We start from the raw sequence: 227579 nt of genomic DNA on the forward strand, positions 1-227579 counted from the left end.
TATCCGCCGACACCCTAGGAGTGCTGAGTTAAGATGCTGAGCGGCAAACAGATCGTCCTGATCATCAGCGGCGGCATCGCCGCCTACAAGTCCCTTGACCTGATCCGCAGGCTGAAGGAACGCGGCGCCCGGGTGATCCCGGTGATGACGAAAGGCGCGCAAGAGTTCATCACGCCTCTGGCTGCCGGGGCTCTGGCCGCGGAAACCGTCTTCACCGACCTGTTCGATCGGCAGGCCGAGCACGACGTCGGCCACATCCGCCTGGCCCGCGACCATGACCTGATCCTGATAGCGCCTGCCACCGCCGATCTGATGGCCAAGATGGCCCACGGGATTGCCGACGATCTGGCGACAGCGGTTCTGCTGGCAACCGACAAGCCTGTTCTGGTTGCCCCTGCCATGAACCCGAAGATGTGGCAGCATGAGGCGACCAAGCGTAACCGGACGATACTCAAGGCGCGTGGCATTGCCTTTTGCGGCCCAGCATCCGGCGAAATGGCGGAAAGGGGCGAAGCCGGCACCGGCCGGATGAGCGAGCCGCTGGAGATCGTGGCAGCTGCCGAGGCCGTACTGCGGGAAGAAGCGATCCGGGCCGGCAGTCTGCCGCTTGCCGGAAAACATGTTCTGATTACCTCAGGCCCGACCCATGAGCCAATCGACCCCGTCCGCTACATTGCCAACCGGTCTTCCGGCAAGCAGGGCCATGCGCTAGCCCGCGCCGCCTATGAAGCGGGCGCTCGGGTAACGCTGGTATCCGGCCCGGTAACACTGCCGGATCCGGCCAATATCCATGTCATCCACGTGGAGTCCGCTTCCGCGATGCTAAAGGCGGTGGAAGGCAATCTGCCGGCGGATATCGCCATCATGGCCGCCGCCGTCGCCGACTGGCGTGTCGCGAGCGAGGGTGCCCAGAAGATCAAGAAGGATGGGACCGGCAAACCGCCCGCGCTGGAGCTGACGGAAAACCCGGACATTCTGGCGACTGTCGGTCATCATCCGGACCTGAGACCAAAGTTGCTGATCGGCTTTGCCGCCGAGACGCAAAACCTGATCGACAATGCCCGTGGCAAGCTGGAACGCAAGAAGGCCGACTGGATCATCGCGAACGACGTCAGTCCGCAGACAGGCATCATGGGCGGCGACGCCAACACCATTCGCGTCGTCAGCCGTGACGGCGTCGAAGACTGGCCGGAAATGGACAAGGGTGAGGTAGCCCGCAGGATCATCGCCCGCGCAGCCGAGGCGCTCGGCTCGGACTGAGCCGAGCCAAACAGTTTCACAAACGTACGCGATGAAGGGCTCGAGCTTCTGACCGGCAGCTTTCTGCCTTTTTTCACCGAAACCGTTCTGCAAGCCTGCGCCCCTGCCGGAGCAGGGGCGGTCGATGGGGCTGGTCAGGCTGCGAAGCGGAAGTAGCTCATGCTGATGGAGCCGTACTCGTAGCTTCTATGGAGAAGCTGGGCCTTTGCATCCGTTCCGCCTGCGCCAAAGGCGAAGAACAGCGGCAGAAGGTGCTCGTCCGTCGGGTGGTTGCGGCGAAAGTTCGGAGCGCTCTGGATATCGTCGAAATATCCGATCGATCCGGACTTGAGGCCATCGTCCAGCCAGCGGTCGAAATCAGACGCCCACACAGGCGTTGGCGAGCCTTGCGGCCCGAATTCACGCAGGTTGTGCGTGGTGCTGCCGGACCCTGCCAGCAACACGCCCTTGTCCTTGAGAGGTGCCAGCGCCTGGCCAAGGGCATAGACGGATGCAGGCGTGCTGCCGTGCGGCAGAGACATCGCCACGACCGGAATGTCGGCATCCGGATAGGCAAGCGACAGCGGCACCCAGGCCCCGTGATCAAGCCCCCAGTGACTGTCGAGTTCCACATCGTGGCCGGCAGCTTCCAGGAGGCGTGCCGCTTCGTCGACGTGATCCACATCGGCCTTTGCGGGATAGGAGATCTCGTAGAGCGGGCGCGGGAAACCGCGGAAGTCATGATAGGTCCGCAGCGGTCCCGGTGCCGACAGTTTCAAACCGTCTGTTTCCCAATGCGCGGACAGGATCAGGATTGCCTTGGGGCGTGGCTGGCTTGCGGCAAAACTCTTCAGGAACCGGCTGGCAGCGGTGTCTTCAAGTGCCAGGGTTGGCGCACCGTGAGCAAAAAAGACGGGCGAAATACGGTTTGGTGTAGCCGACATGGGACCACTCCTCGGGAGAATTGTTTCTACCCGAGAAGATAAGCTATTCGGCCGGAAGGATTAGACCAGAAAGGGAAGAAGGCTCGTTCGACACATGTGAACAATCCCTGCCTTCGATTTCCACTGTTCAGTCATACCGCTTCCGTTTACGGGAGCGGTATGTGTCCTTGCTTGCCGGTATCAGGCGGGCTTCAGAACGCCTGGCCCAAACCCGCCCGAGCGGCCGTTACCTGTAACCCAGGTTGATCAGCTGAACGCGCCGGTTGATGGCGGCATCCGGCTTGGACGGATCGCGCAGCTGTTCCTCACCCAGGCCCACAGCGAAGAGATAGTCGCCCGGTACACGGAATGTGGTCACCAGTGCTTCACGCACCGCCTGCGCCCGTTTCAGCGAAAGTTCCAGGTTATATTCGCGTGCACCCTTTGCATCCGTGTGACCGACGATGAAGAAAGTCTGCCCCTGCAGATAAGGCGTGTGCAGGGCATCCGCGATCAGGCCAACGGTTTCATAGGATTCCGGGCGAATGCGCGCGCTGTCGAAATCGAACGTGATTTCCACGTTGAACTGGCGCAGAGAGGCCAGCTTGTCGGCAAGCGGCAAGGTGTTGGGAGCATTTGCACCCGGATATTTCTGGATATTTTCCAGCGCTGCCTTCTGCAGTTCATCGGCCGTAAGATCGACCTTTTGCTGGGCCCCCTGCAGGGAGTTGATGATCTCGTTGCGGCTCAGCTTGGTCTGGGCTGCAAGGCCCGAAGCGGACACGGCGAGAAAGGCGGCCGACAAACCGGCCAGAAGTATCTTGTTCATGAAAAATCTCCCGGTGCCGAGTTAGCGGTAGCCGGCCAGGTCAATGGCCGTGTTGCATTTTTCGCTGACGGAAGGCTGGGCCTTCAGCAGGCAGCGCAGAAGATGGCCCGCACCGGCCTTGACGCCCTTGCAATATTGCGCGGCATCGCGCTGGCACAGTTTGGGCGCTTCCGCCTGGGCCGCCAGCCGTGCCTGAATGAGCGAAGTCACGACCAGACGGTCGGCGTTGCACTTTTCCGAAACCTTGGACTGATTCTGTTCAAGACACTGAGTGATGCCGTTGTTGGCCAGTGTCGCGGACTTGCAATAGGATTCGATGTCCTTGCCACAGCTGGCGGCCAGGATCTTGATGGCGTCGGCATAGCCGACGGTCTGGGCGAAGGCAGCCGGTGCAGCGACCAGCATCAACCCGGTGGTAAATGCAAAAATCAATCGTCTCATGTTGCCAATCTCCCAATCGCTGGCACGTTACGATGCGTCAGAGTGTTTCAGGTGAAGATTACGACTTCAAGTAGATATCTGATTTTCATGCGAAGTTTCGTGAATGTCCGCCAGCCTTGACACGGACCGGCGAATATCGTCACTCGCCAGCAACGCTCACTGCCGGACACTTTGAATGCCTGTTACCCTGGAACTGAAGCGACTGGAACACGGTCGCGATCTGCCACTGCCCGCCTATCAGTCGGTGCTGGCCGCCGGACTTGACCTTCTGGCAGCCGTTGACGGCAAGATAACCCTTGCACCTGGTGCCCGCGCCCTGGTGCCAACTGGTCTTGCAATGGCTCTACCCGCGGGTTTCGAGGCTCAGGTTCGCCCCCGGTCAGGCCTTGCCGCCAAACATGGCGTCACCGTCTTGAACACGCCGGGCACCATTGATGCCGACTACCGCGGCGAGGTGAAGGTGATCCTGATCAATCTCGGTGACGACCCCTTCGAGATTTCACGGGGAGACCGGATCGCCCAGATGGTGATTGCACCTGTTCTGCAGGCGGACATTGTCGAAGTCGAGGTCCTCTCGGAGACCGAGCGCGGGTCCGGCGGTTTCGGTTCGACTGGCCGCGCGTGATGTCCGAGCTGATCATATTCGATTGCGACGGCGTTCTGGTCGATACGGAACGCATGGCCAACGCCAACATGGCCGCGATCATCAGCGAGCTTGGCGTTCCGATGACCGGGCCGGATTGTCAGCGCAGGTTCATGGGACGGACACTGGAAGACGTCCAGTCCATGATCGAAGAGCTGACAGGTCAGGTACTGCCCGCCGACTGGCCGGACCAGGTTCGGCTGCGCGATCTGGAGAGCTTCAAGGCGGGTGTTCCGGCGATCGAAGGCGTGGCCGGCGTGCTGGACGAACTCGACCGGCGCGACGTCGCTTATTGCGTCGGGTCTTCCGGCAAATATGAAAAGATGCGCACAACGCTCGGCAGTTCCGGTCTGCTGCCCCGGCTGGAAGGCCGGCTGTTTTCCGCACAGGACTGTGAGCGTGGCAAGCCCGCGCCGGATGTGTTCCTGCTGGCAGCACGTACCATGGGCCATGCCCCGGAAAACTGTACGGTAATCGAGGACAGCCTGCCCGGCGTTCTGGCAGCCCGGGCAGCGGGCATGGGCGTCTATGCCTTTGTCGAGGATCCCGCTTGCGACCGCGAGGCCATGCAGGGCGCCGGGGCCGTCCTGTTCGAGGCAATGGCGGATCTGCCGGACCTGCTCTTTTCCAAGACCTGAAGCTTTTCTGGAAAAAGGTTTTACCCGCAGGATCGCAAAGGTGCTTTCGGCCCCTTATAACTTGCCGAAACCCGTACTATCTTATCGCTCCGATAGTCGAACGATGCCGGCGGAAGAAGATCCGGCCAACTTGGGAGACCTGCCATGACGATCAAGACCAGTGGTCGCGGAAAAATCTATTCCTCCATCACCGAGACCATCGGCGATACACCGATCGTCCGGCTGGACCGGCTGGCCAAGGCGCACGGTGTCAAGGGCAACCTCCTGGCAAAGCTTGAGTTCTTCAACCCGATTTCCAGTGTCAAGGACCGGATCGGCGTTGCGATGATCGAGGCGATGGAGCAGGCCGGCCAGATCGTTCCGGGCAAGACCACACTCGTCGAGCCGACCTCCGGCAACACAGGCATCGCGCTGGCATTTGTCGCTGCCGCCAAGGGCTACCGGCTTATACTTGTAATGCCGGAGACCATGTCGGTGGAACGCCGCAAGATGTTCAAGATCCTGGGCGCCGAGCTGGAATTGACCGAAGGGCCAAAAGGCATGAAGGGCGCAATCGCCCGTGCCGAGGAACTGATCAGCGAAATCGACGGTGCGGTGATGCCGCAGCAGTTCGAAAACGCCGCCAACCCTGAAGTCCACCGCAACACCACCGCGGAAGAAATCTGGAACGATACCGAAGGCGGCGTTGACGTGTTCGTCTCCGGCATCGGCACCGGCGGCACCATCACCGGCGTTTCCCAGGTGCTGAAGGATCGCAAACCGGGCCTTCATGTCGTTGCCGTCGAACCGGCCGACAGCCCCGTGCTTTCCGGCGGCCAGCCCGGTCCGCACAAGATCCAGGGCATTGGTGCCGGTTTCGTGCCGGGCGTGCTCGACACCTCCGTCTACGATGAAGTCCAGACCGTCGCCAACGAAGATGCCTTCGCCATGGCCCGGGAAGTGGCAAAGACCGAAGGCCTGCCGGTGGGCATTTCTTCCGGCGCCGCGCTCACCGCTGCCATCCGCGTCGGTCAGCGCGAAGGCATGGAAGGCAAGAACATCGTGGTGATCATTCCGTCCTTCGCAGAACGGTATCTTTCCACCGCTCTGTTCGACGGCCTCTGAGCATCCAGTCGCGAAATTTCACCCCGTCGGCCGGTTCACTCCGGCCGGCGGGGTTTTTCATGTCTTGCGGTGATGCAGAACCCTGCCGATGGTGTTCATGAGAACCTGTGCCGCAAGGGTGCTTGTGGAACCGGTCGGGTCATAGTCCGGCGCAACTTCCACCAGATCGATGCCGACGATGTCGCCCTGTCTTGCCAGACCGTCGAGCAGCTCCAGCACTTCATAATAAAGAAATCCGCCGTGGCTCGGCGTGCCCGTGCCCGGTGCGATGGACGGATCGAAAGCATCGATATCGAGCGTCAGGTAATAGCGCTTGCCGGCCGGTATCCGGGCCAGAAGCGCCTCGGTGCCGAGCTTGCGGGCCTGCCGCACGGACAGGATGTCGGAGCCCATCCTGCGGGCGTCCTCGTAGCCATCGCGCGAGGTGGAGGAGACGTTGCGAATGCCGATCTGCGTCAGGCCGGTGACATAAGGCTTTTCCGCCGCGCGGCGCATCGGGTTGCCATGGCCGTAGCGAACGCCATGACGTTCGTCGACGAAATCCAGATGCGCATCGATCTGGACGACGTGGATCGGGTCTTCGCCATCAAAGGCGTTGATGCAGGGAATGTTGACCGAATGATCGCCGCCCAGCACCACCGGCAAGGCACCGGCCTTAAGGATCTTGCGTACGCCGAATTCGATGCGTCTGTGGCTTTCAATCGTGTCCGTATGGACGATATCGGCATCACCCAGATCGACAATGCGGGTGGTTTCCGCCGGCAGGTAGGTGATGTCGTCCTCGAAATCATAAGCGCCCGCATGGCCGAAGGAAAACAGCGTCGAGGCCTCCCGGATCGCACGCGGCCCCATACGCGCGCCCGAACGCCACTGGGTGCCGAAGTCGAACGGCGCCCCCATGACGGCAACATCCGCATCAATGGCGTCCCAATCCGGCTGATAGGGAAACTTGCCGAAGGTGCAGATGCCGACAAAGGGCAGGTTCAACCGCCCGCTTTCATAACCGTGTGAGGACATTCAAAGGCTCCTGTTGGGGACGGGCCAACTAGAGCATCATTGCGGAAGAGGGGAAAGGGCGGGGTTGAGGCAACCAAAAAAACTACTGGCTCTGAACCTGGCTGAACTCCCTAAACCTGCTTTTCCATACGTGTCGCGGAGGAAAAGCCGAACAGAAGCTCGAGAAACCCGGTCTTTTCTTCCCCCACGGCCTTGAACCCCGAGCGCTCGTAAAGAGCTTTTGCCCTTGGGTTCGTGTCGATCACATCCAGCCGCACACGGGTGAGCGAGCGCTGGCGTGCTTCTTCGCCAATGGCTTTCAGCAAGGTGCCGCCGATGCCGCGGCCGCGGGCGCTTTCGGCTACAAAGATGCCATCCATCAGCAGGCAGTCCGGCTCGATCCTGCGTTCCAGAACTTCCAGTAGAAGTCCGCGCCAGAGGCCGCCGAACGCGCCGTAAACCGCCGTCATGTCGGCGAGGCTGCCGCCGACAAGAGCTCCGTCCCGGGTCTTGTAACCGGCAAGGCCTAGCAGCCGTCCCTCCCGGTCGATAGCGCTGATGGCAAAATCCGGGTTGAGGATGCGCTCGACAAGTCGAAGCGCTTTTTCTTCCGGGGCCAGTACCTTGCCGAGCTTGCCGGAAAAGGCCTGCCAGAACAGGCGGGCGGCAACCAGCCGCTGGTCTTCCGGGAAGCCGGGAGAAATGAAAAGGTCGGATGACATGGCAGGATCAGCGGATGAAGACCGCGGTCCCTGTGGCGCTGACCATCAGCATGGAGCCGTTCTGGCCTACGGTTTCGTAATCGAGATCGACGCCGATCACCGCATTGGCGCCCATTGCCTGGGCCTGCTGGCACATTTCGTCGATGGCGATCTTGCGCGCCTTGCCAAGCTCTTCCTCGTACGCACCGGAGCGGCCGCCGACAATGTCACGGATGCCGGCAAAGAAATCCTTGAAGATATTCGCGCCAAGGATCGCCTCGCCCGTCACAAGACCCTTGTAGTCCAGATCCTTGCCCTGAATGGTGTTGGTGGTGGTGACCAGCATGCATTGTCTCCCTTTTGAACCGATGTTCGAGACATGGGTTCGTCCTCGTGGTTTTGCAAGAAACGGCGAGAATGGAAGAGGTTAGCCAGCGACAAGTCCTGCCATCACCTTCAGCAAGGCCTCGCCCTCCTCTTCCGTTCCAATGGAAATGCGCAGCCAGTTGTCGATGCGATCCTTGTTGAAGTGGCGCACCAGAATGCCTTCATCCCTGAGGCCTGTCAGAAGATCCCGTGCTGCCCTTGTTTCATGCGAGACGAACAGGAAATTGGCTGCCGACGGCAGCACGTTGAACCCGAGAGAGCGCAGGCCTTCCGCCATCCGATGCCGTTCCGTGATCACAAGTCGCCGGGTCTCCTCGAACCAGGCGGTGTCCTGCCAGGAGGCTTCTGCTCCCGCGAGTGCCAGGCGGTCGAGAGGGTAGGAATTAAAACTGTCCTTGATCCGCTGCAGCCCCTCGATCAGGTGCGGCTGACCAAGAGCAAATCCGACACGCAGGCCCGCCAGGCCGCGCGACTTGGAAAAGGTCTGTACCACCAGAAGATTGTCGAACTCGGGAACCAGACGAGCGGCGCTCTCCGCGCCGAAATCGACATAGGCTTCGTCGACCAGCACCACCACATCCGGGTTTTGCTCAAGAACGCTTCGCACCGCCGCAAGATCAAGCGCAATGCCGGTCGGGGCGTTCGGATTGGCAAGCACGATGCCACCACACGGCCCACCAAGACTGGCCGGATCAATCCGGAAATCATCATCGAGTGGCACAGAACGGTGCGAAATGCCGTAAAGCTCGCAATAGGTCTTGTAGAAGCTGTAGGTGATATCGGGGAACAGCAGCTTGTCCTTGCCACTGAAAAAGCCGTGAAAGGCATGGGCCAGGATTTCGTCCGAGCCGTTGCCCGCAAAAACGTGATCCACACCCAGACCGAAGCTTGCCCCGATCGTTGCCCGCAACGCACCGGCTGCCGGATCGGGGTAGAGCCTCAGGCTGTCTTCGGTAGCTGCGCGGATTGCCCCGAGCGCGATGGGCGACGGGCCATAGGGATGCTCGTTCGTGTTCAGCTTGATGAAGCTGCGGTCCTTTGGCTGCTCACCCGGCGTATAGGGCACCAGCTTGCTGACTATGGGGCTCCAGAACCTGCTCATGGACCGTATCCTGACGGGAATTGCTGTGGTTTTTTCGCACAATAGGCGCCAAACCGGTGCGGTAAAAGTGATTTTGACGTTGTTCTTTTGCGGCGTTGCCGTAGCTCTGATACGCGCTGAGACCGGTTCGTCTCGGGGCGGGAAAGGTTCAAGCCTTCGGTGGGGTAGGGAGACGCTGTTCCAGGGCCTCTCCGCACTCGTGAAATGGTAGGCCGCTTTCCAAGCAATTCTGTCACCAACCTCACGTCGTCTTCCCGGCCAAGCGAAGCGCGAGCCGGGATCGGGGAGGCACGAACGTTTCGATATGGACGCTAACCTGTTGCAGCCACGCGTTGGTGGTTCCCCGGTCCCGGATCTTCGCTGCGCTACGTCCGGGATGACGATGGTGAGGGTGTGGGTGAAGGTGTCGTGAAAAAGGAAAGAGCCGGCGGACATTTCCCCCGGCTCTTCCATTTGGTCAGGTCCTGTCCGCGTTTCCGGTTAGGACAGGTGATGCACCTGCTGAAGGCCGTAGACCGGGGTCGGCAGGCCTTCCATCCGCGCTTTCAGCTGTAGCGCCAGATACTGGGAGTAATGGCGCGACTGGTGCAGGTTGCCACCATGGAACCAGAGCGCTTCCTGCTGGGTCGGTTTCCACATGTTCCGCTGTTCGCCTTCCCAGGGACCCGGGTCCTTGGTGGTGTCGGAACCAAGGCCCCAGACCTTACCAACCCTGTCGGCCATGTCCTGGCCCATCAGGTCGGCAACCCAGCCGTTCATGGAACCGTAGCCGGTGGCATAGACGATCACGTCCGCTTCCAGCTTCGCGCCATCGTCCAGGATGACACCGTCTTCCACGATCTCGGTGACCTGGCCACGCTTCAGCTTGATCTCGCCGTCGATGATGAGCTGGCTGGCGCCGATATCAATGTAGTAGCCGGAGCCCCTGCGCAGGTATTTCAGGAAAAGGCCGCTTTCGTCGTCGCCCCAGTCCAGCCAGAATCCGGCTTTCTCCAGCCCTTCGTAGAAGTCCGCGTCCCGCTTCTTCATCTCCGCATAGGCGGGGATCTGGAACTCGTGCAGGATCCGGTAGGGCAGTGAGGCGAAGATCAGGTCCGCCTTTTCCGTCGTCACGCCGGACCGGACCGCCTCTTCCGAGTAAAGCGCGCCGAGGCCTACGTCCATCAGGGTGTCGGAGCGCACGATATGGGTGGAGGACCGCTGCACCATGGTCACATCGACATCATTTTCCCAAAGCGCCGCGCAGATATCGTGCGCCGAATTGTTGGAGCCGACCACGACCGCCTTCTTGCCGCGATACTGATCCGGCCCCGGATGTCTGGACGAATGATGCTGGTCGCCCTTGAAGGTATCCATGCCGGGAAATTTCGGAACGTTCGCCTTGCCCGACATGCCGGTTGCCATGACCAGTTGTTTCGGTTTCAGAACCACTTCCTCGCCGTCACGATCCACGACGACTGTCCATTCCTTCTTTGCTTCGTCGTAAGTTGCGGATTTGGCAACGGTCCGGGTCCAGTAGTTCAGTTCCATGACCTTGGTGTACATTTCCAGCCAGTCGCCAATCTTGTCCTTGGGGCTGAAGATGGGCCAGTTTTCCGGAAACTTGATGTAGGGCAGGTGGTCGTACCAGACGGGATCGTGCAGGCAGAGGGACTTGTAGCGGTTGCGCCAGCTGTCGCCGGGCCGGTCATTCTTTTCCACGATGATGGTGGGCACACCAAGCTGCCTCAGGCGCGCGCCGAGCGCGATGCCGCCCTGGCCGCCACCGATGATCAGGCAATAGGGCTGGGTCTTGTAACCGAGGTCCGCCAGTTCACGCTCGCGCTCCTCCTTCCAGCTGGTGCGGTGCTTGCTGGCGCCGTGCTTGGCCCCCAGCGGCCGGTTGAAGCCCTTCGGCTCCTCATGGCCCTTCAGCTCGGCCATGGTTGTCAGCAGGGTCCAGATCTTGCCGCCTTTCAGCCGGATCAGGCCGAAGCAGCGGGCCCGTTCGGTATCGAACTGAATCCAGGCCGTGACGACATCGCCCTCTTTCGTCGGTATTTCGCCTTCCGCGATGCGCCAGTTGCTCGGTCCGGTGGAGGCCAGTTGCTTTTCCAGCATGTCGCGGACCTGGTCCTTGCCCTCGACGGTCTTGATGTTCCAGGTAAAGGCAATCAGGTCCCGCCAGTAGCAATCGTCCAGGAACATGTCCGTTGCAGCGTCGATCTTGCCGTCTTCCAGCGCCTTGCCGAAAGTGTTGAGAAAAGTCTCGGTCTCGTGAACCAATGGTTTGTCGAGCATTCCAGTTCCTCCCTGTTTATGGAGGAAACAATGCAGAGCGCCCCTGCATTTTTCCATGGAACGCCCGTCAATTGATGACGTTAAGGGGCAGAAACTCCGTTTGCTGTTGCGCACGCAACAGGACGCAACAGATAGTCATGCACGCGGCTTGGGGTGTGGCTCCAGGCCGAGAGAGCGCATCCGCCGGAGCACCGTCGACCGATTGACGCCAAGCCTTCGGGCGACCTGGGACATGTTCCAGCCACAGGCGTCCAGAAGTGCTTCCAGATCCTGTTTCGGGTCGGTTTCGACGCGTCTGGACAGAGAGGCCTGCGGCAGATCGGTAAGGTCGATCACATCGGTTTCTGCAAGCGCTGTCGCGACATCCAGCAAGGTCGCGAGTTCACGGATGTTGCCCGGCCAATGCCGGCCGCTGAGTTCGGCGCGTGCCGAAGGTGACAGGCGCAGGTCCCGCGGAGAGCGTCGCAACAGGCGATCGACCAGCCAGTCGAAATCCTGGCGATGCCGGAGCGGCGGGATCCGGATGAGAGACCCGGCAAGCCTGAAATAGAGTTCCGGTCGCAATGCGCGGATGCTTGTGGAACCTGCCGGATCCTGCCGCGTGGTGGCGACCACGCGAAGATCACTTCGGTGTTCCAGCAAGGCAAGCAAGGCAGCCTGGCCCACCATGTCAAGATCTTCGATCCCGCGCAGGAACAGCGTTCCGGCTGCAGCGTCAGACAAGGCGCCAACCTTTTCCGGTTTCAGAGCGGAACAGCAGAGCGTATGGAACGACCGGTCGGCAGGACCCAGAACATGGATGGCTCTTGCCAGATATTCCTTGCCCGTTCCGGTTTCGCCAGACAGCAGGATCGGAACCTGCGTTGGTGCAAGCCGGGCAACTTTCGACACCACCTGCGACAGCGTCGCATCCTGCCCGCAGATGCCGCGTAGCGGCGTGGGCAAGGTCCCGGAAACGGGGCTGCGTGCCATGCGAGCGGCTTGCGGAGCGATGGCATGACCGTATAACCCACCACCGTCGCGCCGGCGCAGAACCCGATCTTCCGCCGGGCGGCCTCGCATCAGGGACGGCAGATCGTCGACATCCAGGTCCAGGTACATGTCGATCCGGCTTCCCATGAGGTCTGTGGAGCCGGTCGGGGCCAGACACGCGAGCGCGCCGTGCGTCATTCCCGTTATCCGCCCGCTGTCGTCCAGGGCGATGGCGGCTTCCGGATCGACTTCCAGAAACTCCGGCGATGTCGAGAAGCGCAAGACCCATTCCTTGCGCGTGGTCGCCATCAGGTTGGCCATCTCGACCCGGCGAGTGGAAGCCTTCACCAGGTTCATCGCGAGGTTCTGGCTCGATTTCGGGCTTGGGGAGCGCAGGAGGGAAATATCCAGAACCGCCGCCAGCTTGCCGCAGGTGTCGTAGATGGGGGCCGCCGTACAGGACAGCGGTGTATGCGACAGCCCGAAGTGATCGCTCTGGTGGATCGTGACGGCTTCCCCCGTCACGATGCAGGAGCCGACACCGCAGGTTCCCGCAAGATCCTCGGACCAGTCGGACCCGAGATAAAGGCCCGCCTGCCTGAGATCGTCCTCGAACCGCGGATCGCCGAAGAAGTCGACGCACACACCCTTGGCATCGGCCAGCAGCAGCACGTAGTTGTGCCCGGCCACCTGCTTGAACAGGGTGCGCAGGCCGGAACGAGCCGTCGCGATCAACCGCTCGGACTGCTCCTGATGTTCGCGCAGTTGCTGCTCGGTGACGATATGTGCCGGTTCCGGACGCGCCGGATCCATGCCGTACGTCTGGACACAGCGCCGCCAGCTTTCCGACACCAGCCCATCCCTGCCGGTCTCGTACCCCTTCAATACGCGGTCGATTTCACTCACATGTTCAAGGTCGCGCATGTCATCCTCCCTTGACACAGCACTTCACGATAGCCTTTCGGGCAGGCTTTGCAAATTTTGCCGGCGCAATTCTGCGTTCGTAAAGCCTGTGCAGCGGGGAAGCCCGGCCAGGAATATCAGCCTGGCCAGGTCAGAAGCGTGTCCTTGTTGATGGTGAAATTCGCATTCGGCCTTCTGGCGTTGGCGGCAACGTTGAGATCGACAATGTTTTGGAAGGTGGACGTCGCCTCGATTTCCGTCATGCCATACTCGGTGAAGACCTCCGGACCGAAGATATTCTTTGCCAGAAGCGGGTTGGTGAGTGCCTGGGAGAAGGCGTCGGACCCGACCATGGCCAGAAGCAGGGGCGGCAGGGGGCGCGCCCGCATCTGGTCTTCTGCCAGCAGTCCGATGGGAAGATCGACCCGGTCGATGCCGCGCACGCCGTTCCAGTCGGGATAGAGTGCTTCCAGCTCTCCCGCCAGACCGGCGTCGCCTCCGGTCAGTTCCAGGAAACTGTCGTACGGACGCAGCTTCCAGGAGGCGCGGTAGGCGTTGAAGGGGGCGAGCCGGAACCTGCGGGCAAACGCCAGCGTGCGCTCTTCCGCGCCTTGCAGGAAGAACGGGGTGTTGTGAAGGGTCAGCTTGCCTGCCCGCTGGCTCGCCGCCGCATCGATGACCGCCTCGACGCCGTGTTTTTCGATGATCGTGTTGTTGAAACGGAAATTCTCGTTTTCCAGTACCTCGCCCTGGAACAGGAACCGATCCGGAACCATGGCATGCCAGCGGTAAAGCAGATCGAATTCCAGCGAGATCCGGTTGGTGCGGTACCACAGGCGCTTGTCCGCATCGCCAGGCTCCACGAAGATCTTGAACGGCGAATTGGCAAGGTGGTTGATATAGTCCTCGATGATGACCTTGAGCAGCTTGACGATGTTGATGTTGCGGGCCGTTTCGAAGACGCGGTCGGGACCGAAGTGCGGGTTCCGTTTGCCGATCTCACGCGCGAGACGATTGTGCTCGCGCAGGAAGATCGTGTTGAGCGCGCTGTAGAGGATCGTGGAATTGGCCCGTTCCAGGCCGGCCGCATAGTGGCATTTCCAGCGCTCCGGCGTGACGGCCCAATCCCCGATACCGGCCAGGAGTTCCCGAAGTTTTTTCGCCGCGCCCCATTCCGGATCGGCCCCCAGGAAGGTCGTTGCCCACATGGGCATGAAATGAATGCCGGCAAACTCGGCTTTGACTGCCAGATCCGGGCCCGCGAGCAGCGGCGGCAGCTCGCCGACGGACGTCTGCCGGGACTTCAGAAAAGCGCCTTCCCGTAAAAACGAGGTGGTTTCCTCGCCAAGACCATAGATCTGGCAAAGATCGATTTCGTGGTTCGAGGTGTTCAGCCGCTTGTTCAGCGGATGAGTGCGCAGGAAACTGTCGGTGAACCACTGGGCAAAGAAGCAGAACAGCGTGCTGGTGTCGCTCTCGACCATCGCCTTGCGCCGGTAAAGTTCCGCCACCCTCGGCACTTCCGGCAGGGCATCGACAAAATCCTGATCGACGGGTGGCAGGTGCCGGCCGGTGTAGCGGCGGTCAACCAGACCCGGCCAGCTGGCGAAGGTGCTGGTGGTCTTTTCCGGATCCTTTGGGCCCGCAACCATTTCCAGATGCGTTTCCGGGTCATGCGGCGTCCAGAGGGAGAGCGGAAGCGGACGGCCGGGAGGCGCGTTCGAGATGCCGTTGATGACAAGACGGTTGATCACCCGGCTGAGCGGACCGCAACGTTTGACCAGCCGGACGAGGGCGGGAAAGGCCTCGGCCAGTTTCAGTGCCTGGCCGCCGATGAAACCGAGGATCCGCTTGTGCACCGGCGGATCCCGCAGAACGTCCCTCTCGGAACGGACGCCGAGCTGATCCAGAAACGGCACGAACACCAGGGCATAGAGGATATGCGGCCAGACGTGGTGGTGCCAGACATCCTGCAGCACGAATATGAACACAAAGGCGACGACCACATTGCCGCCGATGAAGATCCAGTAACCGATGCGCAGCCGCCGGAACATGAGCCAGTTGGCATAGGCGCCGGCCCCCAGCGCCAGCCCGAGGACCATGTGTATCGGATCGAAATCGTAGCGGAAGAATTCCTCGACGCCGCGATAGGCCATGATCGTCCCGACAAGCAGACAGATGATGTCGAGAAACGTTCCCTTGAAGGATGCGCTAAGCCTCATGACCGCCCCGCATATTGCTTGGATTTGAGATATTCGATCAGTGCGGATTTCTCGCCGTCCGGAAGACCGGTGCCGTAAAGATGTCCACCATTGCCGTTGCCGGTCAGCTGCGTGTCGAACAGGAAGCCACTTTCGCAGGCAAAGCCGACGTCCACCGGATCGAAATCCGTGCAGCCGCGATAGAAGGTCGCCGGACGGTCTTCCGGCAGTGACAAAAGCGCCCGAAGCGTCGGCACGGAACCATTGTGGAGATAGGGCCCGCGTGCCCAGATGGCGTCCAGCGGCGTGTTGGCATAGCCGTCCGTTGCCCGGTAGTGCGAGAACCGCCAGGTGTACCCCTTGCCGACATCGCCGAAGCGGCTGACGAAGGCTTCGTCGAAGAGGTCAGATCGTGCCGGGTCTGTCTGAAGGTCCGAAAGCGGCGTGACCTGCCCGAAGCTCTCGCCTCCTGGGTCATGACACGTGCCGCAGCCTTCCCTTTCGTATATCGCAGCGCCGTCTGCTGCCATGTCAGCATTGACTGGCAAGGGGTAGGCGGGCGGCGGCAGGTCCCGCAGCCATTCCGCCTGGGCATCGATCAGCCCGCGTTGCAGCAGCCATTCCTTGGCGCCGCCGGCAAGGGCGGCGGAATAGTTGCGCTCGATCAGCGAATTGTTGTTGCCGTCCCAGTGGAACCAGCCCCCCTCGCGGATGCCCTGGTTCCAGACCGAGGGAAAGTCGACCGTTCCGACAGCCTCGTCCTTTTCCGGGCCATAGCCCCAGCGCGCGCGCCAGTTGTTGCCCGCGTCCGTGCGCCCGGGGCCATGCTGCGGTTTCACCTTCATCCAGCTGAAAGCGGTCGCCAGTCCATCGGCCTGGTCCTTGATGCCGGGTACAAGAATGGTGCGCACCAGCAGACGGTCGATTGGCCCCAGAGGTCTGCCGGCCTGCGCGGCGCTTTCGATCACCGCATCCGCCGTCAGCTTGTCACTTGCGGCAACGTAGCCAAGGAACAGGATGTAGGACTGGATATCGAGCGTTTCGGCAGGTGCACCCAGCAACAACATGGTGTTGCCGCCTGCGGTGACTTCCGCGCTGTGGCAGGTGGCGCAATTGAAGCCGACCCTCGGCACACCGACGCGCCGGATGCTGAAGCCGATCGGAAGTTCCTGTCCCGGTTCCTCGATGAAGCCGAATGTGCGCCAGCCTTCGGGCAGCTCGTCCTTGAAAATTGCCGGCAATTCGCGCCAGACCATATAGGGGAAACCGTCCCATTCGGCGCCGATGGAACCGTATTTGAATTCGGCGACCGGATTGTCAAAGGTTTGTGGCGGACCCGGCTTGATGGTGAGGCGCTTGCCTTCCAGGACCAGGCAGGCGATCAGCAGCAGCACGGCGACAATCGCCAACCAAAGCGGCATGCCGTCGTTTCTGGGCGATACGGAGGGTTGTTGCATCTTGTAGCTTTCCGGAATGCCGGCAAAGACGGGTGGAACAACGCCATTGACTTCATGCCGCTTGCAAGCGGCACTCTCGTAGGCTTGTCGCCGGGCAAGGTTGATGGCGCCGACGGGCTCGTGCGCCGGCAGGCTGTTCCAGGGTGAAAAAGCGATGTTCTCCGCCAGTGGGGCGTGTTGATCGACGTCCTGCTGAAAGATTTCCAGCGTCGCCAGCTTTTCGTGACGCGCGCCCGGCACCGTCGACCAGGTAATCGACGGATCATCTATCGGCTGCGCGGCCGGATCTATCTGCACATCGACGCCGAATTCAAAAGTGACCGGGCAACGGATCAGGGTTTCCCTCAGCGCGACGGCCAGTTGATCGCGTGCGGACCGGACCTCAGGTGGATCCACCGGCACCGGTCTTGGCGTCGCGGTATATTTCACCAGAAGATCGCCAAGCCGATAAGGCGTGGTGCTGAAGTATCGGCTTGCAAGCGGAGACACGGGACGATGAGAGACAAAGGCCCGGATCCTGCCGAAGAGATAGAAGCCCGTGAACAGAAGCCGGGACAAGGGCTTCAAGCGGGCAAGACCGCGTTTCAGCAGCAGGGTGTTGATGTCGTCGTAGTCGCCGAGGTCACCGGTGAAAAAGGTTTCATGGTCGACGAGAATGAAGTCCTGCACCCTGCCGTCCGGGTTTTCAGCCGACAGCCACTCCCTGTCGATGCCCAGCACCTTGATGGCCATGCCGTGGGCGTCCCGCTTCCGGTCATCCAGTTGGCGGCCGTTGGAAAAACGGACAAGGGCGTCATATGTGCCCGGCAACGCGAAGAGACCGTGACGCAAGTCCTCCGGCACTTCGCCGATAATGAAGCGGGCGCGGACACAGCCGTGATGTTTCGGGTGCTGTGGGCGTCGCGCCAGACCGGGAACCGTGCAAATGGCCTCGGCATTGGTACGGGCGATGCTGTCGATCAGCCCCGCGTCTCCACCGGTTTCCGATTTGCCCGGCCGTGCCGGTTCTCTCGAGGCCATTCAGCCCGCCCTTTCGCGTTGGTGGGTCAAACGCATGGTCCGGCTCTTCAACTGCCGATGCGTTTAATTACCTTACGTAAGGCTAGCTTTTATTTTCAGGGAAGGGAAGGTTTCCGGCCGTTGTCCGTCACGGTGGTGTGACGGCATCCTTTTGAAATACAACCTGATTTGGTCACCGGGTTGTATTTCTTCGTTCCGGCAATCATTTCTGCACCGTGCCAGACGCTCGGGATGGCAAGGTGGCCCGGGTCAAAACTTTTGATCCGGGCCCTGTTGCCTCACAGGAGTTCAGTTGGAACTGAGGTCGACATCCGTCCCGTAGATCCGGGCGATGTCCCGAAGCATTGCGCGGGCTGCAAGAATGCCCTGCGACGTTGCCCAGACACCGTCATCGACCTTGTGGGCGTTTCCCGCCTTGACGACTTCCAGATTGGCCCAGAGAGGGTCTTTCAGCGTCTCGCCCTCCAGGGCCGTGCCCTCTCCATTGCCTGTGTCATATGTCAGGTAGAACATCCGGTCGGCTTCCATGTTCGGGATGCTTTCCTTGCCGACGGCAAGAGCCAGACCGTCCTGCGCCTGTACCTCGGGCCGCTTGAAACCGATGTCGTTCAGCACAACACCGGAGAAACTGTCATGGCGATAAACGTAAAGCTGGCCGGGCACGAAACGGACGACGGAAACCGTGTCGCCGGCATTCTCGCCGAGGGCGGCGCGCAACCGGGCAACGTCGGCCTCATAGGCACTGACGAGCGCTTCGCCTTCCGCTTCCATGCCGACCGAGCTGGCATAGAGCTTCATGTTGTCCTTGAAATCCGTGGCATTGACCACGAACACCGTGGGCGCAATGGCGGAGAGCTGAGGATAGATTTCCTCGTGCCGCTTCTTGCTGCCGAGGATCAGATCCGGTTCGAGCATGGCCAGCCGTTCCAGGTTGACCGCAAGCTCCGTCCCGACAACTTCAACTCCGGCCATCCGGTCGCCCAGATGCGGGTACCAGGGATCGCCATACCAGGATGACGCAGCCCCAACAGGCGTCTTGCCCAGCATGAGCATTGCCTCGGTGCCTTCGTTGGTGAGAACGACAATCTTCTGCGGAGTGTCCGGCACCTCGGTGGTGCCCATGGCATGGGTAATCTCGGCAGCGGACAAGGCGCCGGGCAACAAGGTTGGCAACAGGGCTGCGCAAAAACAAAGGCTGGACAGAAAACGCAAGGGGTATCTCCGGCATTACAGGTTATCTGGCTTGCCGAACCCCGACTGGCTTGAGGAATTTTTTCCTGGAAATTGCCGTCTTTGTCAAATGAAGAAGCTCAGGCCTGCAGGAACCGTCCGGGTGCAAGCTGGTCCTGAGTGATACCGCAGGCGGACAGATCACCCGGCAAGTCCCGGCCGGCAACGAGGGCCGCCAGTGCCCTGCCCATCGCCGGGGATGTCAGAACCCCGCATCCGCCCTGGCCTGCGCTGACAAAATAACCCGGATGATCGGGAAATCCGCCGCAGACTGGGTTTCGGTCAGGCGCAAACGTGCGCAGTCCCGCCCAGCTTGCGGATGGACGCGGCACGGCCAGCTCGGTGTCGATGCCGATATGATGGATCGCCTCCGCAAGGCGAAGATCATCTGCATAAACCTCTCCCGGAGAAACCGGATCAGCCTCTGCCGGTGACGCCGTGAAGCCGTGCGGCTGCGGATGGACGTACCAGGTGTAATCAGCCGTCGTGACATGTGGCCAGACACCGGCGTCCTTACGGTGAAGCGGAAACGTGAAGGCCGAACGGCGAAAGGCCTTGAGGCCAAGCGTCTGGACACCGGCAAGATCCGCAATCCGGTCCGCCCAGGCCCCGGCCGCATTGACCAGAACGGGCGCCGACACCGTCCGGTCTCCGACCGTCACCTGCCATGTGTCGGCAATCCGCCGGATGGAAGTGACTTCCGCCTTGCAGACGAAGCGAGCGCCATTGGCAGCCGCCGCCTTGCGATAGGATTGCAGCAGCAGATCGACATCGATATCCATCGCATCCGCTTCGAAAACTCCCGCATGAACCCGTTCCGGCCGGAGGGCCGGAAACAGGGCCAAAGCCTCTTGTCTGTCAACAAACCGGCAGTCCGACCCGGCCTCCTGCAGCCTTGCCATCAGCTTCTCCAGAACAGGCCGATGCTCCTCACGCCCAACCGTCAGGCAGCCGCGGGGCGCGACAAGCGTCTGCTCGCAAAATCCCGGCGGCGGCGCCTGAAAGAACGCACGGCTTGCCGCGGCCAGTGCGCGCATTATGTTGGCGGAGATGCCGGCCGTGAATTGCCCTGCCGTGCGGGCAGAAGACTGCGTTGCCAGCGCCGGCTCGCGCTCCAGAAGCGTCACTTGCGCAAACTCGGACAGAAAACAGGCCGCGCTCAGCCCGGCAACACCGCCGCCGATGATGATGACGTCTGCTGTCATTGCGTCAGACAATCCCTCGCGGTGTCACGATCAACGCTTTCACGCCGCCTTGCGGGACATGTCTTCGCCGCGGTAACTCAAGGCCTCCGCCAGGTGAATGCGGCCAACCTGATCCGCACCGTCCAGATCGGCCAGCGTGCGGGCGAGTTTGAGGACGCGGTGATATCCGCGTGCGCTCAGGGCAAGACGCTCGGCAACATCGCGCAGGAAAGCGAGCCCCTTGTCATCTGGCCGTGTCATGGTTTCGACAATCGATGCCGGTGCCTGGGCATTTGTGCGGCAGGCAAGGCCAAGTTCCAGGAAGCGTTCTGCCTGGATGCTGCGCGCTTCAGCGACCCGAGCGGCCACGACGGCGGACGGTTCGCTGGCCGCAGGGCCGATCAGGTCGGCCGCCGTAACGGCCGGAACATCGATCCTGACGTCGATCCGGTCAAGCAGCGGTCCAGACACCCGGGCCTGATAGTCGGTGACGCAGCGCTCGCCCCGGCGGCACTGGTGGCCCGGCTCGCCCGCATGGCCGCAGCGGCAGGGGTTCATGGCCGCCACAAGCTGGATGCGGGCCGGATAGGTGACCCGGTGGTTCGCGCGGGCAATTACCGCTTCACCCGATTCCAGTGGCTGGCGCAGACTGTCGAGAACCTGCGGATTGAACTCGGGAAGCTCGTCGAGGAATAACACTCCGTTATGGGCGAGCGAGACCTCACCGGGCCGGGCGCGCATCCCGCCACCGACAAGGGCGGCCATGGAGGCGGAGTGATGCGGCGCGCGGAAGGGACGTCGATCGGTCAATTTGCCTTCGGCCAACTCGCCCGCGAGCGAGGCGATCATGGACACTTCCAGAAGCTCGCGCGGGGTCAGGGCCGGCAGGATGGACGGCAGGCGCTGCGCCAGCATGGATTTGCCGGAGCCGGGAGGACCGGTCATCAGCAGGTTGTGCCCGCCGGCAGCGGCGATCTCCAGCGCCCGTCTGGCGCTTTCCTGTCCCTTGACCTCGGCAAGGTCCGGCAGCACACCGGCATTGCCGCGCAGCCGGGCCACCGGCCGGGAGAGCACCTGAGTTCCCTTGAAGTGATTGGCGAGCTGGATCAGCGAGCGAGGTGCGAGAATGTCCATGTCTGCGTCGGCCCAGGCGGCCTCGCCGCCGCTGGCTTCCGGGCAGATGAGGCCCTTGCCGATGCCGTTGGCGCCCATGGCGGCCGGCAGGACACCGGCAACAGGCGCAAGCGTGCCGTCGAGACCAAGCTCGCCGAGAACAACGTATCTTTCCAGAAATTCAGCCGGTATGGCGCCGATGGCGGCCATAACGCCCAGCGCGATCGGCAGATCGTAATGCGAGCCTTCCTTGGGCAGGTCGGCAGGGGCGAGATTGACTGTGACGCGTTTGGCCGGCAGGGCCAGGCCTGAAGCGGCAAGCGCCGCGCGAACTCGTTCCCGACTTTCTGCAACGGCCTTGTCCGGGAGGCCGACGATGGTGAAGGCAACCATGCCCGGCCCGACATGTACCTGCACGTCTACCGGAACTGCCTCGATGCCCCGAAACGCGACCGTCGTGATCCGGCTGACCATATTCACCTCTACTTACAGATGCAGGTCAACGAAGCATATGTCGATAAAAGACGCAAGAACAAATATGGAACAGACGGGGTCTGCCTAGTCAGGATACCAGCACGCGCAGCTTGCTTCCGCTGGCAACAGTGAAGTTGGCACGGGTCAGAACTGCATCGAGATAAGCGGGCACCTTAAAGTCTTCACTCGGCTGCAAACCGTTGGTTTCCAGCCAGTCGGACACAAGCTCAAGGAGTCGGTCGGGGTCTTTTTCATAGAGGGCCCGACACAGCTCCATGTCGAGCTTGGCCCCGGCGGTGTTGGCGGCGGTGAGTATCATCGATCCAATCGCATTCTGTTCATCAATCATAGCGTGCTGCCAACATGCTTGCAATTTCCGGGAAAGGCCAGCACATAGCGGTTATGTGGGCGTTGGCCACCATAACCCGCTGTTATGGTCTGACCCCTTCGGCCTGCCTTCCGGCCGCAAAGCCCGCCAGGCCGCAGCACAGAAGCCCGGCTGCGAAGAAAAGCGCCGAATGGCCGACAACCGGAATGAGAAAGCCGCTCAGCACGGGCCCGACCCCCTGCCCCAGGGAAATCAGGAAGAAGGTAAAGCCGAACCCGATGGACGGTGCCTGCCGGAACAGCCTCATGCTCCACATGCCGAAAAGGGCGGTCATCACGATGAAACCGACGCCGAAACAGGCCGCTGACACGTAGATCCCGAGTCTTGTTTCCACCAGCAGGGGCAGAGTGCCGATTGCGGTCCCGACCAGAACCGCCAGGACACGATAGGCAGCCTGCAAACCCCAGCGATCGACAAGACCACCGGCGAAGCAGCCGGTAACGCCTGAAATGCCCAACACGATCCAGAACAGGATTGCGTCTCGTGGATTGCCCGTCAGCATGGTCAGGAGTTCGACGGCATAGGTCCAGTAGACGGCGGTGACGATGCCGAAAAGAAATGCCGCGACAAACAGTCCGCGCGCTGTCCGATCCATAAGGATCCAGACGGACACCCTGGGCCGGGCATGTTCCAGATGCACACTGCGCCTAGGCAAGGTGGCTGCGTTCCAGATCGTTACACTGAAGGCGATAACCGCGAAAACCAGCCAGGCGAGCCGCCAGTCACCACCGGCGAAGAGAGCCAGCGGCCCGGCAAAGGCAACGCCGAAACCGGTGCCGGAGTTGATCCAGGCATAGACGCTGTTCTGCCGGCTGAGTTCCGTATGACGCACGATGACATCGGAAAAGGGCGGATAGGAAAGGCCCGGGCTTGCTCCTGCAACGAAGACGCCAAGCGCCAGTATGAACGGTGTCTGTGCCAAGGCGATCATGGCCATGCCTGTTGTGGCGGCGAGGCCGCCGAGCAGGATCGGCAAGCGCGGTTCGAACACCGTCGACAACCAGGAACCGACGAAAGTCGCCGCCAGATAGCCCAGATAGGACAGACCGGCGATCAGGCCGACCGTTTCCGGCGACAGCGCGAATTCCTGACGGATTTCCGGCAGGAACAGGCCAAAACAATAGCGTGCCAGTCCGTAGGTGACAGCGACGATGGCCAGGCCCGCGGCAGTAAGACCGCGGGTCTGTGCCAAGGTCATCTCAAACCCGGCGGGAGAGCTGGAAGTGAAGTGTTTGGTCATCCGTGTAGCTCTCGCCGAATATTTCGAAATGGCCACCCTCCTGCCGGTACGAGCGATACTGATCGCGCGTGAGTTTCAGGCAGAAGTTGGAAACATGCAAGTTTCTTCCGCTGATTGAATGCGCGAATTCCTCGGCCAGAATGGCCACTTGCGCACTCTGGCCATCCTCGAACACGACAGGCAGCAAAAAGAAGCGATTCAGCGTCGGCAAACTGCGGTCCACCGCTCGTTCGAACGCGATGCGCGAAAACCGCTGCATGGCCGGGTGGGCGTAAAAACCGGAGATCTTGTCGGTCTGTTCGATGGTGTAGAGCTGGCTTTCGGACAGCAGCAGGTCTCCTGGCCGGGTAATGTCCCGCAGCCAGCCGTTGACCACTGCCGGATCGTCATTGCCTTCCTGAAAACCGAGCATTGTCACGAGTGCGGGCGGCGCACCGTCTTCGATCATGTCTTCCAGGCGGCAGGCCTCGAAAGGCGCGGTGACAAACTCAAGTGGCGTGTCCGGCAGGATCGCCGCGAGGGCTGCCCGCATCGGCGCAGCCGACATCGGGTTGATGTCGACGGCGATATAACGATCTATGATGACGCCCAGGCCCTGCAGTGTCTTGAGAATGAACCCGGTCTTGACCGGCTCCGGCCCCAGCTCGACATACACCAGCCGCTCGCCTGCAAGCTCGGTTGCAATCCGCCCGCAGCTTTCTTCCAGCGCCGCCCGAAAAGACCTGCCGTCTTCATGAATTCGGCCAAGCGTGTCCGATGCGATGCCGGTCTCGTTCAGCTGGCGCATCAGCTGAAACACCTCGTCCAGAGGACCGGTTGCGGTCTCCGAACTGCCTTCGTTTGTGTATTTCACCCGGTTGTCCTGGGTCAGGATCGTATCGAGACTGAATTCCGTGTGGCAGGCAATTGCCCTGTGAACTCTTTGTTGCAGCGAAAGGGGGCCGGTCGTCTGGTGATCTGGCCCATGCTCCGGCTGGCCATAGGAAAGCGCTAAAGTCATGGCGGATACCTGTTTTGACAAAAGAGACTCTCGGATTACGGGATTTTTTACCGACCCTTAAATTTATAATTGAAGCGCCCCATAATGGAACGTTATGCTTGTGTGGCGCTGGACCGGCGGAAAACCGCATAGGTCGTCTTGCGCTAAAACGGAGGCAGGGACATGACCATAGGCCGTTTTAATATCGAGTTGCTGGAAGCCTTTGTGGCTGTTGCAGAAGCAGGCAACGTCACACATGCGGGATCTCGGTTGAACCGCACACAACCCTGCGTCAGCACTCAGCTGCGGCGTCTGGAGGAACGGGTCGGCAAACCGCTGATCGAGCGCAGCGCGCGCACAATGAACCTCACGCCCGCCGGGCGTATCCTTTATCAACACGCCACGGAAATCCTGCGCTCACACGAGGAAGCCAGGTTGCGCCTGTCTGCGCCGGAACTGACCGGCACGGTGCATGTCGGCCTGCCAGAATGGTATGCGACCGGCCAGCTGCAATCGATCTTCTGCAATTTCGTGCGCATTCACCCCAACGTGAAACTTGAGATGACGGTCGCCGACAGCGCCACACTGCACGAAATGCTGTCCAACAACGAAATCAACCTCGCAATAGCCCTCGTCTCGTCAACCAAGCAGATGCCGGTCGAGATTTTCGAGGAACCGCTGCACTGGGCGGTTGGCGACAACTGCCCGCTAACCGATCCGCTGCCATTGATCATGTTTCCCGAGCCCTGCCCGTTCCGGGAAATCTCCTTCGGTTCGCTCGCCCGCGCAGGACGGCAGTGGTACGAGCGCATCACCACCACCAGCGTTGCCGCCGCCCAGGTGGCCGTTCTGTCGGGCGCAGGCCTTTGCTGCCTGCCGTCGGGAGCCATTCTGGAAGGCTTCAAGATCCTGAAGGAGCAGGATGGTTTTCCGAAGCTTCCGGCAACACAGCTCGCGATCTACACCCAGTCGACAACGCAATCGCCCATCGTCGACTACCTGGAAGAACATCTCAACGACCTCCTGCAGAACGCCATCGCGCCGCGCTCGGCGCTGGCGGGCAAGATACAGCCAGATTTGCGGGTGGTCTGACGGCCTGAAGCCTCAGGCCCGTTCTGCCAGGATTTCCAGCAGCTTCCTGTGCGCCTCGACCGGTTTGCGGTCGACGCGCCAGACAAGATAGGTGACGGTTTCGCCAAAAGGCGGCGGGAGCGGGGTCGTCGTCAACCGGTCGGCATTGCGAAAGCCCAGGACAGCGCTTTCCGGAGCAACCGTGAACCCGAGACCGGCCTCCACACAGCCCAGAATTCCTTCCAGCGTGCCCATTTCCGTTACTTCCCTGTCGCTCTGGCCGATACTGCCGAGCCACGCCTGCGCCGCCGCCCTGTAGCTGCAACCATGGCGAAAGGCCAACAGCGGGCCCTGCTCCGAAGTGGCGGGACCACTGGCGCAGACAAGCTGTTCACTGAAGGCGCGAACCGCCTGAAACCTGGCCTTGTCGACAGGCCCGGCGACAAAGGCGGCATCGATCTTCTGATCCCACACCTTTGACAGCAGGTCTGCGGTCGGGCCGGTCGTCAGGGAAAGCGGTGCTGTGCTTTTGTCCCTCAGACGTTTGAGAAGAGCGGGCAGGCGAACGGCTGCCGTTGTTTCCATGGAGCCGAGCCTGAGCGGCGCACCTGCCCCGGCAGCTTCCAGAAGATCGCGCTCGGCCGCCGCAAATTGTTGCAGAAGCACGATCGCGCGCGCATGAACCTGTTCACCGAATTCCGTCAGCCGGGCCCCGGCCTTGCTGCGCTGGAAGACCTTCTGGCCGAATTGTTCCTCAAGACGCCGAATACGGGAGGTGACGTTCGACTGCACGCAGTTCAGCGCCTGGGCAGCCCCCGAAAAGGAGCCTGTCTCGGCGACTGCCATCAGTGTTTTCAAAAGCACGATGTCCATACTATCCAAATTAGAGATATCAAATTCCTTCTTCAATCATTTTTCCTGAAATGACTTTCATGGCAGCGTGTCTGCATGAAACCCCTGCTCGACACGCCCTTTACCCGCCGCTTTGCCGTTTCCCATCCGGTCGTGCTGGCGCCGATGGACAGGATTTCGGACGGCCATCTGGCCGCTGAAGTCAGCCGCGCCGGTGGCTTCGGTATTATCGGCGCCGGTTACGGCGACCCGGACTGGATCGACGCTGCCTTCGATGCGGCCGGCGACCAGCGGGTCGGTCTTGGTGTCATCACCTGGAGTCTTCTGAAAAAACCGGCCCTCGTGGATCGGATCCTCGACCGCAATCCGGCGGCCCTGTTCGTTTCCTTCGGTGACGCGGAACCGATCGTAAAGGCCGCCAGGGAGCGCGGTATTCCCACAATCTGGCAGGTGCAACGACTGGACCAGGCCGAACAGGCCCTGAAGGCCGGAACGGACGTCCTCGTCGCCCAAGGCCAGGAAGGTGGCGGTCACGGCATGGACCGGGGTCTGTCCGCCCTTCTTCCCGCGGTTCGCGATGCCGCCGGCAAGGAGACAATCGTGTTGGCTGCCGGCGGGCTTGCGGACGGGCGCGGACTGGCAGCAGCTCTCATGCTGGGCGCGGACGGTGTCATGATGGGAACCCGTTTCTGGGCAAGCGTCGAGGCGAACGGATCGGAACAGGCCAAGGTTGCCCTGACCAAGGCGCACGGGGACGACACGGCCCGGTCCAGTGTTTTCGACGTTGCTCGCGGTCTTGACTGGCCGTCGCAATTCACAGGACGGGTTGTCCAAAATGCGTTTTCCCGCCCCTGGCTGGAAGATCCGGCAGGTTTGTCCGGCGCGGCTCACAAGATCCAGAAAACCTATGAGGCTGCCGATCCGGACGACTATTCCGTTCGCGCCCTGATTGCCGGAGAATCCCTCGATCTTGTGAAAACCGTTCAACCGGCAGCAAGGATTGTCGAGAACACTGTTCGAGAGGCGGCAGCGCTTCTTGCTCGCGCCCCGGATTTCGTCATCGGGTGAATTCGCACCGCTTCCTCAAGACCTCCCTGTCACCCACTCCCGTCACTATCGAAGCCTTTTCCGTCCAGCCGGTGGTGCGGCAAATTGTATGCGGCTTGGGACACTCCTGAGGGTTTTGGCACCGGGACCTGATGTGGCCCCCCGGAAACCCTGGGCTTTTGAGCTGCTGACGGAAATCACCAAGTGCCCGGTTCTTCGCGGTGGCGACAACTGGTTACAAATTCTCGGCCAAATACCCTGCTGTTGCCTTTGACGCAGCGAGATCTTCGGCTTAGGCCTGTTGAAGCCGGTGGAAGAGGACCCGGCAACCGTCAAATCCGGTCTGAAACGGGCAGCAGCACCATGTCTTTCAAACGCATCATTTTCTGGGCGCATCTCGTCGTCGGGGTCGCCTTCGGTCTCGTTATCCTCCTGATGTCAGCCACCGGCGTGGTCCTGACCTACGAGCGCCAGATCATCTCCTACATGGAAAGCCGCGCGGTCGAAAAACCGGCCGATGCGCAGCTCCTCTCTGTCGACGAACTGGCAACTGCCGTTCTGGCCAACGGCGGCCAACCCGGCAATTCGCTGGTCCTGCCAAGGCAGGACGGCGCCCCGGCCACACTTTCGGTCAGCCGCCGCGAGAACCATTTGCTCAACCCTTATACCGGGGAGCGGATCGACAATGCCGCGGAGGGCACAAAATCCTTCTTTGGCACGGTGACCGCGCTGCACCGCTGGTTTGCCCTTACAGGTGAAAACCGCAGCCTTGGGCGGGCCGTGACCGGTGCTGCCAATCTCGGCTTCCTGTTCATTCTGGTGTCCGGAATTTATCTCTGGTGGCCGAAGAAATGGACCTGGCGGATCGTCAAACTGAACCTTCTCTTCCGCAGAAACCTGCCGACCGCGAAGGCACGCGACTACAACTGGCACCATGTGTTCGGCATCTGGTCGCTCGTACCGCTGTTTGCCGTTGTGGTCTCCGGCGTCGTCATTTCCTATCCCTGGGCCAGCAACATGGTGGCCGCCGTCTTCGGGCCGGTTTCGCCCGCAGCAACCGGTCAGGCTGCCGGTGAAGAACGCCAGGGTCAGAACCGCGCTCAGGGTGAAGCCGTCAGCCTGCAGGCCATTGCCGACACGCTGAAACAAGCCGAACCGGACTGGCAGACACTTTCGGTCAAATTGCCCAACGGACAGGCTGCACGTGTGGTGATGACCGTCGATACAGGCAACGGCACTCAGCTTTCCCGCCAGACGACCTATACGGTCTCCAGGGTTTCAGGCAAGGTTCTGGGCGTCAGCGGCGCTGAAGACCAGCCGGCAGGCCGGCGCGCCAGGGTCTTCCTGAGATTTCTGCACACCGGCGAGGTCTATGGCTTCATCGGCCAAACGCTCGCGGGGCTTGCCTCGCTGGCGTCGGTGTTTCTCTTCTACACAGGCTTTGCGCTTGCCTATCGCCGGCTGATCCAGCCGCTTTTCCGGCGCCGCGCTCAGCAGGCCTGAGGCCTGCTCTCTTGTCGGGACTGAGGCACCCAGAGCAAATCGCATTTTATCGGCATCGCTTCTCGCTTTCTGAAATCAGAGATTTCAACGCAAAAAGCGATGCAGGATTTTTCAGGTTAAACGCGACGTGCTCTAGGGTGTGGACCCATAAATGAAGATGAAATGGTTTGAGGTGGATTGGTCTTCCTCAAGGCGCGGAAGCGCAGGAAATGTGGCTCATTTTCAAGCTTTCGCAACGCTGAGGAGGACCAATCCAGTCAAATCCGAAGGACATGAAAATGGCTTCACCTCGTGTCGTCAGTGTGCTTGACCGGGCAGAAAGCCCGCCCAGCGCACACTTCCTAACGCGATTTTGCCATTTCTCATGCCATTTCGTCTTCATTTATGGGTCCACACCCTAATGCGCTTCGTCCCAATTGTCGGCGGCGCGGGCATCGACCTGAAGCGGCACGGAAAGTTTCAGCGCCGGATCGCAGGCATTTTCCATCACGTCCCTGATCACCGGAATGGTTGCTTCCACCTGCGCGTCCGGCACTTCGAAGATCAGTTCGTCATGCACCTGCAGCAGCATCTGCGCATCCAGCTTTGAGCCTTCCAGCCGGTTTTCCATACGCACCATTGCCCGGCGCAGGATATCCGCGGCAGACCCCTGGATCGGGGCGTTGATGGCGGCGCGTTCATAGAAGGCGCGCATGTTCGGGTTCTTGGTGTTCACTTCCGGATAATGCGCCTTGCGGCCGAAGATCGTGGTCACGTAGCCGTTCGCATGAACCTGCTTCTTGGTCGCTTCCATGTAGTCCTTGATGCCCGGGAAACGCTCGAAATAGGTCTTGATATAGTCGCCCGCTTCGCCGCGCGAGATGCCGAGCTGGTTTGCGAGGCCGAATGCGGAAATGCCGTAGATGATGCCGAAGTTGATCGCCTTCGCCCGGCGACGGACCATCGGATCCATGCCTTCGATCGGCGTTCCGAACATTTCGCTTGCCGTCATGGCGTGAATGTCCAGCCCGTCGTCGAACGCCTTCTTCAACTGAGGAATATCGGCCATATGCGCCAGGACGCGCAGCTCGATCTGGCTGTAGTCGGCCGAGATCAGCTTGTGACCCTTTTCGGCAATGAAGGCCTTGCGGATCTTGCGGCCTTCCTCGGTCCGGACCGGAATGTTCTGCAGGTTCGGTTCCGACGAGGACAGGCGCCCGGTGGTGGTTGCCGCCAGCGCGTAGGATGTGTGCACACGCCCCGTTTCCGGATTGATGTAACCGGGCAGGGCGTCGGTGTAGGTGGATTTCAGCTTGGAGAGCTGGCGCCAGGAGACGATCCGCGACGGCAGTTCGTGCCCTTCCGCGGCCAGATCTTCCAGAACCTGCGCCGAGGTCGACCAGGCGCCGGTCTTTGTCTTCTTGCCGCCGGGAAGACCCATCTTGCCGAACAGGATATCACCAAGCTGCTTGGGCGAACCGATGTTGAAGCTTTCACCGGCCAGCTCGTAAATCTCGGCTTCCTTGCCCGCCATGCCTTGCGCGAATTCACCCGAAAGACGCGACAGCATCTGCCGGTCAACGGAGATGCCCCGCTTTTCCATGCGCGCAAGCACCGGCACCATCGGCCGTTCCAGCGTCTCGTAGGCGGTTGCCATACGCTCGGAAGCGAGCCTCGGCTTCAGGATCAGCCAGAGACGAAGCGTCACATCGGCGTCTTCCGCCGCATAGGCGGTTGCCTTGTCGATGGCGACCTTGTCGAAGGTGATCATCGACTTGCCGGAGCCGCAGATTTCCTTGAACGGGATCGGCTTGTGATCGAGCCAGCGCTCGGACAGTTCGTCCATGCCGTTGCCGCCCTTGCCGGCATCGACCGTGTAGGACAGCAGCATCGTGTCGTCGTATGGCGTGATGTCGACACCGTACCGTGTCATCACCAGCCAGTCGTACTTGAGGTTCTGTGCGATCTTGAGAACCGAACGGTCCTCCAGCATCGGCTTCAGCACTTCCAGCGCGTCTTTCAGCGGGATCTGGCCTTCGACAAGACCGCCACCGCCAAGAAGATCACCCTCGCCGTCGACGTGGCCAAGCGGCACATAACAGGCCTTGCCGGGCTCGGTGGACAGCGAAACACCGACAAGCTCTGCCTGCATGGCGTCCAGCGATGTCGTTTCGGTGTCGAAGGCGACGTAGCCCTTTTCAAAGGCCGCGTCGCACCATTCCTTCAAGCGGTCGAGGCTGGTGACGGTTTCATAGGCGCTGCTGTCGACCGGAATCGCCCGGATCGTCTGGGCGCGTGCATCGGCAACCGTCTGCGGCACCAGCAGGCCGGAATTGTCCGGGTCGGCGTCGCCCGGGGTTTTTGCAGCTTCCGAACCCGCGCTGTCACTGCCGGCTGCGCGCTCCATCATCCGGCCCTTGTGGTCCGGAACATCCCATCCCGGAACCTTGAGGTCCGATGCATCGACCGTATCCAGATCGGCACCGGTCACATCCGCAACGCGCCGGGTGAGGGTGGTGAACCCCATCGCCTTCAGGAAGCCGAGCGCCTTGGGTCCGTCAACATCGGTTACCGACAATTCGCCCACCGGCACCTTGACCGGCACATCCTGCTTGAGAGTGACGAGCTGCCTGGAAATTCGCGCCTGATCGGCAAATTCGATCAGGTTTTCCCGGCGCTTGTTCTGTTTGATCGTGTCGGCCTTGGCGAGCAGCGTTTCCAGATCGCCGAATTCGTTGATCAAAAGGGCCGCGGTCTTCAGGCCGATACCCGGCACGCCGGGCACGTTATCGACGCTGTCGCCCGCCAGCGATTGCACCTCGATGACCTTGTCCGGACCGACGCCGAATTTCTCGAACACCTCGGCTTCGCCGAAGGTCTTGTTCTTCATGGTGTCGATCATGCCCACCTTCGGGCCGATCAGCTGCATCAGGTCCTTGTCGCCTGAAACGATGGTGACGCGCGCGCCCTGTTCGGCAGCCTCACGGGCATAGGTTGCGATCAGGTCGTCCGCCTCGAAGCCTTCCTGCTCGATGCAGTGAACCGAAAAGGCGCGTGTCGCTTCGCGGATAAGGCCGAACTGCGGCACCAGATCTTCCGGCGGGTCCGGCCGGTGGGCCTTGTATTCCGGATAAATCTCGTTCCGGAACGTCTGCGCGGAATGGTCGAAAATCACCGCGAAATGGGTGGGCTCGTCGCCTTCCTCCGGTGTCAGACCTTCCTGCAGCAGCTTCCACAGCATGTTGCAGAAGCCAGAAACCGCCCCGACAGGAAGCCCGTCCGGCTTGCGCGTCAGCGGCGGCAGCGCGTGATAGGCGCGAAAAATGAACGTGGACCCGTCGACCAGGATAAGATGGTCATCGGCGGTGAGGGCGGAGGAGGTGCTTTGCGTCGACATGGCGCGGATCATGCCCGCAGCCTGTTCTGGAGAAAAGTCCTAAAGTTAAAAATTCCAAGCTTGCCGATCACTCAGCTGCCTGTGCCTGACGTTTCCCGCCAAAGGTTCCGCTGAGATAGGCCCAGGCGGGCCTGCGGAACAGGAACCAGCCGACGTTCGTGCGGCGGATCAGCCAGAACAGGATCATCGGACTGACCGACGCCACCAGCGTCACGATCAACGACGTTGTGCCGATATCAAGGATGCCCAGCTTCAGCAAAATCACCCGCGTTACGCCCATGGGGAAGAAGAAGGCGAGATAGATGACGATCGAGTTTTCGCCGAAATGCTGCAGGAAACCGAGCCGGCCCCATTTCACGATCAACGCGCTGGTGAGGATGATGGCACCCGCACCGGCCGCGCCAAGAACAAGGGCAATGACCGGCAGATGCGCCCAGCCGGCATGGACCAGAGTGCCGTTCACCAGGCCCCAGACCAGCAGACACGCGAGACTGATCCCGATCCGTTCGCGCGCCCAGTCGGCCAGAGCGAAGATCTGCGGAGCAAAAACGAAGCCGGCATAGAAGAAAACGAAACGGGCCGCGAATTCATCGACCAGCAGCCAGCCGGTGTGGATCGGCGCGATCTGCAGAAGTGCGCCGACGGCCAGAACCAGTTGCCACGGCACACCCTTGTCGTGGGCGACCTTCGACACGACGAAGAAGACCGGCAGCATATAGATGAACCACAAGGTACCGAAGGGCTCGATGAAACTCAGGAAATAGAGTTCCACCGTTGCGCGAACGCTGGTTTCCTCGATGAAGACGGGCGCCTTCACCAGAAACTGGATCGTCATCCACAGCACATAAAAGTAGGCAAAGTGGACGACCTTGCGATCAAGATAGAGTTTCCAGTCGCGGGTAATGACGTTCGACAGGAACAGGCCGGAGATCAGGAAAAAATCCGGCATGCGGAAGGGCGCTGCAAAGGCGACGACCACATGCATCCAGCCTGTCTGGCCAGCGGCGGCTTCCACGCCGAGCACCGAATGCATCATCACGACGAAGATGATGCAGATGCCCTTGGCGGTATCCACCCAATCTACACGCCTGGCGCTCATTCTGCCGCTGCCTGCTCCGCTTCAGTCCGGTTTCGGGTCCAATTCAGGGCAGACATAACCTTGACTGGTAAATTATACGCATACACCAGCAGTCACGTTTTAGTGAGCGTTTGGGAAATCAGGGCTTCGCGTTATCAGAGCCATCCTGCCAGGGGCTGAGCTTCGGCTGGCCGGAGCCACCACCCGTGCCGCTGTTTTTTTCGCTCCAGTCGCCTTCGTCCAGATCCACGACGCCGTCATCCGGCCGGCGCATACCACCGCCTCCATCGACGATAACGACGTTCGATCGGGCAATGATGAACCGTGCCAGCGCTTCGCGCACCGGCGGTATGAACAGGAGCAGGCCGATGGCATCCGTGACGAAACCCGGGATCAGCAGCAGAATGCTGGCAAGAACGATCATTGCACCCTGCATCACCTCGTTTCCGGGTGTGCGGCCGGCATCCAGCTCCGTTTGCATGCGCATCAGCAGTGACAGGCCCTGCTGGCGCAGCATCACTGTCCCGGCCAACGCGGTGATCACCGTCAGCAGGATTGTCGGGAACACACCGATCAAGCCTCCCACCCAGATGAACATCGCAATCTCGATCAGGGGCAGAAGAAGAATTGCGGCAATGATATAAAGTCCCACGGGAGCTCCATCGTCTGATAAGCTATTCGGACCTAAGGTAGACATTCACTCGCAAAAATGCGAGCAGGCAGTCACGAAATGGCTATGAATGCAAAGATTCAGTCTTGCTCTTGGGTCTGGATGCTGGTTCAAGGACCCCCTAAATAGGAAGCAGACAGGCCTTGCGTACGAGGCTGCGCTCACCTGGCAGTTAGAGCAGGCGGCTCTAGGGCCTCAAAAAGGGTAACCGGAAGTTACGATGAACGAGATTTTTGACCCGTTGAACCTCCTCCTGATGGGACTTGCGGTTTTCATTCTGTTCAGACTGCGATCGGTGCTGGGCAAACGCACCGGCAATGAGCGCCCGCCATTCGACCCCTATTCCAAGCCCGATCAGCCGCGCGAACGCAAAAACGGCAACGATCAGGACAATGTCATCCCGATGCCGAACCAGACCACGCTGGAGGCCGAGCCGGTCGAGGAGAGCGGTCGTGGTGGCGACGTCGTGATCGACAAGGTTGCCCCGGCGGGCTCCGCATTGAACAGCGCCCTGAAGCAGATCCTGTCCGTCGACCGCAGCTTCGAGCCGGAACCTTTCCTGGAAGGCGCACGCGCCGCCTACGAGATGATCGTGATGGCTTTTGCGGACGGCGACAAGAAAGCGCTGAAGAACCTTCTGTCCCGCGAAGTCTATGAAGGCTTCGTCACGGCAATCGACGATCGTGAAAAGCGTGGCGAGACCATCGAATCGACCTTTGTCGGCATCGACAAGGCAGAAATCGTCGAAGCTGCACTGAAGAATTCGACCGCCCAGGTAACCGTGAAGATCCACAGCCAGCTGATTTCCGCCACCCGCGACAAGGCCGGTGAAGTGGTCGACGGCGATCCGGCCAAGGTAAGCGAAGTGATCGACATCTGGACCTTCGCCCGGGACACCACGTCCCGCGATCCGAACTGGAAGCTGGTCGCGACCGAATCCGCAGAGTAATCACGATGCAGGGCAAGCGGAACACGCGGCCCCGGCCGGGCTTCCGGCTTGTCCCACTGCTAAAAGGCGCGGTTCTGGCCGCGCCGCTTTTCTTTTCAGGAGCTGCCTCAGCCATGGTACCAGGCCAACGGATCCCGGACCGGTTCGAGGCAATCTCCTTCTCCAGTCTGCCGGGCTGGCAGAACGACGATCATGCCGCCGCCCTTGCCGGTTTTCTGCGCCTGTGCCGCAAACCGGAAATCCTGAGCCAGGACACCGTTTTTCCCTCCATCGCCACAGCAGACCTGCAAAAGCTCTGTAACGACGCCGAAAAGGCCGCAAAGTCCGGTGATGAAGCACCCCGAGACTTTTTCGAAAGCCGGTTCACGCCGCATCGAATTGCACAGAGCGGATTTGTGACGGGCTATTTCGAGCCGGAACTGGCCGCCTCGCGGGTCAGAACCGACATATTCCGGTATCCCTTGCTCAAAAAACCGGAAGGCCTGGAGGCGATCACGCCGGAAAACCGGCCACAGGACTGGCCCGAAACGCTCAGCCATGGACGGCGGGTTGAGGGACGCGTCACCGAAATGCCGGATCGGAGCGCCATCATGGATGGCAAGCTCGACCCGGAAAATCTCGAACTCGTCTGGCTTGCCGATCCGATCGACGCCTATTTCGTGCATGTTCAGGGCTCGGCAAGGCTGCGTCTTGCGGACGGAAGCGCGATGCGGGTCGGTTATGCGGGCAAGACAGGCCACCCCTACACCGGCATTGCCCGGTTGCTGGTGACGCGCGGGGAAGGCACGCCGGAGGACTTCACGGCTGCCGGACTTCGTTCCTGGCTGGAAGCGCATCCGGAGGAGCGCGATCAGCTGTTCCGGCAAAACCGGTCTTTCATCTTCTTTCGGGAAGTCGACGAAATCGGCGTGAACGACGGGCCCGTCGGGGCCGCGGGTCTTCCCCTCGTGGCAGGCCGCAGCCTTGCGGTCGATCCGAGTTTCATTCCCTATGGGTCCCTGGTTTTCGTCGCCTCCGCGCTGAAGGATCACGACAGCGACAACGGCGTTTTCCAGCGGCTGATGGTGGCAGATGACACCGGATCGGCAATCAAGGGCCCGGCGCGGGGCGATATCTTCGTCGGATCCGGGCAGACGGCAGGCGCTATTGCCGGAGAAATCCGCCACAAGGCCGACTTCACGATCCTGGTGCCGAACATCCGTCTTGGTCCCGCTGGTGTGGCGGCGGACTGAGAGATGGCAAGACGTGGCAAAAAAGGGACACTGTCGCCGGAAGACAGGGAACTGTGGGGCAAGGTTGCCAAAACCCTGACGCCGCTGCATCCGGACAGGGCTCAGGAGCTCAAGGCCGAGCTTGAGAAAATCACCGAAACCGAACCGGCGGTACCCGCAAAGGCGCTGAAAACCGCGACCGCGATCCAGGCTCCCGCTGCGGCCAAGGCGCCGCCAACACCGCTGCCGCTGCATCAGCTGGAACACCGCTACCGCCGCAAGCTGGTGCGCGGCGTGAAGGCCATCGATGCGCGGATAGACCTGCACGGCCTGACCCAGCATCAGGCGCATGACCGGCTGCGCGGCTTTCTCTATCAGGCGCAGGCGAGAAGTCATAAGGTTGTGCTGGTAATCACGGGCAAGGGCAGCGGTGACGCGCGCGCCTATATGGACGAGCGCGGCGTTTTGCGCAGAATGGTGCCCCAGTGGCTGTCGATGCCCGACTTGCGATCCGTGGTACTTGGCTACGAGGAAGCCCACGCGAACCACGGCGGCGGCGGCGCACTGTACGTTCGCATTCGAAAAAGAAGGTAGGGCCGTGACCCCACTTGGCGCAAAAATCCGGGAACTCAGGATAAAACGGGATGTGTCGCTGAAGGAAATGGCAGCGGCCTTGTCGGTATCCAGTGCCTATCTGTCCGCGCTGGAACATGGCAAGCGCGGCAAGCCAACCTGGTTTCTGGTGCAGCGAATCATCACCTATTTCAACGTCATCTGGGATGAAGCGGAAGAAATCCAGCGCCTGGCCGAACTGTCCGATCCGCGCGTCACCATCGACACGGCCGGCATGGACCCGAAGGCCACCGAACTTGCCAACCAGCTTGCGCTGAAGATAGGAGGCCTGTCCGAAGAGTCTCTTGCAGCCCTCCTGCACCAGCTCCGGGTTGCCGCCGTGAAGGACGGTGTGTGACGACACATGCCCTCGCCAGGTTCAAACCATGGCATGGCGGTGCATTGCTGTTTCTGTACCGCTTGGAACGCAGCCTGTTTCAGGTCAGCTCAGGATTTACGTGTCCTTCAACCCCATCCTCTATATAACCTCCAGCAAACCTGCGCCTGCTGAACGGAACACTGGACCAGTATGAAACTCTCCCAGGAAGACCTTGCCGGACTGATCAATGCCGATGACCTGAGAAATCGCCTCACCGCGCTGACCGCCGGCAATGACGGCGACGGTTCGGACATGAAGACCCGCTCGGCTGTTCTTGCGATGCTGAAGCAGGTGGTGAAAGACGCTCGCGGCAAGGCCCAGGCGATGCTGGACGAGGACGGCGGCGGACTGCTGTGCGCCGGGCGGCTGTCCTATATTCAGGACGAGCTGATCCGCGTGATCTACGATTTCGCCCTGCACCACGTCTACCGGATCAAGAACCCGTCCGCCGCGGAGCGCATGGCCATTGCCGCCGTTGGCGGTTACGGCCGCGGCACACTGGCACCTGGTTCCGACATCGATCTTCTGTTCGTGCTGCCGTACAAGCAGACCCCCTGGGGTGAGCAGGTGGTGGAATACATCCTCTACATGCTCTGGGACCTGGGCTTCAAGGTAGGCCACGCGACCCGCAATATCGATGAATGCATCCGCCTGTCCAAGGCGGACATGACCATCCGCACCGCCATTCTGGAAGCCCGCTACATCTGGGGCGACGAGGCCCTTTTCGAGGAACTCGTCCAGCGCTTCGACAAGGAAGTGGTCGAAGGCACCAGCTCGGAATTCATCGCCGCCAAGCTGCTGGAACGCGATGACCGCCACAAGCGCCAGGGCGCCTCGCGCTACCTGGTCGAGCCGAACATCAAGGAAGGCAAGGGCGGTCTGCGCGATCTCAATACCCTGTTCTGGATCGCCAAGTACCATTACCGGGTCAACAGACAGTCGGAACTGGTCAAGAAAGGCGTTCTGACCCGTTCGGAATATGCGCGGTTCAAGAAGTCTGACGACTTCCTGTGGGCGGTCCGCTGCCACCTGCATTTCCTGACGGGACGGCCGGAAGAGCGCCTGTCCTTCGATGTCCAGCGCGAGATCGCGATCCGGCTCGGCTACACCCAGCACCCGGGCATGAAGGATGTCGAGCGTTTCATGAAGCACTACTTCCTGGTGGCCAAGGATGTCGGCGATCTGACCCGCATCATCTGCGCCGCGCTGGAGGAAGAGCACGTCAAGGAACCGCGCGGCAAGGGCCTGACCGGCATGATGCGCCGCCTGCGCGCAGGCCGCGTTTCGGCAACGGCCAAGCCCGTTGAAGGGGCGACCGGCTTCGTGGTGGAAAACAACCGCCTGAATGCGGTATCCGACACCGTGTTCGAAACCGATCCGACCAACCTGTTGCGGGTGTTCCAGATCGCGGACAAGCACGACTACAACATGCATCCGCAGCTGACCCGCCTGATGCGGCATTCGCTGAAGCTGGTCGATGGAAGCCTGCGCGCCGACCCTGAAGCGAACCGGCTTTTCCTGTCGATCCTGACCTCCCGGCACGCGCCGGAAAAGACCTTGCGCAAGATGAACGAAACCGGCGTGCTCGGCCGCTTCGTGCCCGAGTTCGGCAAGGTCGTGGCGATGATGCAGTTCAACATGTATCACCACTACACGGTCGACGAGCACCTGATCCGCTCTATCGGTGTGCTGGCCGATATCGAGCGCGGCAATTCCGGCGACGACCATCCGCTGGCAACCGACCTGATCCTGACGTTGCAGAACCGCAAGGTGCTGTTTGTCGCCATGTTCCTGCACGACATCGCCAAGGGCAGGCCGGAAGATCATTCGATCGCCGGCGCCCGGGTCGCGCGCAAGCTGTGCCCGCGTTTCGGACTGAACGACGCGGAAACCGAGACGGTTGCCTGGCTGATCGAGCATCACCTGGACATGAGCACCATTGCCCAGTCGCGCGACCTGTCGGACCGCAAGACGATCACGGATTTCGCCAACACGGTGCAGTCGCTCGAGCGGCTGAAACTGCTCCTGATCCTGACCGTGGCCGACATTCGCGCCGTCGGGCCCGGCGTCTTCAACGGCTGGAAAGGCCAGCTGCTGCGCACGCTCTACTATGCCACCGAACCGCATCTGTCCGGCGGACACACGAAGATGTCGCATCGCCAGACCATCGACAAGGCCAAGGAAGAGCTCGGCAGCAAGCTGGAGCACTGGTCCGCCAAGGACCGCAATGCCTATCTGAACCGGCATTATCCGGCCTACTGGCTGCGTACGGAGCCGGAGCGGCTGGTCTCCCATGCCGAACTTCTGCACAAGGCCGACAAGGACAAGAGGCAGCTTGCCTTCCAGGTCATCCCGCGCGCCTTCGAGGGTGTGACCGAGCTGACGATCATGGCGCCAGACCATCCGCGCCTGCTGTCGATCATTGCCGGGGCCTGCTACACGACCGGTGCCAATATCGTTGACGCACAGATCGACACCACCACAGACGGCTATGCTCTGGACACGATCTTCATCGGTCGGGAACTGCCGGACGACGAAGACGAAAAGCGCCGCGGCGAACGGATTGCCAAGCTGATCGAGACCACACTGCGCGGCGAAGAGCGGCTTCCGGAGCCCGTTTCCAAGAAGACCGGCGTCAAGGGCCGCATGAAGGCCTTCAAGGTGGCGAGCGAAGTGTTGGTCAACAACGCGCTGTCTGACGATTACACGGTGCTGGAGATTTCCGGTCTCGACCGGCCAGGCCTGCTCTACGACCTGACGCGCTCCATCGCGACGCTCAATCTGAACATCGGTTCGGCCCATATCTCGACCTTCGGCGAGAAAGTGGTCGACGTTTTCTACGTCACCGATCTCACCGGACAGAAAATTGCCAACATCGGGCGTCAGGAAATCATCCGTGAGCGCCTTGCCAATGCGGTCGACGGCCATGTGGAACTCGATCCGGCAGCTCCGGCAACCCGCAAGGTTCAGCGGCAGGCTTCATAAGTGCATACCTTCCTCTTCGGAGTCCTTCCGGCATGAGTCTCGTCCGCAATTTCGCAACCGTCGGCAGCGCGACCCTGCTGAGCCGCCTGCTCGGCTTCGTTCGCGACGTGCTTCTGGCCGCCGTCGTCGGGGCCGGTCCGGTTGCCGATGCCTTTGTGGTGGCCTTCCGTCTGCCCAACCTGTTCCGCCGGCTGTTTGCCGAAGGCGCCTTCAACTCCGCCTTCATCCCGCTGTTCGGGCGAACGGTCGAGGAAGAGGGCGATGCGGGCGCCAAGCGGTTCGCCGGGGAAATCGGCGCAGCGCTGCTGTTCTGCCTGCTGGTGCTGACTGCTTTTGCACAAATCTTCATGCCGCTGGTGGTGTGGGCACTGGCACCGGGTTTCGTGGAAGACCCCACCAAGTACGACCTGACAGTTCTGATGTCGCGGATCGCGTTTCCCTATCTGATCTTCATGTCGATGCTTGCCTTCATCGGCGGCATTCTCAACACCTATCAGCGCTTTGCCGCCGCTGCCTTCGCACCGGTGATGCTGAACGTGGTGATGAGCGCCGTTCTGGGTGCCGTGCTTTATCTCGGTATCAAGGACGACACGGCGCTCGGGGTTATTCTGGCCATCGGCGTCACCGTTGGCGGGATCGTGCAGTTGATCGTCGTCCTGATTGACCTGAAGCGCCTCGGCTTCAAGATCCCCGTCTTCCGCCCGCGCTATACCAAATCGGCCAAACGCCTGCTGATGCTTGGCATTCCGGGCGTCGTTGCCGGCGGCGTCACCCAGATCAACATTGCCGTCGGCCAGATCATCGCCTCCATGCAGGAAGGCGCCAATGCGCTGCTCTATTTCGCCGACCGGCTCTACCAGTTGCCGCTCGGGGTGATCGGTATCGCCATCGGCGTGGTGCTTTTACCCAGCCTGACGCGGCAACTGCGCGCCGGGCAGATGGGCGCTTACCAGCACAGCCTCAACCGCGCACTGGAGTTCTCACTGGTGCTGACCCTGCCGGCCGCGGTTGCCCTGGCGGTCATACCGCAGGAAATCGTCTCGGTGCTGTTCCAGCGGGTGCGCTTCGATGCCGCCGCCGTGGAAGGCACGGCTGCAGCCCTGACGGCATTTGCCTTTGGCCTGCCCGCCTTTGTGCTCAACAAGGTGTTTTCGCCCGGCTATTTCGCGCGGGAAGACACCAAGACGCCGATGATCTTTGCCGTTGTCGGCATGGTCGTGAACGTCGGCCTCTCGATCGCGCTGTTTCCCATGCTCCAGCATGTGGGCATCGCGCTGGCCACAACGCTGGCTGGCTGGGTGAACACCGGCCTCCTGATCATCGTTCTGTGGCGACGGGGCCATTTCCAGCCCGATTTCAAGCTGCTCCGGCGGCTGTCGCTGGTGGTGCTCGCCAGCCTGCTGATGGGGGTCGCGGTGCATTTTGCTGCCATCTACATGGCCTCCTGGCTATCGGCGCCGTGGCTGGCGGTGCGTGCGGGCAGTCTCGTTCTGCTGGTGCTCGTCGGCATGGTCACCTTTGCCATCTTCACCCAGCTCAGCGGCGGATCCGACCTTGTCGGCATGCTGAAAGCGTTGAGACGGCGCAACACCTGACCGCGAAACGCCGGCGCACGCCGTTTCCAGCTTGCATGCATAACGGACCGGGCTTAAACCCGGCCCGCCCAAACATTCATAGCGCCCTTCCAACCGGCCGCACCATCAAAGGGATTTGAAATGGCGGAGTTCCAGCCCCGTGTCTTTTCCGGCGTCCAGCCGACAGGCAACCTGCATCTTGGCAACTACCTGGGCGCCGTTTCGCGCTGGGTTCCGTTGCAGGATCAGATGCCGACGATCTTCTGCGTCGTCGACAGCCATGCCATCACGGCAGGGTTTCCGGATCCGCACGAGCTTGCCCAGGCAACCCGTGAAGTGACCGCTGCCTATATGGCGGCCGGCATCGATCCGAAGAAATCGATCATCTTCAACCAGAGCCAGGTTCGCGAACACACCGAACTTGCCTGGATCTTCAACTGCGTGGCGCGCATGGGCTGGCTCAACCGCATGACCCAGTTCAAGGAAAAGGCCGGCAAGAACAAGGAAAACGCTTCCGTTGGCCTGTTCGCCTATCCGAACCTGATGGCTGCCGACATTCTGGCCTACCGCGCGACCCATGTTCCGGTCGGCGACGACCAGAAGCAGCACCTGGAACTGACCCGCGACATCGCCGCCAAGTTCAACAACGACTTTGCGGACCGGATCAAGGAACTGGATATCGGCATCGAGAACCCGACGCCGTCTCCGGAACTGCCGGAATATCTCTATTTCCCGATGACCGAGCCGATGATCGCCGGCCCGGCTACCCGGATCATGTCGCTGCGCGACGGCACCAAGAAGATGTCGAAGTCCGATCCGTCGGACCTGTCGCGCATCAACCTGACGGACGACGCGGACTCGATCTCCAAGAAGATCAAGAAAGCCAAGACCGATCCGGACGCCCTGCCGAGCGAAACCGGCGGCCTGGAAGGCCGTCCGGAAGCAGACAACCTTGTCGGCATCTATGCCGCCCTGAGCGGCGCGACCAAGGCCGACGTCCTGAAGGAATACGGTGGTCAGCAGTTCTCGGCCTTCAAGCCGGCCCTGTCCGACCTGGCGGTGGCGAAACTCTCGCCGATGACCGACGAAATGCGCCGCCTGATGGACGACAAGGCACAGATTGACGCCATCCTGAAGGAAGGCGCCGAAAAGGCCTCCGCCATCGCCGAACCGGTGCTGAAGGACGTTCGCAAGATCATCGGTTTCCTCGACGTCCGGTAAACCGACGCGACAACAACCTGATCCTGAAAGCCCGGCAGGTTTCTGCCGGGTTTTTTGTTTGGGTGGATGCCGCGCGAACAGGATACCTGGACGGTGAGCCCAGACCTGGCCTCAACTCCGTCATCCCATGGCTCGACCATGGGATCCATGCCATTATGCCGCAAAGAGAAAAGTCCTTGCCGTGAGCAAAGGTTACGGCAAGGCGACTTGTCATCCACGCACAGGCACGGATCCAGTATCCAGCTGATTTGCGATTATTCACCTCGGACGACACGGCGTACTGGATCCCGGTCTTGCCGCGTTGCGTCAAACCGGGATGACAAATCACGGCAGCGCGTGGGAGCCGGTCCTGACGACAGCAAATGCTGAAGCCCGCGCTTCGCTACACATTGCCCGGGATGAAAAGGCAGGCCTTTTTCCCCTTCCTCAATTCCGTCATCCCATGGCTCGACCATGGGATCTATGCCGATACGCTCCAAATCGGCGAAGTTTTGCGGTGGACGAAGGTCAGGGGATGGATTGCAGGGTCGAGCCCTGCAATGACCGGGTGGGGTGAGAGGTTGGGACTTTCATCCGGCCGACGGGGCTCTCCAGCCGGTTTGTGCATTGCCACTGCAGCCGCTCCCTGGGTTGCCCTGTGATCTACACTGTCAAACGCTATGCTTGCGCTCGATCACGAGCACTCTTGCCTCTCCAACGGGATGGGCCACATGGGCATCGCCGTCGTTCGCGAAGAAGATCTGTCCTTCGGTCAGGCGTTGAACCTTCTCGGTTCCGGCCTCGCGGTAGTGCATGTCGACCGTGCCCGACAGAACCACGAAGACTTCCGGACCGTCGTTGACGTGCCATTTGTAGGGCTTGTCCGTCCAGTGCAGGCGGACCGTGATGCCGTCCAGTTCACCGATCAGACGTGACCCCCAGGCTCTTTCCGCCGTAAAGCTGCTTGTATCGAGATGGAAATCCATGAAACTCTCCCGCTGCAAAATCACTCAAGGGTGCTATCGCGGACAGGCTCTCGTTTCTTCCGGCATTTTGACCGGTTCGGCCGGTCAATTGCCGGTGAACGCAGGCAGTTCGACACACAGGACAATGACAGAAGACCCATGGATTCAATCGACCGGACCTTGCTGCAACTGCTGGAAGCCGACAGCCGGACACCTGTGAAAACGCTGGCTGCCCATGTCAGCCTGGCCCGGTCGAGCGTTCAGGCCCGGATCCGGAAGCTGGAAGAAACCGGCGTCATTCGCGCTTACACGATTCGGATCAGCGATCCGGAGCCGGCCGAAATCGAAGCCTATCTGTGGATCCGGACGGGTTCGGCGACCTGTGCGGCGATTGCGCCGGTGGTTTCGAAATTCGAGGAGGTTCTCCAGTGCCGCTCGATTTCCGGCGACAGGGACATGGTTCTGCTGGTGCGCGCCCGGACGCTGGAGAGCCTCGCCGAGCTTCGCAACCGTATTGCTGCCCTTGATGGAATTGCCAATGTCGAGACCCATCCGGTGCTGAAAGACTGGATATGAACGCGGCGCGAAATTCCCGATTTACTTTTTTTGTCAGGCAATGAAACGGTTTCTCAAAGTTTACAACGCACTCTCAAGGCAACAGGATCTTGTAGAGAGTAGTTATCTTGGTCAGTCAAAACAGCGAACGCGCCGTCAATGCCGCGCCAGAAGCCGATGACACGCAGGACAAATTCTTTGCCGAAGAGCAAAAGCTTTCCTCTGCGGACACCGTAACTACAGACGAATATTCTTCCAGCGTCACGAAACCCCTCGACGAGGAGGACGTCGGTCCCGAAGTCGGCCCAGGCCGCCGGGCCACCGACGCGCCCGTCTCCGCGCCTGCCAAATCGCTGCAGCATCTTGCCCTGGCGGGCATGATCATCGGCCTTGCCGCCGGTTTCATCATGGTTTCCAGCGACAGCCTGAACCGGTTTCTCGGTCTCGGCCTGACCTTCTTTGCCGGTGGGCTGGCTGTCTGGCGGCTGTTTGCCGACGACATACAGCGCTCGGTGCAGGCGTTACAGGTGAAGGATGACAAGATCCGCCGCCTGATGGCACGCTGCGAGGAACTGGAAGACCGCGCCTGGGAACTTGGCGAATCCGACGAACGTCACGCCAGCATCCTGGCAACGCTTGGCGATGTCGTCGTCCGGCGCGACCAGGACGGCACCATCACCTATGTGAACTCGGCTGCAGACGATGTGTTCGGGCTCGGACATGCCTTGCAGCCGGGTGCAACCCTGCATCTGCCGCTGCTTGAGGAAGTGGGCTTTGAAAGCGCCGTCACGCAGGCCCTGGACAAGACGACCCCGGGCATGGGCTTTCAGGATCTCCACATCGACACCGCACAGGGCCCGCGCTGGTTCTCACGTATCGACATTCCGGTGCGCGACACCACGACGGACCGCCAGCTGGTGCAGACCGTTCTGCGCGACGTGACCGAGCGGCGCCTGATCGAAGAAGAACTGCTGGCTGCCCGTCATTCCGCCGAAAGCTCCAACGAGGCGAAATCCCGCTTTCTCGCAACTGTCAGCCACGAGATCCGCACGCCGCTCAACGGCGTGCTCGGCATGGCCGCGCTCCTGCGCGACACCCGCCTGACCAAGGAACAGAGCGCCTATATCGAGGCGCTGGAAACCTCCGGCGAAACATTGCTGCTCCTGATCGATGAAGTGCTCGACTTTTCCAAGGTGGAGGCCGGCAAGCTCGACATTCAGGCTGCCCCGGTTCGGGTTGGCGCCCTGGTGGAAAGCGTCGTTGAACTGCTTGCCCCGAAGGCCCACGCCAAGTCGCTTGAAATCGGCTCAATGCTTGACCCGAACCTGCCGGAAGAGGTGACGCTGGACGCCACCCGTGTCCGCCAGATCCTCTACAATCTCATCGGCAACGGCATCAAGTTCACCGATGAGGGTGGCGTTGCCGTGGAACTGACAGGGCGCCCCAATCCGGACGGTGGCGGTTTTCTGGATATCGACGTGCGCGACAGTGGCATCGGCTTTGACGAACAGGAGGCCGAGCGGCTGTTTCAGGAATTCGAGCAGGTCGACCATGGCCCGGCGCGCAAGTTCGGCGGCACCGGCCTCGGTCTGGCCATCGCCCAGCGGCTTGCCGGCCTGATGGGTGGCGAAATTGCCGCGCAGCCCTCCGAAGACGGCGGCGCGCAGTTCCGCGTGTCCTTGCCGATCCCCGAATCCCTTGTTGCCGACACGGATCCACGCCTGGCCAAGCTTGAGGGCCGCAGGATCGTGTTCGTCAGCACCAGCCAGATCGAATGCCCGCTGCTGGCCAGACGGCTGCAATATCATGCAGCCAATGTGTCCGTGCATGCGCCGGGCAGTTCGGATCTTGATGCCGCGCTGGCCGAGGCCGATCTACTGGTGGTCGACAACGGTGCCCTGTCCGACAGCGGCGGCTGGCTGGCCTCTGCCCGCCTGACCGGATGCAAGGCTCCTGCCGTCGTTATGATCGCCCCGCCGGAGCGCGAGCGCCTGGAACATCTGCGCGAAGCCGGCTATGCCGCCTATCTGATCCGCCCGGTGCGGATCGAGACCCTGGTCCAGATCTTTTCCGGCCTGCTGGACGACGACGGCATGGAACACGCCTGGGACGCAAGCGCGGAGCCCGTCAGCAACGGCTTCCTGCCGAACCGCTACAAGGTTCCGGCCCGGCCGCTGCGCCTGCTTGTGGCGGAAGACAACGACATCAACCGCCTTTTGAGCGAAGCCATGCTGCGCAAGCTCGGCCATGTGCCGGTGATGGTGATCGACGGCGAAAAGGCCGTCGAGGAAGCCGCCAGCGGCGCTTATGACGCAATCCTGATGGACTTGCACATGCCAGGCCTCGACGGGTTCCAGGCCATTCGCCAGATCCGGTCCGACGAACAGGCCGCCGGCCGGGCCAATGTCCCGGTGCTGATCGTGACCGCCGATGTCATGAAGGATGCAAGGGACAAGGCGACCGAAGTGGGCGCTGCCGGCTATCTGACGAAACCGCTTTCCGTGGAAGCGATTTCCGACGCATTGGCCGAAATCAGCCGCGCCTGACGCAGCGAACTTTCCCTGTCGCGACAGCCGGAAGTGGAAACGCTTCCACCGGCGCTCGTAGAAATTCACAAAGCCGCCAGAGTGGGCTAAGCTTGCACGTGGAAAACACGGCGCAAAAAACCGAGTGTCATCCAGCTGTCGGAATAGTATGTTCTACGGCAGGCTTGAAGCACACTGACCGGGTTCGGACGTAATGTTCCGGCGAAGGTAATTCGGCAAGTGAAACAGACGAGAACCTGTGAAACCTGTCAGTGCGCCATAAGGAATACACGAGGGTGGAATGTCCATAATGCGCCAAGGGCTTTTTTCTCCCAGGAAACTGGTCAGGAAATTCACACCGGCAATGCGTCCGGACGCCAACCTCCCCAACGCGCAGCGCATCGGGCCAGCGCTGCAGACCCCGGTCAAGACCGGCGAAACGCTCGGCCGGATCGGATCCCTGGAAGTGCGGATGGCCCGCAACTTCAAGGAAGTTAAAAAGGCACAGCGCCTGCGCTATGACGTTTTCTACGAGGAAATGTCGGCCATTGCCGATGCGCATACGCTGGCAACCCGCCGTGATGCCGACCCCTTCGACGCCTATTGCGATCACCTGCTCGTGGTCGACCACGACTTGCAGAAGCGCAACAAGCTGGGCCGCCTGAAGCCTGAAATCGTCGGTACCTACCGGATCCTGCGCCAGGAAATCGCCGATCAGCATGCCGGTTTCTATACCGCCGCCGAATACGACATCCAGTCGCTGATCGACGCAAACCCGGGCAAACGCTTCATGGAACTCGGCCGGTCCTGCGTTCTGAAGCCTTACCGCAACAAGAAGACCGTCGAGCTCCTGTGGCATGGCATCTGGTCCTATGTTCTGCGCCACAACATCGATGTCATGCTCGGCTGTGCCTCGATCGAAGGCACCAATCCGGATGCCATCGCCGGCCAGCTCGCCTTCCTGCATCACAATGCCCGTGCCCCGGAAGAATGGCGCGTGCGCGCGGTGGAAGACAGATATGTCGAAATGAACCGCATGCCGGCCGAGGAACTCAATTCCAAGGAAGCGCTGCGGGCCCTGCCACCGCTTGTGAAGGGCTATCTGCGCCTCGGTGCGTTCATCGGCGACGGGGCGGTGATCGATCACCAGTTCGGCACGACGGATGTGCTGATCATCATGCCGGTGTCCGAACTGAACACGCGCTATGTCAATTATTACGGCGCTGACGCAAGCCGCTATTCCAGCTAGATCCGGCGCTGCTGCCAGGCTTTCCTTCGTCCTCCCGGCCAGGCTTGACCCTTAGCCGGGGTCGCGGAGGCACAAGCCTTTGCATTTTTTCTGCGTTTGAGCGGCTATCGGTTCCCGGTGCTGCGGGTTTGCTGCCTTTTGTGCGGGATGGATATCGAGCTAGAACGCGCCGCCTGTAGCTGAACATCCCGTCGTCTTGCCCGTGCAAAAGACCGTAGCCTTAACGCCCCCTTAAATCGCCGCAATTTAAGCTCATCTCCGGGGAAACCGGCGTTTGCCGGATAACGCCAACCCTGGTTGGTACGGAGTTAGGGGACGAAGGATCAATGGCGCCTCGGGCGAAACGCCAGCCGCGTGTTGAACCGACATTCGGAAATTCAGGCAGCAGCCTGCTCGACCTGCGTTTAAGCCCGCAGGACCGTCCAGCTGCGCCTTCTTCCAAGTCGTCCGGCAAGGGCAAGACCCGCAAGGCTCCGTCCAAGAAAAAACCCGCTTCCTCCACCCGCAAGACGTCCAAGAACGGCAACGGCAATGGCCGAGGCAACGGAAGGGGCGGTGGCCGGTCCGGCGCCAAGCGGCGCAAGGCCAAACGCAAGAACAGGTTTCAGGCACCGACTGCCTTCGGCCGCCTTCTCAAGCGCGGCTTCTACTGGAGCATGGTGCTCGGCATCTGGGGCACCATCGCCGTTGTCTGCCTGGTCGGCTATTACGCCGCCTTTCTGCCGCCGACCTCCGAATGGCAGGTTCCGGCGCGACCGCCCAATGTCAAGATTGTCGCCGCCAATGGCGAATTGCTGGCAAACCGCGGAGACACCGGCGGCGAGGCCGTGCGCCTGGAGCAATTGCCGCCTTATCTGCCCAATGCCGTCATCGCCATCGAGGACCGGCGCTTCCGCTCCCATTTTGGTGTCGACCCGGTCGGTCTTGCCCGCGCCGTCTACACCAACTTCACCTCCGGCCGCCTGCAGCAGGGTGGCTCGACGCTGACCCAGCAGCTTGCCAAGAACCTGTTCCTGGAACAGGATCGGACGATCAAGCGCAAGATTCAGGAACTGGTGCTCGCCTTCTGGCTGGAGGCCGAATATTCCAAGGACGAGATCCTGGAGATGTACCTGAACCGGGTCTATCTCGGCTCCGGCGCCTATGGCGTGGATGCAGCTGCCCGCAGGTACTTCGGCAAATCGGCACGGCTTCTGACCATTCCGGAAGCTGCCACCATCGCAGGCCTGCTCAAGGCGCCATCGCGCTATTCGCCCGCCCGCAACCCGGACCTTGCAGAAGACCGCGCCCAGCTTGTGCTCGCTGCCATGAACGAGGAAGGCTACATCACGGGCGATGAAGCCAAGAACGCCCTGGCCGCGCCCGCCAAGGTGGTGCGCCGCTACACCACCGCCAGCGAGAACTATGCCGCCGACTGGGTGATGGACGTGCTGCCGCATTTCATCGGCTCGATCGAAACCGACATCGTGGTCGACACCACCATCGACCCGAAGATGCAGCGGGCTGCCGAACAGGCGCTGCGCAGCGCCCTGAAGGAAAACCGAGAGAAATACGGCGTTTCCCAGGGAGCTGTCGTGACGCTGGACACCGCGGGCGCCGTGAAGGCGCTGGTTGGCGGGGCCGATTATTCCAAGAGCCAGTTCAACCGCGCAGCCTATGCCAAGCGGCAGCCGGGCTCGTCCTTCAAGCCGTTCGTCTATCTGGCCGCGCTTGAAAACGGCCTTTCACCCCAGACGATCCGCCAAGACCAGCCGGTCCGGTTCGGCAACTGGTCGCCCCAGAACTATTCCAAGGACTACTACGGCCCGGTGACGCTGACACGAGCGCTCAGCCTGTCGCTGAACACAGTGGCCGCGCAGCTGACTTACGAGGTTGGCGCGGGAACCGTTGCCGACACGGCCAAACGGCTGGGTGTCACCTCGGAAATGAAGAACAACCTGTCGATCGCGCTCGGCACCTCCGAAGTCACGCCGCTGGAAATCGCCGGTGCCTATGTGCCGTTCTCCAACGGAGGCTATGGCGTGCTCCCCCATGTGATCCGGCGGATCAAGACCGTGGACGGCAAGACGCTCTATTCCCGCTCCGGCGATGGCCGCGGCCGCGTCATTGACCGCCGTCTGGTCGGCGAAATGAACATGATGATGTCGGAAACCCTGGTAACCGGCACGGGCCGCAAGGCACGGCTGGAAAGCGGGCGTCCCGCCGGAGGCAAGACCGGTACCAGCCAGGATTTCCGCGACGCCTGGTTCATCGGCTATACGGGCAATCTGACCACCGCCGTCTGGTTCGGCAATGACGACAATTCACCGACGCGCAAGGCGTCCGGCGGCGGGCTGCCCGCCACTGTCTGGAAAGAGGTGATGGATGCCTCCCACGAGGGCCTGCCCGTGGCAGACCTGCCCGGCGTGCCGGATGTACCGGCAACCGTCTCCGCCCCGCGCAAGCCCGGCCCGGTGGAGACCGTCGGCTCCGGCAGCGAACCGATACCGCCAGCCTCCATTGGTGGCGGCGGCGAAGGCAACGGCGAACGCCGCGGCCCGCTGAACCTGCTGCGCAATCTGTTTGGTGGCGGCTGATCCGGGCACTGTTGTTCACAGCTCACAAGGCCTTGTTTGAGGCTTCAGCCGGTGGAACTGCGCGTTCCGATCGTGTGTGTGCAGCCCATCCTTCGAGACAGGCTTTCAGCCTTCCTCAGGATGAGGTTCACTATGTTGATCTTCCCTGGCCTTCAACACACATCTTCCTCATCCTGAGGAAGGCCAGAGGCCTGTCTCGAAGGATGGGCCACTTGCTCCATTTCTCAGAAATACCTGCGACACATATCCGTTAATTCCACCTCAGCACTGATGGCTGTAGGTGAACACCAGCGTGTCGGTGGTGTAGCGGCCGGTAGGGCGGCACTGGTTGAAGACTTCACGGGTGCCGGTGACAGTGACCTGAAGCTGGTCGCCGCGCACCGGGCCTTCGACGAAATATTCCAGCGGTGAACCCGGACAGTATTTGGAGAACACCCGGGCGGTGCCGGAATACCAGTTGCCGTTCTTGGCGCCGTTGAAGAGCAACGTGCCGCGCTGGACGCCGGCGTTGCGCAGGACGGGTTTTGGCACTTCATAGGACAGCCATCGCTGATTGCCCTGCGCCTGCAGCCGCATGAGCGAGCCATTGTGGTTCCAGCAGCTGTCGGCCATGGCCTGACCGGAGAATGTCAGTCCCGGCAGGGTAAGGCCCAGCAAGGCCAGCGCCACGACTTTGATCGGATATCTCAAGCTTTTCATGTTGCATCTCCCAGCTTCCCCTGGGGAATCGAAGCAGATTCTCCCGTGTTTGCAACTGGTTTTGCCCGGCCGCCGCTTATCCTTTTGCCTCCAGAAGCTCCTGCAGGCCTTCGCGCACATAAGGCAGGTATGTTTCCCCCACCGGCGTTCCGGCGACGATGCGAAGTTCCAGGTGTGGCAGGGCAGGCAGCGAGGTGACTGTGGGCAGGTCGGCGGCATGGAACCCGGCGAGGGCCGGAGCCACGGCGATGCCGGCACGGACAGCCGCCTCGATGACGACAAGGCCGGACACGGTGGCCTTGGTCGTCCATTTCACGGCGCTCGTGTCCAGCGCGGCAATGGCGGCATCGCGCATGGCGCATCTGTCGGCATAGACCGCAAGCGGCAAGGCATTTTTCGATGTTGAAAGCGGTGCGCTGCCGAGCCAGACGAGCGGCACGCTGGCAACAAGGTCACCGGTCCGGCCCCGCTGGGGCGACACCACGATGACAAGATCGTACCGGGAGCCGAGACTTGCCAGAAGCATCTGCGAGGAGTGAGTTTCCAGATCGAGAGAGCAGGGCTCCGGGCCGTCTTCCAGCGCTCTCAAGACAGGTACGAGGCCATAGGCGGCGATGTCGTCCGTTGCGCCAATGCGCAGGTACGGCAGCACCGAAGCCCCGCGCGCGGCGGATACCGCCTCGCGGTGCCGGCTGAGCAGGCTGCAGGCATGGCTGTAGAAGGTCTGTCCTGCCGGCGTCATCTCGACCGAACGGGTGGAGCGGTTGAACAATTGAACACCGAGTTCGGCTTCCAGGCCCTTTATCTGCTGGCTGACGGCAGACTGGGTGCGCCCGACATCCTCGCCGGCGGCACGGAAACTCTGCCGGTCACAGACGGCGACGAAGGTACGCAGGACATGTTCATCCATTGAGTAATTTTTCTTTTCAATAAGTCCAGAACAATTAATTTCACAATAGGACCAATGGTTGGCTATGTCCATTTGAGGAGACAAGCCATGACACACATCCAGACAAATGACGAAAAACGGGTCTGCTTCGATTTCGAGATCGATTTCTCGAACGGTGGCGGCATTCAGGGGCAGGGCTTCCGGCTCGATATCCCCGGAGAGACCATCTCGGACGACGAACTTGCAGACTACATTGTGCGCGACATGCGCCTGTTGATGGTCGGCGAGGTGCGTATCCTCAACAAGACGATCATTACCGAAGCGCACAAGCGCCAAGCGGCGGCGAAAGGCCGGACGGAGACCCGGCCTTGAAGGGAAGAGACATTTTGCTCGCGCTTCTTGTGGTGTCGGTCTGGGGGTTCAATTTCGTGGTGATCAAGATCGGTCTGCAGGAACTGCCGCCAATCCTGTTTGCCGCATTGCGCTTTGCCCTGGCAGCTTTTCCGGCCATCCTTTTCCTGAAGCGGCCGCGCACGTCGATGAAGCTGGTCGTCCTGTTCGGCCTGTTCATGTTCGCGCTGCAGTTCGGACTTCTGTTTGCCGGCATGCACCTTGGAATACCGGCAGGACTGGCCTCGCTTGTGCTGCAGGTTCATGTGTTCATCACGATAGCACTGGCCGTTGCCTTTCTGGGTGAAACGGCCAGTCCGGCGCAGATTGCCGGAGCCACGCTGGCGACCGCGGGCCTTGGCCTTGTGGCATTCAACCTGACGGGCAGCACGACACTGACCGGGCTTGGTCTGGTCGTTCTGGCCGCCTGTTCCTGGGCCATCGCCAATCTCTTTACCAAGCGCATCGGCACCGTTGATCTGCTGTCGCTGGTTGCCTGGGGCAGCCTTGTGGCTCCGCTGCCGCTGTTGCTGCTATCGGCCTTCGTCGAGGGTCTCGACGTCTACCGGCAGGTCTATGAAACCGTTTCGTGGCGGGGGCTGTTTGCTCTGTTCTACATCGTCTACCCGACGACCTTGCTGGGCTTTTCGGTGTGGAGCGGCCTTCTGGCAAGATATCCGGCGGCGACCGTGGCGCCCTTCACCCTACTGGTACCGATCGTAGGCATGCTCTCAGCCGCCCTTGTTCTGGGCGAACCCCTGGAGCCGTGGAAACTGGGCGCAGCAGCGTTGGTGGTATCGGGTCTTTGCGTCAACCTGTTCAGTTGGCCGTCTTCAGCGCGCCTGCGCCGGACGGGCGGCTAGGAAGGCAATTTCAGCCGTACCCGTGCAGGCGAACCCCGTTCTGCTTCAGCCAGACGCGAGCCTTCGGTGTTTGCGGGGCAAGCTGTTCGCACAGGCGCCAGAAGCGCGCCGAATGGTTCATTTCCTTTAGGTGCGCCACCTCGTGGGCCGCGACATAATCGAGGATTTCCGTTGGTGCCAGAATGAGCCGCCAGGAAAAGGAAAGTCGTCCGTTGGAGGCGCAAGACCCCCAGCGACTGGTGGTGTCGCGAATGCTGATGGCCGCGACCTTCTTGCCGATGGTTGTGGCGTGGAGTGTTGTGCGGGCCGAGAGGTCCGCCCGGGCCTGTTCCTTCAGCCAGGTGGTGACCTTGCGCGGGATGTGGTCTTCAGCCCCCGGCACGAACAGCGCCGGCAAACCGGCGTCGTTCCGGCCAAGGGTAATCAACCCGCGCAGCTTGCCGGTTGGCACGATGACGTGATCCTCGCCGCGCAGGGGCACGATTTCCCCGGGCAGAAACGTGACGTGGTCCGCCCTGTCCTGCAGACGCTCTATCAGCCAGTCGATGTGCTGGCGCGCAAACCGCTCGGCACGGGCAAGATCGCCGCCCTTGGGGACGGTCAGCACCGGGCCCGACCTGTCGGCCGGCAGACGCAGAAGATACCGCTGCGCGCGCGGATTGGCCTTGAGGCGGATGCGCACGGCACTGGCACCGGTCTGGATCTCGATATGGTCGGGCAGCGTTTTCTTGCCGGCGCGGAGAAACATCAAGGGCGAAGGTCCATCGAATCAGTTGTTCCGATTTTAGCGAATTTGCGAGCGATTTCGCGGCAATTCTAAAGGGGGCAAATTGAATGAGATTCCGGCTTTCTGAAGGCCGGCTGCAATTCTGGCTGTTCTGAAACGGACAAGAGCGGCGCCTTTTCAGGCGCCGCTCTTGGTCTGGCCGTCGGGGAACGGGTCCGGGAGGAGGAGACTTTACAGCGGTGCGGCTTCGTCGCCAGTGCTGCGGCCCCGATTGGCCATGAAGCGGTCGAATTCTTCCTGATCGCGCGCGCGGCGCAATTCACGGAGGAAATCATCGAACTCGGCGCGCATGGTGTCGAGCTTGGCACGCTCTTCTTCCAGTCGCTTCAGTTCGCGCTCGCGATAGTCGTCAAATGCGACGTTGCCCGTGCGGGCATAGGCAGTCGTATTCATCTGCTCGAAGGCTCCCTTCAGCGGGCTGCCCCGCCACTGATCTTTCGCATCGCGGAGCATGCCTTCAAAGCGGTCGCCCCACAAAATGTAGGCAAGCATGGCAAGGCCAAGCGGCCAGAATGCCACGAAACCCAGCACCATCAGGCCGATAGTTACCGGCGTCCAGGCAGGTTTGATCATGCAACTTTTGGCTGTTGTCATCGTCCTATCCATTTCAGACATCCACGACTTTCCAAGTGGGGACGATTGCAGGCTCCTTCAAGGATTCGTGACAGGGATCACAGAATTCCCGCAACGAAAAACCCGGTCTGCAAAGTTGCGGACCGGGCCTACTTCATTGATTTATATGTAAAATGCGAAACGGATCAGTCGAATGGGCCGTCGATCACATGTTGCGCCGAATAGTTCGCCAGGAGCTTTTCGCGGTGCCATTCAGCCGCCATCGGCGCGTTGGCGTATTCGTGGAAGCAGGGCGTGCCGAGCGTGAAGTGAAGAAGTTTCGCGTCGGGGTTGGGGCCGAATTCATCCGGCAGCCAGTTCCATTCCTTTGGCAGTTCGCCAACGAGCTCGTCGTCCAGCCAGGTGAACCGGTGCAGCTGCGCGCCGGTGGCATTCATCACGAAGTCGGGCGTTACCACCTTGTTGGCCGGGTGACCGCAGTTCCACAACACCACGCTGGACCAGTTCTTGCGCGGGTAGTTCTCGTTCTTCGAGCCGAGATACTTGGTGGTCTGCCGGGTCTGGTAGTCGTGGTGGACACACATGACCGCCTTGCTCTCGTCGCGCATGGCGAACAGCTTGGCAATGTCGTCCCGCACGATCATGTCGCCATCCATGAACAGCGCCCAGCCGTTGTAGTTCATCAGGCTCGGGATCAGGAAGCGGGTGTAGATGAAGTGATTGGACCCGTCGGTATGGGTCTCGTTGTAGGTCTTCAAATTGTGCAGCGACAGCGGCGTAATCGCCAGCACGTCGCTCGAAAGCCGGGTCAGGCTGTTGGCGCAAACATGATAGGCAATCGCTTCACGCGGATCGAAACCAATAAAAATATTGAGCACTACTGAAACCTCCGGCCTCGCTGTCTGACCGGCACTTGTATTGGGCCGAAAGGCCAGAATCAATAGCAGCAGGCAGGCTGCCGCCAGAAACCGGACTTTTTGGGACAAGTTAAAGGCACGCAGCCAAAGGCACCCATGGCGGGTGCCTTCACCGATGCTTGTTTCAGCTCACCGTTTCGGAAAGCTGGCGGGCCTGTTCGATCCAGTTGTCCCGGGCGATACGGCCACGGAAATCCAGCTTGGTGTCCAGGGCCTCGATCTGCTCTTCCGTCAGGCCGGCGATTTGCCAGAAGTGGAAGATACCGGCTTCGTTGAGAGCCGATTCCAGTTTCGGGCCGACACCGCTGATCGATTTCAGATCATCCGCGGCACCGTCCGGCTTGGTCAGCAGGATGCTCTCCAGCGAATTGCCGCTGCTCTTTGCAGCCGGTTTGGCCTTGGCAGGCGCTGCCTTCACGGCCGGTTCGGCAGCTGCTTTCGCAGCCGGTGCGGCAGCAGGCGCAGGGGCCGGTGCAGCGGCCTTGGCGACCGGTGCCTTAGGGGCAGGCTTGCGCAGGTCGGTGCGGTTGGAGCGGATGAAATCCATGACCCGCGGCGCGATCTCGGACCGCCAGCGCGATCCGTTGAAAACGCCGTAGTGGCCGACATTCGGCTGCTCGTAATGCGCTTTCATGTCGTCGTCCAGACTGGTGCAGAGCTTATGCGCCGCCTTGGTCTGGCCCCGGCCGGTGATGTCGTCCTTCTCGCCTTCAACGGTCAGAAGGGCCGTACGGGTAATCTTGCCGCAATCCACCAGACGGCCATTGTGCATCATGGTGCCGTTCGGCAGCGCGTGCTCGATGAACACCGTTTCGACGGTCTGCAGATAGAATTCGGCCGTCAGGTCCATGACGGCGAGATATTCGTCATAGAAGTCGCGGTGTTTTTCGGCGTTGTCGCCGTCGCCTTCCACCAGATGCTGGAAGAAGTCCCGATGCGCGGTCACGTGACGGTCGAGGTTCATGCTCATGAACCCGGAAAGCTGCAGGAAGCCCGGATAAACGTCCCGCATGAAACCCGGATGCGGGAAGGGAACCTTCATGACGACGTTGTTCTTGAACCAATCGATGCCCTTGGAAACCGCCAGGTCGTTGACCGCCGTCGGCGCCACGCGGGTGTCGATCGGTCCGCCCATCAGCGTCATCGTGGAGGGTACATAGGGGTCTTCGCGGTCTTCCATGACAGCGACGGCTGCCAGCACCGGCACGGACGGCTGGCACACGCCCAGAATGTGTGTGTCCGGCCCGAGGAAGTGCAGCATCGAGATGATATAATCGATATAATCATCAAGATCGAACTTGCCTTCCTGCACGGGAACCATGCGGGCATCGATCCAGTCGGTGATGTAGACATCCGCATTCGGCATCAGCGCTTCCACCGTGCCGCGCAGCAGCGTGGCGTAGTGGCCGGACATCGGCGCGACGATCAGGATCTTCGGATCGTTGCGGTGCGTCGTGACCCCGCGTTCGAAGTGGATCAGGTCGCAGAATGGACGGCTCCAGACGCTGACTTCACGTACAGGAACACGCACACCGCTTACGGTGGTTTCCTTGAGACCGAACTCCGGCTTGCCGTAGCGGCGCGTCGTGCGTTCAAGCACCTCGCAGCCAGCAGCGATCGAACGGCCATAGCTGGTATGAGTCAGCGGATTCAGCGGGTTCTGGAAGTAGAGCCGGGTCATGTCGGCCAAAGCTCTGAAGGGCGCCATCGCGGCGTGGTTCAGTTCGTAAAGGTGGTAAAACGGCAAAGACGTCTCTCCTTTGCTGAACCAATTGGTGCCGGCCCCATTGGCATTGTTCGTAAACATTTTTTTCGGCCCGTCTCTTCTTACACCATCTATTGCATTGCAACAGGATAGCTATGCCTGTTGCAGCCCGCAATACTTCTAATTGGTATGTGAATACGCGCCTAAGTGCTCAGGATCGCGGCGAAAGACATTTTCGCACCAAATCACTGTGCAATGCAAAAGACCCAATAGAACATTTAAATCAATTTGGTAGCATTATATTAACGGCGTTCCAGAACGGCTCAGGCGGCCAGATCTGCGACCACCGCATCGAGCACGAAAAAACCTTCACGGGTTGCGCGAATGCGGTTTTCCCCGATTTCTTCCACCATGCCATGCTCGATCAAGGCTGCCAGACGAAGCGGATCGATGGAGCGGCTCGCATAACGCTCGTAGCGTTTCAGGTCGATACCCTCGGTCAGCCGTAGTCCCATGAGCAGGAATTCGTCGCCCTGCTCCTCTTCGGAAAGACCGGCGTTTTCGGTCAATGCATGACCGTGGCTTTCGACATTTTCCAGCCAGGTTTCCGGATGGCGCTCGGTCGCGGTTGCAAGCTTGCTGGCACCCACCGTGATGCGGCCATGCGCGCCGGGCCCGACGCCGACATAATCGCCGTAGCGCCAGTAGACGAGGTTATGCCGGCATTCGGCGCCCGGACGGGCGTGGTTGGAGACTTCATAGGCGGGCAGACCGGCAGCAGCGGTCACATCCTGCGTCAGTTCATAGAATTCGGCACCGAGATCCTGATCCGGCATCTTCAGCTTGCCGGCGTGAAACAGCGTGTGGAAGGGCGTGCCTTCCTCGATCGTGAGCTGGTAGAGCGACAGGTGATCGGCGGCGAGCGCGATGGCCTCGTTCAGTTCCTGTTCCCAACCGGCCAGTGTCTGGCCCGGCCGGGCATAGATAAGGTCGAACGACAGGCGCGGGAAGGTTGCCCGCGCGGTTTCGATGGCGGTGCGGGCCGTGCGCGCATCATGCAGGCGGCCAAGCAGTCTCAGATCCGTATCGATGAGCGACTGCACACCCAGCGAGACCCGGTTGACACCTGCTGCCCGATAACCGCGAAAGCGCTCGGCCTCGACCGACGAAGGATTGGCCTCCAGCGAAATCTCAACATTTTCGTCCATCGACCAGCGATCGGAAACCGCCTTCAGGATACGGTCCACCGTCGCCGGTTCCATGAGCGAAGGCGTGCCGCCACCCAGGAACACGGACTGAACCGTCCTACCCTTCGTCAAATCGGCAAAATGAGAGAGTTCCCGTTCGAAAGCGGCCGCGAAACGGGCCTGGTCGACCGGCTGGTGACGGACATGGGAGTTGAAGTCGCAATAAGGGCATTTGGCTGCGCAGAACGGCCAATGAATATAAATGCCGAAGCCTCCTTCGGCTGCCCCCACACCTGTCACGTCTTTTTATCCTTCCAGGCAGCCGGCAGAAAAGAGCTGGAATGCCCGCGCCCTGTGTGAAAGGGCGGATCCGTCCTTCGACCAGCCGTGTTTTTCTTCCGAGGTCATTTCGCCGAAGGTCCGCTCATGGCCATCCGGCTGGAAAACCGGGTCGTAGCCGAAGCCCTGCGTACCGCGCGGCGGCCAGACGATCTGTCCCTCGACCTCGCCGCGGAAGAACTCTTCGCTGCCGTCCGGCCAGGCCAGGCACAACACGGCAACAAAAGATCCCCGGCGCTTGTCGTCCGTCGTTGCGCCCAGGGTCTGAAGCTTTTCCTCGATCGTGCGCATGGCCATCGCGAAGTCCTTGTCCGGACCTGCCCAGCGCGCGGAATAGATGCCCGGATCGCCGTTCAGTGCCGCAACGCAAAAGCCGCTGTCATCAGCCAGGGCCGGCAAGCGGGAAGCCTTGGCCGCCGCATGGGCCTTGATGGCTGCGTTTTCCTCGAACGTGACACCTGTCTCGTCCGGTTCCGGCAGGTCCAGCTCTCCGGCGGAGATCACTTCGAAGCCATAAGGCTGAAGCAGTTCGTTGATCTCGCGGATCTTGCCCTTGTTGTGGCTTGCGACAACCAGTTTGCCCGGTTCCAGCTTGCGATGGCTCATGGTTTGCGCCCTTAGAGAATGGCCATTTTCTGAAGATCAACCAGCTTGCCGATGCCCAGCTTGGCCAGGCCCATGAGCTTGCCGAATTCCTCTTCGGAGAACGGTGCACCTTCGGCCGTTCCCTGGATTTCGACGATGCCGCCGGACCCGGTCAGAACGAAGTTGGCGTCGGTCTCGGCGGTGCTGTCCTCGGCGTAGTCGAGGTCGAGCACCGGAGCACCTTCGTAGATGCCGCAGGAAATGGCGGCAATGTGATCCTTCAGGACCTCGCCGGAGACCATGTCACGGGCCTTCATCCACTCGATGCAGTCGCGCAGGGCAACCCAGGCACCGGTAATGGACGCCGTGCGGGTGCCGCCATCGGCCTGGATGACGTCGCAGTCCACAGTGATCTGGTTTTCGCCGAGGGCTTCCAGATTGACGACGGCGCGCAGCGACCGGCCGATGAGACGCTGGATTTCCTGCGTCCGGCCGGATTGCTTGCCGGCACTGGCTTCGCGGCGCATGCGGTCGCCCGTGGCGCGCGGCAGCATGCCGTATTCAGCCGTTACCCAGCCGCGGTTCTGTCCGCGCAACCAGGGCGGAACCCGCTCTTCCAGGCTGGCGGTGCACAAAACGTGGGTGTCGCCGAACTTGACGAGGCAGGACCCCTCGGCATGTTTGGAGACCCCGCGCTCCAGTGTGACCGCACGGAGTTCATCGGCTGCGCGTTTGGACGGACGCATGCATATCCCTTTCGACTTTCGTTCCGGAAAAACCGCCGTTTCTCCAGTGTATTCGTTGGGGCCTTGTAGACCCCAACTTCCTTCGCCGTAAAGGCCTTGCGTTGTGATACTTCACGCAAGCCCCCTTTTGCGCCTATATCTTTTTGATGAAAGCCCGGTCGACCCCGGTGAGTGGTCACATTCGGAGAACAAGCCTTGAGCCTCAGCGACCTCGACAAGAGATCCCGTGAAATCTTCCGTTCGATCGTGGAAACCTATCTGGAGACCGGCGAACCCGTCGGGTCCCGGAACGTTTCGCGCAAGCTCGGCATTTCGCTGTCCCCTGCCTCGATCCGCAACGTGATGTCTGATCTGGAGCATATGGGCCTGCTGCATTCGCCTCATACCAGCGCAGGCCGGCTGCCGACCGAAATCGGGCTTCGGTTCTTCGTCGATGCCCTTCTGGAAGTGGGCGACCTGACCCAGGACGAGCGCCGCGCGATCGATGCCCAGGTGCGGGCGTCGCAAAAGGCGAATTCGGCCGAACAGGTACTGACGGAAGCCAGCCAGATGCTGTCCGGCCTGTCCATGGGCGCCGGCGTTGTCTTGACCCACAAGTCGGACATGCGGCTGAAACACATCGAGTTCGTGCGCATCGAACCGCTGAAGGCCCTGGCGATCCTCGTCAGTGAAGACGGGTCCGTCGAGAACCGCGTTGTCGATCTGCCGGGTGACCTGCCGTCCTCGGCTCTGGTGGAGGCCAGCAACTACCTGAATGCCCAGATCAAGGGCCGGACCCTGTCGGAAATCCGCTCCGAACTGGAAAAGGTCCGCGATGCGGACCAGGCCGAACTGGATCTCTTGAGCCAGAAGGTCATTGATGCGGGTCTTGCGGTCTGGGGCGGCGAAAGCGCCACCGATCCGGGCACGCTGATCGTGCGGGGCCGGTCCAATCTCCTGACCGATCTGGACGCCGTCGAGGATCTGGAGCGCATTCGCCTGCTGTTCGACGATCTTGAAAGCAAGAAGGATCTTATCCAGTTGCTGGGTCTTGCCGAACAGGGCGACGGGGTGCGCATTTTCATCGGCTCGGAGAACAACCTGTTCTCGCTGTCCGGATCCTCCCTGGTGGTGTCGCCCTACAGGGACAGCAACCAGCGTATCGTCGGTGTTCTCGGTGTCATCGGACCGACCCGGCTGAATTATGCAAGGGTGATCCCGATGGTCGACTACACCGCCCGGCTGGTGAGCCGGATACTCGGATAAACCTGCCGGAGACCGGATTTCCCGAGCGGGCACGGGCTTGACCTGCCGCCGCCACCACCCCCATGTGTACCCGAGACCAGCCAGACAGGACCTGACATGCTTTCGCCCGCCGAACTGGAACGCTACGCCCGCCACATCGTGCTGCAGGAGATCGGCGGTGCCGGCCAGCAGAAGCTGAAAAATGCACGCGTGCTGGTGATCGGTGCCGGCGGCCTCGGCGCGCCGGTGCTACAGTATCTGGCAGCCGCCGGTGTCGGCACGCTCGGCATTGCCGACGACGACACGGTGTCTCTTTCCAACCTGCAGCGGCAGGTGATCCACGATACCGACCAGCTGGGTGAGCCCAAGGTTGCCAGTGCGGCAGAAGCGATCGCTCGGCTGAACCCCAATGTGAAGGTCGAGCCGCACCCCACCCGCCTTGCTGGCCACAATGCCATGCAGCTCGTTTCCCGATACGATCTGGTGGTGGACGGATCGGACAATTTCGACACCCGCTACCTGGTGTCCGATGCCTGTTTCTTTGCGCAGAAACCGCTGGTGACGGCCGCCGTCGGCCAGTTCGACGGCTCGTTGACCACCTTGAAGCCCTTTGAAACCGGCCCGGACGGCACAGCCAACCCGACCTATCGGTGCCTGTTCCCGCAAAAGCCGCGCGACGGCCTGCTGCCGACCTGCGCCCAGGCCGGCATTCTGGGTGCGCTGACGGGCATCATTGGCGCCATGCAGGCCATGGAAGTTCTGAAGGAACTGACCGGAACGGGCGAGGGGCTGGTCGGCCGGATGATCCTCTTCGACGCCAGAACCGTGCGCATGGAAACCATTCGCTACAAGCGTTCGCCGAAGAACCCCCTCAACGGCAACAATCCGAAAACCTGGGCGGAGCTGCTGGAGGAGGCGTGACACGAGATCGCCCTCCCGCAGGGAGTGAGAAACCTGCTGTTGGCCGCTTCCCTCAAGTCTGACCGGACAGTCTTTCGGGCAAACAAAAACCCGCCCCGGTTGCCCGGGACGGGTTCTGTAAAACTGTGGTCTGACTGACCTTAGTTCGGCTTCTGCTCGCCTGCCTGCTGGGCAGCGGCCTGCTGGGCCATGTTCTGGCGGTAGAGCTGAGCGAAATCGATCGGGTCGAGCATCAGCGGCGGGAAACCGCCGTTGCGGGTCGCTTCGGAGAGGATGTTGCGGGCGAACGGGAAGATCATGCGCGGGCACTCGATCATCACGAACGGATGCATGTGCTCTTTCGGCACGCCGGTGATCTTGAACAGGCCTGCGTAGACCAGCTCGACGTTGAACATCACCATGTCCGGGCGTTCTGCCTTGGCGGTCAGGGTCAGGACGACTTCAAACTGGTCGTCACCGATCTGCTGGGCACCGACGTTGACGTTGATGTCGAGCTTCGGCTGGTCGCCCTGTGCCAGGGAGCGCGGCGCATTCGGGTTTTCGAAAGACAGGTCCTTGATGTACTGGCCAAGGATGTGCATGCCCGGCGCTGCTGCGCTCTCCGCCTGCGGCTGCGCGCCGCCGTCATTGGTGTCGGTCATCATCTCATTCCGTTGCGCGGTGCTGATCTGAAATGAAGAGCTATTAAATCCCTCCGGCTGGCCGCCGGCCCGCGTGATCCGGACAGCCGTGTTAGCGGGTGGCTACCACTTACGCCTTGTCGGCACAAGAGCCCCGGCCTTGCCAGCCGCCGGAATCCGCTTCAAAAGAGGGAAGTTGCCGTTCTCCAAGAAGTCCAGATGCACGAACAACCGACATCCAATATCACCCTGCCGCACCGGCGCCTGAAACTCGACACGCTGGTGCGCCTGCGCTGGCTTGCCGTGGGCGGCCAGTCCGCAGCGCTCCTGGTCGTGCATGTCGGTCTGGGCTATCCGACGCCGGCCGGACCTGCCTTTGCCATGGTGGCCCTGTCCGCCTGGCTCAACATCTTCCTGAAGATCCGCTGGCCCTCGGCCATGCGCCTGTCGGAACGCGCCGCAGCCCTGCAGCTTGCCTATGACATCCTGCAGATGAGCGGGCTTCTGTTCCTGACCGGCGGTCTGGGCAATCCATTCGCGTTCCTGCTGATGGCACCGGTGATGGTGTCCGCGACGGGCCTGTCGGCCCGTTACACGGTGATCCTCGGTATTCTGGCCACGGTTTGCGCCAGCCTGGTTGCGGTTTTCCACCTGCCTCTGCCATGGCCGGTGGGCGACGACTTCTCGCTTCCGATCGTCTATTCCGTCGGCATCTGGACCGCGCTGGTCTCCACGCTCGGCTTCATGGCGATCTATGCGTTCCGGGTGGCCGAAGAGGCCCGCCAGATGGCGGACGCGCTTGCGGCAACCGAACTCGTGCTTGCCCGTGAGCAGCATCTCAACGCGCTTGACGGGCTGGCAACCGCGGCCGCGCATGAGCTCGGCACACCGCTTGCCACCATCTATCTGGTGGCCAAGGAACTGACGGACGAATTCGAGGCGAGCGACCCCAGGGCCGAGGACGTGGACCTGATCCGCTCACAGGCCGAGCGCTGCCGGTCGATCCTGCGTCAGCTCACGAGCCTGTCGAGCGAGGAAGACCGGACCTACCAGCGCATGCCGGTGTCGCAACTGCTGGAAGATGTGGTCGACCCGCACCGGGGCACGGGCGTTGCGATCCACTCCACCGGGTCCGGTACCGGCGCCGAGCCGGTGGGTACACGAAACGCTGCAATCCGTTACGGACTTGGCAACCTGCTGGAAAATGCCGTCGACTTCGCCAAGACCCGCGTCGATGTGTCCGCCAGTTGGGACGAAACGACACTCTCGATTTCCATCAAGGACGACGGTCCCGGATTTTCGGTCGAAATTCTGGGCAAGATCGGCGACCCCTACGTTTCCGTGCGCGGCGGAAAGTCGCCGCAACGCGGCACCGGCGGAGGGCTTGGTCTTGGCATCTTCATTGCCAAAACCCTGCTGGAACGCACGGGTGCCAAGCTGCATCTGGAAAATTCGGCCCCACCCCAGACAGGGGCTCACATCCGCGTAAGCTGGCCGCGCAAGGTGTTTGAACAGGACGGCAGAGTGGACGAAACGGCTTTTTCACCCCATAACGGCAATAAAGCGCAAACAATGCATGCTGTGCCCGTGAATCCATCCGGGGTGCAGGAGAAGACGCAAGAATAAGACCGGTAGAGCCAAATGACGGACCAGACACCTGCCCTGAACAGTTCGGAGGACATGACCCTCCTGATCGTTGACGACGACAAGCCGTTTCAGCAGCGCCTCGCACGCGCGATGGAAAAACGCGGCTTTACGACGGAAACAGCCGACAGTGTTCAGGACGCAGCCGGCAAGATTGCCCAGAATGCCCCGGCCTTCGCTATTGTTGACATGCGGCTTGAAGACGGCAACGGTCTTGATGTCATCGAACAGCTTCGCCAGCGCCGTCCGGATGCCCGCGCCATCGTGCTGACCGGATACGGCAACATTGCCACTGCGGTCACGGCGGTCAAACTGGGGGCTATCGACTATCTCGCAAAGCCCGCCGATCCGGACGATATCGTTGCAGCGCTTGCGCGCAAGCCCGAAGACAAGGCGCAACCGCCGGAAAATCCGATGTCGGCCGACCGGGTCCGCTGGGAGCATATCCAGCGGGTATACGAGCTTTGCGACCGCAATGTTTCGGAGACCGCACGCCGGCTGAACATGCACCGCCGAACCCTGCAAAGGATCCTGGCAAAGCGCGCGCCGCGCTGAGAAAGCCGGGGCTTCCCGCCATTGCGGGCTTGCCCTTAGACTGCCACTTTGCCTAAGTATTCCCAAACGGTGCTAACCTGCGCTCCCACGGAGATCGCTTATGCGGCTTGATGCTGCCCATGTTCTTGTTACCCCCGCGCTGAAATCCGGCCTGCTGGCCGCGTGCAGTGTGGTTCTTATGATGTCGGCTTTGCCTGCACAGGCTCAATCGGTTCCCGAAACCGTGCGCATCAACGTGGAACCGCCGCAACCCGGCATCCGGTCCATCACCGTGAACAAGAAATACCGGCCGATCATCAGCCGCGACGACAAGGGCGTCGTCATCGACACGATGGGCAGCGACAACAAGTTGCCGCCCTGTGACGTCAAGCTTGAGGTCACTCTGGAAAACAGCCGCGTCCTGCATCGGGATGCCAGCTTCTGCTCCGGCGGCACGCTTGTGGTCGACGTCTCGAACGACGGCAAGCCGGGCGCGGTCGCCCGCATCGTCGGCACAACTTCCGGAACGGCCGCCGGCCCGGTTTCCAATGCTCCGGCTGCAACACAGTCTTCCCAGCAGGATCGACCTGCCGAAGGACAGCAGACCGCTTCCAACTCCAACGGATCATCGACCCCATCCGTTGAGGAAATCAAACCGCCTGCCGAAGAGGGCGGACTGAAGCCTCTCGACCAGGTCGATACCCCGATTTCCGCACCCGGCACCGAAACGGCCTCCCTGCCTGATGACATCGACACGGTAACCGGTGACGGTTATCCGGGTGCCGCCAATTCCGAACCGGTTCTAGTAAGCCCGAACGAGGCGCGCGAGTGGCTGGCCGAACCGGGTACGCAGCCCGGAACACCATCGCTGCTTCAGCACGCCGTAGCGCAAACCGACGACCGGGATTTCCGGGCTGATTGCACCACCCAGTCCGGATTTGCCAAGATCACGTTCCAGCAGGCTCCCGCCGGACTTCTGGAAGGCATGCCGCAGGCCGTGCGCATTTCCGCGGGCGAATTCGACAGCGTCTACAATGCTTTCGGTTCTTCCAGCGCCAATGAAGCCGGCACGTCGCTGCCCGAAGTCAACATTGAAATGACCGACCCGCTGTGGGAGGCCATGATCAAGCAGTCTGCCCTGTCGATCGCGGTCGAAGGCCTGCCTGCACACGAAGTTTCCCTGAAAGGCAGCGCCAACCCGGTGCGCCTGTTCGTTGCCACCTGCGCCCAGCCTCAGCAGATCGTTTCAGACGATGCCTACGGCAGCGGTGCGGAAGAAGCGAACTCGGATCTTTCCTGCTCCGAGGCAGGTCGGGTGCGGTCGGTCGAAGCCGTCCGGCCTGGTCAGATCGTGTTCCGCAACGCCAGCCGTCAGCCCATCGAGGTGAGCTGGGTGGATTACCGCGGTGGCGAGCGGCCCTACGCGCGCCTTGAACCTGGGCAGATCCTGGAACAGCAAACCTATGTTTCCCACGCCTGGACCGTGCGCGGCTCCAGTGGCGAATGCCGGGGTATTTACGTCACCAAGACCCCGTACCGGGAAGTCGTTATCAACGGACCGGCGAACTTCGGTGCCCCCGGTAACAACGGCTTTGGTAACAACGGGTTCGGCAATAACGGCTTCGACAACAATGGCGGCACCTGGGGTGCCCCCAACGGTGGCGGTTTCGACGGTCAGCCCGGCAACGATTTCCCGTCCGGCCCTGTCCCCCCGGGATCCATCGAAGGCTCAAACCAGCCGAATTTCCAGCAACAGCAGACGGCTCGCGCCAATGTGGCCGACTACCTGTGCACCGCCGGCATAGACCTGAATGTCGTGTTCTCGCCGGACATGCAGTCCGCAACCGTTGCCGAAATGGGCTATGGCGCAGTCACCCTGCAAAGACAGGGCAGCGCCAACACGTTCTATTACGAATCCCAGGGGCATGTGCTGAAGGGCCAGGTTCAGAATGCCACCTGGTCCCGTCCCGGATTGCGGGATGTGTTCTGCGCCCGCAGATAAATTTCAGACACACTTGTAAAAAACGACAGGTTTAATACTTGGTAGAAATCCGGACTGTCTGACAGTTTTCAGGGCCCTAATCGTTTTAACGGCATAAATCTTCTGTCTTCTTAAGCATTTGGTCAATTATTGAGAGGAAATCTTGTCGGACAGAGTTCGATAGGAATCACTTAACCATGTCCTTCGCCCGTTGGCCCATTACCTGGAAGATCAGCCTCCCGATCGCGACCATTCTGCTGTTCACAGCCGCGATCTGTGTGGTCAGTCTCAACAGTCTTTATTCGGCGATGTTCGCGGAACGCCTCAAAAAGATTGAAGAAATCACCGAAGGCGCGGTTTCGATCGCCGCCTATTACCATGGCCAGGAAGCAAGCGGGAAAATGACCCGCGAAGAGGCCCAGGCCTCAGCCCGGGAAGCCATTGGCGCCATCCGGTTCGAAGGCGACAACTATGTCTTCGCCTATGACTACCAGGGCATGAACCTGGTTCATCCGAACGCAAAGCTCGTCGGCACCAACATGATCGGCTTCTCCGACAAGACGGGGGTGAAGATCGTTGCCGAACTGATCAAGGATGCCAAGGCCGGCGGCGGTTCGCTGCTCTATTACTGGCCGCGCACAGCCGGCGAAGAACCGATTGAAAAATATAGCTGGGGTTCCGGTTTCGAGCCCTGGGGCTGGATGATCGGCACCGGGGTTTACGTTGACGATCTCGAAGCTGCCTACTGGAGCGCTGCCACTTCGATCATCGCTCTGGCGCTTGTTGGTGCCCTGATTGCGATCGGCATTGCCTTTGTCGCCGTCCGAAACACGGTTCGTCCGCTGCGCGCGCTGACCGACAACATGAGCCTGCTGGCCGATGGCAACACCAGCATCACCATTGACGGCACCGACCGCGGCGACGAAATCGGCCAGATGGCGAGCGCCATGGAAGTTTTCGTCCGGAACGAAGCTGCACGGCGCGAACTTGAAGAGCAGCAGAATTCCAGCCAGGAAGACGCTGCCCGCAAGGGAGCTGAAATCCAGCAGCTCAGCGGCGACTTCGATCGTCAGATCATGGAAATGCTCAACATCATCGACAGCTCCGTGCAGAACCTGCAGGCTGCTTCCGCCGACATGACCGGCGTCGCGGCACAGACCACGGAACAGAGCGGTCGCGTTTCCAACGCCTCCTCCCAGGCAGCCCACAACGTTGAAACCGTTGCGGCGGCGGCGGAAGAACTGTCGGCCTCGGTCAACGAAATCCGCCGTCAGGTGCAGTCTTCCAGCGAGATTGCGGCCCGCGCTGCCGGAGAAGCCCAGGCAACCAACCAGCGCATGCATGGCCTTTCCGAAAGCGCCAGCCGCATCGGCGAGGTCGTGAACCTGATCCAGGCGATCGCCGAACAGACCAACCTCCTGGCGCTTAACGCGACCATCGAGGCGGCACGCGCAGGCGAAGCCGGCAGGGGATTTGCGGTCGTTGCGGCGGAAGTCAAGGAACTGGCCACCCAGACTTCCAAGGCGACCGAGGAAATCTCCAGCCAGATCACGGCGATCCAGGATGAGACCGGTCATGCGGCCAGCGCCATCTCCTCGGTTACAGAGATCATCAACAACATGAACGAAATCGCCTCGTCCATCGCTTCTTCCGTGGAAGAGCAAGGCGTTGCGACGCAGGAAATCGCCAGCAACGCGACCGAAGCTTCGCGTAGCACGGTTGAAGTGACCACGAACATCGAGACCGTTGCAGCGGCTGCCGAAAACACCCGCGATACCGCGGAAAAGGTCGACAGCTCGGCCCAGCAGCTGAAGGAAAATGCTTCGATGCTGCGCAATCAGGTCGGCACCTTCCTGCAGGAAGTCCGCAAGCGCTCCGTGGCCTAAGGTCCGGACACCAGACGCAAAAAGCCCGCAGTCCCTCAAAGGCTGCGGGTTTTTCGTGTCTGCTTCCAAGTGGTATGTCAGCCCGGCGGGGTCGTCAGAAGGCCTTCTCCAAGAACCTTGAAAGCGTCGATCGCCTTCTTCAGGTCCGCTTGCGGGTCATCGCTTGCCGCAATCCAGAGTGCGGCATTGAAGGCAGCGCCGTTCAGAAGCCGCGCAGCGGCTTCCGCGTCAACGGGTTTTACCAGGCCTTCGGCGATCAGACGTTCAAGCGCACTGGTCGTTGTCTGCAGGCAAACATTCTGGCTCGGCCACTGTGACGGATCGCCAAGTACGGATGGTCCGTCCAGCAGCACGATACGCTGCACTTCCGGTTTCAGAGCCATCTCGATATAGGCGATGCCTTCTGCCATGAGCGACTCCCATTCGCTCCCGCCAAGCCGGCTGGCGGCTTCCTTGGCTTCGGCTGCAATTTCGCCATCGAGCTGATTGACCACCGCCTGCAGAAGACCCTTCTTGTCTCCAAAATTGTGATAAAGCGCGCCGCGCGTCAGGCCGACAGAAGCGGTCAGTTCATCCATGGACGCAGCCGCGTAGCCCTGTTCGGCAAAGGCTTTTCGCCCTGCCGCTATCAGCTTTGCCCGCGTTTCCTCCATCATTTCGGCTCGTTTTCCAGGCGCCATCCTTACCTCGCAAATTCGCATACGTCGCGTATGCCAATTGACATACGGCGCGTATGTGAGTTATTCACATACGCAGCGTATCTCAATAAGCGCTCCCCGTTAAGCCCGGTTTCACACCGAAGCTCCAACCTTGAAAGGACTGAACATGACCAAGAGCCAACCTGTTTTCCCGGAGGGCCGTCACGCCCTTTATGACACGCATAAATATTCGGCCGCTCTTCGCTCCGGCGACCTTCTTTTTGTATCCGGTCAGGTCGGCAGCCGCGCAGATGGCACGCCTGAACCAAACTACGAAGATCAGGTGCGCCTGGCCTTTGAAAACCTGCAAGCCGTACTCAAAGCGGCCGGCTGCGGACTGGACGATATCGTCGACGTCACGACCTTCCACACGGACCCGGAAAACCAGTTCGAGAGCCTGATGAAAGTGAAGGACGAGGTTTTCGAAGAAGCGCCTTATCCGAACTGGACGGCCGTCGGCGTCAACTGGCTGGCCGGTTTCGATTTTGAAATCAAGGTTATCGCACGAATTCCCGACGGCGCCTGACGCCTTTTCGGCAGACCTGCCTTCCGGTTTCATCGAGCCTGAAGGCAGGCCGGACCGAAACCAACTCTTCAACGGTTGCAAGCAGCGACGTGGCACACCACGTGCGGATGGCGCTGGGAGACGGACACTGACCTTCTCCAGCGCATGTCTGCCGATGCATGTTCAATGGAGACCAGGTTATGGACGACACCACGAATTGGCACCTTTCCGAAGAAATCCGGACATCTGCCGGTGTCGTCATGGCGGGCCGGGCGGGTGAAGGGCCGTCGCTGGTGCTCGCACACGGCTGGCCGTGGTCGTCCTGGTCCTGGCATCGGCTCATTCCGGAACTCTCCCGGAAGTTCCGCGTCCACTGGTACGACATGCCTGGATACGGCCAGTCGGCAAAGTCAGCTGACCAACGCACGTCCCTCGACATTCAGGGCAAGGTCTTTGCCGAAATGCTCGATCATTGGCAACTCGAACGGCCATCGGTCGTGGCCCATGACTTTGGCGGGGCAACAACGTTGCGGGCGCATCTTCTGCACGGCTGCGATTTCGACAAATACGTCTTGATGAACGTCGTTGCCCTCAGCCCCTGGGGGTCGGAGTTCTTCGATCACGTCGGCCGCCATGTGGAAGCCTTTGTCGGGCTCCCGCCGCATATCCACCGCGCGGTTGTCGATGCCTATATCGGCGGCGCCCTTGTCAACGAAATCGGGGCCGAGGCCCGCGCGGCACTGGCAAAGCCCTGGCTGACCGAAGAAGGCCGCGGCAGCTTCTATCGCCAGTTCGCCCAGGCAGACGAAGCCTATACCAACGAGATCGAACCGCTTTACGGCGACATCCGGTGCCCGGTGAAGATCCTTTGGGGAGAGGACGATCCGTGGATCCCGATCGACCGGGGCCAGGCTCTGCACGCCGCCATTCCGCAGTCGTCATTCGAAGCGCTGCCGAACGCCGGCCACCTGCCGCAACTCGAGGTGCCGGATCTTGTTCTGGCCAAGCTGGGTGCCTTCCTCTGAGGGACAGGCGTCAGCTGCAGCTCAGATCTTGCGCAGGGCGACCTTGGCAATCTTGTGACTGGAATCCTTGGTCAGGATCAGGTCGGCGCGAGGCCGCGTCGGCAGGATGTTTTCGCGCAGGTTGACCAGGTTGATGTCGTTCCAGATGCGATTGGCGGTCGTGACGGCTTCCTGATCGGTAATCCGCGAATACTTATGGAAATAGGATCCCGGATCGCGGAAGGCTGTCTCGCGCAGGCGCATGAAGCGGTCGACATACCAGTTCAGCAACAGGGTTTCATCGGCGTCGATATAGACCGAGAAGTCGAAGAAATCCGAAACGAACGGCACCGCGCGCCCGTCCTTGGGCAATTCGCGCGTCTGCAGCACGTTGAGGCCTTCGACAATCAGAATATCGGGCCGGTCGACCGTCACCGTGTGGCCGGGCATGACATCGTAGTAGAAGTGCGAATAGACCGGTGCCCGAACGAACCGCTTGCCTGCCTTGATGTCGGACAGGAATTTCAGCAGACGTGGCCTGTCGAAACTTTCCGGAAAGCCCTTCTTGGACATCAGCCCTTCGGCTTCCAGCACCGCGTTTGGATACAGGAACCCGTCGGTTGTGATCAGGTCGACCTTGGGGCTGGCCGGCCAGCGGGCCAGAAGCTCACGCAGCACGCGCGAGGTGGTCGACTTGCCGACCGACACCGACCCGGCAACACCGATGATGAACGGGGTCTTGCCGTCACGGGTGCCGAGGAAGTTCTGCGTTGCCTGAAAGATGCTGATGGTTGCTTCGGCATAGAAGGCAAGCAGACGGGAGAGCGGCAGGTAGATTGTCTCGACCTGCTCGATCGAGACCGGCGCATTGAGGCCCTGCAACTGGGCCACCTCATGCGCATCCAGCGTCATGGGCGTGTCCGCACGCAGTCTTGCCCACTCGCGCTCGGTGAACACCTGGTAGGGGGACAGATCCATGTCCAGGGCCGTGGCGACTTTCTGATCCATTACTTCGCAGTTCCTGCTGCGCGGCTGAACGCCGGATCCGGTACAGAGCCTGCAGGCCCTGGATTATTCTTGAGGCCGGGACGCCTTTTCTTCCAGTCCGGTCTGTCCCGTACGGCTCGCAAGCTCCTTCATAACATCCCCGAGGGGGACATTGGAGACATTGAGAACCACCAACAAGTGATAAAGCACATCGGCGGCCTCGGCCGTCAATTCCTGCCGGTCCTTCTGAACGGCGGCAATCGCCGCTTCAACCGCTTCTTCCCCCAGCTTCTGGGCGCATTTGGCAACGCCCTTGTTGACGAGCTTGCTCGTATAGGACTTGTCGTCCGCGCTATTCGCACGTGCAGCAATAATGGCGTCCAGATCTTCCAAAGTGAAGTCGGTCATTCGGCTAGTTCCCTTGAGGCCGTTTCAGGCGTCGAGGCGCATCGGTACGCCGGCGTCGTTCATGTAGTGCTTGGCTTCCTGAATGGTGTATTCGCCAAAGTGGAAGATCGAGGCGGCCAGCACCGCAGTGGCATGGCCATCACGGATGCCTTCCACCATGTGGTCCAGGTTGCCGACACCGCCCGAGGCGATCACCGGCACCGGCACCGCATCGGCAATCGCCCGGGTGAGGGCGATGTTGTAGCCGGATTTTGTACCATCCCGGTCCATCGAGGTGACCAGCAGTTCACCGGCGCCAAGATCAACCACCTTTCTGGCGAATTCGACCGCATCGATGCCGGTGGCATTACGGCCGCCATGGGTGAAGATCTCGAATTTTTCCGGTTCGCCCGGCGCGTTGACCTGCTTGGCATCGATGGAGACGACGATGCACTGCGCCCCGAATTTTTCCGCCGCTTCGCGCACAAAATCCGGATTGGTGACAGCTGCCGTGTTGATCGACACCTTGTCGGCCCCGGCGATCAGCAGCTTGCGGATATCTTCCACCGTGCGTACGCCGCCACCGACGGTCACCGGCATGAAACAGGCTTCGGCCGTGCGCCGGACAACGTCGTAGATCGTGTCCCGGCCCTCGTGGCTGGCCGTGATGTCCAGAAAGCACAGTTCGTCCGCACCGGCCGCGTCATAGGCCTTGGCGGCTTCCACCGGATCACCGGCATCGACCAGATCCACGAAGTTGACGCCCTTGACGACACGGCCGTCCTTGACGTCGAGACAGGGAATGACACGGGCTTTCAAGGTCATGATGCTTTGCTCCGCGCGGCCAGGATCAATTCCATGGCTTCTTTCGGATCGAGACGGCCGTCGTAGAGCGCACGGCCCGAGATTGCCCCTTCCAGGATGGCGCAATCCGGCTCCAGCAGGCGGTGAATGTCGTCGATCGACGCAAGGCCGCCCGAGGCGATGACCGGAATGGAGACGGCACGGGCGAGATCCAGCGTCGAGGGAATATTGAGACCCTTCAGGACGCCGTCGCGATCGATATCGGTATAGATGATCGCCGCAACGCCTGCATCCTCGAACTGCCGGGCAAGATCGACTGCGGTAAGTTCGGACGTTTCCGCCCAGCCCTCGACGGCGACATAGCCGCCCTTGGCATCAATGCCGACGGCAACCTTGCCGGGGAACTTGCGGCAGGCTTCCTTCACCAGGTCCGGATCGCGCACGGCAACAGTGCCCAGGATGACGCGGCTGATGCCCTTGTCCAGCCAGGTTTCGATATGTTCCAGCGTCCTGATCCCGCCACCCAGCTGCACCGGGTTCTTCGTTGCCCCCAGAATGGCATCGACAGCCGCGCCGTTGACGCTCTCGCCGGCAAAGGCGCCGTTGAGATCGACCACATGGAGCCATTCGAAGCCCTGATCCTCGAACGCCCGGGCTTGCGCGCCCGGGTTGTCGTTGAACACGGTTGCCTGGTCCATGTCGCCCAGTTTCAGGCGAACGCACTGGCCATCCTTCAGATCGATGGCGGGAAAGAGGATCATGTCGCTTTAAATTCCTTCAACGATGACGATTTCGCCATCGGCTACTTTCTGGCGGATTTTCACCGCTTCCTGATATTCCGGCGAATTATAGCAATCAACCGCGTGCTGGAAGCTCGGAAATTCGATGATGACGTTGCGCGCCCGGCCCGGGCCTTCAATGGCATCGGTCTTGCCGCCGCGGGCAAGGAAATTGGCGCCGAACCGCTCGAAGGCGGGCTTTGCCGTTTCCACGTATGCCGGATATCCGTCGGCGTCATGCACGTCGACACGGGCGATCCAGTAACCTTTGCTCATGTTGGCCTCCCAGGCGCTTAGAGATTAAGGGGTCCAGTCCAGGAAATTGGCGATCAGCTCCAGACCGAGCCGTTGGCTTTTTTCCGGGTGGAACTGGGTGCCGATCATGTTGTCCTTCGCCACCATGGCAGTGAAGGTGCCGGCATAGTCGAACGTTGCCAGGCGGTCTTCCGCCCTGGCACAGGCAAAGTGGAACGAATGCACGAAATAGGCGTGCAGGCCATCCGCTCCCGTTTCCAGCCCCTTGAAAACCGGGTGGCTTTCCGGACGGACCTCAATGGTGTTCCAGCCCATGTGGGGGATTTTCAGCGTCTTGTCTGCCGGTTCCATGGCTGTAACGTCGCCTTCGACCCAGCCAAGACCTTCAACGGTCTCGAATTCCAGGCCGCGGCTTGCCATCAGCTGCATGCCGACGCAAATGCCGAAGAACGGCTTGCCGTCCTTGCGAACGACCTGTTCCAGCGCCTCGGGCATGCCTTCGACAGCCCACAGGCCGCGCTTGCAGTCGGCAAAGGCGCCGACACCCGGCAGCACGACACGGTCGGCCTTCAGTACCCTTTCGGGGTCGGACGTCACGATAACGTCGGGCGTGTGGGCGTGGGCGCGGGCCGCGCGCTCAAACGCCTTTTCGGCCGAGCGCAGGTTGCCCGAGCCGTAGTCGATAATCGCAATTGTCATTGACGGGTCTCCGGACCGAGGGTCAGGCCCACCACCTGCTCGCTACCGATCCTCGGGATGATCGGTTGGGAGGCGGGGCGCTGTTGCCGGTCGATTTGAGGTCTGGGCGGCGACACTCGGTCAGCCGCCTTGTGGAGAAATCGGAATTCGGCTTCGCTCTTGTTGTGCGCGTCGACGATGCCGACAACGCGCCAACCCTTGCCCTCCAGCGACCAGCGGCGCAGCGCCTGGGCCTCGAGGCCGAACAGGATGGAGGTGAAGAGGGCAACGACGGCCATGGCTTCCTGACTGACGGACAGCGCCAGCAACTCGATCACCAGTGTCGCGGCGAGATAGCCAAGCAGCACCAGCCACATGCGGTTGACCAGCAGCCAGATGACGGCAAACAGGAACGCAAGTGTCGAGAAGCCGTCCGGAACGAAGGCGAGCCTGTCGGTCTGGCGAGGATCGCCAGCCACGTCTTCGAATTCTGGCGGAGCCATCACAACATATGTGCTCATGCGCCGTTTCCTGCCCTAGCTGCCGAGCTGGCCCTTGGTGGTCGGAATGCGGTCTGCCTGCCGCGGATCGATCTCCACCGCCTTGCGCAAGGAGCGCGCAACCGCCTTGAAGCAGGTTTCGGCGATGTGATGGCAATTGGAGCCATAAAGGTTGGCAATATGAAGGGTAATCCCGGAATTCATCGCGAATGCCCGGAAAAACTCCTCGAACAGCTCCGTGTCGAATTCACCGATCTTGTCCCGGTCGAAGGTGACGTCCCAGACCAGGAAGGGACGGCCGGACACATCCAGCGCGCAGCGGGTCAGCGCTTCATCCATGGCAAGATGGGTATCGGCATAACGGGTGATGCCCGCCATGTCGCCCAGCGCTTCGGAAATTGCCTGGCCCAGCGCAATGCCGGTATCCTCGACCGTGTGGTGAAAGTCGATATGAGTGTCGCCATCGGCACGGGCCTTGATGTCGATCAGCGAATGTCGCGACAATTGCTCCAGCATATGGTCGAAGAACCCGACGCCGGTCTGGACGTCGTATGCGCCCGTGCCGTCCAGGTTGATCTCGACCGCGATGCGGGTTTCCTTGGTGTCGCGCGATACACTCGCTGTGCGCATGTGCTGATGCCCCGTGGGTAATGGGAAAGAAGAACCGCGGTGTTGTAGCAGCCTGAACCGTCTAAGAAAATAGCGGTTTCATAGTGAAAGGGTTCTGTGGCCGGACTATCTTGCAGACAGGCAAATCGGCATTCGTCTGTCGCCGCGTTCCTGAAATCCATTTTGGGGGAAATCCATCATGTACAAAAAAGCCATTTCAGAAGGCGGGATTGCCGTCGTTACCGGTGCTGCCAGCGGCGTCGGACTGGCCGCTGCCACCCGCTTCGCCCAGGCAGGACTGGGCGTCATTCTTGCCGATCTGCCCGGTCCGGCCCTTGAAGAGGCAACGGAAAAGGTGCGTGCCGCCGGTACGGTCGGTGTCGATATTTTCGCGGTTCCGACCGATGTCGGTGACATGGCGCAGGTGGAAGCCCTGGCCGAGAAGGCTTTTCAGACCGGGCCCGTCGCGGTCCTGATGAACAACGCCGGCATCAGCCTGCCGACCTCTGCCTGGGAGGACTTCGACAATTGGGTCCGCCTGATGGACATCAATTTCTACGGCGTCCTGCGCGGTGTCCATGCCTTCACGCCGCGCCTGATCGAGGCTGCCCGCCCGGCGGTCATCGTCAACACCGGATCGAAGCAGGGCATCACGACACCTCCGGGAAACCCCGGCTACAACACCACCAAGGCAGCCGTGAAAGTGCTCAGCGAACAGCTTGCCCATGAACTGCGGCAGGCCGGTGCGCCCATTTCGGTGCATCTGTTCGTGCCGGGGTTCACCTACACGGGCATGACCGCAAGCCACTTTCCGGAGAAGCCGGACGCGGCCTGGACCAGCGAGCAGACCGTCGATCACTTCATCGAGCGGATGTCAGCGGGCGATTTCTACATCCTGTGCCCGGACAATGATGTCGACAGCACCAGGGACAATCGCCGGGCAGAATGGGCCATCGGCGATATCATTGAAAACCGGCCGCCGCTGTCGCGCTGGCATGACGACTACAAGGATGCCTTCGCGGAATTCGAGCGCACAGGCAAGGCGTAGTTCTGGGTAGTTCTGGCGCTGGGCGATCCTTGGTGCTATGCACTGGCACCTGCCCCAAAATCCGAGGATCTGCCCATGCCGACCAGCCCTTTCTCCCCGAAAACCGCTCTGGACCGCCTGATGCTGCCTGTCGACGTGCCGACGGTTGCCGAGGCCGAGAAGCTGGTAAAGCAGACTGAAGGCAAGGTCGGTGTCTACAAGATCGGCATGGAACTTCAGTTTGCCGGCGGGCTGGAATTCGCCCGTGACCTTGCGCGTGACGGCAAGAAGATCTTTCTGGACGTCAAGCTGCACGATATCGACAACACCATCGAAAAGGCCGTACGCAATGTCGCCAAGATGGGCATGACCTTCATGACCCTGCACGGCTACCCGAAAACCATGCGTGCTGCCGTGAAAGGCCTGCGGGAAGAGGGTAATCCCGATCTGTGCCTGCTCGGGGTGACGGTGCTGACCTCCATGGACGAGCAGGACCTGGTCGCTGCAGGGTATCGCGGCCCGATTGCCGATGTGGTGGAAGCGCGGGCGAAGGACGCCCGTGTGGCTGGCATGGGCGGCATCGTCTGCGCCGCCACCGAAGCCACAAAAATGCGCGCCATCCTTGGAGACGAGCTTGTGATCGTCACCCCCGGCATCCGCCCTGCCGGCAGCGACGCCGGAGACCAGCGCCGGGTGATGACCCCGGCGGACGCGATTCAGGCTGGTAGTGACTACCTGGTGGTTGGCCGCCCGATCAGCCGGGCCGAAGATCCGGGTGCGGCGGCCGATGCCGTGGTTGCCGAAATAGAAGAGGCGCTGAACCTGCCGCCGCTAGTCGATAACTCCGGTAACCGGAAAGCCGCATCCTTCGGCAACTTTTCGATATGACGCGGTAAATCCGCTCAGGGAAGCGGTATAGATGAGGCCGCTCGGTCCGACGATATCGATCTGCCCGTTCCGTTGCATCGCCTGCAGGACGCGCTGAGCGTCCTCGATCGGGAAATAGGTCTGGGCGACTGCGAAACCGTCTTCATCGAAATAGGCTTGGACCGTTGCCTGCGCGCTGTCGCCGTCATCAAAGACGAAATTGACCTTCTGATCATTCTGAAGAACCGTCGCATGGCCGCGGACGGCACGTTCCGTCAGCTGGACACCGGGGAAGAAGTCCGGCGGCAATGCATCGCTGTTGGACATCGCAAAGCCTACTGTGGGCAGGCCGTCGCCGCCGGTCCACATGGTGCAGTTGATACGAAAGTCTTCGCCCGTATCAAACGACTGAATCTCTACATTCCAGTCCTTGTAGGAAAAATACTGTTCCTTGGCCTGAACAGCGGAAGCGGCAAGCAGGCCGAGTCCGAGGCCGGTCAAAATTCTGAATGTCATCAAAAGGTCCCCGAAAAGGTAGGATGACGCCAACTCAACACCGAAAACCTTAAAATAAGTGACTGATGTCAGGCGTTTTTTGGCATTACCCTTGTCGAGTCCCACGTCCTCCCCTGAACCACGCGAACCGGGTTCCGCCATGCTTTCCCGGGATGACACAAGTACTTTCCGGAACCGTTTCTTTCCCTGGAAAGCAGGGGTAGCGGCCGGTTGACCAAGGCCAAAAAAACCACCGCCGAAGCGGTGGTCCAGTTTGCTACAATCACGTGATCTCAGGTCACGCTGCCTGGTTGTCTCCATTGGCCGCAGACCGGAGAACCATGCCGTAGAGGTCACGCGGGTCGTCCGGATCAGCCAGCAGGTCGAGCTTCTCGAAGTGACCGGTTCTGGGCAGAAGATCGCGGACATAGCGCAGGGCGGCAAAGTCCTCGATGGCAAAGCCGACGCTGTCGAACAGCGTAATCTGGTCCTGCGAAGTGCGGCCTTCGGCCTTGCCGGCGTAGACCTGCCAGAGTTCGGTAACCGGATGATCGCGGTCGAGCTGCTGGAATTCACCCTCGATATGAGTCTGGTCCGGGAACTCGACAAAGATATCGGACCGCAGCAGGATATCGCGATGCAGCTCGGTCTTACCCGGGCAGTCGCCGCCGACCGCGTTGATGTGAACGCCGGTGCCGACCATGTTGTCGGTCAGGATCGTCGCCGATTTCTTGTCCGCGGTTACGGTGGTGATGATCTGCGCGCCTTCGATCGCATCTTCCGGCGTCTTGCAAATGGTCACGTTCAGGCCGGAATTGGCGAGGTTGCGGGCAAGGCGCAAGCTGGCGGCGCTATCAATGTCGTAGGCGCGGATGTCGGTGATCCCGAGCATGTCCTTGAACGCCAGGCACTGGAAGTCGGACTGAGCGCCATTGCCGATGATCGCCATCGTGGTGGACCCCTTGGGTGCCAGGTATTTGGCGGCAAGCGCCGAGTTGGCTGCCGTGCGCAAGGCCGTCAGGATGGTCATCTCGGTGAACAGCACCGGATAGCCGGTCGTCAGGTTCGACAGAACACCGAAGCCGGTAACAGTCTGCAGACCATCACGGGTGTTGCCGGGATGACCGTTGACATACTTGAAGCCGAAGGTCTTGCCGTCACTGGTCGGCATCAGCTCGATGACACCCTGAGGCGCATGCGCCGGAATACGCGGTTTCTTGTCGAAGCTTTCCCATCGCAGGAAATCCTGCTCGATATATTCGGCGATACCACGCATGAAGGTTTCGACGCCAATCGCGCGGACATTGCGCATCATGTTGTCGACGCTGACGAAGGGCACATAGGCCAGATCCGACGGCAGGAGATTGATGGGGCTGTTTGACATTGTTCGGTCCTCTAGAAGCTTCTTGTCGGCCGGTCGAAGACCCGGCGGCCAAACAGGCTGCCGGTCAGTTCGACCATCAGACGCGCGGTTTTTCCGCGTTCGTCCAGGAAGGGATTGAGCTCGACCAGGTCGAGAGAGGTGACGAGACCACTGTCATGCAGCATCTCCATCACCAGATGGGCTTCGCGGAAGGTCGCGCCGCCCGGAACGGTGGTGCCGACGGCCGGGGCGATTGACGGATCCAGAAAATCGACATCCAGGCTGACATGCAGAAGGCCGTTTTCGGCCCTTACGCGCTCCAGAAACGGCTTCAGAAGAGTGCCGATGCCTTCCTCGTCGATCCGGCGCATGTCGCTGACACCGACGCCGTGGCTGACCAGCAGGTTGCGCTCGGCATCATCGATCGAGCGAACACCGAGGATCTCGACATTCTGCGGTTTCAGGGTGTGTTCCGGCGGGCTGCCAAGCAGATCGTCAAATCCGGGCAGGCCGCACAGAAACGCGAGCGGCGTGCCGTGAAGGTTGCCGCTGGCGGTGCTGTCCAGCGTGTGAAAATCCGAATGCGCATCGAGCCAAAGCACGAACAACGGGCGCCCGAGTGCGGCTGCCGCCCTTGCCTGACCCGAAACGGTGCCCGCCGCCATGGCGTGATCGCCGCCAAGATAGATCGGAAAACCCGGTCCTTCGCCAAGTTCCGCCGCCTTCTGGTGGAGCGCCCGGGTCCAGGCAACATAGGCGCGGTAATTCCGCAGTATCCTGTTGGGAGGGGTGAGGCTGCCAACCTCCGCCGGGCTCAGATTTCCGTGGTCGACGACCGAATGGCCGAGTTCCTGTAGCGTCTCCTGCAGGCCGGCGGTTCGATAGGCGTCCGGTCCCATGAGGCAGCCGCGCTGACCGGCGCCTTCATCCACCGGAGCTCCAACCAGCACAATCTGTTTCTCAACGACGTTCACGTCCTGCTCCGCCCCAAAATTCAACTGTCAAAAGTGTGCTGAAACGCCGCGGCGGAGTAAATCCGGACACTTGATCAAAAGAGCAGCTAGATTTATCATTTTGATAAGCTCAATTTATCGGAATGGAAAAATGGACGATCTGGATCTTCGATTGATCTCGCTTCTGCGCCATGACGGGCGACGGTCAGTGTCCGAATTGGCAGGTGATCTGAAGGTCTCGCGCGCCACCGTGCGCTCTCGCATGGAGAAGCTGGTCGACACGGGAGAAATCCTGGGATTTACCGCCGTCCTGCGCGACGACTGGCGCGATCTTCCGATCCGCGCGGTGACGCTGGTGGTCGTAGACGGCCACAACACCGAACCGGTGATCCGCTCGCTCAGCGCCATGACGGAGGTTCGCGCGATCCATTCCACAAACGGCAAGTGGGATCTGGTACTGGACGTCGCCACGCGCGATCTTGCTGCCTTTGACGATGCACTCAATCGCATTCGCCTGATCGAGGGTATTACCGGCACGGAGACGAGCCTGCTTCTGACCACCCGCAAGGGACCGGCGGTTTCGGCCAGCGAGTTCAAGGATGTTCTGGGGTAGGAACGCCAGTCCCGGTTTCTGTGCAGTCATTCCGGCCGAGTGAAGCGGAAACTGGTACCAAAGCGCCAAGGATCATGAGACGGATCGCAAATCGGGTCGATCCCCTGTTGTTCGCCGACTAAGATCGGAGCAGACTTCAAGTTCAGCATGAAGAAACCGCCATGACCAAAGCGCTCGACCTTACCAGCCTGACGTCCGAACCGACCCCGATCTCCATCGGAGAGGAGGCTGCGCAGCACTACGACGTCGTTCGCCGCACCTTGAAGCGGATCACCGAAGACTGGCGCGAGCAGCCCACGCTGGACCAGCTGGCCAGGGAAGCCGGTCTTCAACCCATCCAGCTGCAACGTGTGTTTTCGCGCTGGGCGGGGCTGACGCCGAAGCAGTTCCTGCAGGCAATCACGCTGGATCACGCCAAGGCGCTGCTGCGTGAGTCCGCCAGTGTTCTCGACGCCACCTACGAGGTGGGCTTGTCCGGATCCGGCCGGCTGCACGACCTTTTCGTCACGCATGAAGCCATGACGCCTGGCGACTACCGCAATCGTGGCGCGGGTCTTTCAATTGCCTACGGCTTTCATCCTTCCCCTTTCGGCCAGGTTCTGGTGATGGCCACCGACAAGGGTTTGGCCGGTCTGGGATTTGCCGATCCGGGCGAGGAAACCTCTGCCCTGGAAGACATGTGCGAGCGCTGGCCCGCAGCCGTTTTCGTCCAGGATCAGGATGCGACGGCGCAATTTGCCCGGCGCGTCTTCGATCCGAAAAAGTGGCAAGAGGATCAACCGCTCAACATCGTTATGATTGGTACCGATTTTGAAATCAGGGTCTGGCAAACCCTGCTGAAGATCCCGATGGGCAAGGCCACCACCTATTCCGACATTGCCGCCTGCCTCGGCAACCCGAAGGCATCCCGCGCTGTCGGCACCGCAGTCGGCCGCAACCCGCTCTCCTTCGTCGTACCCTGCCACAGGGTGCTCGCAAAAGGCGGCAAACTCGGCGGCTACCACTGGGGCCTCACCCGCAAACGCGCCATCCTCGGCTGGGAAAGCGGCTTGTCCGGGCCGGTTCTGGAGTGTCTTTGAGGGGGCAAATTACTCCGCCCAGTGAACAATGAACCTCACATTCACCCGAATGACATCAAGCAGAACCCCCACCCCTAACCCCTCCCCACAAGGGGGAGGGGGATACCGCTGACGACGTTGCAATTTCCGAACTATCCCAGCCGAAATTATTTGGAATTTCCTCAAATGATAGCCTGGTTCCCTTCCCCCTTGTGGGGAAGGGTTAGGGATGGGGGTAAACGGCGAAGCCGTAATCTCACTTCTCAGTCCAGACCCAACCACTTCCGGATGTCGAGTACTACTCCTTCCAGATTTTCATCAACTTCCAAGGACGAATAGCGCAGGATCTGAAATCCTTCCGCGTCCAGCCAAGCGGCGCGTCGTTGATCATGTTGCAATTGGTCTGGCTGATCGTGAATATCGCCATCAATCTCGATCACGACCTTGCGTGAGAAAATGACAAAGTCTGCCACATACGGCCCGATCGGCGCCTGGCGCCGGATGTGGATGTTGTCGGCCTTCAGTTCCCGTAATACACGCCACAATGCTTTTTCGCCCTTCGTCTGATCAAGACGAAGCTTCCTGGCAAGCTTTCTCGTGCTTGCGTCAATCTGTGTCGGTGCCAAGTTAGCCGACCCTAAAACACCGGCCCTTTCGGCATCGGATAATTGCCGGTGATTTCCCAGCCGAATGCGGCGATGCGTTCGGCGGCCATGGGTGTGACGTCGCCGGTGATCAGGAAGTCGACGCCCGTTGGCGGGAAGGGCAAGGTGCCGAGGCCTTCGTGCATGGCGGAGAAGGTCTGCGCCACGGTCTGCGTCCAGGCCACATGATCGAAAGGCATGACGATGGCGGCGATGCCGTCACGGCGCAGGGCGACGGGGATGCCGGACACCAGCTTGATGTCTCCCAGCGGCGAAACTGTGCTGTTGTAGGTTTCCATGAGAACGACACGACGAAGCTGGAAATAGGCAAGATCCCGGCTGTCGGCATCAGCCGCCTTTTCGGCAATCAGGTAAAGGTCCTTCACACCGGGCATTGCCTGCATCTGATAGGCGATCGCGGCCTTTTCCGAAGCCGTGTAGAACGGATTGCCCATGAGCTTGGCGTTCGTCACCTCCGGCACGCCTACGGCGCGCAGAACGCTGGAGGTGCGTTCCTGCAGCTCGGTCGGCGTGCTGTCGACGATGAGATTGCGGAAATTGTCTGCCTGCCGCGCGGCATTTACGATGATACCGCCGGGCAGGAGGCTGGTAATTGCGCTCACCGTCCAGTTGCCTGCCGTGGTCACGCTGGCAGTTTCGTCGAGCTTTTCCGATAGCGGCCGGTAGAACGTATAGGGGTCGACACCCACATCGACCGCAAGTTCGCGCCGGGCCTTGGCCTGGCCGGTGATCGACTTGGCAAGTTCTGCCGGAGATCCGCCCTTGCCGCTGACAGCGGCCTCGACGCCCTTGGTGAGGCGGCCGAACATGCGGCCGACACCGGAAACGGTGTTCTTTGCGGTTCCCACTGGGTCGGTCACCGTGCTTTCGACAAACTCGACCGGCTTCATGGCCGCCTGCTTGAGGCCGTCAACGAAGCTTGCGTCGTTTTTCAGACTGTCGAGGGCAATCAGCACCTGGATTTCGTGCAGGCGCAGCTTGAGCATGCCGTCGCCTTCGATCTGCTCGACGCCGAGATCGGTCTGAACCTGATAAATCCGCAGGAAACCGTCGCCGCGCACCGGCGAGAGTACCGCATAGCCGGGGCCGAGTTCCTTGCCGTCGAGAAGTGTGGCCGGATCCTGCTCCGGTGGCGTCTCATATTGTTCGGTGAGCGCGTTTGCAGGCACGCTCAAGAGCAGAGCGCCCAGGAAAGCGCCTGCAAGCTTTGGGCGACAGGTTTCAAAACCGAACATTCAGGGCCTCCTCGGGCAGAGGCCGGTGACGCCTCAGACCGGCGCCAGACCGCTGCGCGCCAGAACTTCACCAGCCAGATAGAGCGACCCGCAAATCAGAATCCGGGGCGGCTCGCCATCTTTTGCCGCACAAGCTGCCACATCTGCCAGCGCTGCGTCCAGTGATTGAAACGGCGTCGCTTCAAGTCCCGCACAGCGGGCAAGATCGGCCAGGTCTTCCGGCTCCCTTGCGGTGGGTGTCGTGGTGATCGGCACGGTGCCGACATGGCGTGCCAGTCCGTGGAACGGACGGAAGAATCCGACGGGATCCTTTGTCGTCAGCATGCCGGACACGAGGTAAAGCGGCCGGGGTGAGCGCTCTTCCTGTTCGCCCATGAACTGGGCGATCGAAATGCCCGCGCCGGGATTGTGGCCACCATCGACCCAGACTTCCGACCCTTCCGGGCACAGGTCATGCAACGGTCCGCTGGTGATCGGCTGCAGCCGTCCGGGCCAGTTGACCGTTTTCAGGCCGTGGGCAATCGTATCGCCATCCGGCAACATGCCCGCCGCCTTCAACGCCGCAATGGCGACAGCCGCATTGGAGAACTGGTGACGGCCACCAAGCACGGGCACAGGCAGGTCGATCAATTCGTCCTCGTCCTGAAAAGCCATGCGGCCCTGGTCTTCCTGGGCTGCGAAATCCTGCCCGAACACTTCGATCGGCGCCTTGTTGCGCGCTGCCTGACGCGCAATCGTTGCCATGGCGCTGTCTTCCTGCGCAGCGCAGATGACCGGCACGCCCGGCTTTATGATACCGGCCTTTTCGGCTGCAATCACCGACAGGTCGTCACCCAGAAACTTCTCGTGGTCCATCGAAACCTGGGTAATCACCGTGGCAAGCGGCCGGTCGATCACGTTGGTCGCGTCAAGACGGCCTCCGAGACCGACTTCAAGCAGCAGCACATCTGCGGGATTTTCCGCAAACAGGAGCAAGGCAGCAGCGGTGGTGATCTCGAAAAAGGTGATTTCCTCACCGCCATTGGCTTCTTCGCAGCGGTGCAGGGCCTCATAGAGGACCGGATCGGAGACGAATTTGCCATCCGAGCCGAGCCGAATGCGCTCGTTGAAGGAAACCAGGTGCGGCGAGGTGTAGACGTGGCAGCGTTTTCCGGAAGCTTCCAGGATCGCCCGCATGGTGGCGGTAACCGAGCCCTTGCCGTTGGTACCGGCGACGTGAATCACCGGCGGCAGGCGCTGTTCGGGATGCCCGAGCGCTTCCAGCAGGCGGTACATGCGACCGAGCGAGAGATCTATCTCCTTCGGATGCAGCGCCAGCAAACGGTCCAGAATTTTCGTGATTTGATCCAAGGCGCCCTCCGCAGGGTCCCTTTTTCCCGGTTGCGTTTGACTAACGCCTTTACGGGAAGGCCGCCCGCGAGACAAGCGGACAGCCCGGAAATGTCGTGTCAGGCCGCTTTCGCGACGTATTCGTGTAACGAAGCCACCTAGCTGGCAGCTTCCGCGCCCTTGGCAGGCTCCGCAGCCGTTTCGGCAGGCTTGGCTTCGGCTTCCGGTGCCGGCTCCTTCGGCGCTTCAAGCTTCGGCAGTTCGACTTCCCGCTTCATCAGGATACCGCAGATGCGTGCCAGTGTTTCCTTCATCTTCTGGCGCGGCACCACCATGTCGATCATGCCGTGGTCGAGAAGATATTCGGCAGTCTGGAAATCGTCCGGCAACTTTTCGCGCACGGTCTGTTCGATCACGCGGCGGCCTGCGAAGCCGATCTGGGCGCCCGGTTCGGCAATGTGCACGTCGCCAAGCATGGCGTAGGAGGCCGAGACGCCGCCTGTGGTCGGGTTGGTCAAGACGACGATATAGGGCAGTCCCGCTTCGCGCAGCATCTGCACACCGACCGTGGTGCGCGGCATCTGCATCAGCGACAGAATGCCTTCCTGCATGCGTGCACCGCCGGAAGCGGCAAACATGACGAAAGGCGTCTTGTCCTCGACCGCTTTCAGCATGCCGGCAAGGATCGCTTCACCCGCGGCCATGCCGAGCGAGCCGGCGATGAAATCGAAGTTCTGCACGGCAATGGTCAGCGGCATGCCGTTGACCTGGCCCTGGGCCACGATCACAGCTTCGTCTTCGCCGGATTTGGTGCGGGCTTCCTTCAGGCGGTCGGTGTAGCGCTTGCTGTCGCGGAACTTGTGCGGATCGGCATGCACTTCCGGGGTATCGACCTCGGTGTATTTGCCGCCGTCAAACAAAGCCTCAACGCGTTTGCGCGCCGGGATGCGCATGTGATGACCGGAATTCGGAATCACCCAGAGATTGGCTTCCAGATCCCGGTGAAACACCATTTCACCGGTTTCCGGACACTTGATCCAAAGGTTTTCCGGAACTTCGCGCTTTTTCCAAAGATCACGGATCTTGGGGCGTACGATAGAATTGATCCAGTTCACGTCAAACGCGTCCCGCTACTCGAGTTACCATTGGACGGAGATATGGGGTCCGTCCGAAATCCTTCAATTCAGACCAGCCGATGGCTGACCAGTCAGGCTGTTCTTGACCGGGCGCATCCGGAGGCCAGGTCGGATACCAGGTCGACGACGGTCTGAACGGTTTTGTCAGTCGCCTTGCCGGCCTCATCGAGGCTGTCACGGATGGCATTGACCAGAACCGACCCGACCACGACACCGTCGGCATCCTTGCCGATTTCCGCTGCCTGGTCTGCGGTCTTCACGCCGAAACCGACGGCAACCGGCAGGTCCGTGTGGCCCTTGATCCGCTTGACCGCGGTGGTCACCCGACCGGTATCGGCGATATTGGCGCCGGTGATGCCGGTCACGGAGACGTAATAAACGAAACCGGAGGTGTTGGCCAGAACGGCAGGCAGACGCTTGTCGTCAGTGGTGGGTGTTGCCAGGCGAATGAAATTGAGACCTGCTTCCAGGGCCGGAATGCAGAGTTCGTCATCTGCTTCTGCCGGAATATCGACAATGATGAAGCCGTCGACACCAGCGTCCTTGGCTACTTGCACGAAAACCTTCGGGTCCCGCACGTAGATCGGATTGTAATACCCCATCAGGATGATCGGCGTATCCTGGTCCTGCTTGCGGAACTCACGAACCATGTCCAGGGTCTTGTCCATGGTGTGCCCCGCAGCCAGCGCACGCTGGTTGCCAAGCTGAATCGGGATGCCTTCGGCCATCGGGTCGGAAAACGGCATGCCGAGTTCGATAACGTCGGCACCTGCTGCTGGAAGGGCGTTCAGGAGGGCTTGCGAGGTCTGCAGATCCGGATCGCCTGCGGTGATAAAGGTGACCAAGGCCGGCCGGCCGGCATCCGCACAGGCTTTAAAACGGCGGTCGATACGCGTATCCGTCATTCACTGCTACCCTTTTTCGCGCCATCCGGGACCCTCCGGGGCGTTTCCGTTTCAGCGATGTACGGGGGCAGTGCGTGCAATGTCAATTGTCTCATGCAGATTCGGAGCGTTGAAACAGGCTCCGAACCCAGACCGGTCAGCGGCTTGGATAGTCGATCAGGCCGATAGCGCGCAGGGCGGCATCCGCCCGGTAGACATGTTCGCTGCCCATGGGCTTCGCCCGGCCGGAGCGCGTGAACGGGTTTCCGGCACCGCGAAACACGGTGGCGAGGGGCGCTGCCGATGGCGCGCTGATATGGAGGGCCTGCAAGGTGCTCATCTCAAAAACCAAAAAAGATTGATGCCGCGATCCGGAATCGCAACCGGGCCGCACCTTATGGCTTTTTTGCAGTGCAGCAAGCTGTGGAAGCGCAGGTCAGACCCGCGAAAAATGCATGGCTGATAGGCGAAATGTGCACAAATTGCGCCTAGAAAAATGCACTGCGTGCACCTATTGTAAAACGAACCACTGAGCCACCAAACAAATAAGGAGCTGAAAATGGCCCATTCCCTGTTCGAACCCGCTCCTCAGCCTTTCACTGAAAAGCTGTGGCGCCGGATGAGGGATTTTCACCTGGGTTTTGCCCAGCGCAAGGATGTTGCCGAAGTTTCTTCCGAGCAATCAGACCCGGCGCTGGCACAACAGGCGACCGGTCTGGACGCCCGGGGCCGCCAGCAGTTGCTGGAAGCCATGTTGACGGCAAAACCCATAGCCGTGCCACCGCGCGCTGCTTACAAACGCAGCGCCTGACCGGCTGCAGCCTTAGCGCCGTTTGAAATGACGGGCGAAGGCGCGGCTGGTGATTTCGCTGCGTTCCAGGCCGAGATCGGCAAGCTGGGCGTCGTTCAGGTGGTTCATGCGTGCGATTTCGCCGGCAACCTTGCGGGAAGCGCGAAAGTCGCGGACGAAGCCGGTCAGAAGATCGAAAGCCATTTCGGGGTTTCCTCAAGCGGCCGGCAATAGCGCCGACCCTGTTTCATTCGCGGCTGATTTAGTCTTTCCCGGCGGATTCACAACGCACAAGTTTGCATTGCAGCATTTCCAAACTGGCGGAGCTGGTTAACGGAGGGAAACGCTTTCGCAGCATTTCCGAAAAAGTTTGCTTCTAATTCTCTTTTAAAGCCCAAGCGGCCATAAAGATGCCAAACCCAAAAATTGCGACCACACCTAATACTACTGAAAAGAAATGAATGTATTCGTCGTCAGATACATAACTACCATATGGCTCACCAACCAATAAATAGAATGCACTTGAGACCAGCCAAAGTGTAGATCCGGCTACCCAAATTCTAGTGAGTTTATTTGCCAGTCGTTGTTCGATTTGAATTCGACCTAAAACGCTCTCAATACCCACTTGGGTACCAAATTTCCAACCAAACCAACCGCCCAAGACTGGGACAACAAACCAGCCAAGGCCGCGAGGAACGAAGCGTGAATTAAATAATTCAGACACGATAACCAGGAGCGCAATAAGCGCTCCAGAGGTAATTGCAAAGCAAATCAGGAATCCAAGTATGCCTTGGATAACCCAAAACTGCGGTCTCATAAATCGAAGCCCAGCATCTGGCCGACGGCAAAGACGTCCTTGTCGCCCCGGCCGCACAGGTTCATGACGATGATCTGGTCCTTGTCCATTTGCGGGGCCAGTTTCACGACATGAGCCAGCGCGTGGGCCGGCTCCAGCGCCGGGATGATGCCTTCAACGCGTGTGAGCATCTGGAAAGCTTCCAAGGCCTCGTCGTCCATGACCGGTACATAGTCCACACGGCCGATTTCCTTCAGCCAGGAATGCTCCGGCCCAATGCCCGGATAATCGAGACCGGCGGAAATCGAGTGACCTTCCAGGATCTGGCCGTCGTCGTCCTGCAGCAGGTAGGTACGGTTGCCGTGCAGAACGCCCGGCTTGCCTGCGGTCAGGGATGCGCAGTGTTCTTCCCCCTGCAGGCCACGGCCACCAGCTTCGACGCCGTAAATCTTCACGTCCTTGTCGTCCAGGAACGGATGGAACAGGCCAATGGCATTGGATCCACCACCGACGGCGGCAACCAGCGCATCCGGCAGCCGGCCTTCGGCTTCCATCATCTGTTCGCGCAGCTCCTTGCCGATCACCGACTGGAAGTCGCGCACCATTTCCGGATAGGGATGCGGGCCCGCGGCGGTACCGATCAGGTAGTAGGTGTCCTCGACGTTGGTCACCCAGTCGCGCAGCGCCTCGTTCATGGCGTCCTTCAAGGTGCCGGCACCGGCGGTCACCGGCACGATTTCCGCACCCAGAAGTTTCATGCGGAAGACGTTCGGCTTCTGCCGTTCCACGTCGGTCTTGCCCATGTAGACAACGCAGGGCAGGCCGAAGCGGGCACAGACTGTCGCTGTCGCGACACCGTGCTGACCGGCGCCGGTTTCCGCGATGATGCGGGTCTTGCCCATGCGCTTGGCGAGCAGGATCTGACCGACGCAGTTGTTGATCTTGTGCGACCCGGTGTGGTTCAGCTCATCACGCTTGAAGTAGACCTTGGCACCGCCGAGTTCCTTCGTCAGACGCTCGGCAAAATAAAGCGGCGACGGACGGCCGGTGTAGTGCTTGTTCAACGTCTCGATCTCGGCCTTGAAAGCCGGATCGTTCTTGGCGTCCTTGTAGTGCTGTTCCAGGTCCAGGATCAGCGGCATCAGCGTTTCGGCAACATAGCGGCCGCCAAAAATACCGAAATGCCCGCGATCGTCCGGACCGGTCCGGATGCTGTTAGCCATATCGTTCACGCGTTTACTCCTTCACCCGGGGTTCAGCCCGGAACCTTGACGCCCTTGGCCGCCGCCAAGAATGCGCGAATGAGACCACTGTCCTTGACGCCCTTTTCCCGCTCGACGCCGGAGGAAACATCCACCTCGCTGACGCCGCTCAAACGGATCGCCTCGGCGACGTTCTCCGGATCAAGTCCTCCGGAAAGCATGAAGGGCTTCTTCAGGTCAAGGTCTTTCAGGATCGTCCAGTCGTAGGAAACGCCGTTACCGCCAGGCAGTTCGGACCCTTTCGGCGGCTTGGCATCGAACAGGAGACGATCTGCCACAACAGCATAATAGTGCGCCTGCTCCAGATCTGAACGGTCGGAAATCGAAATCGCCTTCATGACCTTGGTGCCCTGCATCACCTTGGCCGCTGCCAGGGCTTCCGGAGCTTCCTCGCCATGAAACTGGAACGTATCGGGCTTCACCAGCTCGTTGATACGGGACAGGCCGTCGAGATCCATGTTGACGGTTACCGCCACGATCTCCGCCCGGCCGCGCGCCATATCGGCCAGCCGGCAGGCCTGGCTGAGCGACACATGACGCGGGCTCTTCGGGAAGAACATCAACCCGACCATATCCGCACCGGCATCCAGCGCCGCCGCCATGGTGTCCTCGGTCGAAAGACCGCAGATTTTGACTTTAATATCCGACATGGTTTCGAGGTATCGCCGTTGGGGCAGGGTTTGTCAAAAAAGATTAGCTGTCGCGACGCGAAAAGGCGCAAGACTGCTTTTTCGCCATCCCCAGGGAACGAGTTGCAAGCTGGGGACGATGAGGGACCGAATTTTGATTATTCATGCGCGTTGCGGCAACAATTTAGGCTCCCCGATCCCGGATCTTCGCTGCGCTATGTCCGGGATGACGACGATAGGTGTCCGGACAATGATTACCGATTGAGCTCCAGATAGAGATCCTGCCAGCCCGGATTCATCTCCTCGATCAGATCGAATTTCCATTGCCGGCGCCAACGCTTGATCTGTTTTTCGCGAGCAATCGCAGCCCCGGTCTCTTCGTGCTGTTCGTACCAGACAAGGGATTTCGTTCCGTATCGGTTGGAAAAACCCTCAATCAGACCTTCGCGGTGCTCGTAAATCCGGCGGGTCAAGTCCGTCGTCACGCCCGTGTAAAGAGTTTCGAACGGTCGCGAGGCAAGGATGTAGACCCAAGCTGTCAAACGATGGTCACTCCGGGTTTCGAGAGGTTTGGGGTGGCTCCCCGATCCCGGATCTTCGCTGCGCTGCGTCCGGGATGACGACGATAGGTCTGCTAAAAACCTTTCAGTCGTCATCCCGGGCAAGCAAAGCGCGACCCGGGATCGGGGAGCCCCTAGTCCAACCAAGTAACAAACGACCTCACGTCACATTGAACGCCGCGATGGCGGCCATGTTGACGATGTCGCTGTCCTTCGCCCCCAGGGGAACGATCTGGATCGACTTGTCGAAGCCGACGAGCAGCGGGCCGATGACCGTGGCGCCGCCCAGTTCCTGCAACATCTTGGTGGAGATGGATGCCGAGTGGAACGCCGGCATGACCAGAACGTTGGCCGGACCCGACAGGCGGCAGAACGGATAGGCGGCCATTCGGTCCATGTTGAGCGCGATGTCCGCGGCCATTTCTCCGTCGAATTCGAAATCGACCCGGCGGCGTTCGAGGATCTTGACCGCCTCGATGACTTTCTCGGACCGTTCGCCCTTTGGATGGCCGAAGGTGGAATAGGCCAGCATGGCAACACGCGGTTCGTAGCCGAACTTGCGTGCGACATGCGCCGCTTCCTCGGCGATGTCCGCCAGTTCTTCCGATGTCGGCATGTCGATCACCGCCGTATCGGCGATCAGCACGGTACGGCCGCGGGCAAGTGCCAGCGACACGCCGATGACCCGGTGACCGGGCTTCGGATCGATGGTGGCCTTCACCGTATCGAGGGCGACGGAATAGTTCCGGGTCAGACCGGTCACCATGGCATCGGCGTCGCCGCGTGCGACCATGATCGCACCCCAGTAGTTGCGGTCGTTGTTGACCATGCGCTGGCAGTCGCGCAGCAGGTAGCCCCGGCGCTGCAGGCGGCCGTAGAGATACTGCGCGTAGTCGCTGTTGCGGTTGGAAAGCCGCGCGTTCTGGATGGAAATTCCCGGCCGGTCGATGTCGATGCCGGCGCGTTCGGCCATGGATTTGATCTCGTCCTCGCGGCCGATCAGGATGGCCTCACCCAGGCCCTGCGACACGAAGCTTGTCGCTGCGCGGATGACCGGTTCTTCCTCGCCCTCGGCGAAGACGACCCGCTTGGGCTGCTGGCGCACCTTGGAGAAGATCCGCTGCAAGGTGCCGGCGACAGGATCGCGGCGGGCGGAGAGCTGGTGCTTGTAGGCCTCCATATCGACAATCGGCTTGCGGGCGACGCCGGACTCCATCGCAGCCTGGGCGACCGCGGGCGGAATGGTGTGGATCAGGCGCGGATCGAAGGGCACCGGAATGATGTATTCCGGACCGAACTTCGGCCGGTTGCCCCGATAGGCCGCGGCAACTTCGTCCGGCACTTCCTCACGCGCCAGTTCCGCCAGTGCGTGAGCGCAGGCAACTTTCATGGCGTCGTTGATCGTGGTGGCTTGAACATCAAGCGCGCCGCGGAAAATATAGGGAAAGCCGAGCACGTTGTTGACCTGGTTCGGATAGTCCGAACGCCCGGTCGCGACAATTGCATCGTCGCGCACTTCCGCCGCCTCTTCCGGCGTGATTTCCGGGTCCGGGTTGGCCATGGCGAAAATGATCGGGTTCGGTGCCATGACCCGCAGCATGTCGGGCGTCAACGCGCCCTTTGCAGAAACGCCGAAGAAGACGTCAGCGCCCTTAAGGGCGTCATAGAGCGAGCGTGCCTTGGTTTCGACCGCATGGGCGGACTTCCATTGGTTCATGCCCTCTTCGCGGCCCTTGTAGATGACACCCTTGGTGTCGCACAAAGTGACGTTCTCGTTCGGAATGCCCATTGCCTTCACGAGTTCGATGCAGGCAATGCCGGCCGCGCCCGCGCCATTGCAGACCACCTTGGTGTCCTTCATGTCGCGACCGGTCAGGTGTAGGGCGTTGATGAGACCCGCCGCCGCGATGATGGCCGTGCCATGCTGGTCGTCATGGAAGACGGGAATGTTCATCAGTTCGCGCAGGCGCTGTTCGATGATGAAACAGTCCGGCGCCTTGATGTCCTCCAGGTTGATCCCGCCGAAGGAAGGACCGAGATAGCGGACCGCATTGATGAATTCATCAACCTCTTCGGTATCGACTTCCAGATCGATGGAATCGACGTCGGCAAAGCGCTTGAACAGGACGGACTTGCCTTCCATCACCGGCTTTGAGGCAAGCGCGCCCAGATTGCCGAGGCCCAGAATGGCCGTGCCGTTGGAAATCACCGCAACCATGTTGCCCTTGGTGGTGTAGTCGTAGGCACGGCTGGGGTCTTCCGCGATCGACCGCACCGGCACCGCCACGCCGGGCGAATAGGCCAGCGACAGGTCGCGCTGGGTCGCCATCGGTTTGGTGGGCGCAATTTCCAGCTTCCCGGGGCGGCCTTCCTGATGGAATTGCAGCGCTTCCTGGTCGGTGAAGCTGACATTGGTCTTGGTCGGTTTCTTGTCGGCGGACATGGTTTGGGCGTTTCCTCTTGCGCGCTCTCTTTACGGGGCGGGAGCCCGACCTTATCCCCTGGAAAATGAAGCCTCAAGCCAAGATGGAATAGGCCCTTGGTGGAATGGTTCGCTCAGTTTGCTAGGTATCAGGCATGAGTGGACAGAGCGCGCAAGAAATCACCCCGGCGGACAGCAAGGTCACGCCAATGATGGCCCAGTTCCTGGAGATCAAGGCTGCCAATCCGGACAGCCTTCTGTTCTACCGGATGGGCGATTTCTACGAACTGTTTTTTGAAGACGCCGAGGTTGCCTCCGCCGCGCTCGGCATCACGCTGACCAAGCGTGGCAAGCACCAGGGTGCCGACATACCGATGTGCGGCGTGCCGGTGCATGCAGCCGACGACTATCTCAACAAGCTGATTGCCAAGGGGCACCGGGTATCGGTCTGCGAACAGACGGAAGATCCGGCCGAGGCCAAGAAACGCGGCTCCAAATCCGTCGTCCGGCGCGATGTCGTGCGTCTTGTCACCCCCGGAACGCTGACGGAAGAGCGCCTGCTGGATGCCGGTGCCAACAACTACCTGATGGCGCTGACCCGGTTGAAGGGCGGCTCGCTGGACGGCAGCGCGGTCTATGGCCTTGCCTGGATCGACATGTCCACCGGCTCCTTCCAGGTGTCGGAAACCGATCATCAGCGCCTTGCCGCCGACCTTGCCCAGGTTTCCCCGCGCGAATTGATCCTGTCGGACAATCTGCTGCAGGAAAGCGAGTTGCGCCTGACAGCCGAACAGGCGGGCGGTGCGCTGTCACCGGTGCCACGTGCCTTTTTCGACAGTTCCACCGCCACGGACCGGCTTGCGCATTACTTTGGTGTGAAGACCCTCGACGGCTTCGGCACCTTCAGCCGGGCGGAGCTTTCCGCCGCCGCCGGCATTCTTGCCTACATCGAGAAGACCCAGCTCGGCGAACGCCCTCCGCTGGATCCGCCCGTGCGCGAGGCCGGCGCCGGGCGCATGCTGATCGATCCGGCAACCCGGGCCAATCTCGAGCTGTCCCGCACGCTTTCGGGCGAAAAGCAGGGCTCGCTGCTGGCGACGATCGACCGGACAGTGACAGGCGGCGGCTCGCGCCTGCTCGCCAGCCGCCTGGCCGGACCGCTGGTCAATGTCGATGCGATCCAGCACAGGCTCGACGGCGTTGCCTTCTTTCTTGAAAACGAAATCATGCGCGAAGGCCTGCGCCAGACACTGAAAGGCGCCCCGGACATGGCCCGGGCCCTGTCGCGGATTGCGCTCAACCGCGGCGGGCCGCGCGATATCCTGTCGGTTGCCCAGGGGCTTGAGGCCGCGCGGGCAGTGCTCGACCAGACCAGTGCGACGGCGGGAACGATTCCGGCGGAAATCGCTGCTGCGCGCGCCAGTCTGGAACAGGCCCCGCACGATCTCGGCAGCGAATTGACGATGGCACTGAAAGAAGAGCCGCCACTTCTGAAACGCGACGGCGGTTTCATCGCCACCGGTTACAACGCCGATCTGGACGAACTGCGCTCCCTGCGCGACGAAAGCCGAAAGGTCATCGCGAAACTTCAGGCCGACTATTCGGAAGAACTCGGCCTGAGGTCGCTGAAGATCAAGCACAACAATGTGCTCGGCTGGTTCATCGAGGCGCCTTCCGCGCAGACGGAAAAGCTGACCGCAGATCCCGGTCGGTTCATCCACCGCCAGACCATGGCCGGCGCCATGCGCTTCACCACCACGGAGCTGGCGGATCTGGAATCGAAGATCGCCAGTGCCGGCGAACGCTCACTTGCCATCGAGCTGGAAATCTTCGACCGGCTTGCCAAGGCGATCATCGACGCAGGGGAAGCAATCAAGGCCGCCGCCCACGGCCTCAGCATTCTGGATGTTTCGGCGGCGCTTGCGAAGCTTGCCCAGGAAGAAAGCTATGTCCGGCCCGTGGTCGATGACAGCCGCGCCTTCGACATCAAGGGTGGACGTCATCCGGTGGTCGAAAAGGCGCTGAAGAAATCCGGCGGCGACAGTTTTGTTGCCAATGATGCCAATCTCGGTCCGGAAGCGGACGAGGATATCGGCCATATCTGGCTGATTACCGGTCCGAACATGGCCGGTAAATCGACTTTCCTGCGCCAGAACGCACTGATTGCCGTGATGGCCCAGATGGGTGGATATGTGCCGGCAGCAGCAGCCCATATCGGCGTGGTCGACAGGTTGTTCTCCCGCGTCGGCGCGGCAGACGATCTTGCGCGCGGCCGATCCACCTTCATGGTGGAGATGGTCGAGACCGCTGCAATCCTCAATCAGGCCGGTGACCGCTCACTCGTGATCCTGGACGAAATCGGCCGTGGCACAGCCACGTTCGACGGCCTGTCCATTGCCTGGGCGACGATCGAACATCTTCATGAGGTCAACAGGTCCCGTGCCCTGTTTGCGACCCACTACCACGAACTGACTGCCCTTTCCGCCAAGCTGGCCCGGCTTTCAAATGCCACCGTCTCGGTGAAGGAATGGAAGGGCGACGTTATCTTCCTGCACGAGATCGTTCCCGGTGCAGCCGACCGGTCCTACGGCATTCAGGTGGCCAAGCTGGCGGGTCTGCCGGTATCCGTCGTCGAACGCTCCAAGCAGGTGCTTAGCCAGCTGGAAGAGCAGGACCGCCGCTCGCCGGCTGAGAGCCTGATCGACGAACTGCCGCTTTTCGCCAGCCTGACCGCGCTTGCGCCCAGCGCTCCGGCAGGGTTTGCGGAACCCGATCCCGTCTCGGTTGCGCTTGAGGCAATCAATCCGGATGACATGACCCCGCGCGAAGCGCTGGAAGCGCTGTACCGGCTGAAGACATTGCGATTGACCCCGAACGACTAGTTGTCAGGTTCAAATTGTGCCGCTGATTTGAGTGATGATAGCGTTCGGGATTGTCTGGTTTTCGAAACTTTCCGAAACCGGCTGCGCAATCGGCAGACGCGCGTTCGGCAAAAAAAGCGGTGACGGGGCGATACAACCCAGTTAGGTTGTAATTCTTGCTTATTTCACTTTTCCGGCGATCGTCATGTTGTCCCTCCTGCAACTGCCCCGACAGGCATTGCTGATTCTGCTTCTTCAATTCACCAACAGCCTCGGCGTTTCAGCGCTGGTGCCGCTGATGAGTTTTTTCATTGTGGAAGGGCTGGGCGCCGAACCCTGGCAGGTGGGGCTTTACTCCGGTCTGGTGATGCCGCTGACGCTGGCCGTCAATCGATGGGCAGGCGAACGGCTGGACAACCGTTTTCCGGTCAAGAGCCTGCTGGTCGTCTCTGTTGTCGCCTATATCACGCTCGCCGCACTGCTGACCCAGATCAGCAGTCTGGTGATGCTGCTCGTCCTGATCGCCCCCCTTATGAGCCTTTCCAACATGGGCGCGGGCGTCGTCTTTACCTTCGGCCGCCTTTTTGCCGAACAGGAGGGCATGGAAGTTGCCAGGGTCAATTCCTGGCTGCGCATGATGGTTTCACTTGCGTGGATGATCGGGCCGGCAGTCTCCTTTTCGGTGGTTGCAGCCTTCGGCTTCGCCGCCGCCTTCCTGTGCGCCTTTGCGATCGGCATTGTCTACCTGATGCTCTGGTACATTGTCGTTCCGGCGGACTTCAGGTCAACACGAGAGCGTTCCAAGACCAACGGCAAGGCGCCGATCAACTGGGGCCTTCAGATTGCCGGGCTGACCTGCCTTGGCTTTGTCATCACCAATTCGCTGTTCGTCTCGGCGATGCCGCTGTTCTTCGTGCAGGAAACACATCTGCCCGGTGCAACGCCAGGCCTGGCACTGTCGGTCAAATGCCTGCTGGAAGTCTTTGTCATCTTCGGCTCGGTTCGCCTTGCCGAGCGCATCGGCATTCGCCAGGTGCTGATGCTGGCAGCATGCCTTGCCGCGGTCAGCATGGTGCTGTTTGCCCAGGTGACCGCACTCTGGCAGGTACTGGCCATCGCGGTACTGGAAGGGACTTATTATGGCCTGTTTGCCGGTGTCGCGATCAGCTTCGTACAGAGCTTCGCACCGGACCGGCCGGGCCGGGCAACGGCGGTTTACATGAACAGCCTGTTCCTCGGCGGCATGATCGGCAGCATTTCGATGGGTTTCATCGCCAGTGCGGCCAGCTTTCAAACCGTGCTTTACACCGCGGCGCTTTCTGCAACCGCGGCCCTGGCGGTTCTGCTTGCAACGCTCAAGGTGCAGCCCAAAGTCATTGAAGAAGGAGCCTAGACACCGCCTGACTTGGCGACGGACAACGCATTGGCCATGGCACCGGCAAAACTCGTTCTGTCATCGGGATTCAGGAAATTGCCGAGATCGACCTGTTCACCCCGGCTGAGGAGGGTCACCTTGACGACCCCTTCGTCCTCGATCCGGTCCACCGTCAGGCGGACCCAGAAGGGATTGAAACGGTATTCCTGGTATTTCTTGCCCGGGCCAACCTTGCGGATCGCGATCTCGTGCCGCGAGACAACCACTTCCTCGAAAGTTCGTGCGGAGTGGTAGTTCATCCGAAAGGCAAACCAGAGCAGCGCGATATCAAGTCCGAAGAACCCGAAAACCGGCCAGGCGCCGATACGCAGAAACAGAATACCGGCGATGAAACTGACACCGCCGAAGAAGCACATGAGAACCAGGAATCCGTTTGGCCCCAGAGACCGGTGAGGGGTCAGAACGGCAGTGAAAAACGGCCGGTCCTGATCCGGCAATTCGCCATCCTGCAGGGGTTTCGGATTGTTCTCGCTCATGAGGCATGATTATAGAGAGAAGATGACGCAAGCAAAGAGCCCTTCCAAGACTGCGGCAGCACGCCGGCCCGCAAAATCCAAACAGACCCGGAGAAAAGCACCCTCCGTGGACAACCCCGGCAAGGTGTTGAAACGGTCCCGCTATACGAAGGCGGAAACCTTTGCGATCTTCCAGCGCTTCCATGCCGACAACCCGGAACCGAAGGGCGAACTGGATTATGTCAATGCTTTCACGCTTCTGGTTGCCGTGGTGCTGTCGGCACAGGCAACCGACGTTGGCGTGAACCGGGCAACAAGACACCTATTCCAGATTGCCGACACACCGGAAAAGATGGTGGCGCTCGGGGAGGACCGGGTGCGGGAGGAAATAAAGACGATCGGCCTTTACAAGAACAAGGCCAAGAACGTCATCCTGTTGTCCGAGCAGCTGATCCGCGACCATGGCGGCGAGGTTCCGGAAGACCGCGAAGCGCTGGAAGCGCTGCCCGGTGTCGGCCGGAAGACCGCGAATGTGGTTCTGAACATCTTCTTCGGCCACCCGACCATTGCCGTCGATACGCATCTGTTTCGCCTGGGCAACCGCATAGGCATTGCCCCCGGCAAGACGCCTCTCGACGTGGAAAAAGCCATGGAGAAGGTCGTGCCGGTGGAATTTGCGCTCCATGCCCACCACTGGCTGATCCTGCATGGCCGGTACATCTGCAAGGCGCGCAAACCGGAGTGCCGGCGCTGTGTGATTTACGATCTGTGCCGGAGCACGGAGAAAGAACTTTTTGATGCGGTGCCGGATATTGCCCTGCGCACCAAAGCCCTTATTGAAAAGGAAACAGTTGCGTGAGTTTCCCGCTTGGACCATTTCCCGTGAGCGAGAGGCTTCGCTTCCGCTTGCCTTCCAGCAATGATGCCGCTTTTTACCACCAGCTCATGAATGAGCCGGATTACATCCGATTTATCGCCGACCACGGTATCAAGACCGAGGAAGACGCGGCCAACTACATCAAGAACAAGACGCTGGCGCGCTTTGCCGCCCATGGGGTCGGGCTTTGGATCCTGGATCTGAAACCATCGCTGACACCGGTTGGTGTGTGCGGTCTGGTGGTGCGCAAGGAACTGAAGTACCCGGACCTTGGTTTTGCCTTTCTGGAAGACCACCGCGGAAAGGGGTTCGGCCGCGAGGCCGGGCAGAGCGTGCTGGACTTCGTTACCCGGGAACTGAAGCTGCGCACGCTGTGCGCGATCACGCATCCGGAAAACGTCCGCTCTGCCAACCTCCTGAAGAAACTTGGCTTCGAGCCGGATGGCCAGCGGCATCTGGCGGAGATCGGGACGACCTCCAACTATTACGAATGGAAATTGCGTTATGTGGAAAGCGGTCTGGCCTGAGGGCCGCCGCAATCAATCGCGACGATCAGCGTTTCTCGCGAACGCGTACGACCACGTCTACACGAACGATTTCCATGCCTTCGGGTGCTTTCGGCAGAGCGCCGATGCCCACACCTTCGCCCGGAATGTCGATCACCCGGTTTTCGCCTTCGATGAAGAAGTGATGGTGGTCGGACACATTGGTGTCGAAGTAGGTCTTGTTGCCGTCGATCGCGACTTCGCGCAGCAGACCGGCTTCGGTGAACTGGTGCAGCGTGTTGTAGACCGTGGCGAGAGAGACCGGCACATCGGCGTCGACCGCCTCTTCATGAAGCAGCTCGGCCGAGATGTGGCGATCGCCCCGGGAGTACAGAATTTCTGCAAGCGAGACACGCTGGCGCGTCGGCCGAAGGCCTGCAGACCGCAGCATGTCGGTCACATTCTTCTTGTCGCCGGTTTCATGCACCACAAGTGTTGTCATTCCGATCCGATCCAGGTCCAGGGTCGCTTCTTGAAACGGCGCAAATATATACCGCGCAAACGTTGCGCCGGGCCGTTTTCACTAACATTGGCCTATATCTGCCATTTCTTGTACCCAAGATGCAAGTTTTAAACGTAAAGGGCAACCTGAGCGGAAATCAGGGCGCAACTGCGGCGCGTTCGGAAGGTTCGTGCAAGCGCTGACCAAACAGCCGCAAGCCGGTGTCCCGGAGCCGGATGCGCAGATTAGGTCGAATACGCACAAAACTTGGCGAAACGCCCGAAAAAACCGAGTAACTTCGCGCAAGTGACATCTTTCGGTCATGGTTCCCCTGTGTTAGGAAGGCGCCTCAAACGAACCGAAAACAAACCGAACCTGCCTTGGGAATTTCCCTGGCAGGAGACAAAACACGGATCCCGAATGACCGATCGCCGCTCCAGCTACGATTATGAAGCACTTCTCGCCTGCGGCCGCGGCGAGCTGTTTGGCCCGGGCAATGCCCAGCTGCCTCTTCCCCCGATGCTGATGTTCGACCGGATCACGGAACTTTCCGAAACCGGCGGTGAATTCGACAAGGGGTTCGCTCGCGCCGAGTTCGACATCAAGCCGGATCTCTGGTTCTTCCCGTGCCATTTCCAGGGAAATCCGGTGATGCCGGGCTGCCTTGGTCTCGACGCCCTGTGGCAGCTGACCGGTTTCTTCCTTGGCTGGCTGGGCCTTGAAGGCAAGGGCATGGCCCTGTCGACCGGTGAAGTGAAGTTCAAGGGCATGGTTACGCCGGACGTGAAGCTGGTGGAATACGGTGTCGACTTCAAGCGGGTCATGAAGGGTCGCCTGGTTCTCGGCATTGCCGACGGCTGGTTGAAGGCGGACGGTGAACAGATTTACAAGGCGACCGATTTGCGCGTCGGCCTGGCAAAGACCTGACACCCGTTCGCAGGATCAATTGATGGCACCGGCGCTTCTTTTTCATTGGGGGCGCCGGTTTGCATATTATGTATGTGCCTGCAGGCTCTCGACACACCCCCTGAGAGCTGTGGTGCAGTCAAGACAATAGGAGACCGCAATGAGACGCGTTGTCGTCACCGGCATGGGTATCGTGTCGTCCATCGGAGCAAACACCGAAGAAGTGCTGTCCAGCCTTCGAGAAGGCAAGTCCGGCATCAGCTTCGCTCCGGATTACGCGGAACACGGCTTCAGAAGCCAGGTACACGGCATGCCGAATGTCGATATCGCTTCGCTCATCGACAAGCGCCAGCTGCGCTTCATGGGCGACGGTGCCGCCTATAACTACATCTCCATGCAGCAGGCGATTGCCGACAGCGGTCTGGAAGAATCCGACATCTCCAACCCGCGCACCGGCCTGATCATGGGTTCCGGTGGTCCGTCGACCAAGAACCTGTTCCAGGCGCACCAGATCGTGCTGGAAAAAGGGTCGCCCAAGCGCATGGGCCCGTTCATGGTGACCCGCGGCATGAGCTCCACCAACTCTGCCTGCCTGGCGACGCCGTTCAAGATCAAGGGCATCAACTATTCCATCACGTCGGCCTGCTCCACTTCGGCGCATTGCATCGGTGCAGCTACCGAACAGATCCAGTTCGGCAAGCAGGACGTGATGTTTGCCGGTGGCGGTGAGGAACTCGACTGGACCCTGTCCTGCCTGTTCGATGCCATGGGCGCCATGTCCTCCAAGTACAACGACACCCCTCAGACCGCATCGCGGGCCTATGACGCGACCCGCGACGGCTTCGTGATTGCCGGTGGTGGCGGTGTGGTGGTTCTGGAAGAACTGGAACACGCCAAGGCGCGCGGCGCGAAAATCTATGCCGAGGTTACCGGCTACGCAGCCAACTCCGACGGCTACGACATGGTGGCGCCTTCCGGTGAAGGCGGCGAGCGCTGCATGCGCCTTGCCACCTCGACCCTGGGCGACCGCAAGGTCAACTACATCAACAGCCACGGCACTTCGACACCCGTCGGCGATATCGGCGAAATCGAAGCGATCCGCCGCGTGTTCGGTGAAAACCAGCCGCCCGTGTCTTCGACCAAATCGCTCACCGGCCACAGCCTGGGTGCGACCGGCGTTCAGGAAGCCATTTACTGCCTGCTGATGCTGCAGAACGACTTCATGACCGCGTCTGCCAACATCAACGAGCTGGATCCGGCCCTGAAGCCGGGCGAGATCGTGACCGAGCGCGTGGACAATGCAGGCCTCGACACGGTTCTTTCCAACAGCTTCGGCTTTGGCGGCACCAACGCGTCGCTCGCGCTGTCGCGCTTTCACGGCTGAGGAGTTTTGAATGTCTGATCTGATGAAGGGCAAACGCGGCCTGATCATGGGCGTTGCCAACGACCACTCCATTGCCTGGGGTATTGCCAAGACGCTCGCCGATCACGGTGCCGAACTTGCCTTCACCTATCAGGGAGAGGCTTTCGGCCGCCGTACCAAGCCGCTGGCGGATTCCGTCGGTTCCAAGATCCTTGTGCCGTGCGACGTGGAAGACATTGCATCGGTCGACAGCGTGTTCGACACGCTGAAGGAAGAGTGGGGCAGCATTGACTTCCTGGTGCATGCGATCGCCTTTTCCGACAAGACGGAACTGCGCGGGAAATACGCCGACACCACGCGGGAGAATTTCTCCCGCACCATGCTGATCTCCTGCTTCTCCTTCACCGAAATCGCCAAGCGGGCAGCCGCTCTGATGACCAATGGCGGTTCCATGGTGACGCTGACCTATGGTGGTTCCACCAAGGTCATGCCGAACTACAACGTGATGGGCGTTGCCAAGGCTGCTCTGGAATCTTCCGTCCGTTACCTGGCGGTGGACTACGGTGAGCAGAACATCCGCGTGAACGCGATTTCCGCAGGCCCGGTTCGGACCCTTGCAGGATCCGGCGTTTCCGATGCCCGCCTGATGTTCAACTTCCAGAAGCGCAATTCTCCGCTCTGCCGGACCGTTTCCCTGGACGAAATCGGCGGAACCGGTCTCTATCTCCTGTCGGATCTTTCCGGTGGCGTGACCGGCGAAGTGCACTTTGTCGACAGTGGCTACAACATCATGTCGATGCCGCGTCTGGAAGAGCTCAAGGTTCAGGAAGTTCAGGCCGACTGAGGCCCGTCCAACAATCCAGACATGCAAAAGGCGGCCTGATGGCCGCCTTTTTTGTTTCAGAAATTCCGCGCCGTATTCCTCAGGATGAGGGATCAGGAAACCCAGGCAATCGAGGGAGGAGGACGTCAGTCTCCGATCAGCTCGTCCGGATAGACACCGAACAGGCGGGTCTGATCCAGCCAGCCGTCATAATTCTCGCCGTTGACCCGGCACCAGCCTCCGGCACATTCGGAAACCGTCGTCAGCACGAAGGGATCCAGTTCGGCAACGATATCGGCGTCGGAGCGGGAGCGGGAGCGCAGCGGTGTGCGGTCGCTTTTTTCCCATGGGGTGACGAGAGCCGTGCGGCGGCTGGACAACAGCGAGCGGAACACCCAGCCCTGCTTGCCTTCCCAATCGCGAATGCGGCGCCAGTTCTCGAATTCACCGACGATTTCCACGGGCAAACCGGACTGCACGAAGGTCCAAGCGATATCATGTTCGCGCGAAGGCCCGATGCGCACATTGACCCGGTCGGACTTCAGACTGACAAATCTCGGCACCGGCAGGCCGCTGGCGCCGGTCGTGGTGCCCTGGGCCTGCGAAGCGACCGAAGTTGCGAGCAGACCGCACAGCAATGTCATCACAGTGAGGAAGATCCGGGTAGCCTGGAACGAGCGAGCCATATTGTCCGGTTGTCCAATTGTTATTGATCTTTGATTTGAGGCAAATCTCTACCGAAAAATTTGCGCGAAAACCAGCTTGGTCGTTTTGGCCGGTTGGCGATCCGCAGCGATTGAAACCGATCCCTTGTTTCTGCCGGACCATCTGGTAAGGAAAAGGGGTGGTCTCATCCGCTCGCGCAACGCGCAGCGTCAAAGTGGTACCGTTGAGGTTAACAAGTCCTCAACGAAGCGCGAAAGGCAATTGGTATGGCGAAAAAGAAGCCTGTCGTTGTGGTGACCCGGAAGCTTCCGGACGTGGTGGAAACACGGATGCGTGAGCTTTTCGAGACGCGTCTCAATGATAATGACAGGCCCTTCAGCCAGGCGGAACTGGTGGAAGCGGTGCGAACCGCCGATGTTCTGGTGCCGACCGTTACCGACCGGATCGACTCATCTGTCCTCTCGCAGGCTGGTGAAAACCTGAAGCTCATCGCAAACTTCGGTAATGGTGTCGACAACATCGATGTCGTGAGTGCCAACAACCGGGGAATCAATGTCACCAACACGCCGGGCGTGCTGACCGAAGACACCGCGGACATGACCATGGCGCTGATCCTGGCCGTGCCGCGTCGACTTGCCACAGGCATCAAGGCGCTGGAAGCCGGCGACTGGGCCGGCTGGTCGCCGACCTGGATGCTTGGCCACCGGATCTGGGGAAAACGCCTGGGTATCATCGGCATGGGCCGCATTGGCCAGGCCGTCGCACGCCGTGCCAAGGCCTTCGGCATGTCGATCCACTATCACAACCGCCGCCGCCTTGCCGAAAGTGTCGAGGAAGAGCTTGAGGCAACCTACTGGGACAGCCTTGACCAGATGCTGGCGCGCATGGATGTCGTCTCCATCCACTGCCCGCACACGCCGGGAACGTTCCACCTTCTGTCCGCCCGCCGCCTGAAGCTTCTGAAAAAGGATGCCTACGTCGTGAACACCGCCCGTGGCGAGGTGATCGACGAAAACGCCCTGATCCGGATGCTCGAGAGCGGTGAGCTTGCCGGCGCCGGTCTGGACGTGTTCGAGCACGAACCCGCGGTCAATCCGAAGCTGGCCAAGCTGGAAAGCGTTCTGCTGCTGCCGCACATGGGGTCGGCCACCATCGAGGGCCGTATCGAAATGGGCGAGAAGGTCATCATCAACATCAAGACCTTCATGGACGGGCACCGCCCGCCGGATCGTGTTCTGCCATCGATGCTTTGACCCGTTTGCGAGTCTCATGTCTTGGCTGATCGTTTCATCGGCAGCGCGGTTGCCGTGCCGGCCAGTCTCGACTGGCTGAGGGCGACCGAAACCGGCCGTATCTGGCTCGACAAGCTGCCGGTGCTGCTTGAAACCGCGTGCGAACACTTCGGACTTTCAGAAATTGGGAGCCCGTTTTCTGGCGGTAATGTATCTCTCGTCGTTCCGGCAAGGCACGACGGTGAGGATGTTGTCCTCAAACTGCAGTTTCCCGATCACGAATGCCGCCACGAAGCCGAGGCACTGTGGCGCTGGAACGGCAAGGGTGCCGTTCGGCTTTTGAAGCATGCGCCGGAACTCGGCGCACTGCTGCTGGAGCGCTGCAGGCCGGGACAGTTTCTGGCCGACGACACCGAAACGGACCGGATTGGCGTTGTTGCAGGATTGCTGCGTCTCCTGACGATCCCCGCCGGTGATCCGTTTACCCGCCTCAACGATGAAGCCGCACGGTGGCGGGATAGCCTCGACCATAACTGGATGGCTGCCGGGAAGCCTTGCGAGCAATATCTCGTGGACGCTGCGCGCAAGGCCTTGCAGGACCTTTGTCTCGAGAAAGAGGCGGAAGAGGTCCTGCTTCACCAGGACCTGCACGGACACAACATTCTGTCCTCTGAAAGAGATACCTGGCTTGCCATCGATCCGAAGCCTCTCGCCGGCGATCCTGCCTTTGCGCTAAGCCCGATCGTCAGGAGCTTCGAATTCGGACATTCGAAAGCCGAAGCGCGTTACCGCCTAGACCGACTGTCGGAAGAACTGGAGCTTGACCGGGAGCGGGCAAGATATTGGACCATCGGCCAGACCATGGCCTGGGCATTCAGCAGCAGCTATGCCGAGCGGCACTTTGAAACAGTTCGCTGGTTGCTGGTGGACGATTGATCCACCAAATCCGTTTAAGAGGTCTTTCGAGCCTCAGCCGTTGTATTTTGACCAGATCGCACTGTCGCCCATGCCTTCGATGAAGGCCTTGTGGGCTTCAAATTCGCTTTCCTGCAGCAGGCGCTGCAACGGCGAGGGACGCTGGCGGGCGTTAAAGGTGCCGAGTTCGCCAGGTTCGAAGCTGGAGCCTGCAGAAGAGGTTTCTTCCTCGTCCGTCAGCAGGCCAAGGGCCGTCTGGCGGCCGCCGATAAGCTCCAGATAGACTTCGGCCAGGATTTCCGCATCCAGAAGAGCGCCGTGCTTGATGCGCTTGGAGTTGTCGATGCCATAGCGAGAGCAAAGTGCATCCAGCGAATTCGGCCCCGATGGGTGCTTGCGGCGGGCAAGATCCAGCGTATCGAGCACCTGGGTATTCGGAATTGTGCGCCGTCCGGCCCGTTCCAGCTCCATGTTGATGAAGCCCATGTCGAAAGCCGCGTTGTGGATCACCAGCGTCGCATCGCCAACGAACTCCAGAAACTCATCCGCAACGTGCTCGAACAAGGGCTTGTCGGACAGGAACTCCGCCGACAGGCCATGAACCCGGAAAGCTTCTTCCGGCATGTCGCGCAGCGGGTTGATGTAGACATGATAGGAATTGCCCGTCGCGATGTGGTTGATCAACTCCACACCGCCGATTTCCACCAGCCGATCGCCTCCGCGCGGGTTCAGGCCTGTTGTTTCCGTATCGAACGAGATCTCGCGCATTTTTCCGCCTTTTGCCTATGGATTCACTGTGCAGCTTGCAGGGTGAGTGGCAAGAGTTGCGCGCGGTTTTCCCCGGTGTTCTGGGGTTCTGGCGTTTGATCCCAGTGCCCCCGTGCCTGTTCCGTCCAACACTTCATTCAAAGGAGCTCGGCATTGCCGGGTGTCTCGAAGGATGGGTCACTGGTTTCGGAGTATGCCGCCCATCCTTCGAGACGGGCCTTGCAGGCCCTCCTCAGGATGAGGGAGAAGTTGAAAAGACCTTCAGTGCAAGAGGAGATCAGAGAGACGTCACCCTGCCGCGGCCAATGCCTTCAGGATCGCTCTCACCTGCCGCTTCGCCGCTTCCATGCCACGGCCGGTATCGACCAGGAAATGCGCGCGGCGGCGTTTTTCGGCGTCTGGCATCTGCTTGGCGAGGATCGCCTCGAACCTGTCTTCGCTCATGCCAGGCCGGGCAAGGACACGGTCTCGCTGAACCTGTGCATCGGCGGTGACAACAACGACGACATACACGCGGGCCTCACCGCCGGTTTCGAACAGCAGCGGAATATCCAGCATGACGATACGTCGATGGTCCGCGCGGGCACGCTTCAGAAAGAGCTGCTCTTCCTCACGCACCAGGGGGTGAACGATGGCTTCGAGCTTCTTCATGGCCTCGGGCTTGCCGAGCACATGCGGAGAGAGCAGCGTTCGGTCGACCTTGCCGTCTGACACCGTGCCGGGAAACGCCGCCTCGATCAGCGGCGCGGCCCGGCCCGAATAGAGCGCGTGGACCGTGGCATCGGCATCGTGCACGGGAACACCTTCTGCGGCGAACATTTTTGCCGTTGTCGATTTGCCCATGCCGATGGAGCCGGTAAGGCCGATCCGGATCACGCAGTTACTCCAAGGTCTGCGAGTATAAGGTTGCGCAGGGTGTCGTCCACTTCCGGCCGAACCCCGAACCAGCGTTCGAAAGCGGGTACGGCCTGATGCAGCAGCATGCCAAGGCCGTCCACAGTCTGGTTGCCCCGCGCCTTCGCGCTGCGCAGCAGGTCGGTTTCCAGTGGGGCATAGACTGCGTCAGTGACGATTGCCGTCGTCGGCAAGGGTGACAGGTCGATTTCCAGCGGCGCCTTGCCGGCCATGCCGAGCGAAGTGGTGTTCACCAGAAGATCAGCTTCTTCAAGCACTGTCCCCAGGTTGTCCCATTCATGGGCAATTGTTCCGGAACCAAACATATCCGTAATGGCTTTTGCTTTTTCGAAGGTCCGGTTGACGATATGCACTCTTGTGAATTTCCGTGAGAGCAATGCCCACACTACGGCACGTGCGGCTCCGCCTGCCCCCAGGACCACGGCAGATTCACGTGAAACGTCCCACCCGGGGGCGAGCTGATCAAGATTGCCGAGAAAGCCGAGACCATCCGTATTGGCCCCGCACAGCCGGCCGCTGTCGTCCAGCCAGATCGTGTTGGCAGCCCCCATGGATTTTGCCGCATCGTCCAGCCAGTCGCAGGCTGCGGCAGCCACTTCCTTATTCGGAACAGTGACATTGGCGCCGGACAGACCCGCATCGGCAAAGTTCCGGTAGAAGTCCTCGGCAGTTTCCGGCGGAACATCGACCCGGCCATATTCTCCGGCGATGCCGTGCTTCTTCAACCAGTATCCATGCACCAGCGGAGAGCGGGAATGTGTCACCGGATGGCCTGTGATGGCCGCTTTTTTCACGGATCCGCTCATGTTTCGATCACCTTCAGGCTACGCAACTCTGCCAGAAGAGGCAAAAGTGGCAGGCCAAGAATGGTGAAATAGTCGCCATCTATCTTTTCAAAAAGCTGTACGCCGAGACTTTCCAACTGATAGGCGCCGACGCTGGAAAGCACGTCCTCACCGGCCGCAGCCAGATAATGGCCAATGAAGGCCGGGCTCAGTTCGCGCATGGTCAGGCGTGCCGTGGAAACGTGGCGCCAGATTGCTTCGCCATCCTTCGAAATCACGACAGCGGAATGCAGTTCGTGGGTCTTGCCGGAAAAGGCGAGCAGTTGCCGGCGCGCAGCTTCCATGTCCTCGGGTTTTGTGCGTCTTTCACCTTCGAACGCCAGAATCTGATCGGCACCGATGACAAGATCACCGGCGCGTCGGTCACTGACATCATTCGCCTTGGCTTCCGCCAGAACGCTTGCCAGGTCTTCCGGAGGAAAGCCTGCTTCCAGGAGCGGGGCTTCGACAACACGCTCGTCGACATCGGCCGGGTCGACCTCAATGTCGAGCCCGGCGTTTTTCAGAAGATCAGCGCGGATTCTGCTTCCGCTTGCCAAGACAAGTGCCATTTCCATCCCTTTTGCTGGTTATCCGGCGCGCCCGGTTTCTCCTCCGCCTTCCTGCCCTGATTTGAATTCCTTGAAAAGGGTCAGGATCTCCGCAGCTGTCTCCTCGACAGAACGACGCGTAACGTCAATCAGCGGCCAGCCATGTTCCGTGCAGAGCCTGCGGGTCATGTTGATCTCCTGGGAGATCTCCTTCCGGTCGACATACGTGTCGTTATAGCCTTCCGAATTCAATGACAGCACACGGTTGCGGCGGATTTGCTGAATGCGTTCGGCAGAAGCGATCAGACCGACAATCATCGGCTGCTTGAGTTTCTTCACATGTTCGGGCAGGGCAATGCCCGGGACCAGCGGCACGTTTGCAGCCTTGATGCCCCGGTTGGCCAGATAGATGCAGGTTGGCGTCTTGGATGTGCGCGAAATACCGATCAGCACGATATCGGCGGATTCCAGATCGTCCCAGATCTGACCGTCATCATGCAACATGGTGTAGTTGAGCGCTTCCATCCGGCGAAAATATTCCGCATCCAGTTCATGCTGTCCGCCGACCCTGTGGGTTTGGGTGACATTGAGATAGGACTGGAAGACCGCGAAGACCGGATCCAGGATATTGACGAAGGGCACACCCAGCTCGCGACACTTCAGTTCCAGCCGGCCGGCGATTTCTACATCGACCAGGGTATAGAGGACGATGCCGGGTGCCTTTTCGATTTCAGTGATTACCCGGTCGAGCTGCTTCTGGGAGCGCACAAGCGGATAGACATGCTCGATTTCCTGCACGTTCTCGTACTGAACCGTTGCCGCACGGGCCACTGTCATCAGCGTTTCGCCGGTGGAGTCGGACACGAGATGGAGATGGAAGTAGTGTCTCGACTTGTTCACGTTGTCATCCCCAGGCCTGTTGATGATTTGGGTAAGATGTCTGCCACCCAGTGCCTAGCACGAAGTTTATGCCCGCTCAGCCGAATTTATTAACAATGCTTAAACGAGCGGAAACTGATGCCGAAACGGTTGTGCATGGATGTGGATTCACAAAGGCGCTGTGACATATCGACAGATTGTCCACTGCCGCCCAATTCCTTAACGAAACGTAAACAAGCGGACAAGTGATTGTAATTCAATTCGTAATCCTGTTATCGACTCCTGGGGAGGAAATCTGCTTAACAAGTAGCGGATTTTTTCCCGCCGAGAAAATCAGGCTGATGGATTGTGGATAGAAAATGATCCCGGTAATCCACGCACAAATAGAAAAAACAGATTCAAAATAAGAATCTTTATTGATTTGAAATGTGGGAAAGGCGACCTCATGAAATCCCAAGACAGGTCCGTGATGCGGGTACTCTCCGGAGAAAAGCTCTGGCCGCCTCCCATCTGGATGATGCGTCAGGCCGGACGCTATCTTCCCGAATATCGCGAAGTGCGTTCGAAGGCGGCAAACTTTCTGGAGTTCTGCTATTCGCCGGACCTTGCAACAGAGGTCACGCTCCAGCCGATCCGCCGGTATGGTTTTGATGCAAGCATTCTGTTTTCAGACATCTTCGTCGTACCGGACGCCATCGGGTACCCGGTTCGTTTTGAAGAAGGACGTGGTCCCGTTCTGGAACCGCTGTCTTCCGATCTTCTGGATCGTCTGGAACAGGATCGTGCCGAGGATCATCTCAAACCGGTCATAGAGACGGTTTCCCGCCTGCGGGCGGAGCTGCCAGAGGAAACGACGCTGCTGGGCTTCTGTGGCGCTCCGTGGACGGTTGCCTGCTATTCCGTTGCAGGTCATACCACCCAGGATCAGGTTGCCGCCCGTGTGGGCGCCTATCGCGATCCTGACCTGATGCAGCGTTTCGTCGATCAGCTCGTCACGGCCTCGATCCGCTATCTCATCCGACAGCTGGATGCGGGCGCGGATGCGGTCCAGATTTTCGATACCTGGGCGGGTGTTCTGGATGAAGCCGGTTTCAAGCGCTGGTCGATCGAACCGACACGCCGGATCGTTGACGGTGTTCGGGCCGTGCGGCCGGATGCAAAGATCATCGGTTTCCCGAAAGCTTCCTCGGCTCGGATGATGGCATTCGTGGAAGGTACGGGTGTGGATGCGGTCGGTTTCGACTGGACGGCTCCGGACCAGGTTGCTCTCGATATTCAGAAGAAAGTCCCGATCCAGGGCAATCTCGATCCGATGCGGCTGGTGGCTGGCGGCAAGGCGCTGGAAGAGGGCGTGGCCCATATCCTGAACACCTTCGACAAGGGTCCACTGGTCTTCAACCTGGGGCATGGTGTGACGCCGGACGCGGATCCGGAAAACGTTGCCCGCATGGTCGAGCTGGTCAGGAAGGGATAAGCGCATGGATCTCTTTCTCTGGATCAAGGCGCTCCACGTCATCTCGATCATCGCGTGGATGGCCGGCATGCTCTATCTGCCGCGGCTGTTCGTCTACCATGCGGCCACGGAAATCGGATCGGAACAGTCCGAGACCTTCAAGATCATGGAACGGCGGCTGCTCAAGGCCATCATCAATCCGGCCATGATCGCCTCCTGGGGGTTTGGCCTGTGGCTCGCCTGGGAACTTCAGGCCTGGCAGGACGGGTGGTTCCACGCCAAGTTCACGTTTGTCCTGATCATGTCCGGTGTTCACGGCCATCTCAGTAGCTGTGTGAAGAAATTCGCCCGCGACGAGAACAAAAGGTCGCAGCGTTACTACCGGATACTCAACGAAGTTCCGACTGTCCTGATGATCGGGATCGTCATCTTCGTCATCGTCAAACCGTTTTAAGCGGCACGAAACAGGCAATAGAGACAGCCGCAGACATGCGGCCGTCATTTTCACCTTTCGAATTCTAAGTGTGGCCTAAAAAACCGGCAGAATTCCGGGCTTGCGCTTTATTGCAAATCAACGTATCTTTCGCGCATCTTCATACGGCACAGTGTTCGTTTTCAATCGCTCCGCAGTCGCCGTACAATCTGGACACGCCTAAAAGTCTCTCAGATATCTTCTGGCCGACCCATCCATCCGGCGCAGAACGACCTTTCCAAACCTAAATCCATAACAACACAAAAAAAGACCCCAACTCGATGCGGGAAATGAAACTCAAAGACCTAAAAGAAAAAACACCGACAGAGCTGCTCCAGACTGCTGAGGAGCTTGAAGTCGAAAACGCCAGCACCATGCGCAAGCAGGAGCTGATGTTCGCCATCCTGAAGAACCTAGCTGCTCAGGATGTGGAGATTATCGGCGAAGGCGTCGTTGAAGTCCTTCAGGACGGCTTCGGCTTTCTCCGGTCTCCGGATGCGAACTATCTGCCGGGCCCGGACGACATTTACGTCTCGCCCTCGCAGATCCGCCGCTTTTCGCTGCGGACAGGGGACACCGTTGAAGGCCAGATCCGCAGCCCCAAAGAGGGCGAACGGTATTTTGCCCTTCTCAAAGTCAACACCATCAATTTCGAGGATCCGGAAAAGGCCCGGCACAAGGTTCACTTCGACAACCTGACGCCGCTTTATCCGGATGAACGTTTCCGGATGGAAATCGAAGATCCGACGATCAAGGATCTCTCCTCCCGCGTTATCGATCTGGTAGCGCCCCTCGGTAAAGGCCAGCGTGCGCTGATCACCGCGCCGCCGCGCACAGGTAAAACGGTGTTCCTGCAGAACATCGCGAAGTCCATCACCACCAATCATCCGGAATGCTATCTGATCGTTCTTCTGATCGACGAACGTCCGGAAGAAGTGACCGACATGCAGCGTACGGTCGACGGCGAAGTGGTTTCCTCCACGTTCGACGAACCGGCCGCCCGCCACGTGCAGGTTGCCGAAATGGTGATCGAGAAGGCCAAGCGCCTGACCGAACATGGCCGCGACGTCGTCATCCTGCTGGACTCCATCACGCGTCTGGGACGTGCGTACAACACCGTCGTTCCGTCTTCAGGCAAGGTGCTGACCGGTGGTGTGGATGCCAACGCCCTGCAGCGGCCGAAGCGCTTCTTCGGTGCGGCCCGTAACATTGAAGAGGGTGGCTCGCTGACGATCATCGCGACCGCACTGATCGATACCGGCAGCCGCATGGACGAAGTCATCTTCGAAGAGTTCAAGGGCACGGGTAACTCCGAAATCATCCTGGACCGCAAGATCTCCGACAAGCGTGTTTACCCGGCCATCGATATCCAGCGCTCCGGTACGCGTAAGGAAGAGCTTCTGGTACCGGCCGAACGTCTCAAGAAGACCTTCGTGCTGCGCCGGATCCTCAACCCGATGGGGACGGTGGATGCGATCGAGTTCCTGCTCGACAAGCTCAAGCAGACCAAGTCGAACGACGATTTCTTCGACAGCATGAACACTTGATCCCAAACGGATCGGGTTCTATTCAAAGGCGCGGCCCGCGAGGGTTCGCGCCTTTACTTTTTGTTAAGAAATAAACACCCCGCCACCGTGTTTCACGTGAATCCTGCCTTTTGTTGAATCGGACCCGTTCTGATGCCTGAAGCTTCGTTCCTGCTAGAGACTGACCGGCTCCTGCTTCGTCCATGGAAGGATGAAGACCTGGACCCATTTGCCAGGCTCTGTGCCGACCCCGAGGTGATGAGATTTTTCCCTGAGGTGCTCACGCGGGAGAAGTCAGACTTGCTGGTTGCGCGGTGCCGGGAAAAGACGGTGAAGGACGGTTTCAGCATGGCGCCGATTGAAATAAAGGAGACGGGAGAATTTCTCGGCTTTGTCGGTTTGAACGTTCCGTCCTATGCGGCGCCCCTGCCATTCGAGCCATGTGTCGAAATCGGCTGGCGCCTGAAGCGGACTGCCTGGGGGAAGGGCTATGCAGGCGAGGCTGCGCGGGAGTGGCTTCGATTCGGTTTTGAAACCATCGGTCTTGAAGAGATTGTGGCTTTCACCATCCCGGACAATCTGCCGTCGCAAAGGGTCATGGAAAAGATCGGCATGACACGTGACAGGGATGGGGACTTTCTTCATCCCAGTCTTCCGGCAGATCATCCGATCGCAAAGCATGTGCTCTATCGCCTAAAGAAGACGGATTGGATGTCCGGCCTGAAGCAAATCTGACTTCTGTTCCGGTGTGTTGATCAGATTCACGTGAAACAGACCTGCATCGCCTAAAGTTCAGACAATGAGAAACACCTTCAAGATTGAAACCGAACGGTTGGTGCTGCGCTGTTGGGCGGAAGCGCATATTGACCCCTGTGTGCAACTTTGCGCGGACCCGGTGGTGATGCAGTACTTTCCCGATGTGCTGACCCGTGATCGGACCTTGAAGCTGATTGGGATGTTTAGGGACTGTTTTGAAAAGCACGGTGTTTTTTACGCACCGATTGAACTGAAGGCGTCAGGCGAGTTCATCGGCTTTGCCGGACTTGATGTGCACGATGAAGAGGCGCTGCCGATTGGTGGCTGTGTCGATATTGGTTGGAGGCTCAAGCGGTCAGCGTGGGGCCGGGGGTTTGCTAGCGAAGCTGCTCGCGCCTGGCTTCGATTCGGCTTTGAAACCATTGGTTACGAAGAGATTGTTGCCTTCACTGTTCCCGGCAATATTCCCTCGCAGAAGGTCATGACACGAATTGGCATGACGCAGGATGAGAGGGGTGACTTCGAGCACCCGAAGCTTCCAGAGGGACACGCGTTCAAGCGGCACCTGCTCTACAGGATGACGAATGACGATTGGCAGATGCGGACTGGGTAAGGGTTTATCCGAGCCGAGCAAAGACTCACGTGAAACAGAAACAGGTTCATGCCGGGGTCAGAATTTGTTTCACGTGAATCCGTCACCTTGAATCGGCTCCGATCCGACAACCGGAATTGTCACCTGAGGCGGGTGTTTCTTTCTCACATTTCTTGCAGGCCAAATTCGAAACCGACCTCATGCCTGATTGCAGTGGCTGGACCAGAGGACGACGGCGAAATCCCGGACGCGGTGTTTCACGTGAATCCCCTGTTTTGAATCGGCTCCGAACTCATCGCCTACTGTTGTGTTTAGGAGCTTAACCGCCTCCACTTACATCGTGTGACGACATAGGTGAAAGAACTCGATGTTCAGCTTACGGACAGATTGTGAGGCTGTGACGTAGTTTCGCCAAACGAAATGCAATTCCCTCATCCCGTGTGTTTCCGTCCTGGACCCGATTTGAAGGGGAAACAGGAACTGCCGGCGGCTGGGTACTCTCTGGCCGAAGCTGCGCGTGTGAGGCACAAGAACCGCGCCTGAGAGGAAAGCCGCTCCTGTCCAAGCCAGGTACTTTCTGACAATTGATTCACGTGAAACAGATTGCCGTATCGCCAGCAACTTCGATTCGGCGGCGGAATGGCGAGGCTTGTTCTTTTCCGCGGTGACGAGAGTTGATAAAGAGGCGGTCCACGACCCGACCACGAACCGGAAGACACCATGGCTGACACGATCTTTGCGCTCTCTAGCGGAGCTGTGCCTTCGGGCGTTGCGATGATCCGTGTGTCTGGTCCAGGTACCAGGGAGATCGTTGAGACACTGGCTGGCAAGGTGCCACAGCCGCGGAAGACGATGCTGGCCAAGCTCCGGGATCCGGAAACGAAGGACGTTCTCGACGAGGCCCTGGTACTCTACTTTGAAGGGCCTTCCAGCTTCACGGGAGAGGACGTTGCCGAGTTCCAATGCCATGGTGGACGTGCCGTGGTCTCAAGCCTCCTGTCCGTACTTTCCCGGTTTTCCAATTGCCGTCCGGCCGAGGCAGGGGAGTTCACGCGCCGCGCTTTCGATCGTGGCCGCATGGACCTCACGGAAGTTGAGGGCCTGGCAGATCTTATCGCCGCAGAGACCGAGAGCCAGCGCAAGCAGGCAGTCCGTCAGATGGGTGGAGCCCTCGGCAAGCTCTATGACGACTGGAGAAAGCGTCTCATCCATATGCGGGCAATGATCGAGGCAGACTTCGATTTTGCCGATGAAGAGGATGTTCCTGGCAGCGTGGCCGATGAAGTCTGGGCGGAAGCAACCCAGCTCCATGGCGAGATTGCAGAGCACCTTGAGAAATCCCGCAGCGGCGAGCGTCTACGGTCCGGCTTGCAGGTGGTGCTGATGGGGGCGCCCAATGCCGGCAAGTCCAGTCTCCTGAATGCCATCGCAGGACGGGAGGTCGCCATCGTCACCGAAGAAGCCGGAACGACCCGGGACGTGATCGAGGTTCATCTGGATCTTTCAGGGTATCCCGTGACGCTTGTCGATACCGCCGGCCTCCGGAAGACGGAGGGTGTGGTTGAGAAGGAAGGCATACGCCGGGCAGAGGAACGGGGCAGAGGAGCTGACCTCATCCTGTGGGCGGTGGAGCCTGGTGGGGTGGAACAGGACGATGTCGTCGCCGGCCTTCCGTTCGACCTTCGCCGTAGCGTGCCTGTCTGGACCGTTCGAACGAAGGCTGATCTTGAGACTCCTCCGGAACAAGACTCTTCCGGAACGATCCAGGAAATTGCTTGTTCCAGCAAAAGCGCTGAAGGTATGAACCCGCTTTTTTCCCGGCTTACCCGTTTTGCCGAGGAAACGATATCTGTCGGCGAAGCACCACTGGCCACCCGGGCACGGCACCGTCACTATCTCAAGGATTGTCTGTCCGGCCTGAGAGCTGCCGTGGATATGGTGCACCTGCCGGCGGAGTTGCGCGCGGAAGACCTTCGCCGGGCTGCGGATGCCCTCGGGCGGATCACCGGGAGGATCGATGTCGAGGATTTGCTCGATGTGATCTTCCGGGATTTCTGTATCGGCAAGTGACCTGTTTCACGTGAATCATCTCAGGCGAACTGCGGATCGATTCTCTACCGGAACATGTTTCACGTGAATCATTTTCTCTGCTGTAGGTGCAAAATGACCTACGCCACCAGACGATTTGCCTGCTGACCGGAATTCCGCTTTGACCTTCAGCTGCGTCACACGTATAAGTCTCGGCGAACAAGTGCCGGTTTGCGCGGCCTGTGATAGTCTGGCCTAGGCCGGAGAAAGATCCCGAAAACCGAACCGGAAAAACCCGGACCCGAGGCTCTGCTGTCGGGTTTCGTGAGCGGTAGAGACTATGAACGAACTGGACCTGACATTCGATGTGGTGGTGATTGGTGGCGGTCATGCCGGCTGTGAAGCTGCGGCGGCATCGGCACGTGCTGGCGCCGCGACTGCTCTGGTCACCCATCGCTTCGATACAATCGGTGTGATGTCCTGTAACCCTGCCATCGGTGGTCTGGGGAAGGGGCACCTCGTTCGCGAGATCGATGCGCTTGATGGATTGATGGGGCGTGTTGTCGACAAGGGCGGGATCCAGTTCCGCATGCTTAACCGGCGCAAGGGACCAGCGGTGCGGGGTCCGCGTGCGCAGGCAGATCGCAAGCTCTACCGGGAAGCAATGCAGCGTGAGATTGCCGCTGTGAAAGGTCTGAGCGTCGTTGAAGGCGAAGCCCACAAGATCCGGTTTGCGGGTGACAGCGAGAAACGTTCTGTTTCGGGTATCGAACTTGCCGATGGCCGGGTGATCAACTGCCGCGCCATCGTGCTGACGAGCGGTACGTTTCTCCGAGGCCTCATTCATATCGGCGACAAGAAGATACCCGCGGGACGCTCCGGCGAAGCACCGGCACTCGGGCTGTCTGAATCACTGGAGGAAATCGGCTTCGATCTTGGGCGTCTCAAGACAGGTACGCCCGCACGGCTGGACGGCCGGACGATCCACTGGGACAGGCTGGAAGAGCAGCCAGGCGATGACGACCCGATTCCGTTTTCCACCCTGACAGACAGGATCGAGACACCTCAGATCCCGTGCCACATCACACGCACGACGCCAGAGACCCATCGCATCATTCGTGAGAACCTTTCTCGCTCTGCTATGTATTCAGGCGAGATCAAGGGGCGGGGGCCACGCTATTGTCCATCCATCGAAGACAAGATCGTTCGCTTCGGCGACAGGGACGGGCACCAGATTTTCCTGGAGCCGGAAGGACTGGACGATCACACCGTCTATCCGAACGGCATTTCTACATCGTTGCCGGAAGATGCGCAGATAGCGTTTCTGAAGACCATTCCGGGTCTGGAAGATGTGGTGGTGCTGCAGCCGGGTTACGCGATCGAATATGACCATGTCGACCCGCGCGAGCTGCGTCCGACACTGGAAGCCAAGCGGTGCTCGGGTCTTTACCTGGCCGGCCAGATCAACGGTACGACCGGGTATGAGGAAGCTGGGGCACAGGGTCTTGTGGCCGGGCTCAACGCCGCTCTGAAGGCTGCCGGCAAGGCGCCGTTCGTGGTTGACCGGTCCGAGGGATATATCGGTGTCATGATCGATGACCTGATCACCAGGGGCATCACCGAACCCTATCGGATGTTCACGTCGCGAGCAGAGTACCGGTTGTCCCTGCGGGCGGATAATGCCGACCAGCGCCTGACTCCTTTGGGTATCGCTATTGGGTGCGTATCCACCACACGTAGAGAAGCCTTTGAAGACAAGATGGCCAGGATCGCCACCGCGCGGGGACTTCTGACGAGACTGACCGTGACGCCTTCCGAAGCTCAGAAGAAGGGCCTGCCTGTAAACCAGGACGGCATTCGCCGGTCTGCCTTCGATCTGCTGTCCTATCCCAATGTCACCTTCGAGGGCCTGACGGACATCTGGCCCGAACTGAAGGATATTGATCCGGCGATCGCGGAGCAGGTTGCGACAGATGCGCTTTATGCCGTTTACCTCGATCGTCAGATGGCAGATATCGAAGCCTTGAAACGCGATGAAGCCTTGTCGATCCCGGATGGTTTCGACTACGAAGCGATCATTGGTCTTTCCAATGAAGTGCGCCAGAAACTGATCGACGTTCGCCCGGCCACTCTTGGCCAGGCTTCTCGCATGGATGGCATGACACCCGCCGCGCTCACGCTGATCCTGTCGCATCTGAAGCGCCAGAGCCAGAAAGGGGCTGCCTGATGGGCCGCCCGGTGATGTTGAATACCTCTGGACAGGTTGTGCATAAGTTTGGGGATGTTTCACGTGAAACGTTGGATAGACTCCAGATCTACGTCGACCTCGTTCTGAAATGGCAGCCTGCGCAAAACCTCATTGCACCGTCGACCATCCCGGATATCTGGACCCGTCACGTGGCGGATAGCCTGCAAACCCAATGGTGTAATCCGGAAGCAAGGACCTGGGTTGATATCGGCAGCGGCGGTGGGTTTCCCGGTGTGGTGACCGCAATCCTGCTCGCCGATGAGACGGGCGCGCATGTGCACATGATCGAGAGCAACCAGCGCAAGGTGGCATTTCTCAGAACGGCCTTGAGGGAGACAGGGTCCAAGGGGACAGTGCATCCTGGCCGGATCGAATCGGTTGCGAAAGATTGGAAGCATGGTCAGGTGGACGCTGTTTCTGCGCGCGCTTTGGCGTCGCTGGATCTGCTTTTTCAGCTTTCAGAGCCGTTTACAGCAGCCGGCGCAAAGGCTGTTTTCCACAAAGGTCAGGATTTTCAGCGAGAAGTTAACGAAGCTACTGCCCGTTGGCAGTTCGACATGATAGAAAAAGACAGTCTTGTTGATCCAATGAGCCGGATGCTTCTTTTCTCGAATATTTCAGCCCGGCCGGAGTAGCCAGGAAGGTGTTGTAGCAATGAGCATGCTTCCCGAAATGCCGCGCGTTCTCGCGCTAGCGAATCAGAAGGGTGGGGTGGGCAAAACCACGACCGCCATTAACCTCGGCACGGCGCTTGCGGCGATTGGCGAAAAAGTTCTGGTGATTGACCTCGACCCGCAGGGTAACGCTTCAACGGGTCTGGGTATCGAGCATCGTGACCGCGGTCTGTCGACGTATGAAGTTCTAAGCGGTGACTGCTCCCTTGCAGAGGCCGTTCGCGAAACGGCGGTGCAGCGTCTTTGGGTGGCGCCGTCCACAATGGATCTGCTGGGCCTCGAACTGGAAATCGCCTCCACGGGTGACCGGGCGTTCCGCCTGCGCAGTGCCATCGAGAACCTGACCCATTCGCGTCTGTTCCAGGAGATCGGCTTTACCTACGTGCTGGTCGACTGCCCGCCGTCACTGAACCTGCTGACGATCAATGCCTTGTCTGCGTCGCACTCCATCCTGGTGCCGCTGCAATGCGAGTTCTTCGCGCTTGAAGGTCTCAGCCAGCTGCTCAGCACGGTTGAGCAGGTAAAGAACGCGCTTAATCCTGAACTCAGCATCCATGGCATCGTTCTGACCATGTATGACAGCCGCAACAACCTCTCCAGCCAGGTGGTCGCCGATGTGCGCGAAACCATGGGTGATGCGGTTTACGAAACGATCATTCCGCGCAACGTTCGCATTTCGGAAGCTCCGTCCTATGGCAAGCCGGCGCTGCTTTACGATTTGAAATGCGCCGGCAGCCAGGCCTATCTGCGGCTTGCGTCTGAAATCATCCAGCGTGAGCGCGAACTGCGACGCGTCGCGGCATAAAGCCCGATCGATTCGGCTCCGTTTGGGCGAGCCCTGATGCATGGCGGCGAAGAGGCACAGTCGCTATGCTATATCCTATTGAAATATAAGAAGAAAAAGGTGCGGTATGGCGGAAAGAGACGTCAAAAACAAGCGTTTGGGCCGTGGTTTGGCGGCGCTGATCGGGGATTCGGCTCCCGAAGCGGCCGCACCGCCGGAAAAGATCATTCGCGACTCCCGCAGGGTGCCGATCGAACATCTGGAGCCCAACCCGCGCAACCCGCGCAAGACCTTTACCGAGAAAGACCTGGCGGATCTTTCCGAGTCCCTGAAGGCAAAAGGCATCGTCCAGCCGATCCTGGTACGTCCGGCAGCAGGGAAGGCCAATCGTTTCGAGATCATCGCCGGCGAGCGCCGCTGGCGGGCCGCACAGCGGGCCGGGCTGCATGAAGCACCAATCATCATTCGGGACGTGACCGATCAGGAAGCGCTTGAGCTCGCCATTATCGAGAACGTCCAGCGTGCCGATCTCAATCCGATCGAAGAAGCGATGGGCTATGAGCAACTTACCGCCGAGTTCAGCTACAGCCAGGGCGAACTCGCCAAGGTGATCGGCAAGAGCCGTAGCCACGTGGCCAACACCATGCGCCTGCTGAAACTGCCGAATTCGGTAAAGGACTATCTGCACGAAGGCCTGCTCACGGCCGGCCACGCCCGGGCGCTGATCACCATCGAGGACCCGAGCGCACTTGCCGATCTGATCGTCGAAAAAGGCCTCAGCGTCCGCGAGACCGAAAAGATCGCCCAGGACCCGGATGCTCTCGCCAAACTGATGGGCCAGAAGACCCCGACCGAGAAGGCCCCGAAGGACGCCGACACCAAGGCTCTGGAAAAGCGCCTCACCGACACGCTCGGTCTGAAAGTCACCGTCGGCCACAAGCCGGGCAAGGAATCGGGCGACCTGAAAATCAAGTACACGTCGCTGGAACAGCTCGACGAGATCTGCAAGAAGCTGGGCGTTGAGACGCGCTAAGATATTGAATTTATTTTAAATTTTACAGCCGGAGCGATTATTGCTCCGGCTTTTTTGTTTTGATTTTGCCAGCCTGTAATCCCAACATCCCTCATCCTGAGGACTGTCATCAGGCCCGATTCGCAGAATGGCCCACATGTCCCGGTGGTTGCCGCCCATCCTTCGAGACAGCGCTTGCGCGCTTCCTCAGGATGAGGGAGGCGTGTGAGCGAACGCCAAGAATGCAGGGAGACTCAGGGAGAGGAGAAGGTAACTCGTTAGCGCCGCTGTTGCCGCGCTCTGGCGGCTCTGCCGAGCTTCAGGAGAGCTTCGGAGAGGACGGGTACACCAAGGGCATCGTTGAGGCGGGAAATGCGTGTAGCCTCGCTCAAAATGTCCATGGCGCGTTCCAGATCCGTCAGGGACCAGATCCGCAGCTGCTGGGTGAATTTCGGCTTGCGGGAGAAGAAGATAGGCGGTCGCTGTCCATCGACGACGGCCTGGGCGTTTTTGCCCTGTTCGATATCGATTCGCATCCGGTGCAAATGTTGAAAATGCTTCAATGTCTGGTTGGCGATCACCGAGGCCTTGGAGCCGGCTTCCGCAAGCCGTTCCAGCCCGTGGTCCAGCAAGGCAAGGTCTCCCGATGCTGCAGCATCAATCAGCTCTGACATTTCGAAGGCGGATGCATCGCCGATGATAGCCTCGACATCCTCGCTGTCGATCTGGCCCTTGTTGAGGGTATAGAGGCAGAGTTTTTTCAGCTCACCGCGGCTGGCCATGCGATCACCGCCCAGCAGGCTGTGCAGTGCTGCCCGGGCTTCCCGGGTAACCGAAAGACCGGCCTCGCGGGTTTCCTCGTCGATCAACTGGTCGATGCCCCGGTCATTGTCGGCATAACAAGGCAGCGCAACGGCGCGTTTGTGCGGTTCGATCAGCTTTCTGAGGCCGACGCCCTTCTTGATGTCGCCGCCCTCAAGGACCACCAGCGTTTGCCAGTCGTCCAGCTTCAGAACGGGTTCGACTGCAGGATTGAGATTGCGGGAGGAAGCATCCTTCACCCAGACGATCCTGCGGCCACCAAAAAGCGGAACGGTCAGAACTTCGTCGATCAGCCGATTCGGATCCGAACCGAGATCAGATGCATCAAGCTTGACCAGATTGAACGGATCGCTTTCGCCTTCGGAGGCCTTGTTGACGAGGCGGGTGGCGCGTTCCGATACAAGTCCGGTATCCGGACCGAAGATCAGGACAACGCCGCCAGCCTCCGGGGGATTGGCGACGAAACGGTCAATCTCCGCGGCTTTGAGGACGGTCACGGCCGTTTGCCTCCGGGGTCAGTGTTACGACTGGCTGGCGAAATAGCCGGCAATCCGGGCTGCGATGTCGTCAGCAACTGCCTTGGCAACACGTTCCTGCGCATCACGATAGGCACGGGTGTTGGCAAAACGCTGGTTGGAGAAGTCGTAGGAAGCGGATTTGAACGCCCGGCCGGTCATCAGGGTCTCGTCGGTCGCCAGATCGCTCAGGACGAAGGTCGAGTTCATCGTGGTCGTGTAGGCGGAAGGCACGTCGGAGAACTGTTCAACACCGACTTCCGAGCTGCCGATGTCCATCAATACCTTGAGACGATATTTCTTGGCACCAGAGCCTGCCCCACGTTCGAACCGGTAGGTCAGCTCATTGTAGAGAACACGCGATGCATCGTCGTTGGCGTACTGGCTGGAGATGGATTCCAGGTCGATCGCCGCGAGTTCCGCCGCTACGGGAGAGGGCTGGGAACCGAAGTCGCCCGTGCTGCTGCCGTAAAGCGGGCGGACCTGACATCCGCCCAGAGCCATGGCAGCTGCCAGTCCGGCGCAAAGGGCAGCGCGCCGCAACGCGCCGCTGCTCTGGAAGAGGTTGTTAAACAACGACATTCACGATCCTTTGCGGTACCACGATAATCTTCTTCGGCGCCTTGCCTTCAAGAGCCTTCTTGACTGCGTCGAGGGCTAAGGTAGCCGCTTCGACCTCGTCTTTGGAAGCCTCTTTTGCAATCGTCAGTTCACCGCGTTTCTTTCCGTTGATCTGGATCGGGTAGGTAACGGTGTCGTCGGACAGCAGGGCCTCGTCGGCCTGCGGCCAGCTTGCTTCCGAAATCAGATTGTCGTGGCCGAGTGCAGACCAGCATTCTTCTGCCAGGTGCGGCATCATCGGAGCCATCATCTGCACGAGGTAGTCGGCTGCTTCACGTACGGCATATTCGGTGCCGGCATCGGCGTCGCCTTCGTTGAAGACCTTGCTGATGGTGTTGACCAGCTCATAGAGGCGGGCCACGGCCCGGTTGAAGCCGAGGCCTTCCAGATCGGCGGAAACGGCCGCCAGGGTCTTGTGGCTGGCCCGGCGCAGATCAAGCGCCTTGCCGTCGACTTCCGGTGCCTTGCCGCCACGAGGTTCGATTTTCTCGGCAATGTCGCCAATCAGGCGCCAGACGCGCTGGACAAAACGCCAGGCACCTTGCACGCCGTCCTCGGTCCAGATCACGTCCCGCTCCGGCGGGCTGTCGGACAGCATGAACCAGCGGGCAGTATCGGCGCCGTAGGTGTCGATGATGTCGGTCGGATCGACAGTGTTCTTCTTCGACTTCGACATCTTCTCGATGGAGCCGATGGCCACATCCTCACCGGTTTCGACAAGAACCGCGCGGCGCTTGCCGTCGGCATCCTCGATACGGATCTCGGACGGGGCAATCCAGCGCCCGTTCGCACCTTCGCCGACGCGATAGGTCTCGTGGGTGACCATGCCCTGTGTAAACAGGCCCTTGAACGGCTCCTTCAGATCAAGCGCACCGACCTTCTGCATCGCCCGCGTGAAGAAACGGGAATAGAGCAGGTGCAGGATGGCATGCTCGATACCGCCGATATACTGGTCCACCGGCAGCCAGCCGTTGGCGGCTTCCGGGTCGGTCGGCTGATCGCAGTCCGGCGCCGTGAAGCGGGCGAAGTACCAGGAACTGTCCACGAAGGTGTCCATGGTGTCGGATTCGCGGCGGGCAGGCTTGCCGCATTTCGGGCAGGACGTGTTGCGCCAGGTCGGGTGTCGGTCGAGCGGATTGCCGGGCTTGTCGAAGTTGATGTCGTCCGGCAGCTGGACCGGCAGGTTCTCGTCCTTCTCCGGTACCACACCGCAATCGTCGCAATGAATGACCGGGATCGGGCAGCCCCAGTAGCGCTGACGCGAAATGCCCCAGTCGCGCAGGCGGTAATTCACCTGGCGTTCTGCCTGGGATGCGCCGTCGACGGTGATCTCTTCCAGCTTCTTCGCCACTGCTTCCTTGGCGTCCGGAATGGAAAGGCCGTTCAGGAAGTCGGAGTTGAAGATGGTGCCATCGTCGGTGAAAGCCTCGTCGGCTACATCAAAGGTTGCCGGATCGGCATCCTTCGGCAGCACGACGGGCGTGACAGGCAGGCCGTATTTGCGGGCGAAGTCCAGGTCGCGCTGGTCATGCGCCGGGCAGGCAAAGATGGCGCCGGTGCCATAGTCCATCAGGATGAAGTTGGCGACATATACCGGCAGCTCGATGGAGGCATCCAGCGGGTGCTTGACGCGCAGACCAGTGTCGAGGCCTTTTTTCTCTGCCTTTTCAATTGCTTCTTCGGATGTACCGACCCGGCGGCACTCTTCGATGAAGGCTTTCAGCTCCGGATTGCTTTCCGCCAGCTTGGTCGAGATCGGATGATCCGGCGACAGGCCCATGAAGGACGCACCGAACAGCGTGTCCGGACGGGTGGTGAAGATTTCCAGCGTCTTGTCGCCGGTGGGCGCAGCCTCGGTGAACTCGAAGCGCACACGCAGGCCTTCGGAGCGGCCGATCCAGTTCTTCTGCATCAGGCGCACCTTGTCCGGCCAGCGGTCGAGCGTGTCGATCGCCTCCAGCAGGTCTTCCGAGTAATCGGAAATCTTGAAGAACCATTGGGTCAACTCGCGCTGCTCAACCAGAGCGCCGGAGCGCCAGCCGCGACCGTCGATCACCTGTTCGTTGGCCAGAACCGTCATGTCGACCGGGTCCCAGTTGACCTTGGCGTTCTTGCGGTAGACGAGGCCGGCCTCCAGGAACTTCAGGAACAGCCGCTGCTGCTGCGTGTAATAGGCGACGTCGCAAGTCGCGAATTCCCGGCTCCAGTCCAGCGACAGGCCCATGATCTTGAGCTGGTCGCGCATGGTGGCGATGTTTTCGTAGGTCCAGTCCTTGGGATGAACCTTGTTCTGCATGGCCGCGTTTTCCGCCGGCATGCCGAAAGCGTCCCAGCCCATCGGGTGCAGGACGTTGAAGCCCTTGGCGCGCTTGTAACGGGCAACAACATCGCCCATGGCGTAGTTGCGCACATGGCCCATGTGGATGCGGCCGGACGGATAGGGGAACATTTCAAGGACATAGTATTTGTCGCGGGGATCGTCGTTGTGGGTGACGAAGACGTCCTTGTCGTTCCAGACCTTTTGCCAGCGCGCTTCGACTTCGCGCGCATTGTACCGTTCCGTTGCCATCAAATGTGCCGTTTGTTCTTGCCGCCGGATCCGGCGGATTTCCTGAAAGATTGACTGCCGGACTGTCACCAGAAATCGCGTCCGGGGTCAACATGTGAGAAGAGATTGATCTTGCAGATGCCTGTTTATTTCGCAACGCCGCATTCGTAAAGCTATCGGATGGCCGCTTCCGGCGTTGTTTCGGGATCAGGCGGGCTTGAAGCTTCCCAGATTTCCAACAGGCGCCGCCCGTCCGGGTGTTTCCTGCTGAACATGGGATACATGGGCACTTCCAGGAAGGTGGGGGAGTGAACGAGCAGGCTTGCTTCGTCACCCAGGAACACGGCCTTCCGGATCATGCCGACTTCCGTGCTCTCCATATAGACATCGGCCCGTTCGTGCAGAAGCATCGACCAGGCAAGCTGTTCCGTCGACACATATTCAACAGTGACACCGGCAGCCTCCAGCATGTCTTCATACCAGTAGTTTCTGACCGCAACCACGGAGAGCCCTTCCTTGCGAAGATCATCGAAGCTCAGTGGCCCGATGCCGTCCGGAAACCGGTCTTTCTTGTAAAAATGTACGTAGGTTGCCAGTCCGACGGGTCGTTCGGGAAAATAGAATTCCTCGCTTCGTTCATCCGTGTAGGACCAGGAAAAGGTTGCGGCGTAAGTCCCGTTCCTGACCATCTGGTACGATCGCTGCCAGGGCAGAAAGTCGAATTTCGCCTGATGCCCGGCTTGTTCGATTACCCGCCTGACGATCTGGGTGTGGCTTCCGAAGCCCGGTGACTTCGCGCCAATAAAAGGCGGCCATTCGCCAACCGCGAACGTGAAGGTTTCACTCCGCGATGCAGGAACGTACAGAAAGCAGAACAACATCAGTATGCAGATAAATGAACCGAGTTGCCTCACACCGGGCCCTCCATCTTCATTTGATGCAAGCGGCGAGACACTATCGGCAAACCTCTAGGAAAAGGTGAACCTGATTGAATACCTGGCGTGAAAATTCACCGGCTGTGCAGTCACGCCAGGTTGCTTGGGTCTTTGCAAAGACCACTTGAGATCGAGGGGCGACCGGGCCTATGAGAAGGAACGCGCGATCCGGCAGAGCACCTGACAATTTGAAGGACCAACTGATGACCTCCGCAGCAGACCGACTGGCAAACGTCCAGGCAGATATCAGAAGTGCCGAAGCCGAGTTCGGCAGGCCGGAAGGGTCGGTAACGTTGATTGCGGTTTCCAAGACCTTCGAAGCGGACGAGATCCGCCCGGTGCTTGAGGCAGGTCAGCAGGTTTTCGGCGAAAACAGGGTGCAGGAAGCCATGCACAAGTGGCCGGGGCTTCGCGAGGACTTTGATGGCATCGAATTGCATCTGATCGGTCCGCTGCAATCCAACAAGGCCAAGGAAGCGGTCGCGACCTTTGATGTCGTCCATACGGTTGACCGGCCGAAAATCGCAAGGGCACTGAAAGCCGAGATGGAAAAGCAGGGCAGGGATCTGCCGTGTTTCATTCAGGTAAACACGGGTGAAGAGCCCCAGAAGGCAGGCATCGCACCGAAGGATGTCGATGCCTTCGTGAAAGAGTGCAAGGAAGATGTCGGGCTCAACATTGTCGGCCTGATGTGCATTCCGCCGGTCGACGAAGCACCGGGCGAACATTTCGCGCTTCTGGAAAAAATCGCCGCCCGCAATGGTCTTGAGCAGCTTTCCATGGGCATGTCTTCCGACTATCCGGTCGCGGTCGGCTTTGGGGCCACGCATGTGCGTGTCGGATCCGCCATCTTCGGCTCGCGCGACTACACCTGATCAAAGCCTGCCGTTTCACGGAACGGCAATCAGGCCGGTATTGGCATTGCTTCGGTTTGCAGGACTGGTCGCGAACCGAAGCATGGATAGCCATTTCAACCAGTTTGTTTCGAATTTATAAATAAAATCAAATAGATATTCAGACTGGTTTTTCCAGCAAAAGCCCCAGAACTGCCCAAAATCGTTAAAAATGACGGTAGTTTGACCGACCTGTGGCTGATCCCTATGGCGGAACACAACATTGCCGCGAAGGTTTCAAAGAGCTGCCCTTTGCCGGTCGCGATCGGCCCGCAGTGTTTGTCTCGTTCCGGTTCGACGGGTCGCAGGGGCCTGGCGAACGGACGGAACGACAGGTGAGCCCAAAGCCGAATGGCACACGGGACACCTGACAAGACCCAAACCATTGGAGGTCATATCATGTCCAAACGTCTTACTGCTGCTCTTCTGATCGGTGCCTTTACCGCGTCTTCCGCAGCTCTTGCCCAGGGCATGTCGTTCGAGGCGGTGGATCTCGATCAGGACGGTTATGTCAGCTTCGAGGAAATCGCGGCAGCCGTCCCGACCCTTTCCGAAGATGCATTCAACGCGGCTGACAGCAATCAGGACAGCCTTCTGGATCCGGAAGAGTTCTCCTCCGTCCAGCCGTAATCGGGCTTCGGGCAATCAAACCCCCCGTCGGCTGCGTCAGCAGCCAGATTGCCCGAACAAGACCACCGTCGGTAAGGTCACGCCGGCGGTGGTTTTCCGTTTTGAAGGGGACTTTCGAACTTTACTCGAACAATTGAGCCAATCCGGTCGGGCCAGGCTTCAGTCCAGCCAGAAATCCGGTGTCAGGAGCAGGATACCTGCCAGGATTTCCAGTCGACCGAGGATCATCTGAACCGCCAGAAACCATTTGGCGAGATCCGGCAGGGACTGGAACGTACCGGACGGACCAATGGTATCGCCAACGCCGGGACCAACATTCGCAAGGGCTGTGATGGAGGCGCTGAGCGCCGTCTCGAGATCAAGACCGAGCATCATGTAGACCAGCGAGAACGCCGCAAAAGCGCCTGCATAAAGAACGGCGAAGACAAGCACACCTTCCAGAACCGGATTTGACACGGCCCGGCCCTGGTATTTCGGCTCGACCACCCGGTGTGGCCGGATCATCCGTCGGAACAGGCCCTGGATGTAACTGCCCAGAATTGCGATCCGGAACATCTTGAAGCCTCCGGACGTGGATCCGCTGCAGCCGCCGAAGAACGTCAGCACGAAGAAAATCGCGATCACGGGCGGACCGAACTGCAGGTAGTCGTTGGCGGCATAGCCGGTGGTGGTGATAACCGAAACCACGTTGAAGACCGCGAATGTGAACATCTGGAACGGCGTGTCATGTCCGATGAACCGCTCGAACAGGAACACGCTGATCGAAGCTGCGGCGACAATGGCAAGCAGCAGCATGATCTGGACGTCTTTTACCCAATGCCGTCGCTCGATACTCCGGATCAGATAGAGGAACGGCACGGCGGATCCCAGCATGAACACCGAGGCGACCCAGTAAACGGCGAGGCCGTCGAATTGGCCGAAGGACTGGTCGGACGTGGAGAAGCCTCCTGTCGAGACGGTGGTCATGGAATGGATCACCGCTTCGAAAAAGGTCATTCCACACAGCAGGTAGAGCGTGGCGCAGGCAATCGACAGTCCGGCATAAAGGGCCAGCAGCCGGTAGACGAATGGGCCGACATGACCATAGGGCTTGCTGGTATTTTCAGACGATTCCAGCGCGAAGAGCTGGCTGCCACCAACGCGCAAACCCGGCAGAAGCCAGATCCCGATGGCAACCACGCCAATGCCGCCAACCCATTGCAGCAGCGCCCGCCACAGCAAAATGCCCGGCGGCAGAGTGTCGAGACCCGTCAGGATTGTCGAACCGGTTGTGGTCAGGCCGGAGGCGGTCTCGAAGAAGGCGTCTGTGAAGCTGATGCCGAGGCCGCTGAAGTAGAAGGGTACGGCACCGGCGAAGGAGAAGGTGAACCAGGCGGCGTTGACGAACAGGATCGCTTCGCGAAAGTGGCTCGGCGGCTGTTCTCCCTGGAAAGCCATGGTCATGAGCAAGCCCGCGGTTCCAAGAACCAGGGCCGATACCAGAAAGACCTGCCAGTCCGAGTTTCTGGAGAACACATCCGCGATACCCGGAACGATCATCAGAACTGAAATCAGGATGAGCAATCGTCCGATTGGCAAAGCAATGGCGCGATAATTCATAGACTGGACGTCCGCAACGGTCGGCTGTCAGGACAGCAGGCGTGTGTGTCAAAAGACTGTCGTTATCTGCCTGTGCACCGCAAAAAGCAAGGCCAACGGAATTTGAGCCTGCCAATCGCCTGGAATGACCGGCAGGCTGGTTGGTCTGCGGGCGATCGGCAAAACTGCTTCTAAAACACACCTATACGCCAGTTCATGTTGACCGGACCGGGAGGCTTTGCCAGAGTGATTTCATAAATTTGGGAGGAAAACATGAAAGTACTTTCCTGGGCGCTTGGCGCGGCAATGGCGCTTGGCCTGGCAGCCGGTTCGGCACAAGCAGCAGACACAACCTTGCGCATTTCGCTGCAATTGCCTCTGACGAGCCACCTCGGCCAGAATCTGCAGCTCTTCAAGGAAGAAGTAGAGAAAAACTCCAACGGCGACATTGCCGTGGAGATCTACGATTCCGCTCAGCTCTACAAGGACAACGAAGTTCCGGCAGCCGTCGGCAGCGGCTCCATTGAAATGGGCGTTGCGTCGCTGACGCGTTATGTCGGCGACATTCCTGCCGTCGACGTCTTCTATCAGCCGTTCCTGTTCGACACGGAAGAAAAGGTTCGTGCGGCCGTAGCCAAGGGATCTCCCGTGCGCGGACCGCTGGATGAGGCAATCGCGGAAACCGGTTCCACCGTTCTGTGGTGGCAGGCTTATGGCGGCTCCATCATGCTGTCCAATGGCGGACCGCTGAAAACCCCGGAAGATCTGAAAGGCAAGAAGGTTCGCGTCTTCGGCAAGACGCTTGGCGATTTTGTCACGGTTGCCGGCGGTGCGCCGACGCTGATTTCCGGTTCCGAACAGTATCTGGCCTACCAGCGCGGCACCGTGGACATCGGCATGACCGGCGTTTCCGGAGTGAAATCCCGCAAGCTCTGGGAAGTCATGGACACGATCACCGTGACCAACAATGCGGATATCGAGTTCATCGTCGTGGTGAACACCGATTTCTGGAACGGCCTGCCGGATGAGCACAAGAAGATCATCGAGGCTGCTGCCCTCAAGGCGGAAGCCGATGTGCGGGATCGGATGTCCCAGATCGAAGCTGAAGCTTACGAGATTTCGGAGCAGAACGGCATGACCATCTACACGCCGACCGCAGAAGAAATGACCGCCTGGAAAAGCGTAAGCCAGCCGGTCTACGACAACTTCGTCGAAAAAGCGGGCCCCCTCGGCAAGCAGGTTCTCGAAGCCGCTCAGAAATTCTGACGGTCCGCGGATCCTGAACGACGGAAGCGGCCGCGGCGATGCTGGCCGCTTCCAGTCACGGATGCCGGAGTTCCGGTGTCTTTTCGCGGCCGGGTTTCACCGGCCGTCTTTTCCCGGCCTTGCCGATTGCTCGATCGACAGATGGTTTCATGAAAGCCTTCTATTTTCTTCTTCAGGCCTTTGCCTGGATCGCCGCGCTGCTGTTCGTCGCCGTGGGCTGCATGCTCACCTATGAAGTTCTGGCCCGGTATCTTTTCGTTGCACCGACCATCTGGGCGTCGGAGTTGTCTCAGCTGTGCCTGATCTGGGGCACCATGCTTGCCATGCCATGGCTGTTGAAAGCCGGTCGGCACATTGCGGTTGATGCGCTGACAGACCAGCTAAGCCCGGGCTGGCGCCGCGCCTGCCATGTGGTTGCCATGGGCTTTGTTGCGGTGTTCAGCATCCTGGTCGCCTGGAAGGGTGGCGGGATCTTCTACGATTCCTTCGAGCGAGGCCGCACCTCGGGCTCCATGCTGGACCTTCCCATGTGGATCTCCGAACTGTCCGTTCCGGTCGGGTTTGCGCTTCTGTTCGTGCAGGCCCTCATTGAGCTGGGCCAAAAGCCCAAGTCGGGCGATCATGAAGCGGTGGTGATGGAATGACGACGGTTCTCATTCTCGCTTCGCTGTTCACCTTGTTGCTGATCCGCGTGCCGGTGGCGTTCGCGCTGGGCGGTCTCGGCCTTGGAATGCTCATTCTCGGTGGTTTCTCGCCGCTGATGGCGCCCCAAGCGATCCTGTCGACGCTGGATGGCTTCATTCTTCTGGCGGTACCGCTGTTCCTGCTGATGTCCAACATCCTGCTGAAAGGCGGGGTCGGGCGGGATCTCTTTGCCGCCGTTCATGCCTGGGTCGGTCACTGGCCGGGTGGACTGGCCGTCGCGACCATCCTGTCCTGCGCCATTTTCGCAGCCATTTCCGGATCGTCGGTGGCAACGGCCGCCACCATCGGAACAGTTGCGATCCCGGAAATGATCCAGCGCGGCTACGAGCGGAAATTCGTCTACGGCCTGCTTGCCGCAGGTGGCACGCTCGGCATTCTGATCCCGCCGTCGATCCCGATGATCGTCTATGGCTTCGTTACCGAACAATCGGTGATCGCGCTGTTCCTGGCAGGTGTTGGCCCGGGCCTTATGCTTGTGGTGTTCTTCATCGTTTTTTCCATGGTCTATGCCCGCTGGTTCGGCGGCTACACGCCGGAGCCGGCGTCAAGCTGGGACGAGCGCATGCGGGCAACTGTGCGGGCATTTCCCTCGATCCTGTTGGCGCTTGTTGTTATCGGCGCCATCTACAGCGGCGCGGCGACACCGACGGAAGCTGCAGCTATCGGCTTTGCCGTGGCGCTTCTGATTACCGGGCCCATCCTGCGTACGCTTACCTGGCAGGGTCTGAAGGAAGCGGCGTTCGATGCCATGGTGACGACCGTTGCCATCGTCTTGATCATTGCCGGGGCCAAGGTGTTCGGCAAGGCGATCACGCTTTACCGGATTCCGCAGGATATCTCGGTCTTCATCGGCCAGACCATCGATACGCCGCTCGCATTCATCATCGTGGTCTCGATCGTGCTTCTGATCATGGGGCTGGTGTTCGAGGCGCTGTCCATGGTGTTGATCATGACGCCCGTACTGCTGCCGGCAGCCATGGCATTGGGCTTCGATCCGATCTGGTTCGGCGTCTACATGGTCGTCATGGTGGAATGCGCCCTGATCACACCGCCGGTCGGGCTCAATCTCTATGTCATCCAATCGGTCGCGCGATCGAAGCTGTCCGACGTCTCCCGTGGCGTGCTGCCGTTCCTGGTGATCATGTTGATTTCGGTCGCGATCCTGTATGTCTGGACCGATCTCGCGCTCTATCTGCCATTCAAGTTCTGAGGTTTTTGTCATGCCGTCACCGGCAGCTACCCTTCGCGCGCTGCTGGAGCAGCCGAAACTTCACGTCATGCCTTGCTGTTATGATGCCTTGTCCGCCAAGCTGATCGAGCAGGCAGGGTTCGATCTCACCTTCATGTCCGGCTTTGCCGCCTCCGCATCGCGGATCGGGCAGCCGGATCTGGGGCTGATGTCCTATGGCGAAGTGCTCGATCAGGCGCGTAACATCACCGATGCGGTCCGGATTCCGCTGCTGGCGGATGGCGACACAGGTTACGGAAATGCCATGAACGTGCGCCGGACCGTGACCGGCATGGCCAAGGCAGGCGCTGCGGCGGTGATGATCGAGGACCAGGTGGCTCCGAAACGCTGCGGTCACACGCCTGGCAAGGCGGTCGTTTCCCGCGAGGAAGCCTTTGACCGGATCCGGGCGGCGCAGGATGCCAAGGAGGCAGGGGCCGATATCCTGATCCTTGCCCGGACCGATGCCCGTCATGAGCACGGCCTTGCCGAGGCAATTGCCCGGGCGGCAAAGTTCAAGGAACTCGGCGCTGATATCCTGTTTGTCGAGGCGCCCAAGACGGTTGCCGAAATGCAGGAAATCTGCCGGGAACTGCCGGGTCCGAAGATGGCCAACATCGTGGAAGGCGGCGAAACTCCCGACCTCTCGCATGAAGAGCTTCGGGACATCGGTTACGCCATTGCCGCCTATCCGCTGACCCTGATGGCCAGCGCCATGAAGGCAATGGTGGCGACGCTGCGGCAGCTGAAGAGCGACCAGGATCGAAAACCGGATCTCATGGACTTCAAGGAGCTGCGGGACCGGATCGGCTTCAACGACTATTATGAGGTTTCGGCGAAATACGAGACGTCCAAGCGGGATTGATGCCGCCGGACTGTCCGGAACCCGGTCGCTCTGCCGAACTGCAAAATACGCCAACCCGTGCTACTCGGCGTTGGATTTATTGCAGATGGAATGTTAGACCCTGCGCGACTCAGAAGCTGTAACGGAAATCTTGAATGCAGGGCGAAAGACGCCGAAGACCTTCGCTGTCGCTGCCGATCCTGCGGACATCGCGCGACCAGCACCGGGACGGCACACTGACGCTCGGCAATTTGCTGTTGGCGCTGGGCGAGACGTCGTTCGGCTGGGCGATCGTGCTGTTTTCCCTGCTGACGCTTCTGCCGTTGCCTCCCGGCTCCTCGCTCGTCACCGGTCTGCCGGTGCTCGTCACCACGTTCCAGATGGTGCTCGGTTTTCCGCACGTGAAACTGCCCAGGCCGCTTGCGCGCCTGTCGCTCAATCACAACAAGCTGCGGCGAACGATGGTGCGCCTGCGTCCCGTCACAATGCGGCTGGAGCGCGTGCTGGCCCACCGGTACGAAGGTCTGTTTGCACGAAAACATGAGCGCTTGCTCGGGCTTGCGTTGTTCGTCATTGCTTTCACGTTGTTTCTGCCAGTGCCGCTCAGCGGCTGGTTTCCGGCGGTCGCGCTGTTCATCGCCGGCGTCGGCATTGTCGAGCGCGACGGTCTGGTCGTCATCTTCGGTCTGCTACTGGGTCTGGCCGCGGTGCTCCTCACCATCGCCATCCTGACGTCGATTGCGATCAGCACCCAAGCGTTCATGGCCTGAACCGAAAACCAGGTGTCCGATAAGGCGAAACGGCATGGATCCCGTGGTCAAGCCACGGGATGACGGGGTAGAGACAGAAATCCGGATCAAGAAAACGGGAATCTCCGCCGCTTCCTTGACTCTTGCCCGGGTTTCGGGCATATCCCCGCGAACTCCATATGAGTGATTGAAATTTCGATCCGCCGACCGGGACCCGCAAAGGTGTAAAGAGTTCCCGGAGGTTAACATCCGACAGCGCGTTGCGCCCTCGGGTGTCAAACTGCTTTGCGCGGATTGATCCGGTTGGAAATGACCGGCGGTTGCCCATATGGTTCGGGAGACTTCCCGAAACCGAGACTATTCAAGGACTACTGATGTTTGAAAGCCTGTCCGATCGATTAAGCGGTATTTTCGACAAGCTCACCGGCCGCGGTGCGCTGTCGGAAAACGACGTCAACGAGGCGCTGCGCGAAATCCGCCGCGCGCTGATCGAGGCCGACGTTGCGCTGCCGATCGTACGTTCCTTCACCGACAAGGTGCGCAATCGCGCCGTCGGTGCCGAGGTGGTCAAGTCCGTGACCCCGGGCCAGATGGTCGTGAAGATCGTTCATGACCAGCTGGTCGAGATGCTCGGTGAAGAAGCTCATCCGATCGACCTGAACGCTCCGGCACCGGTGGCGATCATGATGGTCGGTCTGCAGGGCTCCGGTAAAACCACCACCACGGCCAAGATTGCCCGTCGCCTGACCCAGCGCGACAAGCGCAAGGTGCTGATGGCATCGCTCGACACCCGCCGTCCGGCTGCCCAGGAGCAGCTGAAGGTTCTGGGTGAGCAGAACGACATCGACACGCTGCCGATCGTTGCCGGCCAGGGCCCGGTCGAAATCGCCAAGCGGGCCATGTCCGCCGCCAAGCTCGGCGGTTATGACGTGGTCATGCTCGACACCGCCGGCCGTATTCACATCGACGAGCCGCTGATGGTTGAAATGGCAGAGGTGAAAGCCGCTGCCCAGCCGCATGAAATCCTGCTGGTGGCGGATAGCCTGACCGGTCAGGACGCCGTCAACCTGGCGCAGAGTTTCGATGAGCGCGTCGGCATCACCGGTATCGCCCTGACCCGTATGGACGGCGACGGCCGCGGCGGTGCGGCGCTCTCCATGCAGGCGGTTACCGGCAAGCCGGTCAAGCTGATCGGTACCGGCGAAAAATCAGACGCACTTGAAGACTTCCACCCGCGCCGGATCGCAGACCGCATCCTCGGCATGGGCGACATCGTCTCGCTGGTGGAAAAGGCTGCAGAAGCCATCGACGCGGAACAGGCCGCGAAAATGGCGAAGAAGATGCAGAAGGGTCACTTCGACCTGGAAGATCTCGCCGAGCAGCTGCGCCAGATGGAAAAGCTGGGCGGCATGTCCGGCATGATGGGAATGTTGCCGGGCATCGGCAAGATGAAGAAGCAGATCGAGGCTTCGAACATCGACGACAAGATGTTCAAGCGTCAGGTCGCCATCATCGAATCGATGACACCGGCCGAGCGTCAGAAGCCCGAACTGCTCAAGGCCAGCCGCAAGAAGCGTATTGCAGCCGGGTCGGGCATGGATGTGGCCGACGTCAACAAGCTTCTGAAAATGCACCGCCAGATGGCGGACATGATGAAGAAGATGGGCAAGGGCAAAGGCATGCTGGGCAAGCTGATGGGCGGCCTTGGCGGCGGCGGAATGCCGGATGTCGATCCCAAGCAGCTTGAGGAAATGGCCAAGTCCGGCCAGTTGCCGGGTGGCATGGAAATGCCGAAAGGCCTGCCCGGCGGGTTGGGCGGCGGTCTGCCGCCAGGCATGGGCATGCCGGGTCTTCCAGGCCTTGGCGGTCCGAAACTCCCCGGGTTTCCGGGTATGGGCAAGGGCAAGAAACGATGAGCGAAGCGGAGAACAAGCTGGGTGAAAGCCCCGCCTTGAGCGAACTGAAGGCTCTTCGGGCGTCCATCGACAACATTGATGCGGCTCTTGTTCACATGCTCGCCGAACGGTTCAAGTGCACCCAGAAAGTGGGTGTGCTGAAAGCCACCAACGACCTGCCGCCGGCTGATCCGGCGCGGGAGAAAATTCAGATCGAACGGCTGCGCCAGCTTGCGGGCGACGCCAATCTCGATCCTGACTTTGCCGAGAAATTCCTGAACTTCATCGTCAAGGAAGTGATCCGGCACCACGAAGCCATTGCCGCTGAAGCCGGCAACTGAACAAACTGGAGACATAAAAATGGCTACGAAAATTCGCCTGGCACGTGGCGGTTCCAAGAAGCGCCCGTATTACCGCATCGTTGTTGCTGACATCCGCTCCCCGCGCGATGGCCGTTTCATCGAAAAGGTCGGTTCCTACGACCCGATGCTGCCGAAGGATTCCGAAAACCGCGTGACCCTGAACGTCGAGCGTATTCAGCATTGGCTGGACAGCGGCGCAAAGCCGACCGACCGCGTTCACCGTTTCCTGGATGCTGCCGGCCTCTTGAAGCGTGAGCCGCGCAACAACCCGAAGAAAGCCGAGCTGGGCGCAAAGGCGAAGGAACGCGTTGAAGCCAAGCGTCAGGCTGAAGAAGAAGCAGCTGCTGCTGCCGCTGAAGCTGCTGCCGCTCCGGCAGAAGAAGCAGCTGCCGAATAAGCAGATGCGCCAAGCCGCACGGGAAGACATTGGCCAGGGAGCCTTTTGAGATGACGTCCAAGGACGATCAGAAGGTACTGATGGCCAAGATCGGTGCGGCGCATGGCATTCGCGGGGAAGTGCGGGTCAAACCTTACGGCGATGACCCGCTTTCCTTTGCCGACTACGGCATTCTGACCACCCGGAACGGCAAACGTTCCTTCGAGGTGGAACGGGCGCGGGTGCAGAAGACGGTGGTGATCACCAAGTTCAAGGGGATCGCGGACCGCAACCAGGCGGAAGAGTTGAACGGTGTCGATCTCTTTATCGACCGTGACCAGCTGCCCGAACCTGAAGAAGACGAATTCTATTATTCCGACCTGACCGGCCTCGATGTGCTCGACCAGACTGGCGAGACACTCGGGAAGATCATTGCGGTGCAGGATTTCGGAGCCGGCGATCTGCTGGAAGTCCGGCCAAAACGCGGCCGCAGCTTCTATGTTCCGTTCACGAAGGAATTCGTGCCCGAGATCGACCTGGAGAACGGCCGGGTCAGCGCTTCACTGCCGGAGGATTACTTCTCCGAAGGAGCTCCTGAGCCTTCGGAAGACGAGCCGGACAGGTAACGCGTTGGCACGGGCTGCAAGCCCATCTTGCGTAGGTTGAGCTCTTCGCGCTCCTCCGCGGGAACGTCCTGGCGGACAGCCTGGCGAACCTCGGAACGCTTCAGCGCAATCAGTGCGACGACCAATGCAACCCCGATCCCGTTGGCAAAGGCATCCTGCAACGACATTTCGTGGTGGGGAATGAAGCCCTGCACCACTTCACCCGCGAGACCCATGCCGAAGGCGACGACGGCGGAAATGCGCAGCCGACAGCAGAACAGCGCATGGATCGACAGGGTCAGAAGGGCGAAAAAGCCGATATGGATGACCTTGTCATAGGGGTGGCCGACGCCGGTGTTGAACACAAGGCCGGCCAGCACGCCGAAGGTCATCAAGGCGAACAGGGGCAGCACGCGGCTCAGGGAAATGTCGAGATAGTGGCGGTCGACATGCACCTGAATGAAACGGGGAAGCTTGAAACGCAGGACTGGAAATTTTGCCACGGCAATAAACCCGATTGAAACGCTCTTGCCACTTTATACTGCGAGCCTTAATCAGAGCTTTCTTTCCGGCGGCTACCCTGAAGAATTCGACAGGTTTTTAGGAAAGCGGTAAACGGCTCGTTAACCAATGAGCGGTTTTGGACCCGGGCATACCGGCCAATCAGCAGAACTGACAGGCGTAATGACGTTCAAGGCAACCATTCTGACGCTCTACCCGGACATGTTTCCAGGGCCCCTGGGCCACAGCCTTTCGGGCCGGGCGCTGGACAAGGGGCTTTGGCAGCTGGAAACCAGCCAGATCCGCGACTTTGCGACGGACAAGCACCGCTCCGTTGACGATACGCCGGCCGGTGGCGGTGCCGGTATGGTGCTCAGGGCCGATATCCTGGCCAGGGCCATTGATGCGGCGGCCCCCGCTGACGACCCGCGCCCGCGGCTCCTGATGAGCCCGCGCGGGGCGCCCTTTACCCAGGACCGTGCGCATGAACTTGCCGAAGGCCCTGGCGCAGTCATCGTCTGCGGCCGGTTCGAGGGGGTCGACCAGCGGGTGATCGACGCGCGCGGTCTGGAGGAAGTCTCCGTCGGCGACTACATCCTGTCCGGCGGCGAAATCGGCGCGCTGACCATGCTGGACGCTGTTGTCCGGCTCATCCCTGGCGTCATGGGCAACATGGACAGTGCGGAAACCGAAAGTTTCGAAGGTGGCCTGCTGGAACACCCGCAATACACGCGGCCGGCCGAGTTCGAAGGCCTGACCATTCCCGAGGTTCTGACCTCGGGCAATCACCGGAAGATCCACGAATGGCGCATGGCCGAAGCCGAGCGCCTGACACGCGAGCGGCGGCCGGATCTCTGGGATGCCTATATGGCGGATGAAGACGACGTGGATTGAAGAATCCGCATGACAGTGGCGCAAATTTCCTGTATACGCGCGCCGAAGCTGGGTGAAGTTGTGTCTTTTCCTTGGAAAGACCTGCGTCCTGAACCGGACCAAAAGGACCGGAAAATCAGGAAAGTCCAGCCGACAAGCAACATGGCCCAAAGTCGGTGAACCCGTTTCCGGCCAAAACCGGAAAACGCTCTGACCGCTTTGTAATTCAAAAGGGAAATATGCCATGAACATCATCGAGCAGCTCAATGCTGAGGAAATGGCGAAAATCGAAGAGCAGCGCAAGCTGCCGGAATTTTCTCCTGGTGATACCGTTCGCGTCAACGTGAAGGTCACCGAAGGTACGCGTACCCGTACCCAGGCTTACGAAGGCGTCTGCATCGCCCGTTCCGGCGGCGGCATCAACGAGAGCTTCACGGTTCGCAAGATTTCTTACGGTGAAGGCGTCGAGCGCGTTTTCCCGGTCTACTCCCCGATGCTGGAAGGCGTTGAAGTGGTTCGCCGCGGTAAGGTCCGTCGCGCGAAGCTCTACTACCTGCGCGACCGTCGCGGCAAGTCTGCCCGTATCGTCGAAAACACCAATGCTCGTTCCAAGCGCCTCAACGAAGAAGTGCGTGCGGAAGTGGCTGCTGCCAAGGCAGCTGCTGCAGAAGCCAAGGCCGCTGCCAAGGAAGCTGCAGAGAACGCAGCCGAATAAGCCGGCCCGGCAAAACGTTTCGAAAAGGCGGTCCTTCGGGCCGCCTTTTTTGCATTTGCGCCAAACCCCGGCGCAGTCCGATGCAAATCCGGGGTTTTGCGCCCCGTTCTTCCTGCGCCGGTCAATCTGAGTTGAATTCAGCTCAACTCGGAACGCTTGACCTTCAGGCGGCGCTGCGTCATTCACTAGCTACGATAAACGAGGATAGACCCTTGCGGCTGGACGCGCCGCGACGGGCATCACCGGGCATTTCGCAAACTTTAGACCGTTTGACCGTTTGCTCGGATGGACCGAGGAGAGACCCATGGCCAAGGCACGGACGCTTTACGACAAGATCTGGGACGACCACGTGGTCGACATGCAGCCGGACGGAACCGGGCTGCTCTACATCGATCGCCACCTGGTGCATGAAGTTACCAGCCCGCAGGCATTCGAAGGCCTGCGCATGGCCGGCCGCCAGGTGCGCCAGCCGGAGAAGACGCTTGCCGTGGTCGACCACAACGTTCCGACCACCGACCGCCGTCACGGCATCGATGATCCGGAATCGGCCCTGCAGGTCGACACATTGGCCAAGAACGCGGCGGAATTCGGCATCGAATATTATTCCGAACTCGACATGCGTCAGGGCGTCGTTCACATCGTGGGTCCCGAGCAAGGCTTCACCCTGCCCGGCATGACCATTGTGTGCGGCGACAGCCACACCTCCACCCATGGCGCTTTCGGCTCCCTCGCCCACGGTATCGGCACATCCGAAGTGGAACACGTTCTGGCCACCCAGACGCTGATCCAGAAGAAAGCCAAGAACATGCTGGTGAAGGTCGACGGCAAGATCCCTGCTGGCGTCACCGCGAAAGACATCGTTCTGGCCATCATCGGCAAGATCGGCACCGCAGGCGGCACCGGCTACGTGATCGAGTATGCCGGCGAAGCAATCCGTGCCCTGTCGATGGAAGGCCGCATGACGGTCTGCAACATGTCCATCGAGGCTGGTGCACGTGCAGGCCTGATTGCACCGGACGAAATCACCTACAAGTACATCGAAGGCCGCCCCAAGGCGCCCAAGGGCGAAGCCTGGGACATGGCTCTCGGCTACTGGAAGACCCTGCATTCGGATGCGGACGCCTATTTCGACAAGGTCATCGAACTGGACGCCGCCAACCTGCCGCCGATCGTTTCCTGGGGCTCGTCTCCGGAAGACGTCATCTCGGTGGAAGGTGTCGTGCCGGATCCGGCCGAAATCGCTGATGAAAACCGCCGCGAGTCCAAGAAGCGCGCCCTGGAATACATGGGCCTGCAGCCGGGCACCAAGATCACCGACATCAAGATCGACCGCGCCTTCATCGGTTCGTGCACCAACGGCCGCATTGAAGACCTGCGTGCTGCGGCGGCCGTCATCGGCAATCACAAGGTGGCAGCAGGCGTCAGCGCCATGGTTGTCCCGGGGTCTGGTCTGGTGAAGGAACAGGCCGAGGAAGAAGGTCTGGACATCATCTTCAAGGAAGCAGGCTTTGAATGGCGTGAGCCGGGCTGCTCCATGTGCCTTGCCATGAATGCGGACAAGCTGAAGCCGGGCGAGCGCTGTGCGTCGACGTCCAACCGCAACTTCGAAGGCCGTCAGGGCCACAAGGGCCGGACTCATCTGGTTTCGCCGGCCATGGCGGCAGCGGCGGCAATCGCCGGCCATTTTGTCGATATCCGCGAGTGGACGACGAATTGATTCGACCGCATTTCGGTTCGTGAGAAAGGGCGCCGCAAGGCGCCCTTTTTGCTTCTCCCCGTAAAACAGGCACAATGACGCAGGGGATTTTGCTTTTGCGTAAATAATTCATGTAGTTAAGAAAAATCCTTTGCCGGGTCTGATCTGGCGACAACTGCACTCAGAAATGATTTTCCCGGGCTTCACAAGACTGTCACCTCGGCACTACAATACTCCCGTCACAAAAGGACTGTTCCGCTGTCCGATTGACCGGATAACGGACATTCCGACAGGTCAACGCGCTGTCAGTTGGCACCTGATTGCTGGAAGTTGATCCAACGTAAGTCGTTAGAGCAACGCATCCGCGTGTGGATTCGGCATGCTCTGGGAATGAGGAGCGGAAGGTGACGATAGCGGTTTCGTCGGGCGCCCATCCGGCGTTGGTGCTCAATGCGGATTACCGGCCTTTGAGCTACTACCCCCTGTCGCTGTGGAGTTGGCAGGATACCATCAAGGCTGTGTTCCTGGACCGGGTGAACATTGTTGCCGAATACGATGCGGCGGTTCGAAGTCCGAGCTTCGAGTTCCGATTACCCAGTGTGGTCTCTCTCAAGACCTTCGTGAAACCCAGCCGATACCCTGCCTTTACCCGATTTAACGTCTTTCTCCGCGACAAATTCCAGTGTCAGTACTGCGGCTCCAAGGATGAGCTGACCTTCGACCACCTTGTGCCGCGTTCCAAGGGTGGTCTGACGACCTGGGACAATGTCATCACCGCCTGTTCCCCCTGCAATCTGCGCAAGTCCAACAAGTCGTGCCAGCAACTGAACATGTGGCCGATGCACATGCCGTTCCAGCCGACCATCCAGGACCTGCACAACAACGGCCGCGGTTTCCCGCCCAACTATCTGCACGATAGCTGGCTGGATTTCCTCTACTGGGATACCGAGCTGGAACCGTAGTCTCCGTTTCGTATTGCGAGCCTTCAGGCGGGGTCATCAAATGCCCTTGTGACGGCGCTAACGCGTCTGCGTCGGAGCGCCTATTCCACGTTGCAGGCAACTGGCAGTTGACATCCAGTGGATGTATTTATGCCGTTGAATATTTGATTTTAACGAGGCTTTAACCTCGTTCCCAAAGTTCATTCACTGTTTTTTCTTAAAGTGTGTAGTAGCTGTCTTTATCTCCCTTGAGGCGGCGCCATACATGTCTCTTCTTTTCTGGAATTTCAAAATAAACAGACGATTTCTCACGCAACGTGAAGGGGCCGTGCTGCCCATCTTTGCGTTGATGGTGATTTTTCTGATCGTCGTCATGGGCGCAGCCGTGGACGTTTCGCGCACGGTCAACGCCCGCGAGAAGCTGTCTTATGCGATCGATGCGGCCGCACTGTCCGTGGCGGCGGATCTGTCGACATCGCTCATGACGGATGAACAGATCAAGCAGGCGCTGACGGATTCCTTCAAGTCCAACCTGGACGGCGCCGAGTTTCTGGCCGAAGCCATCAAGAACCTGACCTTTGTGGTCGATGCGGAAAACGGAACCATCAAGGTCTCCTCGACGGCCAGCCTGCAGAATTACTTCATCGATTTCGGTGGCTACATGATGAAGAACCTGGGTCCGGAGACCTTTGCCTTCGGAACCAGTTCACAGGTCTCCTATTCCAAGTTCAATGTGGAGCTGGCCCTTGTGGTGGACGTCACCGGCTCGATGTCCTCAAGCGACATGAACACGCTGCGCGATGCCTCGACGGCGGTGGTCAACATCCTGCTGCCCGAGGACGTGGAAGAAGACGATGCCAAGGTGCGCATTTCGCTGGTTCCCTACAGCCAGGGCGTCAACCTCGGCACCTATGCAAAAAAGGTGAAGGGCGGCGATTTCTACAGCGTCAGCGGCAACTGCGTCACGGAACGTCAGGATTATTCCACCTATGAGGTCATGCTCACGGACGATCCCTATAACTACTACAAGAAGTCCAGCCCTCCTCCGGCACAGACCTTTTTTGGCGGGGGCAGCAGCAGTTGCTCCTCCACGTCCAAGCTGGTGCCGTTGACCAAGAGCCGCACCACGTTGCTGCCGGCGATTTCCGCTCTTAACAACACCGGCGGTACGGCAGGTCAGACCGGGGTTGCCTGGGGCTGGTACAGCCTGTCGCCGAACTACGCCAACGTATGGCCTGTAGACAGCGCGCCTGCGGCCTATTCAGACGGCGATACGCTCAAGTTCGCGATCATCATGACTGACGGCGACAACAACCGGTATTACCAATATATCGAACAGGAGGAGCAGTGCGGCTGGGTCAAGAAAAACGGCAAGTCGACCTGGCAATGCAGCACAGTGGCCGTGAACGCCTGGCGGGAAACAGGTGAAAGCGAAAGCTACAACAACACCTCTTCCGTCCGCTCACGAGACATCTGTGCAGCCATGAAAGCTGCCAACATCCAGGTTTTCGGAGTTTACTTCGGAACCAGCAATACATCCGCAGGGGCAAAAAACATGCAGTCCTGCGCAAGCCAGGGAAACTACTATCAGGCTGCATCGTCCGATGAACTCATAGGAGCGTTCGCAAACATCGCGCGGAAGATCCAGTCGATCTACCTGTCCAAATAAGACCTGCCGGACGACCGGCCAGCGAAAAGCGTCAGTCTCGATTCTTTCCGATTGGTTTACCAAACGGAAACAACCCCCTATTTTCTACATTCCGTTTAAGGAATTAGGTACTTTTCTAGAGTAACTGTCTCACAAAATGACGAGGCAGTAATGCAGTATTTGAAGCGTCTCATTTGCCGACCCCTGCTTGCAGAGTTTACCGGCGACCGCAAAGCATCCATTTTGCCCATTTTCGGTATGCTGGTGATCCTGATCGTCGTGATCGCGGGGATTACCATCGACGTGTCCCGAACGGTGAATGCGCGCGAAAAACTGTCCTTTGCGATTGATGCCGCGGCACTTTCGGTCGCGGCGGACCTGTCGACCAGCGTCATGAGCGACGACCAGATCAAACAGGCACTGGCGGATTCCTTCAAGGCCAACCTGGCCGACGTCGAATTCCTGGACGAGGCAATCGACAATCTCGATTTCGTCGTCGATCCGGACAACGGCACCATCAAGGTAACGTCCACGGCCTCTCTCAAGAACTACTTCATCGACATGGGCGGATACGGCAAGAGTGCCCTCGGCCCGGAAACATTCAGCTTCGGAACGAGCTCACAGGTCACCTACTCACGCTTTGACGTCGAACTGGCCCTCGTCGTCGACGTTACCGGGTCCATGCGCAACGACATGGATACGCTGCGGGATGCCTCCGAAGGCCTGGTGAACATCTTGATCCCGGATGGAACCGAAGAATCCGAAAGCAAGGTCCGTATTTCGCTGGTGCCATACAGCCAGGGGGTCAACCTGGGAGCTTACGCTTCCAAGGTGAAGGGCGGCCTCTTCGGCTATGCCGACAGCAGCAAATGCGTGACGGAACGCCAGGATTACGACGACGGCGAAGATCTCTACGAAGTTCGCTACACCGACAAGACCTACAATTACTACGACAAGACCGATCCGCCGCCGAAGGCCGTGTTTTATGGCGGTGGCAGCAACAATTGTTCCAGCACGTCGAAGATGATCCCGCTGACATCCGACCGGGACGAGTTGCTCGATGCGATCGCCGACCTGGATGATAACGGCGGTACGGCAGGCCAGACCGGCGTGGTCTGGGGCTGGAACAGCATCTCGCCGAACTATTCGGACGTATGGCCCCTTGCAAGCAAGCCGGAGCCTTATGACAACGAGGATGTTCTCAAGTTCGCGATCATCATGACCGACGGGGACAACAACCGGTACTACGAATACATCGGCGAACGGGAAGAATGCGACTGGGTTTATTCCAGACGCCATGGCTGGCAGTACAAGTGTGAGACGGTTACGGTCAATCAGTGGCAGGAACGCAGCGAAAGCGAAAGCTACAGCAACAATTCCTCAACGGCTCAGCGCGCGCTCTGCCAGGCCATGAAGGACGAAGGAATTTCGATCTTCGGCGTCTACTTCGGCACCAGCAACACCTCGGCCGGGTCGAGAAACATGCAGTCCTGCGCCAGCACGGGCAATTTCTACAAGGCGACGAGTTCGGACGAGCTGATCAACGCCTTTGCCAATATCGCCAAGAAGATCCAGCAGATCTACGTTTCGAGGTAATCGAAGCTTTTCGAGACGGGCCGACCAAACTGAAAAGGCTCGCCGGGTGGCGAGCCTTTTTGCGTTTCACAGTCCGGAGTGTGCCGGTCAGCCGCGGTTCTGGCGGTTGTCGATCAGGTCGTCGACGACGGTCGGATCGGCCAGGGTCGAGGTGTCGCCCAGGCTGTCGAAGCTGTCTTCGGCGATCTTGCGCAGGATACGGCGCATGATCTTGCCCGACCGGGTCTTCGGCAGGCCGGGTGCGAACTGGATCAGGTCCGGAGAGGCAATCGGCCCGATTTCCGAGCGGACATGCTTGACCAGTTCCTTCTTCAGGTCGTCGCTCGGCTCTTCGCCTTCCATCAGCGTGACATAGGCATAGATGCCCTGTCCCTTGATGTCGTGCGGATAGCCGACCACAGCGGCCTCGGAAACCTTCGGATGCGCCACCAGTGCGCTCTCGACTTCCGCCGTGCCCATGCGGTGACCGGAAACGTTGATGACGTCATCAACGCGGCCGGTGATCCAGTAGTAGCCGTCCTCGTCACGACGGCATCCGTCACCAGTGAAATAGAGACCCTTGTAGGTGGCAAAATAGGTCTGGACGAAGCGCTCATGGTCGCCATAGACCGTGCGCATCTGGCCCGGCCAGCTGTCCTTGATGACAAGGTTGCCTTCCGTTGCCCCCTCCAGGAACTTGCCTTCCGCGTCGACGATCGCCGGCTGGACGCCGAAGAACGGACGGGTGGCGGAACCTGGCTTCAGGTCGGTTGCGCCCGGCAGCGGCGTGATCAGGATGCCGCCGGTTTCGGTCTGCCACCAGGTGTCGACAATCGGGCAGCGCTTGTCGCCAACCACATTGTAGTACCAGGTCCAGGCTTCCGGATTGATCGGCTCGCCCACGGACCCCAGAAGACGCAGGGACTTGCGCGAGGTTTTGGTGACGTGTTCGTCGCCGGCGCCCATCAGGGCGCGGATCGCGGTGGGTGCCGTGTAGAAGATGTTGACGTTGTGCTTGTCGCACACTTCCCAGAAGCGGCCCGGACCGGGATAGGTCGGAACACCTTCGAACATCAGCGTGGTGGCGCCGTTGGCAAGCGGGCCGTAGACGATGTAGCTGTGACCGGTGACCCAGCCCACATCGGCCGTGCACCAGTAGACGTCGCCTTCGTGATAATCGAAGACATATTCATGGGTCATGGAAGCGTAAACCAGGTAGCCGCCGGTGGTGTGCATCACACCCTTGGGCTTGCCGGTCGACCCGGAGGTGTAGAGGATGAAGAGCGGATCTTCCGCGTTCATTTCCGCCGGTGCGCAATGGTCGGACACACGGTCCGCCTCGTCGTGGTACCAGACGTCTCGTCCGGCCTGCATGGCAATGTCGCCGCCGGTACGCTTGACCACGATGACGCTCTTTACCGGCGCTTTTTCAGCAGCCTTGTCGACATTGGCCTTCAACGGCACCTTGCGACCACCGCGCAAGCCCTCGTCTGCCGTGATCACGCATTCAGAGGCGCAATCCTCGATACGCTGGGCAAGGCTGTCCGGTGAAAATCCGCCGAAGACGATGGAATGCACAGCACCGATGCGGGCGCAGGCGAGCATTGCATAAGCTGCTTCCGGAATCATCGGCAGATAGATGGTGACGCGGTCGCCCTTTTTGACGCCCTGGCCGTGCAGCACGTTGGCGAACTTGTTCACCTCGCGGTGCAGTTCCTTGTAGGTGATGACCTTGTGCTCGTTGGGGTCGTCGCCTTCCCAGATGATCGCGGGCTGGTCGCCGCGCTTTTCCAGGTGGCGGTCAACGCAGTTGGCCGAAACGTTGAGCGTGCCGTCCTCGAACCATTTGATCGAAACGTTGTGATAGTCGTAGGAAGTGTTCTTCACCTTGGTGAAAGGCTTGATCCAGTCCACCCGTTTGCCGTGCTCACCCCAGAAGCCATCGGGGTCTTCCACGGAACGCTGATACATTTCCTGATATTTGGCATTGTCGACATGCGCCCGCGCGGCAACCTCCGCGGGAACGGGAAATACGGACTCAGTCATGTGAAACCTCCCAGAAACCACAATTGGACCTGCGGTAAGCGAGTTCTCCCTTCCGCGGCCTTGTTTTGCCGGGGCCATTATGCGTATGGCCCCTCAAAGCGTCCAGAACCTAGACTTGGTACTTTAGTCGGCGAGTCTTTGGTCTATGGCAAGGCCTAAGACCTTCAATCTCGTACGGATTTACGCGTATTTCCCGGCGATCACGTCAGCTCAGCCATCCGATCACGATACCCTGGACAAGCAGTACCCCGAGCCAGTGACCGCCGTCGATCAGCGTCAGGTTCCAGGACAGCCCTTGAAAGCGGTGGTTGACGATCTGCGTGGTCATGACGATGCCGACCCAGATCATCAGCGCGGAGATGATGCCGTTCCTGATATCGGTTCCACCGGTGTGATAGATCACGCCCGCGAAGACGAATGCCATGATGATCTGGCAGAAAAAGGCCGTTGCAAAGACAACCGGGTTTGGCCTCGTCTGCTCCTTGGTCAGACCGGCGGCGTTCATCCAGGCCTTGCCGAGGATGCCGTACCAGAGCGCGCCGAACAGGAAAGACACAATGGCGGCCGCAGCAACTGCAATCAGGTTGATACCGTCGAACATCATTGCAGGTCTCCCAACGTCATTTTTTCCTTGGCAATTCTGTCTACTTGCGACTTTTATCACACTTCGGGATTGCAAGTGTCTCTAAATTCGGCCCGTCTCGCCTATCTCCTTTCCGGATAAGGCTTTTTCGAAAATTCATTACAGGAGCCCAAGGTTTCATGCTCTTTTCAAAGCGACCTGTGTTTCGACTTATGGGAGCCGCCCTCATCGGCGGCACGATGTTCATGTCCCCCGCAGGGGCACAGACGGACACACCTTCTGATCTTTTGTTCGTCCTGGATTCTTCCAATTCCATGTGGGGCCAGATCGACGGTACCGCGAAAGCGGAAATTGCCCGGTCTGCCTTCGAAGGCTTTGTTGCCGGTCTTCCGGATGGAACCAGGGCTGGTGTGATGGCCTATGGTCACCGCCGCAAGGCGGATTGCGGCGATGTGGAAACGCTGGTGCCGGTGAGTGAGCTGGACAGCTCCAAACTGGTGCAAAGCGTCAAGGCGCTCACGCCGCGCGGCAAGACGCCGATTACCGAAACACTTCGGCAGGCCGCGGAACTTCTGGCGCAGAACGACCGCCCGGGACGGCTGATCCTGATCTCAGATGGTATCGAGACCTGCGGCGGGGATCCTTGCGCCCTCGCCGAGGCACTTGCCAAGTCCGGTGTCGATTTCAAGGCCCATGTCATCGGTTTCGACATCGCTTCCAAGGCGGATCAGGCCAAGATTGCCTGTATTGCGCATCTGACAGGCGGCACTTACTGGAACGCCAAGGACGCCGATGGCCTGACCGAAGCGCTGAAGGAAAGCGTCGCCGCGGTTGAGGAAAAAGCGCCGCTGCCTGTGACAGTCCTGACGGCGGCCGACAAGGAAAGCGGCCAGCCTGTTTCAGGCCCCGTGCAATGGACAGTGGCAACCGTCGACGACGAGACCGTGGTGGCGTCCGGCATGACAGGTGGCAGCGTCGAGGTCGAGCTCGAGCCGGGATCCTACGTCGTCAGTGCAGAACTTGGTGAAAAGGCAGGCGGTGCATCGCTTGAGGTGTCCGACAAGGGCGGACAGCAGACTGTTCTTCTCGACGGCAATCTTCCCGAGGCGCGTGTCACGCCCGCCTCCCCTGAAGCACCTGCAACCTCGCTGCTGGAAGTTGCCTTTGAAGGCCCGGGCCTGGATGGTGATTTCCTGCGTGTCGTCACCCCGGACGGAAACAGGCTCGAACGGGATCTCTGGGTGTATGTGCGCGACGGTAATCCCGCCAAACTGGCCCTGCCAACCCAGCCGGGCGACTATGAAATCGTCTATGTCTGGGCCGATAGCGGTGAACGTGTTCTGGCAAAGGCACCGATCAAGGTGACCGAAGTCCAGGCAATCCTGACCTACGCCCCCGAAGTTGCCGCCGGTCAGCCGGTGGAGATTGTCTTCGAAGGTCCGAACGGGCCGGAGGACTGGATCGGGATCGTTCCGAAGGACGGCACGGTTGACGATTACCAGGGCCGCTGGACAGGCACTGCCGACGGGTCTCCCGTCACCCTTCAGGCACCGAGCGAAGCCGGCACTTATGATGTCATCTATGTCACCGGTATCGACCAGACGATCCTGACGCGCCAACCGCTAACCGTTGGCGAAAGCGCAGCAACGCTTCAGGCCGACAGCACGGTAGAGGCGGCCGGCAGACTGAACGTGACCTGGAGCGGCCCGAAGGCGCCCGACGACTGGATCGGCATCGCGCCGGTCGGCTCCGACCCTTCGGCCTATGTGACCTACGAACGTCCCGATGGGGACAGCGTCTCGATCATCGCGCCGTTGGCTCGGGGCGATTACGAGCTGCGTTACATTCTCTCGACGTCCGACGGATCGAAGATCCTGGCCAGCCAACCGTTGAAGATCACGGATCCGAAGGTGACGCTGGAGGGCCCGTCCGAAGTTCCGGCCGCCAGCTATGTCAGCGTAAAGGCGAGCGGCCCTGCCAACAGCAGCAACTTCATCGGTTTTGCCGAACCGTCTCAGGATGCCTGGAGTACGGCACCGGGCACCTGGGAGATTGCGGACAACATCTCCAACGGCGTTGTGGAGGTGCGGACACCGGAAGAGCCGGGCACTTACGAGCTGCGGTTCGTGCTGTCCGCAGGTGACGCGGAAATCGTTGCGCGGCAGACCGTGACGGTGAAATAGCGCGACCGGTCATCAACGAAAATCGGAGCCCGCAGCTGTAAAGTTGCGGGCTTCGCCCTGTCCGGAGCTACTGTTTCAGCCAGACGGAAAGCTGTCCGCAAGGCTCGAAACCGAGTTGTCGATAGACCGGTAGCACGCTTGCGTCATTTTCGTAGGTGCAAATCGACCGGTTCGGAAACGGTTCCAGAAGATCATGCAGAGCACTGTAGAGCCAGGTCTTGCGGCAGAAGACGTTTGAAAGGCCAAGGATATCCTTGCCGTCAAGCTTCGGACCGGTGTTGAAGACCGCCCCTGCCTTCACCTTGCCGTCCTTGATGATGGCGGCGAAATCAATGGTTTTGCGTTCCAGCAGCCTGGACGGGAAAACGGCATGGAGGCTTTCGTTCTCGTTCCAGCCGGCCAGCCACTTCTTCAGGCTTTCCGATGTCGCCACCTTGTGCCAATCGGAGCTGATCGGGGCACGTTTGGCACTTGGCGGCGGACGAAACAGCCAGGTGCCGGTAAAAAGCCTCTGAAAGCCGTAAGGTGCCAGATCCAGACTGTCGAAACTGTCCTTTACCCCGGCCCCCTTCGGCAAATCGGGCAGCGCGGCATAAAAATCCGCTCCCTGGTTCGGCGACAGGGTGACGATGTTCGGATAGAGCGGCAGGGCCTTGTCCCGAGCGCACCAGAACCCTGCATGAAATTCGGTTTTCGCGCCTGCGGTTTTCAGGACCGCATCGCACCAGAGCGCATTGTTATGCGCGCAGGCATCCTGTCTGCCAGCGATCATTCGGCCATCAACATCGAAGATTTAAGCGTTCAGCCCACCCTTTTGGACGATGAAGTCTACCACGGATTCGACGCCCTCTCCCGCCTTTGTATTGGCGAAAACAAAGGGTCGTTCCTTGCGCATCTTCTTTGCATCCCGGTCCATGACCTCCAGATTGACGCCGACATAGGGCGCAAGGTCGGTCTTGTTTATGATCAGGAGATCGGAGCGCGTGATACCCGGCCCGCCCTTGCGCGGAATTTCCTCGCCGGCGGCAACATCGATCACGTAGATCGTCAGGTCGGCGAGCTCTGGTGAAAAGGTTGCGGCCAGGTTGTCACCGCCGGATTCGATCAGGATCAGGTCGAGATCCGGGATGCTTTTGGTCAGGTCCGCCACCGCTGCCAGATTGATGGAGGCGTCTTCACGGATTGCCGTATGCGGGCAGCCGCCGGTCTCGACACCGCGAATGCGGTCACTGGTCAAGGCCTGCGAGCGCATCAGGGCTTCGGCGTCCTCGCTTGTGTAGATGTCATTGGTGATGACGGCGAGCGAGTAGCGGTCGCGCATGGCCTTGCACAGCTTGTCGGTCAGCGTGGTCTTGCCGGAACCGACGGGACCGCCGATGCCGACGCGCAAGGGACCATTTTGGGAAGTCATGAACGGAACAACCTCGAATACTGGGTTTCATGTGCCATGGAGGCGATATCTGCAAGGAAGGTGGAGGTGCCTAGATCGTCAAGACCTGCCGCCTCGGCCTCTTCTGCGATTTCGAAGATCACCGGTTCCAGACCAGCCAGTACCTTCTGGCCGTCGCTCTGGCCAAGCGGTACCACCCGCACGGCGACGGAAATCAGATTGGCCGCGAAAGCATGCAGGAAACAGTGAAGTGCGGCATCCACCGGCAAGCCGTGAGCCGCAGCTGCCAGTCCCAGCACTACCGGGTAAGGCCAGGAGGTGTTTTCCTCGCCCGCGAATTCGTGAAACAGGCGTGCGGCCTCGGTGCCCGCTTCCGGCATCCAGCTGTTGCACACGGCTCTGAAAAAGGCGCTGCCCTGGGCACTGGATTCCAGATGCCGCTCCCTGGAGGGTTGCAGGGCCAGCCCCAGGTCACGCAGCTCGTCAACGGTCGCTCGATCTCCCGCAAGAGCGGCCCTGTAGGTTTCCTTCAGCAGGATGGCGTCGCTTCGTCCAGCGCCGAAGCGGAGGATTTCACGCAGCCAGACGCCAAGTTCCGCCGCACTTGCCACCCCGCCCTGCTCGATCACCTGTTCCAGCCCGTGGCTGTAAGTAAAGGCGCCGATCGGAAAGGCCGGTGAGAGAAAGGCCTGTAGCCGGTAGAGCGCCTGCGGTGACAGGGGCAGTCGCGGAGCTGAGGGCTCAGTCATGGGAATGTCCGAAATCGTGGTCGTGCCCGTGCCCGTGATGATGGTCGTGGGAATGCCCGTGCCCATGATCGTGGCCGTGGGTGCGACCATGGCCGTAGGCGCCGCCTTCCGGATCGAAGGGTGCGGATAGCCTGGTCAGCCGGCCGCCGAGCTTTTCCACCATGTCTTCAATCACGTGGTCCCGCCGGATCCGCAGGGTATTGCCCATGAGTTGCGTCGGCAGGTGCCTGTTGCCCAGGTGCCAGGCGATCTTCACCAGGTGGGCGGTGTCGTCGGCGTGAATTTCGACTACTTCCTCAGGTTCTGCGAGAACTTCGACGATCCGACCGTCTTCAAGTTCCAGTCCGTCGCCATGGCGCAAATGGATCGCCATCGGTTCATCCAGCAGGAAGGTCAACCCGGCTGCGCCGGTCAGGACTGCCCTGCGCCGATACCGGTCTTCCCGGTCAAGCGTGATCCGGTCGGTGACATCGCCGGTCCAAGTTTCGGCCTTGTGGATTTTCGCGACGCGGATCATGCGGCTTCCATCACCTTTGCCATCATGGCCTGGAAAGCGGGACGCTCCCTGAGGCGTTTGAAATAATCGTAGACCGGACCTTCTTTGGGCAGCTCGAACTTGGCGGCCAGTGCCCAGCCGGAGCAGTGCCCGACGATGATGTCGGCAATGGTGAAGATTTCGCCCATGGCATAGGGGCCGTCACCGATCAGCGTTTCCAGCGTTTTCAGGCCTTGCTCGAATTCGAGCCGGCAGACGTCCTTGACCGCCGGAACACGGACATCTTCGGGATGGATGAAGGTGTTCTTCGCAGCGGTCCAGAGCGCGCCTTCCAGCACATCGACACCGAACTGGGTGATGCTGTCCTGACGGGCGCGATCAAGAGTTCCGGCAGGAAAGGTAAACCGGCCGTGCTTGTCGGCCAGATAGGTACAGATTGCGACGGAATCGGTGATGACGGCGTCACCGTCGACCAGCACGGGCACCTTGCCGCTTGGATTGAGCGCCTTGACGGTATCCGACTGCGGCAGAGCCGGGTCAACCTCGTAGGGTTCGCCCAGTTCCTCAAGCAGCCACATTACCCGCATGGCGCGGGTCCGCGGAAATCCGACGATCTTATACATGCCTTTCCTCTCCCGAACGCGTTCTTGCGGAGCTTAGAACAGGAAGTAGCGCTGGGCCATCGGCAACACTTCGGCAGGTTCGCAGGTCAGCAGTTCGCCGTCGGCGCGCACCTCGTAGGTTTCCGGATGCACTTCGATCTTTGGCATCATGTTGTTGTGAATCATCGACTTTTTGGAGATTCCACCACGGGTGTTCTTGACCGGAAGTACCAGGCTGTCGAGACCTGCCTTGTGCTTGACGCCGGTGTCATAGGCCGCCTGGGACACGAAGGTGACACGGCTGTGCGTCAGCATCTTGCCGTAGGAGGCGAACATCGGCCGGTAATGTACCGGCTGCGGTGTCGGGATGGACCCGTTCGGATCGCCCATCGGAGCGGTCGCGATAGAGCCGAGCTTCAGCACCAGCGCCGGCTTGATACCGAAGAATTTCGGGTCCCAGAGCACGAGGTCGGCCAGCTTGCCGACTTCAACCGAGCCGATGTACTCGTCCAGGCCATGAGCGATGGCCGGGTTGATGGTGGTCTTGGCCATGTAGCGCTTGACCCGGAAGTTGTCGTTCTCGCCGGTTTCATCCGAAAGGCGGCCGCGTTGCACCTTCATCTTGTGTGCGGTCTGCATGGTGCGGATGATGATTTCGCCGACGCGGCCCATGGCCTGGCTGTCGGAGGAGATGATCGAGAACGCGCCCATGTCATGAAGAATGTCTTCCGCCGCAATGGTTTCCTTGCGGATGCGGCTCTCGGCAAAAGCAACGTCCTCCGGAATGTCCTTGTGCAGGTGGTGACAGACCATGAGCATGTCGAGATGCTCTTCCAGCGTGTTGACCGTGTAAGGCCGTGTCGGGTTGGTGGACGACGGAATGACGTTGGGTTCGCCAACCACCTTGATGATGTCCGGTGCGTGGCCGCCGCCGGCCCCTTCGGTGTGGAAGGCGTGGATGGTGCGATTCTTGAACGCAGCGGTGGTGTTCTCGACAAAACCGGACTCGTTCAAGGTGTCGGTGTGGATCATCACCTGGACGTCGTATTCATCGGCAACCGACAGGCAGTTGTCGATAGTCGCCGGTGTCGAGCCCCAGTCTTCGTGGATCTTGAGGGCTGCGGCCCCCGCCATCACCTGCTCTTCCAGCGCGGCAGGCAGGGAGGCGTTGCCCTTGCCGGCGAAGATGAGGTTCATCGGGAAGCTGTCGGCAGCCTGAAGCATCCGGGTGATGTGCCACGGGCCGGGCGTACAGGTGGTCGCGTTGGTGCCCGTTGCCGGACCGGTGCCGCCGCCGATCATGGTGGTCACGCCGGAGCACAGGGCTTCATCGATCTGCTGCGGGCAGATGTAGTGGATATGAGCATCGATCGAACCTGCGGTGAGGATCTTGCCCTCCCCGGCGATCGCTTCCGTGCCGGGACCGACGATGATGTCGACACCGTTCTGGACATCCGGGTTGCCGGCCTTGCCGATGCCGACGATCCGGCCGTCCTTCAGCCCGACATCGGCCTTGACGATACCCCAGTGGTCGATGATCAGCACATTGGTGATGACCGTGTCGACGGCGCCGGCGGAACGGGGTGCCTGGGACTGGCCCATGCCGTCACGGATAACCTTGCCGCCACCGAACTTCACCTCGTCGCCATAGGTGGTGAAATCCTTTTCCACCTCGATGATGAGATCGGTATCCGCAAGGCGCAGCCTGTCGCCGGTTGTCGGTCCGAACATGTCCGCATAAGCGGCGCGGGGCATCTTGTAGGCCATATCTAGTCTCCAATCGGCGATCAGAAATCGGTGTGTTTAATTCGCGTAGTCCTCAACCGTCGCATCCAGATCCTCTGTGCGTTTCATGGTGAGGACGATCAGGCAGTTCCGGTACAGTTCGTTGCCGCGTGTGCCGCCCCTGAAGGGGAAGCTGTAGGCGGTGCAATCCTTGTCGGCGTAGGTTTTCCAGGCGGCCTGGGCATCATCGAGGCTGGCGGGGGCGCCCTTCAGGTGCTCCGGCAATTCCGCATCGATCTCGACCAGCCGTGCACGCAGCCGGTCGAAGGCCTCCTTCATGCGCGTGTCAGCGTCTTCCAAGGCCTTGTCGGCACAAAAGCTGCGTTCGGCTTCGGTCAGCGGATAGCCGCAGTCGATGTTGTCGTTGACCTTCTCTTCCTCAGCAACCGCCGTGCCGGCGGTGGCCAGAAACAGGGCTAAAGCAGGAAGGGTCACACCGCGCACAGGCATCAATTCCCCAGACCTTCACTGAGTTGTCTCAGCTCGTCGATGCGGTTGCGGGTCAGATCTGCGCGGCAGCCGTAGACCAGCATGGGTTCCATGGTTCCGCCGCGGGCCAGAAAGCCGTAGGCGTCGCAGGCCTTGTCACGATAGGGGATCCAGGCACGCTGGGCTTCGCGCAATGTTTCGACCGCCCCTTTCAGCCCTTCCGGCAAATAAGCGTCGGTTTCGGTCATCTTTTCCATTGCGGATCTGTAGACCGCGTTCAGCTCCGCATCCGCCTTCAGCCAGTCGATGTTGGCACACTGGGTCATCTCCGACTGCGTCATGGCATTTTCGCAGTTGGGTGTTTCCTGCGCGGCGACAGGTCCGGCTAGCAGAAGACCGAGCCCGATCAGCGAAAACGAAAGAGATGATGCGGATCTGATCACAATTCGCCCATGACCTTCTGGTTGAAGCCGTAGACCGTGCGGCTGCCGCGATAAGGCACCAGTGTCACGGATCTGGACTGGCCGGGTTCGAAGCGCACGGCTGTGCCTGCGGGAATATCCAGGCGCATGCCGCGGGTCTTTTCCCGGTCGAAAGACAGGCCTTCATTGGTTTCGAAGAAGTGATAGTGGCTGCCGACCTGGATCGGCCGGTCACCCGTGTTGGCGACTTCCACCGTCACGGTCTCAAGGCCTGTGTTCAGTTCGATCTCGCCTTCGGCGGGAAACAGTTCTCCGGGGATCATGCTCGTCTCCTTGGAAATTGCGGTCAGCGGATCGGTTCGTGCACGGTCACGAGCTTGGTGCCGTCAGGAAAGGTGGCCTCGACCTGAACATCGTGAATCATCTCGGACACGCCTTCCATCACCTGGTCGCGTGTCAGTACCTTGGCGCCCGCGGACATCAGGTCGGCAACGGTGCGCCCGTCACGGGCCCCCTCGACAACGAAATCGGTGATCAGGGCGACGGCTTCCGGATGGTTCAGCTTCACGCCCCGTTCCAGGCGGCGGCGGGCAACCATCGCGGCCATGGAAATGAGCAACTTGTCCTTTTCGCGGGGCGTCAGGTTCATGAAAGAAAGTCCTCCAAATCAGCAATACCAGACGCGCGGCAGCGCCGTCATTCGGTATCCGGTGAGAAACGACATCAGGGCCGTGCGCAAGCCGCGGCCATCATTGGACACAAACCGGGTTATCAGCAAGCCGTTCCAGGCGCTGGCGGCCGCCTGGGCGGTTCCTTCCGGCAATGTTTCTATCAGCTCTCTTGCCCTGGCGAGCCTGTCTTCGGCATCGGCGGAGCAATCGACAAAGGTTGCCGCGGCCAGGGCGCCGGCAGCCGTAGCCGGGCCGGTCAGCGCGTCGGCCGGGTCGCCATCCAGCCGGATGTCGTCGGCAAACACCAGCTTCCCGTCCCGGCGGATGCGCCAGCTGTCGCGGTAGAATACGGACTTGACCTGCTCGCCCATCGCCTTTCGGCCAAGGACGAAGGATTCGACCATCATCAGCCTTGCGTCACCTTCCAGGTCCGCCTGCAGCGTGCGGCGAAGGCGCGAGGCGTTGAAAAGGATGGTTTCCTGGGGCAGCCATTCCAGGGTCGCACCGGGTCCGACCGTGAAATGGCCGCTCACCTGGGCGGTGCCGCCCGGGCTGCGGTAGGCACGTTCGGCCGTCTGGCTGGTCACAATTACGTGTACACCGGCGTCAGCGCCGACTTCATAGTCGAGCTGGTCACCTCCGGTGAGACCACCGGCGGTGTTGATGAGAACGGCTGTTGCAGGGGTATCATAGACCTTCGGCAGGCGAACCTTGGCCGACCCGCTCTGATACAGATCGATCAGACGGGTTTTGCCATCCGGCGCCGAAAAACGCACCTTGCCGATGCCTTTCACGCGCTGCAGAACTACGGCTTTCCCGCCCGTTTCTGATGCCAGACCAGCATCATACATTGCTTGACCGCCCCCCCTGCGGGCTCATTCAGTCATTGTTATTTTTCACATCTGTTCAAATTGGTCCAGACCGTCGCCGGGCCGCAATGGGCAATATGCCCTCGGCAATCTTAGCAAGAGCCGGGCCAAGGCCGGCAAGTAGAAAGGCAAGACGACACCGGCGAAAAAAGTCCCTGTTTCCCGCAGCTTATCAATGCCTGCTCGCAAAAGTTGCTCAAAAATAAGGCAATTGCAAGAAAGATTGGCGTGGAGTGGATTTGAGGAAGGGGTTGCTCTCGCGCCGATGTTCCGGTTTTTTAAGAAGACAGCAGCTATTCATACTGCCATTGCCCAATTGCGACGTGTCATCCGCTGGATGACGAGCGAGGGAAACCGTGTTTTTGAGCCCGATTGGCCGCCTGACTTCCGTTTGTCTGACCGTAACCGCTCTTGTGATGAGTCTGGCCATGAGCCAGGCACGGGCGGATATAGGTGCCTATGTCCTGATCGACGCGAGTTCCGGCGCGGTGATCGAGCAGGAAAACGCCACGCGCAAGTGGTACCCGGCCTCACTCACCAAGCTCATGACGGCCTATGTTACCTTCAAGGCGATCCGCGACGGCCGCGCCTCGCTCGACAGCGCGGTCGTGCAGTCCAAGAACTCCGCGGCCGAACCACCCAGCAAGATGGGGTTCAAGGTCGGGACGCGGTTCACTGTCGACACGGCGCTGAAGATCATTCTGATCAAGTCGGCCAACGATGTTGCGGTAGCGCTCGGCGAGTCGATCGCGGGATCTGAAGCCGGCTTCATCGCCATGATGAATGCGGAAGCTCAGCGCCTGGGAATGTCCAATACCCGGTTCTACAATCCGCATGGTCTGCCAGACAACCGGCAGGTGACCACGGCGCGGGACCTTGCCATTCTGGCCCTGGCGCTGCGCCGGGACTTTCCGGAATCCCGAAACTACTATGACCACCCGGGGATCCGCTTCGGCAAGAAGACCCTGCGGTCGGCCAATCGGGAATTCCTGCTGCGCGTGCCCGGCGCCAACGGCATGAAGACCGGCTACATCTGCAATTCCGGGTACAATGTTGCCGCCTCCGCGACGCGCGGCAACAAGACCTTGATCGCGATTATTCTTGGCGCGGGTTCCGGTCTGGAGCGCACCGCCTTTGCACGCCAGCTTTTTGACGAAGGGTTCCGCAAGCGCGGCGGCCGTAGCATCACGAGCCTTTCGGGCACCAGCGGCAATCCGCCGGCCGACGGTTACTGCCGGCGCAACAAGAGCCCGGGTCCCAAGGGCTACATGGCCCGGTTTGACATGGAAAAGGAAAAGCAGGGCGGGTTCCTGTTCTTCGCCAAGGCCAACAAGTCCGATGAGGACAAGCTCGACGACAGCGGTTTCAAGCTGTCCAACGGCAAACCGGACTGGGCAAAGATCCTTGACCGTACGCTCGGCCCCCGCCGGATTGCCTACCGTCCGCTGGATGTCGGCCTCGGCAACCCGAAAGGGTCGCCTTCCGTCAGCCCGGGCACCGTTCCTGCCGGTGCCGCCAGCGAAGCGGTCGCAGCCATCGCGGGCGAGGATATTGCCGCGGAAGACGTACCGTTGCCGGTCGCCAATCCCGTGCGGCGGGCAGAAAACGAAATCCGGGCGAAGATGCAGCTGACGGCCAATGCCAAAACCGCAGGCGCAATTCCGCAGGGTGGCGATACCGTGTCACGCCCGGGAGCCGCGGTTGAACTTTCGAAATCTTCACCCGGATCGATCTTCCGCAAGGGTTTGGATTTCACCGTTCCGGTTCCTTCCCCAAGTCCTCGCAAGTAATTCGATTTCCAGATCTTTGACGGTGCCGATGATGTAGCGTTGCGGTAAACGGAGTTAACCTTTTATTTACGCTACTCCTTAACACTGCAGTAAGCATTTTTCTGGCAAAGGCGTGCTCCCTGCCGGACCTCGAAATGCCACTGCGGCACAGAATATGCCGGTACAACAGGTCGAGAGATCGCATGATGATTGAACCGAGATCCACCGCCACCATCAAGGCTCTGGCCAGCCTTGCGGAACTTTCCGCCAATCAACTGGAGGAAGGGGTTTCGGTCGACCATGTGATCGCCACCTTGCGAAAGGCGGCGGAGGCTGTCCGGCTCGTGGTTGATGTCGAGGCGGAAGAGGAACTCGACGACTTCGAGTTCGAAGCCGACAGCGACACAGACGTGGAAGCCGAACTGGAAGCGTCTGAAGCGGACATCGTCCAGGATCTGACCCCGATGGATCTGTCCGAGGACGAGGCCGACAGGAAAATTGTCGCCCTCGACAAGAAGGACGCCGAAGCGGCCTCCGAAGAAGAAGACATCATCCTCAACGCGGGGTGATTCGGCGTCAGCCGGACGTTTTTCCAACTGAACAAGCCGACGTGGCGGGACCAGCATTTGCGCTGACCCGCCTTTCTGCCTATGTGTCTGCGGAAAGTCCGCCGGGTCCGATCAAGGACCGGCGAATGCATCTGGAGAGATACCATGGCCTCGCCGACATCGGTTGCCGAAGGACAAAAACCCAAGGGTCCGAAGCCCCCCATTCCCCTGTCAGTCCTGACCGGGTTTCTGGGGTCAGGCAAGACAACGCTCCTCAATCGGATCCTGAAGGACCCGTCGATGGCGGACACAGCGGTCATCATCAATGAATTCGGCGAGATCGGGCTCGATCATCTGTTTGTCGATCAGGCCGGCGACGGCATCGTCGAGCTTGCCTCCGGTTGCCTGTGCTGCACCATTCGCGGCGATCTTGTCACGACGCTCGAAAACCTGTTGCGCCGACTGGATAACGGCCGCATGGACAGGCTCAACCGGGTGATCATCGAGACGACGGGTCTGGCGGATCCGGCGCCCATCCTGCACACGGTCATGCTGCATCCCTATCTGGTGATGCGCTACCGGCTCGACAGCGTGATCACGCTTGTGGACGCGGTCAACGGTCTGTCGACCCTCGACAATCACGAAGAAGCGCGCAAGCAGGCCGCTGTTGCCGACCGACTGGTCTTCACCAAGACCGATCTCGTTCAAGGCGAAGAGGCGCGGGCCTCTTTCGACGCCCTCAAGCAGCGTTTGCAGCAGCTCAATCCCGGCGCCCGCCGGCTGGACGCCCAGGCGGATGATGCAACGGTGGAAAATCTTTTCAACGCCGGTCTTTATGATCCCAAGAGCAAGATCCCGGACGTGGCTGCCTGGCTGAATGCGGAAGCCTACGAAGACCAGCAGCATGGCCACCATCACGGTCACGGCCACGATCATGCACATGGCCATTCGCACGGGCATCACCACGGCCACGACCATGCCCATGCTCATGACGTGAACCGGCATAGCGATGCCATCCGGGCCTTTACCTTGTCGACTGATCGACCGGTTCCGGCGTCCGCGCTGGAAATGTTCCTCGATCTGCTGCGTTCGGCGCACGGACCGAAACTGCTTCGGGTGAAGGGTATCGTGCAGCTGGCCGAGGATCCGGAAAGACCGGTTGTCATCCACGGTGTCCAGCATGTCTTCCATCCGCCCGCGACACTGGAGGCCTGGCCGGACGCGGATCACAGAACCCGCATGGTGTTCATCACCAAGGACCTGCCGGAAGGGTTTGTCAGGCGCATGTTCGAGGCCTTTTCGGGCGCCTTGCTGCCCGATACGCCGGATCACCAGGCCCTGATCGACAATCCGTTGGCGGTGTCGGGTTTTACCAGTCCAGTGAGGTAGGCGGCAGGTCTGCAATACCCCGGCGCTCTCCAATGGGATCCCTCATCCTGAGGAGCCGCGAAGCGGCGTCTCGAAGGATGGGCGGCACCCACAGGAACAAGTGGCCCATCCTTCGAGACGGGCCTTAAGGCCCTCCTCAGGATGAGGCTCTGGGGTTTTGAGTAGCAGCCAGCGGTGACAGCACCATCGTCTCGGAAAGTTAGTCCTTCTTGCGCAGGCGGATCAGTCCTTCCTGGGCGGTTGAGGCGATCAGGACCCCGTCCCTGGTGAACAGAGATCCGCGGTTTATCCCGCGTGAGCCGGAAGATGAGGTGCTGTCGGTGGCGTAAAGCAGCCAGTCGTCGGCGCGGAAAGGACGGTGAAACCACATGGCATGGTCCAGGCTGGCGGCCTGGATCTTCGGGCTGAAGACGGACGTGCCATGGGGAAACAGCGAGGTGTCCAGCAACGTCATGTCGGAAGCATAGGCGAGGACACACTGGTGCATGCGTTCGTCGTCCGGCAGTGGGCCCGTCGCCCGGACCCAGACATACTGCTGCGGTGGCAGGGGCTTCTTGCTGAAATAATGGGTCATGTCGACCGGGCGCATCTCGATCGGCCGCTCGCGTTCCCAGTAGCGGCGGATGTTTTCCGGGGCCATCGACAGGAATTTTTCCTTCAGTTCCTGTTCGCTGGGCAGATCTTCAGGTGTCGGAACGTCCGGCATGTCGATCTGGTGCTCCAGCCCCTCTTCATGCACCTGGAAGGAGGCGGACATGGAAAAGATCGCTTCGCCGTGCTGGATCGCGACAACGCGCCGGGTGGTGAAACTGCCACCGTCGCGGATGCGGTCGACTTCGTAGATGATGGGGACTGACGGATCGCCGGGCCTCAGGAAGTAGCCATGTAGGGAATGGACGTGACGGTCTTCCACCACGGTGCGCGAGGCGGCAACCAGCGCCTGGCCGATCACCTGCCCGCCAAATACGCGTTGCCAGCCGACCTGCGGGCTGCGACCACGGAACAGGTTGCGTTCCAGCGGTTCCAGGTCGAGAATCTGGAGAAGATTATCAATGGCCGTGTTCATCGGCGCGATCCCTGTTAGATAGACGGCAGGTGATTTGGTTCGAGGCTTGGAGCCCCGGCACCGCACTCTTGGACGGCAGTTGACGTTAAAGTCAAGATGCCTTTAGGGAAACCGAAGGCAAGGAGAAGAAGACGATGGCGAGGAAAAAAAGCGTCCCGGACATGTTCGATGTCGTGATCGCAGGCGGCGGCTATGTCGGCCTGTCTCTGGCGGTGGCGTTGAAGCAGGGCGATGCCGGCCTCACCTGTGCCGTGGTCGATCCCAAGCCGATGGAAGACCTCCACAAGGATCCACGCGCCTCAGCCATCGCGGCAGCTGCCTCACGCATGCTGTCGCAACTCGGCATCTGGCAGAAGATTGCGGGCGAGGCCCAGCCGATCAACGAAATGATCGTCACCGACAGCAAGCTTCGCGATGCGGTTCGCCCGGTGTTCCTGACGTTCGGCGGCGAGGCGACGGAGGGTGAACCCTTTGCCCACATGATGCCGAACGGCGTGATGATGCCTGCGCTCTACAAGGCGGCCAAGGCGCTTGGCGTGAGTTTTTTCGCACCGGGAACCGCGGAAACCTTTCGCACTCATCCAGACCACGTCGAACTGGTGCTGGAAGACGAGACCCTTTTGAAAAGCCGGCTGCTCGTTGCAGCCGACGGCGTGCGCTCCCGCCTGCGCGACCTTGCCGGTATCCGGACGGTCAACTGGGACTACGGCCAGTCCGGCATCGTCACAACAGTCAAGCATGAACGACCTCACAACGGCCGGGCGGAAGAACATTTCCTGCCTGCCGGGCCATTTGCGATCCTGCCCTTGCCGGGCAACCGGTCGTCGCTGGTCTGGACGGAAAAGACAGCGGACGCCGACCGGCTTGTGCGGTCTGACGACTTTACTTTCGAACTGGAACTGGAACGCCGTTTCGGGCATCACCTCGGCACACTGGAGCTGGACGGTCCGCGCCGGGCCTATCCGCTCGGGCTGAAGCTGGCGCGTGATTTCGTCAAGCCGCGCTTCGCCCTGATCGGCGATGCCGCCCATGGCATTCATCCGATTGCGGGCCAGGGGCTCAATCTGGGCTTCAAGGATGTCGCGGCACTGGCCGAAGTGCTGGTGGATGCCCGCCGTCTGGGGCAGGATCTCGGCGGATTCGACGTTCTGGAACGCTACCAGCGCTGGCGCCGGTTCGACACGTTCCAGATGGGCGTTGTCACCGACGTACTGAACCGCCTGTTTTCCAATGACAATGACGTGTTGCGCGCCATGCGCGATTTCGGACTTGGTATTGTGGACAGGATGCCGGGCCTGAAAACGCAGTTCATCAAGGAAGCTGCCGGTTTTGCGGGGCCGGTGCCGAAATTGCTTTCCGGCGAACCTATCTGATAGGAGTTGGATCGGACCGTCTTCCACTCCGCAGGATTTCCATTTGATGATTGCCAATCCGGAGAGTTTTTCCGCGCACCGGTCGATCCTGATTACGGGCTGTTCCTCCGGCATCGGCCTTTCGGCAGCCCACATCATGCGCGGGCGCAACTGGCGTGTTTTTCCGACTGCGCGGAGCCAGGCGGATGTTGACGGGTTGAGCGATCTTGGTTTCGAAGCCTTCCGCCTGGATTATGAGGATCCGGACAGCATCGAGGCGACGGCAAGCGAAGTTCTGCAGCGGACCGATGGTGCGTTGAGCGCGGTGTTCAACAATGGCGCCTATGCGGTTCCTGGTGCGCTGGAAGACCTGCCGACGGAAGCCCTGCGGTCGCTTTTCGAGGCGAACTTCATCGGCTGGCATGATCTTACCCGCCGGTTGGTGCCTTCAATGCGCGCCAACGGTTCCGGGCGGATCGTGCAGTGTTCCTCCGTACTGGGGTTTGTGGCACTGAAGTACCGCGGAGCCTACACCGCTTCCAAATTCGCGCTTGAAGCCTATTCGGACACGCTTCGCCAGGAACTGAAAGGTACCGGCATTCACGTCAGCCTGATCGAACCCGGTCCTATCGATACCCGGTTCACGCAAAACGCACTGGCGAATTTTCAGCGCTGGATCGGCGAGGATGGTCTGCAGGCGTCACGGCATCGTAAGACCTACGAAAAGCGCCGCATCCGGATGGAGGCGGGAGAGCCCGGGCCGTTCAAGCTGCCGCCGGAGGCCGTGGTCAAACGGCTGGTGCATGCGGTGGAAGCAAATCGGCCGAAAGCGCGCTATCATGTAACAATTCCGACCACCGTCATGGCGGTGGCCAAACGGGTGCTGCCGACCAGTCTGCTCGACCGGTTCTGCATCTGGGCTGCCGACGGCGAGGAATAGCTGCCTGCCGACAGGTGGCTGCGCCGGAGAGTGGTGAAACAAGGAAAACGAAATGGCAGATCTGATCAACTTTCTCATTCCCGTCGGCCTCGCCGCGGTTGCACTCGTGTTGCTGCTCGGCATCTGGAACATGTTCCGTCACGGGCCGGCTAACCGCTCGCAGCTCCTGATGCGCTGGCGTGTCGGCCTTCAGTTTCTGGTGATTGTCCTGGTCATGGGCGGTCTCTACTTTTTCGGAACCGGCCACTAAGACAAGATAACCGGACACTACTGGAGGAACTGGGGGCACAATGGTTGTTCTGAACAAGATCTACACGAAGACGGGTGACGACGGCACGACTGCGCTGGGTTCCGGAGAACGGCGCCGAAAGAGCGACCTCAGGATCGAGGCATACGGGACCGTCGACGAGACCAACTCCGTGGTTGGTCTGATTCGCCTTCAGACCGGGCAGTCTGCGCCGGAGGTCGACCAGTCGCTCGGCAGGATCCAGAACGACCTGTTCGACCTGGGGGCCGATCTTGCAACACCGGAAACGGGTGAGGACCTTGGGTACGAGCCGCTTCGGATCACCGACGCCCAGGTCACGGCGATCGAACAGGCGATTGACGTCCTCAATGCGGAGCTCAAGCCGCTGCGTTCCTTCGTGCTGCCGGGTGGCAGTCCTGCCGCTGCCTACCTGCATCTGGCCCGCACTGTCTCGCGCCGGGCAGAACGTCTGATGGTGGAACTGGCAGCCCGCGAGCAGATCAATCCCGCTGCCGTGCGCTACATGAACCGCCTGTCGGACTATTTCTTCGTTGCCTCGCGGTACCTGAATGAAAAGGGTGAGCAGGACGTTCTTTGGGTGCCTGGACAGAACCGTTAGGTCAGTTCCCCTTGCCGGAGGCCTGGCGCTGAATGTTCATTCCCCTTCACGATCACAATCGGCTGGTCCATGTTCCCCGCCCCTTTGTGAACCTTTTCCTGATTGCCGCCAACATCCTGATCTTTCTTCTGTATCAGGGTGCAGGGTCCCAGCAGGCGGTGGCCGCGTCCTCCTATTCCTTCGGCCTTATCCCGGTTGTCCTGTTCGATATCCGGGATCTGTCGCCGGAGCTGCAGATGCTGCCCGACTGGATGTCAGTGGTCACCTATGCCTTCCTCCATGGCGGCTACATGCACCTGATCGGCAACATGCTGTTCCTGTGGGTGTTCGGCGATAATGTCGAGGATGCCATGGGGCACCTGCGTTACCTGGTCTTCTATCTGCTGTGTGCGATAGCCGGCGGGTTGGCCTATGCCTCCATCGACGTCAATTCAGATGTGCCGTTGATCGGGGCGTCCGGCGCCGTTTCAGGCGTTGTTGCCGCCTATCTGATGCTGCACCCGCGGGTGAAGGTGTGGGTGCTGGCACTGGGCCGGATACCCTTGCGCCTTTCCGCGGGATGGTTGCTCGGCGGCTGGATCCTATACCAGATCGTCAATGCCGTGATTGCGTCCGACAGCGATGTCGCCTGGATCGCGCATATCGGCGGCATGGCGGCGGGGGCCGTGCTGATCTTGTTTTTCCGGCGCAGAGGTGTGCCCCTGTTCGACCGAAACATCGCCTAGGCACAGTTTTCAAAAAGAATGCGGACCGGTCAGGAAACTAGGCTGCTTTCCAGACAGCATCGGCGGTGCGGCAGGCGACTCCCCGGCGGCTGATCATTCGACCGTCAGCCAGCTTGATCCGTTCGCGGTAGGAGCGGCAGAAGTCGCCGGACGTATTTTTCCAGGTTTTCAGGGGCGTAATTGTGCCGCTCGCCCCACTCGAGGGGTTTCTCCAGCTCCGGTCTTTGCCGGAAACAGACTTCTCCAGCGCAGCTTGAAGCGTGCTTTCAGCCCGGTATTTATCCGATGCTTGCAGCTTTGAAGCCGGTTTGCGGGTTTCCGCCGCGGCGGGTTCCTGCAGGGAGACAAGCGTGTCCTGCACTGACACTACGGAACAGCCTGTTAGGATATTTGCCAAAAAAAACAGAAAAAACGTCCCTTTCGGAACGTGAAACCCACGAAAAATCAATTCCGATCCCGCCTCTTGGATCTATTGCCAGCCGTTGGAGATAGCCTCCCGTTCTTCCCGCGCGCTGAGGGACCCACCAGAAGGCTCGCTGTCACCATTAAACTGACGCCCGCCAAAGATGCGATCTAAAAAACCGCCTGAACCGGACTTTTGTGTGGCAGAGCTAAAAGAAGTTCGTTCTGACGAACCGCCAGACGACGAACCGCCGGATGACGATCCACCCGACGAAGAGCGGGAAGAGGAAGGAGAAGAGGAGCCTCCGCTGCGACCGGAGTTGCCTTTGCTTTCCGAGCTTCTTCCGGCCGATTTGTTTCCTGCCGAACTGTTACCGGTGGAGCTTTTACTGCTCGAACTGTTACCAGTTGAGTCGCCGCCGCCCGAACGGCTGCCACCTGTGTCGCCGCCACCGGAACCGCTGCCACCGGTGCTATCACCGCCGGAACTCTTGCTACCGCTGTCACCACCGGAGCTCTTGCTTCCGCTGTCGCCGCCGCGGTCTCCACGTTCGCTGCGGCCTCCACGGTCACCGCGTTCGCTGCGACTGCCGCGATCACCATGCGAATCTGCGGCCGCGGCAATGCTGTCCTTCATGTCGAACAAGGGGCTGAAGTAGACAAGAGAGAACATCATTGCCGCAGCTGCAACACCCGGCAGTATGCGAAACATCGCAGAGAGGCGGTCTTGCAATGTAATCTGGCGGGCGCGTTTCATCTGATGCGATTCAATTCGTAATAAGGGGTTTTTGGCGGTCGACGAGAGCGGTTTTACGACCTTCGCACGCATAACACCTGGGCAATCTTTGTTCTTCCCGAAGATAGTCTAAAAAAAGTCGGGATCAAAAGGTCTCCTTACGTGTTGTCTCGCTGAGAGCGGTTTTGCGGAGAACTCCTTGCCTGAAGATACGTTAAAGACGGAGATGATCCGTCTGCTCCCGAAGCTGAGGAGTTTTGCTTTAAGGCTGTGCCGGAATCCGGATCAGGCAGACGATCTGGTGCAGATGACATGCGAACGTGCAATCCGATCGCTCGACCAGTTCGATCCGGCCACCCGGCTCGACAGCTGGATGTTCCGGATTTTGCAGAATCTGTACTTCAATTCGGTTCGCGACACCGCAAACCGGGCCAGGCTTTTCGACCTTGCCATGCTGGATTTCGAGGAAAGCTACGACGGCGCGAAAGCCGCCGCCGACAGCCTGGAACTCCAGAAAGTGCAGGATTTCATTGGCGAGCTGGAAGAAGACAACCGCGAGGTCCTTCTGAAGATCGCCGTTGAGGGCAGAAGCTACAAGGATGTGGCGGATGAACTCGGTGTTCCGATTGGAACGGTAACCAGCCGGCTTGCCCGCGCAAGATTGAAACTGCGCGAGTGGCTGGACACGAACGATGCCCCGCAGGGCGTCAGGCTGCGCAGCATGCCAGGGGGTATGTGATGACATTTGATGAAAAGCGCGAACAGATCGTGCTTGCAAAGGATATCGGCAAGATCCTGGACGAGGAAGGTTCGGAAGAGGAGCGTGCAGCTCTGCTTCGCCGGATCGAGGCGACAGGTGGCGGACATGATCTGCTGGAGCAGATGTCCAAGGACAATACCATTCTGCAAAAAGCGGTTGCCGCGCCGGTGCCTGACGAATCAATGGCACGGTTCGAAGCACTCATCGAAAAGGAATTCGCCAAGCGCGAAGGTCCTGCGCCCCGTCACGCGCATGCGTCCTGGACAGGCGTGCTGATCCAGATCGCCGCCGCACTTGTGATGGTTGCCGGCACATTCGGCTTTACCACCTACTGGATGCAGACGCGGATGGACAGTGCCGTGTCTTCTCTTGCAGCACATATGGAAACTGAGCGGATGCTCCTGGCACAGACCGTCCAGGAAGCGCTGGAAACGAAAGTCAGCGGCGAGCCCGTGTTCGTTGGGCAGGAAGGCGACTGGCGCGAGATCCTGACACCGATCAAGACCTACCGCAGCAAGAGCGGGCACTGGTGCCGCGAGTACCTTCGCGAGACCACCTTCAGCAGGCTGGACCTTTCCATTCGTGGCACGGCCTGCCGGGACGAGAACGGCACCTGGGTGACCGTGTTCGCCGAACCGGTGTCCGACAAGTTCTCGCCGCAGACCCCCGGCATCTGACCGGGGACCGGCACCAGGAAAACAGAGAAGTCGCCGCGTGTTGCCGTAACAGGTGTGCGCGGTTTCTTTTTTGTACTGAGCCCCGGTTTTCCACGCATTGTTGCGTTGCCGAACTATCATCATTGCGACGCATGTTTTTCCAAGCCCGGCAAATTGCCGCCTTAGACCTTTTACCGCAATTGACAGGTGCCGTGTCGGTCAGTACCGTCCCCCGCCATGCGCCACGATTGGCTCAATTCTGCCGTTTGTAACCTAGCGTCATGAGGGCAGAGAGCCGGATAATGCGGTGCGGTGAAAGCCGGCCCAGCAAGAGGTTGAGACCAAATGAAGATCCTCGTACCCGTAAAACGGGTCATCGACTACAACGTGAAGGTCCGTGTGAAGGCGGATGGTTCTGGCGTCGATCTTGCCAACGTCAAGATGTCCATGAACCCGTTTGACGAAATCTCCGTCGAAGAAGCCCTTCGGCTGAAGGAAGCGGGGAAGGCGAGTGAAGTGATCGTCGTGTCCGTCGGGCCGCAACAGGCCACCGAAACGCTGCGCACCGGCCTTGCCATGGGCGCCGACCGCGGCATTCTGGTGAAGACCGACGACACCACCGAGCCGCTGGCAGTCGCGAAGATCCTGAAAGCGATCGTCGAAGCCGAAGAGCCGGGTCTCGTGATCCTCGGCAAGCAGGCGATTGACGACGACTGCAACCAGACCGGCCAGATGCTGGCAGCCCTCCTTGGTTGGAGCCAGGGCACGTTTGCCTCCAAGGTTGATCTGGGCGACGGCACTGTCGATGTCACCCGTGAAGTGGATGGCGGCCTGCAGACCGTGAAGCTGAAGCTGCCGGCCATCGTGACCACGGACCTGCGCCTCAACGAGCCGCGCTATGCGTCCCTGCCGAACATCATGAAAGCGAAGAAGAAGCCGATCGACGAAAAGTCTCCGGCCGATTTTGGTGTCGACACCACGCCGCGCCTCACCGTTGTCACCACCACCGAGCCGGCATCGCGCCAGGCCGGTATCAAGGTCGGTTCCGTTTCCGAGCTGGTCGACAAACTCAAGAACGAAGCCGGCGTCCTTTAAGACCCGTCGCAGGAGGATAAAACATGACAACACTTCTTGTGGCCGAATACGCCGGTGGCGAACTGAGCGATGCCACGGCAAAGGCCCTGACGGCTGCCGTCGCTCTTGGTGCCGACGTTCACGTGCTGGTCGCCGGCAAGGGCGTTCAAGGCGTTGCGGATGCCGCGTCCAAGCTTTCCGGCGTCGCCAAGGTTCTGCTTGCTGAAAGCGATGCGCTGGAGCACCAGCTGGCCGAGCCGACCGCCGATCTGATCGTCGGCCTTGCAGGCGATTATGACGCGATCGTTGCCCCGGCAACCGCCAACGGCAAGAACACCCTGCCGCGCGTCGCAGCCCTTCTGGACGTGATGCAGATCTCCGACGTGACGGCTGTTGTCGACGCGGATACTTTCGAGCGTCCGATCTACGCTGGCAACGCGATCCAGACCGTGAAATCCGGCGATCCCAAGAAGGTGATCACCGTGCGGACCTCCACGTTCGCGGCAGCGGAAGCAGGCGGTTCTGCCGCTGTTGAAACCGTTGCGGGAACGGACGGTTCGGGTCTTTCGGAATTCGTCGGCGAGGAGCTTTCCAAGTCCGACCGCCCGGAACTGACGTCTGCCAAGATCATCATCTCCGGCGGCCGCGCGCTCGGTTCTTCCGAGAAGTTCCAGGAAGTCATCATGCCGGTGGCCGATGCTCTCGGCGCGGCGGTTGGCGCATCGCGCGCCGCCGTCGATGCGGGCTACGCCCCGAACGACTGGCAGGTCGGCCAAACCGGCAAGGTGGTTGCTCCGGATCTCTACATTGCCTGCGGCATTTCCGGTGCCATCCAGCACCTTGCCGGCATGAAGGATTCCAAGGTGATCGTTGCGATCAACAAGGACGAGGAAGCTCCGATCTTCCAGGTCGCGGACTATGGCCTCGTGGCGGATCTCTTCGACGTGCTGCCGGAATTGAAGGCTGCCGTCGAGTAAGACCTGCGGCAAATTGATCACGGACCCCGGAGCGAATGACAGTTTTCGCTCCGGGGTTCTTGCTGTTCGGCGCAAGACTTGCCAAAAATAGCCGCAACCCGTCCAATCGGGATGTTTTCTAAAGATCGGATTTTCAGGATGGCAGTCGAAATCAAGAAAGTCGGCGTAATCGGCGCTGGTCAGATGGGCAGCGGCATTGCGCATGTGTGTGCACTTGCGGGCTTCGACGTGGGATTGAGCGATCTCTCCATGGAACGGATCGAATCCGGCCTGGCTTCGATCAACGGCAACCTGGCGCGCCAGGTGTCCAAGTCCATGATCACCGAGGAAGAGCGCAATGCTGCGCTGGATCGCATCAAGGCAGCCGAAGATCTCGATCTTCTGCGTGATGCAGACCTGGTGATTGAATCCGCCGTCGAGAACGAGCAGGTCAAACGCAAGATCTTTTCGCAGCTTTGCCCGATCCTGAAGCCCGAAGCGATCCTGGCGACCAACACTTCGTCGATCTCGATCACGCGTCTTGCCGCTTCGACCGATCGTCCGGAGCGCTTTATCGGCATCCACTTCATGAACCCGGTTCCGGTCATGGAACTGGTCGAACTGGTGCGCGGGATAGCCACTGAAGACGAGACTTTCGAAGCCTCGAAAGGGTTCTGCGTCCGTCTCGGCAAGCAGATTGCCGTCGCAGAGGATTTCCCGGCCTTCATGGTCAACCGTATCCTTCTGCCGATGATCAACGAAGCAATCTACACGCTCTATGAAGGCGTCGGTTCTGTTGATTCCATCGACAAGGCCATGCGTCTCGGGGCCAACCATCCGATGGGGCCGCTGCAGCTTGCGGATTTCATCGGTCTCGATACCTGCCTGTCGATCATGCAGGTGCTTTACGAAGGTCTGGCGGACACCAAATATCGTCCGTGCCCGCTGCTCGTGAAATATGTTGAAGCAGGCTGGCTCGGCCGCAAGACCCAACGCGGTTTCTATGATTACCGCGGCGAGCACCCGGTTCCGACCCGGTAATCGGTTCGCCAGCCACCGCAGAAGCCCCGGTAACGATGAACCTAGCCCGCTATTGCCTGACCAGCGCCACCCCGGACCCGGGCAAGACGGCGCTGGAACTGGTGGGGGCCAGTGGCGCCCTTCTGGAAACATGGAGCTATGGCTCGCTGACGCGGGTCGTTCTTTCGGTTGCCGCGGGTTTGCGCGCCACGGATCTTTCGCCCGGTGACCGTATCCTTCTCAGGATCGGTCACTCCAGTGATTTTCCGCTGGCGTTCTTCGGGGCGATTGCGGGTGGTTTCGTGCCGATCCCGACGTCTTCCCAACTTACTGCATCCGAAGCTGACGCGATCCTGGCCGATAGCGGGGCCCGGATGGTGCTGCACGACGGGCATACTGTGCTGCCGAACGCGGGCAGCGCGACGTTGCTGGGTCCAGAGGCCTTGGTCGAACTGAAGCAGGCAGAGCCGGGAGACTTTGCGGAGACCCACGCTGACGACCCGGCTTTTCTTGTCTATACGTCCGGTACCAGCGGCACGCCGAAGGGCGTCTTGCATGCGCAGCGCGCCGCCAGTGCGCGCCGGCCCATGTATTCCGGCTGGTATGGCATCGGCGCTTCCGACCGGCTGCTTCATGCCGGAGCATTCAACTGGACCTATACGCTGGGTGCCGGCTTGATGGACCCCTGGGCCAATGGTGCGACCAGTGTTGTTTATGACGGGCCTCGAGACCCGGACCTCTGGCCGGAACTGATGACAGACACAAGGGCGACGCTGTTTGCGGCCGTGCCCAGTCTCTTCCGGCGTATCCTGAAGTATGGCGCTGTTACGCCCGCCTCCTTTCCCGATCTTCGCCACGGCCTGACGGCCGGAGAAGCGCTTCCGGCAAGTCTTTATCGGGAGTGGAGGGAACGCACCGGCCGCGAACTTTATGAAGCGCTCGGCATGAGCGAGATCTCCACCTATCTCTCCAGCAGCCCCAGCGTTCCGGTAAAGCCGGGTTCCCCGGGCAAACCCCAGGAAGGCCGGAAGGTTTCCATTCTCAGCGAGTTGGATGACACGCCGGTGCCGGTGTCCGGAACGGAGACAGGGCTTCTGGCTGTTCACAGGGATGAACCGGGACTGATGCTGGGATACTGGAACCGTGCCGAGGAAACGGCGGCCGCATTCAGGGGCGACTGGTTCCTGACCGGCGACAGGGCGCGTACGGATGAAGACGGCTATTTCTGGTACGAAGGCCGTGCTGACGATCTGATGAACGCTTTCGGCTACAGGGTCGCTCCCGAAGAAGTGGAGCGGGTGCTGGCAGCTGACCCGCAGGTGCAGGAAGTGGCCGTGACGGCGGTGCCTGCGCGCGAAGGTGTCAGCCTGATAACGGCCTTCGTGGTGCCGGCCCTCCCCGGACAACTGGATGCCGACCGTCTTGCCGCTCATGCGGCAGAAAACCTGGCGGAATACAAGCGTCCCAAGGTCTACAAGGTGCTGGAACAGTTGCCACGCACACCGTCCGGCAAGGTCCGGCGCAGTGTCTTGCGGGAGGGGCACCGACATTCGTTAACACCTGATTAAGGGTAGGGGGTTAGGGTGGCCACAACCTCAGGAGTTAATGATGGACAGCGTTGGCATTGCCACGACATTCGTTGCGCAGACCCAGGCACAGACAGCCCAGACGCTTCAGACAGAGATGATGAAGATGGCCGCCCAGCAGGACGCCAATCTGGTGGCGCTGCTGCAGCAAGGGGCTGACAATCTTCAGGCTCAACAGGCCACACCACCTCCAGGTCTCGGCGGACGGGTAGACGTCAGCGCCTGATCCCGTTCCTTTGCGGTTTTGTTAACGGCCCGTGCGGATTTGCCCCGCACGGGCCGTTTTCGTTGCTCCGCCGGGTGTCTTTTTTCGGGTGAAGCCTGAAAAACACTTCTCGAAAGATGCTTCTGAAAGTTCCTGTCTTTCAAATGCTTATCCATAATTACGTAAAGTTTTAAGAAAAACATCCTGACCAATTCAGTAATTGAGTCAGCAACTCTGAGAGTTGTTTTGGAAATTTACCTTTGAATTCAGGTATTTCATAGAAGATGAAGTTTGAAATCGTATCCAAGGATTGGAACGACCATGCCTGAAGCAATAGGATATGGAGCATCCCAGGCGTATCAGCCGAACCAGGCCAACACGCGTGCGGGCCAGGTTGCAGAACAAGCCGAAGCGTTCAAGACCAAACGCTCTGAAGCTGCAGCCGTGATTGCGCAACGCCAGGCGAGTTTCAGCACGAACCGGGCAGAATTCCTGAGCCGGCAAGCTGAGCAACTGGAAGATCGCGCGGAAACGCGTCGGCTGGAAGATGGTGTCGGATTACAGGTCAACATCCTGGCCTGATGTGGCGCATCTTCCGGACAAGCCGACTGGAAGCATAAGACGAACGAACAAAAGCCGAGTTGCCCGATTGCAAGGATGACGGGTGACCAACGGCTGCGGACAAGCCTCATCACCACGGCGAAGGAGTAACCCATCATGCCGAGTGCTATCGACAGTTCCTCTTCCTCGGCCGCCTACAGCGCTGCAAGTGTTCGCAGCGAACTTGCTGCCAATGCGGTAAAGGACCAGAACCAGCAGGAACGCCAGGTTGCCGAGCGGTTGGAACAGGCCCAGGCAACCCAGGAAGAAGACCGGCGCGAGTCGCGCCGCATTCCAGGTCTGGGCAACGCGGTCGACATCAGCGTCTGATCCGGCGGAGGGTCACCTCCACCGGCTTCGAAAGGGCTGATGATCTTGATATTTCTGGCGGCAGCCGGACGTCAGGCGTCCGGGGCCGCCATTGCGTTTTTAATAAGCGCCTTGGCCTCGCCGGAGGCCCATTCGGCGGGGCCGTACATGGTGCCGATCTCGCAGCCCTTCGGGCTAACCAGAATGGTTGTCGGCAAACCGGTTGCCCGCGCAACCTTGCGAAGGTCCTTCAGAAGATCGTTCGAACTGTCCTGATAGAAGGTGAGATTGCCGACGCCGATCTCGTTCAAAAAGTCTTTCGGCTTTTCCGGTCCGCCCCGGTCGAGATTGACCGCAACCACCTCGAAATTGTCGTCTCCCATCTCCGCCTGCAGCTCGTCCAGGGCCGGCATTTCCTTGCGGCACGGGGCGCACCATGTTGCCCAGAGATTGAGGAGCACTGTCTTGCCGCCGAAGTCCGACAGCGCCATCTGCTGGTCGTCAGGCCCCTTGAAGGTCAGGTGCTGAAGGTCCAGCGGCGCGCTTGCCGGAAGGAAGGCGGCTACTTCTCCAGTGGCAAATGGCTTGGCCGCCGCCGCAAAATCGAGCGCAGCCGAACAGCTTTGCGCACCGGCGATGTTGCCATTCGGTCCAGCGATCACGTATAGAGCCGCTACGGCGGCCACTGCACCCGCAAGCCCGGCGGCAACAATGCCGCGTCTGTTGGTTTTCGCTGGTTCGGTTGGCTTTGTCATTCGTTCACACCCCGCAAGGGGGCGCCTTCTAAGGGACAGGACATGAGCAATCGCATGTGGGGAGGCCGGTTCGCTGAGGGACCGGACGCCATCATGGAGGAGATCAACGCCTCCATCGACTTCGACCGGAAGCTATATAAGCAGGACATCGACGGCTCGAAAGCCCATGTGCGCATGCTCGCGGAAAAAGACATTGTGACGCGGGACGATGCCGACAAGATCGTTCAAGGTCTAGACACAATCCTGTCAGAGATCGAAAGCGGCAAATTCAAGTTTTCCCGCGCGCTTGAAGACATCCACATGAACATCGAGGCGCGCCTCGCCGAGCTGATCGGCCCGGCTGCCGGACGCCTGCACACGGCGCGCTCACGCAATGACCAGGTGGCGACCGATTTCCGCCTGTGGGTGCGCGACACGCTCGATACACTCGACGACCAGCTGGGTGAGCTGATGCAGGCCCTGGCGGAAAAGGCGGAAACCCATGCTGCCGACGTCATGCCCGGGTTCACGCACCTGCAGTCGGCCCAGCCGGTGACCTTCGGACACCACATGCTGGCCTACGTTGAAATGTTCGGCCGCGACCGGGGCCGTGTACGCGATGCGCGCAAGCGCATGAACGAATGCCCGCTTGGTGCCGCGGCGCTAGCCGGCACGTCCTTCCCGATCGACCGGCACATGACCGCCAAGGCACTCGGTTTCGACCGTCCGTCTGCCAATTCGCTCGATGCCGTTTCCGACCGTGATTTCGTCATCGAGGCGCTGGCGACGGCATCTCTCACCGCCATGCACCTGTCGCGCCTTGCCGAGGAAATCGTCATCTGGTGCTCGGCGCAGTTCGGCTTCGTGAAACTGTCGGACAAGTTTTCGACCGGTTCGTCGATCATGCCGCAGAAGAAGAACCCGGATGCGGCGGAACTGGTGCGTGCCAAGTCGGGCCGCATCTACGGTTCCCTGCAAGCGCTTCTGGTGATGATGAAGGGGCTGCCGCTCGCCTATTCCAAGGATATGCAGGAAGACAAGGAGCAGGCTTTCGACGGCCTGGCCAGCGTTTCCCTGGCTCTTGCGGCCATGACCGGCATGATCCGCGATCTGGAGCCTGTCACCAAGGCGCTGAAGAAGGCCGCAGGCTCTGGCTATTCGACTGCAACGGACCTCGCCGACTGGCTGGTTCGCGTTCTCGGTCTGCCGTTCCGCGACGCCCACCACGTGACCGGGCGCATCGTGGCGATTGCCGTCGAGAAGGGCATCGAACTGCACAAGGTTTCGCTGGAAGAGATGCAGGCGGTGGAGCCGAAGATCACCAACGAGATCTTCCAGGTGCTGTCCGTCGACAAATCCGTACGCAGCCGAACCAGCTATGGCGGCACGTCGCCGGTAAACGTACGCAAGCAGGCACGCCGCTGGCTGAAAGAGCTGGCAAAGGCCTGATGGCCCATTGAAGGTCGGCTTTCCCCGCAACACACGGCGCGAACTGGTCTTGCCGAACGCGCCGTGTCATGCGAGGAGAAGGACCGGTATGTGACTTTGTAAGAACTCCCGTGTCTGCCCGGACGCGGGGCAGTCGATCCAAAAAGGCATGATGGTGATGACAATGCGGTTCAAAACCCTGGCTCTGGTCGGTCTTTGCCTGAGCGTGACCCTGGCAGGGTGTGGCCGCAAGGGCGGGCTGGAAAACCCGGGAGCGCCTGTGCAGCAGGCGGACGCCGCGGTTGATCCCGCTGTGGCAGCACCGGTTCAGCCGGAAGCGCCGCAAAGCGACAAGCCCTTTTTCCTGGATTTCATGATCCGATAAACCATGCGCGCAGCGGCAGAGCCGGCTGCGCATCGGAGCAAGCCGGCTCTGCCGAGGCAACCGATACGCTCCATCGTTTCAATGCCGATCAGCTTACGAACGGTCTGGTAACACCGACCGGCCCTGAACCTGATCCAGCCGCATGAGGGCCGTCCCTTGCATCACTTCGATTACAAGAATGGCGAGCTGTTTGCCGAAGACGTGGCGATCGAGACGATCGCGCGCGAAGTCGGAACGCCGTTCTACTGCTATTCCACGGCAACGCTCACCCGTCACTACCAGGTGTTTGCCGCCGCATTCAGCGATATCCCGTCGCTGGTCTGCTATGCAATGAAGGCAAATTCCAACCAGGCGGTCCTGAAGACGCTTGCACAGCTGGGCGCCGGCATGGACGTTGTGTCGGAAGGCGAATTGCGCCGTGCACGGGCAGCGGGCGTTCCCGCGTCGAAGATCGTCTTTTCCGGGGTCGGCAAGACCGAGGCCGAACAAGCCTACGCGCTGCAGGAAGACATCTTGTGCTTCAACGTGGAGTCCGAGCCCGAGTTGCGCCAGCTGTCACGGGTTGCCACTGCAATGGGCAAGACCGCACGGGTGTCCATGCGCATCAACCCGGATGTCGATGCCAAGACCCATGCCAAGATTGCGACCGGCAAGGCCGAGAACAAGTTTGGTATTCCCTGGCAGCGTGCACGTGACGTTTATGCCGAGGCAGCGGCTCTGCCCGGTATCAAGGTCACCGGCATCGACATGCACATCGGATCGCAGATCACGGAGCTGGAGCCTTTCGACAACGCATTTGCGCGTCTGGGCGAGCTGATCACGGATCTGCGCTCGCAAGGCCACACGATCGACCATGTCGATCTCGGTGGCGGACTGGGCATCCCCTATATCACCGATAACAATCCGCCGCCGCATCCGGACGCTTATGCCCAGGTGGTCAAGAAGCATGTGCGCGAACTGGACTGCATGGTCATGTTCGAGCCGGGCCGCATGATTGCCGGCAACGCCGGCATCCTGGTTACCGAAGTCGTCTATGTGAAGGAAGGCGCCGACAAGAATTTCGTCATTGTCGATGCCGCCATGAACGACCTGATCCGTCCGACGCTTTACGAGGCCTATCACGAGGTGCGCCCGGTGCGCGAACCGGGGGAAGAAACAGACCGAATCAAGGCCGATATCGTCGGTCCGGTGTGCGAAACCGGTGATTTTCTGGCCCAGAACCGGGATATGCCCAGGGTAGAGGCCGGGGAAATGCTGGCGGTCTACTCGGCCGGCGCCTATGGCGCAGTCCAGTCCTGCACGTATAATTCGCGGCTTCTGGTGCCAGAAGTGCTCGTAAATGCAGACCAATTTGCCGTTATCCGACCCCGGACCAGCTACGAAGACCTGCTCGGTCTGGACCGGATTCCGGACTGGCTCAAGGGTTCGTGAACAGATCAGCTGACAATTAGTTGAACCGACAGGTTGCCGGACAGCCCGCTATGCCTCACCTTATTGTATGGTGGGCAGGTCCAGCGGGCTGCGTTTCCGGAGAAACGGGCAGTTCGGGGGGCAAAACCGGAGGTGCCATTGAGCCCGAGCGACAGCGATCCCGATCAAGAACGGCAGATTTCTTCCGAGACCTACGGCTGGCGGGCCTTGATCCGATCCCGGCTGGACAGGCTGGTGCGCCAAAGCCGCCGTGCCTTGTTCATCGAACGCCTGTGGCGTGCTCTGCTTCCGGTGCTGGTGGTACTCGGTTTGTTTGTCGGGCTGTCCTGGCTTGGTCTGTGGCTGGTTCTTCCCGCCTGGGCAGGCCCGCTCGGGCTTCTCGTATTCGCTGCCGCCACCGTTTGGGCGGCGCGGGATCTCTTCCACCTTGCCTGGCCGACGCGCGAGGATGCGCTTTCCCGGGTCGAGAAATCCTCAGGCCGTACCCATCGTCCCCTGACAACGCTTGAAGACGAATTGTCGGTCGGTGCGAGCGATCGCGAAAGCCAGGCCATCTGGGCGTTGCACCAACGTCGCACAGCCGAAGCAGTTGCCGCGATCCGTTCGAAAGCGCCGGATCCGCAAGCGTTCCGCCGTGATCCCTGGGCCTTTCGTGTCCTGGCCGCCAGTGTACTCCTGATCGGCTTTTCGACAGCAAGTGGCGATCATTTCGGCCGGCTGGTCTCGGCCTTTCAGAATCCGTTCAAGACAGTGGAACCGCCCAGCCGTCTCGATGCCTGGGTCACGCCACCGCTTTATACCAGCGAACCGCCGATTTACCTGACGGGCGAAAGCGCCCAGTTGCGCGACCCGGGTGCGCCGATCTCCGTCCCGGAAGGGTCGATACTTGTGGTTCGCACGCAAGGCGCACGTGATCTCAAGATGACCTACGCCCGTGCGGAAGACGCCGAGCCTCAGGTGATCGAACCTGAACTTGGGACAGAGACGGAAGACCCGGATCTGAAAACGCTTTTGCCGGTTGAACGCCGGCTCGAGCTGGAAACCACCGGTATCGTCGAGCTGCTCAACGGCGAAGAGCCGATGCTGAGCTATGTCTTTGCGGTGAAGCCGGACGATGCGCCGGACATCCGATTGACGGACGATCCTGAAGAACAGCTCAGCGGTGCGCTCAAGTTTTCCTATCTAGTGAATGACGACTATGGCGTTGTCGCCGCCGAGGCTCGCATCGCGCCCCTGCCTAATCCGGACAACAACAACCGGGCTCCGCGCCCGCTTGTGGAAGCACCCCAGTTCCCACTTTCACTGCCGCCGCGCGCCGGCACAGCCAAGACGGCGGAAACCATCCGGGACCTGACGTCGCATCCCTGGGCCGGTTCTGAAGTCAATCTGTCGCTGCTGGCACGTGACCAGGCCGGTCAGGAAGGGCAGTCGCCCGCGTACCGCATTACCCTGCCCCAGAGACGCTTCGGCAAGCCCTTGGCCCGCGCTGTCGTCGAACAGCGCCGTAATCTTGCGCTTGATGCCGAGAGCCAGGGCGAGGTCATCATCGCGTTCGACGCCCTGATGCTGGCGCCGGAAATGTTCGACTTCAAGCCGCGCAACTATCTGGGCATGCGCTTTGCCTATGGCTCTCTAGTTAACGCAAAGACAGACGAAGACCTGAAGGCCCTGTTGCCGCTCTTGTGGGACCTGGCCCTGTCGATCGAGGACGGTGACCTTTCCGCAGCCGAACGCAAGCTGCGTGATGCCCAGGAGGCCCTGCGCAAGGCGCTGGAAGAAGGGGCGAGCGACGAGGAAATCGCCAAGCTGACCCAGCAGTTGCGGGAAGCCCTGAACGAATACATGCAGGCACTGGCCGAGCAGATGCGCCAGAACCCGCAGGCCATGCAGCCTTTCGACGGCAATCAGCAGACGCTCAGCGAACAGGACCTGAGCGAAATGCTGGACCGGATCGAGGAACTGGCGCGTACCGGCTCCCGTGATGCCGCGCGCGAGCTGCTGGCACAGATGCAGCAGATGCTGGAAAACCTGCAAGCAGGTCGGCCGCAGATGATGCCCAACAGCATGTCCAGCGAAATGATGGAGATGCTCAACCAGCTGGGTGAAATGATCCAGCGGCAACAGCAGCTGATGGATGAAACCCACAAGTTCAACCAGGATCAGCAGCAGCAGCGCCGCGGTCAACAGCAGCAACCCGGTCAGCAACAGCAGGGCCAGGGACAACAGCTGACCCAGGAGCAACTGGAACAGATGCTTCAGCAGCTTCAGGAGGGCCAGGGTGACCTGGCACAGCGGCTGCAGGAACTCATGGACCAGCTTAGCCAGAACGGCATGGGCCAGAACCAGGCGCTGGGCGAAGCCGGCGAGTCCATGGGCGAGGCTCAGCAGTCCCTGGGTGATGGACAGGGTCAGCAGGCGCTCGGCGAGCAGGGCGACGCCCTGGATGCCCTTCGGCGCGGCGCTCAAGGCCTGACGGAGCAGATGATGGGTCAGGGCGAAGGCCCGGGATCGCCCAACGGTGCGTCGCCGATGGACGAAGACCCTCTTGGCCGTCCGCGGCGCACCGAGGGCCCGGACTTCAACAACAGGGTGCGCATCCCCGACGAGATCGATGTTCAGCGGGCGCGCAGGATCCTGGAAGAGCTCCGCCGCCGCTTCTCCGATCCTTCCCGGCCGCAGCTGGAGCTCGATTATCTGGAACGGCTCCTGAAGCGGTACTAGGCCCGTTTCTGACAAAGGTTCACGACCCCGCTTCGGCGGGGTCAGTTGTTTTTGACGGTTATGTATGTGTTTGTGCCCATCCTTCGAGACGCGCGCACGTGCGCTCCTCAGGATGAGGTTGTCTTTTGGGGTGAGGCCTTTTGTAAGCCCCGCGGAGAGCCCAGCCACATTCAGATATCTCTTTGCCGCAAGATCACCCTCATCCTGAGGAAGCGCGAAGCGCTGTCTCGAAGGATGGCCGCTTGCTCAATTCTCTGTGTTCTGAAGGAATACGGTGACTACCGGCGTGATCAGCCCAAACAAAAACCCCGCCGAAGCGGGGTCTTGGGTTTCGGAATTGCGGCGGCAGGCCTTACGCGTAGCGGCGGGTCTCGCTCGGCAGATCGCCGGAAATGGCGTTGCGCACGGCCTTGCGGATATCGGCCAGCGAAAACGGCTTGGTGACCACGTCATGGACCAGGGATTCCAGGCCATTGGCCCGTTCACGCTGGTCGGCAAAGCCGGTCATGAGGAGGATCGGCAGCCGTGGATAGTCGCGCGCCGTATGCAGAGCCAGGGCGATGCCGTCCATGACGGGCATCTTGATGTCGGACAGCAGCAGGTCGAAGCTGCCCTTCTCGCGGGTCAGAACTTCGACGGCTTCGCCGCCATCCTCGGCCGCTTCAACGGAATGACCGTCAAGCTCCAGGGCACGCTTTACGAAGCTGCGGACAGCTTCATCGTCTTCAGTAAGAAGAATGCGAGCCATGCTCACTCTCCTGTGTTGCCGTCAGCCGCTCCGTCGTCCGGGGCGACAACGTATCCAATATAGGGCAACTGCCGCCAAGCGTGGCCCATATCCATACCATATCCGACGACAAACTTATCAGGACAGGCAAAACCGACATAATCGGCAGATATGGCAGCTTTACGGCGCTCGGGTTTATCCAGCAGAGCTGCGATCTTCACCGAGTGTGCGCCCCTGTTCAGCAGTCGCTCCCGCGCGAAGGCGAGCGTGCGACCGGATTCCAGGATATCATCCACTAAAATAATATCGCGCTCGTTAACGTCACTTTCAACATCGCGCAAAATCCGGATGGTGTCGGAGCCTTCAGTCCCGGCGCCATAAGAGGACAGGTGCATGAACTCCATTTCCGGCTGCAGCCCTGCCCGGTGCATTGCCCGCACAAGGTCGGCCGCAAAAATGAAGCTGCCTTTCAGAACCGCGACAACCAAAAGATTTTGCGGTTTGCCTTCGGCGATTTCCTCTGCGAGCGCGCCAACACGTTGGGCAATGGCGTCTTCATCGAACAGAGTATGGATATCTGATGTCATGGTCACTCTAGAACTACCTGGCGTTGGCCGCGTTCAACAAACCGGACCTGGATATCGGACGCGGTTTTCGGAGGGTCGGCTAATATCGTCCTGAACCGGGTTTCGTCCAGTGCGTTTAGCGATTTTGTTCTGGGCTCGACAGTCCAGGCATAAACTTCCTGCATGTCCGCACCGCGGATCGACAGGCGCACGGCCGGCACCGAGTTCAGTTCATCAAGCAGGTTGCGGATCGATCCCTCGACCACGAGAACCTTCTTGCCGTCCTCGACCTCGGTGAAGGTGCGCAGGTTGCGGAATTCAAGTCCGCGCAGATTGACTTCAAACCCGATCATCCGGAACAGACTTGCCAGGTCAGGAGACTGTTTGACGAGCGAGTCTCGCATGAGGACAAACAAAACACAGGCCGCAACCGCGACGCCGAACAGGGCAACGCCGCCAATGCGCCGATAATTTCGCCGCAGGATCCAGTTGAGGATCGCACCGATCTGGTCTCGCCGGAACTTGTTCGGATTGACGATGATCTTCGGCCGCTTGGCCATGGATTCGATGTCGGCCTTGTTTTCAGGCTCACCGGTCCTGGCGTCTTCCTTCAGATCCGCAGCGAATTTTGCCTCGTCGCTTGCCGTACGGGCGGCTGCGGGTTCGGGAGCGACGGCGGCTTCGGGTTCGTCGTCCTCGTCATCCGCTTCCGCGTCGAACGTTTCTTCTTCCGCGTCGGCTGCCCAATCGGCTTCGTCCTTTGCGGGATCTTCTTCAACGGAAGGAGGTGCAATTTCGTCGTCGTCGTTCTTTGCGCTGAACGCAACATCGCCTTCTTCGTCATCGTCGGGCGAAACGAACCAGCGGTTGCCGCACTTGGCGCATTTGACGCTACGCCCTTCCGGGCCAAGCGCCTCTACCTTAATCTCGTAGGACGTACTGCAGTCCGGACATTTGATCTTCATGTGCGAAGACCTTTCGCCATGGCATGCTCTAGCGGTTCACTTTGGAACCGGGGGGTCGAAATCCGGCACGAAATATTGGACAAGGGCCAAGCAAATCCTATGACGGGCTTTCAGGTCCTTAATGGACCTTTATATGATTAATGCACCGTTAACGGCCAGGCTATAGCGTTCGGGCCATCAACAGGAGTAATTTTGTGATCCGCTTCGAAAATGTCGGATTGAGATACGGAATGGGATCGGAAATCCTGCGCGACCTGACTTTTCAGATCGAGCCGCAGTCGTTTCAGTTCCTGACCGGTCCCTCGGGGGCAGGCAAGACCAGCCTGATCCGACTCCTGTTCATGTCCCTGCGCCCGACCCGAGGCCTGATAAAGGTTTTCAACCGCGACCTGAGCGTGATCGACAAGCAGGAATTGCCGAAGCTCCGGCGCAAGATCGGCGTGGTGTTTCAGGATTTTCGCCTGCTGGACCATCTGACAACCTATGAAAACGTGGCGCTGCCACTGCGCGTGGTGGGAAAGGACGAATCCGAATACCGCTCCGATGTGATTGATCTGTTGAAATGGGTCGGACTGGGGGACCGCATGCATGTGCTGCCACCGGTGCTGTCGGGTGGGGAAAAGCAGCGTGCGGCCATTGCGCGGGCGCTGATCACCCGGCCGGAGGTGCTGCTCGCGGACGAGCCGACCGGTAACGTGGATCCGCCACTTGCACGTCGTCTGTTGCGCCTTTTCATCGAATTGAACAAACTCGGCACCTCTGTCGTCATCGCGACCCACGATATCGCGCTGCTGGAACAGGTGGACGCCCGGCGCATGGTGCTTGCCGACGGGCGCCTCTCAATTTTCGATTAGGCGGCATGATGGCTCAGTCCGACGACACAGACAAAAAACAGGCAAGCGCCGCCAGTGTTCGCCCGCCCAAGCGAGCCGAACGACCGAAGCGTGGCCGAAAGCCGGCGCGCAAGGCCGCACCCAGGCCGAAGAACGAAGCACCGCAGGGGGACGATGCCAAGTTGCGGCCCTCCGCGGCGATCGTTCCGCCGCAGGCAGTCGCCGGGCGGGCTCTTACGCTGGTGGTGGCCATCATGAGTTTTCTGGCCTGTCTGACGGTCGGTGCGGTGTCGGTTGTATGGGACGCGGCCGATGCGTGGCAGAACGATCTGGTGCGTGAGATCACCATTCAGATCCGCCCGGCCGAAGGCGTCGACATGCTGCGGGAGATCGACAAGGCCGTTGCGCTTGCGCAGGAGTTTCCGGGCATCGATTCCGTACGGGCCCTGTCAGATGCCGAAACCAAGTCACTGCTGGAGCCCTGGCTGGGCGAAGGCCTTCAGCTTGACGGCCTGCCGGTGCCGCGGCTCATTCAGATCACGGTCGGGGATCCGGAACTTCTGAACCTGTCGCAGTTGCGCTCGATGGTCTCGCAGAGCGTGACGGGCGCGAGTGTCGACGATCATTCCGTCTGGACATCTCGTCTGTCAGCCATGGCAGGCGCGGTGGTGCTGGGCGGCTTTGCGATCATGGTGCTTGTGCTCGGCTCGATGGTCTTGAGCGTCGTCTTTGCGACCCAGGCAGCCATGGCCGGCAACAAGGACGTCGTCTCCGTTCTGCATTTCGTTGGAGCGGAGGACGGTTTCATCGCTCGTGAATTCCAGCGCCACTTCCTGATGCTGGGCCTGAAGGGCGGTGTTTCCGGCGGTGTTGCGGCCATCCTGGCCTTTCTGACGGTTGACATGCTGACCCGGCAGAGCTCCGGCCAGGCGGGGTCGGACCAGATGTCGGCTCTCTTCGGCGGCATCTCCGTCAGCCTGCCCGGCTACCTCGGTGTATTCGGTGTGGTGTTCCTCGTCGCGATCCTGACAGCCCTGACTTCTGGCCTCGCCGTCAAGGCCCATCTGGCAAAAGTGGATTGATTTTATCGCACAATGCCGTGAAATTGGCCGAATCACTTATCATAGTCGCGCCATGACCCATGCTGACACAGTGTTAGACCCCGTTCTGGACGACGGTTCTTCCGTCGTTGGCGATCGGCGTGTGTCCGTATCAAAGGACAAGGGCACAGCACGCAGGAACGCCACAAGCGGCGATGCGCGCAAGAAACGCTTCGGTCTCAGGATCCTTTTCGTTGCCGTCATCACGGCTCTTGTTGCGGGAACGGTCGGACAGTTCGCCATGTTCGCGCAGAAGGTTGCCAATGCCAGAGTGCCGGCTTCCGCAAATGCGGATGCCATTGTCGTGCTGACAGGCGGGCATGCCCGCGTCAACGAGGCAATCCGCCTCCTGGAAGAAGGCCGTGCCAACCGGTTGCTGATTTCAGGCGTTCATCCCGGCACCACGCGTGAACAGCTTGCCGCCGTTACAGCGTCCAGCATGCCGCTGGAAAAAAACAGTGTCGATCTTGACCGGGTCGCGCTCAATACAGCGGGCAATGCGGTGGAAACCGCCAACTGGGTCAAGAAGAACGGGTTCTCGTCCCTGCTGGTCGTGACCAGTGCCTACCATCTGCCGCGTGCCAAGGTGGAACTTGCCGGCGCCCTGCCGAATGTCGCCCTGATTGCTTATCCGGTCTTTTCCAAGGACCTGAAGCTGGACAGCTGGTACAGGGAACCGGCAACGATGCGGCTTCTCATGCGCGAATATGTGAAGTATATCCTCGCCCGACTCCGGATTACCGTGCAGGGTGTGCGCTGACAGCTGTCGGACCACGGCCGAGCGGTGGCTTCACCCACGACCAGTCTTTATGGTGCCATGGTTTTTCTGCGCTCTACCCTTTTCCAGATCCTGTTCTATCTCGTCACGTTCGTGCTTATGATCCTGTTCGCGCCAGTCATGCTGCTGCCGCGGCGCTGGGGCTGGTGGGTGGTGCCGACCTGGTCACGGGTGTTGCAGCTGCTCATGCGTGTCTTTGCGGGCATCAAGGTGGAAGTCCGGGGACGGGAAAACCTGCCTGACGGTGGTTTCATCGCCGCCATGAAGCACCAGTCCGCCTGGGAGACAGTGGCACTGATCCCCCTCTTTAGAAGCCCGACCTTCATCCTGAAGCGCGAACTGCGCTGGATACCGATTTTCGGCTGGTACACAGCCAAGTTCAAACAGATCCCTATCAACCGGGGCAAGCGATCCGAAGCGCTGGCGGCAATGATGCTGGCCGCCAAGGAGGCGATTGCCGAAAAGCGCCAGATCCTGATCTTTCCGGAAGGCACCCGCCGGCCGGCCGGGGCAGAGCCGAAATACAAGTTCGGTATCGCGCATCTCTACCGCGACCTGAAGTGCCCGGTTGTCCCGATCGCTCACAACGCCGGCCTCTACTGGCCTCGCGCCTCGTGGAAGGTCTATCCGGGCACGGTGATTGTCGAGATTCTGCCGCCGATCGAGCCAGGCCTGGCGCCCAATGCCTTTTACGAAAGAATGGTCACGGATATCGAGACGGCCAGCGATCGGCTGATCGAGGAAGCCCGCACGGCCCGCAAGCCCTCGCCGGTGCTTGAAGAAGTCGACACGCGCCGCAAGGCACAGCCGGTCTGAAAAAAAGACCGCCCCAATGCGTTGAGACGGTCTTTCAGTTTGAAGGGGTCCAGGCGAGATGATCGCCTGAACCTGACTCGGGCTGCCTTATTGTGCTGCCTTGCCGGCTTCAGCCGTCTGCAGGCGCATCAGGCCCAGATGCAGCACACCACCCAGAACCGCGCCGATGACCCAGCCGTAGCCGGAGAGTTCCGACAGCGCCGGAACCCACACCGTTGCCACCGAGAACAGCGCGGCGATGGCAAAGGCGAAGATCGCCTTCATGTTCCAGCCGTTGTTGTAGTGGTAGCGGGCGTCCGGATCGGAGGAAAACAGTGCCTCGACATCGATGTTCTGCTTGCGAACCAGGTAGTAGTCCGCGACCAGAATGCCGTAGAGCGGTGCCAGGAAGGCGCCAAGGGTATCGACGAAAGCGGCAATGCCAATGTTCGAGATGACCGACACCCATAGCGCGCCGATGAAGAAGGCAATGACAGCGGTGATGATGCCGCCGGTCCTGGCCGAGATCTTTTCCGGGTTGAGGTTGGCAATGTCATAGGCCGGCGGAATGAAGTTTGCCACCAGGTTGATGCCGACCGTTGCCGCAAAGAAGGTGACGGCAGCGATCAGCGTCAGCAGGACGTTGTCGACACGGTCGACAATATCAGCAGGGTTCACCAGTTTTTCTCCGAACAGCACCACGGTGCCTGCCGTCACGAACAGGGCGATGAAGGAGAAGAAGGCCATGGAAACCGGCAGGCCCCAGAAGTTGCCGCGCTTCATGGCGCGTTCATCCGACACGAAGCGGGAAAAGTCGCCGAAGTTGATCACGACGGCGGCGAAATAGGCGATCATCGTGCCGACCACCGCGACAAAGGCCGCAACAGGACCGCGCGGGTCGGTTGCTTCGCTGCCTTCGAAGATGGTGCCGAGAGCCGAGAAGATGCCGTTGCCGGCCTTCCACCAGATCACCAGGCACAGCGCGATCATGACGATGTAGACGAACGGACCTGCCCAGTTCAGGAATTTGCCGACCCAGTCGATGCCTTTCATGAACAGGGCAACCTGGAAGACGCAGACGATGAGATAGGAAATCCAGCCGACCGTTGTCATGCCGAGGAATTCCGCGCCGCCCTCAGTGCCGAGCAGCGTGTTGAACAGCAAGGCAACTGCCGTGGAGGCGAAGTAGGTCTGCACGCCATACCAGAAAATGGCGACGATACCTCGCACGAGCGCCGGGAAACGGGCGCCGTAGACGCCCATCGAGGCGCGTGCGATCACCGGATAGGGCACGCCGTGCTTTACCGACGGGCGGCCGGTGAGATTGACCAGCACCATGACGAAGAAACCGGCCAGCACGATTGCCGCGAAAACCATCCAACCGTTGAGGCCATAGGTGATGAACAGCGATGCGGCCAGCGTGTAGCCGAACAGGCTCTGGATATCGTTGTTCCAGACGTTGAAGATTTCGAAGGCGCCCCACTTGCGCTCCGAAGCCGGGATCGGCGCCAGGTCCTCGTTGTAGAGGCCTCCGTCTCGCGGACCCGATTTGCCAGATAAATTCGCCATAGTCTCCTCCATGTGGCCGCATCCCCGGCGGCTTCGGTGTTTTTCCGGACATTCGCAGGTCTTCTTGCGTTCTCCCGGACGCAGGAAGCTCTTGGCTGTGCATTGCAAAAAGTTTGTGCTTGCATCTAACATTTTACAAAGCATGTTAGGTAACAGACTATACGGAATTTCAAGCAGGTCCTTTCGGCTTTGCTTGGAAATGCCAGTGGCGACAACCTGCGATCATCCGGACCGGATCGACGGAGCTGCAATGAAGGACGCAAACAAGGGTGAATTGCTGAACGACAAGGCTTTTCAGGCGCTTGTCGAAGCCTTGCGCAGCGGTTCGCTGCGCAATGGCCAGTTCCTGTCGATGTCCCAGCTTGTCGACCAGCTGGACTATCCGATCGCGCCTGTGCGCGAAGCCGTCAAATACGCCAGCTCGCAGGGGTTCCTGACGACAGTGCCCAAACGCGGCCTGCAGGTGATGGAAGCTAGCCCGGACAACATTCGCGAATGTCTGGACGTGCGTCTGGTGCTGGACCAGGAAGGTGCGCGCCGGCGGATATCACAGGGAAATCTGGAGGGCCTCGACGCCTTGCGCCGGCGTCACGAGATCATGCGCGACGAGGTGCGGACGGGGCCTGCGGCCAGCCTGCCGCCCAAGGCGATCGAGGTGGACCTGTCCCTGCACACGTACCTTGGTGAAGGACTTGGAAATTCGCTGCTGTCGGCTGCCTATGCCGCAAACCGTATCCGGATCGCCGTCATCCAGCATGCGCGGCCGTTTCTTGCGGATCGGATCGCCTCGGCGATGGACGAGCATCTGGCGGTCATCGAGGCGCTGGAAACCCGGAACGAGGCCGCTGCGGTGCAAGCCTTGAAATATCATTGCGAGCAGACATTGCGCTGGTGGGGTGTTCCCTGAGCGTTAGCATCCTGCAAGACCTGTACTGCCGTCCCTGAGCCTGGCTCAGGTTTTCAGGCGCTCGGCCAGCCAGGCAAGACCCGTATCGGGAATGCCCATTTCCTGGAGGTGGGCGGCGGTGTTGATGACATAGTCCGGATTGGCGCCGGACTTGCCGACAGCGCCTCTTACGATTTCCAGCTGCTCTTCAAGCGGCAAGGAACCCGCATATTGGGCATGGCCATGATCGACCATGTAGACCAGCGCTTCCACCTTCTCGCCGCTGTCGAGCTCGACGTGATGATGGTGCTCCTTGTAGACCATCGTCGTCTGTTCCCGGGCGCGCAGATATTCCAGCACCTGCGGCCAGATATCCCCGGAGACCTGATAGGCGATGCCCCGGCATGCGCCGCCGTTGTCGAGGCCGAACACGAGACCTGGTCTCTGCTGCGTACCCCGATGTACCCAGGAATAGACGCAAAGCGAGCGATGTGCACCGCGCAGCAGCGCCGGTTCGGCGCGCTGGTGATCAAATCCTGGGTTCCACATCAAAGAACCGTAGCCAAAGACCCAAAAATCGCTCATATCGACCTGTCTTGTGTTACCGCAGCTGCGGAGATAGCAAGCTGCACCGGTCGTTTCAATGGCACTCTGGCAGCGCCTGTCTTGCAGGTGGCTCTTGTCGGCAGTGTGACCGGTCCGGAAATCGCCCGAACCAGAAGAGAGTGTCTCCCAGTGTCCGATATCAAGACCAAGCCGCCGAAACCCACCAGACGCGGGTATATCCTGCTGGCAGGAGCTGTCGTTCTGGTGATTGCTGGCTGGTCGGCCGCCTGGTTCTATGGGCAATCCGTGCTGCGGGAACAACTCGACCGGCAAATTGTCCGCATGGCGGACCAGGGCCTGGATGTGAGCTGCGCGGATCTTGCCATTGCCGGCTATCCGTTCCGCTATGAGGTCTCCTGCGCGGACATGCGTTCGGCCGACCGCTGGGGAACAGCCGCATCGCTCGGCGGGCTGAATGCCGTCGCCTTGATCTATAATCCGTGGCACGTGATCTTCGAGGCAAAGTCGCCTGCGGCCATGTCGGTGCCGGTGAACGGCCTCGAGGGTGGCCTGACGTGGCAGACGGCCCGCGCCAGCGTGAAGTTCAGCGACAATGCGCTCGGATCGTTCGATGCGGTGATCGACAAACCGGAAGCAGCGTTCGACACCGCCCTCGCCCGGGGGCTGTTTGCGGCTGAAAAGTCCGAAGTCCATCTGCGCAAGCAACCCGAAAGCGCGGCGACACTGGAAAGTTTCGTCACGGTTCAGGACCTCAGCCTCAAATCTCTGCCGGAACTTCAGCAGACGATTTCCCTGCGCAGCCATGCCCGTATCGAAGGCGGCACGGCCCTGCTTGCAGGGGCAGACCTCGTTTCGCTTGTGCGGGCGCAGGGCGGAGAATTGCCGGTCGAACTGGTGCTTACCGAGATACTGCTCGGAGCTGGCAAGGCAACGGCAAGCGGCAATCTTGTGCTTTCGGGTGACGGCACCTTGAGCGGATCACTGGAGTTGAACCTCGGCAATCCGGACGCGCTTCTGGACAGCGTGAAGCCGTTGTTCCCGCCTGAAGATCAGACTTTTTCACTGCTGCAGAATGTGGTGAAGAGCCTGGAGCCTGCCGCCAGGGAAGTCGACGGTGTGCGGACCATCACGCTGCCGGTCTCGGTCGACCGCGGCGTGGTTCGTATCGGTTTTCTGCCGCTTGGCCAGATCCCGCCGTTGTTTCCCGTGGGATCCTGATCACTTGATGGCCTCAGTCCGCACCCTGAACAGCGGTATGCGGACTGAAACCTGCCTGAAGGCGAAGCCCGGTCAGTCGCCGGCGATGCGGTCGATCGGGATCAGGTAGCTCTTGCGATGATCGGGTTCAGCGATCTTTTCGTAGAGCGCAACCGCCGGGGTGTTCTTGCCCGGTACGAGCCAGCGCAAATGCAGCCATCCGCGGCTCTGGCCTTCGCTGACCAGGGTTTCGATCATCTTGCGGCCGGTGCCCTTGTTGCGGTGATCGGGATGGACATAGATGTCATCCATCTGGCCGATCCTGAGACCCGTAATGAGTTCCGGCAGGTCGAAGAAAACTGCGAAGCCGACCAGCTTGTCGCCTTCGAAAGCTCCCAGAACCTCGGCCGTCTTGTCCGACAGAATGCGTTCGGCGTAATAGGCGTCGGGACGACGCGGTGCACCGCGCCGCAGCGCCTGAGCATTTTCGGCAATAAGCGGCGCAAGCTTATGAGCATCATCCAGCCGAAGGGCCCTGATTTGCGTTGTCGTCATGATTTCCCCGGAAAGCAAATCGATTAAGAGTGTGACTTTGGCCCACCATGTCCCGAAACGGGTTCGCTGATCAAGAACTTCGATCAATTAATGGCTGCGGCACTGCTGACGGTCGGCTACGCAGGCCCTGTCCGGGGTCTGCGGCCTTTCGCTTGCGGCGATTTCGTGCCATGAGCGATGCACGGAAGAGACGGGAACAGGAAATGGCGGACAAGCAAAAGTTGAGGGCGACGCTGATCGGACTTACAGCTGTGCTGATGTGGGCAACCCTCGGCCTGTTTGGTGCCGGTTCCGGCAATGTGCCTCCGTTCCTGTTGAACACGCTCTGTTTCGGCTTCTCCGGCATCATGGCGTTGATCTGGCTGATCGCGACAGGCAGAACCCGGTTGCTCAGGCAGCCGCTTGGCGTTTGGGCATTCGGCACGTTCGGCCTGTTCGGCTTTCATTTTTTCTATTTCACTGCCATCCGCAACGCGCCGCCTGTGGAAGCAAATCTGATCAACTACACCTGGCCGCTCCTGATCGTGCTGTTTTCCGCCCTGTTACCGGGGGAACGGCTGCGTCTGCATCATGTCATTGGAACGGTTCTGGGCCTGGCCGGTGCAGTGCTTCTGATCACCGGCGGGGAAGGTGTCGGTTTTTCCTCCGGCTCGATGCTCGGTTATGGGGCGGCGGTGGCCTCGTGTCTGTTCTGGTCCAGCTATTCCGTGCTGTCGCGCAGACTGGGTGCGGTGCCGACCGAAGCCGTTGCAGGGTTCTGTCTGATGACCGCAATCCTTTCGGGTATCTGCCATCTGGCGCTGGAGGAAACGATCCTGCCTGCATCGTCGCTGGAATGGGCATCGGTGCTGGCTCTTGCCGCCTTTCCGGTCGGACTTGCATTTTTCACCTGGGATGTCGGCGTCAAGCATGGCGACATCCAGGTGCTGGGCGCAGCGGCCTATTCGGCGCCGCTCCTGTCCACCCTGTTGCTGATTGCCTTTGGCTTCGGGGCGCTGACACCTGCCGTTGGCATCGCCTGTGTGGCGATTACGCTGGGGGCGGTGATTGCCGCAAAGGACATGATCTTCAAACGCCGACAGAAAGCGTCGGTGAGCATGTAGGCAGACGAACTCCCGTGATCGGCGGCAGCGACTGCGTTTGGCGGTACCCCGGTGCACGAACGCGGCCGTTCCCCCTTCGGCGAATTCCCCTGGCCGCCGCGATCCACTAGGGTGTGGACTCAAAAATGAAGATGAAATGGTTTGAGGCGGATTGGTCTTCCTCAAGGCGCGGAGGCGCAGGAAATGTGGTTCATTTTCAAGCTTTCGCAACGCTGAGGAGGACCAATCCGGTCAAATCCGAAGGACATGAAAATGGCTTCACCGCGTGTCGTCAGCGTGCTTGACCGGGCAGAAAGCCCGCTCCGCGCACCCTTCCTAACGCGGTTTCGCCATTTCTCATGCCATTTCGTCTTCATTTTTGAGTCCACACCCTAGGTTAACCGGAAATCCGTTTTCCCGACTTGCAGGATCGACCCATGACAACACAGCCAAGACCCCGCCGTTCCGCTCTCTATATGCCCGGCTCCAACGCCCGGGCGCTGGAAAAGGCGGCAACGCTGGATGTGGACTGCCTGCTGCTGGACCTTGAAGACGCGGTTGCTCCCGATGCCAAGGACATGGCGCGCACCCAGATCGTCGAAGCCGTTTCGGCTCGTCCCTATGGAAATCGCGAGGTGGTGATCCGCATCAACGGGCTGGAGACGCCTTGGGGCGAAGACGATCTGGCGGCAGCGGTGAAGGCCAATCCGGATGCCATTCTGGTGCCCAAGGTCAACGGCCCGGCCGACCTGCAGATGGTTGCTCACAAGCTATCGCTTCTGGGGGCGTCCGCGGACCTGAAACTCTGGGCCATGATGGAAACGCCGCTCGCCATGCTGAATGCCGCCGCCATCGGCGCCTGTGGTCAGGATCCGGCTGTGCGGCTGTCCTGTTTCGTGATGGGCACCAATGATCTGGCCAAGGAAACAAGGGCACGCCTCACACCCGGCCGGGCTGCCATGACGCCCTGGCTGATGACCTGCGTTGCGGCAGCGCGCGCCGGCGGCATCGACATTCTGGACGGTGTCTACAATGCGTTTCAGGACGAGGAAGGTTTCGCCGCCGAATGCGCCCAGGGTGTCGACATGGGCATGGACGGCAAGACGCTGATCCACCCGAAACAGATCGCCCCCTGCCACGCAGCCTTCAGTCCGTCGGAAGAGGAAGTTGCCTGGGCACGCAAGATCAATTCTCTGTTCGATGAGCCTGAAAATGCGGGCAAGGGCGCAATCCAGGTGGACGGCAAGATGGTTGAAAGGCTACATGCGGACATGGGCAAGCGGGTGATCGCCATCGCCGACGCCATCGCTGCCCGGACCTGACACACAAGAGAGCTCTCATGAAACTCTACCGCTTCATCACCGGCATCGACGACAGCGAATTCTGCCACCGGGTTACCCAGGCTCTCAACAAGGGCTGGCAGCTGTCCGGTTCTCCTTCGCTTACCTACGACGCAACGCGTGGCGCGACCATTTGCGGCCAGGCAGTGACAAAGGAAGTCGAAGGCGTTGAATACTCCCGGGACATCAAGCTCGGCGACTACTGATCGCAGTCGGTTCCATTATTCAGGTTGCTCTGAGCGAGCGCTGAAAATTCAACGGCCCCGGAAAGTTCCGGGGCCGTTTCGCATTGTCGGATCAAGAAGTTCGGTTCGCTACTGCATCCCCTTCGACAGGAAGTCCTCGACGATGTTCGACATGTTGAACGACGCCCCGCCCTGGACCGGGGGATAGTCTGCAAGGCTCTGCAGATGCTGACCCATGAGCACGCCCATCGGTTGGATAAGCCACGATACCTTCTGCATCAGATGCCCGTAGCCATCGGTTGAATCGTAGCTCTCGAATGGATCCGCACGGATGTTGAACACCAGTGGGACGGTCCGCGGAACCAGGTTGGCGTAATAATCTTCCTTGGTTGAGAAGTGGAATTTCCAGGGTCCCATCCTGATCGCCGTCAGCACGCTTTCGTAATAGTGAAAGATGTGAGTGCGATTGGAATTGGCCTGTTCGCCCTTCCAGTAGGCCAGATTGTTGATCCCGTCGATGAACTGCTGCTTCTCGGCCATCACTTCGGCGTTCACGTCTTCAATGCCGGCAGCTGCGGCAAGGGTGGTGAACATGTCCTGGTGCGCCTGAATTCCGTTCATGACCTGGCCGGGTGCCAGCACATTCGGCCAGCGCACCATGGAAATGACACGCACACCGCCCTCATAGGTGGTCATCTTTTCGCCCCGGAACGGGGTGGTAGCGCCATGAGGCCAGGAGGCATGCTCCGGGCCGTTGTCGGTCGAATACCAGACAATGGTGTTTTCCGTCAGGCCCTGTTGGTCGAGCCAGTCCAGCACCAGGCCGATATCATGATCGTGCTGCAGCATGCCCGAGCCGTGGTAGTCGGCTTCGGTCGTATAGGCTTCTGCGGCGTAGCGCCACTCGTCGTTCAGCCGCGTATAGAGATGCATGCGGCTGGTGTTCAGCCAGACGAAGAACGGTTCGCCTGCTTCCTGGGCGTTTTTCATGAAGTCCTTGGCCAGAGGGATGACTTCTCCCTCGTCGAAGTTCTTCATCCGCTCCTGGGTGAGCGGACCGGTGTCCTCGACCGTCTGCTTGCCTATGACACCAAACCTGGGCTGTTCGGTATCGTCGAAGGTTTCCGATGCAAAGCTGTGTATGACGCCCCGTGTTCCGAACTGCTTCTCGTATTCCTCTAGGCTGCCGGAAAAGGCTTCGCCGAACCGCTGGTAGTCGCGCTGTTCGGCTTCTTCCTGCGTATTGAGATGATAGAGATTGCCGAAGAATTCGTCGAAGCCATGGACGGTGGGCAGGTGCTCGTTCCGGTCACCCAGATGGTTCTTGCCGAAATGTCCCGTGCGGTAGCCGATCTGTTTCAGCTCTTCCGCAAGCGTTGGCGATTCTGCTTTCAGACCGAGCGACGACCCGGGCTGACCCACGGTGGTCATGCCGGACCTGATCGGGTACTGGCCGGTCAGAAAGGCCGCACGGCCTGCGGTGCAGCTCGGCTGGGCGTAGTGATCGGTGAAGCGGAGGCCTTCATTCGCCAGGCGGTCGATGTTGGGTGTGGTGTAACCCATGGTGCCCATGCCGTAGGCGGAAACATTCTGCCAACCGACATCGTCGCCCCAAATGACCAATATGTTTGGTGGTTTTGACTCTTGCGCCATGGACGTTGTGCACGTCATGAGAAGTGCGATGGGCAAGCCTGCAAGCAGATGTCGAAAAGACATGATCCCCGTCTCCCTTGAACACGCTCGGTGAGTTCCTCTGGCAGAGTAGGCGCAACACGGCCATGAGCCAAGCTGTGATAGTACTTACGCCTAATGCACGGAGTGGTCGTATTCGGGATTTATCCGGGATTTGCCCGGGATATGTTCGGGTTCTGGTGTCGCCAAACAGTTTCAGGCCTCAGCGGATACCGTGGCCCTATCCGCAATGCCGTCCTGAAGCAGGTCCTCAACGAACCAGGCCGCGAACTGGTGACGGCCCGAAACACCGGCCTTTGCGTAGATCCTGGTCAATTGGGCGCGCACGGTTCCCTGTGCCGCGCCCCGCAGCTGGGCGATTTCGGAAAGATCCAGGCCTTTCAGGGCCAGGAGGCCGACATCGCTTTCGGCAGGCGTCAGGCCCCATTCGGCAAACTGGGCGTCAATGATCCGGGCAAGATCGCCACGGGCGGCTCCAAGGGCGCGCTCCTGATTGCGCAGTCTTTCCAGGGTGAGCCGCAACTGCCAGCCGGCCAGAAAAATGCCGACGATCAACACGAAGGCGACAAAGAATTCGAAAATGGAATGCGGGCTGCCGACGTCGGTCACAAGATCGGTAAAGGCATCGCCGACAAAGAAGATCGCGGCAACGGACTGCAACAGCATGAACGCGGCAAGGGCGGTCGTCTCCCGCCGCCCCTGTCGAAGGTTGATCCCTGTAAAAGTCATTTGTCCTTGATCCGGCCAACCAGCATGGGTCGGACCAGATTACGCCTCGTCGCGCGACTTTCAACTGCGACACCTGCGACATGGATCAGGGCCAGCACCAGCATCAGGTTGGCTGCGATTTCATGAACTTCCTTTGCAGCTTCCCCCAGCACCTTGCTGTCTTCGCCCTTTTCATCATCGTCGTCCTTGACGAGCACCGACCAGTCTCCAGCAGCAACTGCCGCCTTTTCCTCGGCAATCGTGATGGGGCTCTTGGCGCCGGTCATGTAAAGGCCGGTTCCGGTTACCACCACAAGGCAGGCCCAGAGCGCATAGACCATGATCGCTCCGGCGGGATTATGGGAGCGGTAGTGGCGCGGGCTACCGCGAACGAGATCGATCAGGTGAGACACCGCAGCGCGCGGATCAGGTGGAAAGGCGGAGAACCTGGCTTCCGCCGGTCCGAGAAATCCCCAGACAAAACGGAGCGCAAGCAGGGCAAGAACACCCCAGCCAATCCAGATGTGAATGGTGCCGCCCGCCTTGTTGAGGAGGCCGTTGGCAATCACCGCGACTGCGATCAGCCAATGGCTGATACGCACCAGCGGATCCCACAATTCGGGGGGGCTTTGCGCCCCCTCGTTCGATTGCGGGGTGTTTGAGGCACCCATGATCAGTCTTCGTTCTTGACGTTGGTGACCTTGCCGGATTTCGGGTCGATGTAGACTTCCCAAAGCTTGTTTTGCGCATCGGTGCATTTCGCTTCGATCTTGCCGTCCTCAGCTTCGAATTCCTTGACGGTGCAACCGGCCTTGGCCAGTGCCGCGGTGGCCTCCTCGGGATTGGTGCCGACCATGTCACCAACGGCGGGCATGGCCTGCGCGGCGACCGGAGCAAGGCAGAGGCAAAGTACGGCGAGAGATTTCTTCAGCATGATTGTGTCCTTCATCAGGTTTCTGCGACCGTTGCGGTCTTCGTCCTGATTGGCCGCAAACTCGGCTTCGGTCGATTGACGGACTGCTGACGCCGGGCATCATAAGCAGATGCTTACGCGCGGATTTCGATCCTTCGACAGCCGTCCAGAAGGTCAAACCAGGCAAATGGTCTTGTCAGGGTTGAAACGGCTGAAATGAATTGCGAAGTCAGGGGAACAGGAATTGCTCCGGCACATTTGCGAGCCGGTATTTTCAATTTGCATCAAGGAAACAGGCCGTTGCGCATCTTTTCCCTTCTGGCGCACCCCAGGGACAACAGCTTCTGCCATGCGCTGTCGAAACAGGCGCGTGATGCTCTGGAGGCCGAGGGGCACCAGATAGATCACCACGATCTTTACGCCGAAGAGTTCGATCCCTGTCTGACAGCAGAGGAAGCCTACTCGATCGGCGATACCCTGGAAGAAGTGCTGTCCCGTTCAGAGGATGCCGTTGTTGCGCGGCACAGGGAAGGTATTTCGAACGCCGATGGTCTGCTGGTCGTCCATCCGAACTGGTGGGGCAAACCGCCGGCGATCCTTGCAGGCTGGATGGACCGTGTGCTGGTGCCGGGCGTTGCCTATCGGCTGCAGACTGCCGACGGTCTGCCGGAAGGACTGCTGTCGATCCGCAAGGCCGTCATCTTCAACACGTCCGACACCGAGGCGGAGCGAGAGCGACTTGATCTTGGAGACCCGCTGGAGCTGATCTGGGGCCGGTGCGTGCTGCCGTATTGTGGCGCTCTGGATTACGAGCGCCACGTCTTCAGGCCCGTTGTGGGCAGCTCCTATCCCCAGCGGCAAGACTGGCTGGAAGAAACCGCCCAGATTTGTCGAAGCGCCTTTGATGGTTGACTAAGCTGTTACGAGATCCTTCAGGACGTCGGCCGCGAGCTGGAAGGATTTCACGCGGGCGCCGTGATCATGGATCATGCCGGTGATCATCAGTTCGTCGGGCTGGTAGCGGGTGATGATTGCCGATAGTTGGTCGCGGATCGTCGCCGGAGATCCCGTTGCCGAGCAGGACAGGGCGTGTTCGACCTGCGCCAGAACGGCGGGCGGAATTTCGGCGGGGACATTTTCCACCGGCAGGGGCAGTTTACCGGGGTTGCCCATGCGCAACCGGGCGAAAGCGAGCAACTGGGAAGAGCGCAGGTAATCTGCGTCTTCGTCGGTGTCGGCAGCAAATACGCCAGCTGCCACCATCACATGCGGTCTGGCGAGCTGCGGTGACGGCTGGAAGGTTGCCCGGTAGATCTCCAGCGCTTCTTCCAGCATGTCCGGTGCGAAATGAGAGGCAAAGGCATAGGGCAGCCCGAAGGCCGCCGCGAGTTGCGCCCCGTAAAGGCTCGAGCCAAGGATCCAGATCGGTACCTGCGTGCCTTCGCCCGGGATCGCGCGCACCCTGCTGGTTTCAGAAGCGGGTCTGAAATAGCTCATCAGCTCCTGGACATCCTGCGGAAAACTGTCCTCACCGGCCATGTGGCGACGCAGGGCCCTGGCCGTCGCCATGTCCGTGCCCGGTGCGCGGCCCAGGCCCAGGTCGATCCGGCCCGGGTAAAGCGTTGCCAGCGTGCCGAATTGCTCGGCGATGATCAGCGGCGAGTGGTTGGGCAGCATGATACCGCCCGCGCCGACGCGCATGGTGGAGGTTGCTGCCGCCACCTGGCCGATGACAAGCGATGTTGCGGCGCTGGCGATGCCCGGCATGTTGTGATGCTCGGCCAGCCAGTAGCGATGGTAGCCTGCCTGTTCCGCGGACCGCGCCAGATCGACCGTGTTTGCCAGAGCCGCGGCCGCTGTCTGGCCTTCCGGCACAGGGGACAGATCGAGAAGGGAAAAATGCTGCATGGATATCTCCGTTGGAGCTCCATGTAGGATCTGAAAACCCACCCGCCAAGGTCAAGTTTTGTCGGCAGCCTGCTTTGGCGCAGCCTTCCCAGGCGATTAGACGCGCAGGGCTCCCGAGGTCAGCGGGATCTATTCGGCGAATGTCGCTTCGAACACACGCTCGTAGATATGCTTCACCACTGCGGTCTCTTCAGACCCCTGCCGGGCGAGGTTGCCGAGACCTGGCGCGGCGTTGACTTCCAGAACAACAGGTTCTGCGTTGGCCGCAGTTGGCAAGATCAGGTCAACGGCGGCATAACGCAGAGACAGGGTCTGTGCGGCCTCGCGGGCAAGGGCTGCAAGGTCCGGGGCGAGCGAGCCGGTGACAATTCTGGCCGTGCCGCCCGCGGACAGATTGACCACGGGCAGAAGCGTGACCGTCTGGCCCGGCGCGGGGACCGTTTCCGGCATCAGCCCTTGTTGCTGCAGTTCGAGGACGAGGCGGGGGTCGGCAGCGTCGAAGCGCGGATCGGCGCCGATGATCTCGGCAATGCTGCGATGACCGTCGCCCGTGATCTGAGGCGGATGGCGTTCGATGGCGCACAGCACATCGTCGTCCAGAACGATAATTCTCAGTTCCTGTCCGCGGATTTCCGGTTGCACCAGCAGCTGGTCGTTGCTCTTGGCGAGGGTTTGCAGGGCCGTTTGAAGGGTGTGACTGGTGTCGACCCGCACTACGTCCCGCCCTTCCCGGCCACAGTTCGGTTTGACGTAAAGCGGGAACCCCTGGTTCCCGGCAAAATCCAGAAGGTCTTGCGGCGCAGTTCGGCTCGTGCGGATGTCGTGTGCGAAAACCAGAAGTCCGTCCGGCACTGTCAGGTCCGCGGCCTTCAGAAAGGACGCGGCATAGGCCTTGTCGGTGGCGATTTCCGCTGCGCCGAGCGTGTTGAGGTCGAACCTTGTGCCCTTGAAGAACCAGCGCTTGCCGGACGGGCTTTCGACCATGCCGGCATGGCCATGGCCGTCGCCCGCCGTCAGGCGGTAGCCTTTGCGGGCGCAATAGGCCTCAAGCAGGTCAAAGACGAGTGCGCGCCGGCCGGCCGTTTCCGTCATGCTGGGGCCAGCCGGGCTGTCAGTTGTTTTTCTGGCGGGCGTTGGCCAGATAATCGATCTTGAAAAGGTCCGGATTGGTCGGGCCGTTGGACACAACATTATAGACCGCAACGGAGGTGTCGTAGCCCTGCTGGTCGGTAACGGTCCACTGCTTCAATGCGTAGTCCTTGGCATCGAAGATCAGCGTCAGCGTACCGGAGTTGAACTTGGTCTTGTCCAGGATCGTGACGGTGATCAGGTCTTCTTCCACCAGAACGTTGGTGACGTTGGTGTCCTTCTGCAGGTCGATGTCATCGGACAGCAGGAAGCGCAGCGGCGTCTGGCCAAGAGGCCAGATGTCCTGGGTGTTCAGCTTGCGGTCGCGCACGGACACCGACTTGCCGTCGGCCACAATGTCGAGCACGGAAGGCTTGTTGTAGTAGAAGCGCACCTTGCCCGGGCGGGCCATGTAGAACTTGCCGTCGGACTGGTTTCCGTCAGGACCGAACTGGATGAAGTCGCCATGCATGGTCTTCACCGAGTTGAAATAGGAGTTGAGATCCCTGAGGGCATTTTGTTCCTGCTCGGTCAGCGCCGCGGCGGGCAGCAGTGCCGACAGGGACAGAGCCGCAGCAATGCCAGCTGCCAGCATAGGTTTGATCAGGCGGGAAGCGAAGCGTTTCAGCATGATGCAATGTCCTAAATCGTTCTCTGTGTGACACGTTTCCCCCTAGCTAGGGAGCGTGTGTGGCAAAGCTTTGGCAGTTTACCATCAAAAATCTTCTTCCACGCCGTTCTGCACGAGAATTTCGCGTTTTCCGGCATGGTTGGCGGCGCTGATCAGACCTTCGTTTTCCATCCGCTCAATCAGCGAAGCAGCACGGTTGTAGCCGATCGAAAGGCGCCGCTGCACATAGGAGGTCGACGCCTTCTTGTCGCGCAGCACGATGGCGACCGCCTTGTCGTACAGATCGTTGCCCTCGTCGCCGCCGGCAAGTCCGCCGCCACCGTCGTAGGGGCTTTCGGCCTCGTCATCTTCCTCGGTCACGGCTTCCAGATATTGCGGCGTGCCCTGAACCTTCAGGTGCTTGACGATATCCTCGACCTCGTCGTCGGAGACGAACGGCCCGTGCACACGCTGGATGCGCCCGCCGCCGGCCATGTAGAGCATGTCGCCCATGCCCAGAAGCTGTTCGGCGCCCATTTCACCCAGGATGGTGCGGCTGTCGATCTTCGACGTCACCTGGAAGGAGATACGGGTCGGGAAGTTGGCCTTGATGGTGCCGGTAATGACATCCACCGACGGCCGCTGCGTGGCCATGATCAGGTGAATGCCGGCGGCACGGGCCATCTGAGCCAGCCGCTGGATAGCACCTTCGATGTCCTTGCCGGCCACCATCATCAGGTCGGCCATCTCGTCGACGATGACGACGATATACGGCATCGCCTCGAGCGGCAGCTGCTCTTCTTCGTAGATCGGCTGGCCGGTGTCGCGGTCGAAGCCGGTTTGAACGGTGCGGGTGAATGTTTCGTTCTTTTCCAGCGCCTGCTTGATGCGGGTGTTGTAGCCGTCGATGTTGCGGACGCCCATCTTGGACATCTTCTTGTAGCGGTCTTCCATCTCGCGGACGGTCCACTTCAAGGCGACGACGGCTTTCTTCGGATCGGTCACAACCGGTGTCAGCAGATGCGGAATGCCGTCGTAGATCGACAGTTCCAGCATCTTGGGGTCGATCATGATCATCTTGCACTGCTCGGGCATCAGCCGGTAGAGCAGCGACAGGATCATGGTGTTGATCGAGACCGACTTGCCCGAGCCGGTGGTACCGGCCACAAGCAGGTGAGGCATGCGGGCCAGATCCGCGACAACGCTTTCGCCGTTGATGGTCTTGCCCAGGGCCAGCGCCAGCTTGGCCTTGGACTTTTCGAAGTCCTGGGCGGCCAGCAGTTCACGCAGGTAAACCGTCTCGCGACGGGCATTCGGCAGTTCGATACCGATGGCATTCTTGCCCGGGATCACCGCCACACGGGCGGAAATCGCGCTCATCGAGCGGGCGATGTCGTCCGCAAGACCGATGACACGCGAGGACTTGATGCCAGGTGCCGGTTCCAGTTCGTACAGGGTCACGACCGGACCGGGTCGAACCTCGATGATTTCGCCGCGAACGCCGAAATCCTCAAGCACGCCTTCCAGGATGCGGGCATTCTGTTCCAGCGCATCGGCGGACAGGCCCGGCACCTTGCCGGCCACTTTCGGCTCGGCCAGCAGCCGCAGCGGAGGCAATTCGTACTCTTCCGGGGCTCCGAGGAAGGATGGCTGGGCTTCCTCGATCGCACGCTTGCTTTGCTTTGGACGCGGTGCCTGCGGGATGACACGGCCGTTCGTTGCCGGTTGCGCAGGTGCCTGCTGAGCCTCCGGCGCGGCAATGCCGACCGGGACCGCAGGACGACCGTTGACGGGGCCCTTGTCGATCATCAGATCGTCCGGCTCGAAGGTGTCGCCTTCCTCGTCGTAGTATTCTTCCGCGTAGGGTTCGTCTCCGTCGTCCGCATGACGGCCACGCTGGTAGAAGTCGTCCAGGCCGTCGTCATCTTGCGGCATCAGCCGGCCGGCGAGGGCCTTGCGGAATGCCTTCAGGCGGCTACCCTGGCGGGTGTCTTCCGGTTCGTAGTCGGTGTCGTCCTCATCCTCGTCCCAGTATTCTTCTTCGTCCTGGGCCTGGCTCCGCTTCAGCCCGGTCAACCGGCGCACCTGTGCGGCAGCCTGAAGACCGAAATGCTCCATCTGGCCGACGAAGGCACTCATGAAGATACCGATGCGGGACTCGCCATCGTCGTCGTCAAAGTCGAGTTCATGCTCGGCGGCCTTGCCGTGACCGACAGGGCCGGCCACAGGCTCGATCCGTTCGGACGGAGCGCCGATGCTGCCCAGCCAACCGGCAGCTGCCAGCAGGCACAGGATAGCCGGTACGCCAAGACCAAGCACGCCGACGATCGTGGCGGCGCCGCTTGTCATGTTGTCGGTAACGAGCGCAGGCAAATGGTGAACGGTGTCGCCGAAAAAGCCGCCGAGACCGGTCGGCAGCGGCCAGCTTTCGGGAACCGGCAGCGACGCCAGGGCTCCTGCGGCAAGGCTTGTGCCGATCAGCCAGTAGACCAGGCGCTTGCGGCCGATGCCAAGCGCGTGGCCGGTCAGAAGCCGCCAGCCCCACAGAACCAGAGGAATCAGGAAGACGGCCGTCGCCAGGCCGATGGTCTGCATCAGAATGTCTGCAAGAACAGCGCCCGGTGTTCCCAGGGCGTTGCGCACCTGGCCACCGGTGGCATGATTGAAGCTCGGGTCGCTGACGGACCAGGTGGCAAGGCTTGCCGCGAGCATTGCCGCCAGCGCAATGATACCGAGGCCCGCGGCCCCGACAAGATTGCGCCGGATGAACCGCTTCAGTGGGCTCTCGGTGTCCAGAAGGTCAACCGAAGATCTGCGGCCGTTGCCGCGAACTGCGCTGGCCCGCCTCATGCCTTGTCCCCCAACCATTTTGCCAGACGCTCCAGAGCGATCTCTGTCTGCTCAAGAGGAGCCGTCAGGCTGATGCGAATATAGTTCCGCCCCGGATTGCTGCCGTCCGACTGGTCCGAGGCAAGGTAGCTGCCCGGCAGCACCTTGAGCCCGATTTCGGTCCAGAGTGCCTTCGTGACCGCAACGGCGTCGCCCCAGCGGCTGATATCCAGCCACAGGAAGAACCCGGCGTCAGGCGTGACCGGCCCAAGGATCGGGCCGAGGTGTTTTTCGGCAGCTTCGAATTTTTCGTTGTAGAGCCTGCGGTTTTCAATGACGTGGGATTCGTCCTGATAGGCCCGGACGGCAACTGCCTGTGCCGGCAGCGGCACCTGCGGTGCGGCAAGGCCTCTGAACTTCGCCCATTTTTTCAGGAACTCGGGATCGCCTGCCGCAAAGCCGCAGCGCAGACCCGCCAGGTTGGAGCGTTTGGACAGAGAATTGAGGACGATGATGTTGGCAAAGCCGCCGCCCTGCTCTTCATTCAGATCCCTGGCCGCTTCCAGAATGCCGATTGGCGGCGTCTCGCGATAGATTTCCGAGTAGCATTCATCTGCAAAAATATAGAAGCGATGCTTGCGGGCGAGACCGATCAGGCGCTGCCAATAGGCGGTATCGGCCACAAACCCTTCCGGATTTGTGGGCGAGGCAACATAAAAGGCGACGGTCCTTTCCAGCAGCTCCGCATCGAGGCTGTCGAGATCCGGCAGAAAATTGTTTCCCGCAACCGCGTCGAGCAGCACGGCCTCCGCATCGGCGACATGCGCTGCGGCAGCATAGGTCTGGTAGAACGGGTTGGGCAGAATCACCACAGGGTGGTCCAGGCCCTTGTTCAGCTGATCACGCGCGGCAATGGCGCCGAAGGAAAGTCCTTCGCGGGACCCGTTCAGCGGCAGCACACCATGGTCGGCGTCGATCAACCCACCCAGATTGTATCGGCGATCCAGCCAGGATGCGACGGCCGAACGGAATTCAGGCGAGCCGTCGATCGGTGGATAACGGCGGAAACCGGCCATATTTTCAGCCAGAACTTCCGCGGTAAAATCAGGAATGGCGTGTTGCGGTTCGCCAATCGTCATGACAATCGGGTCGAGCCCCGGCGTCTCGCCGCTCAGGAGTTCGGCAAGGCGTTGAAACGGATTGGAGCTCGGCAGGGACACACCGCGCTGATAGGCTTTTTTGCTGGCAAGCATGAATGATCCGGCACTCGTTACGCATAACTTTGCTCAGACCCTATAGCCGGTGTGGTAAATCCCTTATTAACCAAGCGGGGCAGGGCACAGGAAATGCTGCAAATGGTTGCGGATTTTCCCGCACTGCCTGCCCGGGCATCTGACCTGTCCATAGGGACAATTTCACCCCTCCGTCCTTGGTTGGCGGGAATTGCCCGGAAGTCCTTGATCGTCAACGAAGACTCTGTAGAAATTGAAGGCATCGGCGCGGTCGGCAGAAATGAAATATGCCTGACCTTTTTCAAAGTGCGCCTACCTGGACAGGTTCTACGATGTCGAAAACAACAAAAAATCCGATAAGTGTCGTTTGCTTCGGCGATTCTCTCACCTGGGGATTCAATCCGGTCGACAAATCCAGGTACGGCCACGACATCCGCTGGACCCGGCTTCTGCAGAAAGAACTGGGTGACGGGTTTTATGTGGCCGAAGAAGGCGTCAACGGCCGAACAACCGTGTTCGAGGATCCGGTCAAGGGCGACAAGAACGGTCTTGCGCATCTGGCCACCGTTCGCAAGACGCATATGCCGATCGACATTCTGATCATCATGCTCGGCACCAACGACCTTCAGGCCCGTTTCGGCATGAACGCGGAAACGATCGCGATTGCCATGGGACGCCTCCTGGATTTTGCCCGCAGGCCAACCGACGATGTCGAAGGCCGGGCGCCAAAGGTGCTGCTGATGTCACCGCCACCACTGGCACCGCTGGCAGGCACACCCTTCGTGGCACAGTTCAGCGAACAGAGCGTCACGGAATCCCATCGCCTGGCCGCCTGCTACCGGGAGAAAGCTGCTGAATATGGTGCAGCTTTCTTCGATACAGGAACGGTGATTTCCGCCAGCCCGGTTGATGCCGTCCATTTCGATGCGGAGCCGCAGGCCGATCTCGCCAGGGCAGTGGCAGCGGAAGTGCGCAAGTTGGCAAACTGAGTTGGCAGACTGGATTGCCTGCCGCGGTTAGAGCTGTCTCCGACAGGCCGGCCGGCTGAACATTGCCTCAGAAATCCGAGGTCAGTCCCTTGATCTCCCAGTCGTCGTAGCGGGTGGGTTCCAGGCCGCCACGTCCGTTGACTTCTTCGGCCATGTTCTGCTGTCTTGCGTCGATTTCCTTGCGCCGTTCTTCGGCTTCCTTCAGGGCGCGCTGTGCTGCCGGTGGCAAGTCCTCGAATTTCCGCTTCGGAGCTTCCTCGACATTGGTTTTCAGGGAAGGAGCCTCGTTCTGGCTGTAGCGGCTCGTCGGGTTGTCCGGTGTTTCTGTCATGGCTCTTCGGGTCGTTCAGATTGCAGTCTTGTCTGGCGTATATAAGGTAATCTTGCCAAGAATGGCAGCACTCCCCATCTGTTGGACGGATACAAAGGCCATTATGCGCCTTCTTGCAAGCAGTCGAAAACAGGACAGAAACGGAAACAAGCGGCGATGAACTACATTCGCACGGCAATGCTTCTGGCGGGGATGACCGCCTTGTTCATGGGGATCGGTTTCATGATCGGCGGTCAGTCGGGCATGCTGATCGCGCTGCTTATTGCAGCCGCCATGAACCTGTTCAGTTACTGGAACGCGGACAAGATGGTCCTGCGCATGCATCATGCCAGGGAAGTGGGTGAGCGCGAAGCGCCGGAGTTCTACCGGATGATACGGCAGCTGGCGCAGAATGCCGAGTTGCCGATGCCCAAGGTCTACATCATCGACAATCCGCAGCCGAATGCCTTTGCGACCGGCCGCAACCCGCAAAACGCTGCCGTGGCGGCAACGACGGGCCTGCTCGACATGCTGACGCCCGAGGAGATTGCCGGTGTGATGGCCCATGAGCTGGCCCATGTGAAGAACCACGACACGCTGATCATGACGATCACGGCGACAATCGCCGGTGCGATTTCCATGCTGGCCAACTTTGCCTTCTTCTTCGGTGGCAACCGCAACAATCCGCTGGGCATCGTCGGGGTTATCCTGATGATGGTCGTGGCACCGCTGGCGGCAATGGTCGTGCAGATGGCGATCTCCCGGACGCGCGAATATGCGGCCGACCGGATGGGCGCCCAGATCTGCGGCGAACCCATGTGGCTGGCTTCAGCACTTGCGAAGATCTCGCGCGGGGTGGAGCACATCCATAACCCGGACGCGGAAGCGAACCCGGCAACCGCACATATGTTCATCATGAACCCGCTGTCAGGCGAGCGGATGGACAATCTGTTTTCCACTCACCCGAACACCCAGAACCGGATTGACGAACTGCGTAAGCTGTCGGATGCAGGTCTGGGCACCGGTGGCAGGGGCGGCAGAAGCGGTCCCATGTCGTTTACCCGCCAGGCTCCACAGCAGGCCGGCCCGTGGAGCGGCGCCGGTCCGACGGGGCCGTCCTCCGCGCCTCGCCGTCCAAAAGGGCCGTGGGGATAGGCCACAGTCCCCCGGAACGTCAGCTTCTTTGACAAAAACAACTTTGCCGGATGACCACCCGGCTTTAGTATGACCAGATGCGCCGCGACCGGCAGACCGGTCTGCGGCGCTTGATTTTGATACCGGCCGTAACAGCAGGGCCGGGCGCGTGAATGGATTGATCCTTGACCAAACGGCCGAACAACAAACAGAAGCCTTCAGGCAAACCGGCACCCGAACAGGCAGAAAAGCCGGGGTTTGCCGCACGCAAGGTGGCTGCCGATATTCTTGGCAATGTCGTTCACAAGAAACGGCCTCTCGATGGCGAATTGGATATCACGTCCGGCCACTCCGGATTTCGCGCGCTGGCCGGCAACGATCGTTCGCTGGTTCGCGCAATCATTGGCGCAGCCTTGCGCCACCGGGGTGAAATCGCTGAAATCCTGGATCGGTTGCTTGATCGGCCGATCCCGGAAAAGACAGGCCGGATCCTGGATATCCTGCATGTGGCCATTGCCCAGATGCTGTTTCTCGACATTCCGGACCGTGCTGCCGTCTCTCTTGCTGTAGATCATGCCGGTCTCGACCGCCGGGCTCGTCCCTACAAGGGCCTGGTCAACGGCGTGTTGCGCCGGCTCGGGCGCGAGCGGGACGAAGTGACCGGTGATCTCGATCCGGCGGTGCTGAACACGCCGGACTGGCTGATGGAAAGCTGGCAGGCAGCCTATGGCGTGGAGACAGCGCGCGAGATCGCGCGGGCTCACGAAAGCGAAGCGGCACTGGATCTGTCGGTGAAAGCGGATCCGGAAGAATGGGCCCGGAAGCTGGACGGCCAGATTGTGGGTGCGGGCAGCATCCGTCTCGTGCGCAAGGGCGCTGTCGATGCACTTGAGGGCTATGGCGACGGCCAGTGGTGGGTGCAGGATGCCGCCGCGGCGCTTCCCGCCCGGCTTCTTGGTGACGTCAAGGGTTTGCGTGTTGCCGATCTTTGCGCTGCACCGGGCGGCAAGACCGCACAATTGGCGGCCGTGGGTGCAAGCGTAACCGCGGTCGATATTTCAAAGGCGCGCCTGAAACGTCTTGAAGAAAACATGACGCGGCTTGGCCTGAGTGTTGAAACGGTTGCGGCGGATTTGCGGGCCTTTGAGCCGGAAGAGCTCTTTGATGCAATCCTGCTCGATGCGCCCTGCAGCGCGACAGGCACGATCCGCCGGCACCCCGATGTGCCCTGGATCAAGAAGCCTTACGACATTGAAAAGCTGACGGAAATCCAGAGCGAGTTGCTGGACAGGGTGATGGGCTGGGTCAAGCCGGGTGGGTTGGTCGTCTATTGTACCTGTTCGCTGGAAGCGGCGGAAGGCGAAGCCCAGGTGGCCGGTTTTCTGGAGCGCCAGGCCGGAAAAATCGAACTGGTTCCGGTCGAGGCCTCAGAGGTGGGCGGCCTTGCCGAATGTGTCACAAATGAAGGCTATCTTCGCTGTCTGCCCTGCCATAGCGCTGCCGTGGATCCGGTAAGCAAGGGCATGGACGGCTTTTTTGCCGCAAGGTTCCGCCGGTTTTAACGCGGAATAAACTGTTCACTTGCAATGATTCTTTAAATGAAATGCTAACCTTAATGGTTCGTTTCCTGAATTAGACACCGGAGATTCCCCATAAACGCGCAGAAACCATCAGTTTTGGAGATGGTTTGGTGAATACTGCAAGCCTGAGTGAAAGAAGCCGCATCTGGCGGCTTGTGGCCCTGCATATTTGGCAACGCTCCTTGAAATGGATGCATGGCGGGCCATTGTTCCGCATGCAGCCGTTTTCGGCTGTGCCTGCGCGCCTGCTCATCGCGCCGCAGGATCTGCGCACTGCCGACGCGACCAATGCTGCCGATATCTACGGCGGCCGGTTCCTGTTCTCCGGCCATCTGGTGGAGACGCAAGGCAGATCTCCGTTCGAGCTTCAGGCCGTTCACGAAGACTGGCAGCGTGAGCTTCACAGCTTCGGCTGGATGCGGGACCTCCGCGCCGCCGACAGCCAGATTTCCCGGCAAAATGCCCGGGCGCTGGTGGAGGACTGGATCAAGTTCTGTGGTCGTTGGCACGACATCGGCTGGGAAGCGTCGGTCGTGACCCGCCGCATTCTGTCCTGGCTGGCGCATTCGCCCTTCATTCTTCAGGACGGCGATCACGAGTTCTACCGCAGTTTCGTGCGGTCGCTGGCCCGCCAGGTGCGTTACCTGCGCCAGACCATCAATGAAACGGAAGACGGCGTCGAGCGCCTGCATGCCGCCCTCGCCATGGCATCCGCCTGTATTTCCATGGCCGGACAGGGCCGCTTTGCACGCCAGAGCATCCGGCGTCTCGATCAGGAGCTGACACGCCAGATCCTGCCCGATGGCGGCCATATCTCGCGCAACCCGAAAGCGCTGATCGACATTCTCGCGGACCTGCTGCCGGTTCGTCAGGCCTTCGTAGCGCAAGGGCTGGAGGTTCCGCCGGCGATGGTGCAGTCGGTGGACCGGATGATGCCACTGCTGCGCTTCTTCCGTCATGGCGACGGGGCCCTCGCCCATTTCAACGGCATGGGCTCGACGCCGAGCGACCTTGTCGCCACCATCCTTGCCTATGACGATGCACGGGGCGCCCCACCGCAGAATGCGCCGCATTCCGGCTATCAGCGCTTAACCGGTGGTAATTCCGTTGTCCTGATCGACACCGGCCCTGCCCCGGCCATCGGCGTTTCCGGCGATGCTCATGCAGGCTGTCTTTCGTTCGAATTCTCCTCCGGCAACAACCGGATCGTGGTCAATTGCGGCGTCTCGCCCAAGTCCAATCCGGCCTGGCGCCGGGTCAGCCGCTCGACGCCTGCCCACTCCACGGCGGTGATCGAGGATACGTCCTCCTGCCGGTTCCTGTCGAACCGGCCGTTCGGGCATATTCTGGGCGCACCCATCCTGTCCGGTCCGGTCAGGGTGCCGGTTGAACGGGAAGACGATGCCGCCGGCAGCCGGATCACGGCCTCGCATGATGGTTATGCCAGCGAGTTCCATGTCCTGCATGAGCGTGACATTCGCCTTGCAGGCGACGGCACGGTGCTGGACGGCATCGACACGTTTTCGGCAATCGGCCCTGTGGACAGCGAAAACCGCTACGCAATCCGCTTTCACCTGCATCCGGGCCTGCGCAGCTCGCTCATCCGCGGCGGATCAGCGGTGCTCCTGGTGTGCCGGGACGGCGAAGCCTGGGAATTCGAAGCGCCCGGGACCGAGGTCATGCTGGAAGAAAGCATCTATCTTTCGGATGTCTACGGCCACCGCAAGACCGAGCAGATCGTGATCTCCGGTGCCGTGCTCGAGGCCCCCTCCGTGGGGTGGCAGTTCCGCAAGACGGCGACGGCCAAACTCAGCCGGCGCGGCACCAGCGATTTTGACGAGCCGGACGAACTCCCGCTGGAAGAATAGAGACCTTCCGCTTTTGCTGAAGACGTGATAGGGCGACGGCAACTCCCGGACCGTCCCCAATTGCGAGGCAAATTCATGGCCATTGTGTCCAAAGCCGTACCCGTTCCCGAGCTGGTTCCCGTCAAGCGCGCCCTTCTGTCCGTCTTCGACAAGACCGGTCTTGTCGACTTTGCAAAAGCGCTGTCCGAGCGCGGTGTCGAGCTGGTCTCCACCGGCGGTTCCTACAAGGCGTTGAAGGAAGCCGGGCTTGCGGTTCTGGACATTTCGGAAGTTACGGGCTTTCCGGAAATCATGGACGGCCGCGTGAAGACGCTGCATCCGAAGGTGCACGGCGGTCTGCTGTCGATCCGCGATGATGCCGACCACCAGAAGGCGATGAGCGAGCATGACATCGTCGGCATCGATCTCTTCTGCGGCAATCTCTATCCGTTCGAGGACGTTGTCGCCTCCGGCGCCGACTACGCCACCGGCATCGAGAACATCGACATTGGTGGACCGGCAATGACCCGTGCGGCCGCCAAGAACCATGCCTATGTTACCGTGGTCACCGACCCGGCCGACTACGATGCAGTGATTTCCGAGCTTGATGCCAACGGCGGCAAGGCCCCGCTGGCCCTGCGCAAGAAGCTGGCGCAAAAGGCCTTTGCCCGCACGGCTGCCTATGATGCCGCCGTCTCCAACTGGATGGCGGATCAGCTGGACGAAGCAACGCCCGCCCATCGTGCGGTTGGCGGTTCGCTTGCCGAAGTCATGCGCTATGGCGAAAACCCGCATCAGACGGCCGGTTTCTACACCACCGGTGAGCAGCGCCCGGGTGTTGCCACGGCCAGGCAGCTTCAGGGCAAGACCCTGTCCTACAACAACATCAACGACACCGATGCCGCGTTTGAGCTGGTGAGCGAGTTCGATCCGGCCCGCACCAGTGCTGTTGCCATCATCAAGCACGCAAACCCGTGCGGTGTGGCCGAAGGCGCAAGCCTGAAGGAAGCCTACGAGCTGGCCCTGCGCTGCGATCCGGTTTCAGCCTTCGGCGGCATCGTCGCCCTGAACCAGACACTGGATGCCGCTGCGGCCGAGGAAATCGTCAAGATCTTCACGGAAGTGATCATCGCGCCGGATGCGGACGACGCGGCACGCGAAATCATCGCGGCGAAGAAGAACCTGCGCCTTCTGGTCACCGGCGGCCTCGCCGATGCACGCGCCAAGGGTCTCTTCGTCAAGTCCGTTGCCGGCGGTCTCCTGGTCCAGTCACGCGACAACGGTGTGGTCGACGACCTTGACCTCAAGGTCGTTACCAAGCGCGCGCCGAGCGAGCAGGAACTGGCCGATCTGAAATTCGCCTTCCGGGTTGCCAAGCACGTGAAGTCCAATGCCATCGTCTATGCCAAGGACGGTGCGACCGTTGGTGTCGGGGCCGGTCAGATGAGCCGGGTGGATTCCGCACGCATCGCTGCCCGCAAGGCTCTGGACGCGACCGAGGCCGCCGGTCTTTCCGAACCGCTGACGAAGGGATGCGTGGTCGCCTCCGATGCGTTCTTCCCGTTTGCCGATGGTCTTCTGTCTGCCGCCGAAGCCGGAGCAACCGCCGTTATCCAGCCGGGTGGCTCCATGCGCGATGACGACGTGATTGCGGCAGCCGACGACGCTGGTCTTGCCATGGTCATGACCGGCATGCGTCATTTCCGGCACTGATTTCGGGTATTCGCCGATGAATTGAAGTGCCGGTTTTTATTCGAACCGGCACTTCATCTGAGCTTGTAAAACATTAGCAAGCTAACGATCCAAAATTACTGTCAAAAATGACAGGGATCATTAAGAAAAACCCTCCCACTGAAGACCTTGTTAACGCCCAATGGGTAGTCTGCAGCAAGCTTTGGCAGGTATTCGCCTGCCGTTTTCTTGCGATTCGCGGAGATTGCCGGTGTTTAGAAGAGCGAAGGTCACAACAAAGCTCATTGGGGCCAGTGCGGCGACCCTGACGGTTGCCCTTGTGGTCGGCATCAGTTTTATCGGATGGGAAGCGTCCCGCATTACGGGAGATCTTGCCCGGTCCGAAGCCGAGACAGTGGCACGCGAGCAGGCGCAATTCGTCCAGCGCGGCCTTGAAAACGGCCTGAAATCCGCACAGACCTTGGCAAGTTCCCTCGGCGGCATGAAGAAGGCCGGATCGGTCGACCGTGAAGCCTGGAACGCCGTCGTTGAAAACCTGACGCTGACCAACAAGGACCTTTCGGGCACCTGGGGCGTGGTTGCCGGAGACGAGCTCGACGGCAAGGATGCCGAGTTCAAGGGCGACGAGAAATGGGCCGAAGACGGCGAATGGCAGCCCTATTACTTCCGCAAGGCGGATGGGACGCTGGCCTACCGGCCCATCGAGAAGATCGCCGTCGGTGATCTGAGTGCAACCAGCGACCTCTGGTTCAATGGTGCCTATGTGTCCGGCAAGGACTACATGACGGAACCCTACAGCTGGGAAGCCGATGGCAAGACCGTAACCGGTGTGTCGTTCTCCTCGCCGATCCGAGACGGGTCCAAGGTGATTGGTGCTGCCGGTGGCGACATCCTTCTGACCCCGCTGTCCGAAGTGCTTGGCCAGCAACGGCCACTGGACACGGGATCGGTTCACCTCCTGTCGCAAAACGGCGTCTGGATTGCCCACGCCGACCCGGCCGTTCTCGGCAAGCCATGGATGGAAGGCCAGTCCGAAGCCGACCTTGCCGTGCAGGACAAGCTTCTGGCGGCGGTCAAGAACGGCGAACCATTTGCCTATGACGGATATTCCAACACGCTCGGCACGGAAGTGCACCGCATCGTCATGCCGGTGCATGTGACCGGTACCGATGCCAAGCTTGCCGTGGTGGTCAACGTGCCGCTGGCGACCCTCAATGCGGCTTCGTCTTCGATCACGACCATGATCGTCGGCGTGGGTGTCGTGTTGCTCATCGTCGTGGCTCTTTCCATCTATCTTGTCGGTAACACGATTGTTCGCCGTCCGCTGGAGCGCGCCGTGCGCAGCATCCAGGCGCTCATCGATCGCCGTTACGACGAGCCGATCCACGATACCGACCGCCAGGACGAAATCGGCGAGATCAGCAAGGCGCTGGAAGTCTTCCGCGACAAGGCCCAGCAGGCCGAGGCACTGGCCGCCGAGCAGGAAGAAGCGCAGCGTCAGCAGCTGGAGCGTGCAGGCCGGATCAGCGAGCTGTCGCAGGATTTCGACCGCCAGATCTCAGAGCTGACCCAGACGGTGATGCACCAGGTGCAGGACCTCAACGCGGCATCGATGACGCTGACGGCGGGAGCCGACGACACCAGCGAGAAGAGCACGGCAGTGGCTGCCGCTTCCGAGGAAGCGTCGTCGAACGTGGAAACGGTTGCGTCCGCAGCTGAAGAACTGATGGCATCGGTCGGTGAAATTTCCCGCCAGATGACCCAGTCCACCGAGATTGCCTCCCACGCCGTGGAACAGGCCCAGTCGACGAACCGCAAGATCGAGGGGCTCGCGGAAGCTGCCAACCGGATCAGCGAAGTGGTCAAGCTGATCACCGACATTGCCGAACAGACCAACCTCCTGGCGCTGAACGCCACCATCGAGGCGGCACGTGCCGGCGAAGCGGGCAAGGGCTTTGCCGTTGTTGCCGCCGAGGTGAAGGAGCTGGCCAACCAGACCGCCAAGGCGACCGAGGAAATCTCCCTGCAGATCCAGTCGGTGCAGACGGAAACCGCCGGATCGGTCGATGCCATCAAGGGCATTTCCGAAACCATCGAAAAGATGAACGAGATCTCTTCGTCCATCCAGGCGTCGGTCGAACAGCAGGGCCTTGCCACCGACGAGATCGCCCGCAACATCCAGGAAGCCTCCAACGGCACCCAGGAAGTGGCGCAGAACATCGTCAAGGTGGCAGCCTCTGCAGACGACACCGGCAATGCCGCCCGCCAGGTCTCGGCCTCCGCCAACGTCCTGCAGACTGAAGCCGACCGGCTCAAGCAGGAAGTCGAAGGTTTCCTTGCCAGCGTTCGTCAGGTCGCCTGAGGCAAGACTGGCAACATCTGAACATGAAGCGCGCCGGATTTTCCGGTGCGTTTTTGTTTGAGCAATGCCCGCACCGTTTCCTGGCAAAGGCGTCTGTTAGCGCTCCCGCACCCGCAACAACAACAGGAGGCCAACTCCGAAAAAGACCAGGATGACCGACATGCCGGCGGGTTGGCTGGCAGTCAGGGCGGTTACCACGCCGACGGTGAGCGGGGCCAGGAAGCTGGTGACCTTTCCGGAGAGCGCCAGAAGGCCGAAATACTGGGTCACGTGCTGCGGCGGGGCTATGCGGACCAGAAGACTGCGGCAGGAGGCCTGCAACGGGCCGGACACCGCGCCGATGACACCGCCGAGTGCAATGAACACCTGTTCCGGCAGCGATGCGAAGAGGGCACCCTCGGGGGCAGCGGCGGTCTTGATGACAAAGAACACGGTTGTCCGGTCGATGGAGATCATGCCGAGGCCGCAGATCATCAGAACGATGAGCGAGAAGACAATCACCGGCTTGGCCCCGAAACGATCATCCATCGGCCCGCCCAGCAACAGGCCCAGTGTTCCGGTGATGGTCAGGATGATGCCGAAAGTGCCGATTTCGATGGATCCCCAGCCAAGCTGGCCGGCGGCATAAATGCCGCCGAACGCGAAGAGGGCGACAAGACCGTCCTTGAAGATCATGTTGGCGAGAAGGAACAGGAAGATATTCCTGTTGGTGCGTGCCTGGGCCAGGCTCATGCGCAAGTTTGCAAGGCCGGCACGGATGGCCGGACCGATCTTTGCCTGGTGCGGCACGTCCGGCACGAAGAGGAACATCGGCAACACGAAAACGAGATACCAGAGCGCGGAGAACGGCCCGACGGCGCGATCGCCTTCCTGGGTCGCCGCATCAAGACCCAGAACCGGCTCGAAACCCAGCAGGGTCTTGCCTGACTCGGGGCTGGCGGAGAAAAATCCGAGGGCGATCACCAGCGTGACCAGTCCACTGGCGTAGCCGAGTGCCCAGCCGAAACTGGACAGGCGTCCGATGCGTTCCGGCGGCACCAGCGAAGGCATCATGGCGTTGTTGAAGACGGTCGCGATTTCGATGGACAAAGTGCCGATGGCAAAGGCGATGAGCGCGATGGCGATGCCGTTCGAGCTTCCCGGAGCGGCGTACCAGAATGCCCAGCAACAGATGACAAACGGCAACGAGAAGAGAAGGATCCAGCGTTTTCGCCGGCCTGTTGCGTCCGCGATCGAGCCCAGTACCGGTGCTGCAAAGGCAATGCACAGTCCGGCGGCCGCAGTTGCGTATCCCCAAAGCGATTGGCCTTCGGCCGGGGTCGCGGCCAGTGTCGAGGCAAAGTAAGGCGCGAAGACGAACGTGGTGATCAGCGTGAAAAAGGGCTGTGCCGCCCAGTCGAACAGCGCCCAGGAGAGAACGGCGCGCCTGTCGGTAGATTGCAACGGGATGTCTGAAACGGTTGTCATGGCAAAGGGCAACTCGCTGCCTGGGGGATCAAGACCGGGACGAGCCCAACTCATTCATGCATATCGCTTCCCGCTCCTGAAGCCCACAGGTGTTTGCGAATATCCGGTGTCTGTTGCAGGAGAGAGTTTCGGTTGGCGTATGCGGCCCATCCTTTAAGACGTCGCTTGCGCGGCTCCTCAGGATGAGGGTGTGGGAAGGTTGGCCTCTCACCAGCCTGGCAACACATATCACCTCATCCCGGACACCGCGCAGCGAATATCCGGGATCGGTGAGCCAAAGACCATCTTGGGAAGGTACGCTTTGCCTTGGGTGCCGCTGGCTCTCCATTCCCCGCTCGCGCATAGTGTTGCCGGGGCGACGGCAATACCGCTGAAAAGCCAAGGCCGGCAGAGGTATTGCCGGCCCCAGAACGCGATTTCCGCTGGCTTACGCGGTGCCGCAGATTTCCGCGAGCAGGCTTGCCGCCACGGAGAATTTCGACACGCTGAGACCGCCATCGAGGATTTCGGAAACCGAGCGTTTGCGCCGGCCCACTTCCGCCTCGTGCTCCTCCAGCCAGCTTGTAAAACCGCCGGCGCGAACCGCCGCGATGGCCAGGGCGCGCTGCGCGGAGACCAGCATGGCCCGTGCCCGGTCGAGTGCGAGGCCGTCGTAGTAGTCCCGGACGTCGAGATCGTTGGCGAGCTCGAGCATCGCACCGAGCTGGAAGTGGTGAGCAACTTCGAAATAGGCCCTTGCAGCCGTATCCAGATCTGCCCCGGTTTCTTCCGACACGATGACGATATCGGGAATGGCCCGCTCGGCCGGCAGCCAGGCAATCCGCCGGGCGAGGCTTCCCGGAACACCCTGCTCCACGAAGGCTGCGGTGCGCTCCGCCAGGACCGCGGCGGGTTCTTCCGGCAAGACCGCTTCCAGGCGGTCGCGCAGCGCGGCGATACCGGCACGGAACCGCTCGACAACGGCAAACAGGCCCTTGTCAAAGGACACGTTGCGCTTGAACCAGACGACCCGTTCCAGAAGCAGCGACTGGATTTCCGAATAGAGCTCCAGCTGCAGAGCGCCGTCGATCTTCGTGTCGAGCTGGTCGATCTCCGTGTTGAGATCGGTCAGGTCGTAGCTGTTGCGCACAGCAACGAAGCCCTGAGCGATTTCGGTCGCGGTTGCGTCGGTCTGGTCACGCAGACGGGTGATGAAGGTCGCTCCGCCCCGGTTGATCATTGAGTTGGCCAGCATCGTGGCGATGATTTCACGCCGCAGGCGGTGGCCGCTGATCTCGTCCTTGTAGGTGTCGGCCATCTGGTCCGGGAAATAGCGGAACAGTTCGCGCGCCAGATAATCGTCGTCCGGAACCGAGCTTTCCAGCAGCGCGTCGTAAAGCGTGATCTTGGCATAGGCCAGCAGCACGCCCAGTTCGGCGCGGGTCAGCAGCAGCCCGGCCTTGCGCATCTCGTCGAGTGTTGCCTCGTCCGGCAGCTGTTCGACCACCCGGTCCAGAAGGCCTGCCTGTTCCAGCTGGCGCATCATGCGCACCTGGTAGCCGAAGTCTTCCATGCCGCGCAGTTCGGTCATGGAGATGGCCAGGGTCTGCAGATAGTTGTTCCGCAACACGAGTTCGGCGACCTCGTCGGTCATTTCGGCCAGAAGTTCGTTGCGCTGCTCGATGGTCAGCTTGCCGGATTTCACCGCGGCGCCGAGGGCGATCTTGATGTTGACCTCCATGTCCGAGGAGTTCACCCCGGCGGAATTGTCGATCGCATCGGAGTTGCAGCGCCCACCCTTCTTGTTGAACTCGATACGGGCGAGCTGGGTCAGGCCGAGGTTGGCACCTTCGCCGATCACCTTTGCGCCGATTTCCGATGCGGTGATGCGGATCGGGTCATTGGCACGATCGCCCACATCGGCGTCCGTCTCGGACTTGGCGCGAATATAAGTGCCGATACCGCCGAACCACAGCAGGTCGACTTCCATCTTCAAGATGGCGGTCATCACTTCCTGCGGCGTTGCGCTGCCCTTGTTCAGGTTGAGCAGGGACTGCATTTCCGGTGAAAGCGGAATGGACTTCAGCTGGCGCGAGAAGATGCCGCCACCCTTGGAAATCAGGTCGGTGTTGTAGTCCTTCCAGGACGAGCGGCCGAGGTCGAACATCCGCTTGCGCTCTTCCCAGGTCTTTGCCGGGTCCGGATCCGGATCAATGAAGATGTCGCGGTGATCGAAGGCCGCGATCAGTCTGGTTGCCTTCGACAGCAACATGCCGTTGCCGAAGACGTCGCCGGACATGTCGCCGACACCGGCCGCCGTGAAGGGCTGGGTCTGGATATCCCGGTTCATCTCGCGGAAGTGCCGCTTGACCGCTTCCCAGGCGCCGCGTGCGGTGATGCCCATCTTCTTGTGATCGTAGCCGGCGGACCCGCCGGAGGCGAAAGCGTCGCCCAGCCAGAAGTGCCTTCCTTCCGAAATGCCGTTGGCCGTATCGGAGAAAGTGGCCGTGCCCTTGTCGGCTGCCACCACCAGGTAAGGGTCGTCACCGTCGTAGCGCTGCACGCGCTCCGGCGGCAGGATGTTGTCCTCGCCGAGGTTGTCGGTCACGTCCAGAAGGGCGTTGATGAAGATCTTGTAGCTTTCGGTGCCTTCCTTGAACCAGGCATCGCGATCGCTCATCGGCGGCAGGTTCTTGGGTACGAAACCGCCCTTGGCACCGACCGGGACGATCACTGCGTTCTTCACCTGCTGTGCCTTCACCAGACCCAGCACTTCGGTGCGGAAGTCCTGCGGCCGGTCAGACCAGCGCAGGCCGCCACGGGCAACCATGCCGAAACGAAGGTGCACGCCTTCCACGCGGGGGCTGTAGACGAAGATTTCCCGGAACGGACGCGGTTGGGGCAGGTCGTCGATCTGGCGGCTGTCGATCTTGAAGGCAAAGGTCGGCTTGGGCTGACCCTTCTTGTCGAGCTGGTAGAAGTTCGTGCGCAGGATCGATTCAATCGTGTTCTGGAACCGGCGCAGGATGCGGTCGTCGTCAAGGCTGGCGACGTCCTCCAGATCGGCGGTCAGTTCGCTTTCCAGCCGCTCCGTGCCGAGGTCCCTGTCCTTTTCGGTGACATCCGGGTTGAAGCGCAGGTGGAACAGTTCCACCAGTTTGGCCGCGATCTTCGGGTAGTTGTTGAGCGTGGACCACATGTAGTCTTCGGAGAAGCGGATACCGGCCTGGCGCAGGTATCTCGACAGCGCGCGGATCACCGCCACGTCGCGCCAGGCAAGCTCCGCCGTCAGCACCAGGCGGTTATAGCCGTCGTCTTCCGCCAGCCCGGTCCAGACTGCCATGAACATGCTTTCCAGCCGGGATTGCAGCTGATCGGAAAAGACGATGTCTTCGCCGCTGCGCGATTCCAGCGTCATTTCGTGCAGGTAGGACAAGGGGGCATCGGCCGGCGTGACGCGGTAGGTCCGCTCGTTGATCACGCGGAAGCCCATGTTTTCCAGGAGCGGCACGCGCGCGGACAGCGGGATCGGCGAACCGCGGTGATAGACCTTCAGCGACAGGCGGCTGTCCCTGGTGCCGGCCTGGCGGTGGAACGTGATGGTGGTGTCGTTCTTGTCGGACAGGGTTTCCAGCTTGACGATGTCGAACAGCGCGGACTGGGCGTTGTAGACTTCCTTGTAGCCGCCATGAAACGAAAGCGCGTAGCGGTCGGCCAGCTTGCGGGCCTGTGAGGGCGCGAATTCGTCTTTGAGCGCATCGCGCACGCTGTCGGACCAGGTGCGCACCATGTCGGCAACGGCGGCTTCCAGCTCTTCCTGCTGGGGCGTCGGCGTTTCCCCGCGATCGCGGCCGATGATGTAGTGAACCCGCGCCAGCGGACCTTCTGGATAGGTAACGTACCAGGCCGACACGCGTCCTTCATAGACCGAGGCCAGATAGGTGCCGACGTTGAGGCGAACTTCGGTGGAATAGCGGTCACGCGGGACGAAGACCAGAATGGAGACATAGCGGTCGAACTTGTCCGGGCGGGACAGCACGCGAATGCGCGGGCGCTCGTCCAGCTGCAGGATGGCGATGGAAAAGTCGAACAGGCGTTCCCGTTCGATCTGAAACAGCTCGTCACGCGGGAAAGCTTCCAGAACGTTGCGCAGGGCACGGCCGGAATGGCTTTCCGACCCGTAGCCGGCGCGGGCCAGAACGCTGGCAACCTTGCGGCGCAGGAACGGGATGGTGCTGGTCGGTTCGGTATAGGCGGTCGAGGCGAACAGGCCGACAATGCGCAGCTCACCGTTCATGTTGCCTTCGTCGTCATAAAGCTTGGCACCGACGTAATCCATGTGCACGCGTCGGTGCACGGTGCTCTTCACGTTGGCCTTGGCGATGATCAGCGGTTCGGGTTTCTTCAGGAACTCGCGAATTTCCGGCGTGATCTGCACGAACTCCGTGCCGCGGCGGAGAACGCGCACGTCCGGGTCGGACAAGAGGCCGAGGCCCGTGCCCTCATGGGGGGAAAGCTCGCCCTCCTCGACGCCGCCTTCGAACATGTATTCGCGCATGCCGAGGAAAATGAAGTTGTCGTTCTCCATCCACTCCAGGAAGTGGATAGCCTCCCACAACTCGTCGCTGCTGCCGGGAATTTGCGTCGTCTTGTAGGTGTCGATGGCCTCCGCCAGGCGTTCCTGCATCGGCTTGAAGTCCGACACGACGGCGCGGACATCGGACAGAACCTTGTCGAGCCGCGCCTTGAGGGCCGCGCGGGCTTCGGGCGAATCAATCCGTGTCACGTGGATATGGATGAGGCTTTCCTGCCGGTCGGTCCGTTTCGGTGGTTTCTTGCGAGCCGTGGCGCTTGTCAGTTTGCCGTTGTCATCCCGTTCCACGATGAAGATCGGGTGCAGGACCAGATGCACTTCGATCTTGCTTTCCTGCAGCTCGTCCATGACGGAATCGACCAGGAAGGGCATGTTGTCGTTGACGATCTCGATAATCGAGACGCCCTTGACCTTGCTGCCCTGGGCCTTGAACGCCGGATCGGCGATGCTGACACGATGCGTGCCGAGTTCGTGGTTCTGGAAATCCTGCCAGGCGTCCCGGGCAAAGCCGGTCAGCTCTTCCGCGGTATAGGCCACGAGGTCTTCCGCTGCGCCCCGGTCATAAAAGGCGCGGGAAAACTCGGCGAGAGCCGGATCTTCCTGATTCAAGGTTGCTTGGACCGCGTCGATGAGTTTGAGTTTCTCGACGTCGTGTTTGTCCGGCATTTTCCATCCCCTTAGGCGATCGTATGGTTTGGCTCTGTCGCTCGCTCGTTCTAAGACTTAAGTTCATATTTCAGCGACATAAACGGTTTCATGACGGGAGGAGCAAATTGTCAAGTAAAGTCACGGCCTTGCAAATCGATTCAAATGTAACATTGAGTGAAAAGACACAGGCTTATTTCGACTTGTGCCAGGAGAAGCTGGGTCTCGTTCCCAACGTCCTCAAGGCATATGCGTTCGACGAAACGAAGCTGCGCGCCTTCACCGACATGTACAACGACCTCATGCTGGGCGAATGTACACTCTCCAAGCTCGAGAGAGAGATGATTGCCGTTGCGGTATCAGCGGTCAACCGCTGTTTTTATTGTCTGACGGCTCATGGTGCTGCGGTGCGCGAGCTTTCCGGGGACCCCGTGCTGGGGGAACTGATGGTGATGAACTACCGCGTTGCGGACCTTTCGCCAAAGCAGCGGGCGATGCTCGACTTCGCCGTCAAGTTGACGGAGAAGCCGGCGGAAATCGTGGAAAGCGACCGGCAAGCCCTGCGCGATGTCGGGTTTACGGATCGCGACATCTGGGACATCGCCTCGGTAACGGGCTTCTTCAACATGTCCAACAGGGTGGCAGCGGCGTCCGACATGCGCCCGAATGATGAGTATCACTCAAGGGCCCGTTGAGATAACGGAGCGTCGCGCGGCGGTGACAAGCCGCGCGATTGGGTGTATGACGCTTGCGATTTTGCACCGATCTGCCTGACGGCTTTCGGGCCCTGGGGTTCGAAACTGGCGGCGATCATGAGAGGGAGAGGAACGGGCGATGGTTGCGCGCGTGTTTATTGATGGTGAAGCCGGTACGACGGGTCTGCAGATCCGCGAGCGCCTTGCCATGCGCCGCGACCTTGAGCTGATCTCCATTCCGGACGAAAGCCGTAAGGATCCGGCAGCCCGGGCCGACTACCTCAACAAGGCCGATATTGCCATTCTTTGCCTGCCGGATGCGGCGGCCAAGGAAAGCGTTGCCCTGATCGAGAACGACACCACCCGTGTGATTGATGCTTCCAGTGCCCACCGGGTTGCCGAGGGCTGGGCCTATGGTTTTGCCGAAATGGACCTCGACCAGGCCGACATCATCGCCGCAGCCATGCGCGTTGCCAATCCGGGCTGCTGGCCGCAAGGCCTGATCGCGGCGGTTCGTCCGCTGATCACCGCAGAGCTGCTGCCGTCGGACTTCAACCTGACCTATTTCGGCATCTCCGGGTATTCCGGTGGTGGCAAGGGCATGATTGCCGATTACGAAGCCGCCGGAACCAGCGCAAATTCGTTTGCGCCGTACGCGCTCGGGTTCAATCACAAGCACCTTCCGGAAATGACGGAATACGGCCTGCTCGACGCAGCTCCACTGTTCACTCCGACTGTTGGCGATTTCTACAAGGGCATGCTGACGGTGGTTCCGTTGAACCTGGCAGGCCTGGCCAAGGTGCCGACGGGCGAGCAGCTGCATGCGGTGATCGCCGATCATTTCGCTTCGGCACCCGGCGGTTTTGTCGAGGTCGCGCCGCTGGAAGCGCTCGAGAAATCCGATAGCCTCAACCCGCAGGCGCTCAACGACACCAACAAGCTGCATCTGCATGTCTTTGCAAATGACGCCAGGGCGCAGGCCGCGATCGTTGCCGTCTACGACAACCTGGGCAAGGGCGCGTCCGGCGCTGCCGTCCAGAACCTCAATCTGATGCTCGGTGTCGATCAGACAACCAGCCTTGCCGCGTAAGCGGCATCCGTTTTCAGGCCTTTCAGGAGAGAAGAAGAATGGAAAAATTTGAGACCCTGACCGGTGTCGCAGCGCCGTTGCCGATCGTGAACATCGACACGGACATGATCATTCCGAAGCAGTTCCTGAAGACGATCAAGCGCACCGGCCTCGGCACCGCGCTGTTCCACGAAATGCGCACCAACGACGACGGATCGGAGAACGAGAGCTTCGTTCTCAACAAGGCCGCCTACCGCAATGCCAAGATCCTGATCGCCGGCGACAACTTCGGCTGCGGTTCCTCGCGGGAGCATGCGCCCTGGGCGCTGCTTGATTTCGGCATTCGTTGCGTGATCTCCACCTCGTTCGCCGACATCTTCTACAACAACTGCTTCAAGAACGGCATTCTGCCGATCCAGGTCTCCGAAGACGAGCTGGAAACCCTGATGCATGCGGCAGAGCGCGGCGCCAACTTCACGCTGACGATCGATCTGGAAAGCCAGGAAATCAAAGGTCTTGAAAGCGGCGATATCGCCTTCAAGATCGACAGTTTCCGCAAGCATTGCCTGATCAACGGCCTCGACGACATCGGCCTGACCATGGCAAAGGCCGGTGAAATCGACACCTTTGAAAGCAAGATGGGCAACGACCGCCCCTGGGTCTGAGCCGGACTACAATGACTTTTGAAAAGCCGGGTTTCACGACCCGGCTTTTTTGTTTTGGTTGCCTCAGGTTCTTTAAGGCGCGCGACGCGTCGCCAAGACCTGATCCTCCACTCACAGGGTCAATCCTCCAGAGTTCGATCACGGCAACCGCATTCAGCCGTCTTGTCCTGACGCCCATCAACCTTGTCATCCCTGCGAAGGCAGGGATCCAGTATTCACTGGGTTCGCAAGGTTTTCGAAGTCTGTTCCCATGGCGTACTGGATCCCGGTCTTGCCGCTGACGCGTCAAACCGGGATGACAAATCACCTGGGCATCCCTGGTTTCTGTCGGATTGAATACAAAGGGGCGGCGCCGAAAGGCGCTTGCCGGTGAAGCGGGACATGGAAAGCTGGATAACCGCCTCTCATCTTCTTCACGCAGGCTTGAAAAGCTTTTCAGTGTCCTTGAACGTTTCGTGCGATAGTCCGAACGCATGGATATGATGACCTTGGCACCATACGCTCCCTGGACCGACCGACGCGGCAACCTTTCCGGTCTGCGATTGGCTGTATTCATTGCCGTGCTTCTTCCGGCGTTGCAGATCTTCTACAGCCTCGCCTTCGGGCCAGTGCTGCCGGAGCCCTTCGAGATGGAGCTTCATGCCAGTGGCGACTGGGCGGTGCGCTTCCTGCTTGTGACCCTGGCGGTAACGCCGCTCCGGAGGATCTTCTCCTGGAACCGGATCGTCGGTGTCAGGCGCATGTTGGGTGTGACAGTGCTTGCCTATGCGCTCTTGCACCTGGGGCTTTACGCTGCGCAGGAAAGCTGGAACCTCGGCAAGGTCGTGTCTGAAATCGTTCTGCGTTTCTATCTGACCATCGGCTTTGTCGCGCTGTTCGGGCTGGCGGTTCTGGGGGCGACCTCGTTTGACAGTGCCATCCGCAAACTCGGGCGGAACTGGCAGCGGCTGCACACCCTGATCTATCCGATCGGCGTTCTCATGCTGTTCCACTTCTTCCTGCAGTCCAAGTCGGACGTCACGCAGGCCACCTTGATGGCAGGCCTGTTCGTGCTGCTGATGATCTACAGACTTGCGGTCAAGGCAGGCTTCAGCCTTGCAAACCCGCTGGTTCTGGCGGTTTGCGCGCTGCTGGCAGCTGCAGGGACTGCCGGGATCGAATTTGCCTGGTACGCACTTGCCACCGGCATTCCTGCCGACCGGGTGTTTCAAGCCAACTTCGCCCTTTCCGTTGCAATCCGTCCGGCTATCTGGGTCGGGATCATCGGGCTCGGGGTTGGTTTGGCGGCAATAGTTCAATGGATCGGCGGATTGCTCGGCCCCAAGCTGGGGCTGAAACGGGCGTAAAATATCGCCGAGCCTTCACCACCCACTACCATC

Annotated in this window: 216 protein-coding genes; 111 read left to right on the plus strand and 105 right to left on the minus strand. The window is 60.3% G+C overall.

All coding sequences use genetic code 11. The features are described 5' to 3' along the window. The first annotated feature begins 33 nt into the window (after positions 1-33). Positions 34-1260, plus strand: a complete 1227-nt coding sequence (gene coaBC, locus FIU93_RS05315; protein ID WP_023002338.1) for a bifunctional phosphopantothenoylcysteine decarboxylase/phosphopantothenate--cysteine ligase CoaBC — start codon at positions 34-36, stop codon at positions 1258-1260. A 134-nt stretch (positions 1261-1394) separates the two neighbouring features. Here coaBC and FIU93_RS05320 read toward each other — a convergent pair whose 3' ends face one another. From FIU93_RS05320 to FIU93_RS05330, 3 genes are all read right to left on the minus strand, one after another. Next, positions 1395-2183 (minus strand): class III extradiol ring-cleavage dioxygenase, encoded by a 789-nt coding sequence (locus FIU93_RS05320; protein WP_152505011.1) that lies wholly within the window; start codon positions 2181-2183, stop codon positions 1395-1397. A gap of 226 nt (positions 2184-2409) precedes the next feature. Beyond that, the gene (locus tag FIU93_RS05325; protein ID WP_023002341.1) at positions 2410-2991 is read right to left on the minus strand and encodes an OmpA family protein; all 582 of its coding nucleotides are present in this window, start codon (positions 2989-2991) and stop codon (positions 2410-2412) included. Between the two features lie 21 nt (positions 2992-3012). Next, the gene (locus FIU93_RS05330; RefSeq protein ID WP_208992429.1) at positions 3013-3432 is read right to left on the minus strand and encodes a hypothetical protein; all 420 of its coding nucleotides are present in this window, start codon (positions 3430-3432) and stop codon (positions 3013-3015) included. Positions 3433-3607: 175 nt separating this feature from the next. On the opposite strand from FIU93_RS05330, the gene dut reads away from it, so the two are divergent. From dut to cysK, 3 genes are all read left to right on the plus strand, one after another. Then, positions 3608-4057: a dUTP diphosphatase gene (dut, locus tag FIU93_RS05335; RefSeq protein WP_023002343.1), complete on the plus strand. Its 450-nt coding sequence runs from the start codon at positions 3608-3610 to the stop codon at positions 4055-4057. Then, positions 4057-4713 (plus strand): HAD family hydrolase, encoded by a 657-nt coding sequence (locus FIU93_RS05340; protein ID WP_205838620.1) that lies wholly within the window; start codon positions 4057-4059, stop codon positions 4711-4713. The genes dut and FIU93_RS05340 overlap by 1 nt, the downstream gene beginning before the upstream one ends. A 144-nt stretch (positions 4714-4857) precedes the next feature. Further along, the gene (gene cysK, locus FIU93_RS05345; RefSeq protein WP_075284154.1) at positions 4858-5817 is read left to right on the plus strand and encodes a cysteine synthase A; all 960 of its coding nucleotides are present in this window, start codon (positions 4858-4860) and stop codon (positions 5815-5817) included. Between the two features lie 57 nt (positions 5818-5874). On the opposite strand, the gene speB is transcribed toward cysK, so the two are convergent. From speB to FIU93_RS05415, 14 genes are all read right to left on the minus strand, one after another. Next, positions 5875-6834 (minus strand): agmatinase, encoded by a 960-nt coding sequence (speB, locus tag FIU93_RS05350; RefSeq protein WP_062485816.1) that lies wholly within the window; start codon positions 6832-6834, stop codon positions 5875-5877. 110 nt (positions 6835-6944) lie between these two features. Beyond that, a complete protein-coding gene (locus FIU93_RS05355; RefSeq protein ID WP_055660365.1) occupies positions 6945-7535 on the minus strand; it encodes a GNAT family N-acetyltransferase in 591 nt (196 codons plus the stop codon). A gap of 7 nt (positions 7536-7542) precedes the next feature. Beyond that, a complete protein-coding gene (locus tag FIU93_RS05360) occupies positions 7543-7860 on the minus strand; it encodes a heavy metal-binding domain-containing protein (RefSeq protein WP_023002348.1) in 318 nt (105 codons plus the stop codon). An 81-nt stretch (positions 7861-7941) separates the two neighbouring features. Continuing rightward, on the minus strand, positions 7942-9003 hold the full coding sequence (gene hisC / locus FIU93_RS05365; protein WP_152505013.1) for a histidinol-phosphate transaminase: 1062 nt from the start codon (positions 9001-9003) through the stop codon (positions 7942-7944). Positions 9004-9483: 480 nt separating this feature from the next. Further along, positions 9484-11283: an NAD(P)/FAD-dependent oxidoreductase gene (locus tag FIU93_RS05370; RefSeq protein ID WP_152505014.1), complete on the minus strand. Its 1800-nt coding sequence runs from the start codon at positions 11281-11283 to the stop codon at positions 9484-9486. A 135-nt stretch (positions 11284-11418) separates the two neighbouring features. Beyond that, positions 11419-13179, minus strand: coding sequence for a sigma-54-dependent Fis family transcriptional regulator (locus tag FIU93_RS05375; protein WP_152505015.1), 1761 nt, complete (start codon positions 13177-13179; stop codon positions 11419-11421). A gap of 116 nt (positions 13180-13295) precedes the next feature. Continuing rightward, positions 13296-15380 carry a peroxidase family protein gene (locus tag FIU93_RS05380; RefSeq protein ID WP_152505016.1) on the minus strand — a complete coding sequence of 695 codons (2085 nt, stop codon included), beginning with the start codon at positions 15378-15380 and terminating at the stop codon, positions 13296-13298. Beyond that, positions 15377-17836: a hypothetical protein gene (locus FIU93_RS05385; protein ID WP_152505017.1), complete on the minus strand. Its 2460-nt coding sequence runs from the start codon at positions 17834-17836 to the stop codon at positions 15377-15379. The genes FIU93_RS05380 and FIU93_RS05385 overlap by 4 nt, the downstream gene beginning before the upstream one ends. A gap of 288 nt (positions 17837-18124) precedes the next feature. After that, positions 18125-19048, minus strand: coding sequence for an iron-siderophore ABC transporter substrate-binding protein (locus FIU93_RS05390; RefSeq protein WP_286202407.1), 924 nt, complete (start codon positions 19046-19048; stop codon positions 18125-18127). A gap of 98 nt (positions 19049-19146) precedes the next feature. Then, positions 19147-20271 (minus strand): FAD-binding oxidoreductase, encoded by a 1125-nt coding sequence (locus FIU93_RS05395; protein WP_152505018.1) that lies wholly within the window; start codon positions 20269-20271, stop codon positions 19147-19149. A 39-nt stretch (positions 20272-20310) separates the two neighbouring features. Continuing rightward, a complete protein-coding gene (locus FIU93_RS05400; RefSeq protein ID WP_062485844.1) occupies positions 20311-21837 on the minus strand; it encodes a YifB family Mg chelatase-like AAA ATPase in 1527 nt (508 codons plus the stop codon). A gap of 88 nt (positions 21838-21925) precedes the next feature. Beyond that, positions 21926-22186, minus strand: a complete 261-nt coding sequence (locus FIU93_RS05405; RefSeq protein ID WP_023002373.1) for a hypothetical protein — start codon at positions 22184-22186, stop codon at positions 21926-21928. An 82-nt stretch (positions 22187-22268) separates the two neighbouring features. Next, the gene (locus FIU93_RS05410) at positions 22269-23465 is read right to left on the minus strand and encodes an MFS transporter (RefSeq protein WP_152505019.1); all 1197 of its coding nucleotides are present in this window, start codon (positions 23463-23465) and stop codon (positions 22269-22271) included. Further along, positions 23425-24465: a hypothetical protein gene (locus tag FIU93_RS05415; RefSeq protein ID WP_055660346.1), complete on the minus strand. Its 1041-nt coding sequence runs from the start codon at positions 24463-24465 to the stop codon at positions 23425-23427. Before FIU93_RS05415 ends, FIU93_RS05410 begins: the two co-directional genes overlap by 41 nt. A 162-nt stretch (positions 24466-24627) precedes the next feature. On the opposite strand from FIU93_RS05415, the gene FIU93_RS05420 reads away from it, so the two are divergent. Then, positions 24628-25536: a LysR family transcriptional regulator gene (locus FIU93_RS05420; RefSeq protein WP_023002376.1), complete on the plus strand. Its 909-nt coding sequence runs from the start codon at positions 24628-24630 to the stop codon at positions 25534-25536. Between the two features lie 12 nt (positions 25537-25548). On the opposite strand, the gene FIU93_RS05425 is transcribed toward FIU93_RS05420, so the two are convergent. Continuing rightward, a complete protein-coding gene (locus FIU93_RS05425; RefSeq protein WP_152505020.1) occupies positions 25549-26388 on the minus strand; it encodes a LysR family transcriptional regulator in 840 nt (279 codons plus the stop codon). Between the two features lie 75 nt (positions 26389-26463). On the opposite strand from FIU93_RS05425, the gene FIU93_RS05430 reads away from it, so the two are divergent. Next, entirely contained in the window at positions 26464-27435 is a 972-nt protein-coding gene (locus tag FIU93_RS05430; protein ID WP_152505021.1) for a nitronate monooxygenase, read from the plus strand. 342 nt (positions 27436-27777) lie between these two features. Continuing rightward, positions 27778-28917, plus strand: a complete 1140-nt coding sequence (locus FIU93_RS05435; RefSeq protein WP_152505022.1) for a PepSY-associated TM helix domain-containing protein — start codon at positions 27778-27780, stop codon at positions 28915-28917. 397 nt (positions 28918-29314) lie between these two features. Here the strand turns inward: FIU93_RS05435 and polA are convergent, their stop codons facing one another. From polA to FIU93_RS05450, 3 genes are all read right to left on the minus strand, one after another. Beyond that, positions 29315-32305, minus strand: a complete 2991-nt coding sequence (gene polA, locus FIU93_RS05440; RefSeq protein ID WP_152505023.1) for a DNA polymerase I — start codon at positions 32303-32305, stop codon at positions 29315-29317. Positions 32306-32360: 55 nt separating this feature from the next. Beyond that, positions 32361-33392, minus strand: coding sequence for an acyltransferase family protein (locus FIU93_RS05445; RefSeq protein ID WP_152505024.1), 1032 nt, complete (start codon positions 33390-33392; stop codon positions 32361-32363). Positions 33393-33510: 118 nt separating this feature from the next. Next, positions 33511-34023 (minus strand): FxsA family protein, encoded by a 513-nt coding sequence (locus tag FIU93_RS05450; RefSeq protein ID WP_075283209.1) that lies wholly within the window; start codon positions 34021-34023, stop codon positions 33511-33513. Between the two features lie 238 nt (positions 34024-34261). Between FIU93_RS05450 and FIU93_RS05455 the strand changes: the two genes are divergently transcribed. From FIU93_RS05455 to trpS, 7 genes are all read left to right on the plus strand, one after another. Next, positions 34262-34990, plus strand: a complete 729-nt coding sequence (locus FIU93_RS05455) for a Tim44/TimA family putative adaptor protein (RefSeq protein ID WP_023002384.1) — start codon at positions 34262-34264, stop codon at positions 34988-34990. Positions 34991-35103: 113 nt separating this feature from the next. After that, positions 35104-36222 carry an MltA domain-containing protein gene (locus FIU93_RS05460; protein ID WP_209010288.1) on the plus strand — a complete coding sequence of 373 codons (1119 nt, stop codon included), beginning with the start codon at positions 35104-35106 and terminating at the stop codon, positions 36220-36222. 3 nt (positions 36223-36225) lie between these two features. Next, on the plus strand, positions 36226-36795 hold the full coding sequence (locus FIU93_RS05465; protein ID WP_152505026.1) for a Smr/MutS family protein: 570 nt from the start codon (positions 36226-36228) through the stop codon (positions 36793-36795). 4 nt (positions 36796-36799) lie between these two features. Beyond that, a complete protein-coding gene (locus FIU93_RS05470; RefSeq protein WP_023002387.1) occupies positions 36800-37171 on the plus strand; it encodes a helix-turn-helix transcriptional regulator in 372 nt (123 codons plus the stop codon). Between the two features lie 171 nt (positions 37172-37342). Then, the gene (locus FIU93_RS05475) at positions 37343-40177 is read left to right on the plus strand and encodes a [protein-PII] uridylyltransferase (protein WP_152505027.1); all 2835 of its coding nucleotides are present in this window, start codon (positions 37343-37345) and stop codon (positions 40175-40177) included. Positions 40178-40209: 32 nt separating this feature from the next. Next, on the plus strand, positions 40210-41772 hold the full coding sequence (gene murJ / locus FIU93_RS05480; protein WP_152505028.1) for a murein biosynthesis integral membrane protein MurJ: 1563 nt from the start codon (positions 40210-40212) through the stop codon (positions 41770-41772). Positions 41773-41892: 120 nt separating this feature from the next. Further along, the gene (gene trpS, locus FIU93_RS05485) at positions 41893-42972 is read left to right on the plus strand and encodes a tryptophan--tRNA ligase (protein ID WP_023002390.1); all 1080 of its coding nucleotides are present in this window, start codon (positions 41893-41895) and stop codon (positions 42970-42972) included. A gap of 650 nt (positions 42973-43622) precedes the next feature. Here trpS and FIU93_RS05490 read toward each other — a convergent pair. After that, complete coding sequence (locus FIU93_RS05490) at positions 43623-43937, minus strand: cupin (protein WP_152505029.1); 315 nt, start codon at positions 43935-43937, stop codon at positions 43623-43625. A 138-nt stretch (positions 43938-44075) separates the two neighbouring features. On the opposite strand from FIU93_RS05490, the gene FIU93_RS05495 reads away from it, so the two are divergent. From FIU93_RS05495 to FIU93_RS05510, 4 genes are all read left to right on the plus strand, one after another. Further along, positions 44076-44492 carry an Lrp/AsnC family transcriptional regulator gene (locus FIU93_RS05495; protein ID WP_173017275.1) on the plus strand — a complete coding sequence of 139 codons (417 nt, stop codon included), beginning with the start codon at positions 44076-44078 and terminating at the stop codon, positions 44490-44492. 107 nt (positions 44493-44599) lie between these two features. Beyond that, positions 44600-47017, plus strand: coding sequence for an ATP-binding protein (locus FIU93_RS05500; RefSeq protein ID WP_152505031.1), 2418 nt, complete (start codon positions 44600-44602; stop codon positions 47015-47017). A 289-nt stretch (positions 47018-47306) separates the two neighbouring features. Next, on the plus strand, positions 47307-48245 hold the full coding sequence (locus tag FIU93_RS05505) for a GNAT family N-acetyltransferase (protein ID WP_031269943.1): 939 nt from the start codon (positions 47307-47309) through the stop codon (positions 48243-48245). Positions 48246-48571: 326 nt separating this feature from the next. After that, positions 48572-50821 carry a PBP1A family penicillin-binding protein gene (locus tag FIU93_RS05510; RefSeq protein WP_152505032.1) on the plus strand — a complete coding sequence of 750 codons (2250 nt, stop codon included), beginning with the start codon at positions 48572-48574 and terminating at the stop codon, positions 50819-50821. Between the two features lie 261 nt (positions 50822-51082). Here FIU93_RS05510 and FIU93_RS05515 read toward each other — a convergent pair whose 3' ends face one another. Then, positions 51083-51520: a hypothetical protein gene (locus tag FIU93_RS05515; RefSeq protein ID WP_152505033.1), complete on the minus strand. Its 438-nt coding sequence runs from the start codon at positions 51518-51520 to the stop codon at positions 51083-51085. Between the two features lie 76 nt (positions 51521-51596). Continuing rightward, the gene (locus tag FIU93_RS05520; protein ID WP_173017276.1) at positions 51597-52430 is read right to left on the minus strand and encodes a LysR family transcriptional regulator; all 834 of its coding nucleotides are present in this window, start codon (positions 52428-52430) and stop codon (positions 51597-51599) included. A gap of 87 nt (positions 52431-52517) precedes the next feature. Here FIU93_RS05520 and FIU93_RS05525 point away from each other — a divergent pair, with 87 nt between their 5' ends. Together FIU93_RS05525 and FIU93_RS05530 are read left to right on the plus strand one after the other, a co-directional pair. Then, a complete protein-coding gene (locus FIU93_RS05525) occupies positions 52518-52781 on the plus strand; it encodes a cyclase (protein ID WP_152505035.1) in 264 nt (87 codons plus the stop codon). Continuing rightward, complete coding sequence (locus FIU93_RS05530) at positions 52778-53662, plus strand: EamA family transporter (protein ID WP_152505036.1); 885 nt, start codon at positions 52778-52780, stop codon at positions 53660-53662. The genes FIU93_RS05525 and FIU93_RS05530 overlap by 4 nt, the downstream gene beginning before the upstream one ends. A gap of 10 nt (positions 53663-53672) precedes the next feature. Here the strand turns inward: FIU93_RS05530 and FIU93_RS05535 are convergent, their stop codons facing one another. The 7 genes from FIU93_RS05535 to rph all read right to left on the minus strand — a co-directional run bounded on the left by FIU93_RS05535 (position 53673) and on the right by rph (position 60501). Continuing rightward, a complete protein-coding gene (locus FIU93_RS05535) occupies positions 53673-54410 on the minus strand; it encodes a SprT family zinc-dependent metalloprotease (protein WP_152505037.1) in 738 nt (245 codons plus the stop codon). A 210-nt stretch (positions 54411-54620) separates the two neighbouring features. Beyond that, positions 54621-55043, minus strand: a complete 423-nt coding sequence (locus tag FIU93_RS05540; RefSeq protein ID WP_167579534.1) for a DUF2852 domain-containing protein — start codon at positions 55041-55043, stop codon at positions 54621-54623. A 164-nt stretch (positions 55044-55207) separates the two neighbouring features. Then, positions 55208-55900: a glycosyltransferase gene (locus tag FIU93_RS05545; RefSeq protein WP_031269948.1), complete on the minus strand. Its 693-nt coding sequence runs from the start codon at positions 55898-55900 to the stop codon at positions 55208-55210. Between the two features lie 163 nt (positions 55901-56063). Then, positions 56064-57647, minus strand: coding sequence for a polyhydroxyalkanoate depolymerase (gene phaZ / locus FIU93_RS05550; RefSeq protein ID WP_286202438.1), 1584 nt, complete (start codon positions 57645-57647; stop codon positions 56064-56066). A 320-nt stretch (positions 57648-57967) separates the two neighbouring features. Then, on the minus strand, positions 57968-59122 hold the full coding sequence (gene hemW / locus FIU93_RS05555) for a radical SAM family heme chaperone HemW (RefSeq protein ID WP_152507507.1): 1155 nt from the start codon (positions 59120-59122) through the stop codon (positions 57968-57970). A gap of 15 nt (positions 59123-59137) precedes the next feature. Beyond that, complete coding sequence (gene rdgB, locus FIU93_RS05560; protein ID WP_023002405.1) at positions 59138-59776, minus strand: RdgB/HAM1 family non-canonical purine NTP pyrophosphatase; 639 nt, start codon at positions 59774-59776, stop codon at positions 59138-59140. 11 nt (positions 59777-59787) lie between these two features. Further along, positions 59788-60501: a ribonuclease PH gene (gene rph / locus FIU93_RS05565; RefSeq protein WP_023002406.1), complete on the minus strand. Its 714-nt coding sequence runs from the start codon at positions 60499-60501 to the stop codon at positions 59788-59790. A 171-nt stretch (positions 60502-60672) separates the two neighbouring features. On the opposite strand from rph, the gene hrcA reads away from it, so the two are divergent. Beyond that, positions 60673-61746, plus strand: a complete 1074-nt coding sequence (gene hrcA / locus FIU93_RS05570) for a heat-inducible transcriptional repressor HrcA (RefSeq protein ID WP_031269953.1) — start codon at positions 60673-60675, stop codon at positions 61744-61746. Between the two features lie 96 nt (positions 61747-61842). Continuing rightward, positions 61843-62646 carry a molybdopterin-synthase adenylyltransferase MoeB gene (locus tag FIU93_RS05575; protein ID WP_152505039.1) on the plus strand — a complete coding sequence of 268 codons (804 nt, stop codon included), beginning with the start codon at positions 61843-61845 and terminating at the stop codon, positions 62644-62646. A gap of 140 nt (positions 62647-62786) precedes the next feature. Here FIU93_RS05575 and secB read toward each other — a convergent pair whose 3' ends face one another. Then, positions 62787-63287, minus strand: coding sequence for a protein-export chaperone SecB (secB, locus tag FIU93_RS05580; protein WP_152505040.1), 501 nt, complete (start codon positions 63285-63287; stop codon positions 62787-62789). Positions 63288-63485: 198 nt separating this feature from the next. On the opposite strand from secB, the gene FIU93_RS05585 reads away from it, so the two are divergent. From FIU93_RS05585 to FIU93_RS05600, 4 genes are all read left to right on the plus strand, one after another. After that, a complete protein-coding gene (locus FIU93_RS05585) occupies positions 63486-64892 on the plus strand; it encodes an ActS/PrrB/RegB family redox-sensitive histidine kinase (protein WP_023002410.1) in 1407 nt (468 codons plus the stop codon). A gap of 15 nt (positions 64893-64907) precedes the next feature. Further along, positions 64908-65465, plus strand: a complete 558-nt coding sequence (locus FIU93_RS05590; protein WP_031269958.1) for an ActR/PrrA/RegA family redox response regulator transcription factor — start codon at positions 64908-64910, stop codon at positions 65463-65465. Positions 65466-65565: 100 nt separating this feature from the next. Next, positions 65566-67446 (plus strand): hypothetical protein, encoded by a 1881-nt coding sequence (locus FIU93_RS05595; RefSeq protein ID WP_077291347.1) that lies wholly within the window; start codon positions 65566-65568, stop codon positions 67444-67446. A 176-nt stretch (positions 67447-67622) separates the two neighbouring features. Then, entirely contained in the window at positions 67623-69311 is a 1689-nt protein-coding gene (locus FIU93_RS05600; protein ID WP_062485938.1) for a cache domain-containing protein, read from the plus strand. Positions 69312-69388: 77 nt separating this feature from the next. Here FIU93_RS05600 and FIU93_RS05605 read toward each other — a convergent pair whose 3' ends face one another. Continuing rightward, the gene (locus tag FIU93_RS05605) at positions 69389-69967 is read right to left on the minus strand and encodes a TetR/AcrR family transcriptional regulator (RefSeq protein WP_152505041.1); all 579 of its coding nucleotides are present in this window, start codon (positions 69965-69967) and stop codon (positions 69389-69391) included. A gap of 169 nt (positions 69968-70136) precedes the next feature. On the opposite strand from FIU93_RS05605, the gene FIU93_RS05610 reads away from it, so the two are divergent. Together FIU93_RS05610 and FIU93_RS05615 are read left to right on the plus strand one after the other, a co-directional pair. Next, a complete protein-coding gene (locus FIU93_RS05610; protein WP_152505042.1) occupies positions 70137-70535 on the plus strand; it encodes a RidA family protein in 399 nt (132 codons plus the stop codon). A 179-nt stretch (positions 70536-70714) separates the two neighbouring features. After that, on the plus strand, positions 70715-71539 hold the full coding sequence (locus FIU93_RS05615) for an alpha/beta hydrolase (RefSeq protein WP_152505043.1): 825 nt from the start codon (positions 70715-70717) through the stop codon (positions 71537-71539). Between the two features lie 21 nt (positions 71540-71560). Here FIU93_RS05615 and coaA read toward each other — a convergent pair whose 3' ends face one another. The 8 genes from coaA to hisB all read right to left on the minus strand — a co-directional run bounded on the left by coaA (position 71561) and on the right by hisB (position 76538). Next, positions 71561-72526 (minus strand): type I pantothenate kinase, encoded by a 966-nt coding sequence (coaA, locus tag FIU93_RS05620; protein ID WP_023002417.1) that lies wholly within the window; start codon positions 72524-72526, stop codon positions 71561-71563. Positions 72527-72589: 63 nt separating this feature from the next. Then, on the minus strand, positions 72590-72913 hold the full coding sequence (locus tag FIU93_RS05625) for a phosphoribosyl-ATP diphosphatase (protein ID WP_152505044.1): 324 nt from the start codon (positions 72911-72913) through the stop codon (positions 72590-72592). A 24-nt stretch (positions 72914-72937) separates the two neighbouring features. Then, positions 72938-73717 (minus strand): imidazole glycerol phosphate synthase subunit HisF, encoded by a 780-nt coding sequence (hisF, locus tag FIU93_RS05630; protein ID WP_152505045.1) that lies wholly within the window; start codon positions 73715-73717, stop codon positions 72938-72940. Next, positions 73714-74457, minus strand: a complete 744-nt coding sequence (gene hisA, locus FIU93_RS05635) for a 1-(5-phosphoribosyl)-5-[(5-phosphoribosylamino)methylideneamino]imidazole-4-carboxamide isomerase (protein WP_023002420.1) — start codon at positions 74455-74457, stop codon at positions 73714-73716. Before hisA ends, hisF begins: the two co-directional genes overlap by 4 nt. Before the next feature lie 6 nt (positions 74458-74463). Next, positions 74464-74751: a DUF1330 domain-containing protein gene (locus FIU93_RS05640; protein WP_023002421.1), complete on the minus strand. Its 288-nt coding sequence runs from the start codon at positions 74749-74751 to the stop codon at positions 74464-74466. A 24-nt stretch (positions 74752-74775) separates the two neighbouring features. After that, positions 74776-75429, minus strand: coding sequence for an imidazole glycerol phosphate synthase subunit HisH (gene hisH / locus FIU93_RS05645; protein ID WP_152505046.1), 654 nt, complete (start codon positions 75427-75429; stop codon positions 74776-74778). After that, positions 75426-75929: a DUF2628 domain-containing protein gene (locus tag FIU93_RS05650; protein WP_152505047.1), complete on the minus strand. Its 504-nt coding sequence runs from the start codon at positions 75927-75929 to the stop codon at positions 75426-75428. The genes hisH and FIU93_RS05650 overlap by 4 nt, the downstream gene beginning before the upstream one ends. Positions 75930-75944: 15 nt before the next feature. Next, on the minus strand, positions 75945-76538 hold the full coding sequence (hisB, locus tag FIU93_RS05655) for an imidazoleglycerol-phosphate dehydratase HisB (protein WP_023002424.1): 594 nt from the start codon (positions 76536-76538) through the stop codon (positions 75945-75947). 178 nt (positions 76539-76716) lie between these two features. Here hisB and FIU93_RS05660 point away from each other — a divergent pair, with 178 nt between their 5' ends. Beyond that, positions 76717-77565: an SDR family NAD(P)-dependent oxidoreductase gene (locus FIU93_RS05660; RefSeq protein WP_075283227.1), complete on the plus strand. Its 849-nt coding sequence runs from the start codon at positions 76717-76719 to the stop codon at positions 77563-77565. A 75-nt stretch (positions 77566-77640) separates the two neighbouring features. Further along, positions 77641-78432 carry an orotidine-5'-phosphate decarboxylase gene (gene pyrF / locus FIU93_RS05665; protein ID WP_152505048.1) on the plus strand — a complete coding sequence of 264 codons (792 nt, stop codon included), beginning with the start codon at positions 77641-77643 and terminating at the stop codon, positions 78430-78432. Here the strand turns inward: pyrF and FIU93_RS05670 are convergent. The 3 genes from FIU93_RS05670 to rocF all read right to left on the minus strand — a co-directional run bounded on the left by FIU93_RS05670 (position 78376) and on the right by rocF (position 81168). After that, entirely contained in the window at positions 78376-78927 is a 552-nt protein-coding gene (locus tag FIU93_RS05670; RefSeq protein WP_152505049.1) for a hypothetical protein, read from the minus strand. The two genes, pyrF and FIU93_RS05670, sit on opposite strands and share 57 nt — an antisense overlap. A gap of 277 nt (positions 78928-79204) precedes the next feature. Continuing rightward, on the minus strand, positions 79205-80290 hold the full coding sequence (locus FIU93_RS05675; protein ID WP_062485961.1) for an ornithine cyclodeaminase: 1086 nt from the start codon (positions 80288-80290) through the stop codon (positions 79205-79207). Between the two features lie 11 nt (positions 80291-80301). After that, entirely contained in the window at positions 80302-81168 is an 867-nt protein-coding gene (gene rocF, locus FIU93_RS05680) for an arginase (RefSeq protein WP_286202439.1), read from the minus strand. 205 nt (positions 81169-81373) lie between these two features. Between rocF and FIU93_RS05685 the strand changes: the two genes are divergently transcribed. Then, positions 81374-81835: an Lrp/AsnC family transcriptional regulator gene (locus FIU93_RS05685; RefSeq protein ID WP_023002430.1), complete on the plus strand. Its 462-nt coding sequence runs from the start codon at positions 81374-81376 to the stop codon at positions 81833-81835. Between the two features lie 161 nt (positions 81836-81996). Then, the gene (locus FIU93_RS05690) at positions 81997-82914 is read left to right on the plus strand and encodes a bifunctional helix-turn-helix domain-containing protein/methylated-DNA--[protein]-cysteine S-methyltransferase (protein WP_023002431.1); all 918 of its coding nucleotides are present in this window, start codon (positions 81997-81999) and stop codon (positions 82912-82914) included. Between the two features lie 242 nt (positions 82915-83156). Here the strand turns inward: FIU93_RS05690 and FIU93_RS05695 are convergent, their stop codons facing one another. From FIU93_RS05695 to FIU93_RS05720, 6 genes are all read right to left on the minus strand, one after another. After that, positions 83157-83519: an endonuclease domain-containing protein gene (locus FIU93_RS05695; protein WP_173017278.1), complete on the minus strand. Its 363-nt coding sequence runs from the start codon at positions 83517-83519 to the stop codon at positions 83157-83159. Positions 83520-83530: 11 nt separating this feature from the next. After that, positions 83531-84793, minus strand: a complete 1263-nt coding sequence (locus tag FIU93_RS05700) for a hypothetical protein (RefSeq protein WP_023002432.1) — start codon at positions 84791-84793, stop codon at positions 83531-83533. 33 nt (positions 84794-84826) lie between these two features. Continuing rightward, positions 84827-86143, minus strand: a complete 1317-nt coding sequence (locus FIU93_RS05705) for a folylpolyglutamate synthase/dihydrofolate synthase family protein (RefSeq protein ID WP_031269969.1) — start codon at positions 86141-86143, stop codon at positions 84827-84829. Between the two features lie 137 nt (positions 86144-86280). Further along, a complete protein-coding gene (accD, locus tag FIU93_RS05710; protein ID WP_055660282.1) occupies positions 86281-87237 on the minus strand; it encodes an acetyl-CoA carboxylase, carboxyltransferase subunit beta in 957 nt (318 codons plus the stop codon). Between the two features lie 92 nt (positions 87238-87329). Continuing rightward, positions 87330-88163 carry a tryptophan synthase subunit alpha gene (gene trpA / locus FIU93_RS05715; protein WP_023002436.1) on the minus strand — a complete coding sequence of 278 codons (834 nt, stop codon included), beginning with the start codon at positions 88161-88163 and terminating at the stop codon, positions 87330-87332. Between the two features lie 136 nt (positions 88164-88299). Next, positions 88300-88482 (minus strand): hypothetical protein, encoded by a 183-nt coding sequence (locus FIU93_RS05720; RefSeq protein WP_023002437.1) that lies wholly within the window; start codon positions 88480-88482, stop codon positions 88300-88302. A 219-nt stretch (positions 88483-88701) separates the two neighbouring features. Between FIU93_RS05720 and FIU93_RS05725 the strand changes: the two genes are divergently transcribed. Then, positions 88702-88953 carry a hypothetical protein gene (locus FIU93_RS05725; protein ID WP_152505052.1) on the plus strand — a complete coding sequence of 84 codons (252 nt, stop codon included), beginning with the start codon at positions 88702-88704 and terminating at the stop codon, positions 88951-88953. Positions 88954-88965: 12 nt separating this feature from the next. Here FIU93_RS05725 and FIU93_RS05730 read toward each other — a convergent pair whose 3' ends face one another. The 6 genes from FIU93_RS05730 to FIU93_RS05755 all read right to left on the minus strand — a co-directional run bounded on the left by FIU93_RS05730 (position 88966) and on the right by FIU93_RS05755 (position 94622). After that, positions 88966-89136: a DUF1127 domain-containing protein gene (locus FIU93_RS05730; RefSeq protein WP_023002439.1), complete on the minus strand. Its 171-nt coding sequence runs from the start codon at positions 89134-89136 to the stop codon at positions 88966-88968. 172 nt (positions 89137-89308) lie between these two features. Then, positions 89309-89749, minus strand: coding sequence for a hypothetical protein (locus tag FIU93_RS05735; protein ID WP_055660277.1), 441 nt, complete (start codon positions 89747-89749; stop codon positions 89309-89311). Continuing rightward, the gene (gene trpB, locus FIU93_RS05740) at positions 89746-90951 is read right to left on the minus strand and encodes a tryptophan synthase subunit beta (protein WP_139314179.1); all 1206 of its coding nucleotides are present in this window, start codon (positions 90949-90951) and stop codon (positions 89746-89748) included. Before trpB ends, FIU93_RS05735 begins: the two co-directional genes overlap by 4 nt. A gap of 32 nt (positions 90952-90983) precedes the next feature. After that, positions 90984-91640, minus strand: coding sequence for a phosphoribosylanthranilate isomerase (locus FIU93_RS05745; RefSeq protein WP_023002441.1), 657 nt, complete (start codon positions 91638-91640; stop codon positions 90984-90986). A 233-nt stretch (positions 91641-91873) separates the two neighbouring features. Then, on the minus strand, positions 91874-92161 hold the full coding sequence (locus tag FIU93_RS05750; RefSeq protein WP_152505053.1) for a GIY-YIG nuclease family protein: 288 nt from the start codon (positions 92159-92161) through the stop codon (positions 91874-91876). A gap of 178 nt (positions 92162-92339) precedes the next feature. Beyond that, positions 92340-94622 carry an NADP-dependent malic enzyme gene (locus FIU93_RS05755; protein ID WP_023002443.1) on the minus strand — a complete coding sequence of 761 codons (2283 nt, stop codon included), beginning with the start codon at positions 94620-94622 and terminating at the stop codon, positions 92340-92342. A 134-nt stretch (positions 94623-94756) separates the two neighbouring features. On the opposite strand from FIU93_RS05755, the gene mutS reads away from it, so the two are divergent. Beyond that, entirely contained in the window at positions 94757-97483 is a 2727-nt protein-coding gene (mutS, locus tag FIU93_RS05760; RefSeq protein WP_152505054.1) for a DNA mismatch repair protein MutS, read from the plus strand. A 184-nt stretch (positions 97484-97667) separates the two neighbouring features. Next, positions 97668-98855, plus strand: a complete 1188-nt coding sequence (locus FIU93_RS05765) for an MFS transporter (protein WP_152505055.1) — start codon at positions 97668-97670, stop codon at positions 98853-98855. Here the strand turns inward: FIU93_RS05765 and FIU93_RS05770 are convergent. Further along, positions 98852-99373: a DUF2244 domain-containing protein gene (locus tag FIU93_RS05770; RefSeq protein WP_055660267.1), complete on the minus strand. Its 522-nt coding sequence runs from the start codon at positions 99371-99373 to the stop codon at positions 98852-98854. The two genes, FIU93_RS05765 and FIU93_RS05770, sit on opposite strands and share 4 nt — an antisense overlap. A 22-nt stretch (positions 99374-99395) precedes the next feature. Between FIU93_RS05770 and nth the strand changes: the two genes are divergently transcribed. Continuing rightward, entirely contained in the window at positions 99396-100211 is an 816-nt protein-coding gene (nth, locus tag FIU93_RS05775) for an endonuclease III (protein ID WP_023002447.1), read from the plus strand. Between the two features lie 23 nt (positions 100212-100234). Further along, entirely contained in the window at positions 100235-100756 is a 522-nt protein-coding gene (locus FIU93_RS05780) for a GNAT family N-acetyltransferase (RefSeq protein WP_161633274.1), read from the plus strand. A 25-nt stretch (positions 100757-100781) separates the two neighbouring features. On the opposite strand, the gene irrA is transcribed toward FIU93_RS05780, so the two are convergent. Beyond that, a complete protein-coding gene (gene irrA, locus FIU93_RS05785) occupies positions 100782-101216 on the minus strand; it encodes an iron response transcriptional regulator IrrA (protein WP_023002449.1) in 435 nt (144 codons plus the stop codon). A 420-nt stretch (positions 101217-101636) separates the two neighbouring features. On the opposite strand from irrA, the gene fabA reads away from it, so the two are divergent. The 3 genes from fabA (at position 101637) to fabI (ending at position 104329) form a co-directional block, all read left to right on the plus strand. Continuing rightward, entirely contained in the window at positions 101637-102143 is a 507-nt protein-coding gene (gene fabA / locus FIU93_RS05790) for a 3-hydroxyacyl-[acyl-carrier-protein] dehydratase FabA (RefSeq protein ID WP_023002450.1), read from the plus strand. A 139-nt stretch (positions 102144-102282) separates the two neighbouring features. Further along, entirely contained in the window at positions 102283-103506 is a 1224-nt protein-coding gene (gene fabB, locus FIU93_RS05795; protein ID WP_055660265.1) for a beta-ketoacyl-ACP synthase I, read from the plus strand. 10 nt (positions 103507-103516) lie between these two features. Next, entirely contained in the window at positions 103517-104329 is an 813-nt protein-coding gene (gene fabI, locus FIU93_RS05800) for an enoyl-ACP reductase FabI (protein ID WP_023002452.1), read from the plus strand. Between the two features lie 125 nt (positions 104330-104454). On the opposite strand, the gene FIU93_RS05805 is transcribed toward fabI, so the two are convergent. Further along, positions 104455-104952 (minus strand): SH3 domain-containing protein, encoded by a 498-nt coding sequence (locus FIU93_RS05805; RefSeq protein WP_031269978.1) that lies wholly within the window; start codon positions 104950-104952, stop codon positions 104455-104457. 288 nt (positions 104953-105240) lie between these two features. Here FIU93_RS05805 and FIU93_RS05810 point away from each other — a divergent pair, with 288 nt between their 5' ends. Then, positions 105241-106227: a D-glycerate dehydrogenase gene (locus FIU93_RS05810; protein WP_023002454.1), complete on the plus strand. Its 987-nt coding sequence runs from the start codon at positions 105241-105243 to the stop codon at positions 106225-106227. Between the two features lie 21 nt (positions 106228-106248). Further along, complete coding sequence (locus FIU93_RS05815; protein ID WP_152505056.1) at positions 106249-107142, plus strand: aminoglycoside phosphotransferase family protein; 894 nt, start codon at positions 106249-106251, stop codon at positions 107140-107142. A 33-nt stretch (positions 107143-107175) separates the two neighbouring features. On the opposite strand, the gene dnaQ is transcribed toward FIU93_RS05815, so the two are convergent. From dnaQ to FIU93_RS05840, 5 genes are all read right to left on the minus strand, one after another. Then, positions 107176-107889: a DNA polymerase III subunit epsilon gene (gene dnaQ, locus FIU93_RS05820; RefSeq protein ID WP_152505057.1), complete on the minus strand. Its 714-nt coding sequence runs from the start codon at positions 107887-107889 to the stop codon at positions 107176-107178. A 288-nt stretch (positions 107890-108177) separates the two neighbouring features. Beyond that, entirely contained in the window at positions 108178-108765 is a 588-nt protein-coding gene (gene coaE / locus FIU93_RS05825; protein ID WP_152505058.1) for a dephospho-CoA kinase, read from the minus strand. Continuing rightward, positions 108762-109610: a shikimate dehydrogenase gene (locus FIU93_RS05830; protein ID WP_173017279.1), complete on the minus strand. Its 849-nt coding sequence runs from the start codon at positions 109608-109610 to the stop codon at positions 108762-108764. Before FIU93_RS05830 ends, coaE begins: the two co-directional genes overlap by 4 nt. After that, positions 109607-110206 carry a Maf-like protein gene (locus FIU93_RS05835; protein ID WP_062486005.1) on the minus strand — a complete coding sequence of 200 codons (600 nt, stop codon included), beginning with the start codon at positions 110204-110206 and terminating at the stop codon, positions 109607-109609. The genes FIU93_RS05830 and FIU93_RS05835 overlap by 4 nt, the downstream gene beginning before the upstream one ends. Positions 110207-110218: 12 nt before the next feature. Beyond that, complete coding sequence (locus FIU93_RS05840; protein WP_055660553.1) at positions 110219-111016, minus strand: pyruvate, water dikinase regulatory protein; 798 nt, start codon at positions 111014-111016, stop codon at positions 110219-110221. 487 nt (positions 111017-111503) lie between these two features. On the opposite strand from FIU93_RS05840, the gene hemE reads away from it, so the two are divergent. The 10 genes from hemE to FIU93_RS05890 all read left to right on the plus strand — a co-directional run bounded on the left by hemE (position 111504) and on the right by FIU93_RS05890 (position 122624). Beyond that, positions 111504-112532: a uroporphyrinogen decarboxylase gene (gene hemE / locus FIU93_RS05845; RefSeq protein ID WP_077291366.1), complete on the plus strand. Its 1029-nt coding sequence runs from the start codon at positions 111504-111506 to the stop codon at positions 112530-112532. Between the two features lie 4 nt (positions 112533-112536). Further along, positions 112537-112965, plus strand: a complete 429-nt coding sequence (hemJ, locus tag FIU93_RS05850; RefSeq protein WP_023002462.1) for a protoporphyrinogen oxidase HemJ — start codon at positions 112537-112539, stop codon at positions 112963-112965. Positions 112966-113264: 299 nt separating this feature from the next. Then, positions 113265-114530, plus strand: coding sequence for a transcription termination factor Rho (rho, locus tag FIU93_RS05855; protein ID WP_023002463.1), 1266 nt, complete (start codon positions 113265-113267; stop codon positions 114528-114530). A 132-nt stretch (positions 114531-114662) separates the two neighbouring features. Next, positions 114663-115244, plus strand: coding sequence for a GNAT family N-acetyltransferase (locus FIU93_RS05860; RefSeq protein WP_152505059.1), 582 nt, complete (start codon positions 114663-114665; stop codon positions 115242-115244). A 64-nt stretch (positions 115245-115308) separates the two neighbouring features. Next, positions 115309-115878 (plus strand): GNAT family N-acetyltransferase, encoded by a 570-nt coding sequence (locus tag FIU93_RS05865; protein WP_152505060.1) that lies wholly within the window; start codon positions 115309-115311, stop codon positions 115876-115878. Positions 115879-116577: 699 nt separating this feature from the next. Then, a complete protein-coding gene (gene mnmE, locus FIU93_RS05870) occupies positions 116578-117927 on the plus strand; it encodes a tRNA uridine-5-carboxymethylaminomethyl(34) synthesis GTPase MnmE (RefSeq protein ID WP_152505061.1) in 1350 nt (449 codons plus the stop codon). A 298-nt stretch (positions 117928-118225) separates the two neighbouring features. Then, complete coding sequence (mnmG, locus tag FIU93_RS05875) at positions 118226-120112, plus strand: tRNA uridine-5-carboxymethylaminomethyl(34) synthesis enzyme MnmG (RefSeq protein WP_152505062.1); 1887 nt, start codon at positions 118226-118228, stop codon at positions 120110-120112. Positions 120113-120126: 14 nt separating this feature from the next. After that, positions 120127-120768, plus strand: coding sequence for a 16S rRNA (guanine(527)-N(7))-methyltransferase RsmG (gene rsmG / locus FIU93_RS05880; protein ID WP_152507510.1), 642 nt, complete (start codon positions 120127-120129; stop codon positions 120766-120768). Between the two features lie 19 nt (positions 120769-120787). Further along, entirely contained in the window at positions 120788-121612 is an 825-nt protein-coding gene (locus FIU93_RS05885; protein ID WP_023002468.1) for a ParA family protein, read from the plus strand. Positions 121613-121718: 106 nt separating this feature from the next. Then, on the plus strand, positions 121719-122624 hold the full coding sequence (locus FIU93_RS05890) for a ParB/RepB/Spo0J family partition protein (protein WP_055660242.1): 906 nt from the start codon (positions 121719-121721) through the stop codon (positions 122622-122624). A 257-nt stretch (positions 122625-122881) separates the two neighbouring features. On the opposite strand, the gene holA is transcribed toward FIU93_RS05890, so the two are convergent. The 4 genes from holA to FIU93_RS05910 all read right to left on the minus strand — a co-directional run bounded on the left by holA (position 122882) and on the right by FIU93_RS05910 (position 127990). Continuing rightward, positions 122882-123922: a DNA polymerase III subunit delta gene (gene holA / locus FIU93_RS05895; RefSeq protein WP_152505063.1), complete on the minus strand. Its 1041-nt coding sequence runs from the start codon at positions 123920-123922 to the stop codon at positions 122882-122884. Between the two features lie 24 nt (positions 123923-123946). Next, complete coding sequence (locus tag FIU93_RS05900) at positions 123947-124522, minus strand: hypothetical protein (protein WP_031269989.1); 576 nt, start codon at positions 124520-124522, stop codon at positions 123947-123949. Beyond that, positions 124509-127130, minus strand: coding sequence for a leucine--tRNA ligase (leuS, locus tag FIU93_RS05905; protein WP_152505064.1), 2622 nt, complete (start codon positions 127128-127130; stop codon positions 124509-124511). Before leuS ends, FIU93_RS05900 begins: the two co-directional genes overlap by 14 nt. Positions 127131-127282: 152 nt before the next feature. Further along, a complete protein-coding gene (locus FIU93_RS05910) occupies positions 127283-127990 on the minus strand; it encodes a transporter substrate-binding domain-containing protein (RefSeq protein WP_152505065.1) in 708 nt (235 codons plus the stop codon). Positions 127991-128247: 257 nt separating this feature from the next. Between FIU93_RS05910 and FIU93_RS05915 the strand changes: the two genes are divergently transcribed. Then, on the plus strand, positions 128248-128919 hold the full coding sequence (locus FIU93_RS05915; protein WP_055660236.1) for a YggS family pyridoxal phosphate-dependent enzyme: 672 nt from the start codon (positions 128248-128250) through the stop codon (positions 128917-128919). A 417-nt stretch (positions 128920-129336) separates the two neighbouring features. After that, the gene (locus tag FIU93_RS05920; protein ID WP_023002475.1) at positions 129337-129567 is read left to right on the plus strand and encodes a hypothetical protein; all 231 of its coding nucleotides are present in this window, start codon (positions 129337-129339) and stop codon (positions 129565-129567) included. 159 nt (positions 129568-129726) lie between these two features. On the opposite strand, the gene FIU93_RS05925 is transcribed toward FIU93_RS05920, so the two are convergent. Continuing rightward, entirely contained in the window at positions 129727-131166 is a 1440-nt protein-coding gene (locus tag FIU93_RS05925) for a TrkH family potassium uptake protein (RefSeq protein ID WP_055660233.1), read from the minus strand. 252 nt (positions 131167-131418) lie between these two features. Here FIU93_RS05925 and dctP point away from each other — a divergent pair, with 252 nt between their 5' ends. The 9 genes from dctP (at position 131419) to rimM (ending at position 139196) form a co-directional block, all read left to right on the plus strand. Further along, entirely contained in the window at positions 131419-132411 is a 993-nt protein-coding gene (gene dctP, locus FIU93_RS05930; protein ID WP_023002477.1) for a TRAP transporter substrate-binding protein DctP, read from the plus strand. A 149-nt stretch (positions 132412-132560) separates the two neighbouring features. Then, positions 132561-133055 (plus strand): TRAP transporter small permease, encoded by a 495-nt coding sequence (locus FIU93_RS05935; protein ID WP_023014458.1) that lies wholly within the window; start codon positions 132561-132563, stop codon positions 133053-133055. Then, a complete protein-coding gene (locus tag FIU93_RS05940) occupies positions 133052-134326 on the plus strand; it encodes a TRAP transporter large permease (RefSeq protein ID WP_023002479.1) in 1275 nt (424 codons plus the stop codon). Before FIU93_RS05935 ends, FIU93_RS05940 begins: the two co-directional genes overlap by 4 nt. A 10-nt stretch (positions 134327-134336) precedes the next feature. Beyond that, positions 134337-135209 carry an isocitrate lyase/PEP mutase family protein gene (locus FIU93_RS05945; RefSeq protein WP_152505066.1) on the plus strand — a complete coding sequence of 291 codons (873 nt, stop codon included), beginning with the start codon at positions 134337-134339 and terminating at the stop codon, positions 135207-135209. A 134-nt stretch (positions 135210-135343) separates the two neighbouring features. Beyond that, positions 135344-135958, plus strand: coding sequence for an exopolysaccharide biosynthesis protein (locus FIU93_RS05950; protein WP_023002481.1), 615 nt, complete (start codon positions 135344-135346; stop codon positions 135956-135958). Between the two features lie 353 nt (positions 135959-136311). Then, positions 136312-137853 (plus strand): signal recognition particle protein, encoded by a 1542-nt coding sequence (ffh, locus tag FIU93_RS05955; RefSeq protein ID WP_023002482.1) that lies wholly within the window; start codon positions 136312-136314, stop codon positions 137851-137853. Further along, positions 137850-138173, plus strand: a complete 324-nt coding sequence (locus tag FIU93_RS05960; protein ID WP_055660229.1) for a chorismate mutase — start codon at positions 137850-137852, stop codon at positions 138171-138173. Before ffh ends, FIU93_RS05960 begins: the two co-directional genes overlap by 4 nt. Before the next feature lie 19 nt (positions 138174-138192). Beyond that, a complete protein-coding gene (gene rpsP / locus FIU93_RS05965) occupies positions 138193-138591 on the plus strand; it encodes a 30S ribosomal protein S16 (RefSeq protein WP_023014459.1) in 399 nt (132 codons plus the stop codon). Between the two features lie 50 nt (positions 138592-138641). Next, on the plus strand, positions 138642-139196 hold the full coding sequence (gene rimM, locus FIU93_RS05970; RefSeq protein WP_152505067.1) for a ribosome maturation factor RimM: 555 nt from the start codon (positions 138642-138644) through the stop codon (positions 139194-139196). Here the strand turns inward: rimM and FIU93_RS05975 are convergent. Continuing rightward, on the minus strand, positions 139145-139678 hold the full coding sequence (locus FIU93_RS05975; protein ID WP_075282740.1) for an antibiotic resistance protein VanZ: 534 nt from the start codon (positions 139676-139678) through the stop codon (positions 139145-139147). The genes rimM and FIU93_RS05975 overlap by 52 nt on opposite strands. 181 nt (positions 139679-139859) lie before the next feature. On the opposite strand from FIU93_RS05975, the gene trmD reads away from it, so the two are divergent. The 6 genes from trmD (at position 139860) to FIU93_RS06005 (ending at position 147145) form a co-directional block, all read left to right on the plus strand. Further along, positions 139860-140570, plus strand: a complete 711-nt coding sequence (gene trmD / locus FIU93_RS05980; RefSeq protein ID WP_062491229.1) for a tRNA (guanosine(37)-N1)-methyltransferase TrmD — start codon at positions 139860-139862, stop codon at positions 140568-140570. A 223-nt stretch (positions 140571-140793) separates the two neighbouring features. Continuing rightward, entirely contained in the window at positions 140794-141264 is a 471-nt protein-coding gene (gene rplS / locus FIU93_RS05985) for a 50S ribosomal protein L19 (protein WP_023002488.1), read from the plus strand. A 304-nt stretch (positions 141265-141568) separates the two neighbouring features. After that, the gene (gene leuC, locus FIU93_RS05990; protein WP_152505068.1) at positions 141569-142981 is read left to right on the plus strand and encodes a 3-isopropylmalate dehydratase large subunit; all 1413 of its coding nucleotides are present in this window, start codon (positions 141569-141571) and stop codon (positions 142979-142981) included. A 383-nt stretch (positions 142982-143364) separates the two neighbouring features. Then, on the plus strand, positions 143365-143922 hold the full coding sequence (locus FIU93_RS05995) for an HNH endonuclease (RefSeq protein WP_006936861.1): 558 nt from the start codon (positions 143365-143367) through the stop codon (positions 143920-143922). Between the two features lie 307 nt (positions 143923-144229). Next, positions 144230-145570 (plus strand): TadE/TadG family type IV pilus assembly protein, encoded by a 1341-nt coding sequence (locus FIU93_RS06000; protein WP_209010291.1) that lies wholly within the window; start codon positions 144230-144232, stop codon positions 145568-145570. A gap of 150 nt (positions 145571-145720) precedes the next feature. Next, positions 145721-147145: a TadE/TadG family type IV pilus assembly protein gene (locus FIU93_RS06005; protein ID WP_205838622.1), complete on the plus strand. Its 1425-nt coding sequence runs from the start codon at positions 145721-145723 to the stop codon at positions 147143-147145. An 87-nt stretch (positions 147146-147232) separates the two neighbouring features. Here the strand turns inward: FIU93_RS06005 and acs are convergent, their stop codons facing one another. Next, positions 147233-149170 carry an acetate--CoA ligase gene (acs, locus tag FIU93_RS06010; RefSeq protein WP_023002493.1) on the minus strand — a complete coding sequence of 646 codons (1938 nt, stop codon included), beginning with the start codon at positions 149168-149170 and terminating at the stop codon, positions 147233-147235. A 205-nt stretch (positions 149171-149375) separates the two neighbouring features. Beyond that, positions 149376-149774, minus strand: a complete 399-nt coding sequence (locus FIU93_RS06015; RefSeq protein ID WP_023002494.1) for a DUF1761 domain-containing protein — start codon at positions 149772-149774, stop codon at positions 149376-149378. 158 nt (positions 149775-149932) lie between these two features. On the opposite strand from FIU93_RS06015, the gene FIU93_RS06020 reads away from it, so the two are divergent. Beyond that, positions 149933-151936: a VWA domain-containing protein gene (locus tag FIU93_RS06020; RefSeq protein WP_152505070.1), complete on the plus strand. Its 2004-nt coding sequence runs from the start codon at positions 149933-149935 to the stop codon at positions 151934-151936. A gap of 67 nt (positions 151937-152003) precedes the next feature. Here the strand turns inward: FIU93_RS06020 and FIU93_RS06025 are convergent, their stop codons facing one another. The 11 genes from FIU93_RS06025 to FIU93_RS06075 are packed head-to-tail and all read right to left on the minus strand — an operon-like array spanning position 152004 to position 159331. Next, entirely contained in the window at positions 152004-152708 is a 705-nt protein-coding gene (locus tag FIU93_RS06025) for a hypothetical protein (RefSeq protein ID WP_152505071.1), read from the minus strand. 21 nt (positions 152709-152729) lie between these two features. Next, positions 152730-153347: an urease accessory protein UreG gene (gene ureG, locus FIU93_RS06030; RefSeq protein ID WP_023002497.1), complete on the minus strand. Its 618-nt coding sequence runs from the start codon at positions 153345-153347 to the stop codon at positions 152730-152732. Beyond that, the gene (locus FIU93_RS06035) at positions 153344-154165 is read right to left on the minus strand and encodes an urease accessory protein UreF (protein WP_286202408.1); all 822 of its coding nucleotides are present in this window, start codon (positions 154163-154165) and stop codon (positions 153344-153346) included. Before FIU93_RS06035 ends, ureG begins: the two co-directional genes overlap by 4 nt. Continuing rightward, complete coding sequence (locus FIU93_RS06040; RefSeq protein ID WP_152505073.1) at positions 154068-154592, minus strand: urease accessory protein UreE; 525 nt, start codon at positions 154590-154592, stop codon at positions 154068-154070. The genes FIU93_RS06035 and FIU93_RS06040 overlap by 98 nt, the downstream gene beginning before the upstream one ends. Next, complete coding sequence (locus FIU93_RS06045; protein ID WP_152505074.1) at positions 154589-155194, minus strand: glutathione S-transferase family protein; 606 nt, start codon at positions 155192-155194, stop codon at positions 154589-154591. The genes FIU93_RS06040 and FIU93_RS06045 overlap by 4 nt, the downstream gene beginning before the upstream one ends. A 33-nt stretch (positions 155195-155227) precedes the next feature. Continuing rightward, positions 155228-156940: an urease subunit alpha gene (gene ureC, locus FIU93_RS06050; RefSeq protein ID WP_023002501.1), complete on the minus strand. Its 1713-nt coding sequence runs from the start codon at positions 156938-156940 to the stop codon at positions 155228-155230. Positions 156941-156976: 36 nt separating this feature from the next. Next, positions 156977-157408 carry a lysozyme inhibitor LprI family protein gene (locus tag FIU93_RS06055; protein WP_055660202.1) on the minus strand — a complete coding sequence of 144 codons (432 nt, stop codon included), beginning with the start codon at positions 157406-157408 and terminating at the stop codon, positions 156977-156979. After that, positions 157408-157830 (minus strand): lysozyme inhibitor LprI family protein, encoded by a 423-nt coding sequence (locus FIU93_RS06060; protein ID WP_055660200.1) that lies wholly within the window; start codon positions 157828-157830, stop codon positions 157408-157410. Before FIU93_RS06060 ends, FIU93_RS06055 begins: the two co-directional genes overlap by 1 nt. Next, the gene (locus FIU93_RS06065; protein ID WP_023002504.1) at positions 157827-158132 is read right to left on the minus strand and encodes an urease subunit beta; all 306 of its coding nucleotides are present in this window, start codon (positions 158130-158132) and stop codon (positions 157827-157829) included. Before FIU93_RS06065 ends, FIU93_RS06060 begins: the two co-directional genes overlap by 4 nt. A gap of 23 nt (positions 158133-158155) precedes the next feature. After that, positions 158156-158458, minus strand: a complete 303-nt coding sequence (locus FIU93_RS06070) for an urease subunit gamma (RefSeq protein WP_006936842.1) — start codon at positions 158456-158458, stop codon at positions 158156-158158. Between the two features lie 18 nt (positions 158459-158476). Continuing rightward, entirely contained in the window at positions 158477-159331 is an 855-nt protein-coding gene (locus FIU93_RS06075; RefSeq protein ID WP_152505075.1) for an urease accessory protein UreD, read from the minus strand. Between the two features lie 446 nt (positions 159332-159777). Between FIU93_RS06075 and FIU93_RS06080 the strand changes: the two genes are divergently transcribed. The 3 genes from FIU93_RS06080 (at position 159778) to FIU93_RS06090 (ending at position 163055) form a co-directional block, all read left to right on the plus strand. Then, entirely contained in the window at positions 159778-161139 is a 1362-nt protein-coding gene (locus FIU93_RS06080; RefSeq protein WP_209010292.1) for a D-alanyl-D-alanine carboxypeptidase family protein, read from the plus strand. 182 nt (positions 161140-161321) lie between these two features. Further along, positions 161322-161687: a hypothetical protein gene (locus tag FIU93_RS06085; protein ID WP_055660196.1), complete on the plus strand. Its 366-nt coding sequence runs from the start codon at positions 161322-161324 to the stop codon at positions 161685-161687. 144 nt (positions 161688-161831) lie between these two features. Next, positions 161832-163055: a GTP-binding protein gene (locus tag FIU93_RS06090; protein WP_152505076.1), complete on the plus strand. Its 1224-nt coding sequence runs from the start codon at positions 161832-161834 to the stop codon at positions 163053-163055. Positions 163056-163254: 199 nt separating this feature from the next. Here the strand turns inward: FIU93_RS06090 and tesB are convergent, their stop codons facing one another. After that, a complete protein-coding gene (tesB, locus tag FIU93_RS06095; RefSeq protein ID WP_023002509.1) occupies positions 163255-164121 on the minus strand; it encodes an acyl-CoA thioesterase II in 867 nt (288 codons plus the stop codon). 134 nt (positions 164122-164255) lie between these two features. Here tesB and FIU93_RS06100 point away from each other — a divergent pair, with 134 nt between their 5' ends. From FIU93_RS06100 to FIU93_RS06120, 5 genes are read left to right on the plus strand one after another with little or no spacing between them, the layout of a single operon-like run. After that, the gene (locus tag FIU93_RS06100; protein ID WP_055660189.1) at positions 164256-165494 is read left to right on the plus strand and encodes a ubiquinone biosynthesis hydroxylase; all 1239 of its coding nucleotides are present in this window, start codon (positions 164256-164258) and stop codon (positions 165492-165494) included. Between the two features lie 46 nt (positions 165495-165540). Then, positions 165541-166413 (plus strand): SDR family oxidoreductase, encoded by an 873-nt coding sequence (locus FIU93_RS06105; RefSeq protein WP_077291387.1) that lies wholly within the window; start codon positions 165541-165543, stop codon positions 166411-166413. A gap of 52 nt (positions 166414-166465) precedes the next feature. Beyond that, the gene (locus FIU93_RS06110) at positions 166466-166663 is read left to right on the plus strand and encodes a twin transmembrane helix small protein (protein ID WP_023002512.1); all 198 of its coding nucleotides are present in this window, start codon (positions 166466-166468) and stop codon (positions 166661-166663) included. 40 nt (positions 166664-166703) lie between these two features. Further along, complete coding sequence (locus tag FIU93_RS06115) at positions 166704-167279, plus strand: cob(I)yrinic acid a,c-diamide adenosyltransferase (protein ID WP_023002513.1); 576 nt, start codon at positions 166704-166706, stop codon at positions 167277-167279. A 32-nt stretch (positions 167280-167311) separates the two neighbouring features. Continuing rightward, on the plus strand, positions 167312-168004 hold the full coding sequence (locus FIU93_RS06120; protein ID WP_152505077.1) for a rhomboid family intramembrane serine protease: 693 nt from the start codon (positions 167312-167314) through the stop codon (positions 168002-168004). A gap of 37 nt (positions 168005-168041) precedes the next feature. On the opposite strand, the gene FIU93_RS06125 is transcribed toward FIU93_RS06120, so the two are convergent. Beyond that, a complete protein-coding gene (locus FIU93_RS06125; RefSeq protein WP_209010293.1) occupies positions 168042-168452 on the minus strand; it encodes an RT0821/Lpp0805 family surface protein in 411 nt (136 codons plus the stop codon). Positions 168453-168473: 21 nt separating this feature from the next. Continuing rightward, entirely contained in the window at positions 168474-169235 is a 762-nt protein-coding gene (locus FIU93_RS06130) for a hypothetical protein (RefSeq protein WP_152505078.1), read from the minus strand. A gap of 133 nt (positions 169236-169368) precedes the next feature. On the opposite strand from FIU93_RS06130, the gene FIU93_RS06135 reads away from it, so the two are divergent. The 9 genes from FIU93_RS06135 to FIU93_RS06175 all read left to right on the plus strand — a co-directional run bounded on the left by FIU93_RS06135 (position 169369) and on the right by FIU93_RS06175 (position 176329). Next, positions 169369-169881, plus strand: coding sequence for an RNA polymerase sigma factor (locus FIU93_RS06135; RefSeq protein ID WP_023002517.1), 513 nt, complete (start codon positions 169369-169371; stop codon positions 169879-169881). Next, a complete protein-coding gene (locus FIU93_RS06140) occupies positions 169881-170579 on the plus strand; it encodes a hypothetical protein (RefSeq protein ID WP_152505079.1) in 699 nt (232 codons plus the stop codon). The genes FIU93_RS06135 and FIU93_RS06140 overlap by 1 nt, the downstream gene beginning before the upstream one ends. Before the next feature lie 324 nt (positions 170580-170903). Beyond that, positions 170904-171653, plus strand: coding sequence for an electron transfer flavoprotein subunit beta/FixA family protein (locus FIU93_RS06145; RefSeq protein WP_023002519.1), 750 nt, complete (start codon positions 170904-170906; stop codon positions 171651-171653). 23 nt (positions 171654-171676) lie between these two features. Continuing rightward, complete coding sequence (locus tag FIU93_RS06150) at positions 171677-172609, plus strand: FAD-binding protein (RefSeq protein ID WP_055660182.1); 933 nt, start codon at positions 171677-171679, stop codon at positions 172607-172609. 138 nt (positions 172610-172747) lie between these two features. Then, positions 172748-173629 carry a 3-hydroxybutyryl-CoA dehydrogenase gene (locus tag FIU93_RS06155; protein ID WP_023002521.1) on the plus strand — a complete coding sequence of 294 codons (882 nt, stop codon included), beginning with the start codon at positions 172748-172750 and terminating at the stop codon, positions 173627-173629. 35 nt (positions 173630-173664) lie between these two features. Beyond that, positions 173665-175176 carry an AMP-binding protein gene (locus tag FIU93_RS06160; protein ID WP_152505080.1) on the plus strand — a complete coding sequence of 504 codons (1512 nt, stop codon included), beginning with the start codon at positions 173665-173667 and terminating at the stop codon, positions 175174-175176. Positions 175177-175213: 37 nt separating this feature from the next. Then, on the plus strand, positions 175214-175420 hold the full coding sequence (locus tag FIU93_RS06165) for a hypothetical protein (RefSeq protein WP_023002523.1): 207 nt from the start codon (positions 175214-175216) through the stop codon (positions 175418-175420). A 300-nt stretch (positions 175421-175720) separates the two neighbouring features. Then, positions 175721-175981, plus strand: coding sequence for a hypothetical protein (locus FIU93_RS06170; RefSeq protein WP_152505081.1), 261 nt, complete (start codon positions 175721-175723; stop codon positions 175979-175981). A 135-nt stretch (positions 175982-176116) separates the two neighbouring features. Then, the gene (locus FIU93_RS06175) at positions 176117-176329 is read left to right on the plus strand and encodes a hypothetical protein (protein WP_023002525.1); all 213 of its coding nucleotides are present in this window, start codon (positions 176117-176119) and stop codon (positions 176327-176329) included. 71 nt (positions 176330-176400) lie between these two features. Here FIU93_RS06175 and FIU93_RS06180 read toward each other — a convergent pair whose 3' ends face one another. Further along, positions 176401-177063 carry a TlpA disulfide reductase family protein gene (locus FIU93_RS06180; protein ID WP_152505082.1) on the minus strand — a complete coding sequence of 221 codons (663 nt, stop codon included), beginning with the start codon at positions 177061-177063 and terminating at the stop codon, positions 176401-176403. A gap of 42 nt (positions 177064-177105) precedes the next feature. Here FIU93_RS06180 and argH point away from each other — a divergent pair, with 42 nt between their 5' ends. The 4 genes from argH to FIU93_RS06200 all read left to right on the plus strand — a co-directional run bounded on the left by argH (position 177106) and on the right by FIU93_RS06200 (position 183007). Next, complete coding sequence (gene argH / locus FIU93_RS06185) at positions 177106-178491, plus strand: argininosuccinate lyase (protein ID WP_023002527.1); 1386 nt, start codon at positions 177106-177108, stop codon at positions 178489-178491. Between the two features lie 163 nt (positions 178492-178654). Continuing rightward, positions 178655-178855: a lipoprotein gene (locus tag FIU93_RS06190; protein ID WP_145903830.1), complete on the plus strand. Its 201-nt coding sequence runs from the start codon at positions 178655-178657 to the stop codon at positions 178853-178855. A gap of 156 nt (positions 178856-179011) precedes the next feature. Continuing rightward, entirely contained in the window at positions 179012-180286 is a 1275-nt protein-coding gene (lysA, locus tag FIU93_RS06195; RefSeq protein WP_152505083.1) for a diaminopimelate decarboxylase, read from the plus strand. Positions 180287-180424: 138 nt separating this feature from the next. Then, entirely contained in the window at positions 180425-183007 is a 2583-nt protein-coding gene (locus FIU93_RS06200) for a TIGR02302 family protein (RefSeq protein WP_209010294.1), read from the plus strand. 352 nt (positions 183008-183359) lie between these two features. Here the strand turns inward: FIU93_RS06200 and FIU93_RS06205 are convergent, their stop codons facing one another. From FIU93_RS06205 to FIU93_RS06215, 3 genes are read right to left on the minus strand one after another with little or no spacing between them, the layout of a single operon-like run. Continuing rightward, entirely contained in the window at positions 183360-183755 is a 396-nt protein-coding gene (locus FIU93_RS06205) for a response regulator (protein WP_023002531.1), read from the minus strand. Positions 183756-183757: 2 nt separating this feature from the next. Further along, positions 183758-184321, minus strand: coding sequence for a hypoxanthine phosphoribosyltransferase (hpt, locus tag FIU93_RS06210; RefSeq protein ID WP_035907880.1), 564 nt, complete (start codon positions 184319-184321; stop codon positions 183758-183760). A 2-nt stretch (positions 184322-184323) separates the two neighbouring features. Next, positions 184324-185265, minus strand: a complete 942-nt coding sequence (locus FIU93_RS06215) for a zinc-ribbon domain-containing protein (RefSeq protein ID WP_152505084.1) — start codon at positions 185263-185265, stop codon at positions 184324-184326. 194 nt (positions 185266-185459) lie between these two features. On the opposite strand from FIU93_RS06215, the gene ftsE reads away from it, so the two are divergent. From ftsE to FIU93_RS06235, 4 genes are read left to right on the plus strand one after another with little or no spacing between them, the layout of a single operon-like run. Further along, the gene (gene ftsE / locus FIU93_RS06220) at positions 185460-186119 is read left to right on the plus strand and encodes a cell division ATP-binding protein FtsE (protein WP_031270017.1); all 660 of its coding nucleotides are present in this window, start codon (positions 185460-185462) and stop codon (positions 186117-186119) included. A gap of 8 nt (positions 186120-186127) precedes the next feature. Then, positions 186128-187180, plus strand: coding sequence for an ABC transporter permease (locus FIU93_RS06225; RefSeq protein WP_055660539.1), 1053 nt, complete (start codon positions 186128-186130; stop codon positions 187178-187180). Positions 187181-187232: 52 nt separating this feature from the next. Next, positions 187233-187958, plus strand: coding sequence for a YdcF family protein (locus FIU93_RS06230; protein WP_023002536.1), 726 nt, complete (start codon positions 187233-187235; stop codon positions 187956-187958). A 24-nt stretch (positions 187959-187982) separates the two neighbouring features. Continuing rightward, on the plus strand, positions 187983-188792 hold the full coding sequence (locus FIU93_RS06235; protein ID WP_209009568.1) for a 1-acyl-sn-glycerol-3-phosphate acyltransferase: 810 nt from the start codon (positions 187983-187985) through the stop codon (positions 188790-188792). Between the two features lie 87 nt (positions 188793-188879). Here FIU93_RS06235 and FIU93_RS06240 read toward each other — a convergent pair whose 3' ends face one another. After that, positions 188880-190340, minus strand: coding sequence for an NCS1 family nucleobase:cation symporter-1 (locus tag FIU93_RS06240; RefSeq protein ID WP_152505085.1), 1461 nt, complete (start codon positions 190338-190340; stop codon positions 188880-188882). A gap of 199 nt (positions 190341-190539) precedes the next feature. Here FIU93_RS06240 and FIU93_RS06245 point away from each other — a divergent pair, with 199 nt between their 5' ends. Beyond that, on the plus strand, positions 190540-191247 hold the full coding sequence (locus FIU93_RS06245) for a GntR family transcriptional regulator (RefSeq protein ID WP_023002539.1): 708 nt from the start codon (positions 190540-190542) through the stop codon (positions 191245-191247). A 45-nt stretch (positions 191248-191292) separates the two neighbouring features. Here FIU93_RS06245 and FIU93_RS06250 read toward each other — a convergent pair whose 3' ends face one another. Then, a complete protein-coding gene (locus FIU93_RS06250; protein ID WP_152505086.1) occupies positions 191293-191811 on the minus strand; it encodes a gamma-glutamylcyclotransferase in 519 nt (172 codons plus the stop codon). Positions 191812-191961: 150 nt separating this feature from the next. Here FIU93_RS06250 and FIU93_RS06255 point away from each other — a divergent pair, with 150 nt between their 5' ends. After that, positions 191962-193011, plus strand: coding sequence for a DUF2125 domain-containing protein (locus FIU93_RS06255; RefSeq protein ID WP_173017281.1), 1050 nt, complete (start codon positions 191962-191964; stop codon positions 193009-193011). A gap of 72 nt (positions 193012-193083) precedes the next feature. Here the strand turns inward: FIU93_RS06255 and FIU93_RS06260 are convergent, their stop codons facing one another. Further along, positions 193084-193545, minus strand: a complete 462-nt coding sequence (locus FIU93_RS06260; RefSeq protein WP_152505088.1) for a GNAT family N-acetyltransferase — start codon at positions 193543-193545, stop codon at positions 193084-193086. 203 nt (positions 193546-193748) lie between these two features. Between FIU93_RS06260 and FIU93_RS06265 the strand changes: the two genes are divergently transcribed. From FIU93_RS06265 to FIU93_RS06275, 3 genes are all read left to right on the plus strand, one after another. Next, positions 193749-194648, plus strand: coding sequence for an EamA family transporter (locus FIU93_RS06265; protein WP_152505089.1), 900 nt, complete (start codon positions 193749-193751; stop codon positions 194646-194648). Between the two features lie 416 nt (positions 194649-195064). Beyond that, the gene (locus FIU93_RS06270) at positions 195065-195949 is read left to right on the plus strand and encodes a CoA ester lyase (protein WP_152505090.1); all 885 of its coding nucleotides are present in this window, start codon (positions 195065-195067) and stop codon (positions 195947-195949) included. 17 nt (positions 195950-195966) lie between these two features. After that, positions 195967-196173: a DUF1737 domain-containing protein gene (locus FIU93_RS06275; RefSeq protein WP_023002545.1), complete on the plus strand. Its 207-nt coding sequence runs from the start codon at positions 195967-195969 to the stop codon at positions 196171-196173. A 108-nt stretch (positions 196174-196281) separates the two neighbouring features. Here the strand turns inward: FIU93_RS06275 and FIU93_RS06280 are convergent, their stop codons facing one another. The 4 genes from FIU93_RS06280 to FIU93_RS06295 all read right to left on the minus strand — a co-directional run bounded on the left by FIU93_RS06280 (position 196282) and on the right by FIU93_RS06295 (position 199486). Continuing rightward, a complete protein-coding gene (locus tag FIU93_RS06280) occupies positions 196282-197868 on the minus strand; it encodes an arylsulfatase (protein WP_173017282.1) in 1587 nt (528 codons plus the stop codon). Positions 197869-198039: 171 nt separating this feature from the next. Beyond that, on the minus strand, positions 198040-198573 hold the full coding sequence (locus FIU93_RS06285) for a helix-turn-helix transcriptional regulator (protein WP_152505091.1): 534 nt from the start codon (positions 198571-198573) through the stop codon (positions 198040-198042). Next, the gene (locus tag FIU93_RS06290) at positions 198570-199223 is read right to left on the minus strand and encodes a cytochrome b/b6 domain-containing protein (protein WP_055660156.1); all 654 of its coding nucleotides are present in this window, start codon (positions 199221-199223) and stop codon (positions 198570-198572) included. The genes FIU93_RS06285 and FIU93_RS06290 overlap by 4 nt, the downstream gene beginning before the upstream one ends. Before the next feature lie 2 nt (positions 199224-199225). Then, positions 199226-199486, minus strand: coding sequence for a PepSY domain-containing protein (locus tag FIU93_RS06295; protein WP_075282756.1), 261 nt, complete (start codon positions 199484-199486; stop codon positions 199226-199228). A 279-nt stretch (positions 199487-199765) separates the two neighbouring features. On the opposite strand from FIU93_RS06295, the gene FIU93_RS06300 reads away from it, so the two are divergent. Further along, positions 199766-200377, plus strand: coding sequence for an NAD(P)H-dependent oxidoreductase (locus tag FIU93_RS06300; protein ID WP_286202409.1), 612 nt, complete (start codon positions 199766-199768; stop codon positions 200375-200377). Here the strand turns inward: FIU93_RS06300 and FIU93_RS06305 are convergent, their stop codons facing one another. The 5 genes from FIU93_RS06305 to FIU93_RS06325 all read right to left on the minus strand — a co-directional run bounded on the left by FIU93_RS06305 (position 200378) and on the right by FIU93_RS06325 (position 207193). Further along, positions 200378-201373, minus strand: coding sequence for an LLM class flavin-dependent oxidoreductase (locus FIU93_RS06305; protein ID WP_152505093.1), 996 nt, complete (start codon positions 201371-201373; stop codon positions 200378-200380). Positions 201374-201502: 129 nt separating this feature from the next. Further along, entirely contained in the window at positions 201503-202465 is a 963-nt protein-coding gene (locus FIU93_RS06310) for a hypothetical protein (RefSeq protein ID WP_055660152.1), read from the minus strand. Positions 202466-202484: 19 nt separating this feature from the next. Continuing rightward, entirely contained in the window at positions 202485-203132 is a 648-nt protein-coding gene (locus FIU93_RS06315; RefSeq protein ID WP_023002553.1) for an outer membrane lipoprotein carrier protein LolA, read from the minus strand. 84 nt (positions 203133-203216) lie between these two features. Further along, on the minus strand, positions 203217-205961 hold the full coding sequence (locus FIU93_RS06320) for a DNA translocase FtsK (protein ID WP_152505095.1): 2745 nt from the start codon (positions 205959-205961) through the stop codon (positions 203217-203219). Continuing rightward, entirely contained in the window at positions 205958-207193 is a 1236-nt protein-coding gene (locus tag FIU93_RS06325; RefSeq protein ID WP_062486136.1) for an aminotransferase class I/II-fold pyridoxal phosphate-dependent enzyme, read from the minus strand. Before FIU93_RS06325 ends, FIU93_RS06320 begins: the two co-directional genes overlap by 4 nt. 311 nt (positions 207194-207504) lie before the next feature. Between FIU93_RS06325 and FIU93_RS06330 the strand changes: the two genes are divergently transcribed. Next, the gene (locus FIU93_RS06330; protein ID WP_075282704.1) at positions 207505-208161 is read left to right on the plus strand and encodes an SGNH/GDSL hydrolase family protein; all 657 of its coding nucleotides are present in this window, start codon (positions 207505-207507) and stop codon (positions 208159-208161) included. 67 nt (positions 208162-208228) lie between these two features. On the opposite strand, the gene FIU93_RS06335 is transcribed toward FIU93_RS06330, so the two are convergent. After that, entirely contained in the window at positions 208229-208492 is a 264-nt protein-coding gene (locus FIU93_RS06335) for a DUF1674 domain-containing protein (protein WP_023002557.1), read from the minus strand. A gap of 156 nt (positions 208493-208648) precedes the next feature. Between FIU93_RS06335 and htpX the strand changes: the two genes are divergently transcribed. The 5 genes from htpX (at position 208649) to FIU93_RS06360 (ending at position 217086) form a co-directional block, all read left to right on the plus strand. After that, positions 208649-209626 (plus strand): zinc metalloprotease HtpX, encoded by a 978-nt coding sequence (htpX, locus tag FIU93_RS06340; protein WP_062491241.1) that lies wholly within the window; start codon positions 208649-208651, stop codon positions 209624-209626. A 164-nt stretch (positions 209627-209790) separates the two neighbouring features. Next, entirely contained in the window at positions 209791-211167 is a 1377-nt protein-coding gene (rsmB, locus tag FIU93_RS06345; RefSeq protein WP_152505096.1) for a 16S rRNA (cytosine(967)-C(5))-methyltransferase RsmB, read from the plus strand. A 128-nt stretch (positions 211168-211295) separates the two neighbouring features. After that, entirely contained in the window at positions 211296-213053 is a 1758-nt protein-coding gene (locus FIU93_RS06350; protein WP_208984644.1) for a heparinase II/III family protein, read from the plus strand. A 75-nt stretch (positions 213054-213128) separates the two neighbouring features. Next, a complete protein-coding gene (purH, locus tag FIU93_RS06355) occupies positions 213129-214745 on the plus strand; it encodes a bifunctional phosphoribosylaminoimidazolecarboxamide formyltransferase/IMP cyclohydrolase (protein ID WP_055660139.1) in 1617 nt (538 codons plus the stop codon). A gap of 229 nt (positions 214746-214974) precedes the next feature. Continuing rightward, entirely contained in the window at positions 214975-217086 is a 2112-nt protein-coding gene (locus FIU93_RS06360; protein ID WP_152505097.1) for a methyl-accepting chemotaxis protein, read from the plus strand. Positions 217087-217182: 96 nt separating this feature from the next. Here FIU93_RS06360 and FIU93_RS06365 read toward each other — a convergent pair whose 3' ends face one another. Both FIU93_RS06365 and FIU93_RS06370 read right to left on the minus strand, forming a co-directional pair. Next, a complete protein-coding gene (locus tag FIU93_RS06365) occupies positions 217183-218553 on the minus strand; it encodes an MFS transporter (RefSeq protein WP_152507516.1) in 1371 nt (456 codons plus the stop codon). A 427-nt stretch (positions 218554-218980) separates the two neighbouring features. After that, positions 218981-223792, minus strand: a complete 4812-nt coding sequence (locus FIU93_RS06370) for an NAD-glutamate dehydrogenase (protein WP_152505098.1) — start codon at positions 223790-223792, stop codon at positions 218981-218983. A gap of 107 nt (positions 223793-223899) precedes the next feature. Here FIU93_RS06370 and FIU93_RS06375 point away from each other — a divergent pair, with 107 nt between their 5' ends. The 4 genes from FIU93_RS06375 (at position 223900) to FIU93_RS06390 (ending at position 227546) form a co-directional block, all read left to right on the plus strand. Next, complete coding sequence (locus tag FIU93_RS06375) at positions 223900-224466, plus strand: peroxidase-related enzyme (RefSeq protein WP_031270047.1); 567 nt, start codon at positions 223900-223902, stop codon at positions 224464-224466. A 139-nt stretch (positions 224467-224605) separates the two neighbouring features. Then, a complete protein-coding gene (gene argC, locus FIU93_RS06380; RefSeq protein WP_152505099.1) occupies positions 224606-225556 on the plus strand; it encodes an N-acetyl-gamma-glutamyl-phosphate reductase in 951 nt (316 codons plus the stop codon). 38 nt (positions 225557-225594) lie between these two features. Then, positions 225595-226200 (plus strand): 3-isopropylmalate dehydratase small subunit, encoded by a 606-nt coding sequence (leuD, locus tag FIU93_RS06385; RefSeq protein WP_023002568.1) that lies wholly within the window; start codon positions 225595-225597, stop codon positions 226198-226200. A 479-nt stretch (positions 226201-226679) separates the two neighbouring features. Continuing rightward, complete coding sequence (locus FIU93_RS06390; protein ID WP_209010296.1) at positions 226680-227546, plus strand: protein-methionine-sulfoxide reductase heme-binding subunit MsrQ; 867 nt, start codon at positions 226680-226682, stop codon at positions 227544-227546. Positions 227547-227579: the final 33 nt, after the last annotated feature.

Source organism: Labrenzia sp. THAF35 (assembly GCF_009363595.1).
GTDB lineage: Bacteria > Pseudomonadota > Alphaproteobacteria > Rhizobiales > Stappiaceae > Roseibium > Roseibium algicola.

Bases quoted from the DNA above. Each gene is read 5' to 3' on its own strand.
- FIU93_RS05600 (WP_062485938.1), top strand. From the start codon at position 67,623: ATGTCCTTCGCCCGTTGGCCCATTACCTGGAAGATCAGCCTCCCGATC.
- hemE (WP_077291366.1), top strand. From the start codon at position 111,504: ATGAAATCCCAAGACAGGTCCGTGATGCGGGTACTCTCCGGAGAAAAG.
- FIU93_RS05735 (WP_055660277.1), bottom strand. From the start codon at position 89,749: ATGAGACCGCAGTTTTGGGTTATCCAAGGCATACTTGGATTCCTGATT.
- hisF (WP_152505045.1), bottom strand. From the start codon at position 73,717: ATGACCTTGAAAGCCCGTGTCATTCCCTGTCTCGACGTCAAGGACGGC.
- hpt (WP_035907880.1), bottom strand. From the start codon at position 184,321: ATGACATCAGATATCCATACTCTGTTCGATGAAGACGCCATTGCCCAA.
- FIU93_RS06265 (WP_152505089.1), top strand. From the start codon at position 193,749: ATGGCGGACAAGCAAAAGTTGAGGGCGACGCTGATCGGACTTACAGCT.
- phaZ (WP_286202438.1), bottom strand. From the start codon at position 57,647: ATGGCGCCCTTCAGAGCTTTGGCCGACATGACCCGGCTCTACTTCCAG.
- FIU93_RS06045 (WP_152505074.1), bottom strand. From the start codon at position 155,194: ATGTATAAGATCGTCGGATTTCCGCGGACCCGCGCCATGCGGGTAATG.
- FIU93_RS06295 (WP_075282756.1), bottom strand. From the start codon at position 199,486: ATGCTGAAGAAATCTCTCGCCGTACTTTGCCTCTGCCTTGCTCCGGTC.
- FIU93_RS06025 (WP_152505071.1), bottom strand. From the start codon at position 152,708: ATGATCGCTGGCAGACAGGATGCCTGCGCGCATAACAATGCGCTCTGG.
- FIU93_RS06115 (WP_023002513.1), top strand. From the start codon at position 166,704: ATGGTTGTTCTGAACAAGATCTACACGAAGACGGGTGACGACGGCACG.
- FIU93_RS05725 (WP_152505052.1), top strand. From the start codon at position 88,702: ATGGCCCATTCCCTGTTCGAACCCGCTCCTCAGCCTTTCACTGAAAAG.
- pyrF (WP_152505048.1), top strand. From the start codon at position 77,641: ATGCCGACCAGCCCTTTCTCCCCGAAAACCGCTCTGGACCGCCTGATG.
- FIU93_RS05430 (WP_152505021.1), top strand. From the start codon at position 26,464: ATGAAACCCCTGCTCGACACGCCCTTTACCCGCCGCTTTGCCGTTTCC.
- FIU93_RS06070 (WP_006936842.1), bottom strand. From the start codon at position 158,458: ATGAACCTGACGCCCCGCGAAAAGGACAAGTTGCTCATTTCCATGGCC.
- FIU93_RS05945 (WP_152505066.1), top strand. From the start codon at position 134,337: ATGCCGTCACCGGCAGCTACCCTTCGCGCGCTGCTGGAGCAGCCGAAA.
- FIU93_RS05575 (WP_152505039.1), top strand. From the start codon at position 61,843: ATGCTTTCGCCCGCCGAACTGGAACGCTACGCCCGCCACATCGTGCTG.
- FIU93_RS05325 (WP_023002341.1), bottom strand. From the start codon at position 2,991: ATGAACAAGATACTTCTGGCCGGTTTGTCGGCCGCCTTTCTCGCCGTG.
- FIU93_RS05865 (WP_152505060.1), top strand. From the start codon at position 115,309: ATGAGAAACACCTTCAAGATTGAAACCGAACGGTTGGTGCTGCGCTGT.
- FIU93_RS06305 (WP_152505093.1), bottom strand. From the start codon at position 201,373: ATGCAGCATTTTTCCCTTCTCGATCTGTCCCCTGTGCCGGAAGGCCAG.
- irrA (WP_023002449.1), bottom strand. From the start codon at position 101,216: ATGACAACACTTGTGGTGCATGAAACCGGCGACAAGAAGAATGTGACC.
- FIU93_RS05395 (WP_152505018.1), bottom strand. From the start codon at position 20,271: ATGACAGCAGACGTCATCATCATCGGCGGCGGTGTTGCCGGGCTGAGC.
- FIU93_RS05940 (WP_023002479.1), top strand. From the start codon at position 133,052: ATGACGACGGTTCTCATTCTCGCTTCGCTGTTCACCTTGTTGCTGATC.
- FIU93_RS05770 (WP_055660267.1), bottom strand. From the start codon at position 99,373: ATGAGCGAGAACAATCCGAAACCCCTGCAGGATGGCGAATTGCCGGAT.
- rplS (WP_023002488.1), top strand. From the start codon at position 140,794: ATGAACATCATCGAGCAGCTCAATGCTGAGGAAATGGCGAAAATCGAA.
- FIU93_RS06205 (WP_023002531.1), bottom strand. From the start codon at position 183,755: ATGGCTCGCATTCTTCTTACTGAAGACGATGAAGCTGTCCGCAGCTTC.
- FIU93_RS06390 (WP_209010296.1), top strand. From the start codon at position 226,680: ATGATGACCTTGGCACCATACGCTCCCTGGACCGACCGACGCGGCAAC.
- FIU93_RS05650 (WP_152505047.1), bottom strand. From the start codon at position 75,929: ATGAGCACATATGTTGTGATGGCTCCGCCAGAATTCGAAGACGTGGCT.
- FIU93_RS05330 (WP_208992429.1), bottom strand. From the start codon at position 3,432: ATGAGACGATTGATTTTTGCATTTACCACCGGGTTGATGCTGGTCGCT.
- FIU93_RS06090 (WP_152505076.1), top strand. From the start codon at position 161,832: ATGGCCTCGCCGACATCGGTTGCCGAAGGACAAAAACCCAAGGGTCCG.
- FIU93_RS05720 (WP_023002437.1), bottom strand. From the start codon at position 88,482: ATGAGCACCTTGCAGGCCCTCCATATCAGCGCGCCATCGGCAGCGCCC.
- FIU93_RS06280 (WP_173017282.1), bottom strand. From the start codon at position 197,868: ATGTCTTTTCGACATCTGCTTGCAGGCTTGCCCATCGCACTTCTCATG.
- FIU93_RS06005 (WP_205838622.1), top strand. From the start codon at position 145,721: ATGCAGTATTTGAAGCGTCTCATTTGCCGACCCCTGCTTGCAGAGTTT.
- FIU93_RS06190 (WP_145903830.1), top strand. From the start codon at position 178,655: ATGCGGTTCAAAACCCTGGCTCTGGTCGGTCTTTGCCTGAGCGTGACC.
- FIU93_RS05405 (WP_023002373.1), bottom strand. From the start codon at position 22,186: ATGATTGATGAACAGAATGCGATTGGATCGATGATACTCACCGCCGCC.
- hisC (WP_152505013.1), bottom strand. From the start codon at position 9,003: ATGAGCAGGTTCTGGAGCCCCATAGTCAGCAAGCTGGTGCCCTATACG.
- FIU93_RS05385 (WP_152505017.1), bottom strand. From the start codon at position 17,836: ATGGCCTCGAGAGAACCGGCACGGCCGGGCAAATCGGAAACCGGTGGA.
- rocF (WP_286202439.1), bottom strand. From the start codon at position 81,168: ATGGGACCGGACGCCTATCGAACCGCCGGCCTGCAGGAGACGCTACAG.
- leuS (WP_152505064.1), bottom strand. From the start codon at position 127,130: ATGGCAACGGAACGGTACAATGCGCGCGAAGTCGAAGCGCGCTGGCAA.
- FIU93_RS05860 (WP_152505059.1), top strand. From the start codon at position 114,663: ATGCCTGAAGCTTCGTTCCTGCTAGAGACTGACCGGCTCCTGCTTCGT.
- FIU93_RS05505 (WP_031269943.1), top strand. From the start codon at position 47,307: ATGCGCCAAGGGCTTTTTTCTCCCAGGAAACTGGTCAGGAAATTCACA.
- hemJ (WP_023002462.1), top strand. From the start codon at position 112,537: ATGGATCTCTTTCTCTGGATCAAGGCGCTCCACGTCATCTCGATCATC.
- FIU93_RS05690 (WP_023002431.1), top strand. From the start codon at position 81,997: ATGACCAAAGCGCTCGACCTTACCAGCCTGACGTCCGAACCGACCCCG.
- FIU93_RS06035 (WP_286202408.1), bottom strand. From the start codon at position 154,165: ATGGTCGCACCCACGGCCACGATCATGGGCACGGGCATTCCCACGACC.
- FIU93_RS05925 (WP_055660233.1), bottom strand. From the start codon at position 131,166: ATGAATTATCGCGCCATTGCTTTGCCAATCGGACGATTGCTCATCCTG.
- FIU93_RS06370 (WP_152505098.1), bottom strand. From the start codon at position 223,792: ATGCCGGACAAACACGACGTCGAGAAACTCAAACTCATCGACGCGGTC.
- FIU93_RS05900 (WP_031269989.1), bottom strand. From the start codon at position 124,522: ATGTCGTTGTTTAACAACCTCTTCCAGAGCAGCGGCGCGTTGCGGCGC.
- FIU93_RS06245 (WP_023002539.1), top strand. From the start codon at position 190,540: ATGCCAGTGGCGACAACCTGCGATCATCCGGACCGGATCGACGGAGCT.
- FIU93_RS06140 (WP_152505079.1), top strand. From the start codon at position 169,881: ATGACATTTGATGAAAAGCGCGAACAGATCGTGCTTGCAAAGGATATC.
- FIU93_RS05885 (WP_023002468.1), top strand. From the start codon at position 120,788: ATGAGCATGCTTCCCGAAATGCCGCGCGTTCTCGCGCTAGCGAATCAG.
- trpB (WP_139314179.1), bottom strand. From the start codon at position 90,951: ATGGCTAACAGCATCCGGACCGGTCCGGACGATCGCGGGCATTTCGGT.
- tesB (WP_023002509.1), bottom strand. From the start codon at position 164,121: ATGAACACGGCCATTGATAATCTTCTCCAGATTCTCGACCTGGAACCG.
- FIU93_RS06315 (WP_023002553.1), bottom strand. From the start codon at position 203,132: ATGCTGAAACGCTTCGCTTCCCGCCTGATCAAACCTATGCTGGCAGCT.
- FIU93_RS05960 (WP_055660229.1), top strand. From the start codon at position 137,850: ATGAGCGAAGCGGAGAACAAGCTGGGTGAAAGCCCCGCCTTGAGCGAA.
- FIU93_RS06310 (WP_055660152.1), bottom strand. From the start codon at position 202,465: ATGACGGAAACGGCCGGCCGGCGCGCACTCGTCTTTGACCTGCTTGAG.
- FIU93_RS05370 (WP_152505014.1), bottom strand. From the start codon at position 11,283: ATGCTCGACAAACCATTGGTTCACGAGACCGAGACTTTTCTCAACACT.
- FIU93_RS05525 (WP_152505035.1), top strand. From the start codon at position 52,518: ATGACACACATCCAGACAAATGACGAAAAACGGGTCTGCTTCGATTTC.
- FIU93_RS05730 (WP_023002439.1), bottom strand. From the start codon at position 89,136: ATGGCTTTCGATCTTCTGACCGGCTTCGTCCGCGACTTTCGCGCTTCC.
- FIU93_RS05445 (WP_152505024.1), bottom strand. From the start codon at position 33,392: ATGAGCGCCAGGCGTGTAGATTGGGTGGATACCGCCAAGGGCATCTGC.
- htpX (WP_062491241.1), top strand. From the start codon at position 208,649: ATGAACTACATTCGCACGGCAATGCTTCTGGCGGGGATGACCGCCTTG.
- polA (WP_152505023.1), bottom strand. From the start codon at position 32,305: ATGATCCGCGCCATGTCGACGCAAAGCACCTCCTCCGCCCTCACCGCC.
- FIU93_RS05490 (WP_152505029.1), bottom strand. From the start codon at position 43,937: ATGGATTTCCATCTCGATACAAGCAGCTTTACGGCGGAAAGAGCCTGG.
- FIU93_RS06110 (WP_023002512.1), top strand. From the start codon at position 166,466: ATGGCAGATCTGATCAACTTTCTCATTCCCGTCGGCCTCGCCGCGGTT.
- FIU93_RS06100 (WP_055660189.1), top strand. From the start codon at position 164,256: ATGGCGAGGAAAAAAAGCGTCCCGGACATGTTCGATGTCGTGATCGCA.
- secB (WP_152505040.1), bottom strand. From the start codon at position 63,287: ATGACCGACACCAATGACGGCGGCGCGCAGCCGCAGGCGGAGAGCGCA.
- FIU93_RS06165 (WP_023002523.1), top strand. From the start codon at position 175,214: ATGATGGACAGCGTTGGCATTGCCACGACATTCGTTGCGCAGACCCAG.
- dut (WP_023002343.1), top strand. From the start codon at position 3,608: ATGCCTGTTACCCTGGAACTGAAGCGACTGGAACACGGTCGCGATCTG.
- argH (WP_023002527.1), top strand. From the start codon at position 177,106: ATGAGCAATCGCATGTGGGGAGGCCGGTTCGCTGAGGGACCGGACGCC.
- FIU93_RS05830 (WP_173017279.1), bottom strand. From the start codon at position 109,610: ATGAGCGGATCCGTGAAAAAAGCGGCCATCACAGGCCATCCGGTGACA.
- FIU93_RS05475 (WP_152505027.1), top strand. From the start codon at position 37,343: ATGAAACTCTCCCAGGAAGACCTTGCCGGACTGATCAATGCCGATGAC.
- FIU93_RS05540 (WP_167579534.1), bottom strand. From the start codon at position 55,043: ATGACAACAGCCAAAAGTTGCATGATCAAACCTGCCTGGACGCCGGTA.
- FIU93_RS06020 (WP_152505070.1), top strand. From the start codon at position 149,933: ATGCTCTTTTCAAAGCGACCTGTGTTTCGACTTATGGGAGCCGCCCTC.
- FIU93_RS05660 (WP_075283227.1), top strand. From the start codon at position 76,717: ATGTACAAAAAAGCCATTTCAGAAGGCGGGATTGCCGTCGTTACCGGT.
- FIU93_RS05510 (WP_152505032.1), top strand. From the start codon at position 48,572: ATGGCGCCTCGGGCGAAACGCCAGCCGCGTGTTGAACCGACATTCGGA.
- FIU93_RS05615 (WP_152505043.1), top strand. From the start codon at position 70,715: ATGGACGACACCACGAATTGGCACCTTTCCGAAGAAATCCGGACATCT.
- leuC (WP_152505068.1), top strand. From the start codon at position 141,569: ATGGCCAAGGCACGGACGCTTTACGACAAGATCTGGGACGACCACGTG.
- FIU93_RS06065 (WP_023002504.1), bottom strand. From the start codon at position 158,132: ATGATCCCCGGAGAACTGTTTCCCGCCGAAGGCGAGATCGAACTGAAC.
- rho (WP_023002463.1), top strand. From the start codon at position 113,265: ATGCGGGAAATGAAACTCAAAGACCTAAAAGAAAAAACACCGACAGAG.
- FIU93_RS05640 (WP_023002421.1), bottom strand. From the start codon at position 74,751: ATGAGCAAAGGTTACTGGATCGCCCGTGTCGACGTGCATGACGCCGAC.
- FIU93_RS05920 (WP_023002475.1), top strand. From the start codon at position 129,337: ATGTCCAAACGTCTTACTGCTGCTCTTCTGATCGGTGCCTTTACCGCG.
- FIU93_RS05410 (WP_152505019.1), bottom strand. From the start codon at position 23,465: ATGACCAAACACTTCACTTCCAGCTCTCCCGCCGGGTTTGAGATGACC.
- FIU93_RS06240 (WP_152505085.1), bottom strand. From the start codon at position 190,340: ATGGCGAATTTATCTGGCAAATCGGGTCCGCGAGACGGAGGCCTCTAC.
- FIU93_RS06230 (WP_023002536.1), top strand. From the start codon at position 187,233: ATGACCCATGCTGACACAGTGTTAGACCCCGTTCTGGACGACGGTTCT.
- murJ (WP_152505028.1), top strand. From the start codon at position 40,210: ATGAGTCTCGTCCGCAATTTCGCAACCGTCGGCAGCGCGACCCTGCTG.
- nth (WP_023002447.1), top strand. From the start codon at position 99,396: ATGACGCAAGCAAAGAGCCCTTCCAAGACTGCGGCAGCACGCCGGCCC.
- FIU93_RS06080 (WP_209010292.1), top strand. From the start codon at position 159,778: ATGAGCCAGGCACGGGCGGATATAGGTGCCTATGTCCTGATCGACGCG.
- FIU93_RS05340 (WP_205838620.1), top strand. From the start codon at position 4,057: ATGTCCGAGCTGATCATATTCGATTGCGACGGCGTTCTGGTCGATACG.
- argC (WP_152505099.1), top strand. From the start codon at position 224,606: ATGGTTGCGCGCGTGTTTATTGATGGTGAAGCCGGTACGACGGGTCTG.
- FIU93_RS05355 (WP_055660365.1), bottom strand. From the start codon at position 7,535: ATGTCATCCGACCTTTTCATTTCTCCCGGCTTCCCGGAAGACCAGCGG.
- FIU93_RS05460 (WP_209010288.1), top strand. From the start codon at position 35,104: ATGGTACCAGGCCAACGGATCCCGGACCGGTTCGAGGCAATCTCCTTC.
- coaA (WP_023002417.1), bottom strand. From the start codon at position 72,526: ATGGATCAGAAAGTCGCCACGGCCCTGGACATGGATCTGTCCCCCTAC.
- FIU93_RS06225 (WP_055660539.1), top strand. From the start codon at position 186,128: ATGGCTCAGTCCGACGACACAGACAAAAAACAGGCAAGCGCCGCCAGT.
- FIU93_RS05595 (WP_077291347.1), top strand. From the start codon at position 65,566: ATGCGGCTTGATGCTGCCCATGTTCTTGTTACCCCCGCGCTGAAATCC.
- FIU93_RS05685 (WP_023002430.1), top strand. From the start codon at position 81,374: ATGGACGATCTGGATCTTCGATTGATCTCGCTTCTGCGCCATGACGGG.
- FIU93_RS05805 (WP_031269978.1), bottom strand. From the start codon at position 104,952: ATGACATTGCTGTGCGGTCTGCTCGCAACTTCGGTCGCTTCGCAGGCC.
- FIU93_RS05455 (WP_023002384.1), top strand. From the start codon at position 34,262: ATGAACGAGATTTTTGACCCGTTGAACCTCCTCCTGATGGGACTTGCG.
- FIU93_RS05700 (WP_023002432.1), bottom strand. From the start codon at position 84,793: ATGTTCGGTTTTGAAACCTGTCGCCCAAAGCTTGCAGGCGCTTTCCTG.
- FIU93_RS05935 (WP_023014458.1), top strand. From the start codon at position 132,561: ATGAAAGCCTTCTATTTTCTTCTTCAGGCCTTTGCCTGGATCGCCGCG.
- mnmE (WP_152505061.1), top strand. From the start codon at position 116,578: ATGGCTGACACGATCTTTGCGCTCTCTAGCGGAGCTGTGCCTTCGGGC.
- rph (WP_023002406.1), bottom strand. From the start codon at position 60,501: ATGCGTCCGTCCAAACGCGCAGCCGATGAACTCCGTGCGGTCACACTG.
- FIU93_RS05435 (WP_152505022.1), top strand. From the start codon at position 27,778: ATGTCTTTCAAACGCATCATTTTCTGGGCGCATCTCGTCGTCGGGGTC.
- FIU93_RS05910 (WP_152505065.1), bottom strand. From the start codon at position 127,990: ATGTTGTTCTGCTTTCTGTACGTTCCTGCATCGCGGAGTGAAACCTTC.
- ureC (WP_023002501.1), bottom strand. From the start codon at position 156,940: ATGGCCTACAAGATGCCCCGCGCCGCTTATGCGGACATGTTCGGACCG.
- FIU93_RS05375 (WP_152505015.1), bottom strand. From the start codon at position 13,179: ATGCGCGACCTTGAACATGTGAGTGAAATCGACCGCGTATTGAAGGGG.
- FIU93_RS06155 (WP_023002521.1), top strand. From the start codon at position 172,748: ATGGCAGTCGAAATCAAGAAAGTCGGCGTAATCGGCGCTGGTCAGATG.
- hisA (WP_023002420.1), bottom strand. From the start codon at position 74,457: ATGATCCTCTTTCCCGCCATCGATCTGAAGGATGGCCAGTGCGTTCGC.
- FIU93_RS06170 (WP_152505081.1), top strand. From the start codon at position 175,721: ATGCCTGAAGCAATAGGATATGGAGCATCCCAGGCGTATCAGCCGAAC.
- FIU93_RS06040 (WP_152505073.1), bottom strand. From the start codon at position 154,592: ATGATCCGCGTCGCGAAAATCCACAAGGCCGAAACTTGGACCGGCGAT.
- trpS (WP_023002390.1), top strand. From the start codon at position 41,893: ATGGCGGAGTTCCAGCCCCGTGTCTTTTCCGGCGTCCAGCCGACAGGC.
- FIU93_RS06160 (WP_152505080.1), top strand. From the start codon at position 173,665: ATGAACCTAGCCCGCTATTGCCTGACCAGCGCCACCCCGGACCCGGGC.
- FIU93_RS05585 (WP_023002410.1), top strand. From the start codon at position 63,486: ATGCACGAACAACCGACATCCAATATCACCCTGCCGCACCGGCGCCTG.
- hisH (WP_152505046.1), bottom strand. From the start codon at position 75,429: ATGACAATTGCGATTATCGACTACGGCTCGGGCAACCTGCGCTCGGCC.
- FIU93_RS06285 (WP_152505091.1), bottom strand. From the start codon at position 198,573: ATGACTTTTACAGGGATCAACCTTCGACAGGGGCGGCGGGAGACGACC.
- trmD (WP_062491229.1), top strand. From the start codon at position 139,860: ATGACGTTCAAGGCAACCATTCTGACGCTCTACCCGGACATGTTTCCA.
- FIU93_RS06130 (WP_152505078.1), bottom strand. From the start codon at position 169,235: ATGCGTGCGAAGGTCGTAAAACCGCTCTCGTCGACCGCCAAAAACCCC.
- cysK (WP_075284154.1), top strand. From the start codon at position 4,858: ATGACGATCAAGACCAGTGGTCGCGGAAAAATCTATTCCTCCATCACC.
- mnmG (WP_152505062.1), top strand. From the start codon at position 118,226: ATGAACGAACTGGACCTGACATTCGATGTGGTGGTGATTGGTGGCGGT.
- FIU93_RS05755 (WP_023002443.1), bottom strand. From the start codon at position 94,622: ATGTCCGCCGACAAGAAACCGACCAAGACCAATGTCAGCTTCACCGAC.
- FIU93_RS05670 (WP_152505049.1), bottom strand. From the start codon at position 78,927: ATGACATTCAGAATTTTGACCGGCCTCGGACTCGGCCTGCTTGCCGCT.
- rpsP (WP_023014459.1), top strand. From the start codon at position 138,193: ATGGCTACGAAAATTCGCCTGGCACGTGGCGGTTCCAAGAAGCGCCCG.
- FIU93_RS05610 (WP_152505042.1), top strand. From the start codon at position 70,137: ATGACCAAGAGCCAACCTGTTTTCCCGGAGGGCCGTCACGCCCTTTAT.
- FIU93_RS06335 (WP_023002557.1), bottom strand. From the start codon at position 208,492: ATGACAGAAACACCGGACAACCCGACGAGCCGCTACAGCCAGAACGAG.
- FIU93_RS06075 (WP_152505075.1), bottom strand. From the start codon at position 159,331: ATGTATGATGCTGGTCTGGCATCAGAAACGGGCGGGAAAGCCGTAGTT.
- fabI (WP_023002452.1), top strand. From the start codon at position 103,517: ATGTCTGATCTGATGAAGGGCAAACGCGGCCTGATCATGGGCGTTGCC.
- FIU93_RS06215 (WP_152505084.1), bottom strand. From the start codon at position 185,265: ATGAAGATCAAATGTCCGGACTGCAGTACGTCCTACGAGATTAAGGTA.
- FIU93_RS05420 (WP_023002376.1), top strand. From the start codon at position 24,628: ATGACCATAGGCCGTTTTAATATCGAGTTGCTGGAAGCCTTTGTGGCT.
- FIU93_RS06320 (WP_152505095.1), bottom strand. From the start codon at position 205,961: ATGAGGCGGGCCAGCGCAGTTCGCGGCAACGGCCGCAGATCTTCGGTT.
- FIU93_RS05950 (WP_023002481.1), top strand. From the start codon at position 135,344: ATGCAGGGCGAAAGACGCCGAAGACCTTCGCTGTCGCTGCCGATCCTG.
- FIU93_RS05605 (WP_152505041.1), bottom strand. From the start codon at position 69,967: ATGATGGAGGAAACGCGGGCAAAGCTGATAGCGGCAGGGCGAAAAGCC.
- dctP (WP_023002477.1), top strand. From the start codon at position 131,419: ATGAAAGTACTTTCCTGGGCGCTTGGCGCGGCAATGGCGCTTGGCCTG.
- FIU93_RS05360 (WP_023002348.1), bottom strand. From the start codon at position 7,860: ATGCTGGTCACCACCACCAACACCATTCAGGGCAAGGATCTGGACTAC.
- FIU93_RS06180 (WP_152505082.1), bottom strand. From the start codon at position 177,063: ATGACAAAGCCAACCGAACCAGCGAAAACCAACAGACGCGGCATTGTT.
- FIU93_RS06330 (WP_075282704.1), top strand. From the start codon at position 207,505: ATGTCGAAAACAACAAAAAATCCGATAAGTGTCGTTTGCTTCGGCGAT.
- FIU93_RS05840 (WP_055660553.1), bottom strand. From the start codon at position 111,016: ATGACAGTGGCCCGTGCGGCAACGGTTCAGTACGAGAACGTGCAGGAA.
- FIU93_RS06135 (WP_023002517.1), top strand. From the start codon at position 169,369: ATGATCCGTCTGCTCCCGAAGCTGAGGAGTTTTGCTTTAAGGCTGTGC.
- FIU93_RS05625 (WP_152505044.1), bottom strand. From the start codon at position 72,913: ATGACCGACTTCACTTTGGAAGATCTGGACGCCATTATTGCTGCACGT.
- FIU93_RS06260 (WP_152505088.1), bottom strand. From the start codon at position 193,545: ATGACGACAACGCAAATCAGGGCCCTTCGGCTGGATGATGCTCATAAG.
- FIU93_RS06270 (WP_152505090.1), top strand. From the start codon at position 195,065: ATGACAACACAGCCAAGACCCCGCCGTTCCGCTCTCTATATGCCCGGC.
- rdgB (WP_023002405.1), bottom strand. From the start codon at position 59,776: ATGAGCCATCGCAAGCTGGAACCGGGCAAACTGGTTGTCGCAAGCCAC.
- FIU93_RS06150 (WP_055660182.1), top strand. From the start codon at position 171,677: ATGACAACACTTCTTGTGGCCGAATACGCCGGTGGCGAACTGAGCGAT.
- FIU93_RS05415 (WP_055660346.1), bottom strand. From the start codon at position 24,465: ATGACTTTAGCGCTTTCCTATGGCCAGCCGGAGCATGGGCCAGATCAC.
- FIU93_RS06085 (WP_055660196.1), top strand. From the start codon at position 161,322: ATGATGATTGAACCGAGATCCACCGCCACCATCAAGGCTCTGGCCAGC.
- trpA (WP_023002436.1), bottom strand. From the start codon at position 88,163: ATGACGGATACGCGTATCGACCGCCGTTTTAAAGCCTGTGCGGATGCC.
- FIU93_RS06120 (WP_152505077.1), top strand. From the start codon at position 167,312: ATGTTCATTCCCCTTCACGATCACAATCGGCTGGTCCATGTTCCCCGC.
- FIU93_RS05835 (WP_062486005.1), bottom strand. From the start codon at position 110,206: ATGGAAATGGCACTTGTCTTGGCAAGCGGAAGCAGAATCCGCGCTGAT.
- FIU93_RS06325 (WP_062486136.1), bottom strand. From the start codon at position 207,193: ATGCTTGCCAGCAAAAAAGCCTATCAGCGCGGTGTGTCCCTGCCGAGC.
- rimM (WP_152505067.1), top strand. From the start codon at position 138,642: ATGACGTCCAAGGACGATCAGAAGGTACTGATGGCCAAGATCGGTGCG.
- FIU93_RS05320 (WP_152505011.1), bottom strand. From the start codon at position 2,183: ATGTCGGCTACACCAAACCGTATTTCGCCCGTCTTTTTTGCTCACGGT.
- dnaQ (WP_152505057.1), bottom strand. From the start codon at position 107,889: ATGCGCGAGATCTCGTTCGATACGGAAACAACAGGCCTGAACCCGCGC.
- FIU93_RS06015 (WP_023002494.1), bottom strand. From the start codon at position 149,774: ATGATGTTCGACGGTATCAACCTGATTGCAGTTGCTGCGGCCGCCATT.
- FIU93_RS05520 (WP_173017276.1), bottom strand. From the start codon at position 52,430: ATGGATGAACATGTCCTGCGTACCTTCGTCGCCGTCTGTGACCGGCAG.
- FIU93_RS06105 (WP_077291387.1), top strand. From the start codon at position 165,541: ATGATTGCCAATCCGGAGAGTTTTTCCGCGCACCGGTCGATCCTGATT.
- FIU93_RS06145 (WP_023002519.1), top strand. From the start codon at position 170,904: ATGAAGATCCTCGTACCCGTAAAACGGGTCATCGACTACAACGTGAAG.
- ureG (WP_023002497.1), bottom strand. From the start codon at position 153,347: ATGACTTCCCAAAATGGTCCCTTGCGCGTCGGCATCGGCGGTCCCGTC.
- fabA (WP_023002450.1), top strand. From the start codon at position 101,637: ATGACCGATCGCCGCTCCAGCTACGATTATGAAGCACTTCTCGCCTGC.
- FIU93_RS05515 (WP_152505033.1), bottom strand. From the start codon at position 51,520: ATGAAAAGCTTGAGATATCCGATCAAAGTCGTGGCGCTGGCCTTGCTG.
- acs (WP_023002493.1), bottom strand. From the start codon at position 149,170: ATGACTGAGTCCGTATTTCCCGTTCCCGCGGAGGTTGCCGCGCGGGCG.
- fabB (WP_055660265.1), top strand. From the start codon at position 102,283: ATGAGACGCGTTGTCGTCACCGGCATGGGTATCGTGTCGTCCATCGGA.
- FIU93_RS06275 (WP_023002545.1), top strand. From the start codon at position 195,967: ATGAAACTCTACCGCTTCATCACCGGCATCGACGACAGCGAATTCTGC.
- FIU93_RS05465 (WP_152505026.1), top strand. From the start codon at position 36,226: ATGGCAAGACGTGGCAAAAAAGGGACACTGTCGCCGGAAGACAGGGAA.
- FIU93_RS05590 (WP_031269958.1), top strand. From the start codon at position 64,908: ATGACGGACCAGACACCTGCCCTGAACAGTTCGGAGGACATGACCCTC.
- FIU93_RS06175 (WP_023002525.1), top strand. From the start codon at position 176,117: ATGCCGAGTGCTATCGACAGTTCCTCTTCCTCGGCCGCCTACAGCGCT.
- FIU93_RS05810 (WP_023002454.1), top strand. From the start codon at position 105,241: ATGGCGAAAAAGAAGCCTGTCGTTGTGGTGACCCGGAAGCTTCCGGAC.
- leuD (WP_023002568.1), top strand. From the start codon at position 225,595: ATGGAAAAATTTGAGACCCTGACCGGTGTCGCAGCGCCGTTGCCGATC.
- FIU93_RS05380 (WP_152505016.1), bottom strand. From the start codon at position 15,380: ATGAGGCTTAGCGCATCCTTCAAGGGAACGTTTCTCGACATCATCTGT.
- FIU93_RS05535 (WP_152505037.1), bottom strand. From the start codon at position 54,410: ATGTTTCTCCGCGCCGGCAAGAAAACGCTGCCCGACCATATCGAGATC.
- speB (WP_062485816.1), bottom strand. From the start codon at position 6,834: ATGTCCTCACACGGTTATGAAAGCGGGCGGTTGAACCTGCCCTTTGTC.
- purH (WP_055660139.1), top strand. From the start codon at position 213,129: ATGGCCATTGTGTCCAAAGCCGTACCCGTTCCCGAGCTGGTTCCCGTC.
- FIU93_RS06365 (WP_152507516.1), bottom strand. From the start codon at position 218,553: ATGACAACCGTTTCAGACATCCCGTTGCAATCTACCGACAGGCGCGCC.
- FIU93_RS05400 (WP_062485844.1), bottom strand. From the start codon at position 21,837: ATGGTCAGCCGGATCACGACGGTCGCGTTTCGGGGCATCGAGGCAGTT.
- ffh (WP_023002482.1), top strand. From the start codon at position 136,312: ATGTTTGAAAGCCTGTCCGATCGATTAAGCGGTATTTTCGACAAGCTC.
- mutS (WP_152505054.1), top strand. From the start codon at position 94,757: ATGAGTGGACAGAGCGCGCAAGAAATCACCCCGGCGGACAGCAAGGTC.
- FIU93_RS06250 (WP_152505086.1), bottom strand. From the start codon at position 191,811: ATGAGCGATTTTTGGGTCTTTGGCTACGGTTCTTTGATGTGGAACCCA.
- FIU93_RS05745 (WP_023002441.1), bottom strand. From the start codon at position 91,640: ATGTCGGATATTAAAGTCAAAATCTGCGGTCTTTCGACCGAGGACACC.
- FIU93_RS06055 (WP_055660202.1), bottom strand. From the start codon at position 157,408: ATGCCTGTGCGCGGTGTGACCCTTCCTGCTTTAGCCCTGTTTCTGGCC.
- FIU93_RS05765 (WP_152505055.1), top strand. From the start codon at position 97,668: ATGTTGTCCCTCCTGCAACTGCCCCGACAGGCATTGCTGATTCTGCTT.
- FIU93_RS05675 (WP_062485961.1), bottom strand. From the start codon at position 80,290: ATGTCAAACAGCCCCATCAATCTCCTGCCGTCGGATCTGGCCTATGTG.
- hisB (WP_023002424.1), bottom strand. From the start codon at position 76,538: ATGCGCACAGCGAGTGTATCGCGCGACACCAAGGAAACCCGCATCGCG.
- FIU93_RS05890 (WP_055660242.1), top strand. From the start codon at position 121,719: ATGGCGGAAAGAGACGTCAAAAACAAGCGTTTGGGCCGTGGTTTGGCG.
- coaBC (WP_023002338.1), top strand. From the start codon at position 34: ATGCTGAGCGGCAAACAGATCGTCCTGATCATCAGCGGCGGCATCGCC.
- rsmG (WP_152507510.1), top strand. From the start codon at position 120,127: ATGTTGAATACCTCTGGACAGGTTGTGCATAAGTTTGGGGATGTTTCA.
- FIU93_RS05915 (WP_055660236.1), top strand. From the start codon at position 128,248: ATGACCTCCGCAGCAGACCGACTGGCAAACGTCCAGGCAGATATCAGA.
- FIU93_RS05425 (WP_152505020.1), bottom strand. From the start codon at position 26,388: ATGGACATCGTGCTTTTGAAAACACTGATGGCAGTCGCCGAGACAGGC.
- FIU93_RS06290 (WP_055660156.1), bottom strand. From the start codon at position 199,223: ATGGGTGCCTCAAACACCCCGCAATCGAACGAGGGGGCGCAAAGCCCC.
- FIU93_RS05495 (WP_173017275.1), top strand. From the start codon at position 44,076: ATGGATTCAATCGACCGGACCTTGCTGCAACTGCTGGAAGCCGACAGC.